Annotated in this window: 137 protein-coding genes, 1 tRNA gene and 37 pseudogenes; 89 read left to right on the top strand and 86 right to left on the bottom strand. The window is 68.4% G+C overall.

The window, feature by feature from the left end:
• Positions 1-841: 841 nt before the first annotated feature.
• Positions 842-2,926 (bottom strand): AAA family ATPase, encoded by a 2,085-nt coding sequence (locus N8I87_RS42200; RefSeq protein WP_263216235.1) that lies wholly within the window; start codon positions 2,924-2,926, stop codon positions 842-844.
• Positions 2,927-2,929: 3 nt separating this feature from the next.
• A pseudogene (locus tag N8I87_RS44670) lies at positions 2,930-4,508 on the bottom strand (transposase).
• Between the two features lie 1,356 nt (positions 4,509-5,864).
• Between N8I87_RS44670 and N8I87_RS44665 the strand changes: the two are divergent.
• Positions 5,865-6,185, top strand: coding sequence for a CHAT domain-containing protein (locus tag N8I87_RS44665; RefSeq protein WP_411577357.1), 321 nt, complete (start codon positions 5,865-5,867; stop codon positions 6,183-6,185).
• 245 nt (positions 6,186-6,430) lie between these two features.
• Here N8I87_RS44665 and N8I87_RS42190 read toward each other — a convergent pair whose 3' ends face one another.
• Entirely contained in the window at positions 6,431-9,337 is a 2,907-nt protein-coding gene (locus N8I87_RS42190) for an NACHT domain-containing protein (RefSeq protein WP_263216233.1), read from the bottom strand.
• Between the two features lie 444 nt (positions 9,338-9,781).
• On the opposite strand from N8I87_RS42190, the pseudogene N8I87_RS42185 reads away from it, so the two are divergent.
• From N8I87_RS42185 to N8I87_RS42125, 14 genes and pseudogenes are all read left to right on the top strand, one after another.
• Positions 9,782-10,767: pseudogene (locus N8I87_RS42185) on the top strand (IS1380 family transposase); the annotation flags it as partial.
• Positions 10,768-11,252: 485 nt separating this feature from the next.
• Positions 11,253-11,560: pseudogene (locus tag N8I87_RS42180) on the top strand (transposase); the annotation flags it as partial.
• 45 nt (positions 11,561-11,605) lie between these two features.
• Positions 11,606-12,856: pseudogene (locus tag N8I87_RS42175) on the top strand (IS4 family transposase).
• Positions 12,857-13,107: 251 nt separating this feature from the next.
• The gene (locus tag N8I87_RS42170; RefSeq protein WP_263216232.1) at positions 13,108-15,114 is read left to right on the top strand and encodes a CdiA C-terminal domain-containing protein; all 2,007 of its coding nucleotides are present in this window, start codon (positions 13,108-13,110) and stop codon (positions 15,112-15,114) included.
• 104 nt (positions 15,115-15,218) lie between these two features.
• Complete coding sequence (locus N8I87_RS42165; protein WP_263216231.1) at positions 15,219-15,488, top strand: hypothetical protein; 270 nt, start codon at positions 15,219-15,221, stop codon at positions 15,486-15,488.
• Positions 15,489-15,620: 132 nt separating this feature from the next.
• Entirely contained in the window at positions 15,621-15,800 is a 180-nt protein-coding gene (locus tag N8I87_RS42160) for a hypothetical protein (RefSeq protein WP_263216229.1), read from the top strand.
• 419 nt (positions 15,801-16,219) lie between these two features.
• Complete coding sequence (locus N8I87_RS44660) at positions 16,220-16,444, top strand: transposase domain-containing protein (RefSeq protein WP_411577356.1); 225 nt, start codon at positions 16,220-16,222, stop codon at positions 16,442-16,444.
• Complete coding sequence (locus N8I87_RS42150) at positions 16,444-17,409, top strand: IS4 family transposase (RefSeq protein ID WP_263216226.1); 966 nt, start codon at positions 16,444-16,446, stop codon at positions 17,407-17,409. The genes N8I87_RS44660 and N8I87_RS42150 overlap by 1 nt, the downstream gene beginning before the upstream one ends.
• A gap of 191 nt (positions 17,410-17,600) precedes the next feature.
• A pseudogene (locus tag N8I87_RS44205) lies at positions 17,601-17,994 on the top strand (NF041680 family putative transposase); the annotation flags it as partial.
• Between the two features lie 67 nt (positions 17,995-18,061).
• A complete protein-coding gene (locus N8I87_RS42145; protein WP_263216225.1) occupies positions 18,062-18,535 on the top strand; it encodes a hypothetical protein in 474 nt (157 codons plus the stop codon).
• Between the two features lie 11 nt (positions 18,536-18,546).
• Positions 18,547-19,968 (top strand): S8 family serine peptidase, encoded by a 1,422-nt coding sequence (locus N8I87_RS42140; protein ID WP_263216223.1) that lies wholly within the window; start codon positions 18,547-18,549, stop codon positions 19,966-19,968.
• Positions 19,969-20,017: 49 nt separating this feature from the next.
• A complete protein-coding gene (locus N8I87_RS42135; RefSeq protein WP_263216222.1) occupies positions 20,018-20,470 on the top strand; it encodes a hypothetical protein in 453 nt (150 codons plus the stop codon).
• A complete protein-coding gene (locus N8I87_RS42130; protein ID WP_263216221.1) occupies positions 20,433-21,425 on the top strand; it encodes a polyprenyl synthetase family protein in 993 nt (330 codons plus the stop codon). The genes N8I87_RS42135 and N8I87_RS42130 overlap by 38 nt, the downstream gene beginning before the upstream one ends.
• Positions 21,422-23,596 carry a geranylgeranyl reductase family protein gene (locus N8I87_RS42125; protein ID WP_263216219.1) on the top strand — a complete coding sequence of 725 codons (2,175 nt, stop codon included), beginning with the start codon at positions 21,422-21,424 and terminating at the stop codon, positions 23,594-23,596. The genes N8I87_RS42130 and N8I87_RS42125 overlap by 4 nt, the downstream gene beginning before the upstream one ends.
• A 108-nt stretch (positions 23,597-23,704) precedes the next feature.
• Here N8I87_RS42125 and N8I87_RS42120 read toward each other — a convergent pair.
• Together N8I87_RS42120 and N8I87_RS42115 are read right to left on the bottom strand one after the other, a co-directional pair.
• Positions 23,705-23,955, bottom strand: a pseudogene (locus N8I87_RS42120) (DDE-type integrase/transposase/recombinase); the annotation flags it as partial.
• Positions 23,956-24,660: 705 nt separating this feature from the next.
• Positions 24,661-24,735, bottom strand: a tRNA-Gln gene (locus tag N8I87_RS42115).
• Between the two features lie 333 nt (positions 24,736-25,068).
• Here N8I87_RS42115 and N8I87_RS42110 point away from each other — a divergent pair.
• From N8I87_RS42110 to N8I87_RS42100, 3 genes are all read left to right on the top strand, one after another.
• Positions 25,069-25,536, top strand: coding sequence for a hypothetical protein (locus N8I87_RS42110; RefSeq protein ID WP_263216218.1), 468 nt, complete (start codon positions 25,069-25,071; stop codon positions 25,534-25,536).
• 113 nt (positions 25,537-25,649) lie between these two features.
• Positions 25,650-27,416: a S8 family serine peptidase gene (locus N8I87_RS42105; RefSeq protein ID WP_263216216.1), complete on the top strand. Its 1,767-nt coding sequence runs from the start codon at positions 25,650-25,652 to the stop codon at positions 27,414-27,416.
• 274 nt (positions 27,417-27,690) lie between these two features.
• On the top strand, positions 27,691-27,936 hold the full coding sequence (locus tag N8I87_RS42100; protein ID WP_263216967.1) for an uS14 family ribosomal protein: 246 nt from the start codon (positions 27,691-27,693) through the stop codon (positions 27,934-27,936).
• Between the two features lie 188 nt (positions 27,937-28,124).
• Here the strand turns inward: N8I87_RS42100 and N8I87_RS42095 are convergent.
• Positions 28,125-28,589 (bottom strand): annotated as a pseudogene (locus N8I87_RS42095) (hypothetical protein); the annotation flags it as partial.
• A 236-nt stretch (positions 28,590-28,825) separates the two neighbouring features.
• Here N8I87_RS42095 and N8I87_RS42090 point away from each other — a divergent pair.
• Positions 28,826-30,022: pseudogene (locus tag N8I87_RS42090) on the top strand (IS110 family RNA-guided transposase).
• A 14-nt stretch (positions 30,023-30,036) separates the two neighbouring features.
• Here N8I87_RS42090 and N8I87_RS42085 read toward each other — a convergent pair.
• Positions 30,037-30,613, bottom strand: a pseudogene (locus tag N8I87_RS42085) (putative Ig domain-containing protein); the annotation flags it as partial.
• Between the two features lie 618 nt (positions 30,614-31,231).
• The gene (locus tag N8I87_RS42080) at positions 31,232-32,071 is read right to left on the bottom strand and encodes an IS5 family transposase (RefSeq protein WP_263205744.1); all 840 of its coding nucleotides are present in this window, start codon (positions 32,069-32,071) and stop codon (positions 31,232-31,234) included.
• 457 nt (positions 32,072-32,528) lie between these two features.
• Here N8I87_RS42080 and N8I87_RS42075 point away from each other — a divergent pair.
• Positions 32,529-32,939, top strand: a pseudogene (locus N8I87_RS42075) (transposase); the annotation flags it as partial.
• Positions 32,940-32,960: 21 nt separating this feature from the next.
• Here N8I87_RS42075 and N8I87_RS42070 read toward each other — a convergent pair.
• Complete coding sequence (locus N8I87_RS42070; RefSeq protein WP_263212621.1) at positions 32,961-34,202, bottom strand: IS110 family RNA-guided transposase; 1,242 nt, start codon at positions 34,200-34,202, stop codon at positions 32,961-32,963.
• A 525-nt stretch (positions 34,203-34,727) separates the two neighbouring features.
• On the opposite strand from N8I87_RS42070, the pseudogene N8I87_RS42065 reads away from it, so the two are divergent.
• The 4 genes and pseudogenes from N8I87_RS42065 to N8I87_RS42050 form a co-directional block, all read left to right on the top strand.
• Positions 34,728-35,186 (top strand): annotated as a pseudogene (locus N8I87_RS42065) (transposase); the annotation flags it as partial.
• Between the two features lie 249 nt (positions 35,187-35,435).
• Entirely contained in the window at positions 35,436-36,275 is an 840-nt protein-coding gene (locus N8I87_RS42060; RefSeq protein ID WP_263216214.1) for an IS5 family transposase, read from the top strand.
• 273 nt (positions 36,276-36,548) lie between these two features.
• A complete protein-coding gene (locus N8I87_RS42055; RefSeq protein ID WP_263216213.1) occupies positions 36,549-37,523 on the top strand; it encodes a GlxA family transcriptional regulator in 975 nt (324 codons plus the stop codon).
• A gap of 105 nt (positions 37,524-37,628) precedes the next feature.
• A complete protein-coding gene (locus tag N8I87_RS42050) occupies positions 37,629-38,306 on the top strand; it encodes an MBL fold metallo-hydrolase (RefSeq protein WP_263216210.1) in 678 nt (225 codons plus the stop codon).
• A gap of 216 nt (positions 38,307-38,522) precedes the next feature.
• Here the strand turns inward: N8I87_RS42050 and N8I87_RS42045 are convergent, their stop codons facing one another.
• Together N8I87_RS42045 and N8I87_RS42035 are read right to left on the bottom strand one after the other, a co-directional pair.
• A complete protein-coding gene (locus N8I87_RS42045) occupies positions 38,523-38,981 on the bottom strand; it encodes an oxidoreductase (protein ID WP_263216209.1) in 459 nt (152 codons plus the stop codon).
• 193 nt (positions 38,982-39,174) lie between these two features.
• Positions 39,175-39,974, bottom strand: a protein-coding gene (locus tag N8I87_RS42035; protein WP_411577414.1) for an IS5 family transposase whose coding sequence is annotated in 2 segments (ribosomal slippage) — positions 39,175-39,626 and positions 39,626-39,974 — 801 coding nt in all. Because the reading frame shifts where the segments join, the coding sequence is not laid out codon by codon here.
• A gap of 40 nt (positions 39,975-40,014) precedes the next feature.
• On the opposite strand from N8I87_RS42035, the pseudogene N8I87_RS44655 reads away from it, so the two are divergent.
• A pseudogene (locus N8I87_RS44655) lies at positions 40,015-40,104 on the top strand (transposase); the annotation flags it as partial.
• Positions 40,105-40,291: 187 nt separating this feature from the next.
• Here N8I87_RS44655 and N8I87_RS42030 read toward each other — a convergent pair.
• Entirely contained in the window at positions 40,292-40,474 is a 183-nt protein-coding gene (locus N8I87_RS42030; RefSeq protein WP_263216207.1) for a hypothetical protein, read from the bottom strand.
• Positions 40,471-40,983 carry a carboxymuconolactone decarboxylase family protein gene (locus N8I87_RS42025; protein ID WP_263216204.1) on the bottom strand — a complete coding sequence of 171 codons (513 nt, stop codon included), beginning with the start codon at positions 40,981-40,983 and terminating at the stop codon, positions 40,471-40,473. The genes N8I87_RS42030 and N8I87_RS42025 overlap by 4 nt, the downstream gene beginning before the upstream one ends.
• A gap of 103 nt (positions 40,984-41,086) precedes the next feature.
• On the opposite strand from N8I87_RS42025, the gene N8I87_RS42020 reads away from it, so the two are divergent.
• Complete coding sequence (locus tag N8I87_RS42020) at positions 41,087-41,635, top strand: TetR/AcrR family transcriptional regulator (protein WP_263216201.1); 549 nt, start codon at positions 41,087-41,089, stop codon at positions 41,633-41,635.
• Positions 41,636-42,016: 381 nt separating this feature from the next.
• Here the strand turns inward: N8I87_RS42020 and N8I87_RS42015 are convergent, their stop codons facing one another.
• Entirely contained in the window at positions 42,017-42,202 is a 186-nt protein-coding gene (locus N8I87_RS42015; protein ID WP_263216200.1) for a hypothetical protein, read from the bottom strand.
• Here N8I87_RS42015 and N8I87_RS44895 point away from each other — a divergent pair.
• The 8 genes and pseudogenes from N8I87_RS44895 to N8I87_RS44645 all read left to right on the top strand — a co-directional run.
• Entirely contained in the window at positions 42,193-42,525 is a 333-nt protein-coding gene (locus N8I87_RS44895; protein WP_491743945.1) for a DUF8825 domain-containing protein, read from the top strand. The genes N8I87_RS42015 and N8I87_RS44895 overlap by 10 nt on opposite strands.
• Before the next feature lie 163 nt (positions 42,526-42,688).
• A pseudogene (locus tag N8I87_RS44650) lies at positions 42,689-43,027 on the top strand (IS110 family RNA-guided transposase); the annotation flags it as partial.
• A 257-nt stretch (positions 43,028-43,284) separates the two neighbouring features.
• Positions 43,285-43,719 carry a transposase gene (locus N8I87_RS42010; protein ID WP_263216197.1) on the top strand — a complete coding sequence of 145 codons (435 nt, stop codon included), beginning with the start codon at positions 43,285-43,287 and terminating at the stop codon, positions 43,717-43,719.
• A 419-nt stretch (positions 43,720-44,138) separates the two neighbouring features.
• The gene (locus N8I87_RS42005; RefSeq protein ID WP_263216195.1) at positions 44,139-44,780 is read left to right on the top strand and encodes a gamma carbonic anhydrase family protein; all 642 of its coding nucleotides are present in this window, start codon (positions 44,139-44,141) and stop codon (positions 44,778-44,780) included.
• Between the two features lie 232 nt (positions 44,781-45,012).
• Positions 45,013-45,183, top strand: a complete 171-nt coding sequence (gene gvpK / locus N8I87_RS42000) for a gas vesicle protein GvpK (RefSeq protein WP_263216193.1) — start codon at positions 45,013-45,015, stop codon at positions 45,181-45,183.
• Positions 45,184-45,269: 86 nt separating this feature from the next.
• Positions 45,270-45,443, top strand: a complete 174-nt coding sequence (locus N8I87_RS41995; protein ID WP_263216192.1) for a CsbD family protein — start codon at positions 45,270-45,272, stop codon at positions 45,441-45,443.
• A 240-nt stretch (positions 45,444-45,683) separates the two neighbouring features.
• Positions 45,684-46,043, top strand: coding sequence for a low affinity iron permease family protein (locus N8I87_RS41990; RefSeq protein ID WP_263216191.1), 360 nt, complete (start codon positions 45,684-45,686; stop codon positions 46,041-46,043).
• Positions 46,044-46,450: 407 nt separating this feature from the next.
• Positions 46,451-46,561, top strand: a pseudogene (locus tag N8I87_RS44645) (acyl-CoA dehydrogenase); the annotation flags it as partial.
• A gap of 114 nt (positions 46,562-46,675) precedes the next feature.
• On the opposite strand, the gene N8I87_RS41980 reads toward N8I87_RS44645, so the two are convergent.
• Positions 46,676-46,990, bottom strand: coding sequence for a hypothetical protein (locus N8I87_RS41980; protein ID WP_263216189.1), 315 nt, complete (start codon positions 46,988-46,990; stop codon positions 46,676-46,678).
• Between the two features lie 119 nt (positions 46,991-47,109).
• On the opposite strand from N8I87_RS41980, the gene N8I87_RS41975 reads away from it, so the two are divergent.
• Together N8I87_RS41975 and N8I87_RS41970 are read left to right on the top strand one after the other, a co-directional pair.
• Positions 47,110-47,343 carry a hypothetical protein gene (locus tag N8I87_RS41975; protein ID WP_263216188.1) on the top strand — a complete coding sequence of 78 codons (234 nt, stop codon included), beginning with the start codon at positions 47,110-47,112 and terminating at the stop codon, positions 47,341-47,343.
• A gap of 273 nt (positions 47,344-47,616) precedes the next feature.
• Positions 47,617-47,907, top strand: a complete 291-nt coding sequence (locus tag N8I87_RS41970) for a replication-relaxation family protein (RefSeq protein WP_263216186.1) — start codon at positions 47,617-47,619, stop codon at positions 47,905-47,907.
• Positions 47,908-48,648: 741 nt separating this feature from the next.
• On the opposite strand, the gene N8I87_RS44640 is transcribed toward N8I87_RS41970, so the two are convergent.
• A complete protein-coding gene (locus N8I87_RS44640; RefSeq protein WP_411577413.1) occupies positions 48,649-49,074 on the bottom strand; it encodes a transposase in 426 nt (141 codons plus the stop codon).
• A 69-nt stretch (positions 49,075-49,143) separates the two neighbouring features.
• Between N8I87_RS44640 and N8I87_RS41965 the strand changes: the two genes are divergently transcribed.
• Positions 49,144-49,677, top strand: a complete 534-nt coding sequence (locus N8I87_RS41965) for a hypothetical protein (RefSeq protein ID WP_263216185.1) — start codon at positions 49,144-49,146, stop codon at positions 49,675-49,677.
• Between the two features lie 205 nt (positions 49,678-49,882).
• Here the strand turns inward: N8I87_RS41965 and N8I87_RS44635 are convergent, their stop codons facing one another.
• Positions 49,883-50,251: a transposase gene (locus tag N8I87_RS44635; protein WP_411577196.1), complete on the bottom strand. Its 369-nt coding sequence runs from the start codon at positions 50,249-50,251 to the stop codon at positions 49,883-49,885.
• Positions 50,169-51,134 carry an IS701 family transposase gene (locus tag N8I87_RS41960; RefSeq protein ID WP_411577355.1) on the bottom strand — a complete coding sequence of 322 codons (966 nt, stop codon included), beginning with the start codon at positions 51,132-51,134 and terminating at the stop codon, positions 50,169-50,171. Before N8I87_RS41960 ends, N8I87_RS44635 begins: the two co-directional genes overlap by 83 nt.
• Positions 51,135-51,663: 529 nt before the next feature.
• On the opposite strand from N8I87_RS41960, the gene N8I87_RS41955 reads away from it, so the two are divergent.
• Together N8I87_RS41955 and N8I87_RS41950 are read left to right on the top strand one after the other, a co-directional pair.
• Positions 51,664-52,881, top strand: a complete 1,218-nt coding sequence (locus tag N8I87_RS41955) for a PP2C family protein-serine/threonine phosphatase (protein ID WP_263216963.1) — start codon at positions 51,664-51,666, stop codon at positions 52,879-52,881.
• A gap of 567 nt (positions 52,882-53,448) precedes the next feature.
• Positions 53,449-54,248, top strand: a protein-coding gene (locus N8I87_RS41950; protein ID WP_411577412.1) for an IS5 family transposase whose coding sequence is annotated in 2 segments (ribosomal slippage) — positions 53,449-53,797 and positions 53,797-54,248 — 801 coding nt in all. Because the reading frame shifts where the segments join, the coding sequence is not laid out codon by codon here.
• Positions 54,249-54,350: 102 nt separating this feature from the next.
• On the opposite strand, the pseudogene N8I87_RS41945 reads toward N8I87_RS41950, so the two are convergent.
• From N8I87_RS41945 to N8I87_RS41875, 15 genes and pseudogenes are all read right to left on the bottom strand, one after another.
• Positions 54,351-54,800, bottom strand: a pseudogene (locus N8I87_RS41945) (nitroreductase family protein); the annotation flags it as partial.
• Positions 54,801-54,808: 8 nt separating this feature from the next.
• Positions 54,809-56,197 (bottom strand): hypothetical protein, encoded by a 1,389-nt coding sequence (locus N8I87_RS41940; RefSeq protein ID WP_263216183.1) that lies wholly within the window; start codon positions 56,195-56,197, stop codon positions 54,809-54,811.
• Entirely contained in the window at positions 56,194-57,174 is a 981-nt protein-coding gene (locus tag N8I87_RS41935) for an ornithine cyclodeaminase family protein (protein ID WP_263216182.1), read from the bottom strand. The genes N8I87_RS41940 and N8I87_RS41935 overlap by 4 nt, the downstream gene beginning before the upstream one ends.
• Positions 57,171-57,890 carry an MFS transporter gene (locus N8I87_RS41930; protein ID WP_263216181.1) on the bottom strand — a complete coding sequence of 240 codons (720 nt, stop codon included), beginning with the start codon at positions 57,888-57,890 and terminating at the stop codon, positions 57,171-57,173. The genes N8I87_RS41935 and N8I87_RS41930 overlap by 4 nt, the downstream gene beginning before the upstream one ends.
• 22 nt (positions 57,891-57,912) lie before the next feature.
• Positions 57,913-58,428: pseudogene (locus N8I87_RS44630) on the bottom strand (MFS transporter); the annotation flags it as partial.
• The gene (locus N8I87_RS41925; protein WP_263216180.1) at positions 58,425-59,435 is read right to left on the bottom strand and encodes an iron-containing redox enzyme family protein; all 1,011 of its coding nucleotides are present in this window, start codon (positions 59,433-59,435) and stop codon (positions 58,425-58,427) included. The gene N8I87_RS41925 and the pseudogene N8I87_RS44630, both read right to left, overlap by 4 nt.
• 355 nt (positions 59,436-59,790) lie before the next feature.
• A pseudogene (locus N8I87_RS41920) lies at positions 59,791-60,240 on the bottom strand (transposase family protein); the annotation flags it as partial.
• A gap of 56 nt (positions 60,241-60,296) precedes the next feature.
• Positions 60,297-61,067: an IS21-like element helper ATPase IstB gene (istB, locus tag N8I87_RS41915; RefSeq protein ID WP_263216178.1), complete on the bottom strand. Its 771-nt coding sequence runs from the start codon at positions 61,065-61,067 to the stop codon at positions 60,297-60,299.
• On the bottom strand, positions 61,064-62,281 hold the full coding sequence (gene istA / locus N8I87_RS41910) for an IS21 family transposase (protein WP_438829321.1): 1,218 nt from the start codon (positions 62,279-62,281) through the stop codon (positions 61,064-61,066). Before istA ends, istB begins: the two co-directional genes overlap by 4 nt.
• Before the next feature lie 258 nt (positions 62,282-62,539).
• The gene (locus tag N8I87_RS41905; RefSeq protein ID WP_263216176.1) at positions 62,540-63,079 is read right to left on the bottom strand and encodes a hypothetical protein; all 540 of its coding nucleotides are present in this window, start codon (positions 63,077-63,079) and stop codon (positions 62,540-62,542) included.
• Between the two features lie 448 nt (positions 63,080-63,527).
• Entirely contained in the window at positions 63,528-63,887 is a 360-nt protein-coding gene (locus tag N8I87_RS41900; RefSeq protein WP_263216175.1) for a helix-turn-helix domain-containing protein, read from the bottom strand.
• 16 nt (positions 63,888-63,903) lie between these two features.
• Positions 63,904-64,725 (bottom strand): tyrosine-type recombinase/integrase, encoded by an 822-nt coding sequence (locus N8I87_RS41895; protein WP_263216960.1) that lies wholly within the window; start codon positions 64,723-64,725, stop codon positions 63,904-63,906.
• Positions 64,726-65,083: 358 nt separating this feature from the next.
• Entirely contained in the window at positions 65,084-65,476 is a 393-nt protein-coding gene (locus tag N8I87_RS41890; protein ID WP_263216174.1) for an AAA family ATPase, read from the bottom strand.
• A gap of 98 nt (positions 65,477-65,574) precedes the next feature.
• Positions 65,575-67,009, bottom strand: a pseudogene (locus tag N8I87_RS44625) (Mu transposase C-terminal domain-containing protein); the annotation flags it as partial.
• Positions 67,010-67,820: 811 nt separating this feature from the next.
• Entirely contained in the window at positions 67,821-68,426 is a 606-nt protein-coding gene (locus N8I87_RS41875; protein ID WP_263216171.1) for a hypothetical protein, read from the bottom strand.
• A gap of 580 nt (positions 68,427-69,006) precedes the next feature.
• Between N8I87_RS41875 and N8I87_RS41870 the strand changes: the two genes are divergently transcribed.
• From N8I87_RS41870 to N8I87_RS41860, 3 genes are all read left to right on the top strand, one after another.
• The gene (locus N8I87_RS41870; RefSeq protein WP_263216169.1) at positions 69,007-69,462 is read left to right on the top strand and encodes a hypothetical protein; all 456 of its coding nucleotides are present in this window, start codon (positions 69,007-69,009) and stop codon (positions 69,460-69,462) included.
• A gap of 293 nt (positions 69,463-69,755) precedes the next feature.
• The gene (locus N8I87_RS41865; protein WP_263216167.1) at positions 69,756-70,322 is read left to right on the top strand and encodes a hypothetical protein; all 567 of its coding nucleotides are present in this window, start codon (positions 69,756-69,758) and stop codon (positions 70,320-70,322) included.
• A gap of 187 nt (positions 70,323-70,509) precedes the next feature.
• The gene (locus N8I87_RS41860) at positions 70,510-71,235 is read left to right on the top strand and encodes a tetratricopeptide repeat protein (protein ID WP_263216166.1); all 726 of its coding nucleotides are present in this window, start codon (positions 70,510-70,512) and stop codon (positions 71,233-71,235) included.
• Here the strand turns inward: N8I87_RS41860 and N8I87_RS41855 are convergent.
• From N8I87_RS41855 to N8I87_RS41840, 5 genes and pseudogenes are all read right to left on the bottom strand, one after another.
• Positions 71,177-71,551 carry a DinB/UmuC family translesion DNA polymerase gene (locus N8I87_RS41855; protein ID WP_263216164.1) on the bottom strand — a complete coding sequence of 125 codons (375 nt, stop codon included), beginning with the start codon at positions 71,549-71,551 and terminating at the stop codon, positions 71,177-71,179. The genes N8I87_RS41860 and N8I87_RS41855 overlap by 59 nt on opposite strands.
• 36 nt (positions 71,552-71,587) lie before the next feature.
• Positions 71,588-71,866, bottom strand: a pseudogene (locus N8I87_RS44620) (DNA polymerase thumb domain-containing protein); the annotation flags it as partial.
• A gap of 195 nt (positions 71,867-72,061) precedes the next feature.
• Positions 72,062-72,602, bottom strand: a pseudogene (locus N8I87_RS41850) (SigE family RNA polymerase sigma factor).
• Positions 72,603-72,824: 222 nt separating this feature from the next.
• On the bottom strand, positions 72,825-73,403 hold the full coding sequence (locus tag N8I87_RS41845) for an RICIN domain-containing protein (RefSeq protein ID WP_263216162.1): 579 nt from the start codon (positions 73,401-73,403) through the stop codon (positions 72,825-72,827).
• Between the two features lie 327 nt (positions 73,404-73,730).
• Positions 73,731-74,198: a YjfA family protein gene (locus tag N8I87_RS41840; protein WP_263216161.1), complete on the bottom strand. Its 468-nt coding sequence runs from the start codon at positions 74,196-74,198 to the stop codon at positions 73,731-73,733.
• Positions 74,199-74,485: 287 nt separating this feature from the next.
• On the opposite strand from N8I87_RS41840, the gene N8I87_RS41835 reads away from it, so the two are divergent.
• Positions 74,486-78,154, top strand: a complete 3,669-nt coding sequence (locus N8I87_RS41835; protein ID WP_411577354.1) for an nSTAND1 domain-containing NTPase — start codon at positions 74,486-74,488, stop codon at positions 78,152-78,154.
• Positions 78,155-78,262: 108 nt separating this feature from the next.
• Here the strand turns inward: N8I87_RS41835 and N8I87_RS41830 are convergent, their stop codons facing one another.
• The 5 genes and pseudogenes from N8I87_RS41830 to N8I87_RS41810 form a co-directional block, all read right to left on the bottom strand.
• A complete protein-coding gene (locus N8I87_RS41830; RefSeq protein ID WP_263216157.1) occupies positions 78,263-78,784 on the bottom strand; it encodes a tropomyosin in 522 nt (173 codons plus the stop codon).
• A 5-nt stretch (positions 78,785-78,789) separates the two neighbouring features.
• A complete protein-coding gene (locus N8I87_RS41825; RefSeq protein ID WP_263216155.1) occupies positions 78,790-80,616 on the bottom strand; it encodes a helix-hairpin-helix domain-containing protein in 1,827 nt (608 codons plus the stop codon).
• Positions 80,556-81,179: pseudogene (locus N8I87_RS41820) on the bottom strand (DNA polymerase III subunit alpha); the annotation flags it as partial. The gene N8I87_RS41825 and the pseudogene N8I87_RS41820, both read right to left, overlap by 61 nt.
• Positions 81,180-81,216: 37 nt before the next feature.
• Positions 81,217-82,600: pseudogene (locus N8I87_RS41815) on the bottom strand (IS701 family transposase).
• A 612-nt stretch (positions 82,601-83,212) separates the two neighbouring features.
• Complete coding sequence (locus tag N8I87_RS41810) at positions 83,213-83,467, bottom strand: hypothetical protein (protein ID WP_263216153.1); 255 nt, start codon at positions 83,465-83,467, stop codon at positions 83,213-83,215.
• 970 nt (positions 83,468-84,437) lie between these two features.
• Here N8I87_RS41810 and N8I87_RS41805 point away from each other — a divergent pair.
• A complete protein-coding gene (locus N8I87_RS41805; protein ID WP_263216152.1) occupies positions 84,438-84,587 on the top strand; it encodes a hypothetical protein in 150 nt (49 codons plus the stop codon).
• Between the two features lie 55 nt (positions 84,588-84,642).
• The gene (locus tag N8I87_RS41800; protein WP_263216151.1) at positions 84,643-84,885 is read left to right on the top strand and encodes a hypothetical protein; all 243 of its coding nucleotides are present in this window, start codon (positions 84,643-84,645) and stop codon (positions 84,883-84,885) included.
• 65 nt (positions 84,886-84,950) lie between these two features.
• Here N8I87_RS41800 and N8I87_RS41795 read toward each other — a convergent pair whose 3' ends face one another.
• The gene (locus N8I87_RS41795) at positions 84,951-85,301 is read right to left on the bottom strand and encodes a hypothetical protein (RefSeq protein ID WP_263216150.1); all 351 of its coding nucleotides are present in this window, start codon (positions 85,299-85,301) and stop codon (positions 84,951-84,953) included.
• A gap of 521 nt (positions 85,302-85,822) precedes the next feature.
• On the opposite strand from N8I87_RS41795, the gene N8I87_RS41790 reads away from it, so the two are divergent.
• A complete protein-coding gene (locus tag N8I87_RS41790) occupies positions 85,823-86,386 on the top strand; it encodes a hypothetical protein (RefSeq protein WP_263216149.1) in 564 nt (187 codons plus the stop codon).
• A 59-nt stretch (positions 86,387-86,445) separates the two neighbouring features.
• Here N8I87_RS41790 and N8I87_RS41785 read toward each other — a convergent pair whose 3' ends face one another.
• The 4 genes from N8I87_RS41785 to N8I87_RS41770 form a co-directional block, all read right to left on the bottom strand.
• A complete protein-coding gene (locus N8I87_RS41785) occupies positions 86,446-86,907 on the bottom strand; it encodes a winged helix-turn-helix domain-containing protein (RefSeq protein WP_263216148.1) in 462 nt (153 codons plus the stop codon).
• Positions 86,904-87,314, bottom strand: coding sequence for a hypothetical protein (locus N8I87_RS41780; RefSeq protein WP_263216147.1), 411 nt, complete (start codon positions 87,312-87,314; stop codon positions 86,904-86,906). Before N8I87_RS41780 ends, N8I87_RS41785 begins: the two co-directional genes overlap by 4 nt.
• Positions 87,315-87,449: 135 nt before the next feature.
• Entirely contained in the window at positions 87,450-87,911 is a 462-nt protein-coding gene (locus N8I87_RS41775; RefSeq protein WP_263216146.1) for a hypothetical protein, read from the bottom strand.
• A 42-nt stretch (positions 87,912-87,953) separates the two neighbouring features.
• Positions 87,954-88,277 (bottom strand): hypothetical protein, encoded by a 324-nt coding sequence (locus N8I87_RS41770; protein ID WP_263216145.1) that lies wholly within the window; start codon positions 88,275-88,277, stop codon positions 87,954-87,956.
• A gap of 124 nt (positions 88,278-88,401) precedes the next feature.
• Here N8I87_RS41770 and N8I87_RS41765 point away from each other — a divergent pair.
• From N8I87_RS41765 to N8I87_RS41755, 3 genes and pseudogenes are all read left to right on the top strand, one after another.
• Positions 88,402-89,786, top strand: a pseudogene (locus N8I87_RS41765) (IS701 family transposase).
• A gap of 32 nt (positions 89,787-89,818) precedes the next feature.
• A complete protein-coding gene (locus N8I87_RS41760; RefSeq protein ID WP_263216143.1) occupies positions 89,819-90,091 on the top strand; it encodes a hypothetical protein in 273 nt (90 codons plus the stop codon).
• A 228-nt stretch (positions 90,092-90,319) separates the two neighbouring features.
• Complete coding sequence (locus N8I87_RS41755; RefSeq protein WP_263216142.1) at positions 90,320-90,820, top strand: hypothetical protein; 501 nt, start codon at positions 90,320-90,322, stop codon at positions 90,818-90,820.
• A 256-nt stretch (positions 90,821-91,076) separates the two neighbouring features.
• Here N8I87_RS41755 and N8I87_RS41750 read toward each other — a convergent pair whose 3' ends face one another.
• Positions 91,077-91,283: a DUF6233 domain-containing protein gene (locus tag N8I87_RS41750; RefSeq protein ID WP_263216141.1), complete on the bottom strand. Its 207-nt coding sequence runs from the start codon at positions 91,281-91,283 to the stop codon at positions 91,077-91,079.
• 58 nt (positions 91,284-91,341) lie between these two features.
• On the opposite strand from N8I87_RS41750, the gene N8I87_RS41745 reads away from it, so the two are divergent.
• Positions 91,342-91,734 (top strand): DUF6924 domain-containing protein, encoded by a 393-nt coding sequence (locus N8I87_RS41745; protein WP_263216140.1) that lies wholly within the window; start codon positions 91,342-91,344, stop codon positions 91,732-91,734.
• A gap of 78 nt (positions 91,735-91,812) precedes the next feature.
• Here N8I87_RS41745 and N8I87_RS41740 read toward each other — a convergent pair whose 3' ends face one another.
• From N8I87_RS41740 to N8I87_RS41725, 4 genes and pseudogenes are all read right to left on the bottom strand, one after another.
• Positions 91,813-92,337 carry an RICIN domain-containing protein gene (locus N8I87_RS41740; protein ID WP_263216138.1) on the bottom strand — a complete coding sequence of 175 codons (525 nt, stop codon included), beginning with the start codon at positions 92,335-92,337 and terminating at the stop codon, positions 91,813-91,815.
• A 366-nt stretch (positions 92,338-92,703) separates the two neighbouring features.
• On the bottom strand, positions 92,704-93,171 hold the full coding sequence (locus tag N8I87_RS41735; protein ID WP_263216137.1) for a hypothetical protein: 468 nt from the start codon (positions 93,169-93,171) through the stop codon (positions 92,704-92,706).
• A gap of 355 nt (positions 93,172-93,526) precedes the next feature.
• Positions 93,527-94,712 (bottom strand): annotated as a pseudogene (locus N8I87_RS41730) (helicase associated domain-containing protein); the annotation flags it as partial.
• A 111-nt stretch (positions 94,713-94,823) separates the two neighbouring features.
• Complete coding sequence (locus tag N8I87_RS41725) at positions 94,824-96,074, bottom strand: IS701 family transposase (RefSeq protein ID WP_263216136.1); 1,251 nt, start codon at positions 96,072-96,074, stop codon at positions 94,824-94,826.
• A gap of 260 nt (positions 96,075-96,334) precedes the next feature.
• Here N8I87_RS41725 and N8I87_RS41720 point away from each other — a divergent pair.
• Positions 96,335-96,790 (top strand): annotated as a pseudogene (locus N8I87_RS41720) (transposase); the annotation flags it as partial.
• 29 nt (positions 96,791-96,819) lie between these two features.
• Here the strand turns inward: N8I87_RS41720 and N8I87_RS41715 are convergent.
• Positions 96,820-97,980, bottom strand: coding sequence for an IS30 family transposase (locus N8I87_RS41715; protein WP_263216135.1), 1,161 nt, complete (start codon positions 97,978-97,980; stop codon positions 96,820-96,822).
• A gap of 274 nt (positions 97,981-98,254) precedes the next feature.
• On the opposite strand from N8I87_RS41715, the gene N8I87_RS41710 reads away from it, so the two are divergent.
• Together N8I87_RS41710 and N8I87_RS41705 are read left to right on the top strand one after the other, a co-directional pair.
• Positions 98,255-98,689: a site-specific integrase gene (locus N8I87_RS41710; protein WP_263216134.1), complete on the top strand. Its 435-nt coding sequence runs from the start codon at positions 98,255-98,257 to the stop codon at positions 98,687-98,689.
• Positions 98,677-99,324: a site-specific integrase gene (locus tag N8I87_RS41705; protein ID WP_263216133.1), complete on the top strand. Its 648-nt coding sequence runs from the start codon at positions 98,677-98,679 to the stop codon at positions 99,322-99,324. Before N8I87_RS41710 ends, N8I87_RS41705 begins: the two co-directional genes overlap by 13 nt.
• Positions 99,325-99,674: 350 nt before the next feature.
• Here the strand turns inward: N8I87_RS41705 and N8I87_RS41700 are convergent, their stop codons facing one another.
• A complete protein-coding gene (locus N8I87_RS41700) occupies positions 99,675-100,121 on the bottom strand; it encodes a hypothetical protein (RefSeq protein ID WP_263216132.1) in 447 nt (148 codons plus the stop codon).
• Positions 100,122-100,576: 455 nt separating this feature from the next.
• Here N8I87_RS41700 and N8I87_RS41695 point away from each other — a divergent pair, with 455 nt between their 5' ends.
• Positions 100,577-101,653, top strand: coding sequence for a tyrosine-type recombinase/integrase (locus tag N8I87_RS41695; protein WP_263216130.1), 1,077 nt, complete (start codon positions 100,577-100,579; stop codon positions 101,651-101,653).
• A gap of 23 nt (positions 101,654-101,676) precedes the next feature.
• Here N8I87_RS41695 and N8I87_RS41690 read toward each other — a convergent pair.
• A pseudogene (locus N8I87_RS41690) lies at positions 101,677-103,062 on the bottom strand (ISL3 family transposase); the annotation flags it as partial.
• Positions 103,063-103,258: 196 nt separating this feature from the next.
• On the opposite strand from N8I87_RS41690, the pseudogene N8I87_RS41685 reads away from it, so the two are divergent.
• The 4 genes and pseudogenes from N8I87_RS41685 to N8I87_RS41670 all read left to right on the top strand — a co-directional run.
• Positions 103,259-103,426: pseudogene (locus N8I87_RS41685) on the top strand (transposase); the annotation flags it as partial.
• 44 nt (positions 103,427-103,470) lie between these two features.
• On the top strand, positions 103,471-103,917 hold the full coding sequence (locus tag N8I87_RS44195) for a hypothetical protein (protein ID WP_317633545.1): 447 nt from the start codon (positions 103,471-103,473) through the stop codon (positions 103,915-103,917).
• Positions 103,918-104,195: 278 nt separating this feature from the next.
• Positions 104,196-104,834: a hypothetical protein gene (locus tag N8I87_RS41675; RefSeq protein ID WP_263216129.1), complete on the top strand. Its 639-nt coding sequence runs from the start codon at positions 104,196-104,198 to the stop codon at positions 104,832-104,834.
• A gap of 85 nt (positions 104,835-104,919) precedes the next feature.
• Positions 104,920-105,528 carry a hypothetical protein gene (locus N8I87_RS41670; protein ID WP_263216128.1) on the top strand — a complete coding sequence of 203 codons (609 nt, stop codon included), beginning with the start codon at positions 104,920-104,922 and terminating at the stop codon, positions 105,526-105,528.
• A gap of 301 nt (positions 105,529-105,829) precedes the next feature.
• On the opposite strand, the pseudogene lexA reads toward N8I87_RS41670, so the two are convergent.
• Positions 105,830-106,090 (bottom strand): annotated as a pseudogene (gene lexA, locus N8I87_RS41665) (transcriptional repressor LexA); the annotation flags it as partial.
• 918 nt (positions 106,091-107,008) lie between these two features.
• Positions 107,009-107,680: a TetR/AcrR family transcriptional regulator gene (locus N8I87_RS41660; protein WP_263216127.1), complete on the bottom strand. Its 672-nt coding sequence runs from the start codon at positions 107,678-107,680 to the stop codon at positions 107,009-107,011.
• Between the two features lie 154 nt (positions 107,681-107,834).
• Here N8I87_RS41660 and N8I87_RS41655 point away from each other — a divergent pair, with 154 nt between their 5' ends.
• From N8I87_RS41655 to N8I87_RS41625, 7 genes and pseudogenes are all read left to right on the top strand, one after another.
• A complete protein-coding gene (locus tag N8I87_RS41655) occupies positions 107,835-108,788 on the top strand; it encodes a fumarylacetoacetate hydrolase family protein (RefSeq protein WP_263216126.1) in 954 nt (317 codons plus the stop codon).
• Positions 108,789-108,884: 96 nt separating this feature from the next.
• A complete protein-coding gene (locus N8I87_RS41650; protein ID WP_263216125.1) occupies positions 108,885-110,822 on the top strand; it encodes an acyl-CoA synthetase in 1,938 nt (645 codons plus the stop codon).
• Positions 110,819-111,169, top strand: coding sequence for a DoxX family protein (locus N8I87_RS41645; protein WP_263216123.1), 351 nt, complete (start codon positions 110,819-110,821; stop codon positions 111,167-111,169). Before N8I87_RS41650 ends, N8I87_RS41645 begins: the two co-directional genes overlap by 4 nt.
• Positions 111,170-111,539: 370 nt before the next feature.
• A complete protein-coding gene (locus tag N8I87_RS41640) occupies positions 111,540-113,306 on the top strand; it encodes an FAD-dependent monooxygenase (RefSeq protein WP_263216121.1) in 1,767 nt (588 codons plus the stop codon).
• Positions 113,307-113,458: 152 nt separating this feature from the next.
• On the top strand, positions 113,459-114,610 hold the full coding sequence (locus tag N8I87_RS41635; RefSeq protein ID WP_263216119.1) for a VOC family protein: 1,152 nt from the start codon (positions 113,459-113,461) through the stop codon (positions 114,608-114,610).
• The gene (mhpA, locus tag N8I87_RS41630; protein WP_263216118.1) at positions 114,607-116,286 is read left to right on the top strand and encodes a bifunctional 3-(3-hydroxy-phenyl)propionate/3-hydroxycinnamic acid hydroxylase MhpA; all 1,680 of its coding nucleotides are present in this window, start codon (positions 114,607-114,609) and stop codon (positions 116,284-116,286) included. Before N8I87_RS41635 ends, mhpA begins: the two co-directional genes overlap by 4 nt.
• Before the next feature lie 262 nt (positions 116,287-116,548).
• Positions 116,549-116,998, top strand: a pseudogene (locus tag N8I87_RS41625) (ATP-binding protein); the annotation flags it as partial.
• A gap of 1,550 nt (positions 116,999-118,548) precedes the next feature.
• Here N8I87_RS41625 and N8I87_RS41620 read toward each other — a convergent pair.
• The 7 genes and pseudogenes from N8I87_RS41620 to N8I87_RS41590 form a co-directional block, all read right to left on the bottom strand.
• Positions 118,549-119,616 carry a TIGR02679 family protein gene (locus tag N8I87_RS41620; RefSeq protein ID WP_263216116.1) on the bottom strand — a complete coding sequence of 356 codons (1,068 nt, stop codon included), beginning with the start codon at positions 119,614-119,616 and terminating at the stop codon, positions 118,549-118,551.
• A gap of 206 nt (positions 119,617-119,822) precedes the next feature.
• Positions 119,823-120,407 (bottom strand): SbcC/MukB-like Walker B domain-containing protein, encoded by a 585-nt coding sequence (locus tag N8I87_RS41615; protein ID WP_263216957.1) that lies wholly within the window; start codon positions 120,405-120,407, stop codon positions 119,823-119,825.
• A 1,832-nt stretch (positions 120,408-122,239) separates the two neighbouring features.
• Entirely contained in the window at positions 122,240-123,970 is a 1,731-nt protein-coding gene (locus N8I87_RS41610) for a hypothetical protein (RefSeq protein ID WP_263216113.1), read from the bottom strand.
• A gap of 13 nt (positions 123,971-123,983) precedes the next feature.
• Entirely contained in the window at positions 123,984-124,373 is a 390-nt protein-coding gene (locus tag N8I87_RS41605) for a DUF2398 family protein (RefSeq protein WP_263216112.1), read from the bottom strand.
• Between the two features lie 7 nt (positions 124,374-124,380).
• Positions 124,381-125,460 (bottom strand): TIGR02678 family protein, encoded by a 1,080-nt coding sequence (locus tag N8I87_RS41600; RefSeq protein ID WP_263216111.1) that lies wholly within the window; start codon positions 125,458-125,460, stop codon positions 124,381-124,383.
• Entirely contained in the window at positions 125,457-126,407 is a 951-nt protein-coding gene (locus N8I87_RS41595) for a DUF2397 domain-containing protein (protein ID WP_263216110.1), read from the bottom strand. The genes N8I87_RS41600 and N8I87_RS41595 overlap by 4 nt, the downstream gene beginning before the upstream one ends.
• Positions 126,391-126,980: pseudogene (locus N8I87_RS41590) on the bottom strand (DUF2397 family protein); the annotation flags it as partial. The gene N8I87_RS41595 and the pseudogene N8I87_RS41590, both read right to left, overlap by 17 nt.
• Positions 126,981-127,657: 677 nt before the next feature.
• On the opposite strand from N8I87_RS41590, the gene N8I87_RS41585 reads away from it, so the two are divergent.
• Positions 127,658-127,999, top strand: a complete 342-nt coding sequence (locus N8I87_RS41585) for an STAS domain-containing protein (RefSeq protein WP_263216109.1) — start codon at positions 127,658-127,660, stop codon at positions 127,997-127,999.
• 465 nt (positions 128,000-128,464) lie between these two features.
• On the opposite strand, the gene N8I87_RS41580 is transcribed toward N8I87_RS41585, so the two are convergent.
• From N8I87_RS41580 to N8I87_RS41535, 10 genes are all read right to left on the bottom strand, one after another.
• Positions 128,465-129,934, bottom strand: a complete 1,470-nt coding sequence (locus N8I87_RS41580) for a cytochrome P450 (RefSeq protein WP_263216108.1) — start codon at positions 129,932-129,934, stop codon at positions 128,465-128,467.
• Positions 129,935-130,395: 461 nt separating this feature from the next.
• On the bottom strand, positions 130,396-131,646 hold the full coding sequence (fabF, locus tag N8I87_RS41575) for a beta-ketoacyl-ACP synthase II (protein WP_263216106.1): 1,251 nt from the start codon (positions 131,644-131,646) through the stop codon (positions 130,396-130,398).
• Complete coding sequence (locus tag N8I87_RS41570; RefSeq protein WP_263216105.1) at positions 131,643-132,122, bottom strand: SCP2 sterol-binding domain-containing protein; 480 nt, start codon at positions 132,120-132,122, stop codon at positions 131,643-131,645. Before N8I87_RS41570 ends, fabF begins: the two co-directional genes overlap by 4 nt.
• The gene (locus N8I87_RS41565; protein WP_263216104.1) at positions 132,119-133,813 is read right to left on the bottom strand and encodes an FAD-dependent oxidoreductase; all 1,695 of its coding nucleotides are present in this window, start codon (positions 133,811-133,813) and stop codon (positions 132,119-132,121) included. Before N8I87_RS41565 ends, N8I87_RS41570 begins: the two co-directional genes overlap by 4 nt.
• The gene (locus N8I87_RS41560; RefSeq protein ID WP_263216103.1) at positions 133,810-134,841 is read right to left on the bottom strand and encodes a hypothetical protein; all 1,032 of its coding nucleotides are present in this window, start codon (positions 134,839-134,841) and stop codon (positions 133,810-133,812) included. The genes N8I87_RS41565 and N8I87_RS41560 overlap by 4 nt, the downstream gene beginning before the upstream one ends.
• A 4-nt stretch (positions 134,842-134,845) precedes the next feature.
• The gene (locus N8I87_RS41555) at positions 134,846-135,982 is read right to left on the bottom strand and encodes a 3-oxoacyl-[acyl-carrier-protein] synthase III C-terminal domain-containing protein (protein ID WP_263216102.1); all 1,137 of its coding nucleotides are present in this window, start codon (positions 135,980-135,982) and stop codon (positions 134,846-134,848) included.
• Between the two features lie 19 nt (positions 135,983-136,001).
• Positions 136,002-136,262: an acyl carrier protein gene (locus tag N8I87_RS41550; protein WP_263216100.1), complete on the bottom strand. Its 261-nt coding sequence runs from the start codon at positions 136,260-136,262 to the stop codon at positions 136,002-136,004.
• Between the two features lie 93 nt (positions 136,263-136,355).
• The gene (locus N8I87_RS41545) at positions 136,356-136,565 is read right to left on the bottom strand and encodes a hypothetical protein (RefSeq protein ID WP_263216099.1); all 210 of its coding nucleotides are present in this window, start codon (positions 136,563-136,565) and stop codon (positions 136,356-136,358) included.
• An 83-nt stretch (positions 136,566-136,648) separates the two neighbouring features.
• Positions 136,649-136,849, bottom strand: coding sequence for a hypothetical protein (locus tag N8I87_RS41540; protein ID WP_263216097.1), 201 nt, complete (start codon positions 136,847-136,849; stop codon positions 136,649-136,651).
• Positions 136,846-137,358 (bottom strand): carboxymuconolactone decarboxylase family protein, encoded by a 513-nt coding sequence (locus tag N8I87_RS41535; protein WP_263216096.1) that lies wholly within the window; start codon positions 137,356-137,358, stop codon positions 136,846-136,848. Before N8I87_RS41535 ends, N8I87_RS41540 begins: the two co-directional genes overlap by 4 nt.
• 105 nt (positions 137,359-137,463) lie before the next feature.
• Here N8I87_RS41535 and N8I87_RS41530 point away from each other — a divergent pair, with 105 nt between their 5' ends.
• From N8I87_RS41530 to N8I87_RS41515, 5 genes are all read left to right on the top strand, one after another.
• Complete coding sequence (locus N8I87_RS41530) at positions 137,464-138,012, top strand: TetR/AcrR family transcriptional regulator (RefSeq protein ID WP_263216095.1); 549 nt, start codon at positions 137,464-137,466, stop codon at positions 138,010-138,012.
• A gap of 148 nt (positions 138,013-138,160) precedes the next feature.
• Positions 138,161-138,985 carry a PhzF family phenazine biosynthesis protein gene (locus N8I87_RS41525; RefSeq protein ID WP_263216094.1) on the top strand — a complete coding sequence of 275 codons (825 nt, stop codon included), beginning with the start codon at positions 138,161-138,163 and terminating at the stop codon, positions 138,983-138,985.
• Positions 138,986-139,809: 824 nt separating this feature from the next.
• On the top strand, positions 139,810-142,251 hold the full coding sequence (locus N8I87_RS41520) for a SpoIIE family protein phosphatase (RefSeq protein WP_263216956.1): 2,442 nt from the start codon (positions 139,810-139,812) through the stop codon (positions 142,249-142,251).
• Between the two features lie 47 nt (positions 142,252-142,298).
• Positions 142,299-142,490: a CdiA C-terminal domain-containing protein gene (locus tag N8I87_RS44615; protein WP_411577353.1), complete on the top strand. Its 192-nt coding sequence runs from the start codon at positions 142,299-142,301 to the stop codon at positions 142,488-142,490.
• A 55-nt stretch (positions 142,491-142,545) separates the two neighbouring features.
• Entirely contained in the window at positions 142,546-142,890 is a 345-nt protein-coding gene (locus N8I87_RS41515) for a hypothetical protein (RefSeq protein ID WP_263216092.1), read from the top strand.
• A gap of 378 nt (positions 142,891-143,268) precedes the next feature.
• Here N8I87_RS41515 and N8I87_RS41510 read toward each other — a convergent pair.
• Positions 143,269-143,774 (bottom strand): annotated as a pseudogene (locus N8I87_RS41510) (transposase family protein); the annotation flags it as partial.
• 87 nt (positions 143,775-143,861) lie between these two features.
• Here N8I87_RS41510 and N8I87_RS41505 point away from each other — a divergent pair.
• Positions 143,862-144,035, top strand: a complete 174-nt coding sequence (locus N8I87_RS41505) for a VOC family protein (protein WP_263216090.1) — start codon at positions 143,862-143,864, stop codon at positions 144,033-144,035.
• Positions 144,036-144,064: 29 nt separating this feature from the next.
• Here the strand turns inward: N8I87_RS41505 and N8I87_RS41500 are convergent.
• Positions 144,065-145,239, bottom strand: a protein-coding gene (locus N8I87_RS41500; protein ID WP_263216954.1) for an IS3 family transposase whose coding sequence is annotated in 2 segments (ribosomal slippage) — positions 144,065-144,987 and positions 144,987-145,239 — 1,176 coding nt in all. Because the reading frame shifts where the segments join, the coding sequence is not laid out codon by codon here.
• Between the two features lie 32 nt (positions 145,240-145,271).
• On the opposite strand from N8I87_RS41500, the gene N8I87_RS41495 reads away from it, so the two are divergent.
• Entirely contained in the window at positions 145,272-145,484 is a 213-nt protein-coding gene (locus N8I87_RS41495) for a hypothetical protein (protein ID WP_263216088.1), read from the top strand.
• Between the two features lie 232 nt (positions 145,485-145,716).
• Here N8I87_RS41495 and N8I87_RS41490 read toward each other — a convergent pair whose 3' ends face one another.
• Positions 145,717-146,007 carry a hypothetical protein gene (locus N8I87_RS41490; RefSeq protein WP_263216087.1) on the bottom strand — a complete coding sequence of 97 codons (291 nt, stop codon included), beginning with the start codon at positions 146,005-146,007 and terminating at the stop codon, positions 145,717-145,719.
• Positions 146,008-146,023: 16 nt separating this feature from the next.
• Entirely contained in the window at positions 146,024-146,509 is a 486-nt protein-coding gene (locus N8I87_RS41485) for a hypothetical protein (RefSeq protein WP_263216086.1), read from the bottom strand.
• Positions 146,510-146,987: 478 nt separating this feature from the next.
• On the opposite strand from N8I87_RS41485, the gene N8I87_RS41480 reads away from it, so the two are divergent.
• The 4 genes and pseudogenes from N8I87_RS41480 (at position 146,988) to N8I87_RS41465 (ending at position 149,575) form a co-directional block, all read left to right on the top strand.
• On the top strand, positions 146,988-148,217 hold the full coding sequence (locus N8I87_RS41480; RefSeq protein WP_263216952.1) for an IS701 family transposase: 1,230 nt from the start codon (positions 146,988-146,990) through the stop codon (positions 148,215-148,217).
• Between the two features lie 114 nt (positions 148,218-148,331).
• Positions 148,332-148,646, top strand: a pseudogene (locus N8I87_RS41475) (amidohydrolase family protein); the annotation flags it as partial.
• A gap of 126 nt (positions 148,647-148,772) precedes the next feature.
• A pseudogene (locus N8I87_RS41470) lies at positions 148,773-148,874 on the top strand (IS5/IS1182 family transposase); the annotation flags it as partial.
• Positions 148,875-149,074: 200 nt separating this feature from the next.
• Positions 149,075-149,575 carry a GNAT family N-acetyltransferase gene (locus N8I87_RS41465; RefSeq protein ID WP_263216084.1) on the top strand — a complete coding sequence of 167 codons (501 nt, stop codon included), beginning with the start codon at positions 149,075-149,077 and terminating at the stop codon, positions 149,573-149,575.
• Positions 149,576-149,853: 278 nt separating this feature from the next.
• On the opposite strand, the gene N8I87_RS44190 is transcribed toward N8I87_RS41465, so the two are convergent.
• From N8I87_RS44190 to N8I87_RS41455, 3 genes and pseudogenes are all read right to left on the bottom strand, one after another.
• Positions 149,854-150,156 carry a helix-turn-helix domain-containing protein gene (locus N8I87_RS44190; protein ID WP_317633544.1) on the bottom strand — a complete coding sequence of 101 codons (303 nt, stop codon included), beginning with the start codon at positions 150,154-150,156 and terminating at the stop codon, positions 149,854-149,856.
• 97 nt (positions 150,157-150,253) lie between these two features.
• Positions 150,254-150,475 (bottom strand): annotated as a pseudogene (locus tag N8I87_RS44185) (response regulator); the annotation flags it as partial.
• 43 nt (positions 150,476-150,518) lie between these two features.
• A complete protein-coding gene (locus tag N8I87_RS41455) occupies positions 150,519-151,703 on the bottom strand; it encodes a sensor histidine kinase (protein ID WP_263216083.1) in 1,185 nt (394 codons plus the stop codon).
• Between the two features lie 38 nt (positions 151,704-151,741).
• Here N8I87_RS41455 and N8I87_RS41450 point away from each other — a divergent pair, with 38 nt between their 5' ends.
• From N8I87_RS41450 to N8I87_RS41440, 3 genes are all read left to right on the top strand, one after another.
• Complete coding sequence (locus N8I87_RS41450) at positions 151,742-151,954, top strand: hypothetical protein (protein WP_263216082.1); 213 nt, start codon at positions 151,742-151,744, stop codon at positions 151,952-151,954.
• Between the two features lie 517 nt (positions 151,955-152,471).
• Entirely contained in the window at positions 152,472-154,577 is a 2,106-nt protein-coding gene (locus N8I87_RS41445) for a serine hydrolase (RefSeq protein WP_263216081.1), read from the top strand.
• 380 nt (positions 154,578-154,957) lie between these two features.
• Entirely contained in the window at positions 154,958-155,236 is a 279-nt protein-coding gene (locus N8I87_RS41440; RefSeq protein ID WP_263216080.1) for a transposase, read from the top strand.
• A 311-nt stretch (positions 155,237-155,547) separates the two neighbouring features.
• Here N8I87_RS41440 and pntB read toward each other — a convergent pair whose 3' ends face one another.
• Together pntB and N8I87_RS41430 are read right to left on the bottom strand one after the other, a co-directional pair.
• Complete coding sequence (gene pntB / locus N8I87_RS41435; RefSeq protein WP_263216079.1) at positions 155,548-157,014, bottom strand: Re/Si-specific NAD(P)(+) transhydrogenase subunit beta; 1,467 nt, start codon at positions 157,012-157,014, stop codon at positions 155,548-155,550.
• Between the two features lie 6 nt (positions 157,015-157,020).
• Positions 157,021-158,577: a Re/Si-specific NAD(P)(+) transhydrogenase subunit alpha gene (locus N8I87_RS41430; protein ID WP_263216078.1), complete on the bottom strand. Its 1,557-nt coding sequence runs from the start codon at positions 158,575-158,577 to the stop codon at positions 157,021-157,023.
• 664 nt (positions 158,578-159,241) lie between these two features.
• Here N8I87_RS41430 and N8I87_RS41425 point away from each other — a divergent pair.
• The 3 genes from N8I87_RS41425 to N8I87_RS41415 all read left to right on the top strand — a co-directional run bounded on the left by N8I87_RS41425 (position 159,242) and on the right by N8I87_RS41415 (position 163,360).
• Positions 159,242-159,574 carry a hypothetical protein gene (locus N8I87_RS41425; protein WP_263216077.1) on the top strand — a complete coding sequence of 111 codons (333 nt, stop codon included), beginning with the start codon at positions 159,242-159,244 and terminating at the stop codon, positions 159,572-159,574.
• Entirely contained in the window at positions 159,571-159,945 is a 375-nt protein-coding gene (locus tag N8I87_RS41420) for an MDR/zinc-dependent alcohol dehydrogenase-like family protein (RefSeq protein ID WP_263216076.1), read from the top strand. The genes N8I87_RS41425 and N8I87_RS41420 overlap by 4 nt, the downstream gene beginning before the upstream one ends.
• A gap of 103 nt (positions 159,946-160,048) precedes the next feature.
• The gene (locus N8I87_RS41415; protein WP_263216075.1) at positions 160,049-163,360 is read left to right on the top strand and encodes an acetyl-CoA carboxylase family protein; all 3,312 of its coding nucleotides are present in this window, start codon (positions 160,049-160,051) and stop codon (positions 163,358-163,360) included.
• Between the two features lie 151 nt (positions 163,361-163,511).
• On the opposite strand, the gene N8I87_RS41410 is transcribed toward N8I87_RS41415, so the two are convergent.
• Entirely contained in the window at positions 163,512-163,946 is a 435-nt protein-coding gene (locus tag N8I87_RS41410) for a hypothetical protein (RefSeq protein WP_263216074.1), read from the bottom strand.
• Positions 163,947-164,375: 429 nt separating this feature from the next.
• On the opposite strand from N8I87_RS41410, the pseudogene N8I87_RS41405 reads away from it, so the two are divergent.
• From N8I87_RS41405 to N8I87_RS41390, 5 genes and pseudogenes are all read left to right on the top strand, one after another.
• Positions 164,376-164,702: pseudogene (locus N8I87_RS41405) on the top strand (IS701 family transposase); the annotation flags it as partial.
• 192 nt (positions 164,703-164,894) lie between these two features.
• The gene (locus tag N8I87_RS41400; RefSeq protein WP_263216073.1) at positions 164,895-165,266 is read left to right on the top strand and encodes a transposase; all 372 of its coding nucleotides are present in this window, start codon (positions 164,895-164,897) and stop codon (positions 165,264-165,266) included.
• Between the two features lie 262 nt (positions 165,267-165,528).
• A complete protein-coding gene (locus tag N8I87_RS41395) occupies positions 165,529-166,503 on the top strand; it encodes a transposase (protein WP_263216072.1) in 975 nt (324 codons plus the stop codon).
• Positions 166,504-166,583: 80 nt separating this feature from the next.
• Positions 166,584-166,742 (top strand): annotated as a pseudogene (locus N8I87_RS44830) (IS630 family transposase); the annotation flags it as partial.
• Between the two features lie 358 nt (positions 166,743-167,100).
• Positions 167,101-167,229, top strand: coding sequence for a hypothetical protein (locus tag N8I87_RS41390; protein ID WP_263217007.1), 129 nt, complete (start codon positions 167,101-167,103; stop codon positions 167,227-167,229).
• Between the two features lie 421 nt (positions 167,230-167,650).
• Here N8I87_RS41390 and N8I87_RS41380 read toward each other — a convergent pair whose 3' ends face one another.
• A complete protein-coding gene (locus tag N8I87_RS41380; protein WP_263216071.1) occupies positions 167,651-168,391 on the bottom strand; it encodes a PH domain-containing protein in 741 nt (246 codons plus the stop codon).
• Positions 168,392-168,651: 260 nt separating this feature from the next.
• On the opposite strand from N8I87_RS41380, the pseudogene N8I87_RS44610 reads away from it, so the two are divergent.
• Positions 168,652-168,749: pseudogene (locus N8I87_RS44610) on the top strand (transposase); the annotation flags it as partial.
• Between the last annotated feature and the right edge of the window lie 16 nt (positions 168,750-168,765).

The raw sequence follows: 168,765 nt of genomic DNA, 5'->3' as shown, positions 1-168,765 counted from the left end.
GAACTCCCGTGCTGCGCACGGGAGTTGCGCTCCCGCTTCGCGGGAGCGCGTGTGGCTCGCGTTGCTCGCCACACAACTCGACTGCGCAGCAGTCGAGTTGATGCCCCCTCTGCTGCGCTACGGGGGCACGGCCCGCTATGCGGGCCTGATGCCGGGACTGCGTCCCGGCTGGCGGCTTCCGCTGCGCTCCAGCCTCCCCCGCGCTCCGCGCGGAACGGGCCTGCGGCCCTCGCGGCAGCAAGGGGCGGTGGGCCGGCCCCTTGCTTGGCGGGGGTCAGGACCGCGGTCTGGCCATTTCTGGAGGGGGCGTGGCTGTCTTTCATCGGTGCGCGCCAGCTCGCCCACACTCACCCGGAAGTGCAGCCCAGGCCTGACGGCTCTTCAACTTCACTACGTTCTTGCCCTTCCGTACGCAGGACACTGCGCTGCGGCCTGTCCCGGGAGCAGATGGAGCAGCTTGGGCGCATGAGTCCTGGCAACCTTGAGTACTGCTCGCATAGTTCTTGTCCACGCACTCAAGTCTCTTCCCATTGCGGCCGGTAGCAGCACTGTCGGCGCCCCGAAATGTGTGTGGCTTCTTCGGTCAGCACGCACCGGGAGTCTGTCGTGTGCGAGATTCCAGGAGCGTGGTGCGGGATGTTCCCGCACAGTGCGGGCCGAGCGAGGTTGGGGTGGCGTCCGGTGCGTGCTTCAAAATTTAGTCCAGATTCATTCTGGATCACGCCCTGTCCTCCGAGGGGCAGGGCGTGGGTGCCGTCGACCGGTGAAGCCGCGCAGTGTCCGACGAACCTGCGCGCTGCTGCGCAGGCGTCGGCATCCTGGGTGGGCTATCTCTCACTTCTCAGCTGAGCTGCGTCTTTTGCGGTGACAGTGCATGACGCGCACCGGTGACAGCGTGTGCCGTACACAGTGACAGGCAGATGCTCAGAAAGGGGCGTCGAAGTCTGCGCGGCCCGTAGTCGGGCGGCAGCCATCCTTTCTTCCGGGCAGCGATGGTCCGACGGGTGTGGGGAGGTGGTGGCGGGCAGCCTTCCATCAGGTCCTGGTCACTGGTGGGCCATGGGGTCGCGTAGTGGACAGTGCACAGGGGCCAGATCGTCTTCTGTGGCGGTTTCGGGCGTGGCTTCGCGCCCTGCCTTCGGCGGCGCTGCTTGGGGCGCGGTGGCTGGGGCGGACGGAGTTTGCAGCTCTCCGCGAAGGCTGTCAGGCCCGGCACGTCCGTATTCGCCAGAGGGTCGCTGAACAGCGGGCCGTCTGTGTCGGAGTGGATACGCCACAGGCAGGCCGCGGCCAGAAGGAGGGAGCGGGCCCAGAGCGGAACGTGGTGGGTCATGCAGCCCAGGCGGAGTCCCTCGTCGTGAAGGGTGATGGTGGAGGCGTCCAGGGCCAGGTCGCGGACGTGGGCGGTGTCGAGCTGCGTGGTGGATGCCGCAGTGAAAGCGGCGGTGGCGAGTTCGGCTGCCAGGTGCGGGTGAGCGGTGGCGTGGCGGAGACGGAAAGCAACCTCCGCCTCGGTGACCGGTGGCATCACAGGCGGGAAGAAGTCCATATCGGCCGCCGTGGGCGCGGTGCACTGGCAGGGGCGGGGACTTGCGTCGAGGGCACGAAGAGTGGTCAGGGCGGGCAGGCTGATCCACCGGTTCGCCAGCGGACGGTGCGGGATGGAGGCCTGGACTGCAGGGGATGGTTCGGCGGCCGGGAGGAGGGCTGCGGCCTCGGCCGGGTGGCAGTCGACGCCGACCAGGACGCGTTGAAGGGCCACGGGCAGGTAAGCGCGGTGACAGACCAGGGACAGGTGAAGGCCTGTGCGCTGGCGCAGGTGCAGCAGGGCGCGCAGGCGGTGAGGGGTGAGGTAGTGAGCGCGCAGCAGCATCAGGTGGGTGGTGCCGGTGGCGAGGATCCAGGCGGCTGCGATGGTCCAGGCGGAGGCCGTGTCGCGCTGGCGGTACCCGGTCAAGGGCACAGGCTTGCCGAGCGCGGCCAGGATGTCGTAGGCCAGTGCGAGGGTGGAATCGGTGCCCGGAGTGGGATGGACCGTGAGCCGGCCCGCCCAGGGGGCATGTGCGGCAAGAGCTGCGCGGGTGTGCACAAGGTCATCGTGCGGGTCCAGGACCACGATGAGGGTGGCGGACTGGTGCAGATCAGCATCGTGTCCCCGGCGAGGGAGCTTGCTGTAGGCCCAGCGCAGGAGGTCTTCGTCCACACGCGTCCGGCCTGTTGCTGCCAGGCCGCCCAGAAGCTGGTGGGTGATCTTGGCCCAGGCGCGGAAGTTCCCGTGGGCGGCTTCCTGGTCGCAGACGGCGATGAGCGCGGGGTCGGCGTCGGCCCACAAGGGATGGAACGCAGGGACGACCGTCTGGACCTCGGCCAGCGGCATCCGGGGAATCTCCTGCCAGGTGTAGACCCGTGATTCCAGCATCGGCTCGCTCTGCAGCGTCTCGAAGCAGCCGTTGCCTCCCGTGAAGATGATCGTCAGGCCGGTGTCGGAGTCATCCCAGAGGTAGCGCAGATACTCGAAGCAATGCTTGGACAGCCACTGCGCCTCGTCACACACCAGTACCTTCGGCTCGTCCAGAGCGGCGCGCAGCACCCGGTCGAATTCGATCGGCTGGGGCGGCGGTCGGCCCGGCAGTTCCAGAGCGTGAAAGAGCTCGTACCGCAGACCCCGGGTGGTGGGCCGGGCCTGGAACCGGATACGGCGCGTCAGTGCCGGAGCCAGCTCGCGCAGCGAGGCATTGACCGCCAGGGACTTGCCGTGGCCGGTAGCGCCGTAGATGCAGATCATCGCCTGGGCCTCGACGGCCACTCGGATGTTCTCCCGTACTTCCAGCAGGGTCTTGGTGGCAACAACGTGGGCGTCTTTCAGGCGCATGTAGTGGTCGTCGCGTTCTTGCGGGAGAAGGCCCCGGCGCTGTGCGGTCGTCATCGGTCAGCTCCCCTCGTCGGGCATGCTCGCCGGCGTGCTGGGGTCTGGTGCCAGTCGCTTGACGGGACGGGCCCAGGAGGCAGGGGGCTCGCTGGGCGGGATCAGATCCGGCAGCGCCCGCGCGGCCAGGTCCGCCCGGTGGCTGACGGCGAGTTCCTGCTCGGCCTGTACTGCCGTCAACGCGCCCAGCCTCTGCGGGCGCTGTGCACTGGTGACCGCCCCGAACCGGTCCCGCGTGTGACGCGAGGCAGCAGACAGCGCGCGGCCAGGCGGCGCTTCAGCTTCCCGGCTCTGGCGCACCGCACGCCGCTGGTCGGCGCTGGCCGCGTCTGCCAGGTGCGCTGTGCCCAAGTGCCTGCCCGAGGCCGCGTCGAAGACCTCGATCTCATGGTCATGATGCGGGATGTAGCGGATGCGTACCTTCGTGCCCGCATCCGCACGGCCGGTCATCCACTCCCCCACGTAGTACCGGCTTCGCCAGCGCACCCCGCACGCAGTCAGCGTGCGCACCCGTCCGTCGTCCTCCAGCGTGAACGCCCACAGCAGGTGAGCGTCCACGTCCTCGACCGGTGTGGGATCGTCCTGCCACGCCTGGAGCGGGGTACGCCCCTCAAGCGCCTGACTGGTGTGCTCCGTGTTCCACCATGTGATCCACTCCAGCAGCAGACCGACGAACACCGTGAACTCAAGCGGTTCTGCCCCCTGTGCCTGGCTCCCTCGGGTGCTCCGAGAGCCCGGGCGCAGCTGGGCAGACGGGGCGCGGGTGTAGCCGGGCAACGACGCGAAGAACATCCGCTCCACGCACCGGTTCAGGTTCTCCACCGTTCCCTTCAGCTCCGGGCGGTAGGCGGGGAGGTCCTCCACCGGCACCGCAAACGCACCCAGCGCCGCCGCCACCGTGGAAGAAAGGAAATCGCTGCCTCGGTCGATCCGCACCAGCGAAGGCAGACCCCGACCGGCCCGTACGGGCCAGACAGCTCTTCGTCCTCGACAAAGCAATCCTCAACGCGGCCAGAATCGCGTCCCTGGACGGCTGATGCGGTGTGACGGCTGCCCCGGCAATCGCGTTCGTCGCGCAATCGACGAACCACGTCACCCACGGACACACCAGCTCCCCATCCAGCACAACCTCGACGGGCACATGCGTGTGATCAGCCTCCCAGCACGCATTCCGCCACAACCTCGGCCGCCGCAAATGCACATCGTGCCGCCGCCGAGCCCGCTCCCCACCAGCAAGAGCCGCACGCTGCCCCGCACTCAGATCCCGGCGAATCGCCCGGTGCAACGTCGCCAACGACGGCACCGGCGAGGCGCAGCGGCCCTCAGCGACAGCCGCGGCATGCTCGACCACCAGCTCCCGGTGAACCGCAGCCGCGTTCCCACACCAGGCGAGAAGACGCGCATGCAACTCCGGCGTGACCCGGAACCGCTCCCGCCCCCGCGGCCCTGTACGCCCCTCCCGCCGAGCAGCCTCAAGCCACCGCCACACCGACCTGAGCGACACCCCCACCGAAGCCGCCACCAGACGGACATGCTCCGTGGTCAACTCCCCACGCCCGTCCAACACCAGCAGACGGGACACCGCCTGCTCCCGCCCCAACAACCCCGGCACACCAGCCACCGACCGCGCGACCGACCGGCCACCCTCGCTCCGCTGCGCACGACTCATACCGCACCGCCCGGCAAGAAAACCATCCCCCGCTACCGGCCACAGTCCCCCAACCAACAAACAGACAGCGCAGTTCACCGAAGAAGACGAGATGGGTCAACACCCGGCGTACACTCCCCCGACTCAGGAATCTGCACCACCACACCCCAGCCGAAATCAGCGGAGTGACACCAGCAGAACGCCACCCAACACCACATCACACCAGGTCAAAGACCTAGACACCGGTGACAACACACGCACACCACCACTGACACCAAACCGCAGATTCGCACCGTGACGCAGACTATATCGGCGATGAACGTCCCGTCCTGCTTCAGCGTGAGGGTGCCGCCGTCGGCATCGGTCCACGTGGTCGCAAGTTCGGCTGGTTTCAGCACGGCCGGTTCGCCAACGGGCGGCGGCCGGTCCATGAGCCTGCCGCAGGCCGTGAGAGCAAGGGCCATGGCGAGCAAGATCAGCGCAGTACGACTGTAACGCAACACACTCCACCCCTAGCGGGTTCCGCAGGCCGCGTGCGCGGCCGGTGGACTCAAGAACCCGCGCCGTACCCTGGCACGGAGTTTGAACATGTTCAAGTCTCAGTCGTCGGCGGCCACTCTTCACGAGGCGTGAGGCGGTACGGCAGCGAAGTACCGCAACCACAGCGGCCGATCGCGGTCGGGCCGCAAACAGTCCATGGAGCACCTTCTTCGCGAACCGCTTCCCGGCCGGCACACGCGACGGTCCATGCCATCACCACTTGACGCGACGGGCACCGCGACAGGTTGCTGACCATCCAGGGCAGAGAACAGCTGCCCGCCGCTACACCACACCAGGGGACATGACCGCCATCTGTGGCAGGTGGCGCCGCAGTGAGCCCGTCGGCCTCTTCGGTCGCGAATAGCCCGACAACCAACACACCGCTGTCCACTCCGTCGGTCAGCCCGCCGCCGAGCCTGATGGCAGCCTCGCAGCCGCAACTCGAACAGGTCCGCGTCATCCAAACCCCTGCCACCGGAGGTGACCCGAGCACGTCGTACTGCCTCGTGTACACCGGGTCAGACAGTGGGAACGTGAAGGATGCGATCCTCCTCGCAAATGCACCCGCGTACCAGTGCACAGATCTCCTTGCGTACGACCCTGAGGGCGCGGGCTCGTTCTCCACAGAAGTGCCGTCGTGCGAGCCGCCCGCTCGGGCGGCTGTGTTGAGCTTCACGGAAAGCTCAGAGTGGGCCGGTACGGTTTACTTCACGTGCTTGACCCGGCATACGGGCGCGTGAGCTGACACACATGGGCTCTGGTGTCGCCCGGCTGGAGCGTCCAGCAGCCGGGCGACGACAATGGCACCGCTTCAGGACCCCTCGTATGTGGTACCGAGCCGTCGCCCGGGCGGACGGGTGCGGATGCGCGCTGATCGGAACTCTGTGGGTGATCAACGACAGCGCTTCTGTGCAGTTCGCGCGCACCTTCTACACGGAACTGCGGACCGCACGCGGCACGTTGGATACGAGCCGATCCGCGCTCGCTCTCCACAACGCCATCCACGAACTTCGTGGCAAGTTCCTGAACACTCCATCACTCTGGGCCGCTTACCTACACGCAGGCGCCTGAACCATCTCATGATGGATGTAGCGTTGGCAGGCGTTTATCGGTAAGTCCGGCTATATGAACCTGCGGAATGGGGGGCATACATGGGCCTCCACGGCGATTCGGCTGCGGTTGCATCGTGGAGGCGGGGCGGCTCCTCAACCCGGATCGTCACCGCCACACCGACCGGACAACTGACCCGCAGATCCCTGACAACGACCGCGTTCTTCAAGGCGCTAGCGTTACTGGCTGCGGGCCAGCTGCGCTTATCAAAGGGTCAGCGAAGAAGTCCTGGTGTCGACGGAAGTGGTGGCGAGTTGTTCTTGCAGCCGGGCGTGCCGGAACTGGTACACAGCCCCGGCCTGTCGAAGGACACCCCGGCGGTGGGCATCGTCGAGGAAGGCCATGAGCCGCCAGGGCAACCGCTCGAGGCCACACAGCCACAGTCGGGTGGTGAGCAGCCATCCCCAGGCGCTCAGACTGGCCGCGAGGAGGCCAGCCAGGAGTGTGACGGCTATCAGGGAGCCCGTTTCGGAGTACAGGTGCACCAAGAACAGGAGTTGGAAGCCGACGGAGGCGGTGATGGGGGCGAGGGAGAGGCCGCGAATGACGGCAGTGGCCCGGTCCGCGCGAAGACTTGCGATGGGGCTCGACGTGCGCGCGGTGTCAGCCGGTGAAGTAAGCCAATACTGCAATCCAGCCACCATGCAGCTGATCAGACCGATCGCCAGGCCATATTGCAGACCGAAGGCGGCCACCTTACTAAAGAGCCGAGCTGGCGAGACTCTTTCCGACCAATCATCGAGGGGCTGGGACACCGTACCGATCAGCTCAGAGTCAGCGTAGGCGACCGTCCCGCTAGGCAACTCCACCATGGCAAAGTAATCGCCGCTTCGTTGGACGACTCTGATAGGGCCGTTGAAGGGGATGCATGTTGTCCCGTCGACACCACAGTCACCGAGGAGGTCGTCGCGTTCGTCGGCGGATGTCGACTTTCGATCAGTCGATGGAGTGTCCAACCACGTATCGCCATCAGAGTATTTGACGAGGACTCCATGGATCGGGTCAGGCGGTTGCACGTAGATGCCGCCGTCCGGAAGTGGACCGTAGCGCCAACCGTCGGCAGTTACGGCATAGCGCGTGCCGTCGGGCTGTTCGTGTACCGTGTCGCCGGCCACGAACTCGCCTTGCAGGTCAGCTCGGATCATGAGGGTGACTGCTGCGGCTAGGCCAAATGCGAGGCTCAGACAGAGGCTCGCCAGTAGGCTGGTCGCCAGCCCTCGGACCAAGGCCTTTCCCGGCTGGCGTCGGCGCTGCGGTCGTGCCCCTTGTCTGGGCCAGACCGCGCGTGCGACTGGAATCCCAGCCACCACTGCGATCGCACCTGCGATCCAGAGGGGAAGCCGCGTGGACGCCCCCTCAGCGACGAGAACAACAACCACCACCACGGCTAGCACGCTCATGACGCGGTAGAAAACGGATCCGCCTCGCCCACCTCTGCCCGCCGGCGCAGTGGACGGATGCGGCTCGCCTGTGACCCCCAGAGCGGCAAGCACGAGCACGATGGCCAGCCCAGCCCCCATCGCGACCACGAACGCACCCGCCGACCAGTCCTCAACCGCACTGCCCGGGGTGTAATCGCCCATCCGCCCCCCTTCAAGAACCAACCGGCTCATGGCGCCCACTGCAACGCCCAACGGAACCGCCGATGAGACCAGGACGGTTTGCCGGGGCAGCCGCACCGCCGGCCGTCGAAGCACCTGCAGGGTGGGACCGCGGGACAGGATCAGATACCCGATCCATATCCCGGCCACGTATCCGCACGGCACGGTCAGCAACAGCACTTGATCGCGTACAGCCGCTGTAACTGCTGCCGCTGCCACCACTGCGCATCCCAGGAGCAGGAGGGGTCCCAGCAGGCGAAGAGGCCTCGGTAGCATCAGGCGCAGTTGCCACCAGGCCAGGTCGCGGGTCTGGCGTTGCTGCAGATGGCGGGCGAGAAAGCCGAGCCAACGCCGGACATCCTCGCCGTTCACGGACGCGTCACGGAAGGCGGCGGGCACAAAGGCGTCCAGAAGGTGCTGTTCCACGACGGCCGGGTCGTGGAAGCGGGGATCGAGGAGTTCGGCAGGGTCGGCGCCGGTGTCGTCGTAGACGGTGCGGGCCATCGCCACCATCAGCGGGCTGGCAAGGACCTGGCGCAGCGCCCGGGCCGCCGGCTCGTGGGGGTGGGTGCGGACGTGGTCGAGGACCGGTGCCCAGCGGGTCGTGCGCTGCCCGTCGGGGCCCCGGGTGGGGCGGGCAGTGCGCCGCAGGTAAGCGCTGGCGTCGTCGAAGGCGGGGGGCTGCAGTTCGACCACCGCGGCCGCGGTGAACACGTCCCCGCTCTGGACGACGTCGGCATAGACCCGGGTGCGGCAGGTCAGCAGGACCGGGGCATCGGCGTCGAGTTCGGCGTTCAGCCGCCGTATCGCGTGCGCCTGCAAGGGTGCCGGGATCTCGTCAAGGCCGTCCAAGACCGGCAGGACGCGGCCGACGGCCAACAGGTCGCGGCCCCAGGTGGCCCCGGGGTAGGTGGCGGCCAGCGAGGCCGCCATCCATTCCTGCAGGCCTTGGCGGTCCGGCTGCCAGTTCGACACGGAGAACACCACAGGTACGGGGTCCTGAGGCCCGCGGCGCTCCAGCAGATCCAGAGTGAAGCGCAGCGCCAGCACACTCTTGCCGCTTCCCCGCTCGCCCAGCACCACCAGCCTGCGCGACGGCACCTGGGCGAAGACCTCGACGATCTGCTCCAGCCGCGCGCTCAGGTCCTCCGGGCCGCCGATGTTCTCCCGGTGATCGGACAGCCACGGGTCGGCTGGCGCCCAGCCAACTTGCAGCGGGGCGGGGTCCTGCAGCTGTCGCAGCCGCCATTCCGCCTGCCACTGTTCTTGGACCACTTCAGCCACTTGCCCGGTGAGCCGGTCGATCCTCTCCTGCCGCGACGACCCACTCTCTTGCGCGGCTCCTTCCCGCAGCAGACTTACGGCCAGACCCGTCACGGACAGCCCGAAACCGAGCACCGCCGTCAACGACCCGGTGTCGCCGAGGTCCCCATTCCTGCCTGCCACGACGAAGACCACGCCCATGGCGAGCGCCGCTGCCGCCCAGATGCCATGCCGCCAGTACCGGTTCACGCGGCCCCCCGGCCCCCGAATTCCCCTGCCTGGAGAATACGCTCCGCCACCACGCGAGCGCGATGCCGGGGTTGTTGTTCTTGTGGGACGGGCATGGCTTCATTACCGCCTGCCACCAGCACTGGAACAACGTCACCGCGGCGGCGACTACGTAACCCGACGGCCAAGATCAAGAATTACAGCTGCCACGGCTGCGGGCGAATCACTCCGGGTTCGAGCTCCTCTCCTGAATCCAGGCGGCGGTGCCGCGCCGGGAAAGCACGGCAGCGTAGTCAGCTCGGGTAGAGCCAGCCTCCTTGGTCCACTTGTCGGCCCGACTTAGCCTCGGGCTTTCATGAAGCCTGGCGTCCGACGGGTGGTCAGACAAACGAAAAGTGCCTCTGACCAGCAAGAATGAGGACTGTCGAGGTCCTTGTTCCTGCCACCGTCGGAGGCACTTCCCAGGTGAAGAAGCGTATCGGGTCCTACCCGCGTGTCCGTACTGAAGGTGGGGGTGGTCTCCCAGGCCGGCGGTGTGCTGCTGGTGGAGACGATTCGCAAGACCGGCCTGGATCGGGCGATATCGGCGGCGTTGGCGCCGTGGCGCAAGCCGCGGGCGGTGCATGATCCGGGAAAGATCCTTCTGGATGTGGCGCTCGCGGTCGCGCTGGGCGGGGACTGCCTGGCCGATGTGGGCATGCTGCGGGCCGAGCCGGCCTTGTTCGGGCCGGTGGCCTCTGATCCGACCGTGTCCCGGCTGATCGACACGCTGGCAGCGGGCGGGAGGCCTGCGCTGACCGCGCTGCGCAGGACCCGCGCTCAAGTCCGCGAATATGTATGGACGTTGGCCGGTGAGGAAGCTCCGGACGCCGGCGGGCAGGTGGTCGTGGACCTGGAGGGGGTGCTGGTCATCGCGCACTCCGAGAAGCAGGAAGCGGCCGCGACCTGGAAGAAGACCTTCGGGCACCATCCGCTGATGGGGTTCGTCGACCACGGCCAAGGCGGGTCCGGCGAACCCGTGGCCGGTCTGCTGCGGCCAGGGAACGCGGGCAGCAACACCGCCGCCGACCACATCACCACCGCCCAACTCGCCCTGGCCCAGCTGCCCAAGAAGTACCGGCGCGGACGACAGACACTGATCCGTACTGACTCCGGCGGCGGCACCCACGAGTTCGTCAACTGGCTGTCCGCGCTGGGGCCGGTGGCTGTCGTACTCGGTCGCCATGACCATCACCGACGCCATCCACCAGGCCGTCTTGAAGGTTCCCGCATCGGCCTGGACGGTGGCCGTCGAACCCGGTGGCGAGATCCGTGAGGGTGCCTGGGTGGCCGAACTCGACGGAGACTGCCTCAAAGGCTGGCCCAAAGGGATACGGCTGATCGTCCGCGAGGAACGCCCGCATCCGGGCGCCCAGCTGCGCTTCACCGACGCCGACGGCATGCGCTTGACCTAATGGGCAGTCAAGCGAGTCATCACCGACCGACTCCGGAGCCGAGAACTCTGACCGCGGTAGGCCGTGGGTCTCGCTGCCAGTTCGGCGGCGAGGGCGGGACAGGAAAGCCATGCGTCTGACCTGAGGTACGACCTCTGGAAGCAGAGCTGGACTCTTGCTCCGTTTCTCTCCGCCGAGCGTGACCACGGCTTCTCTCCAGCTGTGGCGCATGTCCTCCAACTCCTGCGGCACCCGGCCCGTACCGGAGAGGCTGTTGCGTGGTCCGAGCCACCTGCAGGGAGATCCCTCACCTCGCCGGGAACCTTCGAGTTCCTGCCAAGACCAGGGCCCCTGCAGGAGCGCTGGGGACACGAACGGCCAATCGGATGTCGAGCCTTGAGAGCTCTGCCATTAGGGAGCACGCGTGTCCTGCACCGGCTTGACCAGCCAGAACCAAAGGAGAGGCAGGAGAGAACATGAACATGTTCTGCGGTGTTGACTGGGCTGAAGACCGCATCCGCGCCGCCACCGACCTGCGCAACTTCCCGCTCCATGACATGGCGCAGAACAGGTCTGGCTGGAGATCGTCCAGATCGCCCTGGACCTGCTCGCCTGGATGCCGATGCTCGCCCTGACCGGCAAGCCCCGTCTGTGGGAACCCCGCCGGCTCCGCCTGCAGCTGTTCTCCACCGCTGCCCAGCTCGTCACCACCGGCCGCCGCCGCATCCTCCGTCTCGCCCACCACTGGCCATGGAGCGGTGTGATCACCGAGGCCCTGGCCCGGCTCGAAGCCCTGCCGAAACCCGGCTGACCAGCACGTTCCCTTCCCCGCGAGCAGCACCACCCCGCCGGAGCCGTGGAACCCGGCGCCCACCCGACGCGACAGCCGGGCCCTGACGCCCGGCTGCTGACCGCGGGTTTGCAGGGTGCGCGGCGTTGGCATGCGTCGTGGGCGGTGCCGAGTACGGCGGCGATCTGGAAAGCTAGGTCTCGGCTGGGTGTGGCGCCGCTGCGGCAGTTGTTCGTGCGGGTGTGCCGTCCGGCTGCCACACGGGACACTCAGGGTGCCTTCTACCGCGCCTGGCGGCTGACCGCGATCGACGGCACCACATTCGACTTGCCCGACACGAGCGCGAACGTGGGGGTGTTCGGTCGTCCTCCCCGCTCCGGGCGGGGCGAACAGGACGTCGGCTACCCGCAGTTGCGCATGGTCGGCCTGGTGGAGTGCGGCACCCACGTCATCTTCGACGCCGCACTCGCAGCTCTGCGCACCGGAGAGCAGACTCTGGCCCGGGCGGTCCTGGGAAACCTGCGGGAAGGGATGCTGCTGCTGGCCGACCGCGGTTTCCACGGCGTGGACCTGTGGCGCGAGGCCGCGGCGACCGGGGCGGGCCTGCTGTGGCGGGTCCGCAAAGACCTCGTGCTGCCCGTGGTCGAGTAACTGCCGGACGGCTCCTACCTCACCGAGATCTTCGACCGCAGTGACATCCACCACACCCGTCGCGGGGTGCCGGTACGCGCGGTGGAGTACACCATCGCCGGCCACGAGGGCGTCTACCGGCTCATCACCACGATCCTCGACCCGGACAAGGCCCCGGCCGCCGAACTGGCCGCCCTCTACGCCCAGCGATGGGAGTTCGAGTCCACCCTCGACGAAATCAAGACCCACCTCGGCGGGCCACACCTGGTACTGCGTTCGCAACACCCCGAGGGAGCCGAGCAGGAACTCTACGGCTTCCTGCTCGTCCACCACGCCATCCGGCACATCCGGCACCTGATGCACCAGGCCGCACGACAAGCCGACCAGGACCCCGACCGGATCTCCTTCACCCGCTCACTGCGCGTCGCGCGCCGCCAGGTCACCGACCAGGCGGCATTTCCCCCCGGCAGACTCACGCGCGCGATCAAAGCCACCCACACTGAACTCCTCCAACGCCCCCTGCCACCACGACGCCACCGGGCCAACCCCCGCGCCATCAAACGCAAAGTCGCCAGCTGGCCCCTCAAACGCGCCGCCCACCGGGCTGCAGACCGCCCACCCACCACGGCCATCAGCCTCGTTGGCGCCACCAAACCCAAACGAGTCAAACGCACACCAAAGCACTAAGTTACCGGTATTGAGGTTAGGGGCACTGATGGCGCCCGCACAATGAGCATTCCGGTGAGTGAATGAAGTGCGCCAATAGCCGTTGATCCGCACACCAGAAATCGCTACCATAACGTTCGCATTAGCGAATGCCTGTCCGGGCGGGGTAACGGGGGACGTGCATGACTGTGCTGATGGTGACCGCGGCCGTATACGGGGTGGTCCAACTGTTCGTCGTGTCCTGGCCCACGCGCTCGGTACGGCTCTCGACGGTGCTGTTGGCCGTGATGGTGGGCGCCTACGCCTGCGGAACCGCCGGAGCCCTGCTGGAACTCGCCTACACGCGCGCGTTCGCGGATACCGCCGGCCGGTCGCTGATCGAGGTCGTGAACACCACCTCATACACCACGGCTCCGTGGGTCGAGGAACTGGTGAAAGTGTCACCGCTCCTGCTGGCCGGGCTGTACGCCAAGGTCCGTCGCCAGTGGGGCCTGTCCGACTTCACCGTGCTGGGGGCGGCGCTCGGCGCCGGCTTCGGTCTGTTGGAGGCGTTGCTGCGCTACCCCCTGGACGTCGACCGGTCGCTCGTCCGCTACGGCGGCTGGCTGGTCCCGGACAGCCTGTCGCCGCCGTACATCCCGGGACCGGCCGGGGTGTTCACGTCCTGGCTCCCCGCTCCGGCCGCCACGCTGGACCTCGGCCCGACCGGTGACGTCACCGTCGCCACCTTCAGTCACCTGGCGTGGACGGCCGTGGCGGGACTGGCGGTCGGGTTCCTGTGCCGGGCGCGGGGCTGGTGGAAACCGCTGGCGGTGGTGCCGTTCGCGGCCGCGGTGGCGCACCACACGCTCACCAACTACGTGATCCGGCACCCGGGCGGACACCCCGAACGGTGGCTCAACTCCCTTGACTCCAAACTGTGGGCCGCGCCCCTGGTGGCGCTGCTCTTGGCGATGACAGCCGACTGGGCGTGCCTGCATCGCGCAAAGAGCTCCCTCCCGGGCATCTTGCTGAAGCAGGAACGCGCGGCCGGTGACAGCGCAGCAGCACTGGTTCGCTACGCGACCTGGTGCTTCCCGTGGACGATGCTGATCGCACTGCGGTTCGTCCGCCTGCGCCGTGCTCTCTGCTACGAGACAGGCGCGACACCACCCCACACCATCGAGCCGTTACGCCGGGAAGTCGCCGGCATCGCCGATTGCATCGATGCCACCGACCACGAACGGGCCTGGCGGAGGCCCGACATACGCTCGCGCGTCAGAGCAGTGCGGCGGATGGCCGCGCCCTGCCGCAGGCGACTACCGGCCATCCTCATACCCTGCGTTCTCGTCCTCCCGTCCGCCCTTTTTCTGGGCGTAGGCTCGTTCAAGCCGACGGCTGGACTTCAGAAATACTTCATCACCGGCGCCGGCCCGAAGATCCTGCTGGGTTTCGCAATGGCCGCCCTGGCGTGGATCGCCTGGCAGTTGACGACGCTGCTCCGCACCTGGCGCCGGACTGCCGCCCATCCCCTGGGCGAACAGTTGGCGATCCACCGCTTCCGTTTCGCCACAGCCCTGGCCTCCGCAACGACGACCACCCTCCTCCTGTGGCGCAGCACAGGCCCAACCGGTCCCACCGGCCGGGCCATTCCCCCGGCCCACCTCCTCAACGCTCTCGACCACTTCTTCACCTATCTGGGCTTCGCGCTGCTGCTTCTCTCCCTGCTGGCACTCTTTCCACCGGGGGCCGGCTTCGCGCTCGCCGGGGGCGAGGCCGTCGGAGGACTCGCCGCGGGGGAGCTTCTTGCCGCCATGCGTCTCGGCCTTGCGGGCATAGCACTCATGGCAGCCGGAGCCATGGACGGAGGGGGCGACAGCGGGAATGGTGGGTCGAAGGCGGCCGACAGCGGGGAGTCACGAGGTGGTTCGATCGATGAGTCCGAGAAGGCGTTCAGCCCCAAGGAGCGGAGAATAGCTGAGACCCTGCAGTCGGAAGGGAAGAATGTACAGGCGCTGAAAGAGTCCGAAGTGGACGGCCGGAAGACCCCTGACGCTGTCGTGGACGGAGTTCCGACCGAGTTCAAGACCCTGGACCCCGGAGCAGCCCCGAACTCCGTGAAGAACACCCTGAACACGGCCAAGAAGCAGGCACGTGATGCTGTGGTCGACGCACGGGGCAGCGGGCTCGACGAGAGTGGGGCGCGCGAGGGATTGGGGAAGTTCCTGCGCAACAATCCGCCTGGGCGGATGAATTCTGTCCGGGTCATTGGCGATGGTTACGATGTTCGTTGGCCTTAGGAGTCTCCGTGAGTGAATATCATTACATCTTCATTCGTCCCGGTTTTCCCCGGGATCGACTTATCCGCGATGGTGCGGCAGCCTGCGGCGCTGAAATGAGGCCTGTGGATTCCGAGTTCGTCGACTATGCGGCGAACCTGGGGTATGCGGCGGTCGAGGTCGAGTTCACCCATGAGTACGAGGAGGACCATGGCATGTCGTTCGAGCGCTATGACTCGCTCTTTGCCGTCCGGGACTTCGACTCGAACCTGGAACGCCAGGAGGCCACTGCGCGAAGAATCTTCGAGAACCTCGCCGCCCTCGACCGCTACGAACTGCTCCTCGTACGCGACCTGCAAGAGCTGCTTGCCTCGTCCGGGCCCACGCCTCAGTGAGGCAGGCCGGCTTTTCGTCGAGGGGATCAGCGCATCGGGGCGGTACGGGACCCCGATGAGCTCTGGCGCTGGGCGACGGGATGATCACCGGCCGATTGCCAGTGGGCGGTGGCATGGTGGGTCGGGGAGGGGGTGATCAGGGACTACTACATCGAGTGCCACAGCACGGACGAGGCCCGACCACGCAACCTGCCCACGCTGCACCACGCGGGCGGTGATCGCCGACTGCCCCGAGTCCTTGCCGAAGGTGTCCTCACGGAAATAGCCGACGAGTCGGGTCACCGGACGCGGCAGCTCACGGGCAAGTTCTGAGACGCCGGTTCATCACTGACCACGGGGATCACCATCGCCAGAGGACTTCCATCAGGACGTTCGCAGATCCAGACCGGCCACCTGCGGCGAGACGTTGACGAGTACGCGGGACGGCCGCATGACACGGAGCCTGGCCCGTCGCAGCGGTCGTAGCACGTTCAGCGGCACCGGCCCACCCCACGCGGGTTTCCTCAGGCCGCTTCCCGCCGGTGATCACCGACGCGGATTCCCGTGCCGCGTGTGAGGGTCCACTGCAGATCTCCCGAGTCCGGGCAGACCTTACCCTTGCCGAGTATCTCATCCGGGCTGGTGAGAGCTGGTGTACCGGGTGTCGTGGGCAGTCGTTCCCGATCCAATACCGTTAGTTTAAGGTGCGCTTGATGTCAGTGTGATGGTTCGTCAGACACGGGGAGAGTGTGATGCCGGGGGCTCACGATGTCGTGAGTGTGGGGTTGTTGGCGCGGGTGTATCCGGCGGAGGAGCTCGAGCGGGCGATCGCGGCATGCGGACGGTCCGAGCAGCGGTCCAGGCTGTTGCCGGCCCGGCTGGTGCTGTACTTCGTGCTTGGGTTGGCGCTGTTCTCCCCGGAGCCGTATTTGGAAGTCATGCGCAAGATGACCTTTGGCTTCGTCAGGTCGGCCTGATGGGGGCGTGGCGGGAGCCGGCCAAGTCGTCAATCTTCCTGGCGCGTCGGCGACTGGGCTGGGAGCCGTTTCGGGAGTTGTTCGCCCGCTCGGTGGTGCCTCTGGCCGAGCCATCGGACACGTGGGCGTTCTGGCGGGGGCTGCGCCTGATGGCGGTGGACGGCACCTGCGTCGACATCGCCGATACCCCCGCCAACGACGAGGCGTTCGGTCGGCACGGCGGACGGCCCAAGCCCGGGAAGCGGCCCTACAAGCGGGCCGCTTTCCCCCAGGCCCGGATCGTGGGGCTGGTGGAGTGCGGCACCCACGTAGTCGTGGACGCGGCGATCACCGAGTACAGCACGCACGAGACCACCGCGGCCAAGGACCTAGCCCGCGCGATGCGTCCGGAGATGCTGGTCCTAGCCGACCGGGGCTATCCGGGCGTCGACTTGTGGCGGGTCTGGTCGGCCTCGGGCGCCCAGTTGCTGATGCGGCTGGCGACCAAACGCTACAGCCTGACCCCCGACCAACTCCTGCCAAACGGGTCATGGCTGACCACCCTGTACGGGTACACCGACCGGCGGCACGAGCACGGCATCCAGGTGCGCGCCTTGCGCTACCAACTCGAGACGGACGGCGAGGAGTACACCCTGCTGACCACGCTGACCGACCACGAGCAGTACCCGGGCTGCGAGCTCGCAGCCCTCTACACGGAACGCTGGGAGATCGAATCCACGTTCAAGGAGCTCAAGGCCCAGCAGATCGGCGCCGGACAAGTCCTGGCCAGCAAGACACCCGACGGAATCCTCCAGCAGATCTGGGGCCACCTGCTCGTCCACTACGCGCTACGCGTCCACATGCTCCAGGCCGCCCGCGCCAACGCCGAGAAGCTCGACCCGGACCGCCTCTCGTTCATGACCTGCCTGCGCGCCGCCCGTCGCATCACGATGATGCCGCCGGCGGACTTTTCCCCCTCAGCCTGACCGCGCCCTCGCCTTCATCCTCGGCGAGCTCCTGGCCAACATCCACCCACCGAGACGACCGCGCTCCAACCCGAGAACCGTAAAGCGGGTCATCTCCCGCTACCTCATCAAGAAGCCCGGCCACCATGGAACGCCAGCCCTACCCCGCACCCCGACACTCACCCCGCCAGCCTCTTAAACTAGCGGTATTGGACCTCGAGCACACCTTCAGGTTCGGAAAACAGACGCTCGGCTGGACCACCCCGAAACTGCGCACTCCCGAGGCGGCGGACCGCTGGACCTGGCTCCTGGTCGTCGCGCACACCCAGCTCAGACTCGCCCGGCCGCTGGCCGCCGACCTCCGTCGGCCCTGGGAGAAGCCGACCACGCCCGAACGCCTCACCCCGGCCCGGGTCCGCCGGGGGTTCAGGAACATCCGAGCCCACCTGCTCTGCCCGGCCCGTGTTCCCCAACCCCGCGGCTCCGGTCCCGGACGCCCGCCCGGGACCAAGAACCGCCGTCCCGCCCCCCCGCTACGACGTGGTCAAGACCATCAAACGCCCCGAGACCCTCAAGGCCATCGGCAGACCCGGTAGATCCTGGTAGATAAAGAACAAGCTAAGCGGACCGTGCCATGCTTATGGATACGCCGGTCCTCGTTCCAGTCGCACGAGTGAGCCACATCGAGGAAGATGGTCGCCGTGATCGATTACCGCGCGCATACATCGGCCCCGGCACATGTTCGGGACGCCCTAGCCGCCTGGGCCGCCACCTGATGCCGGAATGGATCCCGCAGAATATCTGGGCGAAGTTCGATGTCGCATTGCAGCGGGAGATCCTCGGTGTTCGACCTGCGGAGGTCGCGGTGCTCATCGTCCTCGCCCCGAGCGCCGACCGCCCGTCAGGCTTCGCTGCCGCGCGCGGGGAGGCCGTTGACGCACTGCGTCGGGCATTCGGCCGCCGAGCCGAGTCGGTGGTGGACGCCATTGTTGCGGCGGGTGGGTATGAAATCCGCGAGTTCTGGCTCAATGACACGATTGCGGCTCGTCTGGCGGTACCCTCACTGCTTGCGGTGGCGCGCCGTCCGGAGGTCCGGCAGGTACTGCTGGATTCGCCGAGGCAGACCCAGGTCGCGTCTGAGCACTGAGAGGAGCCAGGATGTCCTCGCCGACTCCCGTAGGTGATGGCAGTTCAGCAGCCGACCGCAGCCGCGAACAATTCGACTGGTACGTGCAAAAGAGACGCCGAAAGCAGCTGGAAGAGCTGGCGGCGGAGAGCGCGGTCGCGGCGCGCAAGGTCGATCCGTGGGTTGTCAACGCCATTCTGGTCGAGCGAGAGGAACGCAAGCTCGCGGCCTGGACGGGCGCGCCCGGCCCGAACGAGGAGCCGGTGCACGAGGTATTGATCAATCTCGTGTCCGGCCAGGTTGCCGCGCGCCGCGGAAGGGTTCCGAAAGCCGAACGGGCAAGGGAGACAGAAGCGCGTCAAGCCGAGGCCGGGGTCTTCCTGCAGGGCATCCGGGCGGACCTCGAACGGCGGGGGGTCGAAGTCCAGGAGGAGTTCTGGCTGACCCACAGCGTGCGTGCCACGCTCACCTCGTCCGAAGTGCTCGCGATGGCCGCGCGTGACGATGTCAGCAGCGTCACGAGCAACAAGCTGCGCAGCATCCAGGCGCTCGACGTCAGCCGGCCGCACATCCATGCCGATGTCCTGCCCCCCGGCACCACCGGTGCGGGTATCTCCGTAGCGGTCGTGGATACCGGTGTCGACGACACCCATCCCGCGCTCGCGGGCGTCGTCGGCCCGCAACAGGACATGACCCGTACAGCGGTGAAGCGCGACGACGTAGGCCACGGAACTCATTGCGCGGGTATCATCGCGAGCCGGGATGCGACATTTCGCGGCATCGCCCCCGGCGCGACCATTGTCGATATCCGCATCATGAATGGCAGAGGTCATGCGACTCCGGCCTGGGCAACCGCGGGGTTTACCGCTGCGGCGACCTCGGGCGTCGATGTCGCGAGCAACAGCTGGGGCTTCTCGCACCGAGACGGCGCGTGGGTCTGCCCCTCCGGCAACTGCGTGCTGTGTACCGCCGCCGACAATCTGGTGAACCTCGGCGTGGTGGTCGCTGTCGCCGCCGGAAACGAAGGCGTCGACTTCTGGGGCGACTACGCGACCAAGATCCGCTGTCCCGGTAACGCACGCAACGTCATCACCGTCGGTGCCACCGACGACGACGACAAAATCGCGGACTTCTCCAGCCACGGCCAGACGCCGGACGGCAGGCCGAAGCCGGATGTCGCAGCACCGGGCGTGGACATCGCCTCCACGCGGGCGGCGGGCACGGGAACGCCGGAGGACGTCGTCGCGCCCGGCTTCATCAACCTATCCGGCACCAGCATGGCGACCCCCCACGTCGCAGGTGTCGCCGCGCTCATCCTGGACAAGAACAACACCCTGGCTCCCGGCACGGTCAAGAACTTCATTGTCACGACCACGCCGGGACCGATTCCCCTTGTCTGGTACGGCAGGGTCGACGCACTCGGGGCGGTCACCGCCACGCCGACGCCGCCGTGACGGCGTGCCACATCACCGGTCGGAAACGGTCAACGAGGAGAGAGGTTCCATGCCCGACGACGTCGCACCCCGGGCCACAAGCGTCACCGAGAACGACAAGGCACTCGCGAACCACGTGCGGCGCGGGGTCACGAACTTTCGGAACGAAAACCCGGCGGAGTTCCAGGAGATGGTGGGCGAGTTCGACGGCCGCAGGGCCAACCTGGCTGTGCTCGGCTTCGGCCGGATCAACGTCCGGGTCGGAGGCGGCGACGTCGTGATCGAGCCGGGGCTCGGACCGGACGAGATGATGCACGGCGCAATCTATCTGGAGGCTGCCCAGGCGATCGCCAGTGGCCGCCTCACGCCACTTCAGGCCTACTTCCGGGGAGACGTCATCGTCCGGGCCCCGGCGGGCGACCTGCACAACGGCTACGGCTTCTTCGTCCGATTCTCCGAACTCGCCTTCGCATCGGAGAGGCTGCGTGGGCAACTCGACGAGCTGCGCGATGAATTCCTCTGAGACCGTGCTGCATTCCTTCAAGAAAGGGTGGGCCGCGCGGCTCGAAGACGCGATGCACGAGGCGGTGACGGCACAGGACGCGAGCCCGGGCCGGATCGCCGGCGACTTGATTCGTCACGGCGGCAAGCGGATCCGCCCGCAGTTGCTGTTTCTCTGCGCGAGCCTCGGCGAGGCTGACGAAGAGCTGCTCGTACACGCCGCCGCCGCGATCGAACTCCTGCACGTCGGGTCGTTGCTGCACGATGACGTGATGGACGGCGCGGCGACGAGACGCGGAGCGCCGAGCGTAAATGCCCTGTGGGGCAACGCGTATGCCGCCACGACGGGAACGCACGTCCTCTCGTGCGCGATGGCCGAGCTGGCACACCTGCCGCCCGACACGGTGGCGGCGGTGGCAGAAGCGGCGTTCACGGTGTGCAGCGGCCAGCTCCGGGAAACCGAGCACGTGTACGACACGGAGCTGGCCGCCGACGAGCACCTCGAAATCATCCGCATGAAGACGGCCACGCTGTTCGGGCTGCCGTGCCGACTCGGTGCGGAGCTGGCCGGCTGCGACCCCGATCACGTCGATGCTCTGTTCCGCTTCGGACAGCAGCTGGGGATCGCGTTCCAGCTCACCGACGACCTGCTCGATCTCGTGGGCGACGCGGCCGACCTGGGCAAACCGACGGGTACCGATCTCCGCGCCGGCGTGTTCTCGTACGCGGTCCTCCTTGCGCTGCGACAGGACCCGAGCGGGCGGCTGGCGGCACTGTTGCGTCACGAGGTCCTCACTGCACGCGAGGCAGCCGAAGCGGCGCGCCTGGTGCGTCTCAGCGGCACCGTGGACGTGACGCGCGAACTCGCGCACGCGTATTCCGCTCGCGCCGCCGCCGCGCTCGCCGGGCTCCCGGAATTCCCGGGCCACGACGCGCTCACCGACATGCCCCGCCGCATCGTGAGCCGCATGCGATGACGGGGCGCGATCACTACGACGCGGTGGTCGTCGGCGCCGGGCCCGGGGGTTGCTCGGCCGCCTACCACCTCGCGGTCCGGGGCCGCCGGGTCCTGCTGCTCGAGGCGCAGCGCTTCCCGCGGGACAAGGCGTGTGGTGACGCGCTGACGCAGCGCGCGGTCCGCATCCTCACCGCGATGGGTGTCCTCGACTCGCTGCCCCGTGCGGAACGGCTGCGGGGCGCACGGGTCCACATGCGCGGCCGTGGCTGGCGCGATTTCATCTATGACGCCTATCCGGGCGCGGACAGCCACTGCCTCGTCGTACCGCGCGTCGTGCTTGACGCGGCGGTCTGTGCCCGTACGGTGGCGGTGGGCGCCGAAGTCTGGGAGGGCGCCACGGTCACGACCCCCATCGTTGAGGCAGGACGCGTCGTCGGAGTGCGGGTACGCCGTGACGGCCGACTGTCCGACGTCCGGTCGGCGGCGGTCATCGCCGCCGATGGCGCACGCTCGCCACTGGCCCGCGCGGTCGGTCTGCTGCCCGAGGGCGGTCTCGGCGTCGGCGTCCGCGGCTATCTGACCGATCTCGACGGGCTGCAGGATCTTCAAGAGGTCTTCCTGCCGCTGGACGATGTTGCCGAGCGGGATCTGCTGCCGTCGTTCGGCTGGATCAATCCGACGGGTGCGTCGGAAGCGAATATCGGCGTCGGTTTGTTCCGTCCCGGATACGAAGGCCGGGCGGGGCAGGTGCTGCAGGACTTCCTCGCGCGGTTGAGCACGCGCCGGGAGACGTTCGGCGGCCGGTTGCGCGGAGCGTGGGCCACAGCACCGTTTCGCCTCGACTTCTCACCAGATCGCTGCGTTGCCGACGGCATCCTGCTCGTCGGCGATGCGGCGGGGCTGGTGAACCCGTTCAGCGGGGAGGGCATCAGTTACGCGCTTGAGTCCGGAAGGACCGCGGCCGAGGTGGTCGACTGCGGGTTGACCCGCGATCCCGGGCGTCCGGATCTGCTGGACTATGCACTGCTGCTGGAGAATTCATACTCCGGGTGGCTGGCGGCCGGCCGCCGGTCGGCACACCGGTACCAGTTCGTCTGGCGGGTCCTCGAGAGCACGTTCACGAGTGAGCGCGCCCCCTTCGCGCTGTGTCGCCGGGCGGTTCTCCTGCCCGAGGGCATGGGCGAACTCCGGGCGAACGACACGATCGATGACGTGGCCGCACTGATGGCTCCCGGGCTCGACGTGCGTACCCATCTGCTCGGCGTCGGTGAACTCATGACGAGCGCCGTGCGTGACGAGTGGCCCTTCCTGGCCCGTCTGGCCACGTCTGGCTGGGGAGATCCCGGCGTCCCGTTCCGGCCGGCGCTGCTGCTTCTGCTGGCAAGCCATTTCGGGGACACTGGGATGCGCTGCCGCCTCAAGTTGGGTGCCGCGATCGAGCTGAGCGCGTTGGCGGCGCTAGCGCAACTCGGCGTCGAGAACACGCCGACACCGCACTCCAGCTGGGGAAACAGGTTCGCCATCCTGGTCAGCGACCTGCTGATGTCGAAATCGCTACACCTGGCCACCGACGGCGGCCCCCAGGCCCTCGATCTCATCGCCCGCGCGGTAGGGAAGGTGTGCACCGGCCGGATGTGCGAGCGCCAGCACGCATTCGACGGGCGGGTGCCCGAGCACGAGCATCTGACGCTGGTCGAATCGCAGACCGCATCGTCATTCGAGTTGCCGTGCCAGCTCGGCGCGGTCGTGGCTGGAGCCGATTCGGAACATGTCGGAGCACTCGCGCGCTACGGCCGTGCGCTCGGCGTCGCGTTCCGGCTGACCGAGGACGTTCGCATTCTCACCGGAGTCGCACGCCCGGTGGACGATGCCGCGGGCGCCGCACTGCGCGAGGGCACGCTGGCACACCCTGTGCTGGTCGCGCTGCAGCGCACGCAGGGCAGGCTGGCGAGCCTGGTTCGTCGTGGGTGCGCAACCGTCGACGATGTCAACGAAGCGCTCGCGATCGTCCGCGACAGCGGAGCACTCGACGTGACCCGTGCGCTGGCACGCGAGCAAGCCGGCCGCGCGGCGGACGCCCTCGAGGCACTGCCGGAAGGCCCCGCGCGCGCATCTCTGTTCGCGCTGATCGACTATGCGATCACGCGACAGGTACCGGAACGACGGGTTCCCGCACCACCGTTCGGATGATCCGGACGGTCACGACGGTCGAGAGGCACCAAGGGCGCTGTCACGTTGTTGGAGGTGGCTGGTGTGGAGGGTGTGTCGGGGCGTGTTTCTCTCGTTCGTCGGCCGCTGTCAGACGGTCGTGGGGCAGCCGGTGGCCTCGTTCCAGGTGCGGAACCGTTCGGTCATTTCGTGTCGGTATTCGCGGGCGGTGAGCAGGTGGCGGCGGGGCCGGAAGTGGGGTGAGATGCTGCTGAAGGCGGACAGGAATCTCTGGGCGTGTCCGTGAAGCGCCGCATGGTCCTCTCCCGTTGCCGGGTGGGCTGGTGCGAGTTCTCGGCGCGGTTGTTCAAATACTTCGAACTCCGGTGCTCCACCGAGGGATGGCCTGCCGGGCACGCCGACTGCCAGGGCTCCTCGAGGGGCACGGAGAGCCGGTACGCGGGACGGGGTGTCTTGCCGGACAGCGGGCCGACCCGGTCGTTCCATTGCAACCAGTCCGCCACTCCCTTGCTGGCCTCGGCCAACGTCGTGAAGAGGCCCAGAGCCACCGCGCTGACGCCGGCTGCGATGATCGCGGCGGAGATCGGTAACGTCCACCCCGGTCTGGGACAGCAGACGCAAGCTCCCGTCCCCGGACAGGTGGGCAATGACCCGGACCCCGTTCCAGAGCGTCTCGTACGCGTACTCCGCCTCACTCTGAGGCCCCGGGACCGGGCCGATCACCGCGAACATCGGCGCCAGCGCAAGAAGCACACTCCCAGCCTGCGCCACACGGGCCTGCTCCGGCCACTCACCCAGTCGTTTCCATCCAGGTCAGCAACAGCGGAGGATTCGAAGAACACGACAAGACCATGACCGGAGTACCGGCACAGACCATCGCCTCATGCCCGCCGCACCCCCATACCACCTACTGTCCCTCAGTATCGACAGTATCCGCGGTCGAGCACGGCTGAGTCGGGCATGCCTCGCCGTCATGGCCGGAAATCGTGTCCCGCGAAGTGTTCACTCGGCGAGACACCATCTGGCCGGACAACCGCAGCAGCCGCTTCGGGCTCGTTGCCTGCCGCGATGGGCGGCATCTGCGTTGGCTGGGATACCAGGACTCGAACCTGAACTAACGGAACCAGAAACCGTCGGGCTGCCAATTACCCCATATCCCATCCGCCTCGACGACCTTGGGCGCTATAGGCCGGCCGGGGCGGGCCCTGCCACACACTCATAGCGCGGTACGGCCACGAGCCCAATCTACGCATCCACAGTACGACGCTCAGTGATGCTGCCGGGTGTGTCGGTCAGCTGGGCTGCAGGGCCTGCCGCGCCTATCGGCAGCTCACCGGTCGCCGGGGCCGATCGGGGGACTCCTCTTCCGAGACGGCTCGCCCGATTGCGGTCACGGGGAGGGCGCCTTAGCGTCACCACGACGGAATAATCCGAAAAAGCCAACATAGTCTCTTATGTCGGCTTCCCCCCCTCGGCGTTGAAATGGAGCTTTCATGTCGGTGATGACCGGTACCCAGCCGCTGCAGCAGTTCGGCCAGCAGGCCGGCGGCCAGCAGTTCGGCGGTCCGCAGCAGCTCGCGCAGGTGGTCCAGCAGACGATCCAGCAGGCCTGCCAGCAGGCGAGCCAGCAGATCGCACAACGCATGCAGCAGACGCTGCAGCAGATCCAGCAGGTCCAGCAGCAGCTGCAGCAGCAGGGCCTGGCCCACCAGGCCCACCCCTACCTGGCTGTCGCGCTGCACACGACGCTGACCCAGGGCGTGCGCAGCGCGGTCGAGCAGTCCGTGCAGCAGGCGCTGCCGACCGCGATCCTGACCCTGGTACAGCAGAGCCAGCAAGGCCAGCAGGGCCAGCAGCAGTGGGGCGGCGGGTTCGGCCAGCAGTCGTTCGGCCAGCCATACCAGCAGCAGTACCAGCAGCCCGGCTTCGGCCAGATGGGTCAGCCCTTCGGTATCGGCTGATTGCCGGCGCCGCGTGATGCGGTGTGCCAGGAGCTGTTCCTGGGCACACCGCATCGCCATGGAGGCGGGAGCCGCCCGGCATCCGGATCACAAGCACAAAAACCGACGTAGACATGGTGAAGGTAGACGTGATGGTCAAGGACAGGCCCGGGAACAAGCCCCGGAACAACCGTCAGAACGAATCCGAGGGCACAGGGGCCGGCGGCGGGCCGGTCCCCGAGGACAAGGAAGCAGTGCCGCGCAAGAAGGGCGCACCGTCACCGGTCGCGGTGCAGCCGCGTCGGCAGCGGTACATGGTGACACCGCTGCCGCAGCAGTTGCTGCCACCGGGAGTGCCCGAACTGAGCATGGACGCGGTGTGCGACCAGCTAGAGAGCATGTCCGACGTCACAGTGATCCGCCGACTCCAGCCGTCCGAGAAGCTGCAGTCGGCCGGGGTCCTTCCCTCCTGCCCCGAGATCGCGGTCGTCGAAGCCGCCGAGATGCAGCTGCCGGCGATGCGGACACTGCACGTGCACATCGAACCCGATCTGCCACTGTCCAACGCCGGCACCGCCGCCACACCGCCCCCAGGGATGCTGCTGCCCGACCCGGGCCTTGTCATGCCGCTGGAAGAGCCAGTGGAGATCTCGCTGCGCGTCTGCGGCCCGGACGGCGAACCGCTGCCCGGCGCGGGCGTGTTCCTGATCGGGGCGACCTGGCCGAGCCAGAGCATCACCGCCGCCGACGGGACGGCCACCATCACCCTGACCACAGATACCGAACAGTCCATCCGGTCCCTGTACGTCCGCCCCAGGGGCGGCTACACCGACCGCTGGATCCACCGCCCCGACCTGTCTGCGGCCCGGGAGAACGTCGTCACCCTCACCCCGCTCGCCGCGGTGTACCCGGACCTGGACGAACGCCAGCAGTACGGCTGGGGCCAGCAGGCCATGCGGCTGGACCGGCTGCCCCCCACCTTCCGTGCCTTCGGCATCAAGATCGCGGTCATCGGTACGGGCGTCAGCACCGACCACCCCGACCTGAAGCAGCGGGTGCGCTCCGGAATCGATGTCGTACACCGCACCAAGGAGGGCTGGGCGCACGACCCGGTCGGCAGCGGCACCCACACGGCCGGGATCATCGCCGGCGCGGACACCGGCAAAGGCATCACCGGCATCGCCGTCGACGCCGAGCTCGATGTCTGCCAGGTGCTGCCCGACGGCCACTTCAGCGACCTGATCGCCGCCCTCGACCACTGCATCGAACACGAGGTCGACATCGCCCACATCGCGGTCGCCTCTCCTTACCCGTCGGCGCTCATCTCCCGCAAACTCGCCGACGCCACCGCGGCGGGCATCGCCTGCATCGCCCCCGCGGGCGACACCGGTGGGCCGATCGCATTCCCCGCCTCGCTGCCCACCGTCTTCGCCGTCGGTGCAGTAGGCGCCTTCGGCACCTACCCGCCCGACACCTCCCAAGCCACTCACTACGGCCCGCAGCTGACATCCGAAGGGCTCTTCGCAGCTCCGTTCAGCTGCTACGGTCCCGGCGTGGATGCGGCCGCCCCCGGTGTGGCGGTCTTGTCGTGCGCGCCGCAGGAGGGCTACGCGGCACTCGACGGCACCGGCACGGCCTCCGCCCACCTCGCGGGCCTGGCCGCCCTCGTGCTCGCCCACCACGAGAACTTCCACGGCCAGCTCCTGCCCCGCGGACCTGGCCGGGTGCAGCACCTGTTCGAGATCATCGCTGCCAGCTGCCACCCGCTAGCCGTCCCCGGCACGATGGACGCCGCCCGCACGGGGCGCGGCCTGCCCGACGCCCTCATCGCCCTCGGCCTGGCCCCCGGCATGCAGCTCGCCCCGGCCCTGTCGCCCTTCGTCCCCTCCATGACCGGCTAGCGGTGGTTTGTTGACGGCGGGTTCGTCCGGGAGTAGGCCGTGTGGTGAAGGCGTCAACGTCTGGGGAGCCCGAGATGACGAAGCGGCTGCCGTGTCCGCCAGTACCTGGTCCGTTGGAGGCGTACGTCGTTCGGTTCGATGACCTCTTCGTGCGCCACGAGGCGCTACTTGACCGTGCGGCGGTGAGAGTCCGCCGCCGTGGCCCTGTCGCAGCAAGGCCACGAAGCTGAGGACAGCCTGACCCGGGAGTCGCCGGGAGAGGCGGAAAGCAGTCCTGACAACGCCGGGACGCTCCGGAACTACCAGACGGGGCGGGTTCGGCAAGCGAGACGAGAAGGTGTACGAGAGGAACCAGCGCGTGAGACAGCCCCGCGACGCCAGCGCCACCCGCCTGCGCAACCGCGACTCCGTGGACGACCGCCCCCGCGGCCACCTTCGCGCCTTCGGCCTTTCCCGCATCCGCGTCCGCGAGATGGCCCACGCGGGCGAGCTCTCCGGCGTGACCAAGAGCAGTTGGTGACCCGCTAGACACGACAGCGGCGCGGCCCGCGTCTATACCTGGTTTCGAACGCGCCTTCCTGACGCTGAAACAACCGGCGGGCGGCGGCGCGGGCTTGTGGCGTTCTGCAACGACCAGGTAGATACGGTGTGTCCCGCACGCGGGACGGCTTCCGCGTGCGGGACCGGGTGCTCACCTCGTCGTGCTGGTCAGCTGGTCGTCAGGGCGGTGTCGTCCACGACGAAGCTGGTCTGCAGCGAGGAGTCCTCCACGCCGTTGAACTTCAGGGTGACCGTCTGGCCCGCCAGCGAGGACAGGTCGAAGGTCTTCTGCGCGTACCCGGAGGCAGCGTTGAGGTTCGAGTAGGCCCCCAGGGTGGTCGAACCGGCGGTGACCGTCAGCTTGTCGTACGCGGTGCTGCGGGTGGTCTCCGCGGTCTCGATGTGCAAGTAGAAGGTCAGCGTGGCCTTGCAGCCGGACGGGATCGTCACCGACTGGGACAGCGTGTCGGTGTGCGAGGAGCCATAGCCGTCCAGCCAGGCCTTGTACGAGCCGCCGTGCGCCGCCTCACCGGAGTCGTTGGTGATGACCCCGCTGGTCGCGCTCCAGCCGGTGCTGCCCGACTCGAAGCCGGGGTTGGCCAGCAGCTGGGACGAGGTGCAGCCGCCGCCCCCATTACCGTCTTCGTGGTCCCGCAATGGGGCTCCCGGCCTCCGGGTCCGGCATGACTGCTCCCCCCTGTTGACCATGATCTGGGGGGTGGTGTCACCGGTCTCGGAGGCACTGGTAGACCGCTGATGAGAGGCATGACCACTGGCCCGCCGAGGGCTTGGGAGGCTCTTCGTAATGTGGATGTCGGCAACTGGTGCCGCAGGTGAGGCCTGGACCGTGCGACCGAAGGATCCTTGTGATCGACACGAGTGACATCGGCGTCTTCCTCGGCTTGGACGTCGGCAAGGGCGAACACCACGCCACCGCCGTCACACCGGCGGGGAAGAAGGCGCTCGACAAACGGCTGCCCAACAGCGAGCCGATGTTGCGCGAGCTCTTCAAGAAGCTGCAGGCCAAGCACGGGATAGTGCTTGTGGTGGTCGACCAGCCCGCGTCGATCGGCGCGCTGCCTCTGGCGGTCGCCCGCAACGCAGGCTGCCAGGTCGCCTATCTGCCCGGACTGACCATGCGCCGGATCGCCGACCGCTATCCGGGCGAGGCCAAGACCGACGCGAGGGATGCGTTCATCATCGCGGACGCGGCCCGCGTCATGCCACCCCCTGCGGGCCGTCGAGCTGAGCGACCAGACGGTTGCCGAACTGGAGATGATCGTCGGCTTCGACGACGACCTCGCAGGTGAAACCGCCCGCATCGCCAACCGGCTGCGCGGTCTGCTCACCCAGATCCACCCCTCGCTGGAACGGGTACTGGGCCCGCGCATCCGGCACCCGGCCGTGCTGCTGATGCTCGAACGCTTCGGCTCTCCGGCCCAGTTGAGGAAGGCAGGACGCCGCCAACTGATCAGCCTGATACGGGCCAAGGCCCCGCGCATGGCCGAACGCCTGGTGGGCGATGTCTTCACTGCACTCGACGAACAGACGGTCGTCGTCCCAGGCACCGATGCCGCCACACTGATCGTCCCCAGCCTCGCCGGCCAGCTGAAATCCGTACTTGATCAGCGGAAACTCCTGGCCACCCGGATCGAGGAACTGCTGGAGTCGCACCCTCTTTCCGCGGTCCTGACGTCCATGCCGGGGATCGGCTCAGGACCGGAGCCAGAATCCTCATCGACGTCGGCGACGGCCGCAGCTTCCCCACCGCAGGCCACCTCGCCGCCTACGCCAGCCTTGCCCCCGCCACGAGAAGTTCGGGCTCCTCCATCCGCGGCGAGCAGCCCTCCCGACGGGGAAACAAGCATCTCAAACGCGCCTTCTTCCTGTCCGCATTCGCGGCCCTGGCCGACCCGGCCTCCCGGGCCTACTACGACAAGAAGATCAAGCAGGGAAAGCATCACACCCAAGCCCTCCTCTGCCTGGCCCGCAGGCGAGCCGACGTGCTCTTCGCGATGCTCCGCGACGGCACCCTCTACGACCCCCAACCCGCACCTACGGGTTGACGAACCCCATAGAGGCCCCCGGAGCCGACCGTCCAGGTGAAGGACGTCGAGCCGGAGGCGGCGGTGGAGTCCTTCGCGGTGACGGTGACCTGGTAGGTGCCCGCGGTGGAGGCGGTGCCGGAGATCAGGCCGGTGGAGCTGTTGATGGACAGGCCGGTCGGCAGGCCGGACGCGCTGTAGGTGAGGGCCGCGCCGCCGCTGTCGGTGGCGTGGATCTGCAGGCTGACCGAGCTGCCGGTGGTGGTGGACTGGCTGCCGGGGTTGGTGACGGTCACCGTGTTGCCGCTGCTGGAGCCGGCGGTGAAGGCGGCAGTGCCGTTCGGGGTGCCCCAGCCCGTCGGCCCGTCGTAGCCGGCGGTTGCGGTGCAGAAGTACGACGGGGCGCATGAGCCGTTGTTGCCGCTGGTGACGTCGTACAGGTTGCCGGTGTGCTGGTACGGGTACTTCGCCGGGTAGTCGCTGGAGCCCGGGGTGCCCGAGGGCGTACACGCCTGCGACGATCGGGGCGGAGGCGCTGGTGCCGCCGTAGACCGCCCAGCCGGAGCCGCCGTAGGTGTCGTAGACCGCCACACCGGTGGCCGGGTCGGCGACCGTCAAGCCCGCCCCAGTGCTCTCCAATGAAGCGGCCCACCCTATGGAGGGGCGAAGAAATCCCTGCGGCACTGCCGGTTCACGCCCTGCGGCACTATGTTCCTCCCGCACACTGTCATGTCACGGTCACTCGACTAATGTCATGCTCATGACTGCGATGCCGCCGCTACGCGCGTCACGGAACCGCAGGCTGACTCTGCAGTGTTCGAGGGCCTCTTCGGTGGTGGCTCATTGCGCTGACCAGCCTGAACGCCCCTCGGGACCATATGGCAACCGCAAGCACTCTGTTCACCGAGGCGTCAGCGATAGGGGCGCGGTCGTGCGTGTGTCTTTCACTCCTAGGGAGACGCTCTCTTGCGGGTGCGTCCCGAACACAGATGGACGGAGGCGGCGCGGGGGCCGGCTGACGTCATCCGGCTCGCCGGGGTACCGCAGGGAGTCTTTTCGCGGCACGCACTCGCGGCAGTGCGGAGAATGCGGCCCGGCGACAGGTTCATGGTCCAGGCATGGTGAGCAGAGTGCACGATCTTCTGGCGATGCTCGGGCTGAGCTCACGACTCAGCGTTCCCGTACTCTTCCTCAGAGGGCATTTGATCTAGGCGAATTGCCCTTTCTATTCTAGTAAGTCCCTCGCCAGGTTGGTGTCGTCTCGTCCGTTATGCGCTTGGCGAGGTTGTCGATCGAGGCGACGTGGATCATGGCCTCGGAGCTGGCGGGAAGGGTCTCGTAATCGCGAGAAAGGCGCCGGTGCAACATAAGCCAACCCAGGCTTCGCTCGACTACCCAGCGTCTTTTGACAACGTGAAAGCCGCGAACTCCGGGGTTTCTGTTGACGACTTCGACGTCGATTCCGAGACGTGCGCCGTGCTCGATGACGGCGTTCTTGAAGCCGGTGTCGACCCAGCTCTTGGCGATGGTTGGATACGTCTTCTTGGCTTGGTCGAGAAGACGTATTCCTACGGCGTTCTCGGAGAGGCTCGCGGCGGTGACAGTCACGGCGAGGATGAGTCCGATCGTATCGGTGAGTATGCCTCGCTTGCGGCCGACGATCTTCTTGGCGGCGTCCGTTCCCTGGCTGGTCAGGGGCACGTTGGTGGAGGTCTTCACGCTCTGGGTGTCGATGACGGACCCTGTGGGTTCGGGCTTGCGCCCTTCCTTCACGCGGGCGAGCCCGGTCAGGTCGTAGTTGAGCTGGGCGAGGATTCCCTCATCGCGCCAGGCGGCATAGTAGGCGTAGACGGTGCCGTAGTTCGGGAAGTCGTGTGGGAGGTATTTCCAGGGGATTCCCGTGCGGTTGATGTAGAGGAGTGCGTTGAATACGTCGCGCAGGTCGACCTTGGCCGGCTGCCCGGTGGGTCTGCGGTCGAGCCGGGCTTTTCTCCAGGCCGTCAACGTCGGCTCGATTAGGGCCCATCGGGCGTCGGAAAGGTCGCTGGGGTACGGCTTCCGCTGGCTCACGTTCCAGAGGGATCATGGGTGTGACGGAAGATCGGGTTCCGGTGATCATCGGGCGGTTTCGTGCCATCTCTACGTCAGACACGCTTCGAGGATCGAAGCCGAGCGAAACGGGCGGGCAGGTCCGGAAGTCTTGAAGTGATGAAGCGCATTGATCCGCCGAAAGACCTCAAACTGACACAGCGACAGAACTCGCATACCGGCATGAGGCATACCTGAACGCCCACTCAGAGGTCGTTTTCGCCTGTGATGTGTGCTTTGCTCTGGGCTTTTCGACCAGGGTTTGGCGTCTTGGCGGGTCTGGTGGAGTAGTTGTGGCACATGCGCCGGTTGGGGTGACGGCTGGGACGGGATGCACCTTGCGTCTGTCTCATCCCAAGACGCCCGTCGCGTGGTGGTGCTCCCGCCGATCTCGGTTCACGCCTGGGCGCACGCCCCCGGTCAGCGGTACGTCCAGGTCATGACCGAACGCCGTCCGTATCCGAGTGATCTGTCCGATGCCCGCTGGGAGCTGATCGAGCCGGTCCTGAGTGCCTGGCGGGCCGAGCGGCGCCGGCATGCGCTGAACATCGGACGCCCGCCCGAGCACGACCTGCGCGAGATCATGAACGCGATCCTGTACGTGGACCGCACCGGGGTGCAGTGGCGCTACCTGCCGCACGACTTCCCGCCCTGGGAGACCTGCTACGGCTACTTCGCCAAGTGGCAGAAGGCCGGCGTGTTCGCCCAGCTCACCGGCGTACTGCGCAGGCTGTTACGGCAGCAGGAGGGCAAGCGTGCGGAGCCGTCCGCGTGCGTCATCGATGCCCAGAGCGTGAAGACCTCCACCAGCGTCCCGGCCGCCGGCCAGGGCACCGACGCGGCGAAGCAGACATCCGATGCGGAAGAACTGTCAAGCGGCATCCGCTAGTTGAGTGTCTGATGGGGCGGCGAAGGCCACCGTTTCGCTGTAGTGGACGCGGTGGGTGAGGCAGTGGTGGAGGCAGCCGAGCATGCGGTTGAAAAGGTTGCGCTGAGCGGCGGTGTGGCGGTCTCCGGCCTTGCGGCGGCGGTCGTAGTGGGCTCTGGCGCCGTCTGAGTGGGCCATGGCGGCGAAGGCCCACACGTAGCCGACACCGGCCAGTCGCTGGTTCTTGACCCGGCGGGCAAGGACGGCCACGCTCTTGCCGGAGGCCCTGGTGATCGGGGCCGAACCGGCGTAAGCCTTGAGGCTTTTCGCGTCGGCGAAGCGGGATCGGTCGTCGCCGATCTCGGCGAACACCCGGGCGCCGCTGAGCGCGCTGAGCCCTGGGAAGCCGGTGATGATCTCGGCGTCCGGGTGCTGCTTAAAAGACTCCATCGCGGCCTCGGCGAGGTCGTCGGCGCTGGCGCAGGCGGCATCCAGCTGCCGCAGCAGGGCGAGGGTCTGGCGGCCCATGGCCTCTTCGACCAGCGGGAGCTGGCGCATCTGCGGGGCGCGCAGCGCGGTCTGGAGACGCTCTGCCTCTGCATCGATGGTGTTCTTGCGACCGGCCTTCTTCAGCAACGACCGCAACTGGGCGCGGGTCAGCTGGGCGGCCTGGCCGGGGGTGGGGGCGGCCGCAAGCAGGACGCGGGCGATGGGGTGGCAGACGCCCTCGCGGCGCACGCCGACGGAGGCGAGGAAGCCGGGGAAGTACGCGCGGAGGTGCGAGGTGAGCTTGTTGGCGGCCTGGGTGCGGTCCCACACGGCGTCCTGCTGAGCGCGGGCGAGGACCGCGATTGCCTGGGCGAGCTCGGAGTCGGCCGGCAGCTGGCGGTGGGCGGCGGCGTCGGTGCGCAGGATGTTCGCGAGTACCACGGCGTCGAGGTGGTCGGACTTCTTGCGGGAGACCGCATGCCGGTCGCGGTAGCGTGCTGCGGCCAGCGGGTTGATCGCGTAGATGGGGCGGCCGGTCGCGCGCAGGCAGGCGACCAGCAGCCCGCGGGAGGTCTCGATGGCCACCGGAATGGGAGCTTCGGCGCTGTCGCCGTGCTCGGTAAGCATCTGCAGGAGGTGGGCCAGGCCGTCGGCGTTGTCGTCGATACGGGCCTTGTCCAGTAAGGATCCGGCGTTGTCGACCAGGACGACGTCGTGGTGGTCGCTGGCCCAGTCGATGCCGCAGAACACGCTCAATACGGTTCACGTCCTCTCGGGTGAGTCGCGTATTTTGGCTGGTCACAGCCGTGCGGGGCACGCGTCTCCCTAATGGCAGGGCTCGATGGCCCGTCATCCGATTAGCCGTTCGTGACCCCAGCGACCTGCAGGGTCCTCAGTCTTGAGAAGAGCTCGATGGCTCCTGAACAGGTCAGAGGTGATCCCTGCGAGCGGCTCGGACCATGAACGTCAACGGTCTGATCATGTGATCGGTCACGTTGCCGACCACGAGCGCCAGCACCCGCCGGTCTTTTTCAGGGGCTCAAGCCCGGATCAACGGAGGGCATCGTGCTGACGCCGGTGTCCGGCAACGTGACCGGGACGGCGGGAGAAGCGGCGGCTCGACTCTGCATTCAAGGGGTCCTGGCCCCGGGAACCCACGACGAGTACAACCCGTCCCTCCCGCCATCGATCGGAGTCAGAACCATCGAGCCACTCTCGATTTCAGGGTTCATCCACCTGGGTCAGGACGAGGCTTCTCCGGCTCCAACTGCTGCCCATTAGATCGTGGGCCGCAAGCGGAGCATCGTCACCGACACCCTCGGACTACTGCTCGCGGTACTGGTCACGGCCGCGAGCGTGCAGGACTCCGCAGCAGGAACTCACCTGATCGACCAGGTCGCGGCCGCTCACCCCACCATTCGCAAGGTCTGGGTCGATGGCGGCTACCGCCAGCACCTCGTCGAGCACGCCGCTCAGCTCGGCATCGACATGGAAATCGTCCAACGCACCCCCGGGACCAGGGGGTTCACTCCGCTGCCTAAGCGCTGGACCGTGGAGCGCACGTACGGATGGCTGATGTTCCACCGCCGCCTGGCGCGCGACTACGAGACCCTGCCCGCCCGCTCCGAAGCCATGATCCACCTCGCCATGACCGACCTGATGGCCCGCCGCCTCACCGGCGAAGCCACCATCTCCTGGCGCGACCCGACACCTGGGGATCAAACACCAATTCCGGGATGAAACATCGGGAGAAAACGACCTCTCAGTGGGCGTTCAGGTATGCCTCATGCCGGTATGCGAGTTCTGTCGCTGTGTCAGTTTGAGGTCTTTCGGCGGATCAATGCGCTTCATCACTTCAAGACTTCCGGACCTGCCCGCCCGTTTCGCTCGGCTTCGATCCTCGAAGCGTGTCTGACGTAGAGATGGCACGGAACCGCCCGATGATCACCGGAACCCGATCTTCCGTCACACCCATGATCCCTCTGGAACGTGAGCCAGCGGAAGCCGTACCCCAGCGACCTTTCCGACGCCCGATGGGCCCTAATCGAGCCGACGTTGACGGCCTGGAGAAAAGCCCGGCTCGACCGCAGACCCACCGGGCAGCCGGCCAAGGTCGACCTGCGCGACGTATTCAACGCACTCCTCTACATCAACCGCACGGGAATCCCCTGGAAATACCTCCCACACGACTTCCCGAACTACGGCACCGTCTACGCCTACTATGCCGCCTGGCGCGATGAGGGAATCCTCGCCCAGCTCAACTACGACCTGACCGGGCTCGCCCGCGTGAAGGAAGGGCGCAAGCCCGAACCCACAGGGTCCGTCATCGACACCCAGAGCGTGAAGACCTCCACCAACGTGCCCCTGACCAGCCAGGGAACGGACGCCGCCAAGAAGATCGTCGGCCGCAAGCGAGGCATACTCACCGATACGATCGGACTCATCCTCGCCGTGACTGTCACCGCCGCGAGCCTCTCCGAGAACGCCGTAGGAATACGTCTTCTCGACCAAGCCAAGAAGACGTATCCAACCATCGCCAAGAGCTGGGTCGACACCGGCTTCAAGAACGCCGTCATCGAGCACGGCGCACGTCTCGGAATCGACGTCGAAGTCGTCAACAGAAACCCCGGAGTTCACGGCTTTCACGTTGTCAAAAGACGCTGGGTAGTCGAGCGAAGCCTGGGTTGGCTTATGTTGCACCGGCGCCTTTCTCGCGATTACGAGACCCTTCCCGCCAGCTCCGAGGCCATGATCCACGTCGCCTCGATCGACAACCTCGCCAAGCGCATAACGGACGAGACGACACCAACCTGGCGAGGGACTTACTAGAATAGAAAGGGCAATTCGCCTAGATCAAATGCCCTCTCAAGCACGCCAACCTCAACGTGCTGGGCCGCTATACCTTCCGTGCCTCCGGCCCGGCCCGCGGCGGGCTGCGGCCCCTGCGAGACCCAGCGGAGGCTGTGGATGAGGACGACGACGGGGAGCGGACTGAGCGTCAGCTGTGACGGCGTTGGCGCCCGCCGGCCATCGCGCTCGATGGCCTGATGTGACAGATCCTGGTCATTGCAGCCATGTCCGGCCGGGCGGAATGATCAGGGCATGCCCCAACCGCACCGCGTCGTGATCGTCGCCTTCCCCGGCATCGAGCTGCTGGACACCACCGGACCGGCCGAGGTGTTCTCTGTCGCCTCCCGGGTCGCCGGAGCCGACCGGCCCGGCTACCTCATGCGGATCGCGACGGCCGACGGCGGTCCGGTGACCACCTCCAGCGGCGTCCGGCTGATGGCCGACCTGGCCCTCGACGACGTGACCGGCCCGATCGACACCCTGCTGGTGTCGGGGGCGATCGAGCTTGTCGACGGCGGCGTGGAGCCGGTGATCGACCACGAGGTCACCGACTGGCTGCGCCGCGCTGCACCCCGGGCCCGGCGGATCGGATCGATCTGCGCGGGAGCGCACCTGCTGGCCGCCGCCGGGCTGCTCGACGGCCGCCCGGCCACCACGCACTGGCTCACCGCAGCCAGGCTGGCCGCCGAACACCCCAGCGTCCGGGTCGATCCCGATCCGATCTTCATCCGGGACGGGCAGGTGTGGACCTGCGCCGGCGTCACCTCGGGGATGGACATGGCGCTGGGAATGGTCGCCGAGGACCACGGCCAGGATCTCGCGCTCGCGACGGCCCGGATGATGGTGATGTACGTCAAACGTTCGGGCGGGCAGAGCCAGTTCAGCGTGCCGCTTTCCGTCCAGGGCTCCTCGGACGACCGGATCGACGAGCTGCGCAGGTGGATCGCCGAACACCTCACCGAGGACCTCTCCCTCGAAGCCCTCGCGGCCCGCACGCACCTGAGCGTGCGCCACTTCACCCGGCTGTTTCAGCAGCGCACCTCCACGACACCGGCCGCCTACGTGGAGGCGGCCAGGCTGGAGGCCGCCCGGCGACTGCTGGAGGACAGCGACCGGAGCCTGCCCGAGGTCTCCGCCGCCAGCGGCCTCGGCTCCGTGGAGACGCTGCACCGCGTCTTCCGGCGGCGGCTGGGCACCACCCCGGCCGAGTACCGCCGCCGCTTCTGAGCCACGCACCCGCACCACCTGCCGGCCGGCGCGCGCTGCCGCACCGGCCGAGCTTCGCCATGCCCGCACAGGGTGGCATCGACCAGCACACTTCGGAGGAAAGCCATGTCCCGCACGAAGGTCGTCCCGATTCCGGTCATGGGCCGGCACAACATCAACGCCTACCTGCTGCTCGGCCGACGGCCCGTCATCGTCGATGCCGGAACCCCGGGCAGCGGCCAGAAGATCCACGAGGAGATCGCCGCCCACGGCGTCGACCCCGCCGACGTCTCGCTGATCGTCATCACCCACGGCCACATCGACCACTTCGGCTCCGCCGCCGAACTGCACCGGCTCACCGGCGCGCCCGTAGCCGGCCACATCGCCGACCTCGGGCCATACCGCTCCGGCCGGGTCCGTGAACCGTACCTGCCCACCGGCCCGATGGGCCGCCTCATGGCCCGGAACAAAAACCTCCACGTCCAGGCCGAATCCTTCGAACCGGCCGTGCTGATTCGCGGCGAGACGAGCCTGGAGGACTTCGGGCTCGCGGCGCGCATCATGCCCACCCCGGGCCACACCGCCGGATCGGTCTCGGTCCTCACCGACGACGGCGACCTCGTCGCCGGCGACCTGGTCGCCGGCTCCTTCATGGGCCTGATCCCCGGCAGGCCCGCCAACCCGCCCTTCCACGACGACCCGCGGCAGAACCTCGCCAGCCTCCGCGAGATGCTCGCCCTCAACCCCACGGCCCTCCACGTCGGCCACGGCGCCGCGCTGGATCCCGACCGGGTACGGCAGTGAGCCGATCGGCAGCACGGCCGCCTCGCACGACTCGAAGCCGCCGGACGCCTCACCACACGCAGTGAGTGACGCACCATTGCCAGGTCCGGCACCGGGACGGCCCCCAGCACCGATCGGCAACGGCCTGCCGGCTTGGCGGCGGCAGTGTCCCGGGGCCGGCGCGCGCTACGACGCCGCCGGTGGACCCGGCCGAGCGGCCCGAGGCCGGGAGCCGCGTCAGCCGACCGGCGGCAGGTCCTGCAGAGCCAGGTGCAGCGGCATGCCGGACTGGACATCGGCCGCAGCCGCGAGGGTGCGTGTCTGGGCTCCGTCGCCCCGGTAGGACGGATAGTCCGTGTAGCCGGCCTCCCCGCCGCCGTAGAACGTGGTCGGGTCGGCCGCGGCCAGCGGCAGGTTCTCCCGGTAGCGGCTGACCAGGTCCGGGTTGGCCAGGAACGGCGGGCCGAAGGCGACCAGGTCGGTGTGCCCGCTGTTCACCACTGCCTGGACGCGGGCGAGGTCGTAGCCGTTGTTGGCGATGAACGCTCCGGTGAACCTGGTCCGCAGCGCACGGTAGTCGACGGAAGCGGTCTTCGTCGCCATGTCGCCTTCCAGGACGTGTGCGTACGCCAGGCCGCGCGCACTCAGCTGCCCCAGGAAGTACTCGAAGTGGCCCTGCGGGTCGGAGCCCGACATCGAGTTGAAACTGTTCTCGGGGTCAGGCGCACGCCCACCCGCTCGGCGGGCCACTGGGCGCACACGGCGTCGAGCACCTCGTTCAGCAAGCGCATACGGTTGGCCGCGCTGCCGCCGTACGCATTGGCCAACCTCGCCGTCGTCGCCCTCGACCACCTGGAAACGCTCGTCCGCAACCGGCTAAGAAGACATCTCATTTGGTGAGTCTGCGGTAGCAGATGAGGGTGCAGGCGATGCTGGTGAAGGCCAGGAAGTGCTCGCTCTTGCGCTCGTAACGGCGGTGCAGTCGACGGCATCCAGCGAGCCAGGACATCGTGCGTTCTATGGTCCAACGGTGCCGGCCCAAGCGGGTCGAGGACTCGATGCCCTTGCGGGCGATGCGGTGCCTGATGCCCCGCTTGCGTAACCATCGCCGCAGGTTGTCGTAGTCGTATCCCTTGTCGGCGTGGAGCTTTCCCGGTCTGCGTCGTCGACGTCCGCGCCGGGAGCGGATCGGCGGTATGCCCTTCACCAGCGGGATCAGCGCCTGGCTGTCGTGCAGGTTCGCTCCCGAGATCCCCGCAGACAGGGGCAGACCGGTCCGCTCGGTGATCAAGTGGATCTTCGAGCCGTACTTGCCCCGGTCGACAGGATTCGGGCCTGTCAGGTCCCCCTTTTCAGGGCACGCATGTTCACCGAGTCGATCGCGCAGCGCAACCAGTCCAGCTCACCACGGGCGCCGAGTTCGTCGAGGACCAGGCGGTGCAGCTTGGCCCAGACTCTGGCCTTCGTCCACTCGGCGAAGCGCCTGTGAGCCGTTGCTCCCGACGGCCCGAACGACGCGGACGGCAGCTGCTGCCATGTGCATCCCGATGTGGCCACAAACACGATCGCAGCCAGCACCTCCCGGTCGCCGTGTCGACGTCGGCCGCCACCCTGAGGCCGGGTAGGCGCTTCCGGCACCACCCGCTGGAACAACTCCCACAACTCGTCCGGCACCAACCGCTCCACGATTCCCACACCAGCAGGCTACCGAATACGCCAAATGAGATGACGTCTAAAACGCCTCCAGTACCGGCCCGAAACCCTCGACGGCTTCATAGCGGGCACCGGCCTGACCCTCGACGATCCAGCATCACCTTGACGAGCCAAGTCAGTAACCAGCCGAAATCAGTGATCGACCCGGCCCAGGATCACGCGATCCGGGCCGGGCCCGCGCATGCCGGGGTGAGGCTATGGCGCCCTTGAGCGCATGACTGACACCGGCGACCTGACTGGCCAGGCAATAGCCCGCATCAGAGCCTCAAGGTCAGGTCAGGATTCGCAGGTGATCAGACGGACGGCCGGAGCTGAGACCAACTGGGTATGGGGGCGCCAGGGAGTCGGACGTTGACGAAGCCGCCCTCGAGCGCGAAGTCGACGCCCTCGGCGCGGCCGACGGAACGGCCGTCGGCGTCGGTGATGGTGTAGCCGGACACGAGCTCGATCGAGCCCTTGCGCCACTCGCGGATCACGCGGACACCTCCGGGAAGTCGAGGTCCGGCTGGGCAAGGTGGTTGAAGTAGTTGGACAGCGTGTTGAGTGCGATGTGGGCGACGATCTCGGCCAGCTCGGCGTCGGTCACCCCGGCTCGGCGGGCCTCGGCCAGCGCCGTGTCCTCGACGCGGCCCCCAGTACGCATAACCTCGCGGGCGATCCGCAGCACCGCGTCAGCGTGCGGGTCGGTGTCGTCGGCAGCCTCGCGGGTGCGGACCAGTTCCTCGTCACTCAGGCCCAGCTTCCGGCCCCGCAGCGTGTGGGCGCTGACGCAGTACGTGCAGTGGTTCTCCTGTGCGGCCAGGAGCGCAAGCTGCTCGCGCAGCCGGGTGGGCAGAACGCCACGGCCGAGGTGATCGCGCAAGGCCAGGTACCCGGCGAGTGCCGCCGGGCCGTTGGCCAGCGCCGCGTACAGGTTGGGCAGTCGGCCGAGCTGGCGGCGGGTCTGGTCGAGAAGCCCCGAGGGGTCGTCGGTGAGCTGCGGCATACGTGGCACGAGTCCTCCAGATGGTACCGATCGGTTCCGTCTTCTTGTGGCAAGACGGTACTGATCGGTTCCGTAACCGTCAAGATCGGGATAGCCTGGTCACATGGCCACCCACGCACGCGAACGCCTCCTCGACGCCGCCGAGGATCTCTTCTACGCCGAGGGCATCCGCGCCGTCGGTGTCGAACGCATCCTGGCTGTGTCCGGAGTCGGCCGGGCCTCCTTCTACAGGCATTTCGCCAGCAAGGACGACCTGGTTGTGGCCGTCCTGCAACGACGCGACCAGGCCTGGCGCGCCTGGCTGGCCGAACGCGTGGACGCCTTCGGCGGAAAACCCCTGGACGTCTTCCGCGCACTGGCCGAGCGCTTCGCCGACGCGGACTTCCGCGGCTGCGCCTTCATCAACACCATGGCCGAGACCGCCGACACCGGCAGTGCGGCGTACCGGGTTGCTGCCGAGCACAAGGAGCGCGTCACCGCGTACGTTGCGGGCCTGCTTGCCAGAAGTGGGCACGAGGATGCCGAGGCACTCGCGCGACGGTTCGTTCTGCTGATGGACGGCGCGATCGTCACTGCGCTGCGGGAACGCACGTCGGCTCCCGCAGCGGAGGCATGCGCGGTCGCTACAGCCATGCTCCGCAACGCAACATGACCTTGCCCAGAAGGTGACACTCCCACGGTGCCGCGAGCCAGGCCCGTGGCGTGCAGACCAATGTCACCCTAATGGGACTCGTCGGGCCGTGGGAGAGACTACGGTCCGTAGCCGCCAGCGGGTGAGCACTACGTCACCCGGAAGCACTGACTTCCGTCGTCAGACCGTGCCCCTGCTGGTTGGCCGGGAGGGCTGACTGCTGATGGGATGGCGTGCCCGCCGGGCAGTTCGGGCGTGAGCACTGGATCCATTAGGGCGCGATCCCCTCTACGGCGAGCCCACCGCATGGTCACACCACGCAACCCTCGCCGCTACGGCTTGACATCTCAATGCCATGGGATGTCTGACGAGCCGAAGTCATCTATGAAGGGGCGGGGCCGGTCAAGTGTCTGCCTTGGCCGGGTTCTTCCTTCTGCTCGGCAGTAGGAGGCCGGCGTCCTCGGGCGCGGCGGCCAGCAGTTCGCGGTAGAACTCCATCCGGCGCTCGCCGGACAGCGCGGCCGCGATGCCCTCGGCGTTACGCAGCACCCGCTCCGGGCCGTGCGGGTGAATCGGCTGTGCGGTCATCGCGGCGCCCCTCTCCAGTCTGCTCCGAGTCTTCCCTGTTCCCCCGCCCGCCGTCACGCCCGGCGCCTGGGCGGAGCCGATGGAGGCCTGGGGGCGTCCCGAGGGCAAGACTCGCCACGTCCCGCGCGTACCCGGACTCGCCAGGCTCGGAGCACGAACAGCAGCAGGTTGCCGCGCTGCGGGAGAAGGCACGTGACCTCACTGCCGTGATCCTCACGCACGCCTTCTGGAGCGAGATCGCCGGACCCGAACCGCCCGATGCCCGCTCCCAGCTCAAGCACGCCCTCGAACGCGAGGACGGCGAGGGCCAAGAGGCGGCGTAGCCGTGGCGGACACGCCGCCCGAGCGCCGCCCATCACGGTGGTCCTTCCCCAACGGCCAGGAGTTCTCTGGGGCTGAAGGTGCCGGTCGTGGGTCCGGGCCTCGCTCGCAAGTTGTCGTGGGTTGCTGACCGGGCGCAGCCTGGCCGGTAGTGCCTACATTTCGGTGTTTTCTGAGCGTACGAGCGTCGGGTTGGATGCGCATGCCCGCAGCGTGGTGGCGTGCGCGATCGACACAGTGGCCGGGGAGTTGATCCGCTGTCGGCTCACACCGCAGCATGCTGACGTCCTCGGGTGGATCGGTCGCCTGCCCGGTCCAGCCGCGGTGGCGGGGATACGCTGCGAGGTACTCGCGCCCTCGAGACTGCAGCGTCCGGCCGGTGAGCGGGTGAAAACCGATACCCGCGACGCTTTGCACCTGGCGAAGCTGCTGCGCCTGGACGAGTTCACCGCAGTGCGGGTGCCCTCGCCGGCCGAAGAAGCCGCCCGGGATCTGGTGGGGGCGCGCGAGGATGTGCGCGGGGATCTGATGCGGGCGCGTCATCGGGTGAGCAAACTGCTGCTGCGCCAAGGGCTCGTGTGGAGCGGCGGGGTCACGTGGCGGCCGGCGCACCATGCGTGGCTCGGCGCGCAACGCTTCGACGACGTGGCGCTGCAGGCGGCCTACGACAGCGCGTATGAGGCGGTGGTCCTGGCCGAGGGACGCCGGGCCCGACTCGATAAAGCGATCACCGCGATGGCCACCGGCTCACCGTGTCTGCGGTGGTCGCCCGGATCGGGTGCCTGCGCGGAATCGACACGCTCACCGGCTTCGCCCTGGCCGTGGAGATCGGCGACTGGGAGCGGTTCACCGGCGCGAGCATCGGCGCCTACCTCGGGCTGGTACCGAGTGAGTCCTCCAGCGGCCAGTCCCGTTCGCAAGGACCGATCACCAAGACCGGCAACTCCCATGCCCGCAGGCTGTTGGTCGAAGCCGCCTGGCACCACCGCAAGCGCTACCGGGCCGGGGCCACGATCCAAGCCCGCTGGCAACGCGCACCGGCCGCGGCGCGTGCCCGCGGACACCTGGGCAACCAGCGGCTCAACCAGCGCTGGACGACCTTCATCGCCCACCACAAGCGGCCGGTCGTCGCGAACGTGGCCATCGCCCGCGAGCTGGCCGGCTGGTGCTGGTCGCTGGCCACCCTGCCCGACTGAGACCAGCCCAACAGACCGGCCGGCCGGCGACCTGGTGGCGGCAGCGTGAGGAGCGACCCGCGGCAGCACTATGAGCAGCGGTGACAGCCGCCACGCTCGATCTCTAGACCCGCGGAAACGCTCCCGCCGAACAGCCCGTCCTGCGGTAACCAACCCGCGCATAACAGCATGGACCACGCGTCGAGACCGACGCGCGCGCCACCAGGCACCGACCGGCCCCATGCACACAAGCCGCGCCCGCGTCCCGTATCCCGGACGCCGCTGAAGACTGCCTATTGACAGATCGGCCCCACATATCAGTGCCGCATCAGCCAACGTTCGCCCTGTAGTGCCTCAGATCGCGGATGCCAAAAGGCTCGGCGAACGTGATGTCGGAAATCCGCCAGCATGCTAGCGGTCGGTCGGGCGAGAATCCGCTCGTGATCACTGAAGCGCAGGGAATCCGCATCCGGCATCGCGGGCATGAACCGCAGGTCCATCCCACCGCCTATGTCGCCCCGACGGCCACGCTCGTCGGTGATGTCCGCGTGGGGCCGAGGGCGCGGGTGATGTACGGTGCGGTACTCGACGCCGAGGAGTCTCGGATCGAGGTCGGGGAGGCGGCAGTGATCTGCGAGAACGCGGTGTTGCGCGGGTCTGCGGTCGCCGGCGATCAGCCAGTGCTTGTCGACGACCACGTCTTCGTGGGGCCGCATGCCACCCTGCTGGGCTGCGAGGTCGGCAGGTGCGTCTATGTGGCGACCGCGGCGACGGTCCTGCAGTGCGCACGGTTGGGGGCCGGCTCAGTTGTCGCTGTCGGCGCGCTCGTCCATGCGCGCACCGTTCTGCCCGACGAGTACTTCGTGCCGCCGCACACCGTGGCGCTTGACGCGCCGGTGCGGCTGCTGACCCCAGGCGATCCGGGCCTGGCCGAGGCCGTCGGGCGGGTGGGCTTCGCACAGGTGGCGTTCGGCGTCGACGCGGAGTGGACCGACCGGATCAGCCGGCACGAGCACATCGCGGAGGTGCGCGTCGCCGAGTTCGGCACGCACGCGGACGATGAGGTTCTGAATCTCGGCTAGGGCACGCCTAGCGCCGCGGCAGGCGGTGCCGTGCCGCCACCGCCGTGACTCCGGCGACGGTGAGTGCGTCGCGAAGGGCCGCCGCACCCCGCCCGCCGCATCGGCGCCGCCCCGGGCGCACTGACGTCCATCAGCACGGACCTTGACACCGTTTCCTTGAACGGGACCTGGTCAGCCTTGTTCACTCTGGTCGAACTGCTGCGGCAGCTCATGGGGCGCCGGGCGCTGCACCATGTCGACCAGGGGGGACCTCACCGAGGAGGAAGAGCAGCTGGGCTCCACCCTCATGATCCTCCACGCCCCCACGTCCGATCTGTGCGCCAGCTACGGCCTGACCATAGAGGATCTCAATCCGGACCTCGGCCCGCTCCGCGCACCTCTCCCACCTGTTCGTCCCGACTGACGACCGCCACCCCGCTTTACTGCCCGACAATGGGGTACTCGGGACAAGTGCACGATTTCCCACGCGGCGAGGAGAGTGAATGACCAATGGCAGGAGAGCAAAAGGCCAAGGGCAAGATGGAAGAGGTCGCGGGAAAGGCAAAGGAGAGGGTCGGCCGTACCCTGGGCAACGAGCGGATGACGGCCGAAGGACAGGCCAAGAAATCGAAGGGCGCGGCCCGTCAGGCCAAGGAGAAGACGAAGGACGTTTTCAAGCATTGACAAGGCGGCCACTGAGCGGGATCTCCTTTCGGGGGCCCGCTCCTTCAAGCTATCAAGTCGCGTGTCTTCGGATTGACCCGGCGTAGCCTCGTGACGCCCCGGCCTCGGCGGCACGTGACATGCCGGTCAGCAAGCCATCCAGGATATCGATGCCTCGAGGAATGGGGACCGGCGTCGGATGTGCACTGCTTGGACGCTCGGTGGCCAGTCCATTTCCTGGCCCCGGGAGGTGAGGAGATCATGGTCGTGCGGCATCCTGCCGAGAGAGGAAAAGGGAGATTCGAGCGGTTCTCCGAATCCGCCTCGAACGTCACCAGCTCGCCCGTATTCTATGCGTTCTGTCTGCTGCTGGTCGCCTTCTTCGTAGCCACGCACGTTGCGGGTTTGGCGGTTTCGCAGCAGTTGCTGGCCGGTGATTTGATGACTTGCGTCACGTTGCTGCTGCTAGCGTTGTTGAAGAACTCGGAGCGACGGGCCGAGCGTGCTATCCAGCGGAAGCTTGATGCGATCGCAGCAGCGCTCCTGGAACAGAGCGAGGGCGAGGCGCGCGAGGCTCAGAAGGATCTTCGGAGGGCAATCAGGATGGAAGAAGATCTCTAGCGGTTCGATGGCCAGGAGGACGGCGGCACGGCGCGCGCCGACCGCCTGTTGCCGATGGGCTCGGGAGCGTCGACGGCGACGCTGGCCACGGCGTCGTACGCCCTGGACGCGGACGTGGCGGACGTACGGCTGACGACGTACGGCTGACGACGTCGGGGGCGGCGGGCCCGGACAAGTCGCCCGAGACCCCCGACCTGCGGCTCGCTCCCCCGCCCGACCGCCCCGGCTCCCCCTCCCTCGGCCCCCGCCGACTAGCTCTTCGCCTCGACCCGCAGGTCACCACGGGCACCGCCGACGCCGTTACCTGGGCCCGTCTCAGCACCGCGGGCCAGGCACTCGGCATCGGTCTGGCGCTGCTCGATTGAACGGTCGCATACGTCAGTCAGCGCACTCAGTTCGGCGTCGCCATAGGCTCCTTCCATGCGGTCAAACACCGCCTGGCCGACGCGAAGGTCGCCCCGGTTCACGCTGCTCCTGCGGCGGCCTTCGCTGCGCTGACGATGGCCCCCGCGGACGTCGCCGCCGCGAAGGCCGCCGCCTGCCAGGCGGCGTACGCCACCGCCCGCACGGCGCCCCAAGAGTGCCGGCCCCTCGCCTCGGTGCCGGTCGTCCCGCAGGTGACTTCAGGCAGGTCAGCCGATGCGTGCCACCCTTCCGCACATATGGGCGGAGCCGAGAATCGGGTGGTCGAGAAGCTGGACGATCCTGTCCCTGCGGGAGCGATCAGCGAAGGCGTCCAGATCGATGCGGGTCATTTTCCGAGCGTCACCGATCACCAGTACGGAGAACCGCCAGATCGCGTCCGTGAGGCTCACATTGGCCAGGTGGAAGAGTTCCTGCGTACCGACGGGATCGAGCGTCATCGACATGCGCGCCAGCTGGTGCAGACGCATGGCCGAAGCGTTGTCCTCGAGCCCGGGAAGTGCGTCCTCCAGCTGCGTGCTCACAGCAGCCATCATCGCGGCGTTGAGATTGGACGACCACTCGGAGAGGCGCCGCTGGTCGCCGTCCAGCGCCCGTGCGACGGCTTCCTGGTCGGGGAATCCAGGAACGGTATCCGCCAGTCGTGCAGCACGCCGTGGACCGCCTGCGGAGACACGTCCAGGAGTCGCCGCTCGATGCGCTCCAGCCGGTGGTCGGGCCGACACAGCAGCGGCAACTCCCTGCCCCGCGCGACGAGTTCCTAGACGAACTCCATCTCTCCGAGGCGTCTGTCGGCTATCCACTGACCGCCGTCCTCACCGAAGCCGGTCATCATCGCACACCGGGCGACGCAGAAGACAAAAAGGCTTTTGAGTGAGGTGGTGTCGAAGAACCGGTTGGCCAGTACGGCGCCTCGTGCGAAGACCTACCGGTAGAAATCCGGATCCGCGCGAGAAAAGGAACAGTGTGAAGGAGTACGACGCCGTCTACGGGCGCTGTGGGGGTGCAGAGGGGGATGTCGGTCTCCCGACCACGCACCAAAGGCGTGGTGACCTCCGGATACGCCGTCAGACGCCCGACAGGTGCGGACAGTTGTCGGCAGGGTTGTCGGAGGGGTCCCCGGCGTGGTCGGGGGCGGGGATATCCCATCGTGACGCTGGTCGGGCCTTCGTGGTCGGTGGTCTGGTCGGGCCGACTCCTGGCCTGGGTCGAACGCGCGGCGCCGGACAGAACGGCGCCGCACCGTACGGAAGGGGCGACGGTGGCGATGATGAACGTGGACCTGGGCGGAGGGGACCGGCTGGCGCTGGCGCAGTACCGGATGGCGACGACCGAGCAGATGCATCTGGTGATCGCGCCGGGGGTGCGGATCGAGCAGACGCGGCGACGGCTGACCAAGCTGCGCGAGGAGGGGCTCGTGGACCGCGTCACCCTGCCGTAGGCCGGCCGGACGCGGGTGTGGTTCGCCACCCAGTACGGCGTGGACGTCGCCGCGGAGTTGCCCGAACTGCGGGACCGGCGGCCGCCGAAGCTGATCGCCAACCCCACGGCCGCCAGGCTGCGGGTGGGCCACGCGCTGGTGGTGACAGAGACTGGGCTTGCCTTCCTGCAGGACGCCCGCCGCCGCGGCCACGTGTGCCGGCCCCTGGACTGGATCCCCGAGGTCTACCACTCTCTCGGCACGCCGAAGCCGTCATCCCCGACGCCCTCCTCTACCACCGCACCTCCAGCGACGGCGGCTCGATGGTGCGCGCCTTCGTGGAAGTCGACCGGGCGACCATGGGACCGGAGCGCCTGGCGGCAAGACTCACTGCCTACGCCCGCCTCCACGACTACGTACCCGCGCCCGCACCCGGACGTCCACGGACGGCCGCCGGGCAGCAGCTCCTGGAAGAGGACTGAAGGCGGCGCTATCCCTTGTTCCCACGGCTGCTGTTCGTCCTGGACGGCATCGGCCCCACCGGCGTTCAGACGCGCATTCCGCGCTCTCCGCGCAGCCGTCTCGGACCTGGCGCTGACCGGCTTCCGGCGCCACGTCCCCGTCCTGGCAGTACCCATGACCGACCTGCTCCAGGACGGACCTTCCGCACCCGTGTGGCACCCCATCCAAGAGCCCGACCGCCAAGTCCCCTGGAGCCAGGCCCGACACCCATAGACGGCGCACGGCACCCTCCCTTGGCCTTTACCGTCGCAGGCGAGTGGACTTTGGTGGTCGGTCCGCCTCGGGACCGGCCGAGCGCGTGATCGTCCGGTTCGTCCCGCTGGTGCTTCCCCCTTCTCGGCCGGTGTCGGCGGCGTGCTGATGGGCTCGGACGATGTCGACCTGGACCAGCCAGTCGATGTCACCGGCCGCATCCGCGCCGGGTCTGGATCTGCTGCAGAGCACGGGTGAAGCGTCCATCGACCGCGTAGCGGGGAAGCGCGTGTAGACCGTTTTCCAAGACTCGTAGCGTTCCGGCAGGTCACGCCAGGAGATACTGGTACGGATCTTGTACACCATGCCGTTGACGATTCGCCGGTCGTCCACGCGAGGACGACCGGTCACGGCCTGGGGTATCAGCGGGGCCAGTGACCCCCATTCCCGATCGGTAAGTTCATGTCGACACACCCAACCATGATCCGCCAACTATCGATCCTCGAAGATGGACCCTAGCCGCCGCAGGCATACAGGAGAAACGTGGCACCCTTCTGGGAAGCACTCATACCGACCGCCGTCGGCGCTGCCGCCACCGTGATGGGCGTCTACATGGGCGCCGTCGTCGGTCGCCGCAACCAAGACCGGCAGTGGATACGGGACAAGAAGACAGCGGCGTACGAGACCTTCCTGCAAGAGTTCACTGCGGTCGAAATCGAACTTCGGCAGGCGTACCTGGACGACCGGATACCGGAGGTCCGCTGGGAGCGATTCAACGCGGCCCTGGTCTCCGTCAGTCTCCTCGCAGACCGCGACATCGGCCCAGCCGCCGCCCGTATATCCGACCTCATCGAGCAGCTCACCCTCACGTTCGACGGGCGACCCAAGACTCTGGGGGAACTCAAGAGGATCCACAGCGGGCTCGTTCAGGCACAGAAGGACTTCGTCAACGCAGCCCGCCGCTCGCTCGACGCCTCTCACGGCGATTTCGACTGGCAGCTTGGCGGGCCGCCGCCCTGGTACGGGATCGAGCACTACCACGGCCCAGTGGACGAGGCCGACACGAGCACGTCATGACGCCTGGCGGCGATCAGCAAAGAACTGCACACGCCACGTGTCCGATCCTTCGCTGATCGAGCCCGCCGAGCGATCTTTGAAGACGGGGTCCTAGTAGGGCTTGGTCATCTTGCTATCGGTGCGGGTATGTCGCGGCGGCAGGTGGGGCAGGCGCCGGTCCAGAGGGCGAGGAGTGTCTGCAGTTCACGGACGATCTGGTAGAGACTCAGACCGCCGCTGTGTCTTTTGGGGCGCGAGCCATGCGCCTGAGGGTGCAGAAGGCATGGGCGGCGGAGACGAGGGTGACATGGTGGTGCCAGCCGCCCCAGGTGCGGCCTTCGAAGTGGGCAAGTCCCAGGGCCTGTTTCATCTCCCGGTAGTCGTGCTCGATGCGCCAGCGCAGCTTGGTCAGCCGCACCAGGGTGGCCAGTGGCATGCCGGAGGGCAGGCTGGACAGCCAGAACTGCACCGGCTCGCTCTCGGTGGCGGGCCATTCGGCCAGCAGCCAGCGTTCAGGCAGCTCGGGAGCGTCCGTGGTCTTGCGTAGGCCCCGTCCGGCGGGCCGGACCCTGAGGGCGACGAACCGCGAGTACATGCGCTTGAAGCCGTTTCGGCCCGTGCCCGGCCGGGAGCCTACCCGCCAGGAAACCGGCCGTGCAGCCGCCCGGCCTACCGCGATGACCAGGTCTTTCACCGTCTGCGCAGGGTCGGGGTACTGCGCTTTCGGTGGTAGAAGCCGGTGCCCGCGTAGGGGGCTGGACGGGCCGGGCGTCGGCCGGATGGGCGGTGTGGCGGCAGGAGATCCCGACCGCATAGGGCAGGCTGCGTTCCTCCAGCCCCAGACGGAAGGCGGCGGCATCGCCGTATCCGGCATCCGCCACGACCAAGGGGACATCGACGCCCCACGACCGGGTTTCGTCGATCATGTCCAGGGCCAGCTGCCACTTCTCCACATGCCCCACCTGGGCGGGGATGCCGCAACGGCCGCGGCGGGCGACCTTGGCCGCATCCGCCTGTCCAGAGGCCGGATCCCATGAAGCGGGCACGAACAGCCGCCAGTTCACTGCGGCCGAGGCCTGCTCACGGGCCAGGTGCAGCGACACTCCCACCTGGCAGTTGGTGACCTTGCCCGCGGTGCCGGTGTACTGCCGCGACACACACGCAGACGCGTCCCCGTCCTTGAGGAAGCCGGTGTCGTCAACGATCAGCGCCTCCGGACCGATCGCCTCGTGCATCCTCCAGGCCAGCCGGGCCCGCACATGCGCCGGATCCCACGGGCTGGAGGTGATGAAGTGCGCCAGCGCCTGCCGGTTGCCGTCCTCGCCGAGGCGGGCTGCCATCGGCTCCACCGACTTACGCCGCCCGTCCAGCAGCAGCCCTCGCACATACGCCTGTCCCCACCGCCGCTGGTCCGCACGGAAGAACCCGTCGAACAACTCCGCCGCGAACGCCTCCAGGTCCCCCCGGGCCTCGGTCATCTCCTCAGGTGTCACACCACGACAACGCCACCCACGAGGCAACAGACACGCCACTCAGGAGTGAAGATGACCAAGCCCTACTAGAAGGCCGCCCGTACCGCCGGCCAGAGGTCCAGTGCCCAGTCTGCAAAGGCTGGTCGCGTTGGTGAAGCCACGGGCGGGAAGCGCAAGCGGTGGATGCTCGTTACTGCTCACCAAGATGCCGGACCCGGGCCTCTCACCGGGCGACGTTGGTTCGAGCCCGGTGTCCCGTCTCACGCGACTTCGCCCCTGTCTCACCGGACGTTCTCGGATTCCCGCGTCAGGGGGCAAGGTCAAGTGAGAGAGTCCCGGCCGGCCCTCGCGGAGGATCGAACAATTTGACGGTGGAGCGTTGATCTTGATAGGGGGCCGGCTGATCGCTTGGCTGGTGCACGAGGTGTGCCCGGTCGAGCTCAGCTGACCGGCCCTGACCGCCGCTCTCCCCCTCGTCGCGGTCGTGCCTGCGCTGAGAGAGGACGGGATCGGTGTGAGACTGGGCACGGAAGGGGTGATACCTGTGTCGGACCCACCGCACGCGTCCGCCGGTCCCGACACCGCCGTCGACGAGGATCTGCTGGAAGAGCTGATCATCGAGGCGCAGACGGCCCTGCCCGTCGAACTGCCCGACCTGGCGAACCGGTGCGCCTCGGCCCTCGGCCTGGACACCGCGCTGATCTACCTCGCCGACCTGCAACAACGGCTGCTCATCCCCCTCGACGAGGCCTTGGAGCCGCTGCCGGTCGACCGCTCGTCGGCCGGCTGGGCGTACCGCACGGTCTCCCCGCGGGTGGACGCCGCCGACGACGGCCTGATCGTCTGGATGCCTCTGGTCGACGGTGCGGAGCGGCTGGGCGTGCTGGCGGTGCGGACCGCCTCGCTCGACGGGGTGCGGATGCGCCGCAGCCAGATGCTGGCCCACCTGTTCGCCATGCTGATCACCTCCAAGCGCACCTACAGCGACTGGCTCGCCGCCCGGACCCGCACCGCGACCATACGGTTGCCCGCCGAGATGCTGCGGGCCTTCCTGCCACCCCGCACCATCGGCAGCAACAGGTGCGTCTCGACCGCGGTCCTGGAACCGGCGTACGACATCGCCGGCGACGCCTTCGACCACTCAGTGGTCAAGAACGTGCTGCACACCATGATCCTCGACGCCATGGGTCACGATCTGACCGCCGGCCTGACCACGTCGGTCGCCATGGCAGCGGCGCGGAACACCCGCCGCGGCGGCGGCGACCTGGCCGACGTCGTCAGCTCCGTCGACCAGGCGCTCGCCCAGTGGCTGCCCGACCAGTTCTGCACCGGCGTGCTGTGCCGACTCGACGCGGACGCCGGGGTGCTGCGCTGGGTCAATTGCGGTCACCCCCCACCACTGCTGATCCGTGCCGAGCGGGTGCTCGACGGAGCGCTGGACAGCTCGCCGCAGCCGCCGATCGGCCTCGCCGGCCCACTCGCCCCGGCAGACCGGCAGGTCTACGAGACGACACTGGAGCCGGGTGATTGCGTCCTGCTCTACACCGACGGTGTCGTGGAGGCTCGCGACGCGGACGGTGCGGAGTTCGGCCTCGACCGGTTCACCGACTTCATCATCCGCTCCTCCGCCGCCGGCCAGCGCCCGGCCGAGGTGCTGCGGCTACTCATCCACGCCATCCTCGATTACCAGCGCAACCAACTGCGGGACGACGTGACCATCCTGCTCTTCGAATGGCGCCCGCAGTACCAGTGACGCGGTATTGCGCCGAGCCCCGCTGTGCCCGTGCGCCGTCTTCGCCGGGTCGGGTACCGGGCCGGCACCTCCTCCGCTGGTGTCCGGGAATCCGAGGTCCAGTCAATGCGTCGCTGTGCGGCGGCCTCCGACGTGGAAACACTGTTGGCTCACAACATCAAGAGAGATGGTGAGGCGCCAACGTCTCAACCGGCTTTGCCTTTGCACAGGTCAGGGCGCCGTGCGGGGCAAGACAGGCTGAGAGGGGACACGAGCCCGGCCCGGCGATGCGGGCGGAGCTCCTTCAGGAGCTCCTTCAGGAGGTGGAGACTTGGACCGCCGAGCCTTGTAACGGCTGCGGTCGGTACCGCGAACCGGTGGGCCTTCTACTCCCTCCATCCCGAGCTGCTGACGGCGTTCAAGATCGATCGCATGAACATTGAAGACCTGGCGCGGCTTCTGGGGGAGACGGTGTCACGGCATCGTGAGCGCGCTACGGCCTGTCCCATGGGGAGCCTTCGCGACGCGGACTATGAGTGGCTAAGACGTCATCTCATTTGGCGTATTCGGTAGCCTGCTGGTGTGGGAATCGTGGAGCGGTTGGTGCCGGACGAGTTGTGGGAGTTGTTCCAGCGGGTGGTGCCGGAAGCGCCTACCCGGCCTCAGGGTGGCAGCCGACGTCGACACGGCGACCGGGAGGTGCTGGCTGCGATCGTGTTTGTGGCCACATCGGGATGCACATGGCAGCAGCTGCCGTCCGCGTCGTTCGGGCCGTCGGGAGCAACGGCTCACAGGCGCTTCGCCGAGTGGACGAAGGCCAGAGTCTGGGCCAAGCTGCACCGCCTGGTCCTCGACGAACTCGGCGCCCGTGGTGAGCTGGACTGGTTGCGCTGCGCGATCGACTCGGTGAACATGCGTGCCCTGAAAAGGGGGACCTGACAGGCCCGAATCCTGTCGACCGGGGCAAGTACGGCTCGAAGATCCACTTGATCACCGAGCGGACCGGTCTGCCCCTGTCTGCGGGGATCTCGGGAGCGAACCTGCACGACAGCCAGGCGCTGATCCCGCTGGTGAAGGGCATACCGCCGATCCGCTCCCGGCGCGGACGTCGACGACGCAGACCGGGAAAGCTCCACGCCGACAAGGGATACGACTACGACAACCTGCGGCGATGGTTACGCAAGCGGGGCATCAGGCACCGCATCGCCCGCAAGGGCATCGAGTCCTCGACCCGCTTGGGCCGGCACCGTTGGACCATAGAACGCACGATGTCCTGGCTCGCTGGATGCCGTCGACTGCACCGCCGTTACGAGCGCAAGAGCGAGCACTTCCTGGCCTTCACCAGCATCGCCTGCACCCTCATCTGCTACCGCAGACTCACCAAATGAGATGTCTTCCAAATCGGGAGCGAACACCGAGACTCGGTCGGTGACGTCTTCAGACTCACGGCGCCTCTGCGGCTGAGGCTGGTCGGGGGTACCGATATACAACCAACCCAACAGACGCTCGTCGTGCCGTAGGCCGAGTAGTTGGCGAACCCGTGCGGATTCGATGAACCTGCCGGTACGCCAGATGCTTCCGAAGCCGCGAGCGTGGAGCAGGAGCATCAGGGAGCTGGTCATGGCGCTGGTGGCCGCCAGCTGTTCCCACTCGGGGACTCGGTGACCGGCGGCTGGTGCGAACACCAGTGTGGCGAGGAGCGGTGCTCGGTGCGTCTTGGCCTCGCCATGGTCCCGCCGGGAGTCAGGCGTGCCGTCGTCGGCGAAGCAGCGGCCCAGGGCTGCACGTCCTTCGCCACGTACCATGATCCATCGCCAGGGGCGGAGTTTGCCGTGGTCGGGCGCCGTGGCGGCTGCGCGCAGCAGGTACGCGAACTCATGGTCGCTCGGGGCGGGTTCGGCAAGTCTGTGTTCACTGCGGCGGGTCAGCACAGCAGTCATGACGTCCATTAGCACTCCTCGTCGTTTCCGGAGGCGGACAGGCGCGTCGGAGAAGCGGGGCGGTACTCGGTGTATGAGCGCAACGTGATCTGGTCCAGCCACGCGTCTCCAGCGACGGCGTAGGCGAGTACCGGATAGTGCCATGTCCGCAGGTCCGCCAGGGTCTCGTGGAGGGCCCAGCGCGTCCACTGCCCGACGGGGGTCTGTTGGTGGTCGGCTTCCTCGGCTTCATCGTGGCGGAGGAGTACGGCCACGAGTTCGCCAAGGGGCATGGTCTGTTGGCCGCCGACCAGCGGCTGGAAGATGTCGTCCACGTGGACTTCCGTCCGACAAGCGCCAAGGGACTCAAGCCAATTGGTGTCGAAAAACACCTGGCTGGAGCCGCTTGAGAGCCCCCGGTAGGCGTGCTCGCGGGCCAGGATCGTGCTCCGGGTCGCTGTCGTCCGTGGCAGAGCCATGCTGGCGACCCCTTCCAGGGCGAGGATCTTGGGTGCGATGACCTGGTCCTGGGCTGGCTGTATCTCATGGGTCAGGTCGGCGCGTACTCCGTCGGAGAGTCCGACCGTGTAGTAAGGGAGCGGGTGGTCAGCGTCGATGGGCTTGCTGCCTTGGAGCGCCGCCGCCTCGTTGTAGACGTTGATTGTCTCGACGTCGCCTTGAAGGAAGCGGGGTAGAAGTCGACCTCCATCGAGTGGGATCAGATCACGTGCGGCAGACAGGACGGGGGCATTGCTGCCTACGAGTTCCAGGCCTCGGCGCAGACATTGCCGGAAGTAGCCCAGCAGGCTCTCTTCTGCTGTGGGTTCCGGCATGAGGTGGCGGAGCCTACGCAGCGCCGGCTCGTGGTCCTGGGGGTGAGGCAGGGTACGCAGGACTGCTTCTTCGTGCTTGGTGATGATGGCGCGCAGCCCGGCCGCCGCGGTCCGCATAGGGATGGCGGTGATCGCCCGGTCGGGGCCTGCCAGGCTCCACATACCGTGCTCGCGTGAACTGTCGCGAATGAGCCGCTCGACGGTCGTGGCGCGGTGCCGGGCCAGGACAGCGAGCGGTACCTGGCGGTCCAACGCCAGGTAGTTCGCGCGCGAGAGATTCGCGAAGAGCAGTCCGTCGGGGCAGAAGGCAGCAAGTGGTCGACAGTTGGTCCAGCCCTTCTTGCTCAGTACCTCCTTGCGGATGGCGTGGAAGTCCTGCTGCCCCTCTTTCCCACGGGCGACTCCTCCGTTGTCGATGTCGTCGATGACATAGGTCCCGGCGCCGCGGAAGGCGAAGGCGACCGCCAACGAAATCGTCCACGGGCTCTGGTACAGGGCGAGCGGAGGAACCTCCGAAGGGGCCACCTCGGCCAGCTGCAAGCCAGCAAGCGGGCCTGCTTCACGGGCAGTTGTTGTCGTGCTCATGAGTTGCCCTCGTCGTTCGGTCGCGAGTAGAACTGGAACTCGATGCCCGCCCCGCTATCTCGCGCTGCTTGGTAGGCGGCCCAGGAGAGTGCGAGGTCCTGCCAGGGCAATCCGACCGGGGAGTAGACGGTCACCTGCTCGGCGTCGGTTCTCGCCGGGACAGTCCCTTCGATGATCTGGCCCAGAACAGCTGCGGCATCACCTGGCTGCAGGCCTGCGCTACCGAGCGCACCAGACGTCATGGCCAGATCGAGGTCGTCCACGATGACTCGCGCATGCCGCAGCAACTCGGCATCGAGCTCCTCCTTGCCCGGTTCGTCCGCTCCAAGCGAGGTGATATGACTGCCCGGCCGGAGGTCAGGGAAGTGCAGCAGCGGGCGGCGCGACCACGTTGCGGCGACAATGCTTCCGCAGTAGCGGGCGACTGCTCGGGCGCTGTCGACGACCTGGCACTCGAGACCGGCCTGCTGCCAGAACTTGGCCATCTGGTGAGCCCGTCCGCCGTCAACGTCGTGAATGACAACTCGCTTCACCGCGCGTAGCTGAGTCAGTCCGCGCAGAGTCATGTCCGACTGAGCTCCGGCGCCGATGATTCCCACGGTGTCTGTTCCGGCCGAGCTGAGCAGGTCGGTGGCCAAAGCTGCCGACAGTCCGGTCCGCCATGCGGTCACAAAGGCGGAGTCGAGCAGCGCGAGCAGTTCTCCTGTCCTCAGGTCGTGGAGACACACGATGCCGGAAATCGCCGGGTCTGCATCGGGGAACTTCGCGTTCACCTTCACCGTGTAGGCGGGGATGCCCGTCAGCAGCCCCGGAAGCAGTACAGCGACGCTCCCGGGGGACGACGGCAGACTCTGGCGGATGCGCTGCGGTGATGTCTGCGGGGCAAGGGCTGCGACGAAGCCCCGGCGCAACGCTCGGATGACCGCCTGCGGTATGAGCAGCCGCTGCAGTTCGGCAGCACCAAGCAGCAGGGTCATCGGGCGTCCTTTCCGGAGACCAAGCCTGTCCAGACGTAGCCGGCGACCGTGGCACCCAAAGCCACAGAGACAAGACCGGCGAGCAGGAGAGCCGTGTCGACGCCGAGGAACCTGTTGAGCACCACGGCCGAGATGGCGCTGCCGAGAAATGATCCGCCGTAGGCGATAGACCTGCATGTCCCGGCTACACGTCCCAGAAGTTCTCCGGGAACGACAGTCTGGCGCATGGCACGCCAGTACACGGTGTAGAGCACAGTGCCGGTGGCGAACGCGACCTGTGCGGCTACGACGGCCGCCAGAGAGGTGAGGACTCCCATACCAGCCACGGCCAGACCCTGCAGAGCCACGGACGATCCCATGACCACAAGGTAGCCACGGGAGGGCGCCTTCCAGGAGAGCAGGAGTGCGACGGCGACAGACGTCACCCCGGACACCGCGAACACAAGCCCCACCGTACCGGCCTCCAGATTGAGACCGTGCCGCATGCGGTAGACCACCATGGGTTCATACGCGCCGAATACGAAGTTGACCACGGTACTCGTGAGGACGCCGATGCGAACAGCCGTATTGCCCCTGGCCAGGTACCTCCACCCGGTGGTCAAATCGTGCCACTGGCTCGCGAGGCCCCCATGTGCGCGCTCCAGAGAGTGCGCCGGAGAGGTAATACGGTAGAGCAGCAGGTAGGCCACGGCGAAGGAGACGCTGTTGAACAGCACGGCCTGCTGGGGGGGCCAGGTGACTGATGGCGAACCCGGCCGCTGCAGGGCCCAGTACCACGCAAGCCGTTCGCGAGGCCTCGGTAGCGGCATTTGCGCGGGGCAGGCTGTTGTGCGGAACGAAGTGGGGCAGAGAGCTGTCGAAGCTCGCTGCGGCCACCGGCGCCATGATGCCCAGCAGGACTGCAGTTGCGGCCAGTCCCACGATGCTGACATGGGTGGCGGAGAACACTGCGTAGGCCAGCAGCAGTGACACGGCCGAGCAGAGGTAGCACAGCCGAAGCAACTTGATTCGGTCCTGACGGTCCGCCAGCACGCCGCCCCAGACACCCATGAAGACCTGCGGGAGCAGGGAACAGGCGTAGACGAGGCTCATGGCCGCGGCTGTCCCACCCACCTGGTAGACGATCAGAGGCACGGCGAGGGTGTAGAACTCGTCCCCAGCGACATTGACCGTGTACGCAGTCCAAAGGCGGGCGAAGCGGCCCGCTGGAGCGGCGGCTGGTGGGTGGGACTTCGGGATCTGCTGTGTTGTCACAGGCTGAAGTAGTCGACCTTCAGACGAGGGATGTAGTTGGACACGTCCGAGTAGTACAGGATGATTCCGTCGTTGTACTGGTCGAACGAGTGCTTGAGGTCGTGCAGGTTGTTGACTGCACGGTGCGCCTGCTCCGCGGGTATGTAATTGCGACCCTCCAGAGCTTCCTCAAGCAGGCCGGTGTGGTTCGCCTCGACGTCCGTCCTGACATGGGAGACCAGCGGTTCGAGGCAGTCCTTCGGGTAGCCGTAGGCCTCTGCCAACCGCTGTAGCGTCTCGGCGCCTTCGAGGGTCTCCGTGCCACGGGCCTCGAAGAGCTTCGTGCACGCCAGGTACCCGAGGGTGTCCTCGCGCGCGATCTCACAGAGGTTGTTGGTCCACGACCAGGTGCCGATGATCGGGTGGGCGTTCTCGATCTCTTCCTTGGACAGACCCATGCGGATGAGGCTGTCCCGGGCCATCCAGGCGTGATCGTATTCCTCGGCGAGGTACTCCGAGAGCAGCCTCTTCCACTGCGGGTCCGAGCAGTGGGAAATGGCCGTGGAGATGTGGCGACTCGCCGAATTTATGTAGTGGTACGTTTCCAGGATGAGCCCTAGGAACACCTCTTTGCGGTACTCCTGGTTCTCCAGTCCGGACCACAGTCGGTGGTAACCGATCTGCTCGGTCCACATGGCTGTGGATTTGTCGATCTGCTTCAGGAAAACGTCGACGGGGATGTTTTCGAGCTCGGGATTCTCCTCGCGGAGCAGGCCCTGCTCCGCGAATGCGTTGACTATCCCGAGAACATCTTCCGGAGTGACGTTTGTGATCTCCGAGATCTGCTTGACCGTGTGTCGGCCGTCCAGATAGCGCTTGAGGTTCAGGAAGTCCTTGAGTTGGGCACCATGCTGCTCCAACTGGAAGTGCTGGTCACCGACGATCATGAGCACGTCGCCCCCGCTGCTGGGGACGAAGAAGGTGCAGTGCCTGAGGCGCGGACGGAATTCGAGGTCGCCCTTGAGCATGGAGCAGTCCTTTCGTCGCGAAATGGAGGGGAGGCACGCGACGCGCCTCCCCTCCATTACTTATGGGCGTCAGCCACAGAGAACAGCGCCGGCAACCTTGCTCATCGCGGGCTTCTCGACCGGCTTGATGGTGATGGACATGAGGACCACCTCATTTTCTATACGAAAGCAGACCGGGGTTCCGGCCCGCAAAAAAATTACGTGTGGCTGCAAATTAAATCAATGCCAAGAAGTGGAATTAGAGATTCCTGTGGCTTGATCGCTCCACTGAAAGTGCCCCTTGTGACGCTTTTCTGGCGATTTAATCGACCCCTGGTGGAGGCCCCATCTTCTGGTCTTGGCGTAAAAATGGTGGTAGCTGTTTTCTCGGGGGGCGAGAAAGACCATGAGCACCTGGGCTCACCCACGGGCTGGCGCCCAGGTAGGCGCGGTCAGCGAGGATGGGAACGCCCTGGCGTTCGCAGATCCTGATGATCCGGTGAGTGCGGGCGGCCGCCAGATCGTGAGCGCGACCGGGCAGTGTCGGCGAGATCCACAACAGCCGCCCTGCCGGGTCGGTCACCACCTGCACGTTTACCCCGTGCCGGCGGTGTTTGTGGGAGTGGTCGGCCCGGCTGTCGCCGACCCGGTCGCAATCCGCGAGCGTGCCGTCGAGCAGGACGTGGCCGGAGTCAGCCTCGCGTAAGGAGCGCAGCAGGCCAGGGGCGCGGTCAGCAAGCAGGTCGACGACAGCCGCGGTGTAGGCGTGTGCGGTGCCGACGGAGATGCCGAAGCCAGCCGCGATCTGTGCGAGGGTGAGGTGCTGGTGTCCCCGTACTCGCCTGAGTGCACCACCAAGTACAGAGATCTGTGCACCACTGCTCAGGCCACGTCGGTGTCGCGCTCGATAGCTTGAAGACGGTTCTTCAGCCGGTAGCTGTTGCCGTTGATGGAGACGACCTCGCAGTGGTGCAGGAGACGGTCGAGGATCGCGGTGGCGAGAACCTCATCTCCGAACACCTGTCCCCATTCTCCGAAGGTCTTGTTCGAGGTCAGGATGATGGAACCCCTCTCGTAACGCTTGGAGATCACCTGGAAGACCAGGTTCGCCTCGGCGCGTTCGAGGGGCTGGTAGCCGACCTCATCAACCACGAGGACGCTGGGCCGCAGGTAGGTGCCCAGCTTGTTGACCAGCCGTCCGGCGGCCTCGGCGGTCTTGAGGTTGCGGACCATGTCGTCGAGGGTCGTGAAGTAGATCGAGTAACCGGCCCGGCAGGCCGCGACGGCGAGGGCGACGGCGATATGCGTCTTGCCGACCCCCGGCGGACCCAGCAGAGCGGCGTTGGCCTTGGCCTCGACGAACGAGAGGGTGGCGAGGTCTTTGACCTTGCGAGGGTCGAGGTCGGGCTGGAAGGAGAAATCGTACTCGTCGAGCGTCTTGTGGTGCGGCAGCTTCGACGTCCGCAGTCCGCTGCGAAAGCGGCGGTCCTCACGGACCGCGAGTTCCTCGGACAGGACCAGGTCGAGGAAGTCGAGGTAGCCCATTTTCGCCTCGTCGGCCCGGCGGGTGAACTCATTGATGGTTTCCGCGAGATGGGGCAGGCCGAGCTTGCCGGCCGTGGTGCGGATGCGGTTGCCGGTCAGCTGGCTCAAGAGGGTTCCTTTGTCGCTCGGTTGGTGGTGAACGGGCGGGTGCCGGTGAGTTCGTCGTAGACGGACAGCGGGCGACGGCCGACCTCGACGCTTGCGGCGGCGGCCCGGTTCAGCAGGGCTTGCAGCGGCCCGGCCTCGGGTCCCAGAGGCTGGTTACGGCGGGGCGGGGGCACGACATCGCCGGTGGTGACACGACGCCCGGCGCCGGTGGGCAGGCCGTCCCAGTGCCTCTCATCCACGATCCGGGCGCCGCGGCCGACTGCCCTTGGATGGGCGGCCAGCAGAGTTTCCCCGTCGGCGCCGGGGACGGTGGAGTGCAGGGTGACCTGCGACTTGGTCGCCCGGATCTCGATCAGCTGGCGTGGGCGGACCTTGCGGGCGGGGACCGAGTAGAGGTTCGCGTCGAAGGCGACCAGGCAGTCCTTCCCGACGTGCCGCAGATGCCGCTGGGCCACCACATAGGGAGTCGGCGGCAGCGGCCGCAGGGCCACGTGATCCCGCACTGCCCGGTGTCCGATGATCTCGCCGTGGGTGCCGTGCACCTTCGCCCTCCGCAGCGGCACCCAGGCCGAGAACGCGGCGTTCATTTCCTCGATCGAGGAGAAAGCCCGTCCGGCCAGCACATGGTCGCGGACGATCAAGACTTGCCGCTCGACCCGGCCCTTGCCTTGGGGTCGGTAGGCGGCCAGGACGTCGATGTCGAAGTCGTAGTGCCCGGCGAACGCGACGGCTTCCGGGTGCAGCGGGACCGCCTCGCCCGGCGCGACGTGCCGGCGCACGACGGTCTTGGTGCGGTCGTAGACGATCGTCATCGGCACCCCGCCGAAGTGCGCGAACGCCTGGCGGTGGCAGTCGAAGAAGCTCGCCAGGTCCTGGCTGGTGGTGAAGCAGCAGAACGGATCACGCGAGTACGACAGCGTCATGTGGAACGAGTAGACCTTCGGGATCCCGACATGGGCGAGGACCTGGCCCTCATCCCCCCAGTCCACTTGGGCCTGGGCGCCCGGGATCACCTCGAAACGCCGGTGCAGGCCGGCCAGTTCGCCCGGGCTGATACCGAGCTCCTCGGCGATCCGGGGCCGGGCCTCCTGAAGGTAGATCTTGACCCGCTGGTAGTTGATGGTGACCCCGTACTCCGACGCCAGGCGCTCGTGGATCACCGATGCCTTCAGCAGGACCTCCGACCTGAGCATCGCGTCGATGAGCGGGGCCACCTCGTCGACCGCCCGTCGCTGCTGCTTCCATCGGCCGTCCGTGTCGGTGGCGCGACGGGAGCCTCGCCCGACAAGTACTTCGTGACCGTGCGGCGGTTCAGCCCGGTCTCCTTCGCGATCTCCCGCAGGCTCATCGCACCGGACTCGTACAGACCGCGGAACCGCCTCAACTCCAGCCAGCGATGCGGGTCCAAGACCACCTCAGCCGCCCCTCTGCCGCCCCGAAACCGACGACAGAAGACTCCCGGCACCCATCCGTCACCGCATCAGCTTTGGTGCACTCTCATCCGTACGAGGTGGTGCACGATCGCTTGTACGCGGACACAGGGCGGTGACACTCACACTTGCCCAGGTGAGATGTCCCTGGGCGTGGATGTGGAGTGCCAGGTCTCGGACGGTGTCGAGGCGGATCTCGATGGTCTTGAGCTGGTTCGGTCGCAGCCCAAGGCGCTCGGCATTCTGGTGCTGGGCCACCAGCGCGTCCGCGAAGGCACGGACGGCGGGGCGCAGCGGGGCTGGGACGGCCTGGAGGCGGCGCTCGCGGCGAGCGGCGGCTTGCGTGTTCTCGGTGTCGTTGGGGGTGTCGAGGAGGCGGTAGGCGCGGAAGAAGTCGGCAAGCGGCCGGCTGAGCCAGGGACTCGTCCGGGCCGAGTGGGTGACCAGCGTGTGCGGATCGGTGGTGCCGGTGTCGATGACGAGACGGGCGGTATGGGTGAGGGCGTCTGCGGCGTAGAAGGTGTGGCGGTGCGTCTTCAGGTGCGCGGTGAAGGCATCCCACCACGAGGGCATCTGGGACATCCGGCGGCCCCAGCTGGCGGCGCGGGTCTCCACCGTGTGGGGCGAATGCTCATAGCAGCGCTTGCACATGCCCCGCGCCCACTGGAGCAGGACACCACACCCCGAACAGGCAGCGAGCGGCTTCGCTGTCGCTGGGTCGCTGCACGGACGGCATCGCTGGGTCGCGGCGGCGAGGGACCGCCGGCGTCCGCAGCGCTGGCACGGGCCGCGCCCGTGTCCGCCTGAGGCACGGCGTCGGCAGGCCGCGCACAGCTGATCCGACGAGCGCCTGCCTCCACCACAGCCCGGACACCTACGCAAGCACCAGGCACACAGGCCAGAACCGGGGCGCAGCCAGCGCAGCTTCATGCAGCCAGGGCAACGGCCCTGGACGGCGCCGGGAACGGAGGCTGTCATGCGACCTCAGATACGCCAGGTAGAAGGGGTGAACGGAGAGCGGTCCCGCATGTCACAAGGGAGGCAGTGACCGTGTCCCGGCGGCCCGCAGTAGGACGGGCGACGGCCGCTCGCCTGCCACCTCCGGCACCAGCACCGGGGCCAATGCTGCAGGACCCAACACGAGGAGATCTCCAGGAGCACAGTCGAGGGCCGTGCACAGGGCAGCCAGGGTAGACAGCTTGACCTGGGACGGCTGTTTCGTGAACAGAGCGGACACCGAGGCCGGTGACAGCTCCAGACCTGCTTTCTCGGCGAGCAGCCGGCGCAGCTGAGTCCCGCTCCATACGCCGCGCTCGGCGGCGGCCAGCCGCAGCCGCCACTCCACTGCTGGAGAAGCCGGTTCCACCAGCGCTGGTTCTGATGAGGTCATGCCCTCTCCTCTCTGATCAGCTGGCCAGCACCCGGACAGCAGAGTCAGTGGCACGCCGCCAGGCGTCCTCGACGAACTTCTGCGACGGCTTCACGTACGCCATCGTCGAGGCGATATGGCGGTGGCCGAGGAGCTGCTGGACCGCGATCAGGTCCATGCCCCGCTCGTACTGGTGTGTCGCACACGCCCGGCGCAGCGCATGCGGGGTGAACCGCTCATTCCAGCGCACACCTTCGGCATCGAGAAGGCGAGCCAGACGGTCCCGGACCGTCGCCGCCTTCAAGGCCTGGCCGTCATCGTCGCAGAACAGCGGTGCACTGGCGGGGAACAGCGGCCGGACATCGGCCAGGTACCAGGCCAGGATCCGGTCCAGGCCCTCCAGTATCGGCGCCCACCGCGGCCGCGGTCCCGAGGTGTTCGCTGCCTTCCCGAACCGCACGTGCAGCTTCCCCGACGGCCCGAGCCCCGGATGCACGTCGGCCTGGTCCAGGCGTACCAGCTCACTCACCCGGACCGCCGAGTGATACGGCGTGCGGAGCAGCGCGTAGTCCCGGGCCATGGCCCGGTAGTCGGACGCGACCGCTACCTGGGAACGGACGAACGAGAAGAACGCCTGCAGCCGCTCACGGCTGGGAGGCGGCCCCACCACAGCATCGTCACCGGCATGCCGCACATGGTTGAACCGGTCCAGCCCGCCGTCACCGACCGCAGCCCCGAACCCCGCGCGGACCTGAGCCCCGTAGCGCTCGGCGACAAAGCCATGGAAGGCACGCAGCATCTGCAGGTACTGCCGGCGCGTACACGGTGCCAGACCCGCGACAGCGAGAGCGTGGAGCATCTCATCCACGTCATCGGCTCCGACCGCCCACACCGGACAGTCGAAACGCCCCAGGACCCGCGCCAGGAGAGAGGTATACCCGCGGACCGTGGTTGGAGCGAACCCGCGCACCATCCACGTCCTCGCGAACGCCCGAACACACTCCCCCTGCAACACCCAGGGATCCACGGGACCGACCGACCCGTCAGACGAGGTGTGCCGTGCGCCTTCAACCAGCCACAACCCGCCCCGATCCCCCATTCCCACCACAACACCCCACTGGACGCCGGTTAAGGCAGCACCTGAACAGCAACGGCACCACCGACGAACCCAACGACCCACCGAAGAAAAAGCAACCCCCACCAGCGAAACAACCGGCTCATCCACACGCCTCCCCGTTCAGCCACTGGGCCTCGTCCACCAGGAACGTGCGGGGCCGCTCGGCCAGAGCGGTCTTCAGCAGACGGTCGAACTCGCTGGAATGGCGCGGCGGTTCACCCGCCGGGCCGAGCGCGGTGAACAGCTCGTAGCGCACCGCACGGGCCGTCGGCCGGGCACGGAAAGTGATCTTGCGGACGTCCTCGCCGGGTTCGAGCCCGCGCAGGCAGATGTTGACGGCGAGGGTCTTACCGAAGCCGGCTCCACCGTGGATGCACATCATCGCCCGCGCGGCGACCGTGTCGGTGATGTTCTCCCGGGCGGTGAGCAGGGCGCGGGTGGTGACCACGGACGCATCAGGCAGGTCGACGTACTGGTAGGCAGCCGCGGTCACGAAGCGCCTCCGTCTTCGTCGGTGGTGGGATCCCGCCCGTCCGGGCCGTCCGCAGCGGAAGCGCCATCCCTCCCGGACGGGAGCGGGGCGGGGCGGCCTGGCGTGGTGAGCGCGGCCAGGGACGCAGGGGTACGCCACCCCGCTGGCGGTGCGGAGGGCGGGATGAGGTCCGGCAGCGACAACTACGACAGGTCGGTGCCGGCGGCCTGGGCGAGTTCGGCGTCGGCCTGCACGGTGGTCAGCGCGCCGAGCCGCCTGGGTTCTTCGGGCTGGTTCACGGCGGCGTAGCGCTCGCGCTGGGCGGCCTCCAGGTCCTTCTTCAGGCGGCGGGTGCGGGCGGCCCTTACCCGCCGTACGGCGCTGACCTGTTCCTCGGTGGCCTGGTCGGCCAGGTCGGCGGGGCCGAGGTAGCGGCCGGTGGCCGCGTGGTAGACCTCGATGCGATGGTCGTGATGGGGCATGAAGCGGATGCGGACCTGGATGCCTGCCTGGCCGGTCATCCACGCTCCCACGTAGTCGCGTTTCCTGAAGCGGACTCCGCGGGTGGTCAGCGTGCGGGTACCGGCATCTTCCAGGGTGAACGTCCACAAATCTGTCGCGGGCACGTCCCGCAGCGGGGTGGGATCGTCCTGCCACGCCTCAAGCGGAGTCTTGCCCCGCAGCGGGGCGGGGCGGTGCTCGGTGTTCCACCACAGCATCCAGTCCCACAGCCGGGCGGTGAAGTCCTCGAAACAAGCAGCACTTCGTCCTTCGGGCGGGAAGAGCGTTTGCCAGGGCGCGGCTGGCGGGCATAGCCGGGCAGCGCGGCCAGGAACATACTCTCCACCGCACGGTTCAGGACCTCCACGGTGCCCTTGAGGTGGGGGGTGTAGGCGGGCAGGTCCTCCACCGTCACGTCCAGGAGATCGAACGCAGCGGACACCGTCCTGGACAGGAAGTCCTTTCCGCGGTCGACACGTACTTTCTCGGGCAGGCCGCCGAACGGGCCGTAGGGGTCCTCACGCAGGACCGCGGAACGCAGCGCGGCCAGCACCGACTCCCCCGACGGATCTCCCGGCGTGATGGCCACACCCGTGATCGCGTTCGCCGCGCAGCCGGTGAACCAGGTGATCCACGGCCGCCGCACGGTACCGTCGACATCGACCAGCACCGGGGCCTGGACATGGCCGGTCTCCCACACCCGGTTACACCACCCACGCGGCCGGGCCAGGAACACATCATGCTTCCGCGCCACCCGCTCACCTCCCACAAGCCCCCCCGGCGACAGATCACGGCGAATCGCCCGGTGCAGCGTCGGAATCGACGGAGGCGACTCCCCCTCACCCCTGGCCGCGCGAGCAATCAGCTCACGATGGACCGCAGCAACATTCCCCTTCCACAGCACGAGCAGAGCCCGGACCTCGTCCATGACCACGAACCGCCCACGGTAGGGAGCCCGCTCCCCCCAGCGCCGCAGCCGCCGCACCATCCCGCTCAGCAGCAGCCAGCCACCGCCACACCACATGCTCCCTTCACCCCCAACGACTGAGCCATCACCCTCACTTGCCCGGTAAAGGGCCTCCCCTACCGGCGCAACGCGAGCAACCGGCGCACCACCGGAACACGCAACGCCCGAACAGACGCAGCAGGCAACCCACCAACCGACACCCCGCCCGACCCCTCCGAAGCCCCGCCCAGCTCCTCCTCAACCACACACCGAGCACACCAACCATCCACCCGCCAGCGGATAGGAACCCACGAAACTGAGACAACGTCACCCCTCATGCGATAAACCCCCAGGACAGCGTCATCCACCCCGATCTCTCACCCACACGACAGTGAACCCACACCACAAAAACAGCCCCTGACCAGCAACAACCCCCCACAACCAACCGTCCCTCAAAACCACTGCCCCGAAACCGAGAGATCGCAGCATCACGCCCGAACAGTTCCAACGCCACTCCCCGACAGGAGCGTTCTCCATCGCCCGGCTCGCGGAGAGCCTGGGTACCACCACCGCACACGCCCGCTACCTGCTGGCCGAGCACCCCGTCGACTGGAGCCCTCCGCGCTACCGCCAGACCCAGGACACCGCCCAGCGCGTCCAGCGGTGGCGGAGTTGGTACGAGAACGACGGGCTGTCCCTGCAGACCATCGCCGACCGCGAACACGTCAGCCAGGCCGCCGTCCGCCTCGCCCTGCGCAAAGACGGAGTCCCCGTCCGAAAGGCTGGCGGCCGCCCCGCCTACACCGACCGCCTCCCAGACGTCATCCACCGCCGACATGTACTACAGCAGCCCATCCGGCAAATCGCAGCAGACATTGGTATCTCGGTCACCACAGTCAGGATTATGCTCGCCCGTCGTCACGATGCTCTTAGCATGTAGCAGCCCCACGCTACTTCAACTTCGTCACTTCGAACGTTATCTACCCTGTCAATGGCGTTGGGTCCGTACAGATCTTTGCAATTCTGGGTTACCGGAACGAACTCCACAGGCGGACTGCATCGCCACCCATACGCCAAGTAACCTTGCGGGTGGCCTACAAATATCAATTCCTTCCCTATGGACTTACAGGCAGCCTCAAAATCAGGCGGCCCTGCATAGTTCACAACATCCATGCATTGCCAGGCAGAGTACGTCGCACCCATGGTCATGAGTCGGCTGCGCGGAACTTCCATTTGAGGATAGGCCGACGCGCACACGAAGTCGACGTCGAATACAACCTTAGTGCCGTCCTCGTCAACACAGCGCAATGATTCTGCGTCGCTTCCGAGTGCGGTTACCCCCTGCTCATACCCCGCATCGAGGCAGTACTGATTGAACTGAGCCTGCGAAAGGGGATACAGGAATTTAGCCGGGGATTTGATCACCGATCCAACCCCTGCCTCCACCCCCGAGGCTGGAACTGAGGAGAAAACAAAGAAAAGGCCTAGCGAAGCCAGGAAGGCGAGCATGGCCAGCGGGGCCACCCCCTTCTTCCTTATTGGGTGGCATTGCGGCGACCTGACTATCATGCGTTCTCTCCAAAATTTGGGCAGGGGATTTGGACAATGTCACGGGCCTACTCGGTAGACCCAACTCCACATGTCAAGTAAGCACCCAAAATTAAGGACGGTCGCACAATTAACCCGGATCGGCTTCAGATGCCGCCGCTGCATTCCTTGGTCGGCGCCGGAGAACAAGCACCTCATCCAGAGACTATTCACCTCCATGGAGCTACTCGCAGGCTCCGATGTCAAACGGAAGCATGCTGGGCCGAGCCAGGTACTACAGCCGCAGATCTTCGGGTTTGTGACAGAACCTGATCGTTTCGTGCCCAGTGACAGCGTCAGTCACGCGCCGTGAGTTGCTGTTCCACACCAGACCTGCGAGGCGGTGCCCGATTCGGACCGGACGTGATCGGCCGCCCTCGACTGAGGGCGGCGGAGGGCGGTCCATGCGAGCGCCCTACTTTACGGCTTGAACAACCGACGGAAATGCGGGTCCTTGATGCTCATGAGAGGCTTGGATCAAGAGCCCGAATCGATCCTGTCGAGGAGGGGGCTACTGATGGACGGGTACGAGTTCGTATTCCTACGCAGGGACGGAGCTCCCCTTCCCCCCGGGAGAGCAGGTCACGTAGGTTGGGGGTTCTTACTCGCCGACGGCGACTTCTATGCTGGCTCTACCGAGAACTTCGGCGGAGCCCCCGTCATCCCACCTGGCGGGCAGAACGGCTGGTGGGCGAAGCGCTTCGCCAGTGCGGATGAGATGCTGTCCGAGTTCCGCTCCCGCCGTTACCATGCATTGAAACAGTGCAGGGTTAACGATGCCGATTGGGCGGCGGCGGAAGCCAAGGCCAAGGAAACCGGATCTAGCGGGTACAGCGCTTGGGCAAATAATTGCCTGGATCACACATATCGGATCCTGGAAGCATACGGCGACGATGGGTTGCCATGGCCTCTTACTCATCCCGCGCCGAACGATTGGTTCGCCGTGTTCAACGCCGCTTACGAGGATCTCTGACTGAGTACATAGCGCGCGGCCCGGCCCGCGAACGAGTGATGGCCCGGTAGTCCTCGTACTACAGCCTCACTTCCTGGGCGGCCGATCACGTCCGGTCCGAATCGGGCACCGTCTCGGAGGTCTGGTGTGGAACAGCAACTCACGGCGCGTGACTGACGCTGTCACTGGGCACGAAACGATCAGGTTCTGTCGCGAACCCGAAGATCTGCGACTGTAGTACAAGGCAGGCTGTCATGGTCGATATCCCGCGAGCCGCGGGGAGTTTCGACGAGAAGTCCGAGGGAGTTTCACAAATGTCCATTGATAGCATCAGTCCTGCCGAGTTGCGGGATATCGCCAGCCGCAACTCAAGGATATCGAGTGCGCAAGTCAAAGATGACAAAGTCTTCTGCACGTTTATAGACAAGGATGGCGATCCGGCCTACGTCTGGATCGATCCCATCAGTAGCAGTCGACTAACAATGAGGTGCGCTCCAGTGCGGGTCGCCGATCATCTCAGCATGATTGCCATGGTGGTTTCAAATGACTGGAACGGCCGACTCGATACTCACGGAACTCTCTCCTGGCTTGAACCAGATGAAGAAGGAGTCGTCTGGATGATGCTGAGCTCGGACCTCATGCTTGAAGGCGGCGTAAATAAGTCCAATGTTGCGTCGTGGATTGAGAGCTATGTCAAGCACTTGGACCCATACATAGAAGCATCACTGCGTGAACTCCGTGAACTCGACGCAGACTCTCAGTCAGCACCCGAAGATCATCAACGCATATCCGTTTCCAGTCGATTTCAGAAGCTCATGGAAAAGGTCGGCACGCATGCCGCCCATGAAGTGACCAAGTGGCTTGGGTCGGCGCTGCGCTGACGCGCTGGTACTACATTTCGTGCCCAGTGACAGCGTCAGTCACGCACCGTGAGTTGCTGTTCCACACCAGACCTCCGAGACGGTGCCCGATTCGGACCGGACGTGATCGGCCGCCCAGGAAGTGAGGCTGTAGTACAAGCCTGGCCCGGTCGAGGTACAGCAGCTTCAGGATGCCACCGGGAAGTCCGTGACCCCGCCAGTAGCTGATTTGACCGCGCAATTCCGCAAGCAGCTGTCGGAGACGAGCCTGTACCCGCCGCCCGGTGTCCCCGAACCACCTGCGGAAAGCGTCCTCGACCTGGTCGGGGACATCGACCCCGACCCGAAACGTCTCGGGGCAAGCATGATGCGGTTCCTGGCGCGCTTGAGGCCGAAAATCGCATACCGGGTCAGGGGAGAACTACAGGTCCGCAACCAGGAACCTCGGTACGGCATGACCGTGACCGTTACCTCGTACGCGCTCGGCGGCTGCCGTATGACAACGGTGTGGGGATCAAACTGGGAAGAGGCTGTCAGCAGCGCCGCGTACTGGGTTGTCGCGTCGCTCCTGCCCGTCACCCGCGCAGGAAAGCACCCTCCCTGGCGTGACTGGGTAGGGCGCGAGCTCCCCTCTGAATTGTTTGAGGCATTCCAAAGAGGGAGTCTGCTGCACAAAGATCACAAAAACGATGAGGCGATGGACTGGTACCACAAGGCGCTGCGACTCGATCCACTCAATCCTTATCTACGATTCAAATTGTCAAGGGTGCAGGAGGAATGCGGCCTGTACATTGACGCCCTCGACATGATTCAAGGATCGCTCATCTTCGACGGGCAACGAGAAGACGACTACACGTGGCGGCTCTGGCAGTCATTCAGACACCTTCGCCGCCCCAGTTACCTGTTGCATCTCCGGCGGCGGCCGCGTCGGTGAGCTCGGCGGTCAGGGACAGCGCGCGTACCCACGCGCGCTGCAGGCCGAGGCTCTCGTAGAGTCCGGTGGCCGTGCGGGTCAGGGCGAGGGTGTGCGCGGTGGCCTCGGGCATGGTGCGGGTGCGGCTGGTGGTGGTGCGGTCGGCGTAGCGCACGGTGAGCGTGAGTGTGCGGGCGACGACCTGGTCGTCGCGCAGGCGGGCGCCGAGCTGGTGGGTGAGGTTGAGCAGGGCGCGGTGGTGTTCGTCCGGGTCGAGTTCGTCCTGGTTGAAGCTGTGGCTGACGGTGGTGGTCTTGGACAGGGCGTGAGGGAGCACTGTCCGCGGGGCGTGGGCGTGGGCGCGCTCGTACAGCTGGCGGCCGGCGGCCGCGCCGAGGAGGCGCTGGAGGGTAGCGAGCGGGGTGCGGGCGGCGTCGCCGACGGTCTCGAGGCCGTGGTGGATGAGGGTGCGCGCGGTGGCCGGGCCGACGCCGGGCAGTGCGGCGACCGGACGTTGGGTGGAGGAAGGCGACGATCGCCTCGTCGGTGGGGATGACGGTGATGGCGCCGGGCTCGGTGACAGCGGCCGCCATGGCGGCCAGCATGACGCTGGAGCCGGCCCCGAGCGTGGTCTGCACGCCGGTCCGGGCAAGAGTGCGCAGCCGGATCAGCTGGGCCAGGCCTTCGGGCCCGCGGAAACTTCTCTGGGGGAGGTGATGTGGCGCAATGCAAGACATCGGAGATCTGTGCAGCTCAGCACCGGTACCACCCACCGTAGCTGGTGCAACAAGTGTGGCGCTATCGCCGATCGAGTGAAGTTGTCCTATGAGGAGCCAGGCTGGGTGGCTTAACTGTTCTGACCGAATACCAACCCGTACGCCGCTGCCTGCCTCTGTCGGAGCTCCTCGCGGAGCCGGGCTAGCGCCCGGTGCAGCGTGCTCTTGACCGTGCCAGCCGCCATGCCGAGGGCAGCGGCCGTCTCTTCCGTGGACATCTGCTCCCAGTGCCGTAGTACGACGACGCTGCGCTGCTGGGGCGTCAGCGTAGCAATGATGTCCATCAGCAGAGCGCGGTCGGCATGCGCTTCGGTGGAGTCCCCCGATGCTCACGTCCGGCAGGTGTTCTGTGGGAAGCTCTTCCAGCTTCCGGGCTCGCCACCACTCGGTTCGCGTGTTGATCATTACGCGGCGCAGGTAGGCGTCCGCGAGCTGCTTGTCGTCGATGCGCTCCCATGCGCGGTAAGCGCGTAACAACGCGGTCTGCAGCAGATCCTGAGCCTCGAGCGGGTCGGCAACCAGACGTCGTGCGGTGCGGAGCAGGGCGTCATGCCGCGCGCGTACGTACTCCTCAAATTCCGGCACTTCACGAACGTGCTTGCTCGGATTCACGTGGCACGCTCCCCTCGTATATGGGCGTGGGTGGTCGGGCCTGCCGGGTAGGCGTCGGCCTGCGGGAGACACCGGGTGGGCCAGTCGGCGGCGTTCGTTGCTCACTGCCTGCACGACGCCCAAACGGCGGACGCCGGGCCGCCCTGCTCCAGCAGCCGTTTATGGCCTGAAGCGCTGACGGTCCCCTCGCGCCGGCCAGTTCCCGGGCCAAGAGAACTCTGGTCAGCGGAAAGTGAATTTCTGGTCCCGGGCGCCGTTGCACCGCCACAAGATCAGAGGGGTGTTGTTGGCGGTCTTGCCGCCCTTCACGGCCAGGCACTTGTCGTGCTGGGCGCCTGCATACGGCTTGATCTGGCAGTGGCGCTGTCCTGAGCTGCAGTAGAACGAGAAACTCTGGTTGGTGCGACCGTTGCAGTTCCACAGGATGAGCTGTGTGCCCTTGCGGTAGTTGCCGGGGATGTCCACGCACAGGCCCATGTTCTCCGCAGGGTGGATCCGGTACGCGTTGTAGATGTCGAGCGCTTCGACGTACCACTTCTGGTTCTGCGCCCCGACGCAGCGATACTGGTCGACCTTCGCTCCCTTGCGTACGCCACCGTGGGCGGTGATGCACGGGCCGCTGAAGTGCTCCGGAAGCCACCGGTAGGTGCCGGGGAAACGCAGCGCGTTTTCAGCCGGCCTGGCTCCCTGCGCTGCTGCTGCCGCGGCGGGCGGGTCTGCCTGAGCTGGGACGGCCGCAGCCAGGGCGCCGGCCATGGTGATCGCTGTCGCGGCGATTGCGAGCCGCTTGTGTACCTGCATGATCTTGTCTTTCCTTCCTCTGATCCGGACTGATTGGCAGGACGTGCCGGGGCGGGGCAACGGGGCTGGTCGTCCCCGGAAGCGAGGTGTCGCTGTGCACGCAACGGTGAGAACGCGGGCCCACGAATACCTCGGGGTATCTGGCGTCCTCGATGCGGCGCGCGAAACCCGAAGCGCAACGGCGCCGATGAAGGCCCCGCGCAGGAATCAGGCTTGCCCCCCGCCGAGCCTCTGCCCGGCCCCGGCAGTCGCGGCGGCGCAGTTCATCGACAATTCGTGGCGCTGCCGGACGGTCCGGCGTCGGTCGGCCTGTCCGGAGCTCACCAGTCAGTACGAGCCGGTGCGGGCGAACATTTCGTGGGGATCGTTGCCGACGTAGGACCAGGCGGTGGCGAAGCCGGTGGTGTTCTTGTCGTTGAGCATCGGCGAGAGCATCTCGAGGGTGCCGGTCCGGTGCTTGCAGCCGTAGTGCTTCATGTCGCTGTTGCGCCAGATGTTGCACCCCTCGCCATTCCATTTGTCCGTCGGGACGTTGGCGTCGACCATGGCCCACACGGTGCGGCAGCCGCGGCTGTACCAGAGCGAAGCGGTGACCGACACGTGCAGGTGGTAGCGCGAGCTGTAGTACTTGTCGGTCTTCTTGTGGACGATGCGTCCGGTGTCCTCGCAACCGCTGTAGACAGGATCCTGGCCGTCCCACCTACGGCCGGCCGCGTCGGCGGGGCCGGTGAAGACCAGGGTCGTGCCCGCCGCCAACGCAAGAGCGGCCACCCCGATGGACTTGAGTGCGCGCACGTCGCCTCCTTTTCTCGATGCCGTGCGAGAGTCACCGGACGAGCCTCGGGTGAGGGCGAAGGCCAGTGCTCGTTGCTGTCACGTCATCGAGTTCAGCGGGCCGGGGATTGAATGGGCAGCCGGTTTTGCCACTCTGATCAATGGCTGCATTGCAGGTCACGGGCACGGCGCACGGCGCTGACCAAAGAAGACGCCTGTCGCTTGCTCTTCTTCCTGGGCGTGCGTAGCGTCCGGGTGATCGCGCCGCGTCCACGGGGGAGGCAGCGGGTAGAAGGGGTGAGCCATCGATGGCAGGACGTCCTGAGAGCCCACTCGATCCGAGTGCGGGGCCGGTCGCGTGGCTCGCTGCCGAGTTACGCAAACTGCGGGCGGAGGCCGGGAGTCCGACGTACCGAGTGATGGCGCAGCGCACAGGGCAGGGTGCGAGCACGCTGTCGCAGGCGGCCGGGGGTGAGCGGCTACCGACCCTGCCCGTAGTCCTCGCATATGTGCGCGCCTGCGGCGGCGATGAGGAGGAGTGGGAAGAGCGATGGTGTGAGGCGGCCGCGGAGGCGGCGGCCGAACCGCGCGCTGAGGACGAGGATGCTGAACCGCCGTACCGGGGCCTGGCCCGCTTCGAACCCGCCGACGCCGCTTTGTTCTTCGGCCGAGACGAACTCACCGACCGGCTGCTCGAGCTGACCCGCTCCCGCCGGTTTACCGCCGTTTTCGGCCCGTCGGGCAGTGGCAAGTCTTCCCTGCTTCGGGCCGGCCTCATCCCCCGCCTGCGCGACTCCGATACGACAGAGTCCGCACCGGCAGCCCTTCGTGTCCTCACCCCCGGCGAGCACCCGCTGAGCACTCACGCTCAGCGCCTGGTACCGGCGGAGGGAGAGGGGGACACGTGGTTGGTCGTGGACCAGTTCGAAGAGCTCTACACCCTCTGCGATGACGTCGGCGAACGTGACCAGTTCATCGACCGCCTCGTGGCCGCGGCCGATCCCGAGAACCGACTACGCGTGGTCATCTCGGTACGCGCGGACTTCTTCGGCCGCTGCGCCGAACACCCCGCCCTGACCGCTGCGCTGCAGGACGGGACCGTGCTAGTCGGCCCCATGTGCCGGGAGGACCTGCGCAATGCCATCGTCAGACCCGCTCAGGCTACCGGGTTGATCGTGGAGCGCGCGCTGACCGCTCGCATTCTCGACGAGGTCGAGGACGAACCCGGGGCGCTGCCTCTGATGTCCCACGCCCTGCTGGAAACCTGGCGCCGCCGCAAAGGCCGCGCCCTGACCGAGTCCGCCTATGAGTCGGCCGGCGGCCTGCGTGGCGCCATCACCCGCACCGCCGAGGACGTGCACGCGAGCCTCACCCCGACGCAGACAGATCTCGCCCGCCGCGTTCTGCTGCGGCTGATCACCCCCGGTGCCGGAACCCCAGACACCCGTCGGCCCGCCCAGCGCGAGGAATGCGACTTCGCCGACCCCGACGACACCGCGATCGTGCTGAACCGGCTGACCCGGGCGCGCCTGGTCATACTCGACGAGAACACCGTCGGCATCGCGCACGAAGCCCTCATCACCGGCTGGCCCCGGCTGCGGCAATGGATTCACGAAGCCCGCGAGCGGCTGAGCCTGCACCGCCAACTCACCGAAGCCGCACGGGCCTGGAGCAACCTCGGCCGCGACCCCGGCGCGCTCTACCGCGGCACACGACTGGCGGTGGCGGCGGAAGCCTTCACCGACCCGGGCGACCTGACCGCCTTGGAAAAGGACTTTCTGGCGGCGAGCCTGGACGCACGCCGCCAGGAACAGCGAGCGGCCACCCGTACCACCCGACGGCTGCGGGCCCTCAGCGCCGCCCTGGCCGTCCTGGTACTGCTGGCCTCCATGGCTGCCGTCACGGCCTTCGACCAACGCTCCACGGCCCGGAGTCAACGGGACATCGCCGTGTCCCGGCAACTCACCGCTGAGGCCGCTGAGTTACGCAGCGCGGACACGTCGTACAAGAACCAGAACGTGTCCGTCGCGGCACAGCTGGACATCACCGCCTACCGCATGCATCCGTCGCCGCAGGCCTACACGGACCTGGTGAACGCCACGGCGACTCCACTGTTCTCCGTCATCACCGACAAAACCCCGGACCAGCAGACGGCCGTGCTGGGCCCGGACGGCCATACCCTCGCCACCACGGCGGGCGACGGCAGGATCCGGCTGTGGGATGCCAACGTTCCTACAGAACCCAGGCAAATCGGCCGCCCCATTACCGGCAGCTTGATGGCATTCAGCCCGCACGGACACACACTCGCCACCATCGCCGTCAGCACGGGGACGCACACCAAGGGCATGCTCCGCATGTGGGACACCACGCACCCCGCCGACCTGATCCCGCTCGGAGCGCCCGTTCCCGTCGGCGACGTCGATGCCTTGACCTTCAGCTCCGACGGGCAGACGCTAGCCATCACCTCTGACACCGACGACGGCGCCAACACCCAGGTCCAGCTATGGGACACCAGCCAGCCAGCGCATCCCAGCCGCCGCGGCAGTCCCCTGCCAAACACGGGGGCGACGTTCAGCCCCACCGGGCACCTCCTGGCAACCGTGAGATACCAAGCGGAGGAGGACACAGTTCAACTGTGGGATGTCACGCGACCAGCCCACGCCACGCGGCTCGGCAAGCCTCTGCCCGGTGCGGACGTGCTATTCAGCCCTCGTGGGAACATGCTGGTCACCTCAACCGTCAGCAGCGAGGACTTCAGCGGCAGCATCCAGCTGTGGGACATCACCCGGTCAGACCACGCCAAGCGCCTCGGCAGACCTCTCCAGATCCCCCATGCCGACCTTTCGGCGATGGCTTTCAGCCCCGACGACCACGTCCTGGCCACCGCGCTGGACAACACGGTCCGCCTGTGGAACGTCACCAACGCGGACGGGCCCATCGCTGTGGGCCAGCCCCTCGGCCAGCCGGGAGTTAATTCCCTGGGCTTCGGTCCCGACGGCCACACCCTGGTCGCCGCCGGGAACACCATCCGTGTCTGGGCTCTTCCCCCTACCTTCCTGACGGGCCGGGGAGGCTCCATCAGCGCGGTGTCCTTCAGCCCCGACGGGGCCACTTTGGCCACGGTCACCGACTTCGACACATTCGACGCCAACACCCGTGGGGTCCTGCTGTGGGACGTCAGCGACCCCGCGTCCCCGCGAAGTCTCGGTGGACAATTACTCGGAACCACCGCGGCGTTCAGCCCTCGCGACCGGGTCCTTGCCACGGCCGGCAGCGGCAGAGTCTGGCTTTGGGATACCCATGATCCCGCACATCCCAAATGCCTCGGTCCTCCCCTTCGCGTGTCGGGAAACTGGATCACGTCGGTGGCCTTCAGCCCGGACGGGCACACCCTCGCGGCCGCTGTCGAGGAAAGTGAGATCTACCTGTGGGACACCAGGGATCCCGCGCACCCCAAACGAGTCGGCAAGCCTCTCACCAGTACCACTGGTGACCTCACCGACGTGGCGTTCAGCGCCGACGGACGCACCCTCGCCAGCACCAACGACGACGAAGGCTCGTTCTGGGACATCAGCGAACGGCATCCCAAGAAGCTTAGCGACCGCCGTACCGGTCTGGGACTGCTCCTCGGCAATGGTGCCAACTCCTTTGCCGCTGTCGCCTTCAGCCCCGACGGGCATGCTCTCGCCACTGCAGGAGACGATGAAGACGTCCGGCTGTGGCACCTTCCCGGCAGCGGTCTGCCGACGCTCCTCGGGAACCCGCTCAAGGAGCACTCCAAGCCTGTGTCCGCTGTCGCCTACAGCCCCGGCGGTCGTGCCATCGCAACGGGCAGCGAAGACGGTACAGCCCGCCTGTGGGATCTGGACGTCGACCGGGCTATCCGGCGCATCTGCGCTGCCACGCAGCACACCCTCACGGAGAAGGAGTGGCGGCAGTACGTCGGTGATATCGCCTACCAGCCACCGTGCTCGTGAAGGAGCGATGGAGGCGACGCGTTCGACGACGCCACCGACGACCTGTGCCAGTCGGCGTAGTGGTTCGCGGTCTGCCTGAAGCCACGTTTGACGGACCCCCTCACGTGGTCACAAACGAGCGGGGCGGTGGTTCAGCGACCTGGTCATCTCACGATTGGCCGCACGGGCCGCCTCAAGCTCTTCGATGCGTTCGTCGAGTTCGCCCTGCATAGTCGAAAGCTGCTGTTCCAGCATGGTGATCCGCCGCTGGAGCTGGTCAACATCGGCCGACGCTCCAAGCCCGGAATCCGCCCAAGTCTTCGCCCCGATCGACTGAGACAGCCGCTTTTCCAGTTGCCGCACACGGGCGGCCAGGCGCTTGTTGCGTTCCCGGGCGTTGGCCAGGTCGGTCTGCAGCGAGGCACGGCTGACCGCTGCCATCATCCCGTCCCCCACAGAGCCAAAGAGAAGCTCGAAGTACCGCTCGGCGCCAGTGATGTCGGCGATCGCGGCGTCGGGCGGGAGTGCCTGGACGCGGGCGCTGATGGTGGCGAGCAGGTCCAGGACCTGCGTATAGCGCGGGTCGGCCGGGGTGAGGCCGTGGTAGTGGACGTGCACGACGTGCCGTGTGGGGGGCCGGTTGCGGGTCATGGTTCTCACCCGGCGCTTCCGGGGCTGGTGTGGCCGAGTTTGGTGAGGTCGGCGGAGCGGGTGCCGGCGGGCTGCAGGTCGGCCCACGGGTGCAGGGCCGCGCCGGTCTCCATGGGCAGGGTGCGGTGCGGCCGCGGGCGGGCCGAGCTCGTGGCGGGAAGGAGGGCGTCGCCGAGGAGGCGGGTGACAGCTTCGGGGCCGTGGTCGCGGCGGGCGGCGGCGAGCTCGTCGAGGTCCCAGACTCGCTGCCCGGTGAGGGTGTTGCGCCGGCCGCGTCGCTGGACCTGGCCGCGGACCAGGAGCAGCCCGGAGTGGAAGATGGTGTGGGCACAGGCGTCGTGGCTGTCCTCGAAGAACGCGAGGTCGCTCATGCCGGTGCCGTCCTCCAGAGTGACGAAGATGATGCGCTTTCCGCTCGCGATGGGCGGGGTCTGGGTGGAGGCGCGGACCCCGGCGACGAGGACCTGCTGGCCGCCCGGGTACAGCTGGGAGAGTCGGGCGGCAGGGACGGCGCCGAGTTCCCGCAGCAGCTGATGGTGGTGGTGGTGGTCCATCAGGTGCCGGGTGACGTCGATCTGGAGGGGTTCCAGTTCGGCGCCGAGGGCCTGGCGGCTGGTCATCTCCGGCAGCCCGGAAGAGGCGGGCACGTGGTCCTGGCCGTGGTCGAGGGGCAGTTGACCGGACGTGGTGCGGGTGCGGGCGTGCCGGTGCAATTCGGTGACTTGGAGGAGCAGGTCGCGGCGCGTCTGAGTGCCGGCGAGGGGGTCGAGGGCGCCGATCTGTACGAGGCGTTCGGCGGTCGGCCGGGCGGGGCGGGCGCGGTGCCACAGGTCCTGCAGGGAGGTGTAGGGCTGGTGGTCGGCGATCCGGGCGACGTCCGTTTCGCTGATGTTCTTCACGGTGCTCAGGGCCAGGCGCACTCCCCATGTGCCGTCTTCGGTCTGCTCGATGCTGTGGTGGGGACGGCAGCGGTTGATGTCGACGCCGAGGACGGGTACACCGTGGCGGCGGGCGTCGGCGACGATGATCCGCTTGGGCCACATGCCTGGGTCGTGTTCCAGCAGGCCTGCGTAGAGGGCGGCCGGGAAGTGGGCCTTGAGCCACGCCGACTGGAGGGCAGGGACGGCGAAGGCGACGGCGTGGGCTCTGCAGAAGCCGCATGCACCGAAGGCCTCGATGGTCTCCCACACGTCGGCGAGCATGGCTGGGTCGTAGCCGCGGGCGGCCGCCTTGGCGTGGAACCAGGCCCGGAGCCCTGGCAGGCGTTCGGCGTCGCCGAGGGCGCGGCGGGCGAGTTCGGCGAGCGCCCGGTCGCAGCCGGTGAGCACGCTGATCATGTCGATGATCTGTTCGTGCCAGATGACCACTCCGTAGGTGTCCCGCAGGATCGGCTCCAGGTCCGGTGGGGGTAGACAGGCTCGGCGCCGTGCCGGGCGGCGGTGTACTGCTCGGGCATGCCGCCGGCCACCGGCCCGGAAGAGGCTGATGTCGGCGATGACGTCCTGGACGTCGCGCGGCTGCAGCCGGGAGAGCAGCTCTTGCTGTCCGGATGACTCGAGTTGGAACAGGCCGAGGTGCGGGAGTCCTGGATGAGCTTGAAGGCAAAGTAGTCGTCCAGCGGCACCTGCTTGGGGTCGCCCAGGTCGATGTGGCGTCCGGTGGCCTGCTCGATTTCGGTGACGGCGTGCGCCATGGCCGACTGCATGCGCACCCCGAGGACGTCGAGCTTGACCAGGCCGAACCCGCCGAGCTCCACATCGTCCTTGTCCGCGTGCACCATCGGGTACTCGCCGCCCGGCGTGGGCTGGACGGGCAGCCGGTCCAGCAGGCACGCGTTCGACAGGATGACGCCGCACGGGTGCATGGCCATGCCGCTCGGCAGCTTGTCCAGGCCTTCGGCGAGTTCGAACAGCATGCCGAACCGGTCGGCTTCGGCGGACAGTTGCTTGAGCTCGGGCAGCTCGGCGAGCGCGGCCCGGATGTCGCACGCGCGGATGTGGGGGAAGGACTTCGCCACCCGGTCCACGTCGTACGGCGCGATCCCCAGGGCGAGCCCGGTGTCCCGGAGGGCGTGCCGGGCGCGGTAGGTCTCCGGCATGCCGGTCACCGCGACCCGATCCGCACCGAACCGTTCGAAGATGCGGTCGTAGACCTCCAGGCGGCGTGCGGACTCCACATCGATGTCGATGTCCGGCAGCGAGCGGCGACTGACGCTCAGGAAACGCTCCATGAGGAGGTGACGGTCGAGCGGGTTGGCCGTGGCGATGTACAGCAGGTGGTTGACCATGCTGCCCGCGCCGGAGCCGCGGGCGGCGACCCGGATGCCCATCTCGCGCACATCGGTGGCGACGGTGGCGACGGTGAGGACATAGGTGGCGTACCCGAGCCGGGCGATGACCGCTACCGGTAGTTCGTTAATCCGGCAGTAGAGGTCAATGCCGTGTCCGTTGGTGACCGCGTCGATCAGGGCCTGGAGCTCGGAGGGTGGGTCCTTGTCCGTCCAGGCGTGCCACCATCGGTTGAGGGTGATGGCGGGGGTGAGCCAGGAACGGATGGCGCGTAAGGCCCTGGGCCAGCAAGGCGGTTGGGGCCGGTGGGGTTCGGCTGGGCCCCCTCTCTGGCCCCTCGTCGGGGCACGGGTCCGGCGCGGTGGCGTCCAAGGGTCCGGGTGGGGTGAACCACTGGTCCCAGCAGAAGGAGAAGGCGCAGTTGACCAGCATCTGGTGGCGGCGGATGGCGCGGTCGGAACGGACTTGGAAGTCGGCCCAGCCGAGTTCGTCCTTGATCTGCTTGTAGCTCTGCTCGATCCAGGGCCGCAGTCCGTAGAGGCGGACGATCTCGGCGAGGTCGGCCGGCGGGTGCGGGCCGGTGGCGGCGTGGGGCGCGTCGGGGTGGGGCAGGTTGGTGGCCAGGTACCAGGTGGCCTTCTCCGGCAGGCCGGCCGGGTCGGTGGTGGCCACGACCAGCCGGCAGGGTGAGTCAGGGCCGTAGCCGCCCAGGCGGGCATCAGCGGCCCACCAGGTCTCGGTGTGCCCGTCACGGAAGTGACGCACCACGGGCGTCCAGTCGCCTGGACGCTTGGCATCGCGCCAGGTCAGGGCGTGGGCTGCTTCGATGGGGGTGTGCGGCTGGTCGGCCGGAGCCCAGGTTCCGCGGTGCGGCTTGAGCGCGACCACGTAGGCCAGGCCGGCTGCGCGCAGTGCGAGGTACCAGTCGTCGCTGACGGAGTAGGCGCAGTCGGCGACCACCGCCCGGCAGCCGAAGCCGGCCTCCTTCCCGCGGGCCGCGAGGGCTGCGGCCAGCTGTGGTTTCGTACGGAAGGCCGGGTCGGACCGGCCGCGGGCGAAGTGATGGGCGGGGGTGTAGGGAGTCGCGTGCAGCGGGTAGTACACGCGGCCGTCGGTCCACACGGTGGTCACCGTGACGATGCCGTTGTCCGTCTTGCCCAGCCTACCCAGCCACTGCCTGCCCACGTGCGCGGTCGCCGTGCCGTCCTTGCGGTCACCGGAATCGTCGACCACGATGACCCCGCCCTCGCGCAGCAGCTCAAGCCGCCGGTCGTTGACCTGCTCGGCCTCCCAGGGCGACTCGGACAGGAAGAACTGCAGCCGCTGCACCCCGGCATCCCCGCACCCGCCACCGGCTCCGCCCCGGCCAGACAGGTGATCGTCTTGTTCCGCTCCCGCGGCGCCAGCAGCCCGACAGGTACTCGCGAAACCCTCGCCGCTGGGCCAGGCTGAAGAAGAGGTCGTCGAACCGGGCCGCGTACTCCTCCAACGGACCCGGCGCAGGCGGACACGGACGGCGAGCGGTCATCTTCAGCCCCCAGCAAGGCAGTTGACTCCTACCACCGGCCTACGACCAACCCGACCTGCCGTCAACCCACGCCACCGCCGGATTTAACGAACTACCGGTAGCCGCCAGCTGCTTCACCTCCTCTCGCCGTTGCACGCCCGTCTTGCCCCAGGGGCCTGTGACATGGCTGACGTCGGCCTCATGCTGAGCACGGTTGCGGAAGTCCTCCGCCCACAGGGCGAGCACCCGATGTCGGCGCTGATTGCGGTCCTTGCTGTCCAGCAGCCACACAGCGGTGGCGAAGTTTTCCAGCGCGCCGCGCAGCAGCGTCCACGGGCTGTAGGGATCGAGTTGGCCCGCTGATGGCGCTCCCTGAATTCGGCCACCCGCTGCTCGGGGGTGACCCCAGACCTGCTCTCTGGATCTCCCCACCCACAGGCCACTTGACCTGCGGCCGAGCACCACAAAGGCCCTGTACTCGTGAAGCTACGGCCGGGGGACATGTCCCCCGGCCGTAGCTTCACGAGTACAGGGCCCAGGTGGGCCGGGTCCGGTCCGCGGCTCCCGCCGGTGCCGGATCACTTCCACCTCGAAGGAGGCGGCCGATCCACTCCCTTCACTGACCAGAGCGGATCAGATGGCGATCCTGGGGGTATACCAGGCGTCGGAGCCGGACAGCGTCCTCTGGATCCCTATGGCCGAGTCCTGAAGCCCCTTGGGGCAGGTGATCACACTGGAGAGGTACCCGCCCCGCGGCTTGAGGCCCTTCTTCAAGTCGTAGACCTTCTGACCTGACGGCCCCGAGCAGTTCAGGAAGAACTCCGAGTGGATCGTCCCGTACGTCTTATTGGTGAAGTTCAGCTGCACCTTGTTCGCACTGACGCGCATGATGCACCGCATCACCTTCTTACCCTCACAGCGCCACACGCCATCGGCCGTGGCGCGGGATGCCTGAGCTTCAGCGACCGTCGCGGACGTCCCCATGAGCGCTGTCGCAGCAACGCCCGCGACCACCATTCGAGCTGCTATTCGCACGATTCACCCGTTCTCTCTGTCCGTGCGACTAACGAACGCCGGGCAGACCCTTGGGCCCGCCCAGCGGTGACTCGCTGCGCGCACGTGACTCCCCGTGGGAAGCTTCCAGCGTTCCCCGTGGAGACGATCTTAATATGCGCGCTGCACTGGACGTATGGCGTGGTGAAGTCCGGAGCCCAAGGGCAGAAGGGTTGGTCGGTCATAGGACGGCTCCCTGTCCACGTCCTGCCCGCCTGTCGGGCAGCCTCCCGCGCCAGCCGCCCTGCTCGGGCAGCCCCAACACCCCACGGGCGTCGGCCTCTAGGGTATGGATCATGACATTCATACGGGGAATCAAGGCCTGCGCGGCCGCAGCTGCCATCAGCGCGCTGGCAGCCGGGTGCGGCGGCACCACAGCAGCACAGGGGAAAGACAAGCCGTCCGTGAAGGGCACGCCCTTCGGTCGTCCCGTCTCGTCACCCGCAGCCGCCACAACCGCCGACCCGTACCATCACGCCATCCCCCTCCGACGGCGCCCCGCTCATCGATGCGCTGAAGTACGAGCTGCGCCAGCGGACGGTCAAAATGGCCGGGCGCCGGGACGGACCAGCGCCAGGTGCGACCGGGACTCGGTGGCCGCGACCAAGGGCTCCAAGATCACCTGCACCGTCACGTACGAGGGCATCAAGGTGACCTGGCCGGTGACGATCGAGGGCCCGGCGATGGGCGGACTGGAGGTCAAGTACCAGGCAACGCCGAGCACCGGAATCCTGACCGCGAAGGGGCCCAGGCCAACTTCTGGGCCAACCACCACGACTCCGGCTCACACCTGCGGTGCGACGACATGCCCGCACTCAAGGCCGTGCCATTGGGCAAGGAGACCGGCTACCGCTGCACCTACCTGACCAAATCCCCGACAGACGGAACACCGCTGTGGGTCCCCATGCACCTGGTCATGCGCGACACCGGGCCGTACTTCATCGCCAGCTACTGACCGCGGCCTCGCGAGCTCCCCTCTGACCATCGATCTCGTCTGGAACGGAAATACGTTGGGCACTTCAGACTGGATAGCCCTGGGCAGCGCGGTCATCGCCGCCGCCTCCCTCATGTACACCCGGACGCAAGCCCGCGCCGCCAACAAGGCGAACACCACCGCCGAGGCAGCGAACCAGCTCGCCCAGGACGCCAATGCCGTGTCCGCCGAGGCCAACGAGACCGCCCCGTACCGAGGCCGCCGAGGCCCTGCTGGCCGCCGCAGACCCCACCCGACGAGCCCATCCCCACACACTTGAACTGCCAACAAAATGAGGCGAAGAGCACCTCTGGCCGTCGATTCAAGAATCGCCATCACCGCCAGTCAGCGGGCGCTGGCACGCGCGTTGTGGAGGTCCTGCAGTCGGCTCAGCATGGTGTGGCAGTACTCGGCCAGTGGCCGGTGCTGGTCCTCGTCGATGACGAGAGCGAAGGTATGAACGCCGTGGTCCGCGGCGGTGGCGGCGCGGGGCTGGGCGATACGCAGGTTGGGCCAGTAGCGGCCGTGCGCGAAGCCGGAGGCCGCCCGCCAGGCGGCGCACACCTTCACTGCCGTCAGCCCGGCGGCGGGTGCGGCCTCGAGCAGGACCCGGTTCGTCTTCGGGGCGGTGAGCGGAGCGAGGCCCAGGCCGTCAGCCAGGGTGCGGATCTCTGCGCGGCGCTGGGCGCCGGTCAAGCCGCGGGGGGAGGGTATGTGGCCAGTGTCCTGTTCGTGCTGGTAGCGATTGCGCATGTCCTCGTCCCACAGGGACAGCGCGCGGGCGGCGTTCGGCGCGGTCCGGACCGCTGAGCAGCCACAGGCCGGTGGCGAAGTTCTCCAGAGTGCCGCGCAGCAGGGTCCAGGGGCCGATGGGATCGATCTCTCCAGCCAAGGTCAGGCGGCGCAGGGCATCTGCGTGGGCAAGGCCAGCGGTGCAGGACGCCTGGATCAGGTGCGCGGCCCGGTACGGGCCCAGCGGGGCATCGTCGGTGGCCAGGCTGCTGGCCGGCGCCGGGGTGGGCAGTTGCCGGTAGGCGCCCTCGCCACGGAGCTGCTCGACGGTATGGAACAAGGGCAGGAGGTAGGCGCCGTTGAAGGCCCGCGTGCTCATAACCGGTCACGGTAGAGCGCATGGACGCAGCCGCAGTAGCGGATTTGAGTACGCGGCTGCCGGTCTGTGGCACGTCCGGAGCGACGCGTTCGAGCAGACTGTGCTCATGTCCATCAAGGATCTGCCGCCAGCCGACCGCGAGGCGCTCATGGCTGCGCGTCAGGAGGAATACGAGAACTTCTGGCCAGGCCCGCACGGGCGTCGTGCCCGATACGCCATCGAGATGTTCCCCCTGCTCCACGCGGACAAGCCGCGGGGACGTGCGCTGATACCGGCCGCGAAGGACATGCGTCTCCGCAGGGTTGTAGAAACCTTCGGCAAGTACTTCAAGCTGGAACTCGGCTTCGATGTCCCTCCGTTCGCAGCAGAGCCCAGCTCCCTGTATGAGAGCGATCCCACGGTCGAAGTCGTCCTGTTCGACGCCAGGAAGGTTGAAGCGACCTTCCCGATCGCCGCCGGCGCCGCTGGTCTGAGTGTCGCGGAGGGACAACGCTGGCTGGACTGGATCTGGATCCACCCGTTTGAACGGGGACGGGGCCTCGGCGGTCAGGCGTGGAACGACCTGGAGGACGTGTACGGCCGTGACTTCAAGATCCAGTCTCCCCTCTCACCCGCCATGGAGAAGTTCCTCACTCGCCGGGGTGTGGATCGCAAGCGATGGGCCTTCTGAGTGGCGTTCCTGGGCAGGGCTCAAGCGCCGCAGTGCCTGCGGGCCGGGGACGTCTCCAGTCATGCGGTGTGCGCTGGCCGCTGACGATCGAGCCTGCCGGCCTGCCCCAGAAGGTGCAGCAAAGCGTTCTGGACGTGCGTGAGCTCATCGATGCGGCGGGTCAGCTCGGTGTACTCGGGCGTGGGCATGCGGGGCGGGACAGCGGCTGTCGGGTGTGGAGCTTCAGCAGCAGGTGGGAGGGGGTCGGCGACGAAGGATCCTCGGCCATGTGCCGTGTGGACGAGGCCTTCATCGCGCAGGATCCGCACGGCGGACCTCGCAGTCATGTTGGCGATGCCGTAGTGCTCTTGCAGAGCCCGTGAGGTGGGGAGCCGTTCACCGGGCTGGAGCTGTCCGGAGAGGATCTGCTGGCGCAGGTCGGCGGCCACCAACTGGTAGGGAGGCAGGAGGGACTGCTGCGGCAGGCGGTGTGCCGCAACGGTCCACAGGGGGCTGCTTCCCGCAGGCCTACCCCCCGTCATGACGGGTCCTCGCCGGAGACGCTCCGCCTGGGATCGCGGCGGATCTGGCTCTGCACCAGCCCGATCTCCTCGGGGGTGTAGGCGGTACGCACGCCCGAGATCGAGTAGCCGGAGGCCCGGCCGAGTTCGTCGAGGATGTAGCGGCGTGGCGGCTGGAACTCCTTGGCGTAGGCCAGGATTCGGCGAATACGGCGATCCGCCTCTTCCTTCTCTGCCCGGGCCTGTTCAAGCGCCAGGATGACGGGGTCGCCCTCCGTGCCGAAGGCGGCTGCCTCCAGGTTGTCGGCATAGTCCTTGCGCTCGCGTTCGACCTGGTCGCAGGCGTCGCTGAAGCAGTCGTCCGGGGTCACGCTCCCGGGCTCGGGCATCGGGTGCAGCAGGGCGGCAAGTTCACGAATCTGGTCCATATTGCGATGGTCGCAAATAATTGCGACCATCGCAATAGACAGGCTGGGCTGATCCTCCTATTTGTGGAGGGGGTGCCGGCGCCGTCAAGGCGGCGCCTCTCGTACGTGGATGTCCTCTTGCGGCGTGTTCGGGGATCAGCTCTCTGGCGGCACGACCTGCTGTGCCCACTCCGGGAAAGTCGTTGGCGCCGCGGGATCGATACCGATGCTGAGGATGTCCTCGCTGCTCTCCCCCACCGTCACCGGCACATCCCGGGCGTACGAGCGGATCTCCATGGCCATCATCAACCCCAACCACGCCGGGAGGTCCTCGCCGAGCAGCCCCTCGGTCAGTTCCGCGTACGGCAGATCGACCTCCGCCGGGACCGGGTCCCGCAGAATCACGATTTTTGCCCGCGCGTCGTACTGCTCCCGCACCACCGCCCCCCACACGTCGCTCACGGGGATCTCGCCGAGGACCATCGACGCGTGGCGGAACGGAGTCACCATGTTCCCCACGCGGTGCAGAGAGATGACAGGCGGAATGGACCTCCTCGGCGGCTTCGCCTTGGCCACAGATTCCTGCTCCGATGCACAGAATCGGAACAGGTCCCGCACGGCCAGGAGGCTGAGCACGGGCTCGGTTCGGCAAAGCCACGGCTACGGCGCCACGGGGGCGCGGATCTCATTGTGGATGGTCGCTGTCTTGGCCGCGAAGGCCTCAAGATCGAATTCGGCAGGAGGCTTGTTGAGGTCCACGGTCTGGGTCACCTCAACAACGGCCGATCCGTCCGCCCAGGAACAGTCCGGTGACCAGGTCGTTCCGTACTCATCGACGCTCCGAACGATCCGGCAAGAGACGGGCTCCGAAGAGCCCTGGGGGATGATCGTACGAGGGCCGATGATCACGGTGGAGCGCCTGTCCGGGATCCGGCGGTCGAGGATATTCAAAAACTCGTCGCGGGCCGTGACCGGGCTGAACACGGTTCCGTACACCCCGGTCACCGCTACCGGTAGTTCGTTAAATCCGGCGGTGGCGTGGGTTGACGGCAGGTCGGGTTGGTCGTAGGCCGGTGGTAGGAGTCAACTGCCTTGCTGGGGGCTGAAGATGACCGCTCGCCGTCCGTGTCCGCCTGCGCCGGGTCCGTTGGAGGAGTACGCGGCCCGGTTCGACGACCTCTTCTTCAGCCTGGCCCAGCGGCGAGGGTTTCGCGAGTACCTGTCGGGCTGCTGGCGCCGCGGGAGCGGAACAAGACGATCACCTGTCTGGCCGGGGCGGAGCCGGTGGCGGGTGCGGGGATGCCGGGGGTGCAGCGGCTGCAGTTCTTCCTGTCCGAGTCGCCCTGGGAGGCCGAGCAGGTCAACGACCGGCGGCTTGAGCTGCTGCGCGAGGGCGGGGTCATCGTGGTCGACGATTCCGGTGACCGCAAGGACGGCACGGCGACCGCGCACGTGGGCAGGCAGTGGCTGGGCCGGCTGGGCAAGACGGACAACGGCATCGTCACGGTGACCACCGTGTGGACCGACGGCCGCGTGTACTACCCGCTGCACGCGACTCCCTACACCCCCGCCCATCACTTCGCCCGCGGCCGGTCCGACCCGGCCTTCCGTACGAAACCACAGCTGGCCGCAGCCCTCGCGGCCCGCGGGAAGGAGGCCGGCTTCGGCTGCCGGGCGGTGGTCGCCGACTGCGCCTACTCCGTCAGCGACGACTGGTACCTCGCACTGCGCGCAGCCGGCCTGGCCTACGTGGTCGCGCTCAAGCCGCACCGCGGAACCTGGGCTCCGGCCGACCAGCCGCACACCCCCATCGAAGCAGCCCACGCCCTGACCTGGCGCGATGCCAAGCGTCCAGGCGACTGGACGCCCGTGGTGCGTCACTTCCGTGACGGGCACACCGAGACCTGGTGGGCCGCTGATGCCCGCCTGGGCGGCTACGGCCCTGACTCACCCTGCCGGCTGGTCGTGGCCACCACCGACCCGGCCGGCCTGCCGGAGAAGGCCACCTGGTACCTGGCCACCAACCTGCCCCACCCCGACGCGCCCCACGCCGCCACCGGCCCGCACCCGCCGGCCGACCTCGCCGAGATCGTCCGCCTCTACGGACTGCGGCCCTGGATCGAGCAGAGCTACAAGCAGATCAAGGACGAACTCGGCTGGGCCGACTTCCAAGTCCGTTCCGACCGCGCCATCCGCCGCCACCAGATGCTGGTCAACTGCGCCTTCTCCTTCTGCTGGGACCAGTGGTTCACCCCACCCGGACCCTTGGACGCCACCGCGCCGGACCCGTGCCCCGACGAGGGGCCAGAGAGGGGGCCCAGCCGAACCCCACCGGCCCCAACCGCCTTGCTGGCCCAGGGCCTTACGCGCCATCCGTTCCTGGCTCACCCCCGCCATCACCCTCAACCGATGGTGGCACGCCTGGACGGACAAGGACCCACCCTCCGAGCTCCAGGCCCTGATCGACGCGGTCACCAACGGACACGGCATTGACCTCTACCTCCGGATTTAACGAACTACCGGTAGTGCAGCAGGGCTCGACGATGACCCCCGAGGGAACGGTGATCATGCGTGCAGACCCCGACACCATCACCGCAGCCACTCTCGCCGTTCTGGGAGCCATCGAAAACGTCACACAGACCTTCGGCGCCTACTACGGCCATGAGGGGACCGAGGCAGCGGTGAAGAACGTGCAGCGACGCACCACCGCCGTGATCAGACTCAGCCGCAAATGGCGTGACCAGATGAAGCAGGACGCTCAGCAACGTCCGCACCGTGATTCAGACATTCAGGTGTAGCGGTATGTCGGAAGCGTCGCGCGGCGGCCGGGCCCGCCGCGCCGCTCCCGCCGTTGGCCGGTGGCCGGGCCGTGTCGGAAGTCGCCAGTGCCCCGGTGCTGTCCTTCCGGTTCCGAGCCCCGCCAAGGGGTGAGGCGGGAGAGGCTCGCCGGATGGAGGTACCACTGTGATCGTCCGACTCCTGGGTGGCCCGCTCGCCGGTCGCGTACTCACGACCACCGACGCCCCGTGGGCCGAGACTGGCTCACGGCCGGTGACGCCGACTGGGGCCTGTACGTCTCCGTGCACCGCGACCCGGCGACCGGCATCGTCCTGGCGGAGGCCCAGGAGATTGCGGCGGCCGAGGAGGCGCCGGAGGCGACCAACGTCGTCGACCTGATGAAGGTCCTTGAGGGCAGCCTGCAGGCCGCCCGCTCCGGCCGCGGCGGCAAGGAGCCGGCCGACGAGCGGAAGGTTAAGGCCGCGCCGCGTAAGGCGGCTGCTCGGGCGTCGGCGGCAGGGAAGGCGGCGAAGACGCCGACGCGGAAGGCGCCGCCGAAGAAGGCTGGGGCTGCACGGGCCCGCACCAGCGGTGCCGGCGGCAAAAAAGAGCTGCAGAAGCTGAGCAAGGCGGAGCTGTACCAGCGGGCGACCGAACGGGACCTTCTCGGCCGGTCGAAGATGAGCCGCGAGGAGCTCATCGATGCACTCGCTCGTAGTGGGCGTCGCCGCAAGAAGACGGCCGCCTGACAATTGCGGCCGCCCTCCCGCGACCGCACCGGTCCTCATGAAGTTTCAGTCGCACCGGGAATGCTCGCCGGGCTGGTGTGGTTGAACGTGGCGTGATGGTGAAGGGGACAGTGTCCCCGGGCCTCATCTATTGCCTGCAGGGACGATCGTTCGGCTGAAGCCCTGCAGAGCCTTTCGCCGCGTAGGCGACCGCCCTTCACGATCACGCCCCCATGCGGGTAGCTCTGGCCAGCACACTGGCCGGAGCTTTCTCGTCTCAGTCGAGGATGCCGAGGGCTGTATCGGGTCGGCAGTGCACGCATGACGGTACCTGCTGGCGGAGTGCATCGATCGCCTGCTGCCGGGTGGCGGGCCGGCATCGGCCGCTCTTGGCCGCCGTCCAGCAGTCACCGGTGTGCACCGCGTCCACATTCGAGCGGTTGAGGCCGTACTGGATCAGCCAGTCCGGCGGGGCCGGCCGCATCTCCTCACCTTTGCGCCGCTCCGCCTCGCGACGCTCCTCATCGGCGATCCACCGGTCGATGCAGTGGGCGCGGTTCACCGAGTACCTGCGCGACCGGGAAGTGACAGACGAGGTGGTCATCGACCAGGTGGAGATCCTGGACGACGAAGCCTACGCGGGCCTGGACGCCGCAGCCCTGCTCCGGCTCGTAGAGCGCGGCGAGGACAGCTGGCCTCAGCACACCGTGCTCCTGGTCGCCGACGAGGAGACGCTCAGCGGCGGCATGCAGGTGCTCGCGGTATGCAACCAGCCGCACGAGGACGATCCGCTGCCGGCATCGGAGTCCGAAGAACCGTTCCGCATCGTCCCCGAACTGCTCTCCGCGTTCGCCGCCCAGATGAACCTCGCCAACTCCGACTTCTTCGAGATCAGGCGCGAGGTAGGAGAAGACGGCGTCCTGCGCAAGCTGTAGGGGCAGCGCCAAGGCGTCTGTGGGCCCGCACGCGGCGGCGTGCGGGCCCACAGACGCGTGCCGGTGCGCGTAACCGGCCTAGAACGCGGGCAGGTAGAAGCGCTGCTGCTTGTTCCGGCTACCGCTGAGCGGCTGCTGGACGACCTTCACTCCCGACTTCTCGGTGGGGACGGTCAGGGCCATGCGCGAGTAGGCGTTGGCCATCTTCTGCTTGTGGTCCTCGGCCGTCCAGCGGAACAGCTGGTCGTTGTAGCGGGGGCAGGTGTCCTGGACGATCGCGGCTCCGGCCCTGCCCGACTTCACCGTCAGGCACTTGCCCGACTTGTCGTTCTTGATCTTGTAGCCGTACGAGCCGTGGTACTCGTACTTGAACGTCCACTTCTGGGTCTGCGATCCGTTGCAGCGCTGGGCTATGAGCTGGGCGCCGTTCTTGGTGCTGTTGTTCATCGACAGGCACAGCTGGCCGCTGCCGTACATCTTGGGGATCTGGACGTGGTCCAGTTTCGGCTTCTTCGCCTCGGTGGCGTGGGCTGAGATGCCCGAGAGTGCCACGATGGCTCCTGCGGCGCCGGCCGCCATGCGCATGATCGTGATCTTCTTCATGGGGTGGACTGTAGTGCGCCGTGTACCGCCCGGAGGGGCCGAACGGGGCGATCGGCCCGAAGAGGCAATGCCCCTTCGGGCCGATGGGCGGTCAGGTCATGTGCAAGGTGATGGTGATGGACTGAGCGTCCCCGGGTGAATCGGGGCGATCTGTCTGTTCCTGGGTCTTCGGCCGCGTTGTGGTGGCATGGGGGTACGCGGCCTCCTCGTCCCGTACTCCTCGGTGGCCGTATTCGAGGTACCAGCTGGGAGCTGTCAGCCCCGCCGCGAACAGGGTCAGGGCTGCGAAGAGCAGCGCTGGGGTTTCAAGGCGTGAGCGCCCGCAACAGGTACTGGCGTTTCTTCAGCTGTGAGCCTCCCAGCCCGTCAACCAACGCCACCACCTGCTTGGTCCGCTTCACGTACCAGGCCAGCGCTGGGGCCTCTACGACGATGCTCATGGCAAGCGTCCTGCAACAGGTAGTAGAGGTGCTCGGCAACCTTCCGCTCCCGCAAGACCTGCGTCTTTTTAAGCAAGCCCCGTTCGACCAGTACCGCGAGAGCGTCGTCGAGTTCCTCGAAGGCGCCGAAGCGGTGCCGCAGCATCGGGAACCGACGCAGGTCCGGCTCCTGAGAGGAGAGGATGTCCTCGGCCAGATCAAGCAGTGCCGGCTCATCCGGAGCCTTCTCATACTCCGTCATTAGCTCATAGGCCAGGTAGTCGGGATAGCGCACCCAGAAATCGAGCTTTTGCAGCCGCACCTGCGCGCGGACCACACCCACGCACTCGGTCGGCACCTCACCGTCCACACCGGGTCGCGGTTCATGAGCCGCCGCATTGATCAGCAAGAGCATGCGCACCGGGTCCTGCCATCGGCTCGCCCGCCGGATTCGCGATCCGCTCGTCATCCATCCCCCTCAAGGCCCGTTGCCCCCATAACCACCCAGCGGCCCGCACATGCGAAGCACGCACCCTCATGACCCATTGAAAAGGGGCTGGCAACGACCTTCCCTTGCTTCGTAACCTTCTGCACACGCAGCGTAAAGCCGACACGATCTTTTCGTCGACAGTGCGGACAGCGTGGATCATCTCAACGGAGGCAGCTCTCGCCATTGCGGCGAGACAGTACGAGGCCCCGGGCATCTGCGGCCCGGGGTCTCTCTGTGCTCTGGGATGTCCAACCGGTTCAACGACCCGCCGACGGGAGCGTCACGCCCACTCCACGCCCAGCTCCCGCAGCGCGGCCAGCTGCTCCTGGTCGAGCTTGTCGCGCCTGGACTTGGTGTTCGAGACCCACACGCCCAGCTTCACGACCACCGGTTCCGTCTCGCTGTCGATCGCGATCTCCTCGGTGTGGCCGCGCGGCACCGGGCGGTCGGCTCCCTCCCGCTCCACCCACTGCGCGAGGGCCGCAAGTCCCCGCTGGAACGCCTGCTGCGCCTTGCTCGGACCCTTCGCCGCATGACCGCCCGCGGGGGCGGGAGACGGCGCCTCAAGCGGCTTGACACCCAGCGTGGACAGCCGCTCCTGCTGCTCGGGCAGGAGCCGCGCCCAGGTGGCCGGCTGCTTCTGCTGCTGGAGCCACTTGCCGAGGTCATCGCCGTCCATGAGTACGCCAGGCTGGATCTCGAGAAGGCTGCCGTCGGCCTCGACCAGGTCCGCCAGGATGCGGTAGTGCCGCTGCCAGTCGAGTGGCCACTCGCAGTCCCAGTCCGGGTCGATCGCGGTGAGCTGCGCCGCACGCTGCTCCGCCCGCTTCGGGTCCTTGCTCAGGCCGTTCTTCGCGCCCTTGCGGCGGAGGTTGGCCATTGTGCTGCCCGACGGGCACCATCGCCTGGCCCTCGCCCCACACGGCGTCCTGACGGGGGGCGAGGTGCCCGGTGGCCCGCCGGTACGACCGCAGCACGGCGAGCTTGGCTTCCCACGCCTCCTCGCCCGGTTCCCAGACCATCCCGGCCTCGGGCGGGTCTAGCAGTTCCTTGCGGTGGGGATCGAGTTCGCCGGCGCGCAGTGTCTTGCGCTGCTGGTGGACCCACCGCCCGAGCGGGAAGTCCTTGGTGACGCCGACTTCGACCTGGGTGTCGTACGGGACGGCGTACAGGCCGGTGATCTCGTTCTCCCTGCGCCAGCGCAGCAGCGCCTCGTATCCCTCCAGCCAGGCCAGGGACTCCGGCCGGTATACCCGCGTACGCAAGAACGCCGCGATCGTGGCCGCGTCGCGCGGGCTGGAGAAGTGAAGCAGCGCGGACTCGGCAGCGGCGTCGGCGCCGTCCTGCTCCTGGTCCTCGCCGTCACCCTCGCCGCCGGCCCCGACGATGCGCCCCTCTTCGTCGCGCCGGATGTGGACCTTGCGCTTGCCGCTGGTGAGGGCGCGGGAGGCGAGCTGCTCGACTAGTAGGGCTTGGTCATCTTGCTATCGGTGCGGGTATGTCGCGGCGGCAGGTGGGGCAGGCGCCGGTCCAGAGGGCGAGGAGTGTCTGCAGTTCACGGACGATCTGGTAGAGACTCAGACCGCCGCTGTGTCTTTTGGGGCGCGAGCCATGCGCCTGAGGGTGCAGAAGGCATGGGCGGCGGAGACGAGGGTGACATGGTGGTGCCAGCCGCCCCAGGTGCGGCCTTCGAAGTGGGCAAGTCCCAGGGCCTGTTTCATCTCCCGGTAGTCGTGCTCGATGCGCCAGCGCAGCTTGGTCAGCCGCACCAGGGTGGCCAGTGGCATGCCGGAGGGCAGGCTGGACAGCCAGAACTGCACCGGCTCGCTCTCGGTGGCGGGCCATTCGGCCAGCAGCCAGCGTTCAGGCAGCTCGGGAGCGTCCGTGGTCTTGCGTAGGCCCCGTCCGGCGGGCCGGACCCTGAGGGCGACGAACCGCGAGTACATGCGCTTGAAGCCGTTTCGGCCCGTGCCCGGCCGGGAGCCTACCCGCCAGGAAACCGGCCGTGCAGCCGCCCGGCCGGCCGCGATGACCAGGTCTTTCACCGTCTGCGCAGGGTCGGGGTACTGCGCTTTCGGTGGCAGGCCGGTGCCCGCGTAGGGGGGCTGGACGGGCCGGGCGTCGGCCGGATGGGCGGTGTGGCGGCAGGAGATCCCGACCGCATAGGGCAGGCTGCGTTCCTCCAGCCCCAGACGGAAGGCGGCGGCATCGCCGTATCCGGCATCCGCCACGACCAAGGGGACATCGACGCCCCACGACCGGGTTTCGTCGATCATGTCCAGGGCCAGCTGCCACTTCTCCACATGCCCCACCTGGGCGGGGATGCCGCAACGGCCGCGGCGGGCGACCTTGGCCGCATCCGCCTGTCCAGAGGCCGGATCCCATGAAGCGGGCACGAACAGCCGCCAGTTCACTGCGGCCGAGGCCTGCTCACGGGCCAGGTGCAGCGACACTCCCACCTGGCAGTTGGTGACCTTGCCCGCGGTGCCGGTGTACTGCCGCGACACACACGCAGACGCGTCCCCGTCCTTGAGGAAGCCGGTGTCGTCAACGATCAGCGCCTCCGGACCGATCGCCTCGTGCATCCTCCAGGCCAGCCGGGCCCGCACATGGGCCGCATCCCACGGGCTGGAGGTGATGAAGTGCGCCAGCGCCTGCCGGTTGCCGTCCTCGCCGAGGCGGGCTGCCATCGGCTCCACCGACTTACGCCGCCCGTCCAGCAGCAGCCCTCGCACATACGCCTGTCCCCACCGCCGCTGGTCCGCACGGAAGAACCCGTCGAACAACTCCGCCGCGAACGCCTCCAGGTCCCCCCGGGCCTCGGTCATCTCCTCAGGTGTCACACCACGACAACGCCACCCACGAGGCAACAGACACGCCACTCAGGAGTGAAGATGACCAAGCCCTACTAGGCTCTCATCGTGCGAGCGCAGGCCCTTTATCGGGAGTGTAAACCTAACGGCGGATCCGACGATCACGGGAGAGACGTCAAGTGACTGACACCGCCGTGGAGTTGGAGACCGTGGAGCCTGTCGAGAGTGCCCAGTCTGGGCAGCCTGCGCCCGTGTCCGACGAGCAGTTGGTCGCGATGCTGGTGGAGCGGGCCCGGTCGGAGGGGCTGCAGCTGACTGGGCAGGGTGGGCTGCTGCAGCAGCTGACCAAGCGGGTCTTGGAATCTGCCCTGGAAGGTGAGGTCACCGATCACCTCGGCTATGAGAAGCATGATGTCGGCGGCCGGGGCAGCGGCAACTCCCGCAACGGAGGCTGGGCCAAGACCGTGCTGACCGACGTCGGGCCAGTCGAGGTCAAAGTCCCGCGTGACACCTCGGGCACGTTCGAGCCGCAGATCGTCAAGAAGCGGCAGCGGCGGCTGACCGGGGTCGACGAGATGGTGCTGTCGCTGTCCGCGAAGGGGCTCACGCACGGCGAGATTGCTGCTCACCTGGCCGAGGTCTACGGCGCCGAGGTATCCAAGCAGACCATCTCCACCATCACCGACAAGGTGATGGAGGGCATGGCCGAATGGCAGAACCGCCCCCTCGACCGCGGGCGGTTTCCAACAGTGGTTGCGAATCACCTGGTCAATGGGCCTGTGAGGCATTCTCGCATGACCTCGGCGGGGCTCTTGTCGCCGAGCACGATGCGTGGTCGGCGGTTGAGCTCCCGGGCGACGTCGCGGAGATCTTGGGCAGTGTGGACGGACAGGTCGGTGCCCTTGGGAAAATATTGCCGCAGCAGGCCGTTGGTGTTTTCGTTTGTGCCGCGCTGCCATGGAGAGTGCGGGTCGCAGAAGTAGATCCGGAAGCCGGTCAGCGCCTCGATCTCCTCATGCAGGGTCAGCTCGCGGCCCTGGTCCCAGGTGAGGGACTTCTTCATCTGGGCCGGGATGTGAGCGGTCTGGGTGATCAGCGCATTGCGGACCTGCGGGGCCTTCCAGCCGTGCGGCAGATGGATCAGATGGACGTAGCGGGTGGTGCGCTCCACCAGGGTGCCGATCGCCGAGCTCTGTCCGCGACCGATGATGAGATCGCCCTCCCAATGCCCGGGAGTTTGACGGTCGTTGACCTCCAGGGGACGCTGATGGATCAGCGTCATGTTCTTGATCTTGTTCAGGGTCGGGACCCCTCGGCGTTGCCGCTTGCGGCGGGTGCGGCCGGTGCGGAGCTTGGCGTCACGCCGGCCGAGGAGACCAGTGAACAGGGCCCGGTAGATCGTCTCCGGGCAAGCCCGCATCGCCGCGTCGTTCGCGTATTCGCGGGCCAGGTAGCGCGCGATCTGCTGCGGCGACCACTTCTCGGCGAGCCGCTCGCGCACCAGCGTCCGCAGCGGCTCGCTGCTGCGGATTTTCTCCTCCTTCGGACGGTGACGCCGCAACAGGGCCTGGTTATGAGCCCACCAGGGGTGGTAGCTGCCGTCCGGCTTGGCGTTGCGCTTGATCTCCCGGTAGACGGTCTGAAAGCTCTTGCCGATCGACGCGGCGATCTCTTTCACGGCCTGCCTGGCGTGCAGTCCGTCGGCGATGGCGATGCGGTCGTTCTGGGTGAGGAAGCGCGGGGATATCGAGCCGGGGTCAGGGACGATCATGCTCCCAGCTTCGATGAACCAGTTCGATCCGCAGCTGGCCGAGACTCCGACTACTCGGGCGGCGGCCGCACCCTTGTAACCCTCTCTCAGCAGCTCGAAATACCGCTTCTTCACCACGATCGGCATCTTGTTGGGGGCGTACCTCGGCATCCGAACGCTCTCCTTCCGGGGCGTTCGCAACCACCAATAGAACTCAAGGCGTCTACCCCGTCCTGTTCGTGGACGCCATCAACGTCAAGATCCGGGTTCTGTCGACGATCTTGTGATCCAGTGCGGAAGGTGTCACCGTGCGAGCAGGACGCGTTTGCGAAGGAGATCGAGGTCGGCGCGGCCGAACATCTGGCGTTTCAGCATCTTAAAAGTTACGTGGAATCTGCCGGGGTGACCATGTTTCCCCGGTGCAGCCACGGACTTGGGAGACGGCTTGAGCGGCACGACGGTGCTCATGGAGAAGTGGCCGGTGCTCGGCCGGCACGCGCAGGCGGCGACCTGGCTGACGGTCTGGACGGATCTCGGTCGTGCACCGCGCACGATCGACGCCTACGGCCGGGGACTGGCCGAGTACCTGCTGATGAGCGAGCGGGAGGGTGTCGATCCGGTCACCGCGAACCGTGCACATATCGCCGTCTATGTACGGGAGTTGACCTCGCGGCCGCACCGCCGGGGTGCGAACGTGATCTCGATCGACTCAGGGGCGGGGCTGGCGAACGCGACGATCCAGCAGCTGCTCGTGCCGGTCCGCTTGTTCTACGACTTCCTCATGGAAGAGGGGTTGCGGGATTCCAACCCTGTCGGCCGGGGGCGTTACACCCCGGCCGACGGAACGGCGGTCAGCAGCGCGGCCTGGTGCCCCGACTGACGAAGCTGCCGTGGATTCCCGGAGAACAGCAGTGGCTGAGCGTCCTGGAGGTCGCCAAGCGTGAACCGGTACGCAACCGCGTGATGCTCGCCCTGGCCTACGACGCGGCACTGCGCCGTGAGGAACTGTGCTCGCTGCGGACCGATGACGTCGATCCGGCCCACCGCACGCTGCGGATACGGGCGGAAACGACGAAGAACCGGCTGGAGCGGGTGGTGCCCTACTCGGCACCGACGGGGGTGCTGCTGTCGGACTACCTCGCCCACCGGGCCACGATCAGCCGGGCCCGCGGGCCGCTGTTCCTGTCGGAATCGCGCCGCAATCACGCCCAGCCGCTGAGCCTGTGGACCTGGTCGAAGGTGGTCCGACGGATCGCACTGGCCTCCGGTGTCGAGCGGTTCTCCACGCACACCACCCGCCACCTGTGTCTGACCGATCTGGCCCGCATGGGCTGGGAGTTGCACGCGATCGCGTCGTTTGCCGGACACCGTCACACCGACTCCACCCTTCAGTACATCCACCTCTCCGGCCGGGACCTGGCCGACAAGCTGGCCCGCGGCATGGACCACATCCACGCCTGGCGAATACAGATGCTCACCGCCCCGGCCGGCGCGACGGCGGAGGTGACGCGGTGACCGCACCATCGCTGGTCACCGTCACCGAGGACACCCGCGGTCGCTGGTCCTGGCCGATCGTCCCGGACCGCTACGACACGGCCGTCGCGGTCCGCCCTGCTGAGGCACGGGCCGTCCTCGAACTCGGTGTCCGTAATCTGCGCCGACTTCAGTACCACGACCCGGCCGCACCGGGTTGGCGCGTGATCGCCCGGCTGCTGGGTCCGTTGGAGGCGGTCAACGCCGCGCTCGACTCGCCGCCCACTCCGCACCGCCGACGGGCCATGCTCGACGTGACCGCCCTTCTGCTGACGCACAGCGCGCAGACCGGCCGGAGCTACTGGGGCTGGGACACGCAGGAGTGGATCCGTCTACTCGGCCGCACCCAGGCCGAGTTCCGGCAGCACGCACCCGCCTGGGCCGGGGACGAAGTCCGCCCCTACCTCGCGGCGCACGCCTACCTGCTCGGCTCCTTCAACGAGTTCCACCAACTCGGCAGCTTCCAACGCCTCACGCTGTCCTGGCGGATCTTCGGACGCGACCGCGTCACCAGCGAGATAGCCCGCATCCGCACGGTCCTTGGCACCTGGGGCTATCAGCTGGGCCAGGCGGACGACACGCTGCTGCCGTCGGTCGCCTGCCAGCTGTTTCTGCTCAACCACAGCCCACACCTGGAGGACATGGACACCGCGCTGTTCGACCGGGTCCGCCGCGAACGGCTGCTGGAGGGCGCCCGGCTGAACACCCTGCACGCTCTGCAGCGGGCGGTCGCCGAGCTCGGTCTCTGCGATCCGCCACTGCCGAGCACCGGCCGTCACTCGGCGCGGGCCACTGGCGGCGCCAAGATCTGGGAACAGTGGGCCGACCGCTGGCACGACACCTCCACCCTCACCCCGCGCATCCGCGGCAGCGTCCGCTCCACCCTCCTGCGGGTCGGCCGGTGGATCGCTGCCGAACAGCCCGACGCCGCCGACCCCACCGACTGGACCCGGCAGACCTGCGCGACCTGGATCGCCGCACTGGACCGGATGAAAGGCGGCGACTACGTCCAGCGCACGGTCGGCCTCAAGGACCGGCTCGGCAAGCCGCTGGAGGCGCCCACCAAGGCCGGACAGATCACCGCGCTGCGGACCTTCTTTCGGGACTGCCAGGAATGGGAGTGGCTGCCACGCCGCTTCGACCCACTACGCGCTCTGGCCATCCCCCGCAGCATCACCGCCCTCCTCGTCCCCGACCCGCGGGTGATCGCTGACGAGGTCTGGGCCAAGCTGTTGTGGGCCGGTCTCAACCTCGATCCCGCGGATCTTCCGCAGACCCGCTCCGGGCACTTCTACCCCTTCGAACTGGTCCGCGCGGTCACGCTCACCTGGCTGTTCTCCGGTCAACGCAGCAACGAGATCGCCCGGTTGAGACTCGGCTGCGTCCGCTGGCAGCACGACGGAGCACCCATGCCGGCGACTCACAGCAAGTACTGGCCCGCGACGCGGTCTGCCTGCTCGACGTCCCGACCCACAAGACCGGCACCGCCTTCACCAAGCCGGTTGACCCGATCCTCGGCCAGGCCATCGACGCCTGGCAGGCCGTCCGCCCGGACCAGCCGAAGTTCACCGACCGCCGCACCGGCGAGTTCGTCGAGCTGCTGTTCGCCGTCCGCGCCCGCCGCGTCTCCACCAGCTACATCAACAACACCATCATCCCGATGCTCTGCCGCAAGGCCGGAGTCCCGGACGCCGACGTCCGCGGTAACATCACCAGCCACCGGGCTCGATCCACCATCGCCAGCCAGCTCTACAACGCCAAGGAACCGATGACGCTGTTCGAGCTGCAAGCCTGGCTCGGACACCGATCGCCGCAATCCACCCAGTACTACGCGAAGATCACCCCGAACACTCTGTCCAAGGCGTATTCGGAGGTGGGCTACTTCGAGCGGAACGTCCGCACCATCGAGGTCCTGGTCGACCGGGACGCGGTCGCCTCCGGCGCCGCCGCGACCGGCGAACCCTGGCAGCACTACGACCTCGGACACGGCTACTGCACCTACACCTTCTTCGAGCAATGCCAGCACCGCATGGCCTGCGCACGCTGCGACTTCTACACCCCCAAGGACTCCACCCGAGCCCAACTCTTGGAAGCCAAGGGCAACTTGCAGAAGATGGCCGTCTCGATCCCACTCACCGAAGACGAGCACGCAGCCGTCACCGACGGCCAGAGCGCGCTCGACCGCCTCCTCGACCGACTCGCCGACACCCCCACCCCAGCCGGACCAACACCCCGGCAACTCGACGTCCCAACGAACGCCACACTTCTGCCGATCCTCGACGTCCGCCAGGGCAAACCGCAGCAAGCTTGACAATTCTGATTCCACAGAATCAGCCGGTTGATGTTGCCTTCAACGGCACCTGAACTATGTGGCAGGGACAGGCCGTTCTGGACGGCGTCGAAGTCGCGGCGGAGGTTGCGGGCGAAGCCCGCAAGTGGAGCCAGGGTGTCGTGCTCGACGCTGGCGATCCACTCCTCGAGTCGGTCGCCGTGGCGTGCGGTCATCATGACGGCGAACTTCCTGACGTGGCTGGTGAGCCGGTCCAGTTCGGGGTCGCGCTCACGCAAGCGGTGCAGCTTGTCGGCATCGCCGTCGCGGAGGTGTTCGGGATGGGTCATGATCCATGAGGTGACCTCGCGGACCGAGGGAGGCTTGGGGCCGACGGCGGGTGCGTGTCCGCGCCCGGTGCGGTAGCGCCGCAGGTGACGCTGGACGGCCAACTCGCCTCCGGGATAGCCGAGTTTCTGGATCTCCCGGTGGAGCTGTGCGGCATTTCTTATGCCTTCGTTCCAGCGTCGGTGCAGGTAACCGACGTACGGGTCGACGACATGCGCCCGCTGCAGACTCTTGGCGACGACATCATCAGCGGAGCGGGCGTTGACCAGCTTGCGGACGGTGGCCTGATGCAGCCCGAGCTTCCGGCCGATCGCCGCCTTCGACATCCCCTGCGCCCACAACTCGTGGGCGGCGGCATGCTGCTCCCGAAGCCGGGTCACGATCTTCAGCTCCTTCGACGGCTGCACCACCTCGGGCTCCGCTTCCGGGTGGCCGGGGCCGTCCTCCGCTGCGGCAAGCGGTTCTGCGAGGCGAGAGCGGTGGGCGTTGACCGTCTTCTCAACCGCCTGGCCGAGGTTGGCCCACAAGTGATATCGGTCCGCGACCTGCTGGGCCTGTGGCGCCCCGACCCGCGCGCCCTCCCCGTAACCACTGGAGCGGTCCCGGCAGATGACCTTCACCTCGGGATGGCCTTGGAGCCAGGCGGCCAGGTCCTCGCCCTCGCGGCCGTCGTAGAGATGCAGCGGCCTGTGGATGGCCATGTCGATCAGCACCGTGCCGTAGTGACGGCCCTTGCGGAAGGCAAAGTCGTCGACACCAAGCACCTCAACCTCGCCGATCTCCGGCTCGGGCAGGGACCGGACCATCCGCAGCAGGGTGTCCCTGCCCACGGTGATGCCGACCGCGGCCGTCAGGCGAGCCCCGGCCCGGCCGGCCAGCGCCAACCCGATCTGCATCAACAGCCCGCGCAGCAAAGGGGTATAGCGGCCGTGCGGAGTCGTCAGCCCCGCGATCTGCTCGGCGAACGTCACTGCCGTGCAGGCGGGATTCTCACAGCGGAAGCGACGTATGTGTAACTCGATCACGACACCGAGACCGCCCACAGCGGCATCACGCAGCTTGCGTACATACCCGCCGCGCACCCGCGACGAGCTATGACCGCAGTGGCAGGCCCCGTCGTCGACCGCACTCGTGCCCGCAGTACTACCTTGTCCGGCCGTCGCTCAACCTCCTCGATCAGCAGCGCGGACAGGTACGGAAAAAACTCCAGGAGCACATCACGAGAGCACCCGATGCATGATCGCGAACAGTCGGCACAGCCCGCTCAACCGTCCGGATCACAAGATCGTCGACAGAACCAAGATCCGGGACGGGGCGGTAGCCAACAGGCCCATCTACGTGGCCCTGGCGGTCACTGTCGAGGGCCGGCGGGACATCCTCGGGTTGTGGGCCGGCGACGGCGGCGAGGGTGCCAAGCACTGGATGCACATCCTCACCGAAATCCCTGTTCGGGCACAGAGATCGACTACGCCTGCCGCTGCGGCTTCCCCGGGAACGTAGGGGTCGTCGGGATGGCCGGCGAGCGCCGCCTCGAACGCGGCGGTCTCCATCAGCTCGGGGCGGCGCCGACGCTTGCGGTGCATGTCGATGATGCGGCGCTTGAGGATCGTCCAGGCATGGCCCTCCAGGTTCTCCATCTGCAGCATCCTCAGCCAGCGGTCCATGACCTGGTCGAACGTCAGATCGACAGCCTCTTCGGCGTCGGCGTCCGAGCCGAGATGCAGGTAGGCGTAGCGCATGTAGTCGGTGCACGGCTTCTGGCGGAAACCCCAGTACGCCAGCTGCGCGACCATGTCCCACTGGTCGATCGGCAGGTCCCGCTGATCAGCGGCGCTGACTGCGACGGCATCGAGGACTTGGTCACCCAGAACGTCGACTGGGCAGCACGCTGCTGTGGTTCATTGAGGACGGGTGGGGCCAGTAATGCGGTTCGTCGCCGAGCAACTCGGCATCGATGACGAGTACTTTCTGGGAAGTCGGCCGTGCGGGCGTAGACGGGCTGCCCCTTCTTTATCCGGGCGATTCTCCGCTGCGAGCGCCAGGACCAGAACGGGCTTGCCTACGAGCTTGCCTGACGAGTCGTGCATTCTGTTCCATCAGCATGAGGGGTGAGCTACCGGCGAGACCTGATACTGCCTGAAAGGGATGTGCGCAAAGAGACAATGGAGAGCACTGCTTCCGCTTCCGTAGGGTGATCATCTACCCCTTGTTCAGGGGGTGATCACGGGGAGGAAGCATGCAGAAGATACGCATGGTGGCTGTCGGCGCCGTGGCGGCCGGTCTGCTCGCCGGTGCCGCGCCGGCGAACGCGGTGCAGGATCAGGTCTCCCAGCAGACGCAGTCGGCCCAGGCCAAGGGCGACACGAAGATGAAGGTGCTCAAGGAGTTCGACTACTCCCGCAGCAAGAAGTACCAGCTGCCGCTGCGCCTGGGCGAGTACCACCGCAACAAGAAAGGCAAGATGGTCGGCTTTGGCTGGACCAAGATCAAGGTCAAGCACAACATCACCAAGTACGGCCTCGTCGGCTGGCTGGCCAAGTCGCCCAACATCGACCACCTCAGGGGCCCCCGCTACAATCTGACCGGTTTCGCTCACCGCGTCAAATGCTCCGGCGGCCGCTGTAAGGTCGTCGACCGGCGCAAGATGCTGCTGGCCACCGACGAGACGATGACCGCCACCGGCGGGCGCGGCCGGTTCGCCTTCTTCGGCGCGGTCACCGCCTTCTGCGTGGGCACCGAGAAGTGCCCGACCTGGGTGAACACCAAGTTCAAGCCGCGCATGACGGCCCTGAACACTGCCGCCCCCGGAGATCAGTATGTGTTCTCCTACAAGCCACTGAAGGTCAGCAAGGGCCGCCTCGTCCCGGCTGCCTGAGTACACGTCAGAAGATCGGTAGCATGGATGCCGCCCCGGAAGACCAGCCGGGGCGGTATCCGCACGAGACGCAAGGGGGAGCATCATGGCGGCCCGCGGAAAGAGGCGCCGGACGCGAACGGTGACGGTCGCCTCCTACGGACCGCCCTCCGCGAACAAACCGAGCGAACAGCATGCCGCTGACGACGCGACGGCGGCTTTCCTCCTCAGCGTCTCCGACCTCGTCTTCCGTGCCGGGACACAAGGCATCGAGCTGCGCCGCATGGACGTGGCCATGCGCACCTTCGAGTTCTGCGACACCCAGACCTCCCGTCGGCGAGACGCCACCAGTGACGGCCGCGCCATCCCGGCCGAGGGGACAGAGCGCGTCGGCCAGTACTGGATGCCGGACGCGGCATCCCCGGGCTGGGCCCACCTGGCATGGCTCATCCAGGACCTCGCCTCGCTGCCGACCCACCGCCACTACGGTCCGGAGGGCGGCCCCGAACTGGTCGGCCTCCAGGCCTTCGGACCGGACTGGGTCGATGTGCTCCTCGCGCACCGTGAGGGCCAGTGGCGGGTACGGATCCAGATGGAAGGACGCGACGAGCCCCTCCAGTTCCCGGCGATGGCCCTCGGCGAGCTGTTCGGCGAAGGCGGCCACCGGCACGATGCGGAGCCGGATGAACCCGATCTCGTCCGCGACATCCTCTAAATTCCGGTCAGCGACATGAACCCCTGGGCGATGCAAGGCCGCCCACCGCACACAGCACGATCACCAGCCACTCCGGCTGAGGCGGGCGGCAGGCCTCCTTCAGCACCGCCTCGTGCTCGCCATCGCTTTCAGGCGGCACATCTCCCGACGGCGCCGCTGCTACGTAGGTCCAGCGACACGAAGCCGACCTCCTGGCCGTCGCAGCGGATCCAGTACGTCAGAAGGTTAGGAGGCGGCGGGCAGGCCGAGCCCCATCTGCCCGGTCAGGGGACGAGGCTGGAGTGCTCGCCTGCCGCAGCCGTCACACGCGCCGCAGCACCGCGACGACCTTGCCCAGGATGGTCGCGTCGTCGCCGGGGATCGGCTCATAGGCCGAGTTGTGTGGGAGGAGCCAGACATGGCCGTCCTCGCGCTTGAAGCGCTTGACGGTGGCCTCGCCGTCCAGCATGGCGGCCACGATGTCGCCGTTCTCGGCGACCGGCTGGCGGCGCACGGTGACCCAGTCGCCGTCGCAGATCGCGGCCTCGATCATGGAGTCGCCGACGACCCGAAATCGACAGGTTCCTGGTTTCCTGGCGCACTCTGGCGACGAACCCGCGGGTCATTGTGGCGGAACCCCCGCACCGTACGTCGCGTTCGTTGTTCAGGGTCAGGCCGATCACGGCGGCCCTGAGGGCGACGGCTCCGGCGACACCGGCCAGAGCCCTGTCTCTCCAGGGAGCGGACCGCTCCTCGGCGTGGGGGCGGTGGTGGTGCGGCCAGTTGGGCGGTCTTTGTGACCTGGCCGCCCGCAGCGAGCTGAGCAGGCGGCAATGTTAGGCCGGCTGACCGGTGCCGAGGCCGAGCTGGCGGTCGAGTTGCTCAGTGAGTGCGGTGGCGGGCCGGGCAAGCGTCTTGTGCTTGGCGGTGATGCCCGTCGAGTACGTCAATGCGCAGCTCGGTGACGGAGCCGGCAGCCCCGAGGGTCAGGTCCAGTCGCCATGGCCGAGCCAGGTGCAGGCGGGGTTCTTCCACGGATCGTCTTTCCCGCGATGGCGATGTGACCACGCGGGCTACGTGGGCCCAGAGGGGCCAGATGCCCGAGGACCAGCGAAAGCCGATGGCTTGTGGGTCGGAGCCCAGGTAGCGGCGGCCCGCACGACGCGCCGTCGCGTGCGGGGGACATGGGCGAGGTTCCGAGCAGTTCGGCGTCATGGATGTTGCGTACGACCGGATTGTGTCCCGCCGAGTGGTGTAGGAATTCCGCCCGCCCGTCCAGAGGACCTGCCTGCGCCTGACGCGGTCGAGTGACTCGGACCTCTGCGCGAGCTGGTGAGGCGGTCGGGACTGCCCGGCGCCCCGAAACCGGCCCAGTGGTCACTGTGACCTGCGACGACACGAAGGCCGCCCTGCTACACCTCTCGGCGGGACGACCGGTGGCGCTGAAGCCGCCGAGCAGCGCAGTCCCCTGTGGGTGGCCGGGGCTCGACAATCGCCTGGGTCAGGCCGAGGGCAGCGATGGCAGGGGCCGACTGGCGATCTCCTGTGCTTCGGCGCGTGTCATGCCGAACATACGCAGCAGGCGAGTGGCCAGTTGATCGGAAACATGCTCGGCATCGAGGTCCGGGCGGGTCTCCAGCAGGTGGAGCACCCCGAGCAGGGCGCCGCCGACCATGGCCACGGCGGTGTGCGGGTCGTCGATGTCCAGCCGTCCGTCGTCGGCGGCGGCCTGCAGGTCCCGCATCGCCCGCGGGGCCAGGCCGCTGTCGGAGGTCAGGTAGGGCATGCCGGTGCGGACGAGGATCCTGGCGATCTGTGTGTGGGTGCGCTGCAGCCGGCCGGTCAGGCGGACACTGGCGGCGAAGATCTCCGCGGGATCCTCCAGGTCTCCCACGACTGATTCCAGGAGGACGCCGTGTTCCTCCAGGGTGAGGGCGACGGCGGCGTCGAACAGCTCGTCCTTGCTGGTGAAGTGGTTGTAGAAGGAGCCGAAGCCGACGTCCGCCGCCTCGGTGATCTCTTGGATGCTCACGTCGGTCCGCCCCTGCTCGGCGAGAAACCCCTGCGCGGCGGCGATCAGCGCGGCTCGGGTACGCGCCTTGCGCCGGTCCAGGCGGTTGGGCGCGGGGCTGGGCGTCCGGCTGTTGGCCTTGCCCTGTCGGTCGATGCTCATCGCTCTACCTTATCCAATGATCAGTTTTGATGATTTCATCAACACTGATGACTATTGACGATTCTGTCATCTGAACTGATTCTCTCATCACTGCTGACTGGAGTTGCTCGCGGGAGCGGCCCGGTCGACGTCTGTCCAGGACTCAGGAGAGCCGATGAGTATCCAGGTCGTCCGCACTACAGACGGCTGGTGGGTGGAGAGCGGCACAGGACGGCTGCACCGCGTCGACACCGACGCGGACACCACCGCTGGCCTGCTCGCCGACCGTTCCGCCGTGCGGCAGGCGGCTGCCCGCGCCGCTGCTGACCCCGACGCCGGGCTTTCCGGTGGAGAGGCGGAGCTGCTGTCGCCCGTCACCACTCCCTGCCGGGTGGTGGCGCAGATGGTCAACTACCGTTCCCACGCGGTGGATTCCGGGTTCGACCCGGACACCGTCCCGCCCGCCTTCTTCCGTAAGGCGTCGGGGTCCGTCAGCGGCCCGTACCAGGACATTGTGCGTCCCCAGCACGTGCGCTTCCTGGACTACGAGGTGGAGCTCGGGCTGGTGATGGGTGCGGGCCTGCCGGTCGGCACCGAGGTCACCGACGCCGACCTGCCGGCGTACGTCGCCGCGCTGGTCGTCGCCAACGACGTCAGCGCCCGCGACCTGCAGCTGCCCAAGACGCAGTTCTACGAGTCCAAGTCGTACCCGACCTTCACTCCGCTTGGGCCCCGGCTGCTGCTGGTCGATGCCGACGATCTGGCCCGCCTGCCGGACCTGCGGCTCACGCTGAAGGTCAACGGGACCACCCGGCAGGACCGCACCACGACGGACATGATCGTCCGACCCGCCCGTGCACTCAGCCTGCTGGCCCGCTTTCAGACGCTGCAGCCCGGTGACGTCCTGCTCACCGGAACGCCCGGCGGCACCGCCCTGAAATCCCCCGGCAGGCTCCTGACCAGGCTTGCCGCCCTGCTGCCCCCGCACAAGCGCTGGCAGAAGTTCTTCGCCCGCCAGCAGGCGAACCCCGACTACCTCAAGGACGGCGACGTCGTCACGGCTTGCATCGCGACCGATGACGGCGCACTTGATCTCGGCGAGCAGCGCACGGTGGTGCGCACCCGCTGACGACTCCCGGGCCCCCCGCCCGGGCCCGGCCGACCCGGCATCCCCGTACCGGGCCAGCCACTTGACCCCAATCCCTCACCTTGCAAAGGCGCACCGGTGACACTCACATCCACCGACCTGCTGTGGCCCGCCCCCGACAGCATCGCGGACCTGTCCGCGATCGAGGCTGTTCCGCTGCATGAGCGCGGCCTGCCCGCCACCACCTACGACGCCCTGATTCGCGCCGCCCGTCTGTGGCCCGACCGTCCTGCCCTGACGGTGCTGTCCGATGCCGCGCGTTTCCTGTGCCCTGCTACAGCCACCTTCGCGCAACTGCGTGACCAGGTGCATCGCACCGCCAATCTGCTGGGCTCCCTCGGCGTCACCCCCCGGGCCGCCGTGGGCCTGCTCGCGCCGAACACCGCGGAGCTGCCCGCCGCCCTGCTGGCCGCGCAGGCCGCGGGAATCGCCGTCCCGGTGAACCCGGGCCTGGCGTCCGAGCACGTCGAGCAGTTGCTGCGGCGCGGCGGTGCGCGGGTGCTCATCGCCGCCGGTCCGCAGCTGGATGCACAGGTGTGGGCCACGGCCCGGCAGGTCGCCGCGGCCTTGCGGCTGGACGCACTGCTGGCCCTGGCCCCCACCATGGCCGACGGCCATGGTCCCGCTCTGGACCCCATCGAGGGCGTACGCGTCGGCTACCTCACGGAGCTTGCCGCGTCCCATCCCTCCGGCCGGCTGGTGGACATCGAGCCCCCGGCCGCCGACGACCTGGCCGCCTACTTCCACACCGGCGGCACCACCGGCACTCCCAAGCTCGCCGCGCACACGCACGCCAACGAGGTCGTCGACGCCTGGATGGTGGCGGCGAGCATTCCTCTCGACGAGGACTCGGTGATGTTCGCGGCGCTGCCGTTGTTCCATGTCAACGCCCTGATCGTCACCCTGCTCGGCCCGCTGCTGCGCGGCCGGGGAGTGGTGTGGGCCGGGCCGTTGGGCTACCGGGATCCCGAGCTGTATCCGGTGTTCTGGAAGCTGGTGGAGCACTACCGCATCGCCACCATGTCCGGCGTGCCCACCGTGTACTCCGTCCTCGCCCGTGTCCCCGTGGACGCGGACATCTCCAGCATGCGGTTCGCCGCCGTCGGCGCCTCGCCTCTGCCGCCCGCCGTACGGGAGTCCTTCGAGGAGCACACCGGCATTCCTCTGTGCGAGGGTTACGGGCTGACCGAGGCGACCTGCGCCTCCGCTCTCGGCCTGCCCGGTCACACCCGCCCCGGTAGTGTCGGGCGGCGCCTGCCCTACCAGCAGGTCAAGACCGTGCGGATCGACCCGGACACCGGCGAGTGGCACGACCTGCCGCCGGGTGCCACCGGAGTGCTCGCCGTCAGCGGCCCGGTCCTCTTCGCCGGCTACGTCGCCGAGCACACCGCCCAGGGGCCGCGCCTGGAGACCGCCGGGAAGATCCGCGACGGCTGGCTGGACACGGGCGACCTGGCCCGAATCGACGCCGACGGCTTCATCCACCTCGCCGGCCGCGCCAAGGACCTGATCATCCGCGGCGGTCACAACATCGACCCGGCCGCGATCGAGGACGCCCTTCTCACCCATCCCGGCGTCACCGCCGCCGCGGCGGTCGGCCGTCCCGATCCGCATGCCGGCGAGGTGCCCGTCGCCTACGTCACCCTCGCCCCCGGCGCCGGCGTGGAACCCGAGGAACTGCTCACCTGGGCCACCGAACGGGTCCCCGAGCGCGCCGCCGCCCCGCGCGAGGTGTGCGTGATCGACGCCATCCCACTCACCGCCGTCGGCAAGCCGTACAAGCTCGGCCTTCGCCTGGACGCTACCCACCGCGCGGTCCACGCCGAACTGGTCGCCCAGGGCGCGGACTGCGACCCGCAGCGCATCCTGTGCCGACCGCACGACGGCGGTGTCCGCGTCACGGTACCCGCCCACGCCGACGAGGCGGTACGACGCAGGGTCACCGCAGCCCTCGACCGCTACGTCCTGCACTGGCAGTACGCCCCCAGCACGCCACCCGAGAGAGAAACCCCATGAGCACCACCGCCATCGTCCTCGCCGTCCTCCTCGCCGGGATCTTCCTCCTGCTCGGGTCGGCCAAGCTCGCGGCCGTCCCCGCGATGCGCCAGGCCGCGGCCCACGTCGGCATGACCACCACCCACTACCGCCTGCTGGGCGCTCTGGAGGTGGCCGCAGCGGCCGGTCTGCTGCTCGGCCTGCGGATCACCGCCCTCGGCGCCGCCGCATCGGTCGGCCTGATCCTGCTCATGGCCGGAGCCGTGGTCGTCCACCTGCGCAGCGGCGACCCGGCGGCCCGCTGCCTGCCGGCCGTCATCGTGGGTGCCCTGGCCGCAGCTCGTCTCGTGCTGCTGGCCGGCGGCTAGCCGACCACACACCCTGTTGCCGGCTGGCGTGTCGCCGTGACCGCTCAGCCGCCGCCCGGGACCCGAGGAGGATCACGATGAGCCGTATCGACATCGGCCAGCATCTGCCACCCCGCACCTCCATGTGGTGGCCGACGTAGCACAGCTTCCACTCTCAGCGCCGCCGCAGGCCGCCTTCCTCTCGTACGGCGCCCACTGCGTCTCCACCGCCTTGGCCGCCCAGGCCCGGAGCGTCCCCTCATTCGGCACTCGGGACCGGCACCCCGCCCCGATCAATCGACCGGGAAACGCTCTTGGCGCTGTTCCCCCGCCGCTCCCTGAGCCGTCCCCACCCCATGGCCCCGAGCCGTGACACCCCATGGAGTACCCAATGAACGACATCGACGTCCCCGTCCTCATCGTCGGCGGAGGCGGTGCGGGGCTCACCGCCTCCATGCTGCTCAGCCGCATGGGCATAGAGTCCCTGCTGGTCACCGCCTGGCCCAGCACCTCCGTCCTGCCCAAGGCCCACGTCCTCAACCAGCGCGCCATGGAGGTCATGCGCGACGCCGGCGTGGCCGACACGATCTACGCCGCCTCCACTCCGGCCGAGCAGATGTCCCACACCGCCTGGTACGTCGGGCTGGCCGGCGACCACGAGGACTACGGCCGCAGGGTCGCCAGGATGGAGGCCTGGGGAGCCGGTGGCCGCTCACCCGAGTGGCTCGCGGCCAGCCCCGAGCGGCAATCCAACCTGCCCCAGATCCGCCTCGAGCCGGTCCTGCGCGCCCGCGCCGAGGAACTCTCGCCCGGCCGGGTCCGTTTCCACCACGAGCTGACCGGACTCGGCCAGGACGACGAGGGCGTCACCGCTACCGTCGCCGACCGCGACACAGGCGAGACCTACCGGGTGCGGGCCCGCTACCTGCTGGGCTGCGACGGCGGCCGTACCGTCGGACCCGCACTGGGCATCGTCCAGGAGGGCGTGCGTGACCTCGCCCGTGTGGTCTCCTTCCACATCTCCGCAGACCTGTCCCGCTGGGCGCACGACCCGGAGGTGCTGATCCGCTGGCTGTGGCTGCCCGGCCTCGGCATCCCCGGCGTTCTCGTGCCCATGGGGCCCGACCACTGGGGGCCCGAGTCCGAGGAGTGGGTCTTCCACCTCAACTACGGGCCCGATGACGGCCGTGCGCTGGACGACGAGTCCGTCCTGGCCGACCTGCGCACGGGGCTGGGCTTGAGCGAGGAGGATCTGACGGTCCACATGATCTCCCGCTGGACTCTGGAGGGCGTGGTCGCCGACCGCTACCGCGTCGGCCGCGTTCTGATCGCCGGCGACGCCGCCCACCGCCACCCGCCCACGGGCGGCCTCGGACTGACCTCCGCCATGCACGACGTGCAGAACCTCACCTGGAAACTCGCCGCCGTCCTGAACGGCCATGCCGGCGACGCCCTGCTCGACACCTACGAGGCCGAACGGCGCCCGGCGGACGCCACCAACGTCCAGCGCTCGCTGGAGAACGCCATGAACCACATCGCCATCAACGCCCTCTTCGGCGGCGGGCCCCAGGCCAGCGAAGAGGAGAACTGGCGGCAGGCCTGCCGCCTGTGGAGCGAGGACCCCGCCGACGCCGACATCCGCCGCACCTTCCTCGCTGCCGTGGCCGCCCAGTCCATGGAGTTCAACGAACTGGGCGTCGAGTTCGGCTACACGTACGACTCCGCGGCCGTCGTCCTCGACGGCACTCCCGCACCCGAGAACCCCGACCCGGTCCGCGTCTACCAGCCCGCCGCCCGCCCCGGACACCCGCTGCCCCACGCCTTGTTGGAGGACCTCGGCGGCCGTCGCGTGGCCCTGGCCCGCCTGGTGCGCCCCGGCCGCCTGCTGCTGATCGCCGGAGAGGACGGTCAGGCCTGGTGCGAAGCCGCCGAGAAGATCGCCGCCGAGTGCGGGCTGCCGGTGGACGCGATCCGGGTCGGCCATGTCGACGGCGACTACCGCGACCTGCGCTCCACCTGGACCGCCGCCCGAGGTCATACACCGCAAGGCGCCGTCCTGGTGCGCCCGGACCGCTTCATCGGCTGGCGCGCCCACGGCGCGGCCACCGACCCGGTCGCCGAACTCACCACCGCACTGGACACCCTGCTCGCACGGTAGGAACCGCTCACCCGCCGTGCCACCCTGCCTGCCGATCACCGCCGCAGTCGGTGGGCCGGGCCTCCAATCCTCACCTCGCCTCGCCTCCGGCACACCGCGGCACCCGCCCCGCCATCGCGACAGGTCGTGGAGGCCACAGGAAGGAATCCCCCGTGAACGAACCGACATCCACCCCCGCCCCTACTGCCGACGCCCATCAGGGACTGCACAGCGAGCAGGGTGCCCTGCGCGGAGAGCACTCCGGCCGAGCCGCTCAGCCCGTCATCAAAGTGGTCGACCTGGCCTGGCTGGAGTTCACCAAGCCTGACCTGGACCGGGCCGAGACCTTCGCCCACGACTTCGGCTTCACCACCGCTGCGCGTACCGATGACACCCTCTATCTACGGGGTGCCATGGCCGGACCGCACTGCTTGGTGATCCGCCGCGGCCCCGCTTCCCGGTTCATCGGCCCCGCCTTCCAGGCCGCCGACGCCGCTGACCTTGACCGGCTGGCCCGGGCCACCGGCCACAAGGTCCGCACCCTGACCGAGTACGGCGGAGGCCGCACCGTGGACCTGCTCGACCCTTCCGGCATCCCGGTCCGTGTCGTGCACGGCGTCACCGAGCAGCCCGCGCGACCGCTGCGACAGCCCCTGATCCTCAACACGGGCACCACCACCGCGGCCGCCCGCATCAACGCCACCCAGCGCCCGCCCCGCAAACCCTCCCAGGTGCAGCGTTTGGGCCACGTCGTGCTCTCCACCCGGGTCTTCCGGCGCGCCCTGGACTGGTACCTGCAGCACCTCGGCCTGATCGTCAGCGACTTCCTCTATTTGGACGGGCAGCGCGACCGCGGCCCCACCATGGCCTTCATCCGCTGCGACCGTGGCGACGAACCCGCCGACCACCACACCCTGGCCATGCATCTCGGCCCCGACACGGGGTATGTCCACTCCGCCTATCAGGTCGCCGACTTCGACACGCTCGCCGCCGGCGGCGAGTACCTGCGAGAGCGCGGCTACCACCACTCCTGGGGCATCGGCCGACACATCCAGGGCAGCCAGATCTTCGACTACTGGCGTGACCCCGACCGCTTCATGCTGGAGCACTACGCCGACGGCGACGTCTTCGACAGCACGCTGGAACCCGGCTGGGCCGCGATGTCCGCCTCCGGCCTGGCCCAGTGGGGCCCGCCCGCCACCCGCGACTTCCTCGGCACCACCCCCTCTCCGGGGGCGCTCCTCCAGGCGATCTCCGCACTGCGCGAGGACAACGAAATCGACCGAGCCCGGCTGATGGGCCTGATGAAAGCCCTGAGCAAGTGACCGCCACCGCCCCCGAGCACGTACCCGTCGTGGTGATCGGTGCCGGACCCACCGGGCTGACCGCCGCGACCCTCCTCGCCCGTCACGGCGTGCCCGCCCTGGTCCTGGAACGCCATCGCGCCCCGTATCCGCTGCCGCGCGCCGTCCACCTGGACGACGAGGTGCACCGCATCCTCCAAGCCGTGGGCATCCACGAGGCGTTCAGCGAAATCACCCGTCCCGCCCGCGGCATGCGGCTGCTGGACGGCTCGCACCGGGTGCTGGCCGAGTTCCTGCGCGACAGTCCGTACGGATGGCACGGCTTTCCCCAGGCCAACATGTTCGACCAGCCCGAGCTGGAGCAACTGCTCCGGGACACCCTCACGAAGCACGCCTCGATCACGTTGCGCGGAGGCATCGAGGTCACCGCCGTGACCCCGCCCCCGCACGGTGGCGTCCCGGTGGAGGTCTCTTTCCGCGACGAGGGCACCCGCGTCTCCCACAGGCTCCTGGCCGACGCCGTCCTGGGCTGCGACGGCGCGGGCAGCCTGGTCCGCGCCTCCATCGGCTCCCGGATGCAGGACCTCGCATCCCAGCAGCAGTGGCTTGTCGTCGACATTCGCTGCCGTGTGCCGCTGCCCGCCTGGGAAGGCGTTCACCAGATCTGCGATCCCGGGCGGGCGGCCACCTACATGCGCGTCGGCGAGGACCGCTACCGCTGGGAGTTTCGCCTGCGCACCGGCGAACAGCCAGAGGAGCTCACCGACCGGGGGCGTCTGCTCGAGCTGATCGCTCCCTGGACACCGGGCATCGCCGAGGACGAGCTGCACGTCCTACGCACCGCCTTCTACACCTTCCGTGCCCAGGTCGCCGACCGCTGGCGCAAGGGCCGCGTCTTCCTGCTCGGTGACGCCGCCCACCTCACCCCGCCCTTCATCGGGCAGGGCATGGGCGCGGGGATGCGCGACGCCCACAACCTCGCCTGGAAGCTCGCCCGTGTCCTCACCGGCCGTGCGAGCGAGGCCCTGCTCGACACCTACCAAGCCGAACGGCGTCGCCACGCACGTCAGTTGATCCGTACCGCCGTGGGCGTGGGTGCGGTCATGACCGGCGGCGGCACGGGCACCGCACTGGCCCGCAACGCCGTCCTGCCCGCCCTCTCCCGCCTGCCGGGCGCGTCCGGTCTCGTCCTGTCCGCCGTCAGCCCGCCGCTGCGGTCCGGACCTCTGGTCGGCTTCCGCCGCCTGGGCCATCCACGCCCCGGCACGCTGTGCCCCCAGCCGCTGATCCCCGACGCCGACGGAACCCCACGTCCGCTGGACGATCTGCTCGGCGAGAACTTCGCACTTCTGGCCACTGCACCGCTCAGCCCGGCCCTGCACGCCCTCGTCCGAGCGTTGGACGCCCGCGTCCTAAATCTGCACAACCCCCGGCGGCAACAGCCCGGCACGGGCGGCAACGGGCACGGGGCCGATCCGGGCATCGGCGCCTTGGTCCGCTGGATGGGCCGTGCGGGCGCCGTCCTGCTCCGCCCCGACCGAGTCGTCCTCGCCACCGCGACCCGCCCCCGCCACGGCCGAGCATGCGGAGACGACCTTGCGGCCGCCGCAGCGGCCTGGGCGCCCATATTGTGCAGCGGCGCCGGTACGACCGGAAGCGCCGCTGCCGTGCCCACGCACCTGGGTGACGGCGGCTGAAGGCCCATCGCCGAGCCGCGACCTGCACTCCGTCGTGCCTGTTCACAGGGTCGTTTCGCGGGTGTGGGAACGTCAGCCGGGACAACCCCCCGTCCCCGCCCGCCGCACAGGGCTCGGCGGCGGGTGACGATGGAGCGCTTGGCCGCCGTCGCCCTGAGCGTTGTGTTCCTCGCCCGGCCGGGATCAAGGACCGGCTGCCGACGTCCGGGTAACGGCTCACGAGCACCGTCCGCGCTCGTCGGCGATCGTCCCGGGCGCTCAGCAGTTCCCGGACCTCGCCGAGGCAGCCGCCCGCGACCAGATGTCCTACCGGGGCTTCCTCGCCGAACTGCTGCTGGCCGAGTGCGACGACCGTGCCCGACGTCGGACCGAGCGCAGGATCAAGGCCGCGTCCTTTCCCCGGGACAAGAGTCTGCGGGCGTTCGACTTCGAGGCCAACCCGAACATCGACCCGGCCACCGTGAACACCCTCGCCACCTGCGACTGGGTCAAGAAGGGCAAGCCGCTCTGCCTGATCGGTGACTCGGGTACCGGCAAGTCCCACCTGCTGATCGCCCAGGGCACCGAGGCCGCGATGCACGGCTTCCGGGTCCGCTACGTGCTGGCCACCAAGCTCGTCAACGAGCTGGTCGAAGCCGCCGACGAGAAGCAGCTGTCGAAGACGATCGCTCGCTACGGGCGCGTCGATCTTTTGTGCATTGATGAACTCGGCTGTGCGCCACGAGGCGCTGATGGATCTCGCGGAAGGAGGAGTCCGCCGCCGGTCATCGCAGTGGCCGGTTGAAGCTGGAGGCAGGCTGATCCCCGGGTTGGGGGTGAGGCCGGAAGCAGCCTCGACAACGTAGGGACGGACCGGCACCACCAGACGGTTCGGGCCCGCAAGCGAAGACGGAATGGGTGCAAGGAAACTGAACCAGTGGTTGACGTCCCGTGAGTCGTCAGCGGCCTGCCAACTCTGGTGGACGGGCTGCTCTGTGGTGCTGGAGAGGGCCATAGCCGATGGACTCTCCTCTCTCGTCGTCTTGAGCCCATGGACGTCGGGAGGCCCGGACCAATACTGCGATCTGCGGTCCGTGGCGATGCCGCTGGGTATAGCTGGGCACCGAAGCCGTCACAGAGATCCTCAGTGAACGTGGGAAGCGATCTGGCATCGCCCTTCCCGTCCGGCAGCCGGCCGGGCGGCGGGCAAGCGCGACGCCCGTTGATGACGCCAGATCGTGGCGGAGTCGCCGTAGTACTCCGAGGGCGGGAAAGCCGTCCGCATGGGGAAGGGCGACAGCGTGATGGCAGCAGTGCTGTATTCGGGGAGGGCCGTTGTTGAATGACGACGCGCCGCCGAGAAGTTGGCCGGGCAGTATGACGGCCGAGCGGCGGGTACTCGATCACCAGCGCAAGCTGCACCGATGGACAAGAAACGAGCCGGATCGCCGGTTCGACGATGTATTCGTGCGCCACGAGGCGCTACTTGACCGTGCGGCGGTGAGAGTCTGCCGCCGTGGCCCTGTCGCAGCAAGGCCACGAAGCTGAGGACAGCCTGACCCGGGAGTCGCCGGGAGAGGCGGAAAGCAGTCCTGACAACGCCGGGACGCTCCGGAACTACCAGACGGGGCGGGTCCGGCAAGCGAGACGAGAAGGTGTACGAGAGGAACCAGCGCGTGAAGCTCCGTAAGCGTCGAGCCGGCTCCAACCTGGTGGATATGGGCCGGTCCGCAGCGCACACCTGCCGTGATCATGCGGCGGGTGACTCCGAAGCCGGGATGAATAGGCCGGCGGGGAGGCCACGAGGAAAGCCTGCGGCGTACTCGTGGCGATGCTGCCGGGGTATAGCTGGGCACCTCCCTCGTCGAACGGTTGGTGGTGAACGTGGGAACCACCTGTGGCTGCCCTCACGATGCTCCATCCAGGACATCGAAGGGCAGGCCCGTCGTCGGCTGTCGGCCGCAGTGTGGGGCGGAGGCCCCGTAGTAGTCCGAGCGCGCGAAAGGCGAGTACACGGCGAAGGGGGCCAGCGAGTCAGCAGGGCGGATGCTGGAATGCTCGGAGGACGCCGGTGAATACCGACGCACCAATGCTCACGTCATTCGGTGCTGAGCGCAGGGTACGAGAGATCCAGACCAAGCTGCACCGTTGGGCGACCGACGATTCCCACTGTGCGTGATCGCGTTGTTCAGGCTGCGCTGAAATTGGTGCTTGAGCCCATTTTCGAGGCGGACTTTGCGTCGTGCTCGTATGCCCGCTGCGGAGTCGTATGCGGTGGTCGCCTCAGCCGAGGTCGGACAGGAGCGCGGGCAGTAGGCGCTCTTCCATGACGGAGCGGCCCGAGACACCCATGGCGTGGGCGAGTTCGGGCTCCCACGGGCTGGGTGCGGGTGGGCCGGTGAGCGGGGTGGACTCCCCCTGGTCCAGGGCGCCCCGGTAGTCGGCGGCCGTCATCCGCCAAGGGCGGGCGCCGTGGCGCTCGACGGCGGTGGCGGTGATGCGCAGGCCCGTCCAGTCGAAGTCGGCGCGCCAGTTCAGGCGGGCCCCGGCGCGGGCGGCGTCGGCGAGGAGCTTGTGGCAGGCGGCGGAGGGGATGCCTTCGGTGCAGACCAGGGCCACGGCACGGTCCTCGAGTTCGGCGGCGGCCGCGCGCAGGACGGCGGGGTTCTCGCAGACGTGGATGTCGCGTGCGGCGGGCACGACGTCGTCGCGGCTCAGTTGGTGGAGGGTGAGTCGGAAGGGGATGCCTGAGCCAGCGGCGTCGCGCAGCCAGTCGCAGATCACGTTCTCGCCCCGGGCACCGATGTTCAGGACGAGGACCTGGCTGGCGCGGTCGTCGGCGACGGCTCCGGCGCTCTCCCACAGAGCGCGCCGGCCCGCCCGGTCACGGGGTACGGCATCGGTGTTCCGGGCACCGGCCGTCCGCTGGGCGAGGGCGCGCAGGACGAGTTGTTCGAGCGGGCTGCCAGGCATCAGGGACTTGGTGTCGCCGGTGGCCCGTTCGGCGAGTACGGGCAGCGGGAGAAGACCCCGTCCCCGCGCTCGCGAGTCGCCCCGCCGGCCCGACAGACCGGGGAGTTTGTCCAGGACGCGCACGGCGTCCTGGAGCAGGGGGGCGTCGCCGCGGCGCACCAGGCGGGTAAGGGCGCCGCCGGCGGCGATCCGCTCCAGCCACGCCGTGTACCAGTCAAGGTCGGCAAGAGGTGTGGCGCGGGCGGCCTCCAGGGTGCGGGTACGCAGGGCGGACTCGTCGGCCCGTTCGGCGGGCCGGTCGCGCAGGGGGCCGTGCAGGCGGACCAGGGTCTGGAGCAGGCCGGTGCCGTAGCGGTCGTACAGATAGGTCGAGGTCACGCAGGGGGACGGTGAGGCGTTTGACGGTCTCGGGGCGGTAGCGGCCGGTGACGCCGATGACTGTGCGGCGTTCGGCCTCGCCGGGGGCGCTGAGCCCGATCTCGCCGTCGAGGGCGCCGCCGGTGCCCTCCAGCCTGCGGCGGGCCGCGGCGAGCAGGCGTCGCCAGCCCTCGCCGGTGAGTTCCCCGTACGTCTCGGCCGGCATCTCAGTCGACAAGGCTCGCCTCCGTCGTCCGCGCCCGGTGGACGCCGCGCGTGCCCGGCGAGCCGAGGACGGCGGTCAGTTCTCCGGTCTCGTCGGGGTGCAGGCGTTCGCCGTCCCACAGCAGCAGCAGTGCGGAGACGGTGTGGTCGACGGCGGAGTGCGCGAGGTCGTAGTGGGCGGCGGCGCCGACCGCGGCGTGCACGGCCCACAGGTCGTATCCGGTCATGAACAGGTCGAGGTCGAACTGTGCGGCCAGCGACATGAGTTCACCGCGTCCGGTGTCGTCGACGCCCGCGAACGCCTCGTCGAGGGCGAGCAGGCGCGGGGCGTCGGGGTGGGCGGAGTTGAGCATCGCGTGCGCGGCGGCGAACAGCGGCAGGTGCAAGGAGACGGACTGCTCGCCGCCGGACAGGCGGCTGTGCCGGGCGCGGGTGAGGCGTTCCTCCTCGCCGCCGGGCCGGACCAGCTCGAAGGCGAACTGCCACCAGCGCCGGTAGTCGAGCACCTCGGCGAGCAGTTGCCGGTAGGGGGCCTCGCGGTAGCGGGCGCGGGCGTTCTTGATCTGTGCGGCGAAGTGGGTGCGCATCCGGGCCAGTTTCTCCGGGCCCAGGCGGGCGGCGTCGGCGTCCAGCAGGGCGCACACGGCGCGCTGCTCGTCGTCGAGGACGTCGGCGAGCAGCCAGCTCACCCCGACGGTGGTACCCGAGGACATCCGGCGCTCGCGCATGTCGGAGTTCATGCGGCGGACCAGGTCACGGGCGTCCACGGTGCGGTCGTGGATCTGCTGGGCAAGACGGGTGAGCAGGGCGTCCTCAAGGATCCGCTGTTCGGAGTCGGAGAGGAGTTCGGCCTGGTCGCGGCGGTGGTCGGCGATCTTCTCGGCGAACGAGGCGATGGGCAGCGACCCTTGTTCGTCGGCGACGGTGACCACGATGACGCCGCTGGAGCTGTCCCAGGCGGGCTGGTAGTCCTGTCCGGCGGCGGCGAGCTGGGCGTGCAGGTCCTCCAGGGCCTTGGTCAGGCGGGTCACGGACTGTTTGACGCTGCTCTCGGTGGGGGCCAGGTCGCGGGTGGCGGACAGGACCGCCTCGTGGACAGCCACGGCGGCGGGCGGCAGCCGGTCGCCGGCCCAGTCGGCCTCCTGGGCGGGCCAGGCCAGGCCCGGCGGGCAGCGCAGGAGGTCGAGGAGTTCGCGGGCGGCGTACGGCTGAAGGCTCCGGGCGGTGTCCTTCTCCTCCGCCGCGGCGACCCGGCGCGCCTCGGCGGCGGCGGTGCGGCGCGCCTCGGCCGCCGCGAGGTCGGCGATCACCCGGTGCTGCGCGGCGCCGGCTGCGGTGGCTTCACCCTCGGTCGCCTCCAGATCGTTCTCGGTCTGTTCGACCTGGTCCATGACCTGCTGTGCCTCGGTCCCGACGGCCTGGCGCAGTGCCTCAAGGCCTGCGGCCTCCTCGGTGTGGCGGCGGCGGGCGGCGCGTTCGGCCTCGGCCGCGGCCTCCTCGTCCTCGACGGCGGCCGTCAGCCGGTCGGCGGCGGCGGACGCGGTCTCGGCCTGTCGGGTGTGCTCGCGGCGCCGGGCGGCGAGGTCGCCCGCCGCCCGCTCGAAGGCGCGGGTGGCGCGTTCGGTGTCGTCCGCGCGGTCGGCGGTCACGGCGTGCTCGGCCTCGGCGCGGCGCAGGGCCCGTTCGGCGACCGAGCAGGCGGCCTGCGCCGCGTCGTACGCCGACTGGGCGGCGTCGGTCGCCTCGCGCTTGGCGCGCAGGGAGGCGGCGGCCCGGTCCAGGGCGCACAGGCACCGGGCGATGACGGTGGTGGCGGGAAGGGCGGCGCGGGCGGCGGCGTATTCCTCGATGATCTCTTCGGTACGGGCCCGCTCGCGCGCCAGATCCGTCAGCTCGGCGTCCAGCTCGGCCAGGAGGGTGTCGCAGGCGGCGATCCGGGCCGAGCGGCGGCACTCTCGGGCGGTGGCGCCGACGTACTCGGCGTGCTCCTTGGAGTGCGCGCCGATGAGCACGCCGGCGGCGTAGCGGCCGTCCGGCGCGATGTGCGCGCCGCCGGGGGCGGGCTCGCCGGCCACGGCGACGGAGCTCAGGACGGCGGTGATCCTTGCGGCCGGGAGGGCCGCGGTCTCCTCGGGGCGCAGCAGGTCGGCGAGGCTGGGCCCGTCGATGACGGCGCCGGCGCACAGGAAGCCGTCGCCGGCCCCGGCCGTGACCGGGTGGTCCACGGCTGTGACGAGCGCGTCGAGCAGGCCGGAGGCCTCCAAGGCGGCCTCCACCCCTGCCCGTTGCCCGTCGTCGAGACCGTCGGCGAAGTCGACCAGGCGCCACAGCGGTACGGCGGCCCCGCTGTCGGTGCGACCGTCACGGTCGGCGGTGCGGCCCCGGGCCGCGGGCGGCGCGTCGTCGTGCTCGGCGGCGATCAGCTCGCGCTCGGCCTGGGCCCCGGCCCGGCGGGCCTGAAGCCCGGTGCGCCGGACGCGCAGCCCGGCGAGGCGGTCGCGCAGCTCCTGCACCGCGGGAGCGGTGGCATCGGTGACGACGCCCGGCAGGGTGACGTCCTCGGTCGCGGCGCTGCCGCGTTCCCCATCGGCCGGGGTGTCGGCCGCTTCGGCGGCCAGGTCCAGGGCGGCCGCCAGCCGGCCCTCGGTCCCTTCGGGCAGCAGGGCGTGGTACCGCTGCGTCCACTGCTCCAGCTCCACCCGCGCCCGCTCGTGGGCGGCGGCGAGCGCGGCGTCCGCCTCGCGTTCGGCGGTCTCGGCCTCCTGGGCCGCCTCCTGGGCGCGGTCGAGTCCGGCGCGGGCCGCGCGGCGGGTCTGCTCGGTGTCGCGCAGCCGCTGGACGGCCGTGCGCACCGCGCGAACGCCCTCCTGGCGGGCCGCGGCGCGCGCCGAGGCGCAGTCGGCGAGGGCGTCGGGGGCGCGTCGGCGGCGCTCCAGGCAATGCCCGCGCGGTGGGCGTGGTCGGCGAGCGCGGCGGCCGCGGCGCTTACCGCGGTGTCGAGTTCAGCGGCAAGGTGGGCCGAGTGCTCGGCCTCGGCGCGGGCGCGGCCGGTGGCCGCGGTGCGCCTTTCGCGTTCGGCGGTGGCCTGCCGGGCGGTCTGTTCACAGGTGCGCACCAGGCGTTCCAGGTCGGCGAGTTGCTCGACGGCCTGGTAGGCGGCCGAGGTCCGCAGCTGCTCGAGGACGGCGCGCAGGGCGGCGAGCGCGGCCTCGGCCTGTTCGGCCCGGTTGTCCGCGTCCGCCCGCGTCGTACGAGCCGTCTCAAGTTCCACGGCCGTGGCGGCGTGGGCCCGCTCGCGTTCGGCGGTCTCGGCGCGGCGGGCGCTGAGCCGGTCGGCGGCGACGCGCACGTTCACCCGCAGATACGTCGAGTAGGCCGCCAGGAAGGACCGGGTGGCCTCGTCGGCGGCGACGAGGCCCTCCAGGGTGCGCTGGAAGGATTCCATGTCGTCGAAGGAACGGGCCGCTTCGGCGATCAGGTCCTCGTCCAGCGGGCGCAGGCCCTCGGTGAGGGTGTCGGAGAGCTTGGCCGGGTCGAGGTTCTTCGCCAGCTGCGGACGGCGCAGCGTCAGGATGAGGGTGAGCAGTTGCTCGTAGCGCTCCCGGCCCAGGCCGAACAGCCGCTGGTCGACGGCTGCCCGGTGGTCGGTGGCCGAGGTGATCGGCTCACCGCCCAGTTCGGCGAGCTCGGCGGCCAGCTGCTTCCTGGTCAGCGGCCGGTCGTCGGCGGTGAGCAGCGAGAAGTCCTCGCCGACCCGGCCCTCGACGACGAAGTGCCAGCGCGCCGGGGTGTCCCGGTGCCGCTGGGCGTGCAGACCGATACCGCAGGTCACCGCCTGGCCGGTGGCGCGGTGGGTGAACTCGATCCAGACATAGCCGAGCGCCGCCTCCTGCCCGCGGAAGAGCAGGTTGGACTTCATGGTGCGGTCCTCGGCGGCGAAGGGGTTGAGCCGCTTGCGGTCGATCCGTCCGTCCAGCACGAACGGGAAGAGCACTTCGAGGGCCTTGGTCTTGCCGGAGCCGTTGGGGCCGCGCAGCACCAGCCAGCCGCCGGCGAAGGAGAACTCCTCGTCCCGGTAGTCCCACAGGTTGATGATCCCGGCACGGGTGGGCAAGTACCGGGGCTGGGGGGCGGGGGTCGTGGCGCTCACTCGGCGGAGTCCTTCACGTCGTGGGCGGGGAATCGGCAGCGGGCAGGGACGGGGAATCGACGGCGGCCTCGGGCGGCGGCCCGTTCCTGGGCTGGGGCATCCGCGTCTTCACCTCGGCGGTGACGCCCCGGTAGCGGGCGAGTAGCGGCAGGGCCAGCACACCGCCGTACACCCGGGCGATCAGCGACATCGCGCTCAGCAGGTCCAGGGCCTTCTCGAGCAACCGGTCGGGGTCGCCGCGCAGGTCGGCGGCGAAGCCCGCGCCGTACTGGGCGGTGATGTCCCGCATTCGGCCGCGCAGCCAGGAGGTGGTGACGAGCGGGTAGCGGGTCTCCACGCCGTCCTGGCCGTCGACGCCAGGGGCGCTGCCGCCGCTCTCCCGAGTCGTCCTGTCGGTACGCACCGTACGGCTAGCCAATGACCCCGCCCACGCGGAGGCCGGCCTCGCCGTCGGCACCGGCGAGCTCAGCCAGCACCCCGTGCGCCGGAAGCGCCAGGTCGATGCGGTCGGCCCGCGCCGTCAGGCGTTCGGCCGCCGTCGGCGCGGGCAGCAGCTCGGGGGCGTGCCGCCCATGACGTGCCGCCGCCTCGCTGATCCGGGCGCCGAGCAGCAGCGCGGCCTGTGCGACCGTGCCGCCGCCGGGGAAACGCAGGTCGGACAGGCGGCCGGAGGTGTCCACCAGGGCGATGCCCTCCGAACGCCGCTCCACGGCGAGACCGGTCAGCCGCGACAAGTCCTCGGCGAGCGCGGGCGCCCGCAGCTGGCCGGTCAACTCCGGGCCTGCGTCCGCGTAGTAGGCGACCGGGTTCTCCAGGACCGCCCGGCGGGCCCGCCGGGCGGCCGAGCGACGCCGGGCCTGACGCCCCTCGGACAGGCTCAGCGCGCCCGCCGAGTCCAGCAGCGCCCGCACCGAGGTGACGTGCTGCAGCACCCGGGTGGGCTGGTGCACGGCGGTGAGGACCTCCCGGTCGATGTCGTACAGCGCCTCGGCCCCGCACGGGATCCAAGGCCCAGGAGGTGGCCGATCCGTCGGCCAGGTGACGGCGTCGACGAAGGCGTCCCGGTCGTGCTTGCGGGCGGTGTCCAGGCCAAGACCCTCGATGCGTACGGCGTCGGCGGCCACCGCGTCCGCCAGCTCGCCGAGCGCCACCTGAGCGCCGTGCCGGCCGAGCGCGGCCAGGGTGAGGGCGAGGTAGGCGTAGCGGCGGCGGTCGAAGGGGCGCCCGGCGCGGCTGAGGGCGGGCCGGGTGGCGTCCAGCTGGTCCTGGGCGCGCCGGAGGCGGGCGGTGTCCGCGGTGGTGATCAGCCGGTAACCGAGCACCTCCATGAGATCGGTGCGCAGCTGCTGCGCCCAGCGGCGTACGGTCGCCAGGGCGGTGCGATCCGGATACACCGGCGTGATCAGCGGGTGCCGCAGCACCAGCCGCACCGCCTTCTGGTAGTCGGCCAGTTCGAGGGCCGAGACGCCCTCGGCCACCCGCGTACTCATCCGCTGACCGCCAGACGCAGCCCGTCCAGGTGCAGATCGCCGCGCACGGTACGCACGGTGGTGAAGAACTCCCCCGGCTGCGTGGGAATGGGGGTTAGACGCACCCCGTGTGCGGAGCCAGAGGCGGCGGCGCCACTGCCCACGCCCCGGGTGACCGGCACCCGGGCGGCGAGCGCCACGTCGAGGAGGGAGAGCAGGGCACGTGTCTCGGCCTCGTCCAGGACGCGGCCGTACGCGCCGTCGAGGGCCAGCGAGACGGCAGCGCCCCGCCGTTCGGCCTGCTCCTGGACTTGCGCTGCCCGCAGCCGGGCCCGCTCGGCGTCGTTGCGGTCGATCCGGCCGGGCCCTCTGAGGGACGGGGTACGGCCCGACTGCACCAGGGTGCGGGCGAGTTCGACCGGTTCGGCCTCCCACCAGGACGTACGGCCCGCGATCAGCTCGGGGTCGGCGTACCGGACCGCGATGTGGCGGGGCGCGCCGAGCCCGAACACCGCCTGGAACAGCGCGTGCGCGTCGTCGTCCCCGGCGCACGAGGTGAACCACTGCGCCAGGTGTCGCAGCTGGCTCTCCCGGCTCACCCCGCCGCGTCGCGCCTCTGTCACCCGGCGCAGCAGCGCCAGCACGGATCGGATCGCGGTGACCGTCGCGTCCTGCAGCCGCTCGGCCTCACTGTGCTCGCGCTCGGCGAACCAGTGCACGATGCCAGCCCACCGCTGCCCCCAGTCGTCGAGACGCGCCGCTGGGGAGCGGAAGAGGCGCTCGTCGGCCTCGGCGGCGTACTCGACCATCCGCTCCACACCGCTCGCAGCGGCCTTCTGCACCGCCTGGGCGAGTAGCGGCGCGTAGCGGCCGAGCTCGGCGGTGAAACTCCCGCAAGTGTGCGAGCAGCGCGTCCTTGTGCGCGAGGAACACCTCGGGCCGGGCGTCGTTGGTCCGCGCCAGATCACCGAGCATCAGATAGAAGCGGGCGGCCCGCTGCGCCATCTCGTTCAGCACGGAGTCCAGGTGCCCCAGCTTGCGGTACACCTCCTCGGCGTCGCCCGCGGCGTTCGCCTCCGCCAGTGCGGCCAGGTCGGCAGGATGTCCGGGAAGACCAGACGGGACAGTTGCGCGTCCTCCAGCGCCGCACCCACAACGTCCTCCACCGCTCGGTACGCGCGGTATCCGGCCTGGGTGAACTGGTACACGTAGTGCCGGTTGCGGTACTCGGCCAGGTTCGCCGCACGCGTTCCGTCATAGCTGCGGTCCAGCACCCGCCACTCGGCGAGGGCGTCGAGCAGCGGCTGTACGTCGCCGACCGCCGCCGCGCCGGGATTCTCGGCGGCCAGCCTGCCGATGAGTGCGGCCGCGTCCGAAGCGTGCAGCAGCATTTGGTAGTTGGCCCGGCCCCGGTCGAACGCGCGCAGCAGCCACAGATACTCGTGCCGCTTCTCGGCGGCGGCGAAGTGGAACAGCCGCAGCCGGTCGTCGAGCGTGAACGCGTCGATACCGAAGGCGCCTCCGTCGTCGGTGCCCGGCACCGAAAGGTCCGAGGCCGGGGCATCGAGGGAGGGGGATCGTCACTCACGGGCGCTGCGGCTTCCTCATACGGCGGATCATTGTCGGAGACTGCCCACCCAGTCTGCCGTGAGGGCACCCAACCTGCGGAAATCCCTCTCTCCAACGGGGCGGCACGGGTAAACTCCGCGCACGCGCCAAAGCTGCCCGACGTGCACGGTCGTTCCGCCCAAGGTCTCTCGGACACATCCGGCCGGCGTCGGCACGGACGGGGTGCTCCGACTCAGAACCAGGCCGCCCGGCCACGGCTCGCCGAGCACCGGCGCCGGTCGTGACTCCCTCGGCGGCTTCGGTCGCCGCTCGCCCCTCCACCCCTCGACGTCCGCGGCTCCGAGAGCGCCATCGGACCGCACTTCACTGTCGCCCGGCAGTCCGAACCTGCGCCATGAGTCCACCTCTCGAACAACAGCCGCGCCGGATTCTCGCGCGTCTCGGCGCCCACGCTACCCACCCGGTTCGACGCTCCGCCGAGCAACGTGGGGACTCTTGGGCCCTGCGTTGGGGCATCTGGCCCCTGTCACACGCCCCCCGCAGCTGGTGGGATCTGACTCGTGGCCGCGAGACACCAGGACCGCGGGCGATTCGGCCACCGAGCTGCTGCCGACACCATCCGAAAGGCTGCCACACCGTGACACAGACCATGACGTACGCCATGACCCGCCGCATGCCGATGACCGCTGCGCTGGCCTCACCGGCGATGGAGGATGGAGCGGTGAAGCTGTCCGGCGAGCTCGATCTGGACAGCGTGCCACGCATCGAGCCCGAACTCACCCGTCTCGCCACTGCCAGCGCACCCGAGCTGGTGCTGGATCTGACCGACGTCACATTCTGCGACTCCTCTGGGGTCACCATGTTCCTGCGCCTGCACGGCCGTTGCACTGCGGCGAACACGCGTCTGCGGCTGCGGTCCGTGCCGCCGCGGCCGGGCCGTGTGTTCCGGCTACTGTCACTGGATCAGTTCATCCCCTGCGCCTTCCAGTGACCGGACGGCTCCGCACCGGCGGCATGACCACCTGGGGCGCCGCCCCAGCCGGGCGAACAGCCGTGTCATGCCGGCTGGTGACCAGCCAGCGGGCAGCCGGTGACCCGGTGCCGGTGCCGAGGAAGTTGCGCCACACGGCGTTGAGGTCGTTGCCGTGCCCTTCCCCACCCGTCGGGGCCTGCGCGTTACACCGAAATCAGGCCGCGGCCGCTCAGACAGAGGGCTGCGGCAGGGCGGTGAAGCGGCCGGCGGGGGTGCGGTGCAGCCAGCCCCGGTCAGCCCCCGGGGGGCGGCGTGTTGATCATCTGTCTTCTTTCCTTGCTCGCCCAGCTCACTGCGGATCGTCAGCTCGCGTGGCGCATACTCCCACTGTGCTCGGTCGGATTCGTCGACCACGGCCCACGGGCCCGGCCACACGTTCGGCAATTCCTTCGCGCTCTGTCTGTTGGATGAACGTGGTCGACCCTATCGACTGCGGTGATCAGCATGTTCCGCCGGACCTGGCCAGTGGACGCCGCCCGCTTTGCGGCGCCTGGCGGACATCGGCAGACCGTGGCGTGGCCGGATGGTGATCCTTGCCAGCGGGTCGATGGCGAACCCGGGGACGGGCTCGAACTCCCAGTGCCGCCCCAGGGTGGCCAGCGCCATGACGCCCTCCATCCGCGAGAAGGTATTGCCGATGCACTGCCGCGGGCCGCCGCCGAAGGGAAGATAGGCCAGGCGCGGGCGCCCGGGCCGTACCGCGTGACCGGTGAGTTCGTCCGCCGCGCCGGCGGACTGCGGGGTGTCGAGCCAGCGCTGCGGGGCGAAGAGTTCCGGCTGCGGCCACCAGTGGGGATCGCGGTGGACGACCCACGGGATGATCCCGACGAAGCTGTTCTTGGGGATGCGGTGGCCACAGACCTCGAAGTCGTCAAGGGGACGGCGGGCGAGGCCCATGATCGGCGGGTAGAGGCGTATCGCCTCGGAGAGGACCGCGTCGGTCCACACGAAGCGGGGCAGGTCCTCGACGGTGGGCAGCCGGTCGCCGAGCACCTCGTCGATCTCCTCGTGCATGCGCTCTCGCGCCTCGGGGTGGCTGCCGAGCAGGTGGTAGGCCCAGGTGAGTGCGCTGGCCGTGGTCTCGTGGCCGGCCATGAGGAGGGTGATCGCCTCGTCCCGTACCTGGCGCTCCTCGATCGGTTCCCCGGTGTCGGCGTCGCGCGCCGCGAGCAGCAGGGAGAGCAGGTCGGTGCCCTGGCCGTCGCCCTGCCTGCGCTGCGCCATGAGCCGGTAGACGAGGGCATCGAGGTTGTCCCGGCTCTCGTAGAAGCGCTTGTTGCCGGGCAGCGGCAGCTTCGCCAGATGGCGGGCGAAGGGTAGGGCATCCCAGCGCAGCGGGCCCTCGTGGCGCGGGATGGCGGCGATGGCGCGGGCCACATCGCTGTCGAGCGGGACGTCGAAGAGCGTGCGGGCCACGATGGCAAGGGTCAGCTCGGTCATCTCGGCCTGCAGATCGAGCCGGTCCCCGTCCTTCCAGCCGGACTGGATGTCGTTTGAGAGTTCGGCAAAGGCACGGCCGTAGCCGGCGATGCGTTCGTGATGGAACATCGGCTGGATGAGCCTGCGCTGCTTGCGGTGGAACGTGCCGTCGCTGGTGACCAGGCCGTTGCCGAGGATCACCTCGAGCGGGGCGGCCCACTTGCCGCGTCCGGCGCTCATGACGTCTTTGTGGAAGTTGCGGTGGGACGTGACCAGGACCTCGTGGACCGCCTCCGGGTCGCTGATCATGTACAGCTCGCTCGAGGCGAGCGGGATGCGCACGACGGGGCCGTACTGGTCGCGCAGGGCGGTGAGGTAGTTCAGCGGATTGCCGGACATCGCGAGCAGGGCGCGCAGCCGGCCGGTGGGACCGGGGGCTGCGGTGGCCGTGGGGGCGGTGGAGACCTGGGTCATCGGGGTGCCTTCCTGAGGTGCGGTCACGAGTGGTGCCGCGGGGTCGGCCGACGGTCCAACGCGAGGCAGGTGCCGTGGTGGTCGAGGGCCCGGTGCGCCGGCGCGAGCGGGCCGAAGACCAGGTCCTGGACCCACGTGGGGGCTTTGCGAGGGCGGACTCGCCGGACTCGCGGGCGGTGACCGCGGACCGGAGCACATGGGGGTGGTCCGTGCGGTCGCTGTGGCCGTCGCCGGCCGGGCCCCGGCGCGTGTGCAGGGGTTCGCCGGTGCGCGGGGCGGGCGTCAGGGTGCTGGACATGTCTGCCGCGGCGTCCTGGCGGCGGTCGACGATGCGGTGCCAGGCGCCCGGCGGTACGGCATGGGCCGTGCCCGGCCCGGCGAGGATCTGCTTGCCGCCGGTCTCGATGCACACCGGGCCTCGCAGGTGGCTTGCGGTGTGAGCTCCATGGACACGGGTGGGGTCACTTCCTGACGAAGCGTCGCAGGGCGAGCGAGACGTTCTGCCCGCCGAAGGCGAACGAATTGGACAGGGCTGCTTGGACCTCGTACGGGCGGGCGGTGTTCGGCACGTAGTCGAGGTCGCACTCGGGATCGGCCGCATCCTGGTTGATGGTGGGCGGGATGACCTTGCGATCGATGGACAGGGCGCAGAACGCCGTCTCGGTCGCGCCGGACGCGCCCAGCAGATGGCCGGTCATCGACTTGGTGGAGCTGACGGCCAGGTTCTGGCTGTGACTGCCGAAGGCGGACTTGATCGCCTTCGTCTCGGCGGCGTCGGAGAAGGGGGTCGAGGTGCCATGGGCGTTGACGTGGTCGATCTCGCCGGGCTTGAGGCCGGCCTCGCGCAGCGCGGCGAGCATGGCGCGGGCGGCTCCCTGCCCGGTGGGATCGGGGGCGGTGACGTGGTAGGCGTCGCTGGTCTGGCCGTAGCCGCAGATCTCGGCGTAGACGTACGCGCCCCGCGCCTGGGCCGACGCCTCGGTCTCCAGGAGCAGCATGGTGGCGCCCTCCCCCATGACGAAACCGTCCCGGTCCGCGGTGAACGGGCGGGAGGCCCGGCGGGGTTCGTCGTTGCGGCGCGACAGCGCGCGCAGGTTGGCGAAGCCCGCGATCAGCGGTGAGGCGATGCATGCCTCGGAGCCGCCCGCCAGTGCGGCCTGGGCATAGCCGTCGCGGACCATGCGGTAGGCCTGCCCGATCGCGTCGGCCGAGGAGGCGCAGGCGGTGACCGGTGCGGCGCCGGGGCCGCGGAAGCCGAAGCGCTGGGCGACCGTGCCCGCGCCCATGTTGATGATGGAGCTGGGCACGAAGAACGGGGAGACCATGCGGGGTGCCGTCGCGTCCTTGAGCACCCCTGCCCTCATGGTGTCGGCGCCGCCGATGGCGCTGCCGATCACGGTGGCGGCGCCGTCCGGGTCGATACCGTCGAGGCCCGCACGCTCCACGGCGAGTTCGGCCGCGGCGAGCGCGAAGTGGCAGAACCGGTCGAGGCGTCTGGCCTCCTTGCCGGTCAGCCAGTCGGTCGGGTCGAAGCCCCTCACCTCGGCGGCGATACGCACCGGCAGCCGGCCGGCGTCGAAGCCCTGGATCGGTCCCACGCCGGAGGTTCCGGCGAGCAGCCGCGTCCAGACCGTCTCGGTGCCGATGCCGAGCGGGTTGACCATGCCGATGCCCGTCACCACCACCCGGTGGCGACCGCAGGCGGTGCTCATCCGGGCTCACCCGGCTCGGCGAGCCCGAAGAAGGACTCCATCCGCATCGCCAGGTGCACATCACCCTGGATGTGCAGGCGGCCCCCGAGCAGCAGATCCATGCCCTGGGCCGCGGCCGAGGCCATCTGGACGAAGCTGACCGCGTCCAGGGCGAGGGTGACCGCGGGGGCGCCCGAGATCCCCGTCTCGCGCACGTCGCAGGTGTCCTCGGTCAGTACGAGGTCGTACGCGACGGTGTCGGCCGGCGGCCTTGCCACCTCCCAGCGGGCGGTCTGCGGACCGTCCATGGGACCGCCGGTGTAGCGCTCGGGCATCTGCTCGAAGACCGTGCGCAGCACGTCCTCGCCGTCGGGTGTGGCCAGCCAGGCCGCCAGCTCCTCGCGCGGCAGGCCGGCGAGGGCGGCGCGGACCTCGGAGAGTGTGCCGGAGCGCAGTTGCGCGAGCCGCTTCGGGGAGAAGGTGGGTCCGGCCGTCATGAGGGCCCTTCCGCTCGTGCGGGCACCGGCCCGCTGCTGACTGTTCGGGCGAGGGCCTGCCGGAGTTCCTGGCGTGGTGCGACGCCGGGCAGCCGGGCCAGGACATGGCCGTCGGGCCGTACGAGGACCGCTTCGGGCCCCTGCAGGGCGTAGGTGTCGGCGAAGGCTCCGCTGACATCGCGCAGTCGGGGCCCGTCCGCGGTGATCACGGCTGCGGTCAGGGGCAGGCCCAGGACGGTCGGGGTCTGCTGCGCCACTTGCTGCCAGACGGCTCCCCCGGCCCCGGTGAGCAGGGCGAAGCCGGTGCGGGCCAGGTCGGTCGTGGAGATCCGCTCGCCGGCCCGCTCGAGCCAGGCGTGCGGGGCCCGGTGGCCGGCCTGGGCGGTCGGCCGATAGGTCACGATGTCCTGGACCACCGGCTCGCCGGGGCCCGGTGCGTAGGTGAAGCCCAGCGTCTGCCCCTCGAAGTCGAAGTGCGGCCGATGCTGTTCAATGTTTCGGGCGAACTCGGCCGGGTCGGCGTCGGACTGGAGCAGCGCCCGCTTCTGCAGGGCGTTGCGCTCGCTGTAGCGGGCGTTGAACTCCGCGACCGGGCGCCGCTCACGCTCGTAGGAGTCGAGCAGCGTGTCGGGGGCACCGCCGCGCAGTACCGCGGCCAGCTTCCAGGCGAGGTTGTGGGCGTCCTGGATGCCGGTGTTCATGCCGAAGCCCCCGGTGGGCGGGAAGGTGTGGGCGGCATCCCCTGCGGCGAGGACCCGGCCGTCGGCGCTGCGCCAGGAGGCGAGCCCGGTGGAGCCCATCACCCAGTTCCGTACGGAGTGGATGCGCAGCCCCCCGAGCGCTTCGCCCGACGCGCCGATGGCGGCCTCGATCAGCTTGTGGTGATCGACTTCCTGCTCGAAGTAGGTGTGTTCCTCATCAGGGGTGAGGGCGGGGATCTCCAGGAGCCATTCGCCGCGCTTGGGGTCCACGGTGATCAACACGCCCCGCACGGTGTCGTTGAGCACCCAGTACAGGGCGCTCTCCCGGCCGGCCGTCCAGGGCGAGAGGTCGGCGCTGAAGTGGATGTCGAGGAGCCTGCCGAGCGGCGTGGCCGCGGTCCTTTGCAGGCCCGCCCTCTCGCGCAGCGGGCCGTGCAGCCCCTCGGCCAGGACGGCGTAGCGGGCTTCGACGACGGTGGGGCGCTCGCCCGGGGCCGTCACCCTGACACCGGTCGCAGTCCCGGTCAGCTCCTCGGCCCTGACGCCGCGGATGACCGTTGCGTTTTCGGGGAGCCGGTCGACGAGCAGCGCTTCCACCCGGTTCTGCGAGCAGATGACGGGAAGTGCCGGGCTGTTGGCCACTCGCTGCATCAGGGCGTGCGCCGAATCGATGATGTCGAGGGCGGCGAGTTCGGTGCCGGCCAGCTCCGTGCACCAGGTGATGCGCGCCGTGTTCTCCAGGGACACACCGGCACGGCGTACCTCGGCATCGACGCCCAGGTGCCGGAGCAGCTCCATGGTGCGCGAGTTGATCACCGTGGCACGTGGATGGCCGGACGGTGCGGGGCGCTGTTCCAGGACGAGTGTGCGCACACCGAATCGGGCGAGGAAGTGGGCCGCGGCCAGGCCGGTGGGCCCGGCACCGACCACCACGACGTCGGCCTTGACCCGCGCGGCCGCCTGCGGCGGATGCGGTACGGCTGCGGTCATCGGCGCACCTCCGAAAGATGGGCGAGGACCGGTGCCAGGCGCCGGGCCACCGCGGCGTCGAAGCCGGCCTTGAACAGGACGCGGGCGACGACGACCGCGGGCAGCCCGGCCAGGATGGCGCCTGACAGCCAGAGCACGAACACCGAGGTGAGCACGGTGCGTCGGGCCTGGCCACGTCGGCCGGCGGCACGGATGACCCGGCCCCAGACCCGGAAGACCTTCCCGGCCAGGAGGTCGGCCGCGGCCAGCGGATAGTGCACGGGGGCCGCGTCATGGGCGGCGAGAACGGCGCGGATGCGGTCGGCCAAGGCCTCCTCACAGGCGGTGCCGGACGCGGGTTCGGCCTGTTCCGTGGCGAGGTGGGACTGCGCCGGAGCGAGGCCGGCCGGTTCCGTGGCGAGGTGGGACTGCGCCGGGGCGAGGTGGGCGATGCGCTCGCCGAGGAGCATGAGCCGGTCCAGTTCGTCCCTGCCGACACCGGCACGCGGGAACCCCCAGGACGCCTCCCGCTTGCCGGCGAGCAGCCAGCGCAGCGTGGTGACGAAGGTGACCCCGGCGGAGGCGGTGTCCACCGCGGCGATCGTGCCCACATAGCGGCCGCCCGCTGCCTGAAGCAGCCGCTGCACCTCGACGGCGGCCGAGTACCACATGTTCCGGCAGGCCACCAGGCCGACGACGGCACGCCCGTCGAACGCCTTCGGCTCGGCACCGACAAGCGCCCGCATGGGCAGCGCCGGAGCCAAGTACCAGACAGGGAAGGCAAAGACGACCAGGTCCGCATCGTCGTCATCGGCCACCGGCGGCCGGGCGGTGATCCCGGGTGCCCCGTCGGGGTCGACGCAGGCGGGGAAGACACCGAAGAAGCGGCGCAGGGGCCAGGGGAACGGAAAAGGCTCCCGCGGCCTGATCTCGACCCTGCGTATGTCCCAACCCGCCTTCTCCAGCGGGTCGGTGACCGCCGAGACGGACTCCAGGAGCTGACCGGTCTGTGAGTACCAGTAGACCGTCACTCGGGGCTGTGCACCCACGGCCTCAGCCCTCCTGGGCGGAGACGGCCGTCAGATGCGCGAAGGACACCGCGAACCGGCCGGACTCGGGGACCATCACCAAAAGCTTGTCACCGGGCGACACCAGGCGCTCACTGAGCATCTCCTCCAGGATCACGTAGATGCTGGCGGAGCCCATGTTCCCGACCCGGGGCAGATTGCTGTACCACTTCTCCAGGGAGGGGCCCCTGACCTTCTTCTGCTCGATCTCCTTGACCACCATGGACTTCATGCGCTCACTGGAATAATGCACGGGGAACCAGGCCAGCTCGTCCGGGTCGAAACGGCCCTCACCGAGCAGCCGCTGGTACTCCTCGACCCCGAGCCGCACAAGATGCGGCAGCAGGCCCAGGTTCTGGCGCAGCGCCAGCGCGCCATCGGCACCGGCCTCGGCCGCGGAGGGGTAGTCCCACCAGGTCTGCTCCGCCGAGTTGTCGGCCGAGCCCATGTACATGCAGGTCTTCTCGGTGTTGGCGTAGGAGGTGAGCGAGATCCAGTCGATCCGCAGGCTCACCCCGTCGGCCGCCGGGCGGTCCTGCACCACCGCGGCACCGGCGCCGTCCGAGAGCATGTAGCGCAGGAACGCCATCTCCATGGCGATGGCACCGTCGTCCGAGACCGGCCGCACGCCGGCGAACCGGTCGCTCCTCATGAAACGCGAGACCAGTTCGGACGCGGAGGCGACCGCGTTCTTCTTCTCCCCGGCCGCCACCTGGAGGTAGGCGTTCTTGAGCGCCATCATCCCGCAGCTGCAGATACCGTGGGTGGTGACGATCTCACAGGGCGGGCTGCCCAGTTCACCGTGGATGCCGCTGGCGATGCCGGGCGCGATCAGATCCGGGACGGTGGTGGCCGCCGCGATGAGGTCGATGTCATCGAGGGTGATGTCCGAACGGTCCACCGCCTGGCGGATCGCCGCGACCGCCATGCCGGTGTTGGAGAACAGGGTCTTTTGCTGCTTGTCGATGGCGTAGTGCCGTGACTTGATCCCGCAGTTGGCGAGGGTCTGCTCACGCAACCCCGAACTCGCGCGGCCCACGCTGCCGATGTACTCCTCGATCTCCTCGTTGGGCACCGGTTCGCCGGGCAGGAAACGTCCCATGGCGGTGATATAGGCAGGCATTGCAGAGTCTCCCCGTGATCTAGGCGGCTGCTTCGGTTCCGATCTTGGAGACGGCGAACTCCACGACGTCACCGACGGTGCGGAGCGAACCGATGCGCTCGTCGTCCATCGAGATGCCGTACGCACCCTGAAGGGTCTGCGCCATGGCCATGAGGTCGAGAGAGTCGATGCCGATGTCGTCGTACAGATCGGATTCCACCGAGAGTTCATCCGGGTCCGCATCGCACTTGGCCAGGAGGAACCCCGTGATATCTGCGTAGAGATCGGTCCTCAGAGACATGTTCACCTCCCGTGCCCCACCCTCTGTGCGGCACGGGATGCACTCTGGCCCAAGCCGCTAGGCGCCCGCTCTCGACGCCCTTGAGCAGACCGATCACACAGGCACCGGCGAGATGGCGGAGCTGCCCGGCGTGACGGTCATGCTGCGCCGGGCGGAGCGCAAGGTTTCGGTGAAGGAGACCCGGTCGGGGTCCAGGCCACGGGTCGCGGCCGTTCTCAGCATGAGTTCGCGCAGGGCATGGTGGACCAACAGATGCGCCCACGGAGCCGGAGAAAACAACGCCGGCCCCAGCACGAACGACACAGCACCGCCTCAGAGACTCTCGCCGAAGCGGCGCTGCGCCGTGTCCGCCCGAGGGCGTGTGGTGCTGCAGGGTCCGGAGATGGTCAGGACTCGCAGGTGATCAGGCGTACCGCCGGAGCCGAAACCAGCTGGGTGTACGGGACTCCAAGAAGTCGGACGTTGACGAAGCCGCCCTCGATCGCGAACTCGATTCCCTCGGCGCGGCCGAGGCGATGGCCATCGGCGTCGGTGAGGGTGCAGCCGGACACGAGCTCGATCGCGCCCTTGCGCCACTCACGGTTCACGCGGTCACCTCCGGGAAGTCCAGGTCCGGCTGAGCAAGGTGGTTGAAGTAGTTGGACAGCGTGTTCAGGGCGACGTGGGCGACGATCTCGGCCAGCTCCGCGTCGGTCACACCGGCCTGGCGGGCATCAGCCAACGCCGTGTCCTCGACGCGGCCCCCGGTACGCATGACCTCGCGGGCGAGCCGGAGCACTGCGTCGGCGTGCGGGTCGGTGTCGTCGGCGGCCTCGCGGGTGCGGAGTAGTTCCTCCTCGGTCAGACCGAGCTTGCGGCCCCGCAGGGTATGGGCACTGACGCAGTACGTGCAGCCGTTGTCCTGCGCGGCCAGGAGCCCGAGCTGCTCGCGGATCCGGGCGGACAGGTCGCCGCGATCGAGGTGATCGCGCAGCGCCAGGTACCCGGCGAGGGCCGCCGGACCGTTGGCCAGCGCCGCATACAGGTTGGGCAGCCGTCCGAGCTGGCGGCGGGTCTGGTCGAGAAGCCCCAAGGGGTCTTCGGTGAGCTGGGGCATGCGTGGCACAAGTCCTCCAGATGGTACCGATCGGTTCCGTCTTCTTGATGCGAGACGGTACCGACCGGTTCCATAATTCGTCAAGATCGGGATACTCTGGAGCGCATGGCCACCCACGCACGCGAACGCCTCCTCGACGCCGCCGAGGAACTCTTCTACGCCGAGGGCATCCGCGCCGTCGGCGTCGAACGCATCCTGGCCGAGTCCGGAGTCGGCCGGGCCTCCTTCTACCGGCACTTCGCTGGCAAGGACGACTTGGTCGTGGCCGTCCTGCAGCGACGCGACCAGGCCTGGCGCGCCTGGCTTGCCGAGCGGGTGGACGCTCGGAGCGGAAAGCCCTTGGACGTGTTCGATGCACTGGCCGAGCGCTTCGCCCGCGCCGACTTCCGCGGCTGCGCCTTCATCAACACCATGGCTGAGACCGCCGACACCGACAGCTCCGCATACCGGGTGGCCGCCGCGCACAAGGAGCGCGTCACCGCCTACGTTGCGGACCTGCTCGCCAAGAGTGGTCACGAGGATGCCGAGGCACTCGCACGACGGCTCGTCCTGCTGATGGACGGTGCGATCGTCACCGCACTGCGGGAACGCACAACGGCTCCAGCCGTGGACGCACGCGCGGTCGCGGCAGCCATCCTGTGCGACCCCACATGATGAGGGGGCTACCCGAGGAAGCCGAATTCGGAAGTTCGACCCGGCTTCCGCCTGGCACCCCGCGCATGCTCCCCCGGAGCCCAGCCAAAGGCCACTCGTCGCGAATTGGTCCTGTCAGGCCGCTGTTTGGGACACCTACCGTCGGCCCATGCGCATCAGAATCGTCGACGCCTTCACCGATCGTCCCTTCGCCGGCAACCCCGCGGGCGTCCTGCTACTGGACACGGACACCTTCCCCGAAGACCGGTGGCTGCAGCAGCTCGCCGCCGAGGTGGGCCTTCCAGAGACAGCATTCGCGCACCGTCTTGCCGAACATCCCGATGCCGACTGGGCGTTGCGCTGGTTCACTCCCACCACCGAGGTGAACATGTGCGGCCATGCCACCCTGGCCACCGCACACGTACTCCACTCCACCGGCGCGGCCGCCGGCACAATCCGCTTCACTACGCGCAGCGGCACCCTCCGCGCGGTCGGCGCCGACGACGGCACCATCACGCTGGACTTCCCCACCGCCCCGCTCCGTGCCATCACACCACCCGCCGAGATCTCCGCCGCGATCGGCGCGGATGTGCTGTCCGTCCACGAGACCGGACCGGACGCCGGTGAGCCGCTGGTCGAGGTGGCCGACGAGCAGACGGTCCGTCGGCTTGCCCCCGACCTTGCCTCCGTGGCGGCACTGCCCTGGCGCGGTGGCCTGATCGTCACCGCCCGCGCCGAAAACCCTGCCGCCGAATACGACTTCGTCTCGCGCTGCTTCTTCCCCGGCATCGGCATCGACGAGGACCCCGTGACCGGCGGCGCCCACACCGCACTGGCTCCCTTCTGGTCCGCCCGGCTCGGCACCACCACCCTTACCGGCCTCCAGGCATCTGCCCGCAGCGGCCTGGTACGCACCGAACTGCGCGGCGAACGGACCCTGTTGCGCGGCAGTGCGGTCACCGTCATCGACGGCGAACTACTCACCACGCCATAGCCCGGCCCCCGTCCCGGAGTCATACCTGTCCACCGGTCCCCAGTAGCCTGCCGAGCGTGCTCCCGGTAGTTCAAGGACGCTGGTACCGGGTGCTGACACGCGGCCGGACGGGTGGAGCAAGACCGAGGCCAGGAGGTCCCACGTAGAGGCCCATGACTACCCCCCTGGAGCGCATGCACACCCCAGCCGCATCCTCGAACACGGCGGCTTCACCCCCGCCACTCCAGAGAACCTGCCGCCCACGCCGCCCTTCGCCCTTCCGCCCCGCGGCCCCGGTCCGTGGCTCCGGCGTCGAACGTGGCCGAGGTACGGGCCTGGGCCCGCGGGGCGGGGCATGGACGTACCACCGCGCGGCAGACTCCGCGCAGAGATCTGGGACGCCTGGCACGCCACCCACCCGGCAACGAGCGGGCATGACACCCGCCTCACCACATAGCCGGTCAACCGAGGTCGACAAACCGGCGATCATCAAAATGAGGAGGGTTACCTCAGGGGACGATCACGCGGACCCTACACGCATGTAGATTCCGCGATTCGGTGAACGCTGTCAGTGGATCATGAGCGCCGTCGGAGCAAAATCCAGGTGATCACGAGCATCGGCGACGCTCAGTAGCTGTCATGTCTGGGATTGTGTGCTTTGTACGGACCGTACAGGTGCTCCGTACCGTCGCCAGTGTGCGATCTTGCCCGGGGTGTCCCGGGACCCAAGTCGGAGCCATTGCCGGATCGCGGCGGCGAGGACTGCGAGCTGTGATCGATACGTCTCGCTGGGTTGCCGCCTTGGGCCGGTGGGCCGACCTGCGCACACTGGAACTGTGCACGAAATGATCGTCGGCGAGATGGCGGAGCGTGAGGATCTGCTCGCTGCTGCCGTCGTCGAAGCCGTCGAAAGAACCGGCGCGTATGCCGGGAGCGTCTTTCTCCGCTCCCACGACCGTCGGTCTCTCGTACTCGCCGCGACGTGCGGGGTGCCACCTTCTCTGCTCGGTGGCTGGCATCTCATTCCGGTGAGCAGTCCCATCCCGGTCGCCGCAGCCTACAGCTCCGGGCGCACGGTCCACCTGACCGACGCCGACGCGACGATGCGCCGGTTTCCTCAGCTCGCGGTAGCTCTGCCGTACGCCTTCGGCTCCTGCTCCGTGCCGGTAGGCGCAGGTGAGGAGACCTTCGGGGCGCTGGCGATCGTCTGGGCGGCGTCACCCGGCAGCGAAGGGCTGTCCAAGGCCCAGCGCCGCCTCGTGCGGACCATCGCCAAACGGCTCGGTGCCGCCCTCGCCGATCTCCGCGCCCGTACCGGCGATGCCGTCGAGTGCACCCCGCAGACGATTCCCGTCGAAACCCCAGCTCCCCCGGCACCGGCTGTGAGGGCCGGCCTGTTCGACTGGGACCTCGGCACCGGCACCCTCACCGTGGACGACGAGCTCTGCGCGATCTTCGGTCTCGCCCCCCGTGCTTTCGACGGACGAGCCGAAACGCTGGCTTCCTGCTTGCACCCCGGCGACCGCGCCGCCCTTCGAGCGGCCGCCCGCACGGCAGCCGCCGGGGGCCGGATCAAAGCGCGGCCCCTGCGCATACGGGATCGCAGGGTCGGCGGCGAGGGGTACCGCACGGTCGAGTTGTGGGGCCGCGCACCAAAGGCCGACGACGCACGGGCCCGCACCCACCTGGTCGGCACCGTCGTCGACGCGCAGGCCGGCAGCGCGGCCGTCGCCGCGGTCGAACGGCTGCGGGACGGGGTGTTCTCCCTCGCCCCCGACGGGCGGGTCACCTACGCCAACCACAGCGCCCTGCAGCTGCTGGGCGTGCGCGGCGGTGAGTTGTTGGGTCGGTTCCTCTCGGACGTGCTGCCGTGGCTGTCCGATCCCGACGTCGAGTACCGGCACCGGTCCGCGATGATCTCGCAGGCGCCGGTCTCCTTCCTGGCCTGCCGACCGCCCGACCGGTGGCTCGCCTTCTCCCTCCATCCGGAAGCGGACGGAGTAACCGGCCGGGTGGTGCCCTCCGGTCATCCGCCCTCGACCTCAACGCCAGCTTCCTCGGCCGAGACAGCAACCGCTGCCACACCGGCGCGCCTGGGCGTCATGTACCACGTCCTGCAGCTGGGCAGCGCGCTGACTGAGGCGGTCACCGCTCGCGAAGTCTGCGAAGTCATCTCCGACCAGCTCCTACCAGCCTTCGGAGGCCAGCAGCTGGCGATCTACGTGGTCCGCGACGGAACGATGCATCTGCTCTATCACACCGGCCACCACGAGGACTTCCTCGACTGGCTGGAGGGTGTACCGCTGCATGCATGCCTGCCTGGTACGGAGACTCTGACCTCCGGCGCTCCGCTCTTCATCGAGTCGCAGCAGGACCTCTCCCGGGGCTACCCGGGCATCCCCACGGGCGAAGTGAGCTCTTGGGCGTATCTGCCGCTGATAGCCTCCAGCCACCCTGTCGGCACCTGCGTCCTCGGCTTCGACGAGATCCACCGATTCACGCAGAAGGACCGTGGCGTCCTCACCGCACTGGCCGGACTGATCGCCCAGGCCCTGGACCGAGCACGGCTCTACGATTCGGAGTTCGCCCTTGCGCGCGGCCTGCAGCAGGCGCTCCTGCCGCACCGGCTGCCAGTAGTCCCGGGTATGCGCACCGTCGCGCGCTATCTGCCCGGCACCAGCGGAATGGACATCGGTGGCGACTGGTACGACGTAATCCCCACCGCTAGAGGGGTCTGTCTTGTCATCGGAGACGTGGAGGGGCACAGCATCGCCGCCGCGGCCACCATGGCCCAGATGCGCAGCGCCGTACGGGCCTTCGCCGCAGTAGGCCACACGCCTGGCGATGTGATGGCGGGCGCCAACCGGACCCTCATCGACCTCGACCCCGGCCTGCTGGCCAGCTGCTGCTACATCCACCTCGAACCGCACGGCCACCACGCCTACGCCGTCACCGCCGGCCACCCCCCACCCCTGCTTCGCCGACCCGACGCGACGACCAACGCCCTTGAACTGGACGTCGGCCCACTCCTCGGTGTGGATCAGGCAAGCGCGTATCCAGCAACCCGGATCGATCTCCCGCCAGGCTCCGTCCTCGCCCTCTACACCGACGGACTGGTCGAGGAACGCGGCACTGACATCAACGTGGGGATCGACGGCCTACGAGCATCTCTGGCCCACGCGCCTGCAGACTCACTGGACGAACTCGCCGACCGCCTTCTGCACAACGCCCGGGGCTCCCCGCACCGAGCCGACGACATCGCCCTACTGCTCGCCGAGTACGGTTGAGCAGCAGGACATCAAACTCGGCGCCTGGATCGGCAACCAACGCTGTCGTGGACGGAGTTCCGACCGAGTTCAAGACCCTGGACCCCAGTGCAGCCCCGAACTCAGTGAAGAACACCCTGAACACGGCCAAGAAGCAGGCACGTGATGCTGTGGTCGACGCACGGGCCAGCGGGCTCGACGAGAGTGGGGGCGCGAGGGATTGGAGAAGTTCCTGCGTAACAATCCTCCTGGGCGCATGAATTCTGTCCGGATCATTGGCAATGGTTACGATGTTCGATGGCCTTAGGAGTCTCCGTGAGTGAATATCGCTACATCTTCATTCGTCCCGGATTTCCCCGGGATCAACTCATCCGCGATGCTGCGGCAACCTGCGGCGCTGAAATAAGGCCTGTGGATTCCGAGTTCGTCGACTATACGGCGAACCTGGGGTATGCGGCGGTCGAGGTCGAGTTCACCCATGAGTACGAAGAGGACCATGACTCGCTGTTCGCCGTCCGGGACTTCAACTCGAACCTGGAACGTCAGGAGGCCACTGCGCGAAGAATCTTCAAGAACCTCGCCGCACTCGACCGCTACGAACTGCTTCTCGTACGCGGCCTGCAAGAGCGACTTGCGTCGTCCGGGCCCACGCCTCAGTGAGGCAGGCGGGTTATCCGTCGAGGGGACCACCGCATCCGGGCGGTACGGAACCCCGAAGAGCTCTGGCTCTGGGCGACCAGGTGATCACCGGCCGATTGTCAGAGGGCGGTGGCATCGTTGGTCGGGGAGGTGATGATCAGGAACTACTCCATCGAGTGCCACGGCAGGGACGAGGCCGACCACGCAACCTGCCGCGCTGCACCAGGCGGACGTTGATCGTCGACTGCCCCGAGTCCTCGCCGAGAGCTTCCTCGCGGAAACAGCCGACCAGTTGCGTCACCGGACGCAACAACTCACGGGCAAGTTCTGAGACGTCGGTTCATCACTGACCACGGGGATCACCATCGCCAGAGGACTTCCATCAGAACGGTCGCGGCCCTCGACGCCGATCACGCGGGGCACCCGCCCGGCGGGCAACGGGATGCGCAGCAGGGCACGCAGGGCCGTGTGACGAGACAGGCCCACCGCGAGTATCACCAGCAATCGCGCTCCCGCCCGGCCCGCTAACTCCTTGACCGCAGCCTTGACTTGCCTGGTCAGGCGGGCCGTGCGTCGCTCGTATCGCTACAGGACTCCGGGCACCTGCTCGCGGAAGGTGTGGCGGCAGCCGCGCGTGGGACACACCAGGCGCCGGACCCCACGCGGACCACCACCCGGCGCCCGTCGACCGGTACGTCGGCCACCGTCCGCCAGTGATAGCCGTGCACGCGATCCGACGATGCCCCGCACACCGGACGGACCGCGGCGTCCTCCGGAGTCCGTGCCCGCACCACGACTCGCCCACCCTCGTCACCCACATCCTCGGTGACCAGCGTAGACAGCCCTGAAAACACCGTCTGCACAAGCTCGTTGACATCATTCACATGGATGTCAACGACCCTCATCACCCTCCGTCACCACCGAATGCGAGACAGTGCCGTTGACCGTACAGACTCTCGCGGGCGTCCGGCGCCGCGACTTACGATGATCTGATGTTAACGTTCACCGATGTCATTCTCGACTGCCCCGCCCCCTGGAAGTTGGCCGAGTTCTATGCCGAGCTGCTGGGCTGGGAGATCAACACCGACATCAGCCAGAAGGACTGGGTCAACCTGCGCAACGACGGCGTCGAGCTGTCGTTTCAGCGGGTGGAGAACTACCAGTGAGGCTCAACCTCGGGAGTGGACACCAGCTTTCATGCGACGAGTGACAGCGTACGTGATGAGATCAGCTGTTGCTCGAACTCGACTGACGTGAGGTAGCCGAGGGCGGAGTGGCGGCGGCGCCGGTTGTAGTAAGCCAGCCAGCGGAACAGCTCCAGCCGTGTCTGCGCCTTCGAGGTGAGGCGTCGCCCGCGGAGCAACTCCCGTTTCAGGCCCTGGAAGAACGACTCGGCCAGGGCATTGTCGTAACTTGAGCCGACGCGGCCCATGCTGCGGCGGATGCCGTGCCGGACGCAGACCTCGGCGTAGGCCGCCGCCGTATATTGCGCGCCCCTGTCCGTGTGAAACACAACGCCGTCGACCTGGCCGCCGCGGGTGCAGACCGCCATTTCGATCGCGTCGGTGACGAGCTGGGTGCGCATGTGGTCGGCGATGGACCAGCCGATCACGCGGCGCGAGCAGATGTCGATGACCGTGGCCAGATACAGCCACGTCGAGCCGACGGCGATATAGGTGATGTCGCCGCACCACCGGGTGTTCAAGGTCTTCGCGGTGAAGTCGCGCATGAGCAGGTCCGGTGCGGGAGGGGCCGTCTTGTCCGCGATCGTGGTGCGCTTGGTGCGGCGCAGGTGACGGCCGACGATTTGGTGGATGCGCATCAGGCGCGTGACGCGCTTGCGATTGATCTTCCGACCCCGCGAGCGGAGTTCGGCATGGACCTCGCGGATCTCGGCGACCGCGGCGGCCTGCTCGGCCTGGCGCGCAGCGCGGGCCTGCGTGGTGGCCTGATGCCGGTAGTAGCCGGAGCGGGAGACGCCGAGGACCTGGCATATCCGCTTCACGCCGAAGCCGGCACGGTGGTCGGAGATGAAGTCCCAGCGGCGGGGGCTCACTTCACCTCCCGAGCGAAATAGGCGGCTGCCCGGCACAAGATCTCCCGCTCCAGCTGCCACTCTTTCTCCGCCTTCAGCAGCCGCTGGTTCTCGGCTCGCAGCCGGGCGAGCTCCTCGGCCGGACTCTGCACGCTGCTGTCTGACGGCTCGGGCGCGGACCGAACGATGTCTTTGCGGACCCACGTGCGCAGCGTCTCCCCGGTGATCCCGAGATCCGCGGCCACCGCCGCGTACGTGCGCTTGCCGCCGGACGCGCGGTACAGCGCGACGGCATCCTTCCGGAACTCCTCCCGGTACGGAGACTGGCGTCCCACCTGGACATCCCTCCCTGGACCATCAAGATCCATTGTCAGGGTGTCCACCCCAAAGGATCAGCCTCAACGGGTACGTCCGCCCGGGCAAGGTCAACATCCGGGTACAGATCGACGGCGGCACCGCAGGCGACCCCTCGGGCACACAGGCCATGCTCGCCGCGACGCTCAAGCCCCTTCAGCAACTGCAGGACGGCAAAGCCGCCACCACGACCGCCCCTGACGAACAGGCCGCGGCCCGGCAGTAGCGGAACAGAGATCTGCGTAGCCCCGGGCATGACGACAGACGAACGCCCAATCGCAGCAGTGCAGGAAACGGTCCGGGCGGTGAACGCGATCTACCAGGCGGCCGCCGGAATTCCCGACCAGAACTGCACGATCCTGTCCACGTCGACCGCCTGAACGTGGATCTCCACGCCTTGCCCTCTTGTAGACGAGACGAAGCCCCCGCCGGCCTCATGGGTCGAGCGGGGGCTCCTTTCACGCTGCGAGACGTTCCAGGACCCAGGTGACTGCCAGCGACGCCAGCTCCTGCGCCTGCTCCTCACCGAAGTTCTCCGGCAGCGGCTCCCGCTCGTCCGCGACGTCGCCGATCACGAATGCCGTCTCCCAGCGTCGGCCGACCGCCGAGAAAGCAACCTGGATCGGCCAGCAGGTTCCGTCGGCCTCGACGTCGGTGACGGTGACAACGCCCCACGTCGGATCGGTCACCATGCGACCTTCCAGGGCGACGGCAGTACGCCGGGCTGCGTCCGCGCTGGAGAACGTCACCGACACAGCGTACGGCTCAGCAGCGCTTGGCGACACCGGGATGAGACTCGTGATAGGCGGTGATGATGCCCTTGATCCCAGTCGAGCCGTAGTTCAGGTACGAGACGACGACGCGGTACTGGCCCGACTCGCACGGCGGCAGGTCCTTCAGGACGAAGACCTGAGTGTTGGCGTCCTGCTGCCAGGTGGAGGTGTAGTGGGCGAGGGTGTTGGTGATCTCCTCGTCCACGAAGGGCTCCCAGTGCTTGGCGCGGATTTTGTTGAAGCCGAATCCCTGGCCCCTGGCGTTGACCTGACCGCAGCGCAGCGGGACGCGGGCGAAGGGGACGTGGGCCGTGTACCACTTGACGATGTGCCCCTTGTCCTTGCCCTTGCAGGCGTTGGGGCTCAGGGCGGCGGGGCGCGCCAAGACGTCACGGCCGCCGTCGTTGGCCGACGCCGTGGCAGCCGGGGCTAACAGTGCCACCGTGGCGAGCAGCGGGAACAGAACACGTGCCTTCACTTTTCCTCCTGAGAAAAATCGAACGCATGTTTTACTGCCACCCATCCTCAGGAGGTCCACAGGCGTCACACAAGATCCGTGGCGCGAACTTTCCGTAGTTTGTCCGGTTCCTTGCCGTATAGCCATCGTGATCTTCTACGTCACAGTGCGTGCTCGATCGCGTTAAAAAAGTCGGCATCGGTTCGGTTTCCCGCTGTCACTCAGTAAGTTCCGCACAACGGGGAATCTTCGCTCCTGCGGCACGGCGGCCGTCAGGGTGGCCAGCTCTGCGCGGGCGGTCGCCGCCGACGGCGGCGCAGGGGCTCGGCAACGCCGCGACAAACTCACCGAACCTCAACGGGCCGCACCCACCGAACTCGGAGTTGAGTGGGCCTAGTAGGGCTTGGTCATCTTCACTCCTGAGTGGCGTGTCTGTTGCCTCGTGGGTGGCGTTGTCGTGGTGTGACACCTGAGGAGATGACCGAGGCCCGGGGGGGACCTGGAGGCGTTCGCGGCGGAGTTGTTCGACGGGTTCTTCCGTGCGGACCAGCGGCGGTGGGGACAGGCGTATGTGCGAGGGCTGCTGCTGGACGGGCGGCGTAAGTCGGTGGAGCCGATGGCAGCCCGCCTCGGCGAGGACGGCAACCGGCAGGCGCTGGCGCACTTCATCACCTCCAGCCCGTGGGATGCGGCCCATGTGCGGGCCCGGCTGGCCTGGAGGATGCACGAGGCGATCGGTCCGGAGGCGCTGATCGTTGACGACACCGGCTTCCTCAAGGACGGGGACGCGTCTGCGTGTGTGTCGCGGCAGTACACCGGCACCGCGGGCAAGGTCACCAACTGCCAGGTGGGAGTGTCGCTGCACCTGGCCCGTGAGCAGGCCTCGGCCGCAGTGAACTGGCGGCTGTTCGTGCCCGCTTCATGGGATCCGGCCTCTGGACAGGCGGATGCGGCCAAGGTCGCCCGCCGCGGCCGTTGCGGCATCCCCGCCCAGGTGGGGCATGTGGAGAAGTGGCAGCTGGCCCTGGACATGATCGACGAAACCCGGTCGTGGGGCGTCGATGTCCCCTTGGTCGTGGCGGATGCCGGATACGGCGATGCCGCCGCCTTCCGTCTGGGGCTGGAGGAACGCAGCCTGCCCTATGCGGTCGGGATCTCCTGCCGCCACACCGCCCATCCGGCCGACGCCCGGCCCGTCCAGCCCCCCTACGCGGGCACCGGCCGGCCACCGAAAGCGCAGTACCCCGACCCTGCGCAGACGGTGAAAGACCTGGTCATCGCGGCAGGCCGGGCGGCTGCACGGCCGGTTTCCTGGCGGGTAGGCTCCCGGCCGGGCACGGGCCGAAACGGCTTCAAGCGCATGTACTCGCGGTTCGTCGCCCTCAGGGTCCGGCCCGCCGGACGGGGCCTACGCAAGACCACGGACGCTCCCGAGCTGCCTGAACGCTGGCTGCTGGCCGAATGGCCCGCCACCGAGAGCGAGCCGGTGCAGTTCTGGCTGTCCAGCCTGCCCTCCGGCATGCCACTGGCCACCCTGGTGCGGCTGACCAAGCTGCGCTGGCGCATCGAGCACGACTACCGGGAGATGAAACAGGCCCTGGGACTTGCCCACTTCGAAGGCCGCACCTGGGGCGGCTGGCACCACCATGTCACCCTCGTCTCCGCCGCCCATGCCTTCTGCACCCTCAGGCGCATGGCTCGCGCCCCAAAAGACACAGCGGCGGTCTGAGTCTCTACCAGATCGTCCGTGAACTGCAGACACTCCTCGCCCTCTGGACCGGCGCCTGCCCCACCTGCCGCCGCGACATACCCGCACCGATAGCAAGATGACCAAGCCCTACTAGCGACACTGGCCGGCCTCGCGCGCCGCTGTCCGACGGTTCCGCTGGTGATCAGCCAGCTCGGCGGCGCGCACTGGCTGACCGCCATCGAGTTGGTCCGGGACACGCCGAACATGTTCCTGGAGCTGTCGACCGCCAACATCATCTTCGCCATCCGACTGGCGATCACCGAGGTGCCCGACCGCACGATGTTCGGCTCGGACGCCCCCTACGGCGACCCCGCCCTTTCCCGTATGACCGTCGAACGGCTGCCCCGCCCAGGGGCACTACGTGATCGCGTCCTCGGCGGCAGCCTCGCCGAGCTGCCCGAACTCTGACTGCACGCACCGCTGACTGACACTGTTACCCTCTGTGGCCCCACCACATCAAGTGGATCAGAGCCGAACTCAGCGGCCGCCAGCGGGGCAAACTCCTGGCCGCCTACGGGGAGTTCCACACGGCCGTTGACACCCTGGCGGTTCCTTCGCAAGCTCCGCTGCCCGACCACCCGCATCACGAGCCTCGTTCAGTCTGTCCTCACCCTGCATCTGGGCAGCTCAGAGTGAAGATGGAAAAGAATCAACGCCCACATCCGCAGGAGTGCGTCCGACACGCTTGGCAAGGCCCAGTAAGCCCCGCGTCGGAAAGCTGTAACTTCGCCGCCGCGCTTCGGGGCCGTCCGAACAGTGGTCGTGTCCCATGGAGGTGTCCAAAGTGGATCAAGATCTCAGTTCGGTCCGGACGGTCGTCATGTGATGCTGGCGCCATGACCGATCAACGCGAGGTTGTCGTCACCCGCTGGCCAGGTCGGGCTGCCTCCGCTGAGGGCGAGCTGGCCGGGTTGTTGGCGGCTTACCACCTGCGGACGCAGGCCGAGAAGGGTGAGACCGTTGCCGATGCGGACGGGTTGCCGGACCGCTACCGGGCGGAGGTCTTGGACCCACTGGCCGCGTTCGTCGACGGTGTCGTGCTCGTGGCCCTGAGCGGCGACACCGCCGTGGGCTGCCTCGTAGTCACCGCACCCGTCGGCAGGCGGTGCGAGGTCAAGAGGCTCTGGACGGACCCGGCCTTCCGGGGCCGGGGCATCGCGTCCGCTCTGGTCAGCGCCGGGCTTGCGCATGCGAGGGAAAGCGGCGTACGCACCGTGCAACTGTCGGTATGGAAATGGCGAACAGGCGCCATCGCCCTGTACGAGCGGCTCGGCTTCACTGTTGTCGAATCGTGGGACGAGCGGGATCAACTGGCATGCATGGAGCGCGCCGTGTGAGTGGTCATCGTCCCCTCGCTCGCGGGGGTAGCGCGACGGGAGTACTGACGCCCCACGACCCGGACCGGTCGTCCCCGCGCCCGCGGGGGTAGCAGTTCAGGAATCCGCCGATGGTGTTGACTTCGATCTCGGCTTGTGGGTCCTCCGGAAACGGGCCGGTTCCGGTCGTTCCCTGCACCTGCACCCGAGCCCCCGCTCCGTGGAGGTTCACGAGATGTAAGGGCTCCGTCATGGCGCTGCACGATCTTTCACGTTGAGCGGGTACAAGCGGTGCAACGTCAGGCGATTCCGGTGGTGCCGAGGCCGGCGTCGCGGGCCTCGGCGACGGCGGCGGCCCGGTCGCGGACCTGCAGCTTGCCCAGGATGGCTGAGACGTGGTTGCGGACCGTCTTTTCGGACAGGACGAGCCGCCGGGCTATCTCGTGATTGCCGCAGCCGGCTGCGACGAGATCCAGGATGTCCCGTTCCCGGTCGGTTAGTTGCGGGAAGACACGGGCGACGTAGTCGCGGTGGGCGCCGGTGAAGAACTCGACAATCCGGCAGGCGACGGGATCTCCGTAGATCGCGTCGCCGCTGGCCACGGCGAGGATGGCGCGGACGATCTCGGTGGTGTCGGCGCCCTTTGAGGAGGTAACCGCGGGCGCCGGCACGCAGGGCGCCGAACAGCGCCTTGTCGTCCTCGTGCATGGTGAGGACCAGCACGCCCGTTCCGGGATGCCTGACGAGGAGGGCGCGAGTGGCGGCGACTCCGTCGAGGCCCGGCATGGCCAGGTCGGTGAGGACCACGTCGGGTGTGGTGCGGTCGGCAACGGCCAGCAGCTCGTCGCCAGTTGTCGCTTCGCCGACGACCTCGACCTCTTCGTGCGCGGCGAGAGCTGCGCGCAGCCCGAACAGGAACATGGGGTGGTCGTCGGCGATGACCACCGGGCCGGGGCACGTTCGGTCATGGCTCCTCCAGTGGCAGGGTGATGGTGACGGTGGTGCCGTGTGGCCCCGTCTCGATGGCGAAGGTGCCGCCGAGCGCCTGGGCCCGGCGGCGCATGGAAGCCAGTCCCACCCCGGCTGGGGTCCCGTCGGCGATGCCCAGGCCGTCATCGCGGACAGCGATGCGCAGCGACCGGCCGCAGGGTGCCAGAGTGATCCCGCACCGGTGTGCGGAGGCATGGCGGACGATGTTCGTGAGGGCCTCGGTGACGACGCGGTAGGCCGTGGCCTCCATATCGGGTGACAGCGTCGCCGCGTGCCGGTGGATCGCCTCGCCCAGCTTCACGGTGTCCAGGATGGTGGGGCGCAGGCCGTCGATGATGCGTCGGATCTCGGCGACGGAGGTGGCGACCTCGTCGCGGATACGGTCCAGCAGCGGGGCACATCCGGCGGTGTCACCGGTGGCCAGGGCGTGTGAGGCGGCTTGCAGCCCCAGGGCCATGCCGGACAGTGACGGCCCCAGCCCATCGTGCAGGTCGTGGTGGAGCCGGTCGCGTTCGGCCCGGGTGGCCGCCACCACGCGGTCGCGTTGGGCCTCAAGCAACTCCGTGAGTTCGAGGGCGCGCACGAGCACGGCGACCTGGGCCGCCATCGCGGCCAGCAGGCGGACGTCGGCCTCGGCGTAGGTGTCGGCCAGGTCGCGGTGGGCCACCCGCAGGGTGCCGACGTCGCGCCTGCCGACCTGCAGCGCCACGGTGTGGCCGATGGACTGTGCCGTTCCCCAGGAGCCGAGCACCCTGCCGTCGGGCGCCGTGACCATGGCCCCAGGGGCGCGTACGGCGTCGGCGACGGCGTGCAGCGCGGTCGGCAGAAGGTCGGGCTCACCGGCCACGGCCACCTGGTCGCCGAGCCGGGCGAGTGCACCCAGCGGGTCCCGGCGGGCGCCGTACACCAGACGGTCCGCGGCCAGTTGCAGGCGGGCGCGGGCGGGGGTGAGCACCACGGCCACCAGGGCAGCCGCCAGCACGCCGGGCAGCGGGCTTTGGTCCAGAGCCGAACCGGCCAGCGCCGTCACCGCGAGGTACATCGTCATCACCACGCCGGTGAGGGAGCCGTAGACCACACTGCGGCGAAGCACCGTCTCGATGCCGAGCAGCCGGTGGCGCAGCACCCCGACCGCCACCACCACCGGTACCAGATACACGCACACCGCCAGGGTGGGTCAACGGCATCGACCTGGTGATGCTGGACGCGGACGTCGCTGGCTGCGTGACGACCTGGTGCAACAACGGCGGGTTTCTCGACGCGGAGCGCCTACGGATACTGCGCGACTGCATCACCGAACTCGACAAGGTCCTGCCCCTCCTCATGAACGCGGAGGAACTTCGCTACTACAAGCGCCTGCACCGACTGGCGACGATCACCTCACGGATCGACCCACGCCTCACCAAATGACACGATGTCTTTACTCCAACGCCACACGTGGCAACGTCGACGTGGTGCTGCGGGTGGACCGCGCCCCGATCTGACGGCCGGTCGACGCCGGCCGGCGTCGGGCCCAACAGGAAGAGGGCAGTCGCGCTCCGGCCGTAGTGCGCTGCGAGCGGCAGCTCGTGGCGGGCGGCGTCTTCGGGGATGGAGTTTGGCTCCCCCCAGAATGCCACGCCGCGCCGAGCTGCGGGTGGCTGCGGCGCCGAGGCCAGGTGGAGCAGGCGGGAGGCGCCGGTCCAGGCGAGGAAGGCCCCGGGGACTCGGGTGAGGCCAGCCCCGAGAAACACCAAACCAGAGCGCGAGAATCCGGTTCGGCATGCAGAATGGCAGTGTCGCCTTGAGCGGGCCTTGTGTAATGCAGGGATGCCGTGCCTTCGCCGTTGCCGCCCTTGTTCCTCCCGCGGCAGCGAAGTGCCCTTTGATCACACCGGCCGAGGACGGAAACCGGGCCGAAGACGGATACCGGGCCGAAGGGAATGCCATGACCGGACCATCAGAGATACCGGAGCCGACGGCACGCCGCACGAACTCCAGACCGAGTCGCCGTGATTTCCTCAACAAGTCTTTCGGCATCACCGCAGCACTCGCGGCCTTCTCCGTCGGGCTCCCGCCCGGTCGCGCCGTCGCCTCGACCGACGCCCCCGGAGGAGCCGTCGGGGCTCTCCATTCCCCCCTCATCCAGCCGTGGGTCGCCCGGCACAACCTGTCCGCGACCCAATATGAAGAGGAGGCCAAGCGGCTCAAGACGGAGGGTTACCGGCTCCTCGACCTCTGCGGCTACCAGGTCGGCAACGAGGCCCGGTACGCAGCGATCTGGGAGAAGCGAGCAGGGTTCGAGCAAGTGTCGAACCACGCGGTGAGCTACAGCCAGTACGGGAGACACTTCGACGCGTACCAGGGCTCCTTCCGGCTCGTCCGGCTCAATGGTTACAACATCGCCGGGGAGGTGTTCTTCGCCACGATCTGGGAAGCAACGCAGTCGGGACCCAGGTGGTGGTCCGAGGCGTCTTCCGCCCCCACCTGGTGGTCGAGGCACGAAGTCAAGCAGTCCGAACTGCAGGCCGTCTTCAACGCCCGCGACGGTGCGGGCGACCGGATGGTGGACATCAGCGCGTACCCCGGTCCGGGCTTCCTTGGCACGCAGTTCGCCATGATCTGGGAACCGGCCAGAGGGCAGCACTGGGGTTGGATTCCGCCGCGGGTGGCCGAGTACTACCAGCGGGACTTCGCAAAGGCCGTGGCGCAGGACTACCGGCCGGCCCGTGTCAGTGCGTTCCTCCCCAGTGGCTCGGGGCAGACCGCTTATTTCACTGCCGTCCTAGAGAAGTCCGTGAAGTGCCCCTTCTACGCCCGGCACGGCATCAGTTCCGCCATGTACCAGCACGAGGTCGATCACCAGGGGAGAACGTACCGGCCGGTCTTCGTCGGCGGATTCACGGCCGACTACGGGGGCGGCAGGAACGCCACACAGGGGTTCAGTCCGGTCTGGCGAAGGTGCGAGGCCGACAGCGTGGTGCCGCCCCTGACGCAGGCGTACATGGAGAAGTTCTCCGTCCCCGGGCTGTCGTTGGCGTTCGCCCAGCAGGGCAGGCTGCTCTACGCCGGAGGGTTCGGCCTCGCGGACAAGGAGACGGGTGAAAGGGTGACGACCTCCAGCCTCTTCCGGATCGCCAGCCTCAGCAAGCAGATCACCTCCGCGGCCATCCTGCGGCTGGTCGAACAGGGAAGAATCCGCATATCAGACACAGTCTTCGGACGCAGCGGAATCCTCGGAACGACATACGGCACTCCGTCCTACGGTGCTGGCGTCGAAAGCATCACGGTCCAGAACCTGCTCGAACACACAGCCGGCCCGGGCTGGAGCCACGACGATCCCGACCCGATGGCCCAGCAACCGGGGCTGGACCAGGAGCAGCTCATCTCCTGGGTGCTCGACAACCGCCCTCTGAACAATGCCGGAGGCGCCCCGGGAACCGAGTTCGCGTACTCCAACTTCGGCTACGTCGTCCTGGGGCGGATCATCGAGCGGGTCACCACCCAGTCCTACGAGGCGTACGTTAGGCAGGAGATCCTGGCCCCCTGCGGAATCAGCCGGATGTTCCTGGCCGGTAACACTCGCGCGGACAAGCGCGCTGGAGAGGTCACGTACTACGGCCAGGCCGGGGAGGACCCGTACGGCATGCAGTTGACCCGGAAGGATGCCGAGGGAGGCTGGTTGGCCACCCCGGTTGACCTGATGCGCTTCGTCACGCGGGTGGACGGATTCCCCGAGAGACCCGACATCCTAAACCAGGCATCCGTCACCACGATGACCACACCCTCCACGGCCAAGGGCGCCAACGGCTACGCGAAAGGCTGGGGCACGGACTCCGCCACCCAGACCTGGTGGCACCTCGGAGAACTTCCGGGAACCAGCTCCGTCGTGGCGCGCACCAGGCACGGCATCTGCTGGGCTGCCGTCGTCAACACCAGGAAGTCGGACAAGGACGAGTCAAACGCGGACAAGAACACCGCCGCCGGCCTCTACAAGATGATGTGGGACATACACAGCCAGGTGGACGCCTGGACCGGGGAAGGCATCCTCTGATGCACCGCCCTGCACTGTAGACGGGCGGGGGATGTGCGGATGCGGGGGCGGGCGGCCATCGCCCTCGGGTACGACGTGCAGCAGCTGCTTAGTTAATCCGGCTCCTCTGATGAGCGAGGGACCGTCAGTCGATCCCATGTGCGACCTGCACGCGTGCCAACTGTCCAGGCCACCTTGACCCGGCACGTCGCCGAGCCAGAGTCCCTACCGAGCCCGGAACGGTTGTACGTGTTGCGCTCCACAGTGGGCCTGGAACCGTGGGGCGAGGAGGAATGGTCACGGGTGGAGGCACTCGTACCGGAGGTGATCAGGAGTTCCGTGACGGGTCATGGCTGTCACAGATCCGGGCGAGCAGCGGCCCCGCCCGAAACGAGCCGGTCGTGGTCCGTGTCCTGGCCCACCAGCTCAAGAGCCAGGTCAGTAAGGACACAGCTGACGGCTACCGGCTTGTCACCACCCTGCTGGACGCCCGACGCGATCCGGCCCGGCACCTGGCCGCGATCTACCACGAACGCTGGGAGGTCGAGTCCGTCTTTGCCGAGATCAAGACTCATCAGCGCGGCGCCCGTGTCGTACTGAGCCGCAAGACCCCGATGGTGTCCGTCAGCAGATCTGGGCGCATCTGCTGGTCCAGCATGCCCTGCGCGAACTCATACTAGAACGGCCGCGACCCGTGGCCTGGACCCCCATCGGGTCTCCTTCACGGAAACCCTGCGCTGCGCCCGGCGCAGCGTGACCGTCACGCCGGGCAGCTTTCCGCCTGAGATCCTGGTCAGGGCCTTGGTGAAACGCAAGATGTCCGACTACCGGCTCAAACGGGCTGAACACTATGCCTGGTCAGAACCCACCCGCACCGGCACGCAAGCCATCCTCATCACAAGACCCCCAACCCGCAGGCCCGTAACGCAACGACATTGCCCCTAAACCCCTCTAAATCAAATGAAACGAACAACCGAGAAGCAACCCGCAGTCAGTGGCTCGCCGCCGTCGCCTGCCGTGCGGCCGGGGCCGCTTCGCGTCGGTTGTCGGTGCTGAGTGCGTGCAGGATCTCCTCCACGCTCTGTTTGGCGTCGCCGAAGAGCATGCTGCTGTTCTCGCGGAAGAAGAGGGGGTTCTGCACGCCTGCGTAGCCGGAGGCCATGGAGCGCTTGAAGACGATGACCTGCTCGGCTTCCCAAACTCGCAGCACCGGCATGCCGGCGATCGGGCTGCCCGGGTCCTCGGTAGCGGCGGGGTTCACGGTGTCGTTCGCGCCGATGACCAGCACGACCGAGGTATCGGTGAAGTCGCCGTTGACCTCGTCCATCTCCAGGACGATGTCGTAGGGCACCTTCGCCTCGGCCAGCAGCACGTTCATGTGCCCGGGCAGGCGCCCGGCGACGGGATGGACGCCGAAGCGGACCTCGACACCCCGCTCGCGCAGTTGCCGCGTCAGCTCCGCGACCGGGTGCTGGGCCTGGGCGACGGCCATGCCGTAACCGGGCGTAATGATCACCGAGCGGGCCTGAGCCAGCATCTCGGCCACCTCCACGACCCGCACCTCGCGGTGCTCGCCGTGGTCCTCCTCACGGCCGGACGGCGCCTCGATGCCGAAACCGCCCGCGATGACGGAGATGAAGGACCGGTTCATCGCCTTGCACATGATGTACGACAGGTAGGCGCCGGAGGAGCCCACCAGCGCGCCGGTGACGATGAGCAGGTTGTTGTCGAGCAGGAAGCCGGCCGCGGCCGCGGCCCAGCCCGAGTAGCTGTTCAGCATGGAGACGACGACCGGCATGTCGCCGCCGCCGATCGAGGCGACCAGGTGCCAGCCGAGCGCCAGCGCCAGCGCGGTCACCGCGATCATCAGGGGCTGGTTCGGGCTGATCGTGAACCAGATGGTCAACGCGACGAACCCCGCCAGCCCGCCGAGGTTCAGCGCGTTCTTGCCCGGCAGCATCAAGGGACGGGACTTGATGCGCGCCGAGAGCTTCAGGAACGCGACGATCGAGCCGGTGAACGTGACCGCGCCGATGAAGATCCCGATGAACACCTCGGCGTGGTGGATGCCCAGCAGGTCGGCGCCGATCCGGGTCTGCGCCGCGTGGTGGGACTCCACCTCCAGGTAGCTGTTCCAGCCCACCAGTACCGCAGCGAGGCCGACGAAGCTGTGCAGGACAGCGATCAGTTCGGGCATCTGCGTCATCTCGACGCGGCGGGCCCGCCACAGGCCCATCGCCGCGCCGAGCGCCATCGCCAGCACGATCAGCGCGACCGCTCCGGCGGTGATGCTCTGCGCCGCCATCACGATGGTGGCGACCAGGGCGAGGGCCATGCCGGCGATGCCGTAGACGACGCCGGCGCGGGAGGTGCGGTGCTGCGACAGGCCGGCCAGGCTGAGGATGAACAACAGGGCGGCGACCAGGTCGGCAGCGTGTGAAGCCGTCAGATAGGTCATCTCGGCTCAGCCTTTCGAGAACATGGACAGCATGCGGCGGGTGACGGCGAAACCTCCGAAGATGTTGACGCTCGTCAGCAGGATCGCCACGAAGGACAGCGTGGTGACGATCCAGCTCTCGTGCCCGATCTGCAGCAAGGCGCCGATCACGACGATCCCGGAGATTGCGTTGGTCACCGACATCAGCGGGGTGTGCAGCGCATGATGCACCTTACCGATGACGTAGTAGCCGATCACCACCGCCAGCGCGAACACGGTGAAGTTGCCCGCGAGTTGCGCGGGAGCGAAGGCCACCAGCAAGAACATCGCTAGCATCCCGAGCCCGATCAGGCCGAAGCGCCACGCAGGCGTCAGCTTCGACTGCTTCGGTTCGGGCGCTTCGGTGGCGGGAGCGGGCTGAACGGCGGGCGCGGCCGAGACCGCGACGGGCGGCGGCGGCCAGGTGACGTCGCCGTCGCGCACCACGGTCACCGCCCGCTGCACAACGTCGTCGAAGTCGACCGTCAGCTGCCCGTCCTTGCCGGGAGTGAGCAGCTTCAGCAGGTTCACCAGGTTGGTGCCGAACAGCTGCGAGGCCTGGGCCGGGAGCCGGGAGGACAGGTCGGTGTAGCCGATGACGGTGACGCCGTTGTCGGTCACCACCGTCCGCCCCGGCACGGTCCCCTCGACGTTGCCGCCCATCGCGGCGGCCATGTCGACGACGACGCTGCCCGGCTTCATGACGGCCACGTCCTCTGCCGTCAGCAGGCGCGGCGCCGGCCGGCCCGGGATCAGCGCGGTGGTGATCACGATGTCCACGTCCTCGGCCTGCGCGCGGTAGAGCTCGGCCGCGGCGCGGTCGTAGTCGGCGGAGGTCGCCTTGGCATAGCCGTCGGTACTCGCCTCCTGAGCGGCTTCCACCGGCAGGTACTCGCCGCCCAGCGACTTCACCTGGTCCGCGACCTCCGGCCGCGGGTCGGTGGCGCGCACGATCGCGCCGAGACTGGAAGCGGCGCCGATCGCCGCGAGACCGGCCACACCCGCGCCGGCCACCAGCACCTTCGCCGGAGGCACCTTGCCCGCCGCGGTGACCTGGCCGGTGAAGAACCGTCCGAAGGCGTGCGCGGCCTCGATGACCGCGCGGTAGCCGGCGATGTTCGCCATCGAGGACAGCACGTCCATCGACTGCGCCCGCGAGATACGCGGCACCGCGTCCAGAGCCAGGGCGTTCACCCCGGCGTCGGCGAGCGCCCGGAGCAGCTCGGGCTTTTGCGCCGGGGTCAGCAGGGCGACCACGGTCGCGCCCCTTCGCAACCGGCAGATTTCCGCGTTGGAGGGGGCGTTCACCTTCAGGACGACATCCGCGTCCCAGGCCTCGCCGATCCCCGCGCCGGCATCGGCGTACACCTGGTCACCGAAGCCGGAGGCCTCACCGGCCCCGGACTCTACGACGACCTCGTAGCCGAGGCCCAGCAGCAGCCGTACCGTCGCCGGGGTCGCCGCGACCCGCGTCTCCCCGGAGACGGACTCGGCCACCACGCCGATGCACCGGGGAGGATGGTGTGAGGGTTCTTGAGCAGACATGTCCTGTATCTCTCGTCAGAGGAAGGTGCGAAAGGGAAATCTGCGCTCAGGGAAGTTACGACGTCCTCCCCCGTGATCGCTGGAACCTAACCCGTCAGACGGGTGCGGGCCAACGCGAGCGGACGGTGACGTGCTTCACCTTGCGGTACCGGCCGAGAAGATTCGGACAGTGCGGGACCACACAAGGCGGCCCCGAGCAGTCTGGGCCACTCCGCCCCACCGCGGCCCCCGATCTGACTGCTGGTCCGTCGGCTCGGGAGTGTCAGGAACGTTCACAGAACACGTGAGGGGCGGGCAGTTCATCGGGCGCGGCCATGCGCTCGACGCCCGCGTGGACCGGTCCAGCCGACCCCACGGGCGCAGGGTTGGCACTCGATGACGCCACCGGCGTCGACCGGCGCGATCACCGGCAGCCTTGGGAGCGTCAGGTCGCAGTGCCCCGCCCCGGGCAAAGGTGTACGCCGCAATGAACTCGCCGATCAGGACGGCGATCGCCGCAGGTCCTCGCTTCGGAGCGTCCGGCAGGACCGAAGTGTCACCGACGCGGTGCTGGCGGTGGTCAGCCTTCTTTGGGTAGGACAACGCATTGACGTGGTCATCGACACTTCCCCATCGTACCTACTGGTCGGTATGCTGCGGTGAGCGGTAAACGACAGGAGTCGCGATGTCCGTGACCAACCGCCAGATCCGTATGGCAGCCCACCCGGTGGGCGTAGTGAAGCCCGAAGACTGGGAGCACTGCTCCGGACCCGTCGAGGAACCCGGCCCCAGCCGTTTCGCGGGCCGCACCCGCGTCATCTCCCTTGATCCGGTGATGCGCGGTTGGCTGGACGATTGCCCCTCCTACCTGCCGCCCGTGGCCATCGGCGAGGTGATGCGCGCCGGATCGGTCATCGAGGTCACCGATTCCAACCATCCCGTTTCCAGCCGGGCGATCACGTGGTCGGCACCTTCGGCGTCCAGGAGTACGTGGTCTCCGACGGGAGAGGCACCATGAAGATCGACACCTCACTCGCCCCGCCCTCGACATGCCTCGGCGCGCTGGGCATGCCTGGCATGACCGCCTACTTCGGCCTGCTCGACGTCGGGGCCCTGCAGGACGGCGAGACCGTGTACAACAACGCCACGCCGGTCAAGGGCCCCTCCAACTATCTCTCGCTGCTGGTGCGCCGCGCCCGCATGGAGGGAATTGTCGTATTCGACTACGCCAGGCGCTACCCGCAGACGGCGCAGGACATCCCGGCCCGGATCGGCGCCAGCCGCATCAAGGTCAAAGAGCACGTGGTCAGCGGAAGCACGGACGACTTCCCTGAGGCGTTGCAGATGCTCTTCCGTGGAGAGAACGTCGGCAACCTGGAGCTTGCATGACCGCGATGAGGATCGCCGACCGGGACGAGTTTCCGCCGCCCGCCGGGGACAGGGTCCGCAAGTTCGACCTGGCCGTACGGGTCGCCGACGGGAGTGGGAGGGCATGACCTTCGTCTCCCCCGTTCGAAAGCTCCTGGTCGCCAACCGCGGAGAGGTCGCCTGCCGTGTCTTCAGAGCAGGCCGGGCCCTGGGGATCGCGACAGTGGGCGTACGCTCCGCCGACGACGAGGCATCCCTGCACGTTCGGCGTTGTGACGAGCTCCAGGTGCTGGCGGGCACCGGTCCCGCCGCCTACCTGGACATTGACGCGGTGGTGGAGGCTGCCGTCGTTTCAGGGGCGGACGCGCTCCACCCGGGATACGGGTTCCTGTCCGAGAGCCCGGAGCTCGCCCGGGCTTGCCAGGACGCCGGTCTCCTGATGGTCGGCCCCGCTGCCGAGACCCTGGACCTCCTCGGGGACAAGGCCCGCGCGCGCGGTTTGGCCGCAGACACCGGCGTACCGGTGCTGCCGGGCACCCATCACCCGACCGAGATCTCCGAGATGCTGTCCTTCTGGGACCGCGAGGCGGACGAGCTGGGCTCCGACGCAGCCGTCGTCATCAAGGCCGTGTCCGGCGGCGGTGGCCGCGGTGTGCGCGTGGCGCGCAGCCGCGCCGAGGTTGAGCGGGCGTTCACGGAGTGCGCCGGCGAGGCCCGACGGGCTTTCAGAAACGGTGACTTGTACATCGAGCGTTTTCTCTGCCTCGCCCATCACGTCGAGGTGCAACTCGTCGGCGACCACCATGGGCGGGTCGCTCATCTGTGGGACCGGGACTGCAGCATCCAGCGGCGCCACCAGAAGCTGATCGAAACGGCCCCGAGCAGGGTCCTGGCCGGCGAGGCGCGCTCGCGGATGTTGGAGGCGGCCGTGCGCCTCGGTGCAGCGGCCGGCGTCGTCGGCGTGGCCACCGTCGAGTTCCTCGCGCAGCCGGACGGCAGCTTCTACTTCATCGAGACCAATCCCCGGCTGCAGGTCGAGCACACCGTCACCGAGGCGGTGCTCGGTGTCGACCTGGTCGTCCTCCAACTGCAGCTTGCCGGGGGTGCGTCCTTGTCGGACCTGCGGCTGGAGCAGCCCGACGTGCCGGCCCCGCGGGGCCACGCCGTCCAGGTCCGGATCAATGCGGAGGAGATGCGCCCCGGCGGCGAGGTCGTCCCCTCCACGGGCACACTCACCGAGTTTGAAACGGCGACGGGCGCCGGTGTGCGTGTCGAGGCGGCGGGCTACCGCGGTCTCACCCTCAACCCTCGCTACGACTCCCTGCTGGCAAAGGTGGTGACCCATGCCCCCGATGCCGGGGCAGCCGTGCGGCTCGCCTCCCATGCTCTTGCTGAGAGCCGCATCGAAGGTGTCCGGACCAACCTGGCGCTCCAGCGGGCCGTCCTCGCGCACCCGGACTTCGCCGACGGCATCTGCGACACCGCCTGGGTCGAGCGGAACGCCGTGGCGTTGCTGCAACAAGCCGCTGAGCTTGCACCGTTGTCCCCTCCACCAGCGGCCGATACCGCCTCGGGCGGGGACGAAAGCGACCTGCCCGGCGATCACGCCGTCCGCGCGCCCCTGGGCGGTGTGGTCATCGCGGTCGAGGTGACCGCGGGACAGGCGGTGGCGTGCGGCGACGCGCTGTTCACCGTCGAGGCCATGAAAATGCAGTATCCGGTCCAGGCGCCCGCAGCGGGCGTAGTCACCGCCGTCGCGGTCTCGCCCGGCGAAACGGTGACCGAGGGCGAAGTCCTTGTCAGCCTTGAACTGACCGTGGACGCAGCCGAGGAGGCGGACGACGACGGCACATCCGTCGATCTCAACCACCTCCGGCCCGATCTGGAAGCCCTGCTGGAGCTACGGCACGGCCGACTCGACCAGGCCCGACCGGACGCCGTCGCCAAACGGCGCCGGCGTGGGCAACGCACCGCCCGGGAGAACATCGCCGCCGTCACCGACGACGGCCTGGTCGTCGAGTACGGCGGTTTCGCGGTCGCCGCTCAGCGCAACCGACGTGAACTGGCCGACCTGGAGGCCAAGTCCCCGGCGGACGGCATCGTCACCGGCCTTGGACGCGTCAACGGCGATGTCTTCGCCGAGGACCGCTCGACCTGCGCCGTGCTGGCGTACGACTACACCGTGATGGCCGGCACTCAGGGCTACTACAACCACCGCAAGACCGATCGCCTGCTGGAGATCGCTCATCAGCAACGGCATCCGGTGATCTTCTTCACGGAGGGTGGAGGCGGAAGGCCCAATGACAGCGACGTGCCGGTCGTGGCGGGGCTTCACTTGACGACGTTCGTCGCCATGGGCCGGCTGAGCGGTACGGTGCCCACCGTCGGCATCGCGGCCGGGAGGTGTTTCGCCGGCAACGCCGCCCTGCTGGGCACCTGCGACGTCGTCATCGCCACGGAAGACTCCACCATCGGCGTGGGCGGCCCTGCGATGATCGAGGGCGGCGGCCTCGGCACCTTCACACCCGAAGAAGTCGGCCCGATCACGGTACAGAGCCGCAACGGCGTGGTGGACCTGGCCGTCACGGATGAAGCCGAGGCAGCGACGGTAGCCCGCCGGTACCTGAGTTACTTCCAGGGAGACCTGCCGACGTTCGAGATACCCGATCAACGAGCACTGCGCCACGTCGTTCCCAAGAACCGCAAGCACGTCTACGACGTGCGGAAGGTCCTCTCCGGATTGTTCGACAGCCGCTCGGTCCTGGAACTGCGCGCGGGATTCGGCACGGCAGCCGTCACCGCACTCGCTCGTCTCGACGGCAAGCCGGTCGGCGTCATCGCCAACCAGCCGTCGGCGGGCGGCGGCGCCATCGACACCCCGGCCGCGGACAAGATCGCCCGTTTCCTCCAGCTCTGCGACGCCTACTCACTGCCCGTCGTCTCCTTGTGCGACACCCCGGGATTCATGGTCGGACCCGAGTCCGAGAAACAGGCAGCCGTACGGCACTTCTCGCGTCTTTTCGTCCTCGGCGGCAACATGACGGTGCCCATCGTCACGGTCGTCCTCCGCAAGGCGTACGGGCTGGGCGCCATGGCCATGGCGGCCGGCAGCTTCCACAACACCGCCATAACCGTCAGCTGGCCGACCGGTGAGTTCGGCGGCATGGGCATCGAGGGCGCCGTACGGCTCGGCGCACGAGACTTCCTCGCGGCCATCAGCGACCCGACAGAACGGCAACGCCAGTTTGAAGGGCTCGTCGCCCTCGGCTACGAGCAGGGCAGCGCCGTCAACACCGCACGCCACCTGGAGATCGACGACGTGATCGACCCGGCCGAGACCCGAGCAGTCATCGCCGCCGCCCTTCTCGCCAGGCCCGCACCGCCACGCGACCCATGGGCCAACAGTAGGCGCCACCCCGGTATTGATACCTGGTGAAGGTCCCTCTCGCGGATCAGCGGGTACGGCGCTTGGCCATGACCTTGTGCTGCGCCGCTGATCGATCCGGCTCGACAGCAACAAGGAGACGGAGACCAGCGCCCACCGCTCACCTCGATGGTCCAGGAGCCGTACGCGTCGCCGTCCTCGACTACCCGCGGAGGGATCCGCACCAGCTCCAGCCAGTTGAGTCGGTCCGGGCGAGGACGGCATGGCAGCGGCGGACCGCGACTTGTTGGAGGGCGAGTTCAGCGACGGGTGCCGGAAGTTCGACCGGGGCGGCGGCGACGTGGATGCGGACGGCTCCGGCTGTCTGCTCGAGGTGGTCGAGGGTGAGCCGCGAGATCGCGGCGTGCCACTGGGCATGGAGGAGCAACAGCAGGCTGGCGCGGCGGTCGTCGAGCTTGAGGGTGTCGTCGTGCAGCAGACGACGGGCGGTGTCCCGACGGGCGTCGTCATCCATCGCCTGGGTGGGGCCGTTCCATCTCACGGCCGGGAAGCTGAGATCGCGGGTGATCTTCCGGGCCAGGGCCCAGCGCACGAAGTGGCCCGTCTCCCGGTGGTGGCGGACGTCGTCGCTGGTCATCCAGCATTCAAGTTCGGCCTGGCGGCAGGTGACAAGGGCGGTGCCCGAATCCGGCCGCCGAGACGGCCCTGGCCGCCGTGCCGGGCCAACTCACAGAGGAGCCAGGGTCCGGTCAGCCCGCCCCGCCGCACAGCGTGCACTCGCCGAGAACGCATTCGACTTGAGTGTGACACCAGCCCGGGACGGCGAAGAATGCTGGAGCGGCGACCTCCTCGCCGTCCCGGATTGAGCCTCGGCACCGCTGCCCCAGTGCCGAAGAATGCCGAGGGGAAAACTGTTGTCGGCCAGCAGAGTTGAGCCGAACATCAGCCATTGAGGCACGGGGGTGGTGATGCTTGGTCAGTGGGAGACAGTCGGCGAGGCCGACGGCATCGAGGCGTACGTGCACCGCCCGGCGGGTGAGGTGCGGGGCGCCGTGGTGGTTTGCTCCGAGCTGTCACCGAGGTGACCTGGCGGGAGGGCTCCCGCCAAGCGATGACCTCCCGCTTCCTCTCCGTCAAGGTCCGGCCGGCCGGGGTGCGCTCGCACCGGCTGGCCCAGGCAGCCGCAATGACCGAGAACGGCCGGCGGGACGGCGTCCTGCCCGAGGCGCGGCTGCTGGCTGAATGGCCCGACGGCCAGGACGAACCAACCCGCTTCTGGCTGTCCAACCTGCCCGACGACACCCCGATCCCGGAGCTGGTCCGGCTGGCAAAGATCCACCGGCGCATCGAGCACGACTACCGCGAACTCAAGCACGGACTGGGCCTGGACCACTAGCTTGACTCTGTCGGGGATCTTGGAGTTTCGCGGTGCGGCAGCATAGTCAAGGGGCATGCTCGGGTACTTCCGTTGACCGATGCAGCTGTCGAGGTGTCTGTTGTCCCTCCGCCCGCGTTCCGGTGAGCAAGTCCCGCCTCTGACTGCGCAGGTCGCGCGGGCGAGCAACCCGGGCGGCACGACGGCGAGATGGGTGCGCGACCGGCTGGATGGGACGAGGACTTCGTCGACTGGTACCCGCGGGACGGGCGTCCGGGTCTCTCGCCTGCTCAACTGGCCACCGTCTGTGTGCTGCAGTTCCTGCTCGGTCTGTCGGACCGGCAGGCCGCCGAGGCGGTCCGCTGCCGCATCGACTTCAAGTACGCGATGGCCATGGAGCTGGACGACCCTGGCTTCCACCACAGCGTGCTGGCCGAGTTCCGTGACCGTCTCGCCGAGGGGGATCGTGCTGACCGCCTTCTCGATCTCGCGCTGGCCCGCCTCAAGGAGGCCGGCCTGGTGCGCGAGCGCACCACGCAGCGCACCGACTCCACCCATGTCCTGGCCCGGTGCGGGATCTGACTCGCCTGGAGCTGATCACCGAGGCGGTCCGCGCCGCACTGGAAGAAGTCGCCGGCATCTCCCCTCACCTGCTGGACGAGCTGGTCGATGAGGACTGGGGGCTCCGCTACGGCCGCCCGGTCCGCCTGGGCAAGAACCCCACCAAGCCCAAGACCAGGATCCTCGCCACCGGAAACGACGCACCGTCCGGCTCCTGGAACACCTCTCCCAGCACGGAGCAGACCGCACGTCCGGCCCGCGTATCCAGGCCCTGCGCCAGATCATGGTGCAGAACTACCACCGTGATGCCGCAGGACACCTGCGCTGGCGCACCGCCGAGACGGAAGGCGGACCCGGGCTGCCGCCCTCGTCACGGGCGATCGTCTCTCCCTACGACACCTCGGCCCGCTACGCACGGCACGGACACATCATCAGCTGGAAGGGGTTCTCCGCTCACCTGACCGAGACCTGTGCTCCCGACGGCCCCAACGTGATCACGGACGTGGCTACCACCGCGGCCACCACCCACGACAGCCAGGTCCTGCCCGGCATCCATACCCGCCTGCGGCGTCGCGGGTTGCTGCCCGCCGAGCACCTGGTCGACGCCGGCTACACCTCCCTGCCCCACCTGGAACAAGCCGCACGTGAACACCAAGTCACCGTCTCCGGGCCACTCCGGGGTAACCCCACCCGGCAACACCGCCGAGGCGAGGGCTTCGCGCGGGACGACTTCCACATCGACTACGACCGCCAGCAGGTCACCTGCCCACAGGGCCAGGGCAGCCAGGGCTGGCACGGCCCCTACCCGACCTCCTCACCCACCGCGGCCCCGCTGATCGTGGCCAGGTTCACCAAGAGTCAGTGCCGGCCCTGCCCGGCCCGAGCCCAGTGCACCACCTCCCGTGAAAGCACCCGCACCGTGGGCTTTCCCCCACGAGAACTCCGCGACCTGCAACTCCGCGTCCGCACCGAGCAGCAGACGCCCGAGTGGAAGACCCGCTACGCGGTCCGCTCCGGAGTGGAGGGCACGGTCAACGAGTTCGCCCACGGACACGGCATGCGACGCTGCCGCTACCGAGGACAGGGAAAGGCCCACATCCAGCACGTCCTGACGGCCATCGCCGTCAACATCGAGCGCCTCAGCGGACTGCCGCCGACCGAGGAAGCCCCCATGCCCCGCCGGCCGACTGCCTTCCAGAACTACCTCGACCAGCGCGAGATATCCCGGCCGAAGTCCTGGCGAACCCTGGGCAGCTGACCTCGGCAACTCCAAGATCCCCGACAGAGTCAAGCTAGGCGGGAAGCCGCGATGGGAGATGGGCCGGAGCGCGTTGAGACTCGCTCGCCGCTCTGGCCTGCTACAAGCAGGGTGCGCGCTCACGGCTGATCTACCGGCCCAAGCGGCACGTCGATCACAGGCGTGTTGGCACACGCAGTTTCACCTGGGCCGATTTCCACGATCTGCTAATCGCCGCCCACCACCAGTTCGGCGCACCGATCTGTGCTGATGAGGTTCGTGGGACCTGGGGGCCGCACAGAAGCGCTGGCCCGAGTCTGTCGTTACAGCAGCGTGGTGAGGTGGCGCAGCTGGTGGACGAGGGCGGGCTGGGGAGGGGGACGCTGCCGATCTCGGGGTGGTGCTGGCGGGTGATGTGGGGGTGGACCTGGTCCATGTCGGGTGGGTTGAGCAGGCGATGTCCTTCACCCTGCCCCTCGCCCTGCCGCGCCGGGGTGGCGCCCTGGACGTCCGGGAGATCACCGAGGCGGAGATGCTCCGGATGGAGCGCCTCGGCTGGACGATCACGGGATCGACAGGACCAGGCCGGCCCGGCGGCACGAGTACCAGGTCGGCAGGATGGCCGTCCAGCTCACGCCCGTCCTGCACCGCATCGCAGCGGTTCCCGAACGGCACCCCGGCGACCGGCGCATCACCCTGCAGGGACATGGCATCCGCGATGCCGACGGCTGGGTCCTGTACTGGTGAAGGTGCTCCGCTGGTGAAGGTGCTCCGCTGGTGAAGGTGCTCTGCCGGTGAAGGTGCTCCGCTGGTGAAGCGCGAGGCCGCACCCGGCGGTCGGTCGCGGTCGGGTGGGATCACGGAACGGCGGGCCGACGGTGGATCGAGGAACGGTACGAACTGGGCGGCCGGGTGGTCGATGGGCAGGTCGGGGCGCCAGGCGGTGAGGATCTGCGCGCTGCACTCGAACTGGTCCGGCGGCAAAAGGGCTTCTCGAAACCGAGTGCGGGGCTGGGGGTTCCGTACGGGCGTGCTGTTCAGGTGATTGTGCCCGCATGCCGGTTCGGCCCGGCGATCACCCGATCTCGGGATGGACGTCGACTCGCACGTTCCACGGCCGAAAGACCAACAGCCAGTTACCCCTCACCAGGACCCGCGCCAGCTACGCTCAACGGTGATACCCCTGATGCTGGCCGAGGTTTCGTCTGCGCCAGTAGGCCACCGACGCGGCGACGACGAACACGGCGGGAACCACCACCCCCATCGCAACTCCGGGAGAGAAAACCATCTCCAGTACCCCGGGCAAGTCGGTGAACATGGCCACCACCATCAACAAGGCCAACGGGAAGGCGGCCCCCATGGCACACCCCAGACCCGCCAGCAGGGCAAACCGCCTGGCCTCACCCCGTTTGATCCGGGCCTCGAACCCGACGGCCGGCGCCCAGCCGGTCCCGCGCAGCTCCTGCCACGTACGGCGCAGAAACGCGATCTCGTCATCCAGGCTGACATGGGCGTCGTCCACATACATCAGCTGCACTCGTCTGCCGGTGAAGCCGTAGGCGTACGAGACACGTTCCGCCGCAGCGTCCTGGAACGCTGCTCCTGGATTGACCTCTACCCGGATATCCTGGACATCCGCCCAGGCCAGGCGCCGCACCCGCAGGAAGCCGCGCACGCGTATGCCGCCGCGGTCCACAACCGTCGCCGCGCGGGCGGCCGCCGCGATCAGCCAGGTGAAGAAGGCCAGCAGGAGCAGTGTGACGAGCGCCTTCGCCGTGGTCGGGATGCTGTCATCCGTCCACAGCGGATACAGTCCGCTCGGAAGCGCGATCACCGTCCCGATCACCACCCCGACCATCCGCCCGGACCCGGTCCGATACTCCCGTGGCAACGACGTCCCGATGCTCATGCGTCCCCCTCTTCCTGGCCCGAGGGCCAAACCCGGCCCAGGCTCTGCTGCGAAAGTGGATCTCGATTCTGGCAGCGCGATGGCACCTGGGCCAGGATCGTCACCCAGCTCCAGGCCCAGGCCGACACCAAGAGCCTGATCACATGGGCGCGTTGGCCGACGGCGTGTGACTGCTGGCCCTAGCTCGGCTTGCCCACGAAGCGGACCTCTGATCCCGCCTCGATGTCGAAGAGGTGTGCCAAGTAGCCCCTTCGACAAGCGCGGTCCTGCCCGGCTCATCGTGGCAGCGATGCCGGACCCACTACGCGGGAAGGCTGCTGAGCAGGTCCCCAAGTCGGCCCGGCCATGGGTGGCGACCGGTTCGCTACTGTCGG

Origin of the sequence: Streptomyces sp. HUAS 15-9, assembly GCF_025642155.1 — a bacterium.
Taxonomy (GTDB): domain Bacteria; phylum Actinomycetota; class Actinomycetes; order Streptomycetales; family Streptomycetaceae; genus Streptomyces.
Note: the sequence above shows the minus strand (reverse complement) of the source record. Positions and strands in the feature narration are given on the sequence as shown.

What these genes read in the sequence shown, in the direction of transcription:
- N8I87_RS42200 (WP_263216235.1), bottom strand. Translation starts at nt 2,926, where the DNA reads ATGACGACCGCACAGCGCCGGGGCCTTCTCCCGCAAGAACGCGACGAC.
- N8I87_RS44665 (WP_411577357.1), top strand. Translation starts at nt 5,865, where the DNA reads ATGGGCTCTGGTGTCGCCCGGCTGGAGCGTCCAGCAGCCGGGCGACGA.
- N8I87_RS44660 (WP_411577356.1), top strand. Translation starts at nt 16,220, where the DNA reads ATGCCGGGGGCTCACGATGTCGTGAGTGTGGGGTTGTTGGCGCGGGTG.
- N8I87_RS42150 (WP_263216226.1), top strand. Translation starts at nt 16,444, where the DNA reads ATGGGGGCGTGGCGGGAGCCGGCCAAGTCGTCAATCTTCCTGGCGCGT.
- N8I87_RS42140 (WP_263216223.1), top strand. Translation starts at nt 18,547, where the DNA reads ATGTCCTCGCCGACTCCCGTAGGTGATGGCAGTTCAGCAGCCGACCGC.
- N8I87_RS42135 (WP_263216222.1), top strand. Translation starts at nt 20,018, where the DNA reads ATGCCCGACGACGTCGCACCCCGGGCCACAAGCGTCACCGAGAACGAC.
- N8I87_RS42125 (WP_263216219.1), top strand. Translation starts at nt 21,422, where the DNA reads ATGACGGGGCGCGATCACTACGACGCGGTGGTCGTCGGCGCCGGGCCC.
- N8I87_RS42110 (WP_263216218.1), top strand. Translation starts at nt 25,069, where the DNA reads ATGTCGGTGATGACCGGTACCCAGCCGCTGCAGCAGTTCGGCCAGCAG.
- N8I87_RS42105 (WP_263216216.1), top strand. Translation starts at nt 25,650, where the DNA reads ATGGTGAAGGTAGACGTGATGGTCAAGGACAGGCCCGGGAACAAGCCC.
- N8I87_RS42055 (WP_263216213.1), top strand. Translation starts at nt 36,549, where the DNA reads ATGCCCCAACCGCACCGCGTCGTGATCGTCGCCTTCCCCGGCATCGAG.
- N8I87_RS42050 (WP_263216210.1), top strand. Translation starts at nt 37,629, where the DNA reads ATGTCCCGCACGAAGGTCGTCCCGATTCCGGTCATGGGCCGGCACAAC.
- N8I87_RS42045 (WP_263216209.1), bottom strand. Translation starts at nt 38,981, where the DNA reads ATGTCGGGCTCCGACCCGCAGGGCCACTTCGAGTACTTCCTGGGGCAG.
- N8I87_RS42025 (WP_263216204.1), bottom strand. Translation starts at nt 40,983, where the DNA reads ATGCCGCAGCTCACCGACGACCCCTCGGGGCTTCTCGACCAGACCCGC.
- N8I87_RS42020 (WP_263216201.1), top strand. Translation starts at nt 41,087, where the DNA reads ATGGCCACCCACGCACGCGAACGCCTCCTCGACGCCGCCGAGGATCTC.
- N8I87_RS42015 (WP_263216200.1), bottom strand. Translation starts at nt 42,202, where the DNA reads ATGACCGCACAGCCGATTCACCCGCACGGCCCGGAGCGGGTGCTGCGT.
- gvpK (WP_263216193.1), top strand. Translation starts at nt 45,013, where the DNA reads ATGTCGACCAGGGGGGACCTCACCGAGGAGGAAGAGCAGCTGGGCTCC.
- N8I87_RS41995 (WP_263216192.1), top strand. Translation starts at nt 45,270, where the DNA reads ATGGCAGGAGAGCAAAAGGCCAAGGGCAAGATGGAAGAGGTCGCGGGA.
- N8I87_RS41990 (WP_263216191.1), top strand. Translation starts at nt 45,684, where the DNA reads ATGGTCGTGCGGCATCCTGCCGAGAGAGGAAAAGGGAGATTCGAGCGG.
- N8I87_RS44635 (WP_411577196.1), bottom strand. Translation starts at nt 50,251, where the DNA reads ATGTACTCGCGGTTCGTCGCCCTCAGGGTCCGGCCCGCCGGACGGGGC.
- N8I87_RS41960 (WP_411577355.1), bottom strand. Translation starts at nt 51,134, where the DNA reads ATGACCGAGGCCCGGGGGGACCTGGAGGCGTTCGCGGCGGAGTTGTTC.
- N8I87_RS41940 (WP_263216183.1), bottom strand. Translation starts at nt 56,197, where the DNA reads ATGAGCACGACAACAACTGCCCGTGAAGCAGGCCCGCTTGCTGGCTTG.
- N8I87_RS41935 (WP_263216182.1), bottom strand. Translation starts at nt 57,174, where the DNA reads ATGACCCTGCTGCTTGGTGCTGCCGAACTGCAGCGGCTGCTCATACCG.
- N8I87_RS41925 (WP_263216180.1), bottom strand. Translation starts at nt 59,435, where the DNA reads ATGCTCAAGGGCGACCTCGAATTCCGTCCGCGCCTCAGGCACTGCACC.
- N8I87_RS41905 (WP_263216176.1), bottom strand. Translation starts at nt 63,079, where the DNA reads ATGTCCCAGATGCCCTCGTGGTGGGATGCCTTCACCGCGCACCTGAAG.
- N8I87_RS41900 (WP_263216175.1), bottom strand. Translation starts at nt 63,887, where the DNA reads ATGACCTCATCAGAACCAGCGCTGGTGGAACCGGCTTCTCCAGCAGTG.
- N8I87_RS41895 (WP_263216960.1), bottom strand. Translation starts at nt 64,725, where the DNA reads ATGCTCCACGCTCTCGCTGTCGCGGGTCTGGCACCGTGTACGCGCCGG.
- N8I87_RS41870 (WP_263216169.1), top strand. Translation starts at nt 69,007, where the DNA reads ATGGACGGGTACGAGTTCGTATTCCTACGCAGGGACGGAGCTCCCCTT.
- N8I87_RS41865 (WP_263216167.1), top strand. Translation starts at nt 69,756, where the DNA reads ATGTCCATTGATAGCATCAGTCCTGCCGAGTTGCGGGATATCGCCAGC.
- N8I87_RS41845 (WP_263216162.1), bottom strand. Translation starts at nt 73,403, where the DNA reads ATGCAGGTACACAAGCGGCTCGCAATCGCCGCGACAGCGATCACCATG.
- N8I87_RS41835 (WP_411577354.1), top strand. Translation starts at nt 74,486, where the DNA reads ATGGCAGGACGTCCTGAGAGCCCACTCGATCCGAGTGCGGGGCCGGTC.
- N8I87_RS41830 (WP_263216157.1), bottom strand. Translation starts at nt 78,784, where the DNA reads ATGACCCGCAACCGGCCCCCCACACGGCACGTCGTGCACGTCCACTAC.
- N8I87_RS41810 (WP_263216153.1), bottom strand. Translation starts at nt 83,467, where the DNA reads ATGCGCGTCAGTGCGAACAAGGTGCAGCTGAACTTCACCAATAAGACG.
- N8I87_RS41805 (WP_263216152.1), top strand. Translation starts at nt 84,438, where the DNA reads ATGCCCGCACTCAAGGCCGTGCCATTGGGCAAGGAGACCGGCTACCGC.
- N8I87_RS41790 (WP_263216149.1), top strand. Translation starts at nt 85,823, where the DNA reads ATGTCCATCAAGGATCTGCCGCCAGCCGACCGCGAGGCGCTCATGGCT.
- N8I87_RS41785 (WP_263216148.1), bottom strand. Translation starts at nt 86,907, where the DNA reads ATGACGGGGGGTAGGCCTGCGGGAAGCAGCCCCCTGTGGACCGTTGCG.
- N8I87_RS41780 (WP_263216147.1), bottom strand. Translation starts at nt 87,314, where the DNA reads ATGGACCAGATTCGTGAACTTGCCGCCCTGCTGCACCCGATGCCCGAG.
- N8I87_RS41750 (WP_263216141.1), bottom strand. Translation starts at nt 91,283, where the DNA reads ATGCGGCCGGCCCCGCCGGACTGGCTGATCCAGTACGGCCTCAACCGC.
- N8I87_RS41745 (WP_263216140.1), top strand. Translation starts at nt 91,342, where the DNA reads ATGCAGTGGGCGCGGTTCACCGAGTACCTGCGCGACCGGGAAGTGACA.
- N8I87_RS41740 (WP_263216138.1), bottom strand. Translation starts at nt 92,337, where the DNA reads ATGAAGAAGATCACGATCATGCGCATGGCGGCCGGCGCCGCAGGAGCC.
- N8I87_RS41735 (WP_263216137.1), bottom strand. Translation starts at nt 93,171, where the DNA reads ATGCTCTTGCTGATCAATGCGGCGGCTCATGAACCGCGACCCGGTGTG.
- N8I87_RS41725 (WP_263216136.1), bottom strand. Translation starts at nt 96,074, where the DNA reads ATGACCGAGGCCCGGGGGGACCTGGAGGCGTTCGCGGCGGAGTTGTTC.
- N8I87_RS41715 (WP_263216135.1), bottom strand. Translation starts at nt 97,980, where the DNA reads ATGCCGAGGTACGCCCCCAACAAGATGCCGATCGTGGTGAAGAAGCGG.
- N8I87_RS44195 (WP_317633545.1), top strand. Translation starts at nt 103,471, where the DNA reads ATGGCCGGCGAGCGCCGCCTCGAACGCGGCGGTCTCCATCAGCTCGGG.
- N8I87_RS41675 (WP_263216129.1), top strand. Translation starts at nt 104,196, where the DNA reads ATGCAGAAGATACGCATGGTGGCTGTCGGCGCCGTGGCGGCCGGTCTG.
- N8I87_RS41670 (WP_263216128.1), top strand. Translation starts at nt 104,920, where the DNA reads ATGGCGGCCCGCGGAAAGAGGCGCCGGACGCGAACGGTGACGGTCGCC.
- N8I87_RS41660 (WP_263216127.1), bottom strand. Translation starts at nt 107,680, where the DNA reads ATGAGCATCGACCGACAGGGCAAGGCCAACAGCCGGACGCCCAGCCCC.
- N8I87_RS41655 (WP_263216126.1), top strand. Translation starts at nt 107,835, where the DNA reads ATGAGTATCCAGGTCGTCCGCACTACAGACGGCTGGTGGGTGGAGAGC.
- N8I87_RS41645 (WP_263216123.1), top strand. Translation starts at nt 110,819, where the DNA reads ATGAGCACCACCGCCATCGTCCTCGCCGTCCTCCTCGCCGGGATCTTC.
- N8I87_RS41640 (WP_263216121.1), top strand. Translation starts at nt 111,540, where the DNA reads ATGAACGACATCGACGTCCCCGTCCTCATCGTCGGCGGAGGCGGTGCG.
- N8I87_RS41615 (WP_263216957.1), bottom strand. Translation starts at nt 120,407, where the DNA reads ATGCGCACCCACTTCGCCGCACAGATCAAGAACGCCCGCGCCCGCTAC.
- N8I87_RS41600 (WP_263216111.1), bottom strand. Translation starts at nt 125,460, where the DNA reads ATGAGTACGCGGGTGGCCGAGGGCGTCTCGGCCCTCGAACTGGCCGAC.
- N8I87_RS41585 (WP_263216109.1), top strand. Translation starts at nt 127,658, where the DNA reads ATGACGTACGCCATGACCCGCCGCATGCCGATGACCGCTGCGCTGGCC.
- N8I87_RS41580 (WP_263216108.1), bottom strand. Translation starts at nt 129,934, where the DNA reads ATGACCCAGGTCTCCACCGCCCCCACGGCCACCGCAGCCCCCGGTCCC.
- fabF (WP_263216106.1), bottom strand. Translation starts at nt 131,646, where the DNA reads ATGAGCACCGCCTGCGGTCGCCACCGGGTGGTGGTGACGGGCATCGGC.
- N8I87_RS41570 (WP_263216105.1), bottom strand. Translation starts at nt 132,122, where the DNA reads ATGACGGCCGGACCCACCTTCTCCCCGAAGCGGCTCGCGCAACTGCGC.
- N8I87_RS41565 (WP_263216104.1), bottom strand. Translation starts at nt 133,813, where the DNA reads ATGACCGCAGCCGTACCGCATCCGCCGCAGGCGGCCGCGCGGGTCAAG.
- N8I87_RS41555 (WP_263216102.1), bottom strand. Translation starts at nt 135,982, where the DNA reads ATGCCTGCCTATATCACCGCCATGGGACGTTTCCTGCCCGGCGAACCG.
- N8I87_RS41550 (WP_263216100.1), bottom strand. Translation starts at nt 136,262, where the DNA reads ATGTCTCTGAGGACCGATCTCTACGCAGATATCACGGGGTTCCTCCTG.
- N8I87_RS41535 (WP_263216096.1), bottom strand. Translation starts at nt 137,358, where the DNA reads ATGCCCCAGCTCACCGAAGACCCCTTGGGGCTTCTCGACCAGACCCGC.
- N8I87_RS41530 (WP_263216095.1), top strand. Translation starts at nt 137,464, where the DNA reads ATGGCCACCCACGCACGCGAACGCCTCCTCGACGCCGCCGAGGAACTC.
- N8I87_RS41525 (WP_263216094.1), top strand. Translation starts at nt 138,161, where the DNA reads ATGCGCATCAGAATCGTCGACGCCTTCACCGATCGTCCCTTCGCCGGC.
- N8I87_RS41520 (WP_263216956.1), top strand. Translation starts at nt 139,810, where the DNA reads ATGATCGTCGGCGAGATGGCGGAGCGTGAGGATCTGCTCGCTGCTGCC.
- N8I87_RS41505 (WP_263216090.1), top strand. Translation starts at nt 143,862, where the DNA reads ATGTTAACGTTCACCGATGTCATTCTCGACTGCCCCGCCCCCTGGAAG.
- N8I87_RS41465 (WP_263216084.1), top strand. Translation starts at nt 149,075, where the DNA reads ATGACCGATCAACGCGAGGTTGTCGTCACCCGCTGGCCAGGTCGGGCT.
- N8I87_RS41450 (WP_263216082.1), top strand. Translation starts at nt 151,742, where the DNA reads ATGCTGGACGCGGACGTCGCTGGCTGCGTGACGACCTGGTGCAACAAC.
- N8I87_RS41445 (WP_263216081.1), top strand. Translation starts at nt 152,472, where the DNA reads ATGACCGGACCATCAGAGATACCGGAGCCGACGGCACGCCGCACGAAC.
- pntB (WP_263216079.1), bottom strand. Translation starts at nt 157,014, where the DNA reads ATGACCTATCTGACGGCTTCACACGCTGCCGACCTGGTCGCCGCCCTG.
- N8I87_RS41430 (WP_263216078.1), bottom strand. Translation starts at nt 158,577, where the DNA reads ATGTCTGCTCAAGAACCCTCACACCATCCTCCCCGGTGCATCGGCGTG.
- N8I87_RS41425 (WP_263216077.1), top strand. Translation starts at nt 159,242, where the DNA reads ATGTCCGTGACCAACCGCCAGATCCGTATGGCAGCCCACCCGGTGGGC.
- N8I87_RS41420 (WP_263216076.1), top strand. Translation starts at nt 159,571, where the DNA reads ATGAAGATCGACACCTCACTCGCCCCGCCCTCGACATGCCTCGGCGCG.
- N8I87_RS41415 (WP_263216075.1), top strand. Translation starts at nt 160,049, where the DNA reads ATGACCTTCGTCTCCCCCGTTCGAAAGCTCCTGGTCGCCAACCGCGGA.
- N8I87_RS41410 (WP_263216074.1), bottom strand. Translation starts at nt 163,946, where the DNA reads ATGACCAGCGACGACGTCCGCCACCACCGGGAGACGGGCCACTTCGTG.
- N8I87_RS41400 (WP_263216073.1), top strand. Translation starts at nt 164,895, where the DNA reads ATGGGTGCGCGACCGGCTGGATGGGACGAGGACTTCGTCGACTGGTAC.
- N8I87_RS41395 (WP_263216072.1), top strand. Translation starts at nt 165,529, where the DNA reads ATGGTGCAGAACTACCACCGTGATGCCGCAGGACACCTGCGCTGGCGC.
- N8I87_RS41390 (WP_263217007.1), top strand. Translation starts at nt 167,101, where the DNA reads ATGGCCGTCCAGCTCACGCCCGTCCTGCACCGCATCGCAGCGGTTCCC.
- N8I87_RS41380 (WP_263216071.1), bottom strand. Translation starts at nt 168,391, where the DNA reads ATGAGCATCGGGACGTCGTTGCCACGGGAGTATCGGACCGGGTCCGGG.